The sequence below is a fragment of the Olivibacter ginsenosidimutans genome, from assembly GCF_039542865.1.
GTDB classification, from domain to species: Bacteria; Bacteroidota; Bacteroidia; order Sphingobacteriales; family Sphingobacteriaceae; genus Olivibacter; species Olivibacter ginsenosidimutans.
Genome location: NZ_BAABIQ010000043.1, coordinates 288,358 through 492,819 on the forward strand (window position 1 = coordinate 288,358; position 204,462 = coordinate 492,819).

The window sequence follows — 204,462 nt, forward strand, 5'->3', positions numbered from 1 at the left end:
TCCCACGACCCTTCGCATTGGCGCGCACAAGTATTGGATAATCCAGACATTGATGTCATGTTTGCCGGTCATACGCACGGTATGCAGTTTGGTGTTCGCGGAAAACATTATCAATGGAGCCCTATTCAGTATGTATATAAAGAGTGGGCAGGCTTATATACCGAAGGAAAACAACAATTATATGTTAACGTAGGTTATGGTTTTTTGGGTTATCCGGGGCGTGTTGGTATTTTGCCTGAAATTACTATTTTCGAATTACTTCGTGGAGAAGCACCATCACTTCGTACATGATCCAGCAAAATAGCTGTAACATAATGGCCGTTTGCCAGTCTTAATAGCAAAAAGCTCGTGCTATGTCGGTAAAAATGCCTTATCGCGAAAATGTTAGGCTTTCGCTAGAATCCATTGCAAGTAATAAATTGCGTACGTTTTTAACGGCGCTTATTATTGCGATAGGCATTACGGCTTTGGTGGGCATTTTAACTTCTATCGATGCTATTCAACATTCGTTAACTGATTCTTTTTCCGCTATGGGTGCAAATTCCTTCAATATCAGGAATAGAGGACTGAATGTCCAGATCGGAGGAGGCGGCAATAGGCCTAAAGTTTTTAAGAAAATATCGTATCGGGAAGCGCTTGAGTTTCAACAGAAGTTCGATTTTCCAGCAATAGTATCCGTTAGCGCTTATGCTTCTAATGGTGCCGTGGTAAAATACAGAAGTGAACAATCCAATCCCAATATCTCCATATTAGGCGCTGATGATAACTATTTGCAAACGGGAGGATATAAGTTAGAAAGTGGTCGGAATTTTACCCAACGTGAACTGGAAACAGGTGCAAATGTGACTATTATTGGTAGTGAGATCAGGAAACAGTTGTTTAAGAATGGAAAAGACCCACTTAATGCATCCATAATTATTGGAAATTCGAAATATTTGGTTATTGGTCTATTAGAAGATAAGGGTTCCAGTGCAGGCATGGGGGGCGACCGAACCTGTATTATTCCATTGCTGCGTGCTAGGGCAGTAGTCCAAGGGGAAATACCTTCTTATACCATCACGGTGATGAGTGGAAACGCTCAAGGAATAGAATCTGCTATCGGTGAAGCAACAGCAGTGTTCAGAAATATTAGGGGGCTCGGTATAAAACAGGAAAATAATTTTGAAATTACAAAAAGTGATGCTGTGGCTCAAATCTTGGTAAGTAGCCTAACTTATGTGGCTATTGGGGCATTTGTTATTGGTATTATTACCTTAATAGGCGCTTCGATAGGATTGATGAATATCATGCTGGTGTCTGTTACCGAAAGAACCCGCGAGATTGGTGTTCGCAAGGCTATCGGAGCAACGCCAAGAGTAATACGGATACAGTTTTTAACCGAAGCCGTGGTCATTTGTTTAATTGGCGGTTTGGGAGGTATCCTATTGGGTATATTAATTGGTAACATCGTTGCAATGGTCGTAGGAACAAGCTTTATCATACCGTGGGTATGGATTATGATGGGAATTGCCGTATGTGTCTTCGTAGGTATGATTTCAGGTTTTTATCCTGCATCTAAAGCATCCAAACTAGATCCTATTGAGGCGTTACGCTATGAATAGTTTTTCTTTTTCTCCGCGAAAAAGAAACAAAACCGAACGTAGTGAGCTCATGAACTCCATCAAAAACAAACAAAAGTGAATAAAGCTCATCGCAAGCTCCTCGGGTTTGGTTACTTTCTACGGAAGAATTAACAAAAATTACTTATGTTTACCTCCATGCAAGAAATTACATGGGAAGATTTTGAAAAGGTAGAATTAAGAGTAGGTACTATCCAAGCCGTTACCGATTTTCCGAAGGCGAAAAAACCAGCCTATCAATTAACCATAGATTTTGGAGAAGAATTGGGAATTCGCAAAAGTAGTGCGCAAATAACCGTTCATTATACCAAGGCGGAACTTGTTGGTAAACAAATTATAGCTGTCGTAAATTTCCCGAAAAAACAAATCGCCAATTTTATGTCGGAGTGTCTGGTTACGGGTTTTGCAGACAAAGATGGAGCAATCATTCTGGCCACAACGGCGGGTCAGGTTCCTAATGGTGCAAAATTGCTATAAAAACAAATGCACAATAGGCGGTATGTTTTAAACAATTTGCAATAATGCAAAAGTATAAACTCGGCAAATGCTTATTGCTTAAGGCCTAGAGCCTAAAGCTTGATGGAAGATAACAATAAATAGATCTACCGATGAGATATATCAATTTTGAAGATACTACGGATACCGTATCGGATGAATTCTTTATGAAAGAGGCGTTACTTGAGGCAAAAAAAGCTCTTGATGCCGATGAGGTACCTATTGGAGCTGTGGTTGTTCATAATAACAAGATTATTGCCCGTGGACATAACTTAACGGAAACGTTAAATGATGTGACCGCTCATGCGGAGATGCAAGCGTTTACCGCTGCCGCCCATTATATCGGAGGAAAATATTTGAAAGAATGCACGCTGTATGTAACCGTCGAACCTTGCGTAATGTGTGCCGGGGCTTCTTATTGGTCACAGATTAATCGGATTGTCTTTGGAACAAGAGATGAAAAAAGGGGATATTCCAATGTCTCAACAACGATTGTTCATCCAAAAACCACCGTCATCAGTGGCATTTTGGAAAGAGAATGTAGAGACCTTATCCAACAATTTTTTCAATCGAAAAGACTTTAGGTAAGAGATAAGGTGTAAGGCGTAGGGTTTAAGGTGTAAAAAGGTATAGGCTAGAGTTATACAGTTTAAGAGGCATAAGGTTAGTGATTGATAAACACAGTAGGAGTATGCCATCAATTGCAGCCGTTTGGCGTACATATAGTGCTATTTGCTGCTGCCACTGCTACTAAAAGTCTTGATACGAATATCTTGATACCTCTTACGAATAACCAATAACGAATAACGAATAACCGATTTGTCATTTCCTTATAAAAACTAGGACATCACGGAAACAATTCCATGCATATATCGTTATATTTGTCGTATAACAATTCATAAAATTAAAAAAACATAAAATTATGGCTTTTTCACTTCCAGCGTTACCTTACGCTTCCGATGCATTAGAACCACATATTGATAAAGAAACCATGGAAATTCACCATGGAAAGCATCATCAGGCATATGTTGATAATTTAAATAAAGCTATTGCAGGTACAGATGCAGAGGCACTTACTATTGAAGAAATCGTTAAAAGTGTATCCAAGTATCCAGCGGCGGTTCGCAATAATGGCGGTGGGCATTATAATCATTCGTTATTTTGGACAATTCTATCGCCTGATGCGCAAACAAGCCCTAGTGGAGAATTGGCTACTGCGATTAACGAGACTTTTGGATCTTTTGATGAGTTAAAAAAGAAACTGCAAGATGCAGGGGCTACCCGTTTCGGATCGGGATGGTCTTGGCTGATCGTCGATGCTTCCGGAAAACTACAAGTAACTTCTACTCCCAACCAAGATAACCCGCTAATGGATGTGGCTGAAGTACAGGGCACGCCAATTCTTGGAATTGACGTTTGGGAACATGCTTATTATTTAAAATACCAAAATAAACGCCCTGCGTATTTAGAAGCCATTTTCAATGTTATTTGCTGGAAAGCAGTGGGCGAGCGTTACGCAAATGCAAAAAAATAGGTTTTAGGCGGATTTTTGGCCTAACAACAATGATAAAATGAAAAATAAAGCAGTGTTTGCGTTTAGTAGGCACTGCTTGTTTTTTATACTTGGTAAGGAGAAGTTCTAAAAAATAAACTTATGAAGGCTGTTGTGTTGGATGGTATCCATTTACCATTGACCATAAAAAATATAGAGAAACCTTCACTGAAAGCAAATGAAGCGCTGGTGAACATTAAAGCAGCGGCCCTGAACCGTCGCGATTATTGGATTCAGAAAGGGCAATATGCTGGTTTAAAATTCCCGATAGTATTGGGGTCAGATGGTGCAGGGATGGTAGAAAAAGTAGGAAGTGAATCAGCAAATGGTTGGTTAGGTAGAGAGGTAATCATTAATCCGGCACTTTATTGGGGGGATAGTGAAATCGTTCAAGGCGCAGATTTTCAGATTTTAGGGCTCCCCGAAAATGGAACATTTGCAGAATATGTTAAAGTACCGCTGCAAAACTTACATACTATTCCACCACATTTAACAATGGAAGAAGCTGCCGCAATCCCTCTCGGAGGCTTAACAGCCTGGCGGGCATTATTTAGTCGAGCAAAACTAGCAAAAGGCGATAAGATTTTAGTGGCAGGTGTGGGTGGAGGCGTGGCCACATTTGCATTACAGTGGGCGGTGTATGCTGGAGCTGAAGTCTACGTTACATCAAGTAAACGAGCGAAAATAAAAAGAGCTTTGGATTTAGGTGCAAAGGCAGGGGTACTGTATACCGATAAGCAATGGGCGAAGAAAATAAAACCGGATGGCGGATTTGATGTGATCGTAGATAGTGCTTTGGGAGATGGGTTTAGCAACTATGTAGACTTAGCAAAACCCGGTGGAAGAATCGTTTTTTTTGGAGGCACTTCGTCTGGAGAACTCCCACCCCTTAATGCCCGGAAGATCTTTTGGAAACAGTTGAATATTCTAGGAAGTACAATGGGCTCACCTAAGGATTTTCAAAATATGCTTACCTTCGTAAATAAGCATCAAGTAAAGCCTGTAATTGATTCCATTTATCCGTTGGCTCACGCAGATGAAGCCCTTAGCAAGCTTGAGCAGTCAGAACAATTTGGAAAAATCGTATTGCGGGTAAATTAATCCAGGAATCGAATAGATTCCCGCAAACTAGCTTTTATACTTGTTTTGGAGCATTTCATTGTTGTTCTCAATTAGTGTGGATGCTGAGTTTAATTACTTCTTGTAGATACTAGCCTAAAAAAATTATGCGGGTTAAACCCTTTGCCCTTAATTGTATCTAACGGTAATACAACGATTCAAATAGTTATATTTATGAAGAAAGTTCTTTTTATGGTAGTGGCCATGCTGTGCGTGGTGACTATGTCAAAGGCTCAACAGGGTAGGGGTGGCATGCGTATGAAACCTGAGGATCGGGCGAAACACAGTGTCGACCTATTGAATGAGAAATTAACCCTGACGCAGGAGCAAAAGGATTCGGTCTATCAGTTTTCCTTGGCCGAAGCAAAGGAGCAGCAAGCCTTATTCCAAGCAGGTAACAATGGCGGAGATAGAAAAGCAAATTTTGAAAAAATGCGATCTATTCGGGAGAAAACGCAGCAAAAGATTAAAGGAATATTAACCGATGAACAACAAAAAGCCTATGATGAGTTAGTAAAGGAACAGCGTAATAGGATGCAAGGGCAAGGCCGAGGAAGAGGCCGGCAAGGTTAATGTGTAATCAAAGAGTGCAAAAGAAGCTGTCCGAAAAGTCGTCATTCCGACCGTAGTGGAGAACCCGAAGGTTCAACGATTTAAATCTTTTATTAGTAACTATTTAGTACAGATATCCCGATTTCGTTACGCTACACCCGATATGGCGGTTATAGACTTTTCGGACAACCTCGTATCGCTAAGAAAGAATATTCACAATTTTAAGCAGTCCAGGCGTAAGCGAGTCAATGTGTTTAATAGCTTTACTGAAAGGAGTAAAAGCAATGTCTCCGTTAATGAGTCCGATCATTTCGCCTCTTCGATTGTCAAGTAAAGCTTCTACAGCAGCTACGCCTAAGCGACTAGCCAATACCCTATCCATGCATGTCGGACTTCCTCCGCGTTGTATATGGCCTAGTACAGAAACACGCGTGTCATAATTCGGAAACTTCTCTTTTACTAATTCTGCAATCGCGAAAGCACCTCCTTCTTCATCGCCTTCCGCTACAAGAACAATTTTCGACGATTTGTCTTTCCTTCCGTGGGCCAATTTTTCTAAAAGTGCTTTTGAGTCTGTAGAACTTTCCGGGATTAATATGGCCTCAGCGCCCGTTCCTATTCCGCTACGAAGGGCAATTAAGCCTGAATCTCGCCCCATCACTTCGATAATAAACAAACGATCATGCGATTCTGCTGTATCCCGGATTTTATCCACGGCATTAATAACGGTGTTAATAGCCGTGTCATAGCCTATGGTAAAGTCGGTACCCGCTAAATCATTATCAATAGTACCTGGCAATCCCATCACAGGGATGTCGTGCTCTTCAATAAATTTTGCTGCACCGGTAAATGTGCCATCGCCACCGATAGCAACCAAGCCATCTATATTGAATTTCTTGATTTGTTCATAGGCTTTTTTTCTCCCTTCAGTAGTCCTAAATTCTTGACTGCGTGCGGTTTTTAAAATGGTACCTCCCCGTTGGATGATATTAGCTACAGATTTGGCATCCATTGGGAATATATCTCCATTTACCATTCCATCATACCCACGTTGTATGCCGAAGACGTTTAATTGGTAATATAAACCGGTACGTACAACCGCACGTATGGCGGCATTCATACCGGGAGAATCTCCACCTGAAGTAAATACTGCAATGTTTTTTATAGTACTCATAGGATAAATATAGCTTAATTGTGTTCGAATGATTACGGACGATTTTGATATGCTTGGATACCGGATTCCAGGAAATTTAAATAATTTTGGGGGTCATAGTTTGCTCCCTGCGGTGGCACAAGCACATTTCCGTCGCCATCTACAATGACATAGAGTGGCTGTGAATTGCTGTTGAATTTAGATGCTTGAAAATCGCTCCATTTTTTACCAATGGTCGTAATTTTTTTCTTGCTATAGGTCGAAACATATTGTTCATCTTTGGGTAAGGTCGTCTTATCATCCACAAACAACTCAGCCATAACAAATGCATTGTTTAACAGGTTTTTTACCCGAGGATCTGTCCAAACATTAGCCTCCATCTGCCGGCAATTGACACAATTCCACCCTGTAAAGTCAATTAGAACAGGCTTTCCTATTTGTTTGGATACTTCCAGTGCTTGTTCATAGTCATAATAGGGATCAAAACCTTTCGGCGTTCCCCGTTCATGAAAGATTTCTGCATATTTCTTTGGCGCAGATCCTGCGGTATTGGGGATAGAAGAAACGGATATACCGGTACTAAGGTCAAAGTCTTGTGTTGCACTTGGTGGTAAAAATGCACTGACTGATTTTAATGGTGCGCCCCACATGCCTGGGATAAGATAGACAACAAAAGCGAACACAACTAAGGCAAAAAACGTACGGATTACCGATAAATGTTGGACGTCACTGTCGTGTGCAAATTTTATCTTGCCTAGTAAATATAGGCCCATCAGCCCGAATATGACAATCCACAGCGCTAAAAAGACTTCTCTATCTAGCCAATTCCAATGATAGGCTAAATCTACATTGGATAAAAATTTCAATGCAAAAGCCAATTCAATAAATCCCAAAACAACTTTTACGCTGTTCAGCCAGCCGCCAGATTTGGGTAATGATTTCAATAAAGATGGAAATAAAGCAAATAAGGCAAAAGGAATGGCCAAGGCTAATGAAAAGCCGAACATCCCAATAGCAGGCCCCAAACGTTCACCCTTAGAAGCTGCATCTACTAATAAGGTGCCAATTAGCGGACCAGTACAGGAGAACGAAACTAAAGCAAGGCTAAAAGCCATGAAGAAGATACCGATAAGGCCACCCTGATCAGATTTTGCGTCTACTTTATTTATAAAGGAGCTCGGTAGGGTAATCTCGAAAGCTCCTAGAAAGGAAGCCGCAAATACAACGAGTAATAAGAAGAATAAAAAATTAAAGATGCCATTGGTAGAGAGTGCGTTTAAGGCGTCCGAACCAAAAAAGATCGTAATCAGCATGCCTAAGCCAACATAAATTACAATAATGGATAAACCATATACAATGGCCTGTCCGATTGCTTTGGCTTTAGAACCCGCCTTTTTTGTAAAGAAGCTAACGGTTAGCGGAAGCATAGGGAAAATGCAGGGCATCAAAATGGCAGCAAAACCAAAGAGTAAACCATTAATGAAGATTTGCCACAAAGAAACGTTGGCTTCGGCTTTTATTGCACCCGGCATAGCCGGTTGCTTCTGTGTAGAAGCGTTATTGGAAGTATCCGTTTGCGTAGTATCCGTATTGGTACTAGTATCTTCTGTAATATCGGTAAACTCTATATCATCAAAAGAAATAGTGTCGGTTTGTAGCGAAACAGCAAAAAGCTCTTTAGCAAAGAGACTTAAAAAAAGGGTTGTTATAGCAACAAAAATGAACTTCTTATGCATTACCTTTATTTTGAAGGCGTGAAATTAGTAAATATAATTGAGAGGACTGAATAAGCTTGGTCTCGTTTATGTAAATTAACTATCCTAAATTAGGGTGTTATACAGAATTAAATAAGAAAAGGCGGTTTAAACCGCCTTTTCTTATTTAATAGGTACGTTAAAGCTAATCTCATCTGGAGGTAAACATTCATGGTCATTACAAACCATAAACTCGATGGTACCTTTGATGTTAGTCGTCGCTTTATTCAGACTCACCTTTTGTTGAAAGACCGCTTCATTTTCGAAATATACAACGTTCATATCGAAGACCTTTTCAAAATGATTGATTCCTTTTGGTTCGGCAGTCTTCCCTACGGGAGCATAATCTGCAGATTTCGTAAACGTGAAACTGGTAGGCACTGGTCCACCGGGTTTTATATTTTGGGAATAAATGTGCCAGCCTTTTTCTATGCTAGCCTTAATAAGCACAACGGCTTCTTTATCATTAATTTTTTTGGCTGCGTAGGACCATTTTACTGGTGTTTTTATTTGTGCCGAAACGGCCAACACATTCAACATCAAGATCGTCATTAATAATGCACTGAGTTTTTTCATGGTGTTATTTTTTATTTTAGACAGGTGGTTCTGAAAAGGTTTAATTTTTTAATGTACGTATATCGTGTTACTTACGTGTGTGCAAATTTAGGGAAAATGCAGCGATTACACAATGTTTGTCTAACCTTAGCTAAATACGAGCTCTTTAATACCAAAATCTGAGACCCTATTTTCACCGAAATCAACCACAAGACGCCCTTCATCAGTAACATCAATAATGCTGCCATTAACCACTTGACCGTCAATGGTAAATCGGGAATTGGTCTGAAACCGATAAAGATGACGTTTATATGCTGCTTTTTGTTCCGCTATCGCTCCTTGTTTTAATAAAGCATATTGATGACTTAAGGCATGGCAAAGCTCGGTAAGCAATAATTTTATATCAAAAGTTTGCTTGAGCAATTGCTTGAGCGAGCATGCTTTGGAGTGGTAAATGTCAAAATGGGTTTGGTTTATATTTAAACCTATGCCAACAATGGCATGTTTCCATAACTTGCCACGAATACTATTTTCAATGAGAATGCCCCCTAATTTTTTTTCACCATAGTAAATATCGTTCGGCCATTTTATACGAAGACCGTCTCCCAAATGGGGCAACAAAAATTGCATTATGGCTAAACTGATCGCTATATTTAGTCGAAACTGATCTTTGGGAGCTAAAAAAACGGGATTAAACAATACACTAATGGTTAAATTTTTCCCTGCTTCGCTTTTCCAAATACCACCCACTTGACCCTTTCCCGCATATTGGTCTTCTGCCATTATTACAGTTCCTTCCCTATATGGCGTAGAATTTGACAGGTTATCTTTGAGGTAATCATTGGTCGAGTTTACCCGTTGAAGAGTAATAATATTTTCTCCAACAATAAGTCCTAAAAAAGTGTTACTTTGCAAAGTCTTTGTGGCATTAAATAAAAAACTGTTCAAAACTAAAATTTTTTAATGGTAAAAGGTAAAAAGGTTAAAGAATCCACTTATCTCTCAGAAGTCATTATACACGGTATCCAAGAGAAGAAGGGAAACGAAATAGTGAGATTAGACCTGCAAAATGTTCATAGCTCTGTATCTGATTATTTTGTCGTATGTCATGCCGAATCTACCACTCAGGTAATGGCTATAGCAAGAAGCGTAGAAGAAGAAGTGTATAAAACATTAAAGCAAGATCCTTGGCGTAAAGAAGGTTTAGATCATGCTGAATGGATTTTGCTCGATTACATAGATGTTGTCGTGCATATTTTCAAGACGGATAAAAGGAGATTTTATGCGATTGAAGATTTATGGGGTGATGCCGAATTGAAGTATTTTCAAAGTGCATAATCCCAAACTAGATTAAACAAGAGGATAGAACAATTTATAATGGATAATATGTCAAATCAACCTGGAAAAATAAAGAAAGTTCCTGGGAAGAAGATAAGCCCCAAACCCCCAAAGTTTAATATCATGTGGCTCTGGATAGCCATGATATTAGGCTTTATTGCGTTACAATATGTCTTTACTGGCGATAGTGCCAAAGAGATTACGTATAAACGCTTTGAATCTACCATGCTTAAAACGGGTGATGTAGAAAAATTAGTGGCTTACAAACGGAATGAACTGATTGCAGTTGAAGTTTATATCAAGAAAGACCGGCTTAGCGAAGAAAAATACAAAGACGTTAAACCTAAAAATAACGGATTAAATTTATCTTCAGGAAACACGGGGCCGCAGTATTATTTCCAAGATGGCTCATTTGATGCCTTGGAACGTAAATTATCAGCAGCACAGCAAGGAGTGCCAGAAAATGAACGGGTGAGCGTCACATTAGAAGAACGAAACAGCCCTTGGACGGGATGGTTGCTATCGATCATTCTACCGCTTGGCTTGGTTATTCTTTTTTGGGTATTTATCATGCGCAGAATGGGAGGCGGTGCTGGGGGTGCCGGCGGACAAATATTTAACATTGGTAAATCTAAAGCACAGCTGTTTGATAAAGAATCACAAGTGAACATCACCTTCAATGATGTTGCAGGCCTTGAAGAGGCAAAGCAAGAAGTGATGGAAATTGTGGATTTCCTTCGAAATCCTAAAAAATATACCAACTTGGGTGGAAAAATTCCGAAAGGAGCACTTTTGGTTGGTTCGCCTGGAACAGGGAAAACGTTACTTGCTAAGGCTGTTGCCGGTGAAGCACAAGTTCCCTTTTTCTCTTTATCAGGGTCTGACTTTGTGGAAATGTTTGTCGGTGTGGGAGCATCACGAGTAAGAGATTTATTCAAGCAAGCAAAAGATAAAGCTCCTTGTATTATCTTTATTGACGAGATTGATGCAATTGGTCGGGCACGCGGAAAGAATAATATCGTTGGCGGAAATGACGAGCGGGAAAATACCCTTAATCAGCTATTGGTAGAAATGGACGGCTTCGGAACAGATTCGGGTATCATAATATTGGCCGCTACTAACCGGCCAGATGTGTTGGATTCTGCTTTGTTGAGACCTGGGCGCTTTGATAGACAAATCTCAATAGATAAACCTGATTTAGTAGGGAGAGAACAGATATTTAAGGTTCATTTAAAGCCGATTAAATTGGCAGCGGATGTTGAGGCTAAGAAATTATCTGCCCAGACCCCAGGATTTGCGGGTGCGGAAATTGCCAATGTATGTAATGAGGCCGCCCTGATCGCCGCTCGGAAAAATAAAGAGTCTGTTGATATGCAGGATTTCCAAGATGCAATTGATCGGGTTATCGGTGGATTGGAAAAGAAAAATAAAATTATTTCTCCCGAAGAAAAGCGGATCGTCGCCTATCATGAGGCCGGCCATGCCATTGCAGGCTGGTTCTTAGAACATGCTGATCCCTTAGTTAAGGTTTCCATTGTTCCGCGAGGGGTTGCCGCTCTTGGTTATGCGCAATATTTACCTAAAGAGCAATTCCTATATACTACAGAACAACTAATCGATGGGATGTGTATGACGATGGGAGGACGAGTTGCGGAAGACCTTACTTTTGGCAAAATTTCTACTGGAGCACAGAATGACTTAGAACGTATCACTAAATTGGCCTATGCCATGGTAGCTGTGTACGGTATGAATGGTAAAGTTGGTAACGTATCTTTTAATGACAGCCAGGAATCCCAATTTCAAAAACCGTATTCGGAAAAAACTGCCGAACTTATTGACGAAGAAGTACGTCAGTTGATTAGTGAAGTGTATGCTAAAACAAGCGCCCTCTTAACGGAGAAATCAGCAGGATTAAAGGAACTAGCAGAAAAATTACTGGAGAGAGAAATTTTGTTCCAATCGGATTTGGAAGAAATTCTGGGTAAACGTCCTTTTGATCATCGTACAACATATGATGAGTTTGTTAACGGCGATGAAGGATCATCAGATCAACGCCCAGCAGCAGAAGGGTTGATGCACGAGGGAGTAGGAGATCGTTCAGGAACTTTTGAAAAGAACTCATCCGCGGATGAAAATACAACACCTGCAACTAAATTTATTGACATAAAAAGGAAATAGTAAGAGGAGTCTATCTTCCCTCAACCTTTCAATTCATTATGCAAGAGGCTACAGCAAAAGAACGGTTGTTAAAGAAAATAAGGAAAGCATTGCTGGTAAAGCGGGACAACCCTTATCCCAATTTAGAGGAAGTGCCTTTGTATAAAGAAATCGATGAGCCCTTGGAAATCTTATTTGCTCAGCGATTCACCGAAGTTGCAGGTAATTTTGTTTTCTGCGAAGATGAAATACAACTGATCGAAAATATACTGGCTATTACCGAACATGAACAGGTGAAAAAAATTTATGCTTGGGAACAAGCTGTGCAAGAAATACTAGATCGCTATGAATTTCCGTATTATAAGACAGACATCGATTTTAAAAATGCCGAAATCGGTATAACTACCTGTGAAGCTTTAATCGCCCGTACGGGAAGTATAATGGTTACCAATGGAAGCGCAGCTGGACGTCGATTAAGTATTTATCCCCCTATCCATGTCGTTATTGCTTATACCTCGCAAATTGTAATGGACTTAAAAGATGGGTTTGAAGTTCTTAAGAAAAAGTATACTAGCCTCCCTTCTATGATTAGCACCATTACAGGCCCCAGTAGGACGGCGGATATCGAAAAGACCCTGGTTTTGGGAGCACACGGACCTAAACAAGTATACCTGCTTCTTTTAGATGATACCCTTCAAGGGAAAGAATAGTAACGAGTGAAGCGTAATTAGTTAACAGTAAGTAGTAAACGGAAAGACATTCGTTACGCATCACTCGTTACTGATTACGTGTTATCGATTAGTTACGAATGAACCTTGATCCTACAATAAAATAAAGCAGAAAGTTAACCAAGCAAAACCAACACAAATATACTAATATTATTAGTTTTATATACTAATATAATTAGTATATTTGTTTTTATGGATACCATACAAAACGGAGAATATTTCAAAGGTAGGGGAGCGCAAATCAATACGCATAATAAGTTCTTTAAGAACAAATACGTTTGTGAACATATAGAAGGCCTAGACGAGGCTTTTTTAGAAAACAGCGCTACACAAATTATCGAAACCCATCCGAAGCATATTATCAGTGAAAGTGATAGCCCGGATTTACGTTATCTGCGTTCTATTAATCCCTATCAAGGATGTGAACATGGCTGTATTTATTGCTATGCAAGAAATGCGCATGAATACTGGGGCTATAGCGCTGGACTTGATTTTGAACGAAAAATCATTGTCAAAAGGGAATGCGCTACCTTGTTAGAAGAGGCATTTAATCATAAAAACTATGTTCCTGCACCCATCATGTTATCAGGTAATACGGATTGCTACCAACCTCTAGAACGGAAATTACGGCTAACGCAATCACTCCTAAAGGTATTCGTGAAGTATAGACACCCCGTATCGATCATCAGCAAGAATAATTTAATCCTTAGAGATCTGGATTTATTACGTCAATTGGCTAAGGATCAATTGGTGCAGGTGGCGGTTACCATTAACTCCCTGAACGAGGAATTAAGACAAAAGATGGAACCTCGGACGGTTACGGCCACAGGTCGGTTAAAAGTAATCCGGCAATTGAGTGAAGCCGGGATACCGGTTATGCTGATGTGCGCCCCTATTATTCCGGGCTTAAACAGCGACGAAATGCCTGCGCTGATTGAACAGGCGGCGAAGCATGGTGCCACAGCCGCATCGTTTACGTTAGTCCGATTGAATGGGGCAATCAGTGGATTATTTAAAGACTGGATTTACAAAGCTTATCCCGATCGGGCAGAGAAAGTGTTGCATGGCATCGCCGCCTGCCATGGTGGTAAACTAAATGATAGTCAGTTTGGTAGAAGAATGAAAGGGGATGGCGTACTGGCTGAAAGTATTCATCAACTATTTAAACTTGCAGTAACGCGCTTTATGGGTGCAAATCAGCTTACGCCGCTCCGTACAGATCGCTTTACACCAAAAAATGGTAGGCAATTGGATTTGTTTTAGCTGCATGGATTAGCTGGATGATCAAAACATGTTGATGTTCAACCTTTACTTTAAAAGGCCAATTAACACGGTAATGACAAAATAGGATAAATGATCCGCGAAATTATATTCAGTAGCTATAAATAATAGCAGTATTTTTGGTATTTTCACCCCGATTAATAAATAGCGATGGAGCATTATATACTGGAAACTCCGGTTTCAAGCCTAATATTTCTTTTTACCATAATTACAAGCGTCTATGCATTTTCCAATCCCGAAATTTTTGGAAAATTTATGTTGCATCCTTATAGTATTAGTCGGGGATCGCGTATATATACCTTAATTACCAGCGGCTTAATCCATCGGGATTGGATGCACCTCTTGTTTAATATGTGTACGTTTTATTTTTTCGGATTCCCGTTGGAAAGTATCTTGGCGTCTATTAGCAGTTGGGGGCATGTTCAGTTTGCTATACTTTATTTTTTTGGGCTGGTGCTGAGTGATGCAGGAACAATCGCTAAACAGAAGAATAATTTTAATTATTACAGTCTGGGTGCTTCTGGTGCAATTTGCGCTGTGCTTTTTAGTTTTATCTTATTCCAGCCTGCAACATCCATGTACCTGTTTTTCATTCCTATTCCAATTCCTGCAGTGGTGTTCGGACCGCTGTTTCTACTATATTGTATGTGGGCAGCCAGATCAGGCCAAGGTAGCGTGAATCATGATGCTCATTTTTACGGAGCAGTAGTTGGGATTGCAATCACTATATTGCTTTACCCCCAAGTTATTGGACACTTCTTTAGCGCAGTAGGTCAGCTTTTTGGATAGCTTTTAATACCGAACGATCGAATGTTCTTGAACGAAGCAGTATCGGAAACACCGCATGTTTAATCCAGATATTTATCCGCTAAAGGAATGCTGGCCGCCTGACGGAAATTCCCTTGTGCATCCCACAAAAAGCTCATAGGATGTTCCGGGTCTTTAATAATCTCAAATAGCGTATACCCCCAAGGTTTCCAAAAATTTTCCAGGACCTGTCCATAGGTCTTTACTTGAAAATTGTCAAAAATAGGCCGACTATCCATTCCCCTCAAAGGCATAGGTTCTATATAAATGCAATCTTCTGTGGTGAGTACGGTATATTCTGGTAATCGATTAAACAGGTAAGCAGAATAAAAGTATAAGCCACAAATTTCTTCAAACTGAATGGGATGAAGCTGCTCATTACTCACTTGCGTCAATTGCTCTTCATGGTATTTATCGTTAGCACCATTGTCCTGTAAGCAGGCAACGATACCGATATTGTTAATGCGTAAGGAGAAAACCAAGGTGTTGATCTCATCCCGGTAACTGAAACCGTTCTGATCAGTAGCAAGCTCAAATACGTTGATACTGTAGGGAGCACTAACTTCAAAAAGCATTGGCCTAATGATCGACTGGAGCATCAGATGAAGGTTAGTGAACTTTTTGCCTAGGACCTGCGAAAAGTTCATGGGTTCCCCACTCATTTGTTGTTGGCGTAATCCAACTTGTATCTCGTTAAAAATAATGCCATAAATTAATTTACCTATCCACTGGAAAAGGATCAGCTTATCTAATTGCTTCACACCTTCCACCCCTTGGTTAAAAGCGGCTTCCACCTCTTCTTCCAGTAAGGCAATGCGGTTAGCAACGGCTGTAGAACAGGGTAACTGGAGTTTTTTATAGGTGGTTATACTTTCATCCAGTAATTTAAAAGGTTTATCCTCCAGTTGATAAGCCTGCATTAACCATACGGGAAATACGTGAATTTTCTCTTCAGCCGATAGCAAGGGCGTACCACTTAAAAAACAAGTGTTATTGTCAAAAAGAAATTTTTGGAAAGGGTTGTATAAGGCAATCATAACTGCTTTATGCCATAAGCTTTACGCCTTAGGCATCTTTTTTCAATTTTAGCGTTAATGAATAAAGCTTCTTTTTAATAAGATTGATATCCTGTTCCAATTCTTGACAAATATCGTTTGTCAATAAGAATAAATCTCTGGAAAGAAGAATGAAGTATTCAAGTTCATGTGCAGAACCTAAACTTATTTGTATAAATCTATTAAATTCTTTGTCTCCGCTTCTTCCACACCCTTCTGCAAAGTTAGAAGGTATGGAGTATGCAGCTCTTCGCATCTGGGCCGTAATGCCGTATTTTTCCTCTACAGGTAAATCAATCGTATTTTTATATACTTTAATTGCTAAATTATGCCCCAACTGCCAGACATCATATTTTTTAAAATCTCTCATTTCATATAAACTATGGCCTATAGCCTACTGCTTATAGCTTACCGCCTATAGCTATACTGCTTTTTATAGTAGTCCTGATAAGCTCCAGAGGTTACATTTTCGAGCCAATCTTCATTGGTTAAGTACCAATCCACTGTTTTTTCCAGACCTTCTTCAAACTGTAAACTCGGTACCCATCCGAGTTCTTGCTGTAGCTTGGTCGAATCAATGGCATAGCGTAAATCATGGCCAGCACGATCTTTCACAAAAGTAATCAGCTTGGCCGATTCTCCTTCCGCACGGCCCAGTTTCCGGTCCATGATGCTGCACAACAGGTTAATCAGGTCGATGTTCTTCCATTCATTATGCCCGCCGATATTATAAGTATCTCCAGCTTTTGCCTGATGAAAGATGATATCGATAGCACGGGCATGATCTTCCACCCAAAGCCAGTCGCGTATATTTTCACCCTTTCCATATACCGGTACAGGCTTATTGTTTTTGATGTTGTGGATGGCTAATGGAATGAGTTTCTCCGGAAAATGGTGCGAGCCGTAATTATTGGAGCAGTTGGAGATAACCGTATTCAGCCCATACGTGTCATGGTAGGCCCGAACAAAATGATCGGATCCCGCCTTGGAGGCAGAGTAGGGCGAATGCGGATCATATTTGGTTTCCTCGGTGAACATACCGGTTTCACCTAGGGCTCCGTATACTTCGTCTGTACTCACATGGTAGAAACGCTTGCTCCCCTCACCTTTCCAATGGCTGCGGGCTGCATTGAGCAGGTTAACCGTGCCTACAACGTTTGTCAGTACAAAATCCAGTGGGTTGCTAATGGAACGGTCGACATGCGACTCGGCTGCCAGATGGATGACCGCGTCCGGCTGCTCGCGCTCAAAAAGAGTTTCAATGAACGGACCATCCGTAATATCCCCCTTGACAAAGGTATAATTCGGACGGTCTTCAATATCTTTTAAATTGGCTAAATTGCCCGCATAGGTGAGCTTGTCCAGGTTAATGATCTGATACTGGGGATACGTGTTTACAAAACGCCTCACCACATGCGAACCAATGAATCCTGCTCCTCCGGTGATAATGATTTTCATTTGAATAATTGTTTTTTTAATGGCAATGAAGCTTGCATAAATTATTCATATCATTTTGTTTATGGCAATTTATGCAGATTTCATTTGAATCGTTTTTTTATAAGGGATTGAAGAAGTCGTCATTTCGACCGTAAACCGCGTACTCAACGTTGCTATGCTGCACGCTAGAGGACAATAGAAGACTTTTTAAATACCTTCGGTTGTATTATATTTACTTAATCAAACGGATGTTGTTCTTGGAGATAAACCTCCCATGCCCAAGCTGAGCGCATCATTTCTTCAACACCTAATTCGGCTTTCCAGCCTAGCTCAGCGGTTGATTTAGAAACATCACCCCATACCTTCTCAATATCGCCTGCCCTTCTTGGGCCAATTTGATAATTTAATTTGACACCTGTAGAATCCTCAAAAGCTCGAATGATTTCTAATACCGATAACCCTTTGCCGGTGCCGATATTAAAGACCTCATAATTTCCGGAGGCTTTTCCGTCTTCTAAACGTTTTATAGCAGCAACATGTGCTTTAGCAAGATCAACTACATGAATGTAATCCCGAATAGCCGATCCATCGGGCGTGTTGTAATCGTTTCCGAATACCGTAATTTTTTCCCGTTTACCGATAGCCGTTTGGGTAATAAAAGGGACTAAATTTTGAGGCACACCTAATGGTAATTCGCCAATTAGCGCGCTTTTATGCGCACCAACAGGATTAAAATAGCGCAGCGCAATAATGTGGTAGTTATCAAATGCCTTTGCCGTATCGTTCAGGATTTCTTCTGCAACTTGTTTCGTGTTTCCATAAGGAGACTCCGCTTTTTGAACAGGTGCATTTTCAGTAACGGGCAACTCTTTTGGTTGGCCATATACCGTACAACTGGAGGAAAATACAAAGTTAACGACTTGATCTTTATAGGCAGTCAATAGGTTAATCAATGAGAAAAAATTATTTCGATAGTATTTGATCGGCTGTTCTACTGATTCGCCAACGGCTTTACTTGCCGCAAAATGAATGACGCCGGTTATATCAGGATTTTCTTTAACAAATTGCAGTACACGTTGTTCATCACAAAGATCAAATTCATGGAATTCAGGCACATTGCCCGTTATGGCGGCAATCTGCTTGAGCACACCTTTGTTTGAATTGGAAAGATTGTCGATGATAACGGGAGTATACCCTGCTTCTTGTAGGGCGACTACAGTGTGTGATCCGATATAACCTGTACCGCCGGTAACTAGTATTTTGCTCATCTTGAATTTAATGTTTATTATAGTACGTGAAATCTTTATGTTTTATTTCTTGCTCAGGCAAGGATTTAAAATAAGCGTAGGTTTTCTCCAATCCCACTGCGCGATCAACTTTCGGCAACCATCCCAGAATTTCTTTAGCCTTCGTAATATCTGGTCTCCGTTGTTTAGGGTCGTCTACTGGTAAATCCTTATACACTAAGCGTTGTTTGGTTCCGGTTAATCGGATAATTTCCTCACCAAATTGTTTAATGGTGATTTCATCGGGATTTCCAATATTAATAGGTTGTGCATAATCGCTCATCAATAATCTAAAAATGCCATCTACTTGATCATCAACGTAACAGAATGAGCGCGTTTGTGACCCATCACCGAACACAGTAAGGTCTTCGCCTCGCAAGGCCTGACCAATAAAAGCAGGTAATACCCTCCCGTCGTTTAAGCGCATGCGTGGTCCATAGGTGTTAAAAATACGAACGATACGGGTCTCTAAACCATGAAATGTATGATAAGCCATCGTAATCGCTTCCTGAAAACGTTTGGCCTCATCATAGACTCCGCGAGGTCCCACAGGATTGACATTGCCCCAGTATTCTTCGGGTTGCGGACTTACACTGGGATCACCGTAAACTTCCGATGTGGAGGCAACTAAAATACGCGATCTTTTAGCCCGTGCCAGCCCCAACAAATGATGCGTACCCAAAGATCCCACCTTAAGGGTTTGGATGGGAATTTTTAAGTAATCAATAGGACTTGCTGGCGATGCAAAATGGAGAATATAGTCCAAACGTCCAGGAACATGAACAAAGGTAGATACATCGTGGTTATAGAACTCAAAGTTTTCCAGTTTGAATAAATGTTCGATGTTTCGAAGATCACCTGTAATGAGGTTGTCCATTCCGATAACGTGAAAATCTTCTTTAATAAAGCGATCGCAAAGATGTGATCCTAAGAAACCTGCTGCTCCGGTGATGAGTATACGTTGTCTTGCCATGCTCTTAAACAATTGTTTAGAATATCTTTGGCGAAGATAAACAAATTGAATATAATTGCCGTTTCTTAAATGCACAAAACCTGCGCGTGATATGTGGTTTTTATATAATCTTGGTATTCTTTTAGGACAGTTTATGGTGTTTATTCTCGCACCGTTTAATACCCGGGTAAAACAATGGAAAAGGGGTAGGGAAGGACTGCTCGATCGGATAGCTTCCACCGTTGATTCATCGGAGCTACATACATGGTTTCATTTTGCGTCATTAGGGGAGTTCGAACAAGGACGATCTGTTTTGGAAGCTTATCGGGAAAACTTTCCCAAGAAAAAAATCGTTATTACTTTTTTTTCTCCTTCTGGATATGAGGTGAGAGCAAATTATGAAAAGGCAGATTATGTGTTTTATCTACCGGCTGATACCATAAAAAATGCCCGACAATTTGTCAATTTAATTCATCCCGAAGAGGTTTTTGTGATAAAATACGAATTTTGGCATAACTATTTCAAAGAACTGCATCAGCGCCAGATTCCGTTATATCTGGTCTCCGCTATTTTTAGAAAAAATCAGCTGTATTTTAAATGGTATGGAAAACCTTTTCGTTCTACCCTTCGGTATGTAAGCCATTATTTTACACAAAATCAGGAGAGTATTCAACTATTACAGTACATTGGTTTGAATAACGCTTCTTTAACAGGCGATACCCGTTTTGATCGGGTAGCCCATCTGCCTTTGCAAAAAAAAGAAATACCAGCCATTACGCCATTTGTTCAACAACATCCTGTTTTGGTGGCGGGAAGTACATGGTTGCCAGATGAGGAACGGATTGCCGAACTGTTGCAAAACTATCCGGATTGGAAACTCATTATGGCACCGCATATCATCAACGAAGATCACCTGCAGGCATTAGACGCGAAATTTACAAATAGCGTACGATTCTCCCAATTGGATATAGCTCGCTATCCAGATCAGTTGATTCATCAGGTATTGATTATTGATAATATAGGGATGTTGTCCTACCTTTATGGCTATGCCGATATTGCGTATATCGGTGGTGGTTTTGGGACAGGGATTCATAATACCCTAGAAGCAGCTACCTATGGCGTTCCGGTAATTTTTGGGCCAAAATACGACAAATTTCAAGAAGCAAAAGACCTTATTACAATTGGAGCTGCATTTAGCATTCAACAACAGCAAGATCTTATCAAAGTTTTTGAAAAGTTACAAGTGCCTGAATTTAGAAAAGAAGCAGGAAACCAGGCCTATCAATACGTACAGCAGCAGGCCGGAGCTACCGGTAGGATTATGGATTATTTAAGGTATAAGGCAATAAGCAATAGGCAATAGGCTTTAAGCAATAGGCAATAGGCTTTAAGCAATAGGCAATAGGCAATAAGCAATAAGCCTAAAGCATACAGCCTAAAGCGTAAGCACCCTTGCTTCCCGGATTTTTTTCCGAAAAAGCTTACCGGGTAAATATTTACTGGCCCAAATGACTTTGATTTCCTTTCCGGCAATAAATATTTCTTCTTTTTGCTTCTGTATATAAGGCACCAATCGTTTTACAAGCTGTTCGACTGACATTGCTTGGGCATGAACCGCGTCTTTCTTCTGATAAATCTCCCCATCACCGGTAAGGGCTTTTTCTCCTAATGAAGTGTTTACAAATCCCGGACAAACCATACTAATGGCGATATTGTTGTCGTAAATTTCTGGACGTAAGGATTCAAAATAGCCGTGCAAGGCGTGTTTGGAAGCCGCATAAGAAGATCGGAAACGTGTTCCTATTTTACCCATTAAACTGCTGATGACAACAATATGTCCGCTACCCCGTTGCAACATGCTAGGCAATACAGCTTGTGTCGCGGCAACAGGACCCCAATAATTGATATTCATGATCTTTTGGGCTACGTTTAGCTGCGTGTCTAGGGCAAGTGCCCGTTGCGTGATACCTGCCGAGTGGATCAATAGGTCAATCCTCCCGAAAATACGTAATGCTTCGTGGGTTCTAGCCTCAAGGTCAGCTAAATTTTCCAGATCTAATGGTAAGACATGAACATGCATAGGACTGCCCTTACAGGCTGTTTTGACCCGATATAATCGATCTTTCGATCTTGCAGATAAAATCAGCTTGGCGCCTAAAGCCGCGTAGTGGTAGGCCAAACCTTCTCCAATTCCAGAAGAGGCGCCGATAATCCAGATAACTTGGTGATTAATGGGGATGTTGACTTTCTTTTTCATATTTATCTGCTATGGCGTAAACATTTTCTTCGAAAAGCGCTGCCGCGATGGTATCGGCGATTAGCTTACCAGTCGTTGTTAGTTTAAGATGGGTATCCTCCTCAATGAGTTGATGATGTGTTTTAAATATTTCCGCTCTTTTCAGGAGATCGCGTAAGCAGGGATACCCAAATGTTTGGCCAATAAAATTCAAATCTATCCCCCACATGGTACGCAAAGCGGTCATAATGTATTCATTTAGCCTGTCAGTGAGGGATAACGATTCCATTTCTGCGGGTATGTGTTGGCTGAAGATAGCCTTCATGTACTGGTTGTTATTACTGACGTTCCATTGTCTTTCGAATCCATTATAGGAATGGGCTGATGGACCAATACCTAAATAAGGTATAGCTTTCCAGTAATTGGTATTGTGTTGGGCATAATGATGAGGTAAGGCAAAATTGGAAATTTCATAGTGTTCATAAGCCGCTTCACGCATCATATCGATTAACCATAAGAATTGTTGGGCACTTTGCTCATCATCAATATGCGGTTGTTTCCCGGTGTGAATGGCATGGGCTAATGCCGTTCGTGGTTCAACAGTAAGACTATAAGCCGAAATGTGCGGTATGTGAAAAGTTAACAGTTGGGATATATTGCTGATCCATTTTTCCTGAGATAGCAGGGGAAACCCATAAATTAAATCAGCTGTAATGTTCTCGAAGCCGGCATCCTGTACCCGCTTGATGGACGCGGTTGCTTCTTGTGCAGTATGGGCCCGATTCATCCATTTTAGATCCTCATCAAAAAAAGATTGAATGCCGATGCTAAAGCGATTAATAGGAGTATTCCGTAGTTCGGTTACTTTTTTGGTGTCCAAATCATCAGGGTTCGCTTCTAAGGTGATCTCGGGTGTTGGGGATATCCTGTAGTAATGGGCAAGCTCCTCAATCAACTGTTTGATTTCAGATGGAGTCAAGATAGAGGGCGTGCCCCCACCAAAGTAGATGGTCTCGATCTGTGCATCTTGTAGGTAATTTGCTTGGAGTTTTAACTCCTGCTTCATCGCTTCTAATAGATCCGTTTTGTATTGAAGGGAAGTACTGAAGTGAAAATCACAATAGTGACACGCTTGTTTACAAAAAGGGATATGAAAGTAGATGCCCGCCATGTAGGCAAAGTTAAGCTTATCTGACGAATAATTCTTTCCAGAAGATGATTCTTTCCAGAAGATGATTCTTGAACGTGTGGACTCTTATTTTTTTGGGACAGTCCAAAAATAAATAGTTGATTCACCAACTTTTAGCTGCTTTTCCGGTTTCCAATCGCCCATATCAAATTCATTGGAAACAATACGTGTCCCTGGTTTTAATAATTTAAGCAGTTTAGGACGTAATTTTAAATTAATATAGGGAAGTAGGTATAGCGTTACAACCGATGCATTGCTGAAGTCTACATCAAAAAGATCTTGCTCTAAAAATTTCACTTTATCCGTAACACCTTCCTTCACCGCGTTTTCATTCGCCTCTTCGATTCGTTTAGGGTCAATATCCACACCAACGCCGGTAGCGCCATACTCTTTTGCTGCAGTAATGACAATTCTACCATCACCACAACCTAAGTCATAAATTAGATCATTCTTGTTCACATGAGCAATGTTGAGCATGGCTTGTACTACCTCCGGCTTGCTTGCGACATAAGGGACATCCAATTTTTTTTCCGTTTGCTGTTCTTGACCAAAAGAGACGGCCGGAAAACCAAGTTGTATAAATATGCATCCAAAAATGGATAAAGATAAGAGAAGTAGTCTCCGAATAGCGGAATGTGAATGATAAAAGGCCATATATGTTACGAGGTTAGTGGCAAAATTTTTATAAAAGCTCACAACAATCATACCCTTTTTATCGTATTTTTTTTCTTTTATTCTTTTGTTACAAAACTGGCTTTTTGTAGTGGAATATTATGGGCTAGCCTACCGTTGACGATTTCAGGGCCTCTCTAATGACAACAGGAAGAAATCTTTCTGTTATAAAAAGTAAGTCGTCTAAAGCGATTTATCTAAGTTTGACGTTTTTTTAATATCTTTGGCCGGCGGTTCTAAAATCAAAGCATTCTCCGCTTGCTAAATGTCATTTTAGTACGTTAAAACTTTTATTACGCATGAAATATCCGTATTTCCTAAATACATCGACATGTGAACCCGCCGGCTGGCCTTTGAAAGTCAAATTAAATACATATGAATCGTCCATGGTTAATCCGCTGGCTAACAGATTTACTACACAAGAGCAGGTAACTTTTGAACATAGTAAGCTCCTGCTAACCGATGGATTAAAAGCCACTTTGAGGTTCATGAGTGCCAATAGTAAAATAAATAGACGAATAATTAGTTACACATGAAATATAAACGTATCCTACTTAAACTTAGCGGAGAGGCCTTAATGGGCAGTAAACAATACGGAATTGATATCGATCGTGTTGCGCAATATGCCCAAGACATCAAATCGGTCTATGATCAAGGGGTGGAGATTGCCATCGTGATTGGCGGAGGTAATATATACAGAGGACTAAGCGCAGAAAAGGCAGGTATGGACCGTGTACAGGCAGATTACATGGGTATGCTCGCAACGGTAATTAACAGTATGGCTTTACAAGATGCGCTCGAGAAAGCCGGTATGAAAACGAGATTACTGACTGCGATAAAAATGGAACAGATCTGTGAACCATTTATTCGTCGAAGGGCCGTAAGACACTTGGAAAAAGGGCGCATCGTTATTTTTGGTGCCGGTACTGGAAACCCTTATTTTACTACCGATACTGCTGCTTCGCTCCGCGCTATTGAAATCAATGCCGATGTCGTATTAAAAGGTACACGGGTAGATGGTATCTACACGGCTGATCCCGAGAAAGATCCTTATGCTACTAAGTTTGATCAAATTACTTTCCAAGATGTTTATAACCAAGGACTAAATGTGATGGATATGACCGCATTTACCTTATGTCAGGAAAATAAACTGCCAATCATTGTATTCGACATGAATAAAAGCGGCAATCTTTCCCGCTTAGCTAAGGGAGAGGCTATCGGTACCTTAGTAAAAGACTAAGAGAGCGGTATACGGTAAAAGAAGGTATAAGGTAGGAGGTATAAGATAAAAGAAGGAAGGTATAAGGTGGGAGGCCAGTTCTAAACCCTATACCTTACACCCTAAACCTTATACCCTACGCCTCAGTAGCTATTGTTGTGATAGGCATTCCAGCAGTTCCTTTCTTATCTTTCTAAAGTAAGCTATGCTCCCATCATAGTCGTCAAAATTTAAGATAAGCTCATTGCTTAAGGATTTCGCTTTCTCGGAATTCTTCTTTTCCAGCATCTTGAGCAGCTCATAATCATAAATGCCATCCCGCATGGTTTCGAATCGAATAGAGCTGTAAAGCTTATGATATCCTGGATAAACAATATAGGCATCACCTGCAGGTAACTTTCCCCGGTCTCGCGAAGCATCTTGATGCAAGATGTCTTGTCCACTCCAAAAATTGAGCCCCCAATGAAGATACCCCGTCAGGCCGTATTTGTAATTGATCCAGTGTAAATACCGGGTTTGAATTAAGGGCAATTCTATGAAGCGATTAGCGTAGTTGCCTCTTGGACCAACGCAGGTATAATACCATATCTTTTTACCTTCTTTTTGGAGTTCTTGGTAAAAGCTATAATCTTTATGTAAGACATCTAGAATAGGTACCCAAACGTCTATTCCGTTACGTAACTCTTTGGACGTAAGTACTGCGTCAATAATTTTTACTCCCGGTAGGTATTTCCTTACGTAGCTGCTGATAGCCTGATAGGATGCTGCATTTTTAGCCACCGGCTCGTCGCCTATATGCTGCATGTATTTGGATAACCAACCCTTTTCTTCTAGATGTGCCCGGAGGGCCGGTAGAAATTGGTTGAGGAAATTTTGGGTGCGGGCATCCTCGAGTGGAAGCTTAACTAAACGGATGTTATTCACAACGTCTAATGGGGCCGGACTCTTAGGTAAATCAGCATTTGCTGGAGTGGCCGGTACAGGTACCTCTACGTAATAGGGCTCGTCCCAAGCACCTGATCGCCAGGCCAAATGGCCTCCTTCAATCCGGTCTAATGGCCCTGCCTGTTCAAATAGTGTGATTTCTTTATCGAAATTGCTGAAGTCAAAGCTATATTGATTACCATTAAGTGTGTAAGTGGTCATCCATACAGGAAATACGCGTTGTACATTTTGTCCATGGGAAGCCATCATCGTTGCATGCACCTTGACAAGATCCCAGTAAAGGGAACTAAAGAGCGGTACATTTTCCCCATTATTTAACGCACTAAGGGTTTGCGGACTGGTATGGGCAGACCAATTAGAGATAAGTAGGGAAGTTTTGTTTACTTGAACAGGATAAACCCGGATATAAAATTCTTTCTCAAATTTTTTCTTTTTCCTCTTTATGGTTCCTTGTAGGTTAACCCGACCTTTGTATAATCCAGGTTCGGCATCTATAGGGATAGGTATGGTAATCCATAATGGTTCGACTTCCCCCTGTTCAAGATTGACAGTCGTATCGGTCAATATGGGATCAGGGAAAAAGTCGGAAACCGATCGCAGCAGGTCTTTGGAGGGCGATTCATATTTTCTGCCGGCTCTTACATAGCCAATCCATCCTGTTTGTCCCTGAAGTTGTGCCTTGCCATTACTAATGGTTGCTATGCTTGCCGAAACATTTTTTATCTCGTCATTGCTTTTCAATACCAGCTGAACGGAGGCCGTTTCTCCCCGTGCGACGGGCAACGTGTCTTGTTGGTCCTGAAAATATATCCGGTCTTTTAACACTTTTTCTAAGGGATCAACTTGATACAGGTATAAGCTTTTTTCTTTCGCTTGAATACTGGTGATAAGCAGCAATAACCAAAAAATAATACTTTTTTTCATCTGTTTATTGTTTTGCTTTTATTTAGCAGATGGCGCCTGTGATGATTTTAATCATGCCGGGTTTATTAGGATATTTTATAATTCAGCGATAGGCAATAAGCGATATGCTTTACGCAATTTGCATAACCCGTAAGGCTATAAAATCGGCAAATACGTATTGCTTAAGCGCGATGCGAGTTAATTTATCTTAATTGGTTCTACTGGCCATTTATAACGGGCTTGTTGCTATATGCTATTGCAAAAGTCTGTTCAGGGCTTGATCTACGCTATCGAAGCCAAAATTGGAAATTACTTTATCGAAAAGAGCTTGAATTTCGTCATTCTGCAAGTTTCCTATACTACCTTCATGGGTATGGCGAACTTCTTTACTCGGTTCAAACGTTCCTTTTTCTATGGCAAGGCCAATATTTTTATAAGCTTCTCTAAAAGGCACGCCTTTTAATACTTCATTATTTACAACTTCTACGCTGAAAAGGTAGTCGTATTTTGCATCATCCAGGATGTGTTGATTGATCCGTATATTACGCAACATCAACTCGGTCATCTGTAAGCATTCCTTTAAGGAACGGAAAGCCGGAAATAGATTCTCTTTCAGTAATTGCAGATCGCGGTGATAGCCTACCGGTAAATTTGTTGTCATCAGTGCAATTTCGTTCGGTAGTGCTTGTATCTTATTGCACCGCGCACGGATCAGCTCAAAAACATCCGGATTTTTTTTATGGGGCATGATGCTCGAACCGGTGGTAAGCTCGTCAGGGAAACTGATAAAGCCAAAATTCTGGTTCATATACAAACAAGCATCCATGGCCATTTTTGCTAAGGTCGCGGCAATAGCACTCATCCCTTGCGCTAATATGCGTTCGGTCTTCCCTCTACCCATTTGTGCGTACACTACATTATAATTTAAAGCTTCAAAACCAAGGAGTTCGGTCGTTAATTTTCTATTTAAGGGAAAAGAAGAGCCGTAGCCGGCCGCCGAACCTAAAGGGTTTTTATTGCATACTTTCCAGGAGGCCAACAGCAATTCCAGATCATCTACTAAGCTCTCTGCATAGGCGCCGAACCATAAGCCAAAAGAAGAAGGCATAGCGATTTGCAAGTGGGTATAACCGGGCATTAATACCTCTTTATATTGATTGCTGAGCTCAATCAGCAGTTTGAATACCCGCTCCGTATTCCTGACCAGTTCTTGTATTTCATGCCTAAAATAAAGCTTAAGATCAACCAAAACCTGGTCGTTCCTTGATCTACCACTGTGTATCTTTTTCCCCGCATCGCCAATCCGCTGGGTTAGCAGCAATTCTATTTGAGAATGGATATCCTCAACGTGTTCATCGATGGAAAAATTACCTGACTCGATTTCACGATAAATTTGCTTAAGCTCTTGTTGAATCTTAATTAGCTCTTCTTTTGTCAACAAACCAATACTTTCGAGCATTTGGGTATGGGCAAGTGATCCGAGTACATCAAATGGAGCCAATTGTATATCCAGCTCTCGATCATTACCTACGGTGAATTGCTCAACGGATTGTTCTACTGCTGTTTCTTTTTGCCAAAGTTTCATTTTCTTTTTTAAGTATCAAGTATCAAGTATCAAGTATCAAGTATCAAGTATCAAGATATTTTTAGAAGCCCCGTCATCTCGACCGTAGCGGAGAGAGCTGTTTAGCATGAGATTCCTCCACTTCGGTCGGAATGACATTTGTTCATTTTAAGCTTTTAGCCCTTCAACTCTTATGGCTTACTTCTTGTGTCTTATGTCTAAGAATAAGCTTTCCGCTCTTAAAAGGCAAAACTCAACGCCCTATTATAAGCGATTGACTTTATACCGCTCCAAGAGCGCGATATACAACTTAATTCCTTCTTCAATTTCGCTAATATAAATAAATTCATCCGCACTATGGGATCGTGCCGAATCGCCAGGCCCTATTTTTAGGGATGCCACCGGGATGAGCGCTTGATCGCTCATGGTTGGCGAACCATAGGTTTTTCTACCTAAAGCCAGTCCTCCTTGTACAAAAGGATGTTCTACCGCTATGGACGACGGATTTAATCGGGTCGATCTAGCTTGTACATCACTGCTGACATGTTGACGGATAATGGCTAGTACTTCTTCGTTGGTATAGGCATCGGTTGTTCTTACATCAACAACAAAGCTACAGGTAGCCGGTACCACATTATGCTGAGCGCCCGCCTGGATCATCGTGACACTCATTTTTACCGGTCCGAAAACCGCCGATTCTTTTGGAAATTTAAAGGTGCGAAACCATTCGATATCCACAAGAGCTTTATAGATAGCGTTGTCTCCTTCTTCCCTTGCGGCATGGCCTGATGTTCCATGAGCAGTACAATCGAGTACCATTAAGCCTTTTTCGGCAATGGCCAGTTGCATTTCCGTTGGTTCGCCGACGATCGCAAAATCCAAGGGTCCAATCAAGGGCAAGATCAATTCGATTCCGTTTCTGCCGGAAATTTCTTCTTCGGCAGTTGCCGCAAAACAGAGATTGTACGTTAGGTTCGACTTCGGGTAAAAATGCAAAAAGGCGGCCAGGAGAGATACCAGCGGTCCGCCAGCATCATTACTCCCTAGGCCGTACAGCTTTCCATCGGCTATTTCGGCCTTAAAAGGATCGCGTGTATAACCGGTATTAGGCTTCACCGTGTCATGATGGGAATTTAATAAGATAGTGGGTTTATTTTTGTCAACATGTTTGTTGAAAACCCAAATGTTATTTAATTGCCTATAGCAGCGTATCCCTTGCTCGTTAAAAAATCGTTCGATTCGATCAGCCGTTCCAGCTTCTTCTTTGCTAAAGGATGGAATCTGAATCAGTTCTTTTAATAGGTTAATGCTTGCTGCTATTAAATCACTCATCATCGGAAAGATTAATCTTTGTATAAGCCACCCGCACGTTCTGCAGAAAGTTTGATACCTTTAATAAAGGCAGAACTGAAGCCATTATGTTCCATCTCGTTTAGACCAGCAATGGTACAGCCCTTAGGCGAAGTAACTTTATCAATTTCGCTTTCCGGATGGCTCTGCATTTGGAGTAAAAGGTCTGCCGCACCTTTGGCCGTTTGTACAGCCATTTTTAGTGCGTCGTGTGCGTGAAAACCGATTTCTACCCCACCTTGGGAGGCTGCTCGTATGCTTCTTAAAAAAAAGGCAATTCCGCAGGCACAAAGGGCGGTGGCAGACGTCATTAAGTCTTCATTAATCGTCACAACAGCACCCACGGTTTCAAATAAACGGGTCACCTCCGCCATATGATGGTCAGTGGCATGATCTGAAGCGATACAGGTCATCGATTGTCCGATAGCAATAGCGGTATTCGGCATGGCTCGGACAACTTGAATATCATCTCCTAATTGCAGTCGGATATCCTTACAGCTCACGCCTGAAATGACAGAAACAACGAGCTGTTGCTCGGCAATGATTGCTCCGTTGATTTGTTCCAATACCTGATTTAGCTGTTGGGGAAGGACTGCGAGTACAATGATGTCTGCTCGCAGAATGGCTTCCCTGTTATTGTCAGAAAGCTTAAAGCCACGTTCGGCTTCGCTGTTCATCTGTTTAATATTTCTTCGAGTAAGGGTGATATCTTCTGCCTGGCAATAGGCTTTAGCCAATAAGCCCTTTGCTAAGGAGAGCCCGATATTACCACTTCCTATAATCGTAATTTTAGGCATAACGTGTGTATTATTTAATGATCATGATGCTTAAAAAATCGTTGTTCCTGCGTGTTCGTCTGCCAAATCATCGGCATGTTTAATGATGACTTTCTTGACACCTTGGGCAATGGCATCGAATGCATTGTCCAATTTTGGAATCATGCCATCGGCAATAATCCCCTGTTCCCTTAACGCAGTATATTTGGTTTGATCTATTTCAGTAATAACGGAATGATCGTCGGCAATATCGCTTAATACCCCCTTCTTTTCAAAACAATAAATAAGCGATACGGCATAGCTTGATGCCAAGCCAATGGCTAATGCCGATGCGATGGTATCCGCATTGGTGTTTAAAAGCTGTCCTTCGCCATTATGGGTGATTGCAGAGAATACTGGAAATAAATTAAGCTCAAGTAGGCTTTGGATGCGTTTGGTGTGGATAGACGTTGGGGTCATATCACCTGCAAATCCATAGTCAATCGTTTTGACTGGGCGTTTAACCGTACGGATAGTATCGCCATCGGCTCCGCTTAATCCAATAGCATCACAGTGGTTTGCTTGCAGTAGTGCGACAATGTTTTTGTTGGCTAATCCGGCATATACCATGGTGACAACTTTAAGCGTTTCCAGGTCGGTTATCCGCCTGCCATTGACCATCTTGGCTTCAATGCCTAGATCGCCAGCCAATTTACTGGCAATTTTCCCTCCACCATGCACTAAGATTTTTCTGCCTTCTAAATGGGCAAAAGATTTTGTGAAGCGGTTTAAGGCTTCCTCCTGTTCTACAATGTTTCCCCCAATTTTGACGATACTTAGTTTTTCCATATCCTTCATCTATGGCAAGGTCATTTAAAGATTTTCCAGTATTCTTTTCAAGACAACCTGAGCGGCCCATACCCGATTACTGGCTTCCTGGATGACCAATGAATCTGGTCCATCCAATAGGGCAGAGGATAATTCCAAATCTCTTCTTACCGGCAGGCAGTGCATGATTTTTGCCCGGTTCGTAACCTTAAGCTTTTCCGGTGTGGGCATCCATTCTCGTCCCGTCACTAATATTTTGCCATACTCTTGATAACTCGACCAATTTTTGACATAAACGAAATCGGCATTGCTGAGTGCCTCGTTTTGGTTACCCGTAATCGTTGCTCCTTGTGTAAATTGTTCATCCAGTTCATAGCCTGCAGGATGAGTAATGGTGAAATCTAAAAGCCCTTGCTCCTGTGCTTTACACATCCATTCAGCAAATGAATTGGGAACCGCTTGCGGCAGCGCTTTAACATGAGGAGCCCAAGTAAGGACAACCTTTGGTTTTGCACGGACGGAGACGGATTGACCATCTACTTCTTGAGTAGAGGGTGTGTTTTCCAGAATAGTAATTAAATCGGTTAAGCTTTGAAGCGGATGACGTGTTGCACTTTCTAAGCTTATGAGTGGCTTTTTACAATAGCTGGAGAACTTGTTAAACAAATCTTCACTGTAATCTTCTTTACGGTCTTTTAGACTAGGGAAAGAGCGTAAGCCCAATATAGCACAATATTCGCCCATAACAGCCGCCGCCTCCCGAATATGTTCAACGGTCGTACCATCCATTACAACGCCGTCTCTAGTCTCTAGCGCCCAACCATCTTTATCCATATTCATCACCATAACGTCCATTCCTAAATTCAGCGCCGCTTTTTGCGTGCTCAAACGGGTACGTAAGCTCGGATTTAAGAATACTAAACCAAGCATTTTGTACTGTCCCAAGCTTCTAAAAGCATTTGGATTCGCCTTCAGCTCCAAGGCCTCCTGAACGATGGTGGATAAGTTGTCTACATCAGCAACGGAGAAAAAATTCTTCATCTAACATTATTTTATGGTGATAAGTCTCTTATAGTTTTAAGTGATAAGTGGTAAGTTTTAAGTACGCTCTACCCATTACACACTTAGAACGTTGAGACTTTACAGGTATTAGTTTTACATCTTACACCTCTCATACCTTTTAAAACCTACAATGTACAACGTAATACTTAAAAACCTTTTATCCTTTCTTCTAGTGCTTCCAAAAATCTATCCGCTTCTTTCTTTCCTACGTTTAGTGCAGGAAGTAAACGGATGACATTGGGTTTGGCCTCTCCGGTAAAGATATGATTTTTAAAAAGAAGCTCTTTCTTGACCTGATTTAATTCCTCTGGGAGCTCTATACCGATCATTAACCCTTCACCTCTTATTTCCTTAATATGATCGAAGCCTTTAAGTTCTTGTATTAAATAGTCGCCCATTTGAGCAGCATTTTCGATTAGCTGTTCTTTTTCCATCGTTTCCAGAACAGCCAAAGCTGCCGCACAAGCTAAGTGATTGCCGCCAAAAGTAGTGCCTAATTCGCCAAACCACGGCTTAATCTTAGGTGAAATGGAAATCGCGCCAATCGGGAAACCATTACCCATACCTTTCGCCATACTGTAAATATCTGCCTGAATGCCGGCATGATCATGCGAATAGAATTTGCCCGAACGGCCATATCCGCATTGTACCGAATCGGCAATAAAAATGACATCGTATGCTGTGGTTAAATCCCGTATTTTCTGTAAAAAACGGTGATTCGCTACCCTTATACCTCCAACTCCTTGGATACCTTCAATAATAACAGATGAGATCGTTTCACCTTGTTCAGCGAAAGCTTGCTCAAGAGCTTCTTCATCATTAAAAGGAAGAAAAATAACATGATCGGTCTCGTTTACCGGTGCGATAATCTTGGGATTATCCGTAGCAGAAACCGCCAGTGACGTTCGCCCATGGAAAGCACCTTTAAAGGCGATCACTTTTTTACGTCCATTATAAAAAGAGGCTAATTTGAGTGCATTCTCATTAGCCTCGGCACCCGAATTGCATAAAAAAAGTTGATAATCTTTTTTGCCGGATATATTACCTAATAATTCAGCCAACTGTTGTTGTAAGGGTATTTCAACGGAATTGGAATAAAAGCCCAACGTATTCAATTGATCAGTTATCCGTTGAATATAGTGCGGATGACTATGGCCGATGGAAATAACAGCATGACCACCATATAAGTCTAAATATTCCTGTCCATTGGCATCGTAAACATAGGAGCCATTTCCCTTTACAATTTCAATCGGATTTATGGGGTAAACATCGAATAGTTTCATTGGGTTGTACGTGTTAAGTTTTACGTTTTAAGTATTTATTGTGCTCCGTATTTTTGTTATGAGCGAAATGAGCATTGCCTTAATCTGATTGATTTCATCCTTTAGCGCTTCATATGTTTTTTGTGATACATATCCCAAATCATTTGCTAATAATAAGAAATATTCTGCTTCGTTTGCAGATCCTAACGAAATGCTTAAAAAGTGAATGAAATCTTTTTGAGAAGGTCTACCACATCCTTCTGCTATATTTGCAGGGATAGAAGCCTTAGATCTACGTAATTGACTGGTCAAACCATATTGTTCTTCTTTTGGAAATACTGCGCTAATTTTATAGATATTCAGGGTAGTTTGATGTGACTTTGCCCATACAATCAATTCTTTATAATTTTGCATTTAGGTTAAACTTATAACGTATCACTTAAAACCTATAACTCAAAAAGCAGTAGCCTTTAATCGTAGACCGGTTTGCTCCTCCAGGCCAAACAACAGATTCATATTCTGTACTGCTTGTCCACTTGCTCCCTTCAGGAGATTATCAATAATGGATACAATCATCAATTTATTACCGTGTTTTTCTAAATGAATAAGCGCTTTATTCGTGTTCACCACCTGTTTTAAGTCAATATTCTCCAAACTTACATGTGTAAAGGGATGGCTTGCATAATAGCTGAGGTACAATTGGTAAGCCTCTTCAAGGGATAATGTTGACTCAAGGTACGTACAGGCTAAGATGCCCCGTGTAAATGCGCCACGTTGAGGCACAAAGTTTATCGTCTGATCAAATGAAGATTGCAGCTGAATAAGGCTTTCTCCAATTTCATGCAAATGTTGGTGTTCGAATGCTTTATAAACCGAAAGGTTATTGTTTCTCCAGCTAAAATGGGACGTTGGTGATAGACTTTGACCTGCGCCGGTAGACCCCGTTGTAGCATTGATGTGTATTTCTGAACGAAGTAATCCCTGTGCAGCTAAGGGAAGCAATCCCAATTGAATCGCGGTAGCAAAACAACCAGGGTTTGCTAGATGTTGCGCTGTTTTTATTTTATCCCGTTGCAGCTCTGGTAAACCATAAACAAAAGCCTCTGCCTTGGCCTTCAACCGATAGTCTTGACTTAAATCGATTATACGAATAGATTCAGGAATGGAATTCGCCTCTAAAAACTTCCGTGCAGCACCATGCCCAACACAAAGGAATAATACGTCAATGTTCTGGGAAAGTTCATGGGTAAATTGCAGTACTGTATCGCCAAATAAATCGGTATGAACAGCATAAACAGGTTTTCCGGCGTTACTGTTGCTGTTTACAAAAATAATTTCAACGTTAGGGTGATTGAGGAGAATCCGCAACAGCTCTCCGCCGGTATAACCTGCCCCACCAACAATACCTACTTTTATTTTATTCATGTTATTTGTATCAAGTATCAAGTATCAAGTTATTCCTAAAAGCTTTCACACGTTCTACTTTTCACTTTTGGCTTTATGCTTTTCGCTAAAAAGTGGTCTCATGTCTTGCTACTGGTGTCTTATGTCCTCTTTGGCATTAGAACCTTTAACCTTACACCTCAAACCTTATTAACCTTATGCCAGATCATCACCTGATTTCCGAATATCTTCGAAAACCCTTTTACATCTTCACCTGTCCAAGCATTATTCATCTCTCCATAGCTTCCAAAGGCGCTGGACATTAAATCATGTTCCGATTCCACGCCGATCACCTGAAAACGATAAGGGTTCAATTCAACAAAAACGTCACCGCTCACGGTTTCCTGAGAACGTTGCAGAAAGGCCTCGATATCACGCATTACAGGATCATGGAATTGGCCTTCATGCATCCAGTTACCATAGAAAGATGCTAATTGGTCTTTCCAGCTCAGTTGCCATTTAGTGAGGGTATGTTTCTCTAGTGTGTGATGTGCTTTAATGATAATGACCGGTGCAGCCGCCTCAAAGCCTACACGACCTTTGATGCCGATAATGGTATCTCCGATATGAATATCTCGCCCTATTCCATAAGGTTGAGCAATAGCTTGTAGTTGCTGGATAACTTTTACAGGGCCTAAACGTTCACCATCTAGTGCAACGGGTTCACCCTTTTCAAAGGTTAACGTTATTCGTTTAGGTGCTGTTGCCGTTACAGGTGTTGGCCAAGCTTCTTCGGGGAGGGTATCATGCGAAGTCAGGGTTTCCTTGCCGCCAACAGATGTCCCCCAAATTCCCTTATTAATAGAATATTTTGCCTTTTCCGCATTGTATTCCACACCGTGGTTATGTAAATAATCAATTTCAGATTCACGGCTCAATTTTAGATCCCTAATAGGAGTAATAATCTCTACGTCCGGAATTAAGATATTAAAAATCATATCAAATCGAACTTGATCGTTACCGGCACCAGTGCTTCCATGGGCAACGAAGTTTGCACCGATCTTTTTGACGTAGTTGGCAATTGCCGTCGCTTGGCTTACGCGTTCAGCACTTACTGATAGGGGGTAGGTAGCGTTTTTGAGCACATTGCCAAATATGAGGTACCTAATACTGGCGTTATAGTAATTTTCCGTTTCGTCAATCGTGGCATGGGAAGTTACACCCAACGCATACGCTCGCGATGCTACCTGTTCCAGTTCTTCTTCCGAAAAACCGCCGGTGTTTACCAAAACTGAATGGACTTCCAGTCCCATATCTTGCGCGAGATAAATCGCACAAAACGAAGTATCTAATCCTCCGCTAAATGCTAATACTACTTTCTTCTTCATATCTATTGAGCTGTGATAGTCGCTATGAGATGCTATCAAAACAGGTTAAAATTATATGTTAATCAAAGGCCAGAAATAGGGTTGCAATAATCTTACTTCTCCGTCTTAAACTTAGTTCTATGCGTTTTAACAATGAATGTTTCTTTTGCATTTGTTTTAAACGTTCTTTCGCTTTTGCTTTTTGCGCTATTTTCTGCCGTAACTCTTTCTCTTTTTCTGCCGGATCCCAAAGCATCGCCGTGCACATGCAATTTTTACGGTCTTTACTCATTAAAATATCGTAATTTACACAACTTTGGCAGCCTTTCCAAAATTCTTCATCCTGTGTTAGTTCAGAATAGGGAACAGGTTCATAACCTAATTCAGAATTGATCTTCATGACGGCGAAACCTGTGGTCAAGCCAAATATTTTGGCCTTTGGATACTTCTCTCTGGAAAGGTCGAAAACCCGTTTTTTGATCGCCTTGGCCAAGCCTTCTTTTCTAAATAGGGGATTGACGATAAGACCTGAATTAGCAACGTATTCCCCATGGCTCCACGTTTCAATATAACAAAAACCTGCCCAAGTGCCATCTTTATGAAGGGCGATTACGGCTTTCCCCTCAAGCATTTTATTGGCAATGTATTCTGGCTTCCTACGTGCAATACCCGTACCGCGCGCTTTGGCAGACTCAGCCATTTCATCACATATTTGCTCCGCATATCCGATATGCGATTCATTTGCGGGAATAATAACAAAATTTGAAGTGTTCATTGAATGAGCATTCCCCGAGAGAACAAAACTATAAAACGTACTTTGTTCTATCGTTTGATTTTGATTACGTTTTTGTTAACTGTTTTGGTGGATACAGTAACCGGACTCGCTACTGCATTTTTGGTGAAGTGGGTATGCCCTCGAAATCAAGCCCGGGGCATAATGGGTCGTCGGACTCTCAAAACAAGCTTATTACTCAAAGCCTTAACGCATGGCATAACCATTGCATTGCCTGAAAAGGTTTGCTTGGTAATGTTGATATAAAGACTTGAAGTATTCATCTTATTGAAAATCTTCTTTTTTAGAATAATGTTTGCAAATGTATAAAATAAAATTTGGTTTATGCAATATTTATTGTATAAAATTGATAATATTTTATCAGTCGTGCTGCTCCATTTTCATTATGATAGTACTTTTAGATCATCATTGGGATTCTCTAAAGCAAGCACAGCCTTCAACGATCTACTTTTTGGCATTTCTTCCCTCCCGAGCACGAGCACTTGGGAGAGCAGAAACGACCGTTTTAAAAGTATTCATGAGCTCCCTCCCCATGGTTACCAGAATCGCACGTAAAGTGCGCTAACCAGTAACAAGGTTAACACGATCATGACCATCACTGAAGGTTCTACCTTAAACATGTTGGTATCGAGAACGAACGCTTTAGGGTTAATCTTCGGACCGGCTAAACTGATACCGATCATCGTGATGACGGTGAATAAGAAGGATAAGCCCATGCAAATTTGAAAGGGGATTTCATAACCGCCACGTCCGTTTGGATAAGCGGTATACAGTAATGTATCGTGGCCAAACCAGGAAGGCGCATAGTTATTAAAAACAACCGACAAAACAAAGCCCATGATCAGTCCGACAATGGCCGCACTTCCTGTTGTTCGCTTCCAGAACATGCCCAGTAAAAACATGGCTAATACACCCGGACTAATAAAGCCTGTATATTTTTGAATGAAAGTGAAGCCTCCTTCTCCGCCAATACCAAGCATATCATCCCATGTAAAGAGAATGGATGTGGCAATGGCCACGATGACCGTAATCTTCCCAACGGTAACTAAGGTTTTTTCAGAAGCATCTTTTTTTACGTATTTTTTATAGATGTCCATGGTAAAAATGGTTGCTATACTATTTGCCTTTCCCGCCAGCGAAGCGACAATAGCAGCCGTTAAGGCGGCCAACGATAAGCCCTTCATTCCATCAGGCAAAAAGCCTAAGATTGCAGAATAAGCATTATCTGGATTGAAATGTCCACCCGGAGCCATTTCTTGCTGCAAGGCACCATTTTTGTAAAGTACATAAGCCGCAATACCCGGAAGCATAACAATAACCGGCATAAACAGCTTCAAAAAGCCAGCAAAAAGAATTCCTGTACGAGCAGTCTTCAAATCGGCTCCTAATGCGCGTTGAGTAATGTACTGATTACAACCCCAATAGTTTAAGTTGACGATCCATATACCGGCTAAATACATACCTAAACCCGGCAGCATGAGGTATTTATTAATTTCTTCTTGTGGAGCATCAGCGGCAGGTTTATGGATAATCATCCTAAAATGCTCTGGCGAGTCTTTCAATAGTTGGTTAAAACCTGCTATGACATCTTTACCGAGACCGAAGTGGGTACTGACCAATGTTAAGGCCACATAAGTGGTAGCCACTCCTCCAATGATCAACACCAATACCTGGATGACATCCGTAAAACCGATGACACGCATGCCTCCAAGGGTGATAATTACCGCAAAAACCGATAAAGCTAAAACAATAACATGAAAACTACCACCTCCAGCTAAGTTGTTAATCGCTAGTGCGCCTAAAAATAAAATAGAAGTTAGATTGACAAATATGTACAAGAATAGCCAAAATACAGCCATAATAAGGCTTGTCGTTTCATTGTAACGGTTATTCAAGAATTGAGGCATGGTAAAGATCTTGTTTTTCAAGTATACCGGAATAAACCATACCGCAACGATGATCAAGGCTAATGCTGCAATCCATTCATAGGCAGCAACAGCGATACCTACCGTAAAACCATTACCACTCATTCCAATAAACTGCTCGGCAGAAATATTAGAAGCGATCAAGGAAGCACCTATTGCCCACCACGTTAATGACCCTTCTGCTAAAAAATAGTCATTGCTAGTGGCATTTGCGTTATTCTTTCGGCGATAAATCCAATAACCATAAGTGGCTACTACGATAAAATAGACTAAGAATATAAGATAGTCAACGAACGAAAATTTTTCCATAATTTAAGGTTTTTCGATTAGCGCTTAGGAATGCAATTGGTAGTATACTTCACTCCAACGTAGTTCTTTTTCAATATGCTCCAGTCGAGTGTTTTGATCAATCTTTATAAATTCAATACCGGCTATACGAGCAAAATCTTCTAAATGTTCGGAGGTGAGGTTTTGGCTGTAAACCGTATGGTGTGCGCCTCCGGCATATATCCAGGCCGTACATGCCGTTTTCATGTCTGGAAGCGGCTTCCATAATACGCGTGCAACGGGTAATTTAGGAAGTTCATTTTTTATATCAACACCTTCAACAGCATTTACGATGAGGCGAAAACGGTTCCCCATATCAATTAGCGATGCATTTAACGCAGGTCCACCAGCGGCATTAAATACCAATCGTGCAGGATCTGCTTTTCCGCCAATGCCGAGGGGGTGGACTTCTAAGCGTGGTTTATCCTTCGCTAAGGAGGCATCTACTTCCAACATATGTGATCCAAGTACCATTTCGTTAGCTGGATCAAAATGGTAGGTGTAGTCTTCCATAAAGGCATTTGCCCCTGCCATACCTGAGGCCATCACTTTGCAGGCACGTACCAGAGCTGGCGTTTTCCAATCGCCTTCTCCAGCAAAACCGTAGCCCTGTTGCATCAGCCGTTGTACAGCAATACCAGGAAGTTGTGCCATACCATGTAAATCTTCAAACGTATCGGTGAATCCTTTATACGCTCCGGCTTCCAGAAATTTCTTTAAACCGATTTCGATCTTAGCTGCGTCTAATACATGCTGTCGCTGCGCTCCTCCCGCTTTGGCATTGTCTGCAAGGGTATATTCTTCTTCGTATAGGTTTACAAGGGCTATTAGTTCCTCATCGCTTACGTTGTTTACTACTGCAACCAGATCACCGATAGGGTAAGTATTCACCGAAAAACCAAATTTCATTTCTGCCTCCACCTTATCGCCATCGGTAACGGCCACGTAGCGCATGTTGTCACCAAAACGGACAAATTTTGCACCCTGCCAGTCATGCCATGCAGCCGCAGCCCTCGTCCAAATATTAATCTTAGCCACTACATCCTCATCTTGCCAAAAACCGGTAACTACTTTCCGATTGATGCGCATACGCGATACAATGAAGCCAAATTCACGATCGCCGTGCGCGCTTTGATTGAGGTTCATAAAGTCCATATCCATATTATCCCATGGAATATCACGGTTATATTGCGTATGTAGATGTAGAAGCGGTTTTTTCAATACATTTAATCCTCTAATCCACATTTTAGCCGGTGAGAACGTATGCATCCAAGTGATGATACCGATACAGTTCGCGTCTTGGTTCGCAGCTGAAATGGTCTGATAAATTTCTTCCGTATTTTTGACGATAGGTTTATACCGGATATTAACAGGAATTTGTTGATGTTGATGTAAATAATCAGCAATTTCTTGAGCATGTGCTGCAGCTTGCGCAAGCGTTTCCGGTCCATATAAGTCTTGGCTTCCCGTAATAAACCAGACATCAAAAGATTTTAAATTTAACATATTTGTTATTTTGTAATAAGTATCAAGTATCAAGTATCAAGTATCAAGTATCAAGATATTCGTAGCCGCTCTTGGCTTTAAGCTTTTCGCTTTCAGTCTCGTATCTTGCTACTTGTATCTTATGTCTATAATAAGTTTTTCGTTTACTGCTTTCCGCTTAAAACTACTGTCCATAATAAGCATCAGGTCCGTGTTTGCGCTCAAAATGCTTTTTAATTAAGGCGTCTTTCAATCGCGGCGCATTCGGATTGATCTGTTCAGTTAATAAGGCCATATGGGCTATTGTTTCCAGCACAGCGCTATTGTATACCGCTTTTTCAGCAGTTTTTCCCCAAGTAAAGGGCGCGTGGTTTCCAACCAGTATCATCTCCACTTCTTGGTAATCCAATGCTTTTTCCTTAAAATAATTAAGAATTTGGAAGCCTGTCTCCTGTTCGTAATTCCCCTTAATCATATCATCTGCCATGGGTGGCGCACAAGGAATATCGCTTGTCAAATGATCAGCATGTGTAGTACCGTATAGGGGAATATCCCGTTGACTTTGTGCCCATGCGGTAGCATACGTAGAATGGGTATGCACAATGCCACCAATATTTTCCCAGTGTTTATAGAGAACAGCATGGGTCTTGGTGTCAGATGAGGGTCTTAAATCTCCTTCGACGATATTTCCTTCAAAATCAACAACGACCATATGATCCGGATGTAGGTTGTCGTATGGAACCCCGCTCGGTTTAATAGCAAAAACGCCTTTAGCATGATCGGCTACACTAACATTACCGAAAGTAAATAGTACTAAACCTAATTTTGGTAGCTGCATATTGTTTTCATATGCAGCCTGTTTGATGTCTTGAAAATTAGCCATAATTACGTTTTTTCTAATAGATTACCCATTTGCGTGTACTTTTCATACCGTTGTTGATAAATAGGCACGCGTTGCGGATTTGGATAGTATACGGTATCAAAACCTTGGCCCATGGCATTCATCGCATCTTCTACCTTCGTGTAAATACCCGCAGCAGTTGCTGCAAACATTGCTGCGCCAAGCGCGCACGTTTGTTCCGAGCGGTGAATTTTGATGGACATGTTCAGTACATCAGCCATCATTTGCATAATAAAAGGCGCTTTTCTGGCTACACCACCTAAACCGATAAGTCCTTTAACCGGAATACCTTGTTCATTAAAGCGATCCACAATCTTCTTAGCCCCAAAGCAAGTTGCTTCTACTAATGCCCTAAAAAGCTGTACGGCATCGGTACCTAAATTTAGATCAAAAAAAGCACCTTTAAGCGCTTGGTTGGCATCAGGTGTCCTTCGGCCATTGAGCCAATCAATGGCCAATTCTTGTTGTATATGGGGTTCTATTTTTTCAGCACACTTGCTTAATTGGGGTATGATCTGCTGTTCGATTTGATGGTTTAGGTCTACTAAACTAGGTGTTTCTGCAGTTAGTAATAGGTTTTTCAATGGCCACATCAATAGGTTTTTAAACCAGGCATAAGCATCACCAAATGCAGATTGACCGGCTTCCATACCCAACATTCCCGGTATAACGGAACCATCCACCTGGCCGCAAATGCCTTGTACTAAAATACCTTCCACTTCGTGCGTTGGAGCAACCAACATGTCACAGGTTGAAGTACCCATCACTTTGCTGAGGTGGTACGGTTCAATTTGTCCGCCAACAGCTCCCATATGGGCATCGAAAGCCCCTATTCCTACAATAACGGAAGAATGCAAGCCAAGTCGTTGTGCCCACTCTGCTGATAAAAAGCCGGCCCGTTGATCTGCCGTGTACGTTTCCTTGGCTATGGTACTGGTAAAATCCGCTAGTAAGGGATCGATTGCTTGAAAAAATGCTTGGGGGGGATAGCCGCCAAATGAGGCATTCCAAAGCGATTTATGACCGGCTGAACATACACCCCTCTTGATGGCCAAGGCATCTTTGCCTCCGGTCAATAAGAACGGAATCCAATCGCAATGTTCCACCCACGTAAAGATATGATCAGCTACCTGTTGATCCGTACGTAGAATGTGTAGCAATTTCGCCCAGAACCATTCAGAAGAATAAATACCACCCACATATTGTAGATAGTTGCTCGTAAATTTTTTGGCTGCTTGATTGATTTCATTTGCTTCTTCAACCGCTGTATGATCCTTCCAAAGAACAAACATCGCATTTGGATTTTCTTGAAATTGGGGGAGCAGGGCCAATGGTGTGCCTGTTTTGTCTACAGCAATAGGGGTAGAACCTGTCGTATCAACGGATATGGCCCGTACCTTTGAAGCGACTTGTTTGCCACTTTGTTTTAAGCAATCTTTAATACTTTCTTCCAACCCTTCGATATAATCCACCGGGTGTTGCCTAAATTGATTCAAGGAGGGATTACAATATAAACCCTTTTTCCAACGAGGATAATAATAGGTCGCAGAGGCTATCTCTTGTCCATTATAGACATTTACAAGTATAGAACGTACCGAATCTGTTCCGTAGTCTACTCCTATAACATATGCATCGTCCATATACTAAAGTGCATTTTTCCTATATAACGCAGCATAAATTCCGATTATCTTGCTGCGAATTGGTCAGTCTATGAATTCTTATTTATTGTTTCGTGTCAAAATAACATTTATTTTTTTGGATAAAAAAATATTATTGAAAAAAAAATGATTATCAAGAAGTTTGCCTAAACAGGAGAGGGGGGAGAGGGGTACCTGAACAAGACTTGGCAAATTTGCGAAGGCTCATCCAGACAAAACCTTTTATTCTGTCAAAATTAAGGGGATAGGCAGACGACGGATTAAGCATATTTTTTTTTGAGACTTTAAACACGCTTCTTCACCAATCCATTTTTGAGCGATAACGCCTGTTCTATGCTCGGTATCGCGGTTTGAAGATTTCTTCCCAGTACTGCTGAATCAGAAGAATATCTCCATACAATAAGACAGTATACGAAGCGTCGAAATGACGTATTAATACGTTGAAATGGTTGATTCGATAATGGCTTAAAAATTAAGGGTTAGGTATAAAATTTAAGAAGGAGCTTATTTTGTCTTTATAGGTTTCTTTGTTGAGCTTATAGTAGAAGGCACCTTTTTTCGAATTTTCTTTATCCTTATCTTTCTGGCGTTGTAATAATCCCGTGGACAGTAATTTCCGGTTAAAATTCCGCTTGTCTAAGATAATATCGTATACCCCTTCATATAAGGTAAGGATCTGAGGTATAGTGAATTTTTCTGGGAGGAGTTCAAAGAGGATGGGATGTAAGGCAGCCTTGTAACGCAGCTTTTTCTTAGCATGTTCGACCATGCTATTATGATCAAAAATGAGTTTAGGTAGTTCTTTAAGTGATACCCATTCTGCGCGGTATTCCTGACTGAGTTGATCTTTATACTTTCTAATATCAATTAGCGCGTAATATGCGATGCTGATAGTCCGTTCGATGGGGTCGCGGTTTGGTTCACCAAAGACTTCCATTTGTTCCATATAAACGTCTTCCAGACCTGTTAACTGTTTTAAAACGCGTGCCGCTGCCGCTTCGGGTGTTTCATCCGGCTCTACAAAACCTCCCATCAAACTCCATTTGTTTTTCTCCGGTTCAAAACCTCTTTGAATCAATAGCAATTTGATACTTTCCCCATCAAATCCAAAAATAATGCAATCTACGGCTACAAGTAAGCGCGTTTGTTTGGAATACTTCGTCATAAAGCTATTTTTTTAGCGTTTCGCATGCGTTGGTCATTGGGCAATAAATATAATTAAATTCTATCTGCTTTGTCAATTCTTCCTATCCAAGTTAACCCTCTCTTATGCCTATCTTCTTATAAAAGCTAGAAAGAAAATAAGATAAAATCAATAAAGAATAAATATGAATTTTCATAATATACGTCTTTATATCGATTTTTAACCGTAAAAATACCGTATTATTTACGGTAAGTTTACGGTGAATTTACGGTTAAAAAACGGTAAAATTGAATATCTATATAAGTTCTAAATTATTTCTTTTTATATTTATTTTACTTTCTTTATATAAAAGAAACTGGAGAAGGGTATAATAATTCCCCCAGCTAGGTGCACGAAGATTTCCGTCCCACTGTTTGTTGTACCCGCTGTATACCCCCTCACCTTTATTTTAATAAAATAAATTACCTTTGTGATAAGATGAAGAATTTACCCATCGGACTGGATACATTTGAGGATTTTTTTAAGCTGAACAGTATTTATGTGGATAAAACAGCTTATATCCACAAAATGTTGTCGTCAGGTGTGAAGACTTTTTTTCTCAGCCGTCCGCGACGCTTTGGGAAGAGCTTGCTGTTAAGTACTATTAAAGCAATTTTTGAAGGAAAGAGGGAACTATTTAAAGGACTTTATATTGAAAACAGGATCGATTGGCAGCCCCATCCTGTGATCAAACTGGATATGACCAAAGATGCTGGCAGTGCTAGATCATTGCGTATCGCATTGGCAAGTTCGATAAAGTCGTTTGCCGAGGAGTTTGGTGTGCAGGTGGATTACCATGAAGAATCTCCGTCGACGATGCTGGAAAGACTTATCCGATTGGTGTCAGACCGCACGGGTAAGCAATTGGTTGTGCTTGTAGATGAGTACGACAAACCGATTCTCGATGTTATCGAAAATACTGCATTGGCTGCTGAGATACGTAAGGTACTACAGGATTTTTACGTTGTGTTGAAGTCTTCGTCAGACAAAATCCGCTTCCTAATGCTCACGGGCGTGTCTAAGATCAATCAGCTATCTATTTTTTCGGGATTGAACCAGTTGAGCGACCTCACGCTGAACACGGAATTTGCCGGTATCTGTGGGTATACCCAGCCTGAGCTGGAACAGTATTTTAATGGCTACATCGCACCTTTGGCTGCGGTTTATGGATATACACCAGAGAAAACCTATGAGCAGATTAAGCATTGGTATGACGGATATAGCTGGGACGGCAAGACCTTCGTTTATAATCCTTTTTCTGTATTAAACCTGTTTGACCAAAAGCGTTTTAAAGGGTACTGGTTTGCCACAGGAACACCCACCTTTTTGCTCAAATTGCTGAGTAAGATAGACGACTACTCTGCAGTGCTGGCGGATAAAATCTATGTGGACTACGGGTTTGAAAGTCAGCAGACCCTAGAGAATCTGAAACTAGTGCCACTGATGTTTCAAACGGGATACCTGACGGTAAAAAATGATTATATATTGGAGAGTAAGCTGGAATTGCAGATCCCAAATGAAGAGGTACGTAAGGCCCTGATGGAATCTTTGGTCAACGATTTTATTCGCCATACAGAAAATGATAACTTATACCGGTTGGCGGCGAATCTGAAAACGGCATTTGAAAAGGGAGATACTGCTCTTGCTGTGGAGTATCTAAAAATACTTTACAGCAACGCGGCCTACCATCAAGGTATCAACAATGAAGGATATTATCATAACTTGTTTGAAGTATTCTGCAAATTTGCTGGTATGGATATCCTCATTGAAAGCCGTACAGATATCGGACGCATTGATGCGGTGATCCGCTTTCCTGACCGAACCTATATTATTGAAATCAAGCATTCCGTAGCAGCAGACGGATTGGTCGAAACCGCGTCTCAAGCGCTTCGCCAGATCAGGAGTAACCATTATGTGCAACCATATCTCCGCCAAGGTAAACCTATTCATCTACTTGGGCTTGCTTTCACGAAAGGCAATGTCGGTTTTAGTGAAGAAGTGGTTGCGGGTGACGGCAAAGCTTAAAATATTTTAAATGTATTTTTTACATTTATTTATAATATTTGATATCTTTACCTCCGATAACACCAATTATTAAAATAGATACCAACACGTTAGGAGATGTACACAAAATCAATTGCGACAGCATTTATTTTATCCGTTTTCGCATTAAGCGCTTGGGCACAGAATGTCGTTAAATTCACAGCAGGTCCAGATACCATTGTCATTAATAAACATATTTATGGTCATTTTGCAGAACATCTTGGCCGATGTATTTACGACGGTCTATATGTGGGAGAAGACAATAAGACCTTAGCCAACACCGATGGTGTTAGAAATGACGTTATTGCTGCTTTAAAAAATTTACATATTCCTAATCTGCGTTGGCCGGGAGGATGTTTTGCAGATACCTATCATTGGAAAGATGGTATCGGACCAAAAGATAAAAGACCAAGTATCGTAAATACGTGGTGGGGTGGTGTTACCGAAAACAATAGTTTTGGCACCCATGATTTTTTAAATCTCTGCGAACGCTTAGGGGCGGAGCCTTATTTGGCCGGTAATGTTGGCAGTGGTGAAGTACAAGAACTGGCCGATTGGGTGCAGTATGTCAATTTTGATGGCAAAAGTCCAATGTCCGATCTGCGTCGCACTAATGGGAGAGAAAAACCATGGAAAGTAAAATTCTGGGGAGTAGGTAACGAAGCATGGGGATGCGGAGGAAACATGACGCCTGATTATTATGCGGATGTTTATCGTCGGTACGCTACGTTTATGGCTGATAATGGGGTTGGCTTATTTCGTATCGCTTCGGGGGCTAATAGCGCCGATTATAACTGGACCGAAACGTTAATGAAAAAGATTCCACACGGACTGATACAAGGGATCGCACTACATCATTATGCCGTAATCAACTGGGGAAAAAAGGGATCATCAACTATGTATACCGATGAAGAGTATTTTAAAACCATGCAGTCGGCCTGGTTTATGAATGAACTGGTAGAAAAACATGCCGCAATCATGGATAAATATGATCCGGAAAAAAAGATTGCCTTGGTGGTGGATGAATGGGGTGGTTGGTATGATGTGGAACCGGGAACGAACCCTGGCTTTTTATATCAGCAAAATACGATGCGTGATGCGGTGCTTGCCGGTATGACCTTGAATATTTTTAATAATCATGCTGATCGTGTTCGTATGGCTAATCTGGCGCAAACCGTAAATGTGCTACAGGCCGTTATTCTTACCGAAGGCGACAAAATGCTGATGACGCCAACCTATCACGTGTTGGAAATGTACAAAATACATCAGGACGCTAAACTCATTCCTATTCAATTAACCAGTAATGATTTGACGTTTGGCCAAGAAAAGATACCGGCTGTTTCTGCTGCTGCCTCGATTACAACCAATGGTAAAACGCATGTTTCACTGGTTAATATTGACCCCAAAAAGGAACAGAAAATTACCATAGATTTGGCCGATAAAAGATATGGTACAGTGCATGGTCGTTTACTGACGTCAAAAAAATTGAGGGACTTCAATTCTTTCGAAAAACCAGCGTATATAAAACCTAGGGAATTTAATGAAGCACAATTAAAAGGGAATCAGCTGAGCTTAAATTTGCCACCGTTTTCAGTCGTCGTGCTAACATTGGAGTAAATAGAGCGCGTAACAGCGTTATTCAAATAACATGATACCACACAAGACTAAAAAAGATATGAAGGGCAAGCACCTAATTGCTGCGATATTATTGGTTTTCAACCATCACTTACAAGCGCAGGTAACCAAAACATTTACCATACAGGCCGATCATCTTACTGCCAAAATAGCGCCAACTATGTGGGGTGTTTTCTTTGAAGACATTAACTTAGGCGCTGATGGTGGGATCTATGCAGAACTGGTGAAAAACCGCTCATTTGAATTCGCTCAGCCCTTAATGGGTTGGCAGAAGCTTGGTGACAACATCCCCGAAGGATCTTTAGCAATTTTAAATCGTTCTCAGGAAAAACCAAATAATCCCCGATTTTTACAAGTCGATAGCAATGACCCCCAAAATAAAATCGGTCTCCAAAATGAGGGGTTCCGGGGTATGGGCATTAAACGGGGGTTACGTTATGATTTCAGCGTGTGGTATCGTCAACTAAAACCAGGACTTCGGTTGCATCTGGAGCTTGTTGATAGTGCCGGTAATACCATTGGTGAAGGATTTTTAGAACCCGAGGCGATTGGCAATCAATGGCAACGTGCACAAACCAGTTTTCACGCCACACAAACATGTCCTAAAGCAAAGCTCAACGTCTGGTTTGAAGGACAGGGAAAAATCGATCTGGACATGCTCTCCCTTTTTCCGGAAGACACGTGGAAACGCAGACCCGGAGGTCTACGTGCAGATATGGTACAACGGTTGGCCGACATGAAGCCGGGTTTCATTCGTTTCCCTGGGGGATGTATTGTTGAAGGGCGTGAATTGGCTTCCCGTTTTCAATGGAAAAAAACAGTTGGACCTGTTGAAGATCGGCAGCTGATTATTAATCGGTGGAATACGGAGTTTCAACATCGTCCTGCTCCGGATTATTACCAAAGTTTCGGTTTAGGCTTTTTTGAGTATTTTCAGTTGGCCGAAGATATCGGTGCGGAACCTTTGCCTATATTGAATTGTGGTATGGCTTGTCAATTTAATTCGGCCGAACAGGCTCCACTTGATGAGCTGAATACCTATGTACAGGATGTGCTGGATTTAATTGAATTCGCCAATGGCGATATCCATACACAGTGGGGAAAGCTTCGTGCTCAAATGGGTCATCCAGCACCTTTTCATTTAAAAATGTTGGGTGTTGGCAATGAAAATTGGGGTCCACAGTACATAGAACGGCTGGAGCTTTTTAAAAAAGTTATCGATGCTCAACATCCTGACATTAAAATTGTTGCCAGCTCAGGTACCGATCCAGATGGGGAACGATTCGATTTCTTAAATCGGAAACTAAGGGAATTGCAGGTCGGTTTTATCGATGAACATTATTATAGAAGTCCTGAATGGTTCCTTAGTCACGCGAACCGGTATGATAACTACGATCGCATGGGGCCTAAAGTTTTTGCTGGGGAATATGCCGGACATCCACCTCAGGTTACCGACGGACCGTTAGAAAATAATTGGGGTGCGGCCATTGCAGAAGCAGCTTTTTTGACAGGCCTAGAACGCAACGCTGATGTCGTACAAATGGCTTCTTATGCGCCATTATTTGCCCATATTGATGGCTGGCAGTGGGCACCAGACCTTATTTGGGTAGATAACCTTCGCACCTATGGTACACCAAGTTATTATGTGCAACAATTGTATGCCACGAACAAAGGCACTGCGGTTGTGCCTATGTTGGCAGATGGACAAGCTGTGAGCGGGCAAGAGGGGCTATATGCGTCTTCCACAATAGATCAGCCAAACGGTGAACTCCTGATCAAGGTAGTCAACTATAACCATAAACCTGTGCGAGGAATGTTTAAGTTGGAAACCGGTAAAAAGCCGACTAAAGAGGCCGACCAAATCTTACTGACAGCAACCGATCTAAAGGCGGTAAATTCCTTTGACGATCCCGAGCATATTCACCCCCAAACCACGAAGATTGCTGTTAAAGATAAAACGATCGTAGCTGATTTACAACCCTATTCCTTTTACCTATTTAAAGTTAAATTAAAATGAGTGCGCTTGCTGGATAAATGCTTCCATTCAACATAAGAACGATTGTATTCAAAATATGTTCTTTTAAAATAAGGTAATAAAAGGTTAATATGTTGCCGTTTATTACCTCATGATAAAATTATATTTGCTCTCGCTACCCATACAATATAAACCCTCATTTTACCCAGGGAAATGGTATATGGATATTCCACCAACTTAATGAGCAGTAAGTGATGGTACGTAGATATATAGTTTTACAAATTTTATGGATGTTGCAATATAGCCAAGCAGGAGCACAATCGCCCGATTTTTATCGGCAAACTAGTGAAATAGCACCCACCATTATCCAATATGATCAGGATAAACATGCGCTCTTGGATTTTTATTCTCCACGAGCAGCAGATGGATTTTCGTATCAACCTGTTCTCAACTCTCCTACGCAACGAAAACGACTGCAAGAACTAAACCTTCAGTACTTGGATGAGCTGTCTACATTCGTATTCGACCAATTGCAAGTCAACGGTCAGGTGGATTACCTGCTATTCAAAAATCAAATCGAAGAATATCAGGAAGAATTAAAGGAAGAAGAAGCCAATTATGCCGCTATAAGCGCGTTTATTCCCTTTGCCGATTCCATCTACAACCTGGAAAAAGTGCGGTTTCGCGGTGGCTCCATCGATAGTGAACAGCTTGCAAAAGCATTTAATGGATTTTCCAATGATATAGCAGTCCGTTTGGAAGAGCTACCCAAACAAGCCAAAATAGACAAAAAGCAAGCTGATTTTGCTGAAAAAGCGGTTTATGCCCTGCAGACGAGACTGCAAAATGTGTTCAATTTTTATAACGGTTATGATCCGATGTTTAGTTGGTGGGTACCAAAAACCTACGAGAAATTAGACTCCTTGCTGGGAAAATATGCGGCAAGATTGGCGGAAATGGGCGAAGTCTGCACCAATCAAAAACTAGACAAAAGCGGGATCAAAGGCAGTCCATTGGGTGAGGAGACATTGAATAAATTGTTAGCCAGAGCATATATACCGTATAGCCCTCAAGAACTGATTGCCATTGCGAATCAAGAATTTGCCTGGTGTGATAAAGAATTGTTAAAGGCTTCGCAGGAGATGGGTTTTGGCAACGACTGGAAGAAAGCACAAGAGCAAGTGAAGAATAGTTATGTTCCGGTAGGAAAACAACCGGAGCTGATTGTTAAACTGTATAACGATGCGAAAGCATTTATTACTGAAAGAGATTGGATTACATGGCCGGCGCTAGCCGATGAAACGTGGGGAATGATTATGATGACACCCGAAAGGCAGTTGGTAAATCCGTTCTTCACCGGCGGAAGAGAAATCAGCATCTCCTATCCAACGGCCGACATGTCTTATGAGGACAAAATGATGAGCATGCGTGGAAATAACCCCTACTTCTCTAGGGCTACCGTGCAACATGAACTTATCCCTGGACATCATTTACAGTATTTTATGAATAGCCGGTATAAACCCTATAGACAAGCCTTTGGGACACCTTTTTACATCGAAGGTTGGGCATTGTACTGGGAATTATTACTCTATGAAAATGGCTTTGCTAAAACACCTGAAGAACGTATCGGCATGTTGTTTTGGCGTATGCATCGCTGTGCACGCATCATTTTTTCGCTTAATTATCACCTTGGTAAGTGGTCGCCCCAAACGTGTATTGATTTTCTGGTAGATCGTGTGGGCTTCGAACGTGCAAATGCTGAAGGAGAGGTAAGGCGTTCGTTCCAAGGCGATTATCCACCGCTCTATCAAGCCGCGTATCTCCTCGGTGGTCTCCAAATTATGGGACTAAAACGCGAGCTGGTAGATAGTGGGAAAATGACGCTGAAAGCCTTTCACGATGCTTTCATGAAAGAAAATCAGTTACCTATTGAGCTCATGCGAGCAATTCTCACGAACCAAAAACTGTCTAAAGATTTTAAAACAAACTGGAAGTTCTATGATTTCGACCGCTCAAACAAACTTTAAACCTTCTTTGCGGCTCATCGATGCTACGATGCTGGTAGCAGGTAGTATGATTGGTTCAGGGATCTTTATTGTGAGTGCCGATATCACCCGTCAGACCGGGAGTGCCGGTTGGCTACTTTTTGTTTGGTTCATCACAGGTTTTATGACCCTTACCGCAGCGTTGAGCTATGGCGAGCTAAGTGCGATGTTCCCAAAAGCTGGAGGGCAGTATATCTACCTGAAAGAAGCCTATAATCCGCTGATCAGTTTTTTGTATGGCTGGAGCTTTTTTACCGTTATCCAGACCGCCACCATCGCCGCCGTAGGAGTAGCATTTGCAAAATTTACGGCCTATTTGTTTCCTTCATTTAGTGAAGACCTGGTGATAGTCGATATAGGATTCGTGCAGATTTCTCCAGCACAGCTATTGAGTATTGCCGTTATCGTACTGCTTACTTATATTAATACACGAGGTGTAAGTCATGCAAAGTGGGTACAGACCATCATTACCTTAGCTAAAATACTCTCCCTTACATTGCTCATCGTTTTTGGTCTGGCATCGCTTAAACCAGCTATTTGGCAGGCCAATTGGTTAGGGGGCGCCACCTGGAATTTACAACACTTAAACGTAGATGGCTCGGTAGAAACCTATACCCATATGGCTGCATTTGGCGCTATAGCGGCAGCAATGGTGGGATCTATTTTTAGTAGCGACTCTTGGCACAGTGTTGCATTTATTGCCGGTGAAGTGAAAAATCCGCAGCGCAATGTTGGCCTAAGTCTGGCTCTTGGAACGATACTGGTGACTTTATTATACTTACTGACGAACCTTATGTATACCGGTGTACTGACCCTTCCGGAAATGGCTGCCGCCGAAAAGGACCGGGTTGCGGTGACGGCATCCCATGTTATTTTTGGCCATGCAGGTACCGCTATCATTGCTTTAATGATCATGGTGTCTACCTTTGGCTGTAATAACGGCCTCATTATGGCTGGGGCACGTGTTTATTATTCAATGGCCAAAGAGGGCGTCTTTTTTAAAAAAGTAGGCACCTTAAATCAGCAGGCTGTGCCAGCCGTAGCACTTTGGTTGCAGGCAATCATTGCCTCCCTATGGTGTCTAAGCGGTCGATATGGCGATCTTTTGGATATGATTTCTTTCGTAGTGGTACTGTTTTATATGCTGACCATTATCGGTATATTCATTTTACGGAAAAAGCGACCGACCATACCAAGACCTTACAAAGCCTTCGGCTATCCGGTATTACCCATTATATATATCGTCATGGGAATCAGTTTTTGTGTGTTATTGATGATCTATAAGCCGCAATATACGTGGCCCGGGTTGATGATTACCTTGGCCGGTATCCCTGTCTATTATGTGATCGCAAAAAAGCAAATAACAACGTGAATAGAAGGTATCTCCTCAATTTGTATACGATCAAAAGAATGGAAAAAAATATATGTGGATCGATCTCATTGCTGCTATTACTTACTGTACAACTGGCGTTTGCGCAGGGTACCAAAGCAGATTACGATCGCGCAACTCATTTACGACAATTGATAAAAGGTAAAGCATCAGGTATAACGGCCAATGCATTGTGGATCGATTCCACGAATCAGGTATTTTATAGTGTAAGCACCGCCACTGGGAAGCAATTTATAGTAGCCAACCAGCAAGATGGCTCCAAAAAACCAGCTTTTGATCATCACCTTATCGCACAGCAGTTATCGAAGAGCACGGGCATAGGGGTAAACGAAGCGGATTTACCGCTTGCACAGTTGGCTTATTCCATGGAACGGAGACGATTAAGCTTTACCGCTTATGACAAAGGGTGGGACCTAAACCTAAGCACCAACAAGCTTGAGGAAAATAAGGCGTTAACCGACCGCTTGAAGCGTGGAAATAGCTACTGGGGAGCGCGGCAACGGGATGAACAGACAAGGAAAACCGTTTCGCCCGACAGCCAATGGGTTGCTTATGTCAAAAATTATAATGTATATATACAAAAGCAATCAAATAAGAAGGAGATCCAGCTGAGTTTCGATGGTTCTGCCGGTGAATACTATGACGACTGGCTATTCTGGTCGCCCGATAGTAAAAAACTGGCGGCTTCGAAAGTAAGAAAGAACGAAGATCATACCCTTTATTTGATCGAATCTTCTCCGGAAGATCAGTTACAACCCAAATTGCAAACCCGGGATTACCTGAAACCGGGCGATGCTTTGCCGCAGCGCAGGCCGACATTGTTTCTCGTGGATGAACAGAAAATGAGGGCTATGCCCACTAGTTTGATTGAAAATCAATACGATTTATCTTTCCCCAATTGGCATAAAGATAGTCGCTCATTTACGGTTGAGTACAATCAGCGTGGCCATCAGCGTTATCAGGTGATTGAAATGGATGCACAAACCGGCGCCTGTAAGGTGCTGATTGATGAACAAAGCAAGACCTTTATTGATTATAGTGGAAAAAAATATCGTTACGATGTGGAGGATGGTAAAGAGCTCATCTGGGCATCAGAACGAGATGGTTGGAATCACCTGTATCTATACGATGGACAAACAGGAAAGGTTAAAAATCAAATTACCAAAGGCGAGTGGGTCGTCCGGAATGTGGTGCAAGTCGATGAAAAAAACCGACAAATCCTTTTTGCTGCTAGTGGTCGGGAAAAAGGTCAAGATCCTTATCTCGTTCAATATTACCGCATTAATTTCGATGGTAGCGACTTAAAGGCTTTAACCAAGGAAAATGCTCATCATGAGGGCAGTTTTTCGCCCGATTGCCGTGTGTTTCTGGATCAATATTCCCGAATTGATTTACCGCCAGTTACCTGCCTACGAAGTGCAACTACAGGGGAAGTGTTGATGAAGCTGGAAGAAGCAGCTATCGATCCCTTACGTGCTACCGGATGGAAGATGCCGGAAGTTTTTCGTGCTAAAGGAAGGGACGGACAGACAGACATCTGGGGAATTATCGTGCGGCCAACAAACTTCAATCCTAAGCAAACGTATCCCGTAATCGAATATATTTATGCGGGGCCACACAGCTCTTTTGTTCCTAAAAATTTTCAGACTCTTGTTCCTTATGGTGCACAGGAACTGGCAGAGTTAGGCTTTATTGTGGTTCAAATAGACGGAATGGGAACTTCTAATCGATCAAAGGCTTTTCACGATGTCTGTTGGAAGAATCTGAAAGATGCTGGCTTTCCAGACCGGATTGCCTGGATGAAAGCCGCTGCTCAAAAATATCCCTACATGGACTTGACTCGCGTGGGAATTTATGGTACATCAGCTGGTGGACAGAGTGCTGCGGGAGCGCTGCTCTTTCATCCAGAATTTTATAAGGTTGCTGTATCGTCCTGTGGCTGTCATGATAACCGGATGGATAAAATGTGGTGGAATGAACAATGGATGGGATATCCCATTGGTCCACAGTATGCCGAATCATCGAATGTCGAGAATGCTTACCGGCTTCAAGGAAAGCTGATGCTTATTGTGGGTGAACTGGATGATAATGTAGACCCTTCTTCAACGTTACAGGTCGTTAACGCTTTGATCAAAGCGAATAAAGACTTTGATTTCCTGATGGTTACCGGTATGGGGCATTCCTCAGGAGGCGATTTTGGAGAACATAAGCGAAGGGATTATTTCGTGAAACATTTGCTGGGTGTTGAACCTCCTGCCTGGTAGTGTCCGTTTGCTTAGAAGCGCCTATGGTCATATTGAGGTACGGGAATGCCAATCCTCTTTTTTTAGTTCATACAGAAAATTGAGTTTTGGTTGTTCACCTATATAAGCAACTTCCTGTTCTCCAGTTTTGATCGCACCAAGTCTGTTTACCGCTATCTGTGAGCGGTAATTCGTAGCGCCAACCTGAAAATGCACCCGGTCTACAAACTGAAAAACATAGTCTAACATGAGGCGCTTTACAGCAGCGTTTAAACCGGTGCCCCAATACGAGGTCCCAAAGAAGGTATAACCGATATGAATGCTGTTATCCTGTTCGTTATAATCATAGAAGCGGGTGCTTCCGGCTACCCGTCCGGTTCGCTTGTCCATAATTTTAAAAGCACCCTTGCTTTGCATCGCTCCATCAAAAAATGTTTTAAAAACAGCCCGTTGCCAACGGTCTTTATTGGGATGCTGTTCCCATACCTTTTTATCCGACGCAAGCTTGTATAATGCGTCAAAATCGTTTACGGTTAAGGGGTTTAAGCGTACATGCTCATTTTCTAAAGAGTGCTGTATGGAAAACATGATCTTTTTGATATAAAAATGTTGGTGTATCTATGGTGGTCTACTGGCTGGCTTACTCTATTAACACGCCTATATAATAATTATAGGTATCCACTTCCAGATTGTCTTTGCTTGCACCCGGCAAATTAACTTCTTTCCAGCTTCTATCCGGTTCTATAAACTGGTCGTCGCCATCATTTACCCGAACTTTTACCGGCATGCTAAAATCCGCTACATCGGCAATCCAACGCGCATACGTTTTGCCATCTTTGAAACGGAATTCTAGGGTAGGGATATTGGTATGTTTTATATACTGTTCAAAAACAGGGTTTAAGTTACGCTGGGCATGTTTACTGATGTAATTAACCACGTCTTCGTAATTTACCGTTTGGTGATAAAAGGTTTTATTCAAGCCTCTCAATATTTGCCGCCATTGCTCGTCGTCATTAATAATGGTGCGAATCATGTTCAGTAAGACGCCACCCTTAGGATACATATCGCCAGATCCTTCTGTGTTCACACCATAAGGGCCTTGCACCGGGCTATCGTTCTGAATACCACTTCGGATACCGTGCACATAAGCTTGTCCGGCTTCCTTTCCATAATTGTAGTCGATAAAAAGTGATTCCGAATAATTGGTGAAGCTCTCATGTATCCACATATCGGCCAAGTCCTTAGACGTGATGTTGTTTCCAAACCATTCGTGGCCACTTTCATGCACAATAATGAAATCCCATTTCATGCCCCAGCCCGTATCCGAAGCATCCCGACCACGATAACCATTAGCATAGCCATTTCCGTAGGTAACGGCGCTTTGGTGTTCCATACCGGTGTAAGGAGCGTCTACGAGTTTATAACTGTCTTCGTAAAAAGGATAAGGACCAAACCAGTGCTCAAAAGTCTTCAGCATAGGAATAACATTAATCGGGAAGAACTTTTTGGCTTTGGCTTCATTTTCCCGGAGTACCCAATAGCTCAAATCAAGCTTGCCTTTCTCCCCTTGATATACGTCCTTGAAATGAACATAATCGCCAATATTGGCTGAGACACTATAATTGTTAATGGGATTGCGTACTAGCCAATCGAACTGGGTATAGCCATCCTTACGGTCTGTACGCTTAATCAATCGGCCATTGGATACATCAGTCAAACCTTTAGGAACGCTAATGCTGATCAGCATGCTGTCTACCTCGTCCGACTGGTGATCTTTATTCGGCCACCATACACTAGCCCCCAAACCTTGGCAGGCCGTTGCTACCCAGGGTTTGCCTTGGCTATCTTTCGTAAAGACAAAACCTCCATCCCAAGGGGCACGCTTGGCAACCTGAGGATTACCGGAATAAAAGACCTGCATGGAGTCTATTATGCCTTGTTTGATGCTTGTAGGGAAGTCGACAAACACCGCATTAAATTCACGGGTAAAGGGTAGTTCCTTACCGTGATACACCACTTTATCGACCTTCAGGTTGGCAAACAAATCAAACTGCAGTTTGTCGAAATCCGTCGTAGCCTCAAATTTAAAAAGGTTGCTTCCGCTGATAAATTTACGATCGATATCTATTTTTACATCCAAGTGGTAATACTTAAGGTCATAGCAGGTACGTAAAGGCGTTAAGGTACCTCTTAAGGAATCTGCTTTTGTAAATACCGGTTCATCTTTCACCAGCAACTGTGCTGCGCCTACCATTGGTAATACCGCTATTGATAGGGCAGACAGTATTTTTTTATAGGTTGTGCTATTCATGTTAAAATGTTTTTATTAGCCATTAAAGAAAATAGATAGCTTTTGTGGCTGAAGACAAAAAGTAAAGCATTATTTTCCTCCCGGAGGGCAATGCTGTTTCAAATAGTTCGTATACAAACGCGATAGGTGGGCGGATGTTCCTTCACCTTCCGTTATCGAGTGACTTCGATTAGGATAAGACATCAGCTGAAACTGTTTATTGTATTTAACTAATGCATTGATCAACATTTCGGCATTCTGGTAATGTACATTATCATCACCTGTACCGTGAATATAAAGCAGGTTCCCCTGTAGATTTTTTGCATAGGTAATGGGGGATCCCTTAATATAATCTTGCTCACTTTCAGGAGGGACACCCATGTAACGTTCTTGGTAAATGTTGTCGTACATCAGCTGATTGCCAACGGCAGCGACCGCTATGCCTGTTTTATAAATTTCCGGGTATTGAAATAATAAGTTTAAGGTGGATGAGCCGCCACCACTCCATCCCCAAACAGCAATACGTTCGGCATCAACGAAATTCCATTTCAGAATCTCTTTTGCAGCCATCGCCTGATCGCGGATGTTAATCGTGCCGATATTACGATAAATAGCCTTTCTCCAAGCGCTACCTTTTGGCGCAGGTGCTCCGCGGTTTTCGACGGAGATATAGATGTAGCCATCATCGGCCATATTCCCTTCATATAAACGATTGAAACCTGTACCATACGTGTCCGTCACGGTTTGCCCAGCAGGTTCGCCGTATACATAGAAAACGACAGGGTATTTTTTGGTCGGATCAAATGCGTTGGGTTTGACCATCCATCCGTCCATTTCCACGCCATCTACGGTGGTTATTTTAAAGAACTCAGGTTTAGGAATACCCGCGGGAAGATCGCGTTGAACCGTGGCAGGTAGTCTTTGTTGATGGTTGGGTAGACTAACGACTTCCCCTGCAGAGTAGGCCGAACTGCTGCTGAATTCATGTTCAGCCAGCTTTCCGTTAGGCGAAATTTGATAACTGTGGGTTCCCGCCTGATTGGCAGGCGTTAATCGATGGGCATTTCCTCCTTTTAGCGATACCTGATACAGATACTTTTGCGTGGCATTATCGGGTGAAGCACTGAAATAAATGCGTTGATTGGATACGTCGATTAAATCTAAGCCAATGATATCATAGTTACCCTTGGTCAGTAATGTTTCTTTACCGGTTAAATCGATCTTATAGATATGGCGCCAACCATCTTTCTCGCTGATCCATAGAAAAGCCTTACCGTTATCGATCCATTCCCAACCACTGGGGTCATCATCATTCCAACGGGCTTTGATGTCGATCCAAGCCTGATCTTGCTCATGATAGATGGTTTTGGCTTCACCATTTGTCGCTTGACACAGCATAATGTTGCTTTCCTGCTGCCTGCGGTTTAGTTGCTGGATAATGAGCGATTGGCCATCAGGCGTCCATTCCATTCTGGGAATATAATGTTGCACAGGATCTCCCGGAATAGCCATTTTCTTATTTTCTTTTGTTTTTACATCTACCACATAAATAAAACAGGCGCTTGGGTTTTGACCAGCTTTAGGGTATTCTACCGGGATTGTAAAGGAATAGGTAGAGTCAGTGGTATTTAACATCAGGTAGTTGCGGATACTTCTGGCATCGATTTTCCAATAGGCAATATGCTTGCCGTCGCTCGACCAGCGAAAGCCATCCCTACAGCCAAATTCTTCTTCATAAACCCAATCAAAGGTTCCATTGATGATGCGATCGGTACCATCTGTTGTTAATTGGCTAATATGATGTGCAGCTAAGTCTTCTACGTATATGTTATGTTTACTTACATAAGCAACGCTAGTGCCATCGGGTGATAATTTAGCGAACATCAAAGAAGAGCTTGGGAGGCTCTTGCCCAATTGCGTAAGCTCCTTTTTGTTACGATCATAAATCCAGTAATCACCACGCGTTTCATAGCGCCAAACCCGTTTTGTATTCGTAAATAATAATACCTTTTGGCGATCGGCGGAAAGGACAAATTGTTTCACGTGTAATGGGGCACTGCTATCCTGAGGCGTGAGGGCTGCGCGGTCTAAAAAGGTGGAAGGATGGTTTGGATCCAGCAATTTTACTTCCACTAGCTGTTCTTCAGATACGTCATAATATCCGTTGCCATCTTCCGTCCATTGGGTTTTAATCCCTGGTTGCGCCAATAAAAAATGTACAACAATGAAATTGCTGATGATGTAAACGAAGAAAAATCGGTTAATGGTTTTCATGTATGTTATTATTTTGTTCGTTATTCGTTGTTTGTTGTTCGTGATGGTAAATTTAGTATCAAGTATCAAGACATTTCTAGGAGCTTCTGGCTTTATGCTTTTCGCTTTTAGTCTTATGTTTTGCTGCTTGTATCTTATGTCCTTTAAAAACGTACCACTTAAAACGTATAACTCAAAAGCGTTTTTTGCTTTTCTTAATCGTTTCGGAGTGCTTCCACTTCCTCAATCGTTTTGGCTAGATGCTTACCTAAACGGCGGTTTCCCGATCTCGTCACGAGATAGTCATCTTCAATACGTATGCCACCAAAATCGAGGTATCGCGCTACCGCTGTATAGTTAATGAAATCAGCCAATTTATTTTCTGCTTTCCAGCGGGCGAACAATTCCGGTATAAAGTAGATGCCGGGCTCAACGGTTAATACATATCCCGCTTCCAATGCTTTGGCCAAACGTAAGGATTTTAAACCAAATGTGGTGGTATCTTTTTTCAAGGTTTCGGTGTAGCCCACGTATTGCTCACCTAAATCTTCCATATCGTGTACATCCAATCCCATCATATGTCCTGTACCACATTGAAAAAAAAGGGTATGTGCCCCTTTTTCTATTGCTTCTGCGGTATCACCTTTTACCAGACCGAGTGCCTTTAATCCATCATATAATACCGAGCAAGCTTGCAGATGCACGTCAAGATATGGTACTTGGGGCGCCACCATAGCTGAAGCTTGTTCAAATGCTTGCCATACAATGGTGTAAATTTCTTTTTGTTTGGTACTGAAGTGCCTATCAACAGGAAACGTACGTGTTAGATCTCCTGCATAACCCATAGCGGTTTCTGCCCCAGCATCATTTAGTATCAATTGTCCTTTCTTGAATGTATGGAGTTGTTTGTGATTGTGTAAGATTTCTCCATGGATAGATAGAATGGTAGGATAAGCCAGTTTACCGCCACCATTTTGCGCAAGCTCTTGTATGGCATTAGCTAGTTGCAGTTCGGTTAACCCTTCTTTAGCCGTCTTCATAGCATACAGATGCATATCAACGGAAATATTTATGGCGTGTTCTATCTCGGCGATTTCTTCTTCGCTTTTGATGGATCGTTGTGCAACAACGGCTTTAATAAAAGGTATTGATGCCTTTTTCTGCTGCTCCAGAGGGGGGATGCCTAATAAATGGAATAATTTTATGCTATTGGCAGGTTGATAGGGAGGGAGGTAGCGAATGGTACGATTTTGCTTCAACGCCTGTTGTATATAATCCGGCAGATCCTTGCTGGAGCAAACTAGGCGGATACCGCTTTTTTCGCATTTTTCTGCTAAGGTTGCCTGTCGTCCCATCCATACTATTTCGTCCATGCTGAGCTCATCGCCAAATAGGAGTTCCTTGTTTTCATCCAGATCAATAAGGGCTGCAAGTTTAGGCCCCTGAATACCAAAGTAATAGAGAAAAGAGCTGTCTTGTCGGAATGGGAAGGTGTTGTCTGCGAAATTCATGGGTTGCTCATCGTTTCCGAGAAATAGCAGCAAGCCATTTGAAAATTGTTTTTTTAGTTGGTTCCTTCGCTCAATATAAATCGATTTGTCGAACATATTTGTATGTGTTGCGTTGATCAAAGGTCTTATCTTTTTTGTTTAATTGAAAAAATAAAGGGGTCTAAAAATTCATTATTTTTCATTGCTTACAGATCTGGCTCCATAAAAAGGTCCTGCCATGTTTTGTTCATCGGTTGGTTTTAGGGTAACGATTACTTGCTTTTTGCCCTTCGTGATCGTTCTGGGTATAGCATAGGTAATATCGTAAAAACGACTTTCTTTATAGTTGTTTAAATCTTCCTGAGCGATTTTTTCTCCATCGATCAAGATGTCAAAGATACGCCCGCGATTATCCATGCCCCAGTAACTTAAGATGAGGCTATTAGCCATTTGGGGATCGACAGCCATTTCAAATGTTAGGTAACCTCCATTTTGCGTAGCTCGCCATTTCCGTTGATGATCTTCTCCGGTTGTCAATTTTTCACCTTGCAATTTATGATCACGTTCGGGTTGCATTTCGCCCGGGCGGAAGAGGGAAAGTGTTCGGGCTTCCAGGGCGCGTTGTTTTATGTTCTCCGCTTCATATACCTGTTGTTGTTCCTTCCATTTTTCCGGGGTAAAAATATCCCAGTACACCGTATAATGCTCGTTCACAAAATGATTGAAAGGCATCAATTCTACACGTTGGGGGTAAGCAACATTTGGCCTTGTGCTGAAACGCAACTCATGCTTGTTTTCCGCTTGAATCCAATGCTCAGGTGCTGCTTGATCACTCACCAAAACGGGCGTACCTTTTAGCGGATCGGGTTCTTCCATGCCCAATTTGGCCGCCAGCAATACGGGACCGTAGAAGATGGCCTGCCGATCCGGGTTATCGGGCATAGATTCGGTATAAAGCGAGCTTTTTAACGTAAGCACCAATTGATCATCGGCCTTCCATTGCTGATCAAGGTATATATAGCCAAATTCATCTATCGATGGATGGACCGCTTTACCATTTATCGATAGACTATATTCTTGTGCCCAGTGTGGTTTACGAATGCGTATTGGCAGCGGATGGGTGGGCGCTGATTCAATAGTGAAATAGACCTTGTCAGAAGCTGGTAAACGGGTTTCTTGCCGTAGGGTCAACCCTTCGTCTTTCCATGTTAAGACAGCAGGAATAAATAGATTCACAAATAAGCTTCCATCGCTTCCTTTAAAGTAGATCGTTTGGTTGTACTTCACATGGTTTTCCATGCCGGTTCCTACGCAACAAGTGAATGCATGTTCATAGTCACTAAATTCCTTTCTCCCACCCATGCGCAGTGAAGTGTAATACGTTACGGTACCATCGTTTGGATTTTGTGAAGCTAGAATGTGGTTAAGTAAATCTCTTTCGTAATAATCCATTAAAGCAGCCGAAGGTTTGATCATAAATAGATGCTGCGTTAACTTGAGCATATTATATGAATTGCAGGTTTCAGTGGTATTATCCGTTAAGGTATTGTTCAATTGATCCGCTGGGCCAAAGTACTCATAATTACTGTTGCCTCCTGTAGCATAGGAATGATGGTTGACCACCGTTTTCCAAAAGAAATCAGCAATCGCTAAATCACGATTATCACCTGTCAGCTCGTATCGTCTAGCGCTGGCAATTGCTTTGGGAATGATGGTATTGGCATGTTTACCGGGCAGCACATCTTGTTGATGGGCTAATGCGTCGAGTAAGGGCTTATCATAAAATTTATAGGATAGTTCGAGGTATTTTTTATCACCTGTAAGCGCGTAGGTATTGGCTAGTGTTTCGGCCATCCCACCATATTCACATTTCAGCATTTCCTGAATTTGTGCTTCATTTAGATTTTTTAGGAGCTTGTCTGCCCAGTTGGCTAGACCTAAATTGACCTCCAATGCCTGCTTATTTCCGGCGTATATATAGGCATCCAGTAAGCCCGCCATAATTTTATGGATGGTATACCAGGGAGCCCATCCACCATTTAAATCGAAGCTGTGTGTACGAATATCCCCTTTCGCGACTTCCGCCCAAATGCGGTCTTCTTCCGGTATGGCCCCAATATAACCGGTTTTTCTTGCTTTTTGGGTTTCCGCCAGCTGGGCAACCACATAGTTGATCTTGCTTAAGAAGGCAGTGTCTTGGGAGGAGGCATAATGCAGTGAAATAGCAGAAAGGTAATGACCCAACGAATGACCGGCTAAGCCTTCCGATTCCCATCCACCGTATCGTTTAGCTTTGGGTTCCAATCCAGCATTTTGCCGAAAACCAGCCAATAAGCGATCTGGTTCAATCCAGCGAAGAAATTTGAGTTCACCTTCCTGAGCAGCGTAAAAGCTACTTTCCAATAGCTGTACCTCTTGCAAAGGAAAAACTGTCGCTTTAATGGCTGTCGCTTCATCTACCTTGGTCAATTTCTCGCTTGTCTGTGGCAATAATGTCTGTGCAACTATTGTGGCGCTTGGTATGCAAAAAAATAGAAGGGTTAAAAATAAATTTGTATACATCCGGTTATTCGTTGTTCGTTATGAGCCTGTCCGCCTATCTTGGTGGATCGTTCGCTATTCGATAGAGCTGATAGCAGCTATCTCCGGTAAAATTCATCAATTATTTCAACGATAACTTTCCTTTTTTTTGCTGATGTTGTACGTATTTTAACCTAAATTTTGCTGTAAGCACTAAGCCTATTGCCTACAGCTTATTGCCTATTGCCTAAACAGGTTTAACCTAAATTGTTACATTATTGCAATCAATTAACGGATAATAACCGTATTTTAACCGATTTTATCTTAGCTGTTGTGTTTGTGGGTTAAAATTAGCAAATTCACATTACCTAATTTACTGTACTATGAAAACACTACAGTTCACTATTCCGGTAGCGCACGATCGAACCGTCATTATCCAAGAAGATCGAATGCCGCATTTCTATCCCCATTTACACCGGCATCATGAGGCTCAACTCATGTGGATTTTAGAGGGAAAAGGAACCCTAATCGTGGAGAATAACATGCATTCTTTTCAGGAGAATGATATTTTTCTCATAGGGTCAAACCAGTCGCATGTTTTCAAAAGCAATGCGGAATACTTTGATGAGGCGAATGTGAAGCAGGTACGCTCCATTTCCGTTTTCTTTGATCCAAAAGGAAAGCTTGCATCGCTATTCGATTTACCTGAACTTTATCTATTGCAGCGTTTTGTAAAGGATTACGAGAGCGGGTTTAAGGTGCCTAATGAACATTTTAGAGAGGTGTCTAGGCGGATTTTACGTTTGAAGGAAGCTAGTCAGCTGGATCAACTGATGCATTTCTTTTTTCTGTTACGAACCTTATCCTTAATATCCGAACAAGCAACTGCGCTTTCTGGAGGAAAGAGCTCATCAATCTCAGAAAATGAAGGAATAAGAATAGGATCAATCTATCATTATATTGCGCAGAATTTCATGAAACCCATTACCTTGGATGAGGTTGCCAATCAAGCTAATCTAACGCCGCAAGCGTTTTGTCGATATTTTAAAAAACACACCCGAAATACGTTTGTTGCTTTTTTAAACGAGATGCGTGTACATGAGGCGTGTAAAAAATTAACGCAAAAAAAATGTGAGAGCATATCGAGCGTTGCCTATACCTGTGGGTTCAACAGCATCACCAATTTCAATCGTGTTTTTAAAAGTGTAATGGGAAATTCACCAAAGGAGTATATGGTAAACTTTAAACGAAACATTGCCTAATAGATGAGGTTAAACGCTGCATCTGGGTTAAAATACGCCTATCATTGATTAATACATGGCAGGTTACCTTAACATGTTCGCTTTACTTTTGAAGAAAAAACAATTGTAATGAGTAAAGAACTTTGGAAAGGAATTTATCCTGCATTATTAACCCCATTTAAGGAAAATGGGGACATTGATTTTGACATGTTCAGCAAAAATCTGAGCGCACAGCTTGAGGGCGGTGTACACGGTTTAATCTTGGCCGGTTCTTTGGGCGAAGCCAGTACATTGACTACCCAAGAGAAGTATGATCTGTTAAGCTACACCGTTAAATTTGTTTCAGGTAAGGATATTCCGGTGATTTTAGGAATCGCTGAACAAGCTACTGCTGAGGCTATAAAGATTGCTCAAAAGGCCGAGACCTTAGGTGCAAATGGACTCATGATTTTACCTCCCATGCGGTATAAAGCCGATGATCGGGAAACGGTGGTTTTTTTCACCACCATAGCCAATAGTGTTCAACTCCCAATTATGGTTTATAATAATCCGGTCGATTATGGCAATCTGGTTACCTTGGATATGTTTGAACAATTGGCCGCTGTGCCCAATATTCAGGCTGTTAAAGAATCCACACGTGATTTGACGAATATTACCCGAATGATCAATCGTTTTGGCAACCGTTTCAAAATTTTAGGTGGTGTTGACACGATTACCACTGAAGCTTTATTGATGGGAGCCGATGGTATCGTTGCGGGCTTAGTGGATGCTTATCCAAGAGAAACGGTTGCGATATACGACTATATAAAAGCGGGGGAAGTGGAGAAAGCCTTGGAAATATTCCGTTGGTTTTTACCCTTGTTGGAATTGGATATCCGTCCTAAACTGGTTCAGTATATTAAATTGGCCGCCACAAAGGAGGGAATCAGTAATGAATATGTGCGGGCGCCGCGTCTGCCTTTAGTGGGTGAAGAGCGCGAACGTATCCTGAAAATTATTGCCGATAGCGAGGTGAGCAGACCAAATTTGGAAGTGAATGCATAGTGATTAGGTTGATAACATAAATCATGTATACAGAAACATCAAGAGAACAAGTTGAAGGTTTACTGCTTAAGGCAGAGCAAGCTATTCAACAGCTAAAAAAAAGGAGTATTGCAGATCGAGCGGCCCTCATGGATGCAATTGCTGCCAAAATAGAGGGGCTGGGAAGGGAATTGATTGCAACAGCCATGGAAGAGAGCCATCTTCCGGAAGCACGTCTGGTTGGCGAAAAAGCCCGGACCATTTTTCAATGGAGAAGTTATGCTGATCATATCAGGAATGGCATTTGTTTTGAGGCAAGAATCGATACAGCGATTCCAGACAAAACCCCACCTAAACCTGATTTGCGAAAAATTAAGGTAGGGCTTGGTCCGGTGGTTGTTTTTGGTGCCAGTAATTTCCCTTTTGCTTTTTCAACGGCCGGTGGCGATACGGCCAGTGCGCTAGCCGCAGGTTGTTCGGTGATCGTGAAAGCGCATCCAGGACATCCAAAGACATCGACCCTCATGGCGCAGGCTATTGCGGAGGCAATCCAAGAGGAAGGTTGGCACGAAGGTGTTTTTTCGCATGTTTATGGTCATTCAAATGAGTCGGGAGCCTATTTGGTTCAACATCCGCTCGTCAAATCGGTCGCTTTTACCGGATCCTATGGAGGGGGTAAAGCATTGTTTGATTTAGCCGATAAGCGCAAGGAGCCAATACCGGTATTCGCTGAAATGGGCAGTATCAATCCAATTTTCGCACTGCCGGATAAGCTAGCAGCCGATCCACGAGGGCTGGCAAGTCAATATTTCGCTTCGCTGACGCTTGGCGTCGGACAGTTCTGTACCAATCCAGGGGTGTTTATAGCCATTAAGGGAAAAGATCTAGCCGTGTTCAAAGCAGCCTTGCAAAATGAAGTTGCCAGTTGCCCTCCTGCAACGATGCTTCACGATGGTATAGCGAAGGCTTACCATACGATGAGCAAAAAGGTATTGTCCCAACCAGCTGTTCGTCTCCTGGGAAAAGCAGATCAATCTGCTACAGAAGGCCAAGGTATGGCTTTACTGGCTGAAGCGGAGGCAAAAAGTATATTGGCGAATGAGCATTTATTGGAAGAGGTATTCGGCCCTTTCGGTTTAATCGTCACTTGTGAAAACGAAGACGAGATGCTAATGCTTGCTCGCCAGCTGAAAGGACAGCTAAGCATCACGATTGCTTCCACTGATGCCGATGCGGCTAAACATACCGAGTTAATAGGTTTATTACAAGATAAGTGTGGCCGTTTATTATTTAATGGAATGCCCACAGGCGTAGAAGTCTGCCTCGCCATGCAACATGGTGGCCCCTTTCCGGCAACTACCGATGCACGATTTACATCTGTGGGAGCAGATGCTATACAACGTTTCTTACGCCCCCTGTCGTTCCAAAATTGGCCCGATGCGCTATTGCCCGATGCCTTAAAGGATGCTAATCCACTTGGTATCTACCGCACGGTGAATAATGTGTTGACTAAGGAGGCTGTAGGCAGTAAGCTGTAGGCTATAAGCAATAGGCGATAAGCTTAAAAAACGATTAGCGACGATGAGAAAAACTTTTTTCTGTATAGATGCCCATACCTGTGGTTGCCCGGTACGACTCGTGGCGGGTGGCGGACCACTATTGGAAGGGAACTCCATGATGGAACGGCGTTTGCATTTCATGAAGGAATACGACTGGATTCGAAAAGGACTGATGTTTGAACCGCGAGGGCATGATATGATGAGTGGGAGTATTCTTTATCCACCATGCGACCCAGCAAATGATATAGGGGTGCTATATATCGAAACCAGCGGTTGCTTACCGATGTGCGGGCATGGCACTATCGGTACGGTAACCATCGCCATTGAAGAAGGATTGGTAGAGCCGAAAGTACCTGGTAAACTACGTCTCGAAACACCGGCAGGCCTCGTTTTAATTGATTATAAGCAGGAAGGCAAACGGGTTAAGGCAGTGAAGCTAACCAATGTAAAGTCTTTTTTATATGCTGAAGGGTTGGAAGTGGTATGTCCTGATTTAGGACGTATGTACGTAGATGTTTCCTTTGGTGGCAATTTCTATGGGATTATAGATCCGCAGGAAAATTTTGAAGATATCAGCCGGTTTTCAGCAAGCCAACTGATCCATTATGGTAAGCTCATCCGGAAATTGTTAAATGATAACTATTCCTTTATTCATCCCGAAAATGAGCATATTTTCGGTCTAAGTCATATTCAATGGACAGGCAGTCCTTTAAATCCTGCCTCAAGTGGGCGTAATGCGGTGCTCGTAGGCGAGAACGCATTGGATAGATCACCCTGTGGTACGGGCACTTCCGCTCGGATGGCGCAATGGTATGCTAAAGGTAAGCTAAAAAGAGACGATCAGTTTATACAGGAAAGTTATATCGGTTCTACCTTTATCGGAACTATCGAGGAAGAAACAACCGTTAATGGAAAACCGGCTATCATACCCGGAATAGAAGGATGGGCATTAATTACGGGATATAACCATATCATTATCGACGATGAAGACCCTTATGCGTTTGGTTTTCAGGTGGTTTGAAGGCAATAGGCAATAGGCTTAGAGCGTAATGCGGATTTAAAAGCAGAAAGTGAAAAGCAAAAGGACATAAGATACAAGTAGCAAGACACAAGACTAATTTTTAGTGAAAAAAAGCGAAAAGCACAAAGAAGGGCTCCTAGAAATATCTTAATACATGCTACTGATGTCTTGATACTTAAAAATAATAAGCTTTACCGATACGAACAACCAATAACGAATAACTACTTACTAGCATATGAATCAAGAAAATAAAGGAAGCGTACTGATTATAGGCGGCGGTATTGCAGGGCTGTGTTCAGCTTATTATTTAGTAAACGATGGCTGGAAGGTGACGCTTTTGGATCGCGGTGATTTAAAAGATAACTGCTCGTATGGTAATGCGGGGATGTTAGTGCCCAGTCATTTTACCCCGCTTGCAGCACCCGGTATAGTAGCACAGGGGATCAAGTGGATGTTTAACAGCAGGAGTCCATTTTACGTAAAACCAAGTTTGAGTACTAAACTGGTCTCGTGGGGATTAAAATTCATGAAGCACGCTAATGCTAGCCATGTTCAACTGTCTGCACCAAGCATTCGTGACCTTAACCTGCTGAGTAGTGCGCTGTATGACGAAATGGTGAAAAGGGATGATTTTGCCTTCGAATTGCAGCATAAAGGAATTCTGATGCTGTACAAAACCGAGAAAATGGCTGAAGAGGAAATCCATTTAGCCGAAACGGCGAAATCATTAGGCCTGGACGTAGCAGCTTTGTCAAAGGAGCAAGTGCAACAACTGGAACCCCATGCTCGGCTGGATGTACTGGGCGCAGTGCATTATCGTTGCGATGGTCATTTGTATCCTCAGGCGCTCATGACGCAGTTAATCGCCTATGTGCGACAAAAGGGTGTTTTTATCCACGAACACACTGCGGTAACCGGTTTTGAATCCAGTCAGGGTAGTTTGCGAGCTGTTCTTGCAGGAAGCAAAAAATTCGCAGCAGACAAATTTGTGCTAACTGGAGGCGCTTGGCTGCCTGAAATTGCGAAAAAGGCAGGACTTAACATACCTTTGATGCCGGGAAAAGGTTATTCTTTTATGTATAAACCAGGAGAGCACACCCTAATGCACCCTTCATTATTATTGGAAGCCCGAGTGGCTGTAACACCCATGAATGGGCATATACGCTTTGGTGGAACCATGGAGCTGGCCGCGTTGAACAAGGTCATCCATATGAACCGCGTACAGGGTATTGTAGACGCTATTCCACGATATTATCCAGAGTTAAGGGTGCCCATGCCGGAGAAAAAGAATGTATGGTTTGGTTTTAGACCTTGTTCGCCCGATGGTTTACCTTATCTGGGCTATAGTAGACGATTGAAAAATTTAGTTATTGCTGGGGGAGGAGGAATGATGGGACTGAGTTTAGGTCCGGCGTTTGGGAAAGTGGTAAGCGATCTTCTCGGCGAGCGGCAGCCGTTAACAGCCATTAGCCTATTTAATCCCAACAGATTTGCGTAAAATGCTCCCCAACAAAAAAGCCTAACTTAATGACTAAGCTAGGCTTCTTTAATCCAAGAAGCTTTTCTTATTTAGCATTTTTCTTCGCCGTAACTTCATTACGGATATCTTGAGCTAAAGCTTTGGTTTTTTGCAAAGCACCTCTTAATCTAGTGCCGGCAGCTTTGTTTCCTTTTTCGTAAAATGCAACAGCATCCTTTTCAGCCGAAGCGATCAATTCTTTTAGTTCAGAGAATTTTGATGACATAATGTTCTATTTTAATGGGTTTATAAAAAATATTGAGTTAATGAATTGCTAAACTAATTCTTTTTTAAATTGTTACCAAGCTTTTTCCTTTATTATTTGACGGTTAATGCATTTTTTAACGCATTAACTGGTGCAGAACCGGCATTGTCGCTTGAAAATAGCTCTTTGGTGTCTACTTCACCACCGTAAAAATTACGGTTAGCCGTTTGATCAAAAGCAATATTCGAGCCATTAATGCTTATTCCTGCAAATAAGCCCTTACTGCGAGAATAAGAATAAACTTCTGCTTCTAGCTTGTAATCCGTATGGGCACTTGTACTTCTACCTACGGGGCCTGCCGCTGCTGCCAAGTCGCCACCAATGGTGAAGTCGCCGCTTTTCGCCTCAGTAAGTGCTGTTTTATGTTTAAATAATAAAACCAGATCAACGGCCTGTACCCCAATCTGAAAACCAATGCTTCCACCCGTCAGCGTTACAAATACAGGATCACTCCATTTACCTGAGGCCAATTTAACCATGGCCAAGCCTTTACCTCGTTTCCCTCCAATGCCAAAACCCGCATTGATCATCTTAGGAATGATCACAATACCTTCCGCTTGCTCCATCAGGCTTAAGGGGATACTTTCCTTCATCTTGCCGAAATCTTCAAAAACAGCAGTCGCTTTTTCGATGCGTTCGGTCTCCTTATCGTCTACCCTAGCTGCACCCAATAGTAGCACTAAACATAGTGCTAATGGAGCAAATAACCAGCCTCTTTTCGTATTCATGTAATTTGTTAACGTTGCTTTAGATGAAATAGTGTTTTAAATTCCTTTTTTAATTGAATTTTTTAAGTGGTCTTTTTACTTAACACTAGTTGAATGTATATTTAAAGCCAATACTGAAACGTCCACCTTCAAAATCGGAGTGATTGGTTAAATTCCACCATGGTTTCCAATCAAAATGAAAGGCTAGCGGTGCAGAAGGGATTTTATATTCCAAACCTAGTGCAGGACGGATAGCCACATAGGTTTTATCGCCACCATATGGATGATCCACAAAACTTAATTGCGGCCCGACACCAACGTACCAATCCAATCCGCGGGCACCTTGGATGGGTGCATTATACGAATAATCTGCACCTAATACCACGACGTGGTCAGCAAATAATACCTGTACATTGCCGGCGTCCTTTCTGCTAAAAAAATGTTTCAGTTGAGGACCCACATAGGTATCTCCGTTACCTACGTCAATACCGAGACCTAATGCTGTCTTGTATTGTGCATGAACCTGTTGAGTAGCTACGGTAAATAGAAAAACGGTTAAAATGTAAAGAAATAATTTTTTCATTTGTAAATTTGTTCATTAAATAATCTGTAATTTAAGCTCCCTCGAGCAAATATCTTGCCAGCATTATCCTACCTCAGACAAACAGCGTGTTAAATGTGTACACGTATCTTGATGCCAATAAGGTCGCCTCCAAAATTTACATCATGCAGTGGGAGGCACGTAACAAAAAACAAGAAAGTAACCTAAAAAGGTTCTTCCATTAAAAAATGGTTAAATCGCTATTAAATCGTATCTTTACCCCAGGTTTAGGTTGATAGCCCCGCTGGTACTTCCCAAAGGTACGGAATGGCGGGGCTTCGTAATTATTGTAGATGAAGGGGGGTACCTTTCGCGTCTATACTATTTTCGATCAGTATATTTTCGTTTTGCCCCCCATCGACCAAGCTTTTTCCTATTGTTTCTACATAGGTGTTTTTGATCAAAATGTTGCTGCATTTTTCAAGTATTGCACCAGTATTTAGTTGATCGTCTATACTTTTCACTCCCACGCGATCGATGCTAATATTTTGGCATTGACGATATATTTGTACGGCACCGGCGGCTTTCCATAACTGTACTGAATCTACCTGTACTGCTTCGCAGCTATCAAAATGTAGGAGTGCCGGTTGAGATGACCGTGCTTGGTCAATCAATCCTTGCTTCTTTTGTGCGAAAAGATTTTTGATCAGGTCCTTTCCATTTCCCTCAATAACGCCTTTACCGGAAATACCGATATTGTTTTCATGCTTGGCGAAAACTAAAGCTCGTGGCTTACCGTCAACCATATAATCATAAATAGAGGTGCTACCCACTAAGATTGCACCTTCCATCAATTTTAGGCTTACATTTGATTTTAATTGGATACTACCCGTAAGGTATCGGCCAACGTAGAATACCAAGCGCCCACCACCTTGTTCGCTGATGTAATCAATTGCCTTTTGGATTGCTCGGGTGTTCAAGGTCGTGCCGTTGGATTTAATACCAAACATAGAGGCTTTATAGTCTGTGCAAAATACCTGAAGGGGTAGACATATAACCCCCAATAACACGATGGTTCTTAGTACTGGTTTCATGGGTATGGGTTTTTATTGTTGGATATGTTCTGATTGATGGACGAATAGTTGTTTTTTTCCTTGGGCATCCGGCTCTTTGTAGTTTACCTTATTAAAGGAGGCACCATCAACATGATCGAGTACGACGGCTGGACGATAATCTTTTTCGCGGCAATGCAATTGTACGTTATCCAAATGGATACCCTTCGCATACCGGATATAAAAAGCCCAAGCGGGAAGCTCCTTAAATTGGGAAAATTCCGGATACTTATCAGCCATCAGCGGGATGCTATCTAAGTCGGCATCGGTAAGTCCAACTTTGGCATAAAAAGGATTTCCACCACCCGGGTAGCTAATGGTTATATTTTTGAGGTAAACGTCCTGAATGGGATATTCGGGTAGGCCCACAATGCTGGCCGGAGAAATATTTCGCGGAAGATCTTCCACCGGGCCCTCGTAATTATAACCTGCATCGGGCTTGTCTGCCGGTACTTCCGCATGCACATTGGAAATGTAAATGCCTTTCATGCTTGGGTGCTTATCGCCGCTCCAACGGTTTCCGATACGTAAATACAGGACATTACCGGTGTTTTTGACGGTAACACCGTCGACTACAATATTTTCAATAAGGGCGCCATCTACCGCCGCAAAGGTAATAGCTGATCGATAGGTATCAAATACCGTCAAGTTACTCACTTTAAAATTGCGAAAACCTCCACGCGATACCGTTCCGAATTTGAGTCCATTGGCGCTGGATCGTGCGGTGCAGTTATCGACGGTAACGTTTTGGCAAATCTTACTGGCATCATGTGATTTGAAACAGATGGCGTCGTCTGCTGCATCGAAATAGGAGTTCTTGATCGTTACCTGATCACAGTCAACCACATCAATGCCGTCATTGTTCCAATACGACTTGCTATCGACCTTAATATGGTCAACGTTAAGTCGGACACATTGATCATAGGTTTGGTTCCAGCTACCGGGATCTTTGAGTGTAATGCCATGAATTGTAACGTCGTTACACTCCCTAAAGTAAATGTTCAGGGGGCGCATGGTCTCATTCGCGCGATCGTATTTTAGCGGATCATGAATTAATCCGCTATGGACGTAATCGATAACCCGATTGGCTACGGTAAAGCCGCGACCATCTATCATCCCCTCACCCGTGATGCCGATATGGTCTTGCTTATAAGCGAAGAGTAATGCAGTCCAACCAATCACAGGGTCTTTGATGTAATCAAAGGGTTGAGTAGAGCCCAATAAGATGGCATTTTTTTCTAAATGTAAGGTTACATTTGATTTTAGATAAACCGTACCGCTGACATAGCTTCCCGCATCGAAGATTAATCGGCCTCCGCCCTTGTGATGAATAAAGTCGATAGCGTATTGAATGATGGCTGTGTTTACCGATATGCCGTCTGGTTTTGCACCAAAATCGGTTACTTTATAATCAGCGCCTAAGCAAAAGCGCAGGCTTAGGAAGCTACAAAGCAGGTATAAAATATAGTGTTTCATCATGTTCTTAAGGTTTAAAAAAGGGTGACGGGCCCGATTAGCCCCATGGAGATATTGGGTTGTGGTACACGTTTGCCATTGGTCCAGTACTGTGCCACTGGATTATCCTGAAGTGATTTCATATAATTGCCCATGGTCGTAATTACCCGTATCTCCAATTGATTTTCACCTTTTGTCAGTAAGGAATTTATCGTGTACGCATGTCGGCCATACCACCGGACACCGGCATCTTTTCCGTTCACAAAGACCTGGGATATACCGTATACCTTACCTAAGTCGATGTAAGAAGGCCGATAGTCATTAACAGTAAAGGTATTTCGGTAATGCACTGTCCCCGCAAAAGAAATGAAATCCGGTAAGTCCTTTAAATCTGTTGGTTGCTCAAGAACGATGTCTTGTGTCTTTCCATCAATACCTTGGAAAGTGAGTTGCCAGGAACCATTAAAGGCTAATTTATCCGATGTAGCAGGAGGTAATTCTTGAAATAGGGGAGCTTTATGGCGCCCATTTTTTTCATAAACGAAAATCCGTAGGTCGGCAGGAGCTAATGTGAGATTGATTTGTCGATCGTTTTCCAATCGATAAACCATTCCAGTTGTCGCATCCCAATAATATCCTTTTTTCTGCTGATAGATTTCTGGGTGGGGTGTAAAGGAGATGTTATAGCTATTTTCGTAGCTAGAATTAATCAAGAACAGTACTTCCATGCTATCGTTATGGTAGCGTACTTGTGTGACAAAAGGATTACCGCCTACCAAATCTACATAAGGGGTTAATTGATAGTCTGCTTGCAAACGTTGATACCATTCGCCAAAGTTTGCTTCTGGCTTTTTCTGGAAAATGTACTGGTTGGTATGCTTTTTAATTTCACTCATGGTTTGTTGCACCACCTGGTTGTTTGCTTGAGCGTCAGTCAATCCTAGCGATTGATGCGGTTCGGTTTCTATACAGAAAATTCTTCCTCCAGCCTGAACAAAGCGCAATAATTGCTGCACCGTTTGGGGGGATAAGCTTTCTACCTGCACCAAAAACAGGCTATGGTATTTGCGAGGACCATACTGCATATAACCATCTTTCATGGTGGCTTGATCAATAATATGATCGGATACATAATCGCAAGCGTTTCCGTGCTGATTCATTGCTTCCCAAATGAGCGAGAGGTAAGTTGGATAGGTTAACGAAGGAAAGGGTTCATTTTGCGCACCATATTTAGTCCACATATCATAAATGGGCGGTAAAATAGCGATATCAGCAAACATGTCCACTTGCTGTAATAATGCGGATATACGGCCTTTATATGTATTAAGCAGTTTGAACCACGGCCAGTACGTATTCCGTTCATTCATGAAATTGCCATAGCGGATCCAACCGGGAAAAGGTGCCTGAGGTGGAGAATAGTTAAAACCATGATAAATGGAATGGGTAATACCGGAGATAAAACTTTGATCAGAACATAGTTTAATCATTTGAAGGGTGGCGTTGAATACCATATCGGTATTGGTACATTCTTCACAGCTGATCCAGCGTTTGCCTTGTAAGTGGGCGGCCGATGATACAAATTTATTTACCATGGTATACCCTCTACCGATCCGGTAATCGTTTTCGGGCATCTCTTGTCCGACACCATATTTGATCCAAGTTTCCCCTTCAGGGATATCCATATTCAAGCTTCCTTCTAAAGGGTGGTAGCCTCTTCCATAGGATTGAACGCGTGATTTCATGCCATTGCGCTTGCACCATTCTTGGAAGGTTTCAATAAACCGCTCGCGCATGAGCTCCGTCTTCGTGAGGTCAAAATCAAAGCGTACGCGGTCAACGGTATGCTGGAAGTTTGCTTCAAAGGTCACGCCGTAGGCATAATCGAATACATTACCCATACCGCCAATTTTAAATAGGATAAAAGGAAGGTAGGGCATGAGGTCGTAACCCCTGCGTTTTTGAAATTCTTCAGCCATATCCATACACCAATTGGCCCCTTCTAGTTCCATGCTATCAGTAAACAAAGCCCTTACTCTGCCTTTTAATGGACCGATACGCTGTTGGATGGTATCCGTCATGTGATTGAGGTATTTCGCTACGGCGGCTTTATTGAAATGGTTCAATACCTGTCCGTTAGCACCGGGGGCACCATTAATGACCTCCAAAAAAGCATGTGTTTTTACCAATGCATACAGCGCGTATTTTCCTTTCGGGATTTCTGTTTTGATGAATCCCGAAGGAATTTGATCGGAAAGGTCGACCACCTGTTCCAGGCTATGCATCCCTTCAGGAACGAGGCACACCCGGAATACTTCCAATTTTCGGTGGGCAAACGGACTGGTAACGGCAGGATCGGCTTCCTTTAGAAAGTCAAATAGAGGGGCTTCGAAAGTCATTGCTCCTTCTACCTTCTTAACCGCTAAGGTTACCACTTGTGCAATTTCTTCTCCTTCCAGGTATTCTGCTCCGAAGGGCCATCCAGAACCTACAATCAAATCACAGGTCAGGCCTAATTGATGGGCTTCTTTTAACGTAAAATCTAACAGGTCGATCCATTCATTGCTTAACCACTGGAGCGAAGGGATTCCCATATCGTCTGTACGCTGCGGAAATTTAATGGGGTTAATTTCAACACCACCTATTTCAGCCTCTTTTAGCAGTCGTAATTCCCGTGCTAATTCCGTTTTTTCTATCTTATCTCCATTCCACCACCACCTAACGTAAGGATGGTAAAAAAGCGGCGGTGATTGGAATAAGCGATAGGCTGCGTCTGCTTGTGGTTGCGCTAACGACGGATAAGCGCGGAACAATAGGGTACTTGCAGATAATAAGGTGCTTTTTTCTAGGAAGGATCTTCTATTCATCATGATATCGGTTTTGTAAAAGGTTTTTTATCCAAAGATTGAGTCGCCATTGTTCCTGCAGAGGATCAAGTGCACGACCGGCCACGCTTAGATAGGGTGGCGGACCAAACTCTGGGGTTATGGTACAAAAAGTTTTCTGCAAGGAAGTCATATGCGCTATCCACATGTCCCATATTTGGAGGTGATGATCTAGCGCTTCCCGATACTCGTCAAAAGCGGGATCTATCACCTGAGGGCCTTCGGTATGGCCCACGCGAGCATGGATGTGTCGGGCATGTTTAACCGCCAGTTGCACCGTTTCTTGTTGATCCAGCAGGTAACTTTCAGATACACAATACCAATGCGAGATGTCGAGTGTAAGGCACAATGCTTGATGTTGTCGTAGTACAGCCCCGGTTATATGGGCGGCGTAGCTCCACTTGTTACGATGCGTTTCTTGGTAAATCGCAATGTTGTGCTTGTCTTGCATATCCGTACAAACTTGAATGCAAGCCTCGATTTCCGGTATGGAGAAGAACTCTCGACCAGTTTGGATACTTAGAAACAAGGGACTTTTAATCGCTGCCAATGTACCAAGCAAGATATCCAAATCTTGCTGTAAATGGAAGAGATAATCATCAAATCCTGTAAACGGTCGGGCTATCTCCATGACAATGGCATGTTCCAATTGATAGCGTACCAACAAGTCACTTACCTGTTCTATTTCCGGTTTTCCTCCTTGCGGAAACCATTCTATACCGGCATAGCCAGCGTCTTTAACCTGCGCAAGAAAATCTTCCCACGCTAAGCTTTCAAAACCCCAGCGTGGGCATAAAAATTTTATTTCCACATTTAAGTTTATTGATGGTAAATAAGCGGATTCTGTTCATCATTCTGTAATAAATCGCCTACTTTTAGTGTCTTCAAATAAGCTTCCGGCAGAATATTCGGCTCGCCGTTAAAGATATTCCCATCGGGCATATACGCGCAAGTCATGGCTCGCCTATAGCCATTCGTCATATTGGGGCCCGCTCCATGGATGGTTAAGCCATTATGGAAAGAACAACCACCTGCTTTTAATTTAGAAGGAATGGCGCGGGTATTGCGAAACTGTGGGTAAACCTCGAAGATACCGTCCATATTTTTTCCAATTCCTTTATTTTCAAAGGTCGTTTCTTTAAAAGAACCCGGAATAAAATAAAGGCAACCATTTTCGAGTGTAGCATCGTCTAATGCGACCCATATCGACAATGCACGCCGATCGGAAAAAGACCAAAACGGCGTGTCTAGATGCCAAGATGTTGGATTGGCCCAGGGTTTTTTAAATAATGCCTGATCATGCCATATGCGGATACCCTCCGCTCCCGATAGCGTTGCTGCCATTTTACCAATGCGTTCGTCGAACATGATTTTTTTTACTTTTTCATTGGTCTGCCATAAATTAAGCAATTGGTCAAAGACCTTTGAAAAATATTCGGCATCTTCGTTGATTCCGTCGTCCATCCCTACTTTAATCTGTTGTCCGGGAATTTTTATACCATTACGTTCAGCAATTGCTTCGGTAACGGCAACACGCCATTCTTGGAGTTCTTCGGGATTTAAAAAATCTTCAATAATTAAGAAGCCATCCCGTTGATAGGATTCAATTTGTTGCTGTGAAAGTGCTGTGTTCATATCTATATTAGTTGTTTTGTGCTATAAATTAATAACCGGGATTTTGTGTAAGTGACGTATTAAGATCCCGTTCTCGTTGGGGAATAGGATATAATAAACGATTTTGCGTCACATTATAGGTTTGTGGTAAGAGGTAGGAATGACGGGCTTTAGCCGCTGTTCCATAAGCCGTCATTACTGGGATAGCCTGATCCGTGCGTATTAAATCTTGGTAACGTTTATTTTCAAAAGCCAGCTCCAGGCGGCGTTCATTGGCAATAAGAGTACGGAGTTGATTGGCGTCTGTAGTGGTTATTTGTCCCTTTCCAGCACCAAAAGCACGGGTACGTACGCGGTTCAATGGCTCTAAAGCCTCCGTAGAGCGGCCCGTTTCATTTAAACATTCCGCTAAAAGGAGCAAGGCATCGCTAAAGCGGTATAAAGGCCAGTTCTGGTCCGTGTTTTTATAAATAGAACCATAGGGAGGGTAATAATATTTTTTGCAAAACCAGCGGATTTCCGTATGGGCGGGCGGGGTGTAACCGACCACTGTGCTGACCACCTTTGTAGGCTCGAAATCGGTATTCTCATCCAATGTGCCTTCAATAACTCCAATGGAAGCGTCTAAACGGGTATCTCCTGCTTCAAACAGTTGATAAAGGTCCGGAGTAGGTACATTCCATCCTCCAATGGTATTGTTGAAATTGACGCCCATAATGACTTGCGTATTTGGAGTGAGTGGTGTAAAGCGGTACGGAAAATTACTTTCCTGTAAATCGGTAGGGCTTCCGGATTTATATTGGATATCAAAAATCATTTCCTTATTGCCGTTTTTGTTGGCAGGATTGAAAACATCCCTGAAATTGGGCAATAAGGCATAGCCCATGGTACTGATGTTTTGCAGTAAAGGCAACGCTTTATCGTATTGTTTGCGTTGCATGTATACCGCTGCTAGTTCCATGCTTGCGGTGCCTTTGGTTACCTTACCTGTTTGTTCAGCAGAAAAATTCGGCTCAGACAGTAGGTTAATGGCATCGGTAAGATCCGTAATAATCTGATTATACACACTATCGGCAGACGATCGGGGCAAATAGGCGGCACTACTTGTGGTGACTTCATGTAGGTAAAGTGGAACATCGCCGAAATTTTTGACTAGGTCAAAGTAATAATGACCTCGCAACGCCTTCGCTTCACCACTTACCTGGTTTTTTACGGCATCACTCATGGTAAACGTAATCGTATTGAGCCTGTCTAGAATAATATTGGTGCGTGAAATCCCATTATAATCCGCTTGGTAACGATTCAAGGTAATTACATTATCGGTCAGATCTAAATAGTTCGTCAAGTTTTCGGCCGTCTGATTGCCGCGATCTTTCGCGTAATAAAAATATTCTGCATTATCTGCCCGCATTTCATCCATAAAATAGGCATTGTTGGCTACATCTCTCAGCGGTACATAGGCACCAACAACGGCTTGTTGGAAATCCGTTTCAGAGGCATAGAAGTTTCCCTCATTAAGGCTTCCTTCGGGATATTTGGTTAAAAAATCCTTACTACAGGAACTGATAATCAGTCCGCCAATGAGTATGATATATCGATTGATATTCTTTTTCATCTGTTTATTTTTTTATGTTTTGATGATCAGATGGAACCTTTAATGTTTAAAATATGCATTTCTCTGAATGTTTAATGCTTATTTTAAGCCTATCGGGTTCATGATTAATGCTTTAAGTTAGAAACTGATATTAGCACCCAGCATAAATGTTCGAGGCACTGGATAGGTACTTAAATCTTGTCCGAAAACACCTATGGCATCGTCTCTACCTATGCTAGCCTCCGGATTTTGTCCTTTATATTTGGTAAACACAAAAGCTTGCTGTACACTGGTATAGATACGGGCCGATTGGATATATTTAAAAGCTTTGGGTTTCCATGTGTAACCTAGGGCAATATTTTTAACTGTAAAGAAGTCGCCTTTAGATAACCAAGTCGTATTCGCTAAACGATACAGTTCCGTGGTGTTGCTTCGAGTACTTGGCACCAGGCCATTACCGGGGTTTGATTCAGACCGCCAGACGTTAGCCATATCTTTGGTCAGGTTCATCACTCCATCTAAATTGGTGAGGTCGGCACGTGCCACATTCATAACCAAGTTACCACCTTGTCCGGCGCAGATGATGTTCAAGTCAAAGTTTTTGTAACGGAAGGTATTGGTGATCCCGTAAATGTATTTCGGATTGGGATTGCCAATCAAGGTACGGTCATTAGGGTCAATTACCTGATCTCCGTTAACGTCTTTCATACGGACAGAGCCTACCACGGATGTAGCGGATTTAGGTTGGCTATCAAACTCCTGTTGATTCATGTAAACCCCATCGAACACATAACCGTAGAACTCGCCGATATGGTGACCAACCACCGAGCGGTTGTAGCCAGAGTAAGTACCTCCTCCACCAATATAGGGTGTATTAGGTGGCAACTCCAACACCCTATTATCGTTGAATGAGATATTTAGGTTCGTTTCCCATTCAAAAGAACCGGTAAGGTTGCGCGAGGTCACTTGAAATTCATGGCCCCAGATTTTAAATTTACCTACATTGAGATAGGTGCTACCATATCCTGAGCCATAAGGGATGGAAGTAGGATAAAGCATGCCATCGGTGATTTTGTTGTAAAAATCGTAATTAAACGAAATACGATCCTGAAAGAGGTTCAGGTCTAAACCGCCGTCCACTTGGTCTGAAACTTCCCACGTTAGGTCCGCATTACCCAAGGTTGTTGTTGCGAATCCTGGTGTAAGTGTTCCTCCAAAAATATAATTAGAGGCCGTGATATTGGATACCTGTTGGTAATTACCAATGTTAAAATTACCCGTCCTACCATAGCTGCCTCGGATTTTTAAGAAACTGAGGACATTGTTTTTCGGAAAAAAGGCTTCATCGCTGATCACCCAACCTGCCGAAACGGAGGGGAAAGTACCGTATTTGTGATTGAGGCCAAAACGGGAAGAACCATCATTTCGTATCGTTGCATTCAGCAGATACCGGCCTTTATAACTGTAGTTAGCACTCCCAAAAAAAGAGGCCAGGGTCCATTCGTCATGGTTTGTGCTTCCACTAGTAGATCCTGCTCCTACAATCCAGGGAATGCCGTCACCAGCAAAGTTGGTGCCATTGATGCTACGAAAATTACGCGACCATTTTTGGGCACTATAACCGGCCATTAAATCTAAAGCATGATCACCTAAGTGCAGGCTGTAGTTCAAGGTGTTTTCATTCAACCAGGACACGTAGTTATAGGAACTATGCGTGGCACTGGTAGCAGAAGCTGGCCTTGGTAGAGCTGTTGCACCTAATCCGATGCCAAACATAGTGCCGAAAAACTGGTTGTAATCTTGTGTACCAAGGTCGGTATTGATGGTCGTTTTAAAGCGCAAATTCTTTAGTAGTTCCAGTTCAGCATAGAGATTGCCGAGTAAGCGAAAGGTGTTTTGCTTCCCGTTAAGCTCTTCCAATTGCTGCACGGGGTTGTTGAGGCCAAGCATGCCAAAAGAGCTTACCCGACTGTTGAAGGAACCATCTGCCTGATAAATGGGAATGAGCGGTGAAGCGGCTGTGGCATTAGCGATAATTTGCCGGTTGCCATCGGTATAGGCCATTGTATTAAGATCTTGTTGATAAGAAGGAGCCAAGTTTAAGCCGATTTTGATCCGATCTGTAGGACGGTATTCATTATTGGTACGAAACGAATAGCGATTCATACCGGTATTGCGGAGCACACCATCCTGATTAAAGAAGGTTAGTGTGGAACTGGAAGATACTTTTTCGGTACCGGCAGATAAATTGACCGAATAATTCTGCATGGGGGCGGTGCGGAGAATAGCATCATACCAATCGGTACCTTCACCATATTGGTCTGGATTGGCATATACACTTGGAATGGTATCGGTAGGATCTTCGTACGTTTTTTTATCTTCATAAAATCCCTTCATAAAGGTCGCAAATTCGCGGGCATTCATCAGGTCAGGGCGACCGCGCTGCGGAACAGTCTGCCAACCGGTATAGACATCCAATGACACTTGGGTACTACCTAGTTTGGCATGCTTGGTGGTAATTAAGATGACCCCATTAGCTGCCCTAGAACCATAGAGTGCTGCCGCTGATGCATCTTTTAGTACACTGATCGATTCAATATCCGAAGGGTTGATTAAACTCATGCCACCGTTTCTAGAGTCATTTCCAGTAAGCGGTTGGCCATCCACCACAATAAGGGGTTGGAAGCCAGAAGACAGGGAGGCTGCGCCGCGGACGCGGAAGTCAATACCCTGACCGGGTCGGCCATTCGTTTGTGATGCCTGTAGTCCTGGGATTTTGCCCTGAAGTTTTTGTCCCAATTCGGAAGCAGGAACGTCTTTAGTGGTTGAAAGGTTAAGGTTAGCAACGGCTGTTGTTAAATCACGGGCTTTTCGCGTGCCATAACTTACTACGACCACTTCATCCAAGTTTCCGCCGCCAGCAGTAAGGGTAATATGCAAGGGCTGGGTGTTTTGTACATTAACTTCCTTGGTATTATACCCAACACGGGAAATAATGAGTGTAGCTGGGAGTGGAATGGCAAGGCTAAATTGTCCTTTTGCATCGGTTGTGGTTCCCTTAAGTAGTCCTTTGACATTAATGGATGTCCCCGCAAGATCGTCGGTGGCATTGCTTAGCAAAACCTGTCCGTTTACGGTACTTGATTTTGCTTGTGCACGTACACGTTGTTGTGCCATCGTGAACAAGACAAGCAATACGATTAAACTTAATTGTTTCATGTTGATTAGTTTGTAAGGTTAATAGTGTTAATACGCTACGGTTAATAGGTCCGCTCCTATTGGTTAAGCCACGTCATTGCTGAAAATTTTGTTCGTATTGTTTTCATAATTGTTTAGTTTTTAGGATGGCCGTTTCATTAGGGCTATCACTCAAAAGTAGCTGCCTTTGGGAGAAGCTTGCTTATACAAATTAGTTTTTCATTTGTACTTTTTGGCATTTTTATCGATTTATTATTTAAATTTGATAGTATGCTACCTAGTTTTTACCAGTTCTTGTCTGTATGAAGAGTTTTCATAAATATCTTTCTATTAGTGAGGTAGAGGAGCAATGGGGATTATACATTACCACTGCCGGCTACTCTAAGGTGCTAGCAGGAGAAATTTATCCGATAGGAAGGGATCACCCTACGACTCATCGATTTACTTGGAATAAAGGGCGTATTCTGAATGATTACTATTTGGTATTTATATCGAAAGGAAGAGGGATTTTTGAAAGTGATCATATGCCGCAGATGGAAATCAGCGAAGGGCATTGTTTTTTTCTTTTCCCCGGAAGTTGGCATCGATATAAACCGCAGGTAGAATATGGATGGGAGGAATTTTGGGTCGGATTTAATGGCTATTATCCGCAAAGTCTCATGAAAGCCGATTTTTTTGACGGACGTAAACCATGCATCAACGTAGGTTTAGACGAGCATATCTTAAAAGAATTTAAAAAACTGATTGAGACGCTACAAGAAGGTGGGCCCGGCCATCACCAATTGATTTCTGGATATACCTTACAGTTGCTTTCGTTGGTATATCGTGCCTCTATTCCTAAAGCGGATACTGGAGAAGATGATCACACCTATATTTCCAAAGCAAAATTTTTATTGGAAGAAGCAATTGATGCAGATATTAAGATGACGCAAATAGCCGATAAACTTGCCGTGAGTTATTCCAAATTCCGAAAAGATTTTAAGCAGGTTACCGGAATGCCCCCGCATCAGTACCATTTGTTTATTCGGCTAAATCATGCAAAAGAGTTGCTGGAAACGAGTCACTTAACAATTAGTGAAATTGCCTTTCAAATGGGTTTTGAAAGCGTTTTTTATTTTTCTAAATTATTTAAGAAGAAGTATAAACTTTCTCCGCAACATTATCGGGATAAATACGTGCAAATGGTGTGATGTACATTATTTTTATGGGTTACGATTAACATGGAGATGAAATAACGAACAGGCGATGGGTTTACCTCGCTAGTAGTAATATTGTTCACAATCATATATATAAACCATACCACGCGATGAAGTTACCGAGTTTAGGTATTATGAATAGCATGCTGTTCATTAGTCTTCTTGTTTTATGCTTGGCTGATGTAGCCAAAGCAATCCCGCCACAACCGGAAGATAAAGACGCTGACTACCAATTGGTATGGTCAGACGAATTTGATAAAGATGGCGCGCCGAACCCTGAAAATTGGCAATTTGAGCAAGGCTTTGTACGAAATCAGGAGCTGCAATGGTATCAACGGGATAATGCTTGGTGCGAAGGTGGATTGCTTATCATCGAGGCTAGAAAAGAAGAGAAGGCTAACCCTAGCTACGAAAGAGGGAGTAAACAATGGGCTAAGCAACGTAAAAATATTACCTATACTTCCGCTTCTATCAACACATACCATCGGCATAGTTGGCAATACGGCCGTTTTGAGATGCGCGCACGAATAGATATTAGTGCCGGATTATGGCCTGCATTCTGGACATTGGGTGTAAATGGTCAATGGCCTTCCAATGGCGAAATTGATATTATGGAATACTATCAGGGTAAAATACTGGCTAATATAGCTTGTGGAACTTCCAAGCCTTATCAGGCCGAATGGTACAGCAAGACGAAAGCGGTAAGCGAATTAGGAGGTAAGGCTTGGGCGTCTCAATTCCATGTCTGGCGGATGGATTGGGATGAAGAATCGATTGCACTCTATGTGGATGATTTATTGCTAAACAAGGTTCCCCTTTCCGAGTTAATCAACAAAGATGGAAGTGACACGAATCCTTTTAAGCAAGCCCACTATATTTTATTGGATTTAGCCATGGGCGGTATGAACGGAGGAGATGTCGCCGGTACAACCTTTCCGAACCGCTATGAGATAGATTATGTACGTGTATATCAAAAAAAATAACTATTCAGAACAATTATATAACATGAAAATAATAAAAGGTTTACTTGCGCTATTGATCTGTTGTTTGCAAAATGGGTGTATGCTCATGGCACAACCTCAATCTTCTACCGTACGGCAAGATTGGTTACGGTATTTACAGCAAGTAGCCGAACCCGTAATGAAAAATCTGGCAGCCGATGAGTTGAAGCAGCAAATGACCGTTGATTTATCACCTAGTATCGATAATGCTGCCCAGCGTAGCAAAGTCGCTTATCTTGAAGCATTTGGTCGCACCCTCAGTGGCATTGCCCCTTGGCTAAATGCCGAAGGTGGTTCGGCAAAGGAGATTGCTTTACGTGATCAATACCGGCAATGGGTGCTTGCTGCTATTGCCCACGCTGTAGACCCGAAAGCCAAGGATTATTTGGTGTGGGAAGGAGGGCAACCTTTGGTAGACGCTTCCTTCTTTGCTTTGGGCTTAGTACGAGCACCTTGGATTTGGCATCATTTAAAGCAGGAAACCAAAGATCAGGTAGTAGCCGCGCTCTTAAAAACGAGAAATACAGTGCCGGGATACAATAACTGGATTTTGTTCTCAGGCATGATCGAAGCATTCTTTTGCAAATACGATTTGCCCTATGATGCGTTGCGTATTGAATATGGCATCCGGGAATTTTCAGAGCACTGGTATACGGGCGATGGCATGTTTTCTGATGGAATGAGTTTTCACCAAGATTATTACAATAGTTTTGTAATACAGCCCTATTTACAGACCATTTTGGATATCTTACAAACAAAAGGAAAACGTTACGATGCTTTCCGTACAAAATTGGATAAAATCAATAAGCGTTATGCCGAATTGCAGGAACGGAATATCAATATGGATGGTACATACCCCATAACCGGTCGGTCTATTGTGTATCGGGGTGGAGCTTTTCATCATTTAGCGGATATGGCCTTGCGCAAAAAATTGCCGGAAAGTTTAACACCGGCGCAGGTTCGGTGTGCACTGACAGCAGTCATCAAAAAGACAACAGAGGCGCCAAGCACATTTAACGCACAGGGATGGCTCAATATAGGTGTTTATGGAAAGCAGGAAACCATCGCTGACGCCTACATTACGACCGGAAGTTTATACCTGTGTAGTGCCATTTTGCTTCCTTTAGGTTTACCGGTTGATGATCCGTTTTGGAAAGATGCTGATGAACCGTGGACGGCTGTTAAGGTATGGAGGGGAATGAAGGTGTCAGGGGATCATGCTCTACCGCTTTAGTTAAATACCTATACGTGGGTTAATAATTATCCATCTTGGCAGTATACATGCTCCGTATACTAAACTGCCATTTTTCTTTTTTATCCCCTAAGAAATCCCAAATTACCCCCTCTTTTTGATGGATTTGACACGCCTTTTATGCTGGCAGCTTAATATCTTTGAAAACGAGCATAAGTCGAAATGAGAGAGGCCGTTATATCATGAAGCATAAACCAAACAAATGAACTTAAAATCGCTTACTTTTTTATTTTTGTGGATATTTGCATCCCTTAGTGGATGTGCACAGCAAGTCAAACACACCTTTAAAATCGGTAAAAATCAGTTTTTGCTGGATGGGAAGAACCTCCAGATCATCAGTGGCGAGATGCACTATGCCCGTATTCCGAGGCCTTATTGGCGCGATCGCCTAAAAAAGGCAAAAGCTATGGGGTTAAACGCCATTTGTACGTATATGTTCTGGAACGCGCATGAACCTAAACCGGGCCAATACAATTTTTCAGATAATCTGGACGTCGCCGAATTCTGTAAAATAGCAGCGGAAGAAGGTCTATGGGTTATCATTCGGCCCGGACCATATACCTGTGCAGAATGGGATTTAGGTGGTTTGCCTTCCTGGTTGCTCAAAAAACGAGGAGTGGTTTTACGCACGTCAGACCCCAATTACATGCCTTATACCTTGCGTTTCTTGAAACGTGCTGTGCAGGAGTTTAAACCAAATTTAATTACTAAAGGAGGAAATGTGCTGATGGTACAGGTGGAGAATGAATATGGAGTATACAAGGACGATAAAGTATATGTAAACGCGATTAAAAACACCTTACTGGAAGCAGGGGTTGACGTGCCGCTATTTCATTGTGATTGGGCGGGAAAGAATTATTACGATAATGCGCACGTAGATGGCGTGATGCCTTCAATTAATTTTGGTGGCGATGCACAAAAGAACTTTGCCATTTTTGAACAATACGCTCCGGATGCACCAAAGTTCAATTCTGAATTTTGGACGGGGTGGTTTGATTATTGGGGGGGAAAACACGAAGTACATTCAGTTGAGGAGAAGCTGGCCGATTTTAAATGGATGATCGATAATGGTATTTCGGTGAACCTATATATGTTTCATGGTGGCACGACGAATGGTTTTTTTCCGGGAGCGAATGGAAGTAGTACTTATTATACACCCTATATTACGAGTTATGACTATGACGCATTGCTGAATGAAAATGGCGAACCAACGGCTAAATACTTTGCCTTCCAAAAAGTCATCAAGGATAAATTTCCCGACTTAGAATTGCCGGCATTGCCCGTTCCGCTCAAGAAAATTGAAATACCGGCGTTTGAACTCCATGCATTTGGGTCATTGAAAGACAATTTGCCCAAACCCCATTTTTTTGAAACACCTAAAACCATGGAAGAGCTCGATCAGGCTTCCGGACTAATTGTTTATACGCATGCATTTAATGGTGCAAAACAAGGTAATTTAGTAGTGAAGAGAGTGATGGATCGCGCGACTATTTACGTGGATGGTAAAAAGTTAGGTGTGCTGGATAGGCGAGCAAACCAAACGGCCTTGCCAATAGCGGTAGGAACGGGCGCTCATCTTTTGGAAATTTGGGTAGAGCACCAAGCCCGTGTAAATTTTGGTAGTGCCATTGATGAGGAGCGCAAAGGGATTACGGAAGGAGTCTTTTTGAATGGCGATCCATTAAAGGGCTGGAATCATTATAATTTTCCACTCCATAATACCGCCCAATTCAAGTCTTCCCCTTATCATGAAGGCTATCCAGAAATTTATCGGGCTACGGTTACGCTGAAGGAGGTGGGGGATACTTATCTCGATATGCGCAATTTGGATAAGGGCTTGCTTTGGATAAATGGTCGACTTATAGGGCGATATTGGTTTATTGGTCCACAACAGACCTTATTTGTGCCGGGGTGTTGGTTGAAAGTAGGTGCGAATGATATCCAGATTTTAGAAATGGGTAAACCTAAAAAGCCAACTATTGCTGGTATTACGCACCAGATTTGGCAAACCCAGGTAGATGAAACGTTAATGGTCAGTAAATCAGGCAAAAAATTGGACTTGACGGGGGTATCGATTGCCTATCAAGGTACATTGCCTGATGCCGATGGTTGGCAGGAGATCACCTTTAATAAGCAGTTAAATGGTCGGTATATCATGTTTGAAAGTACCGAGGCATATGGTGACTCGCCTTATACGGCAATCGCTGAAATTCGGTTGATAGACGAAAATGGTAAGGAGATTCCACGTGAAGAGTACACCGTAGTTTATGCCGATAGTGAAGAATTTGATGAGGAAAATGGCTTGGCCAACTTGTTGATCGATAACCAACCAACCACGTTTTGGCATACCCAATGGAGTGAAGCTAAACCTGATCAACCCCATCAGGTAGTACTGGATCTGGCAAAAACGAGAAAGCTGAGTGGTATGCGCTACTTGCCACGAATGAAAAATAAGGAAGGTCGTGTGAAAAAATTTAATATCTATTGTCGTGAGCAGGCGTTTAGGATGAAGTAGTTGATAGTAGACAACTTCCATGTGAACACCAAAATTAACACTTGTGAAAAAAAGGCAATTTAGCTAAGTTTGATGGATAATCCGTTAGGAATAATAAGAAAATAAACCATTTATGAGCAGTTCGAGGAGAAAATTCATTCAGCAATCAGCTGTATTAGCTACGGTAACAGGTGTAACTACCGCTTTTCCAGCATGGACAACATTGGCTGTACAGCGACAAAAAAAGATCAGGGTAGGTGCGATTGGCATTAATGGTATGGGCTGGTCAGATCTGAATGCAATCCTGAAGCATCCTGATGTGCAATGCACGGCTTTGTGTGATGTTGACCAAAATGTATTGGATAAACGGAGTAAGGAATTGGCAGATCAGGGTATCCAAACCAAAGGCTATAATAATTACCGTGATCTATTAGCCAGCAAAGACGTGGATGCGGTTATTATAGGCACACCCGATCATTGGCATTGTCTCATCATGACGGAAGCATGTGCTGCAGGGAAGGATGTTTATGTAGAGAAACCATTGGGCAATTCAATTGCCGAGTGTCAGGCAATGGTGGCAGCAGCCGGCAAATATAACCGTATAGTGCAAGTAGGGCAATGGCAGCGTAGTCAAAAGCATTTTCGCGATGCGGTAGCTTTTGTGCATACCGGTAAACTGGGCAAAATCCGTTTGGTAAAGGCATGGGCTTATCAAGGATGGATGAAGAGTATTCCGGTGAAACCCGTTGCACCAGTACCCGAGGGTGTGGATTATGACCTATGGTTAGGGCCTGCCAAAAAGCGACCGTTTAATCCGAATCGCTTCCATTTCGATTTCCGTTGGTTTTGGGATTACGCGGGTGGGTTAATGACCGACTGGGGTGTACATATGCTAGATTATGCCTTGATGGGAATGAAGGCGACTACCCCTAAGTCGATTATGGCGGCGGGTGGCAAATTTGCTTATCCAAATGATGCCGCTGAAACACCAGATACCTTAACCACTGTCTACGAATTTGACGATTTTAATATCCAATGGGAGCATGCTAATGGTATTGATGGCGGGCCTTATGGCCGGAATCATGGAGTCGCTTTTATCGGTAATAACGGGACATTGGTAGTAGATAGAGAAGGTTGGGAAGTTATACCCGAAGGAGAACGGATGGAAGCTGTGCCCTTACAGCAAAAAGTGGATGACGGCTTGACCTTACATGCGGCCAATTTCATTGAAGCCGTAAAAAGTAGGGATAAAACGTCATTGCATGCGCCAATAGAGGCTGGAGCGCATATCGCAATTTTTGCGCAGATGGGCAATATTGCTTTCCGCACAGGTAAAAAAATCTATTGGAACGAGGCGAAACAACAATTTAACGAGGCTGATGCTAATCAATTGATAACAGCTCCATATCATAACGGATATACATTACCAACGCTACGTTAGCCTGTGAAACATAGTTTGTTGATCCAACTTATATCGGAATAATGCATGAAGTAAGACGATTACGATTAACGGTGTTTTATTTTGATTTAGTGTTGATTTGACGTTTATTTGTAATGGGAGTAGCATCGGGAAATAGTTGACATGAACCGGAATTTTACACGCATCAATAAACATTCAAATGAAGCCGAGATGGAAATAATCGGGACATACAGGGCAATCATTATTCCCGTCGAGCGCTCATCAACCATAAATAGAAAAATAAAGAGATGAAAATAATCCGTACGTTTAGTTGTCTTTATCTAACGGTAAGTAGCTTTTTTTTCTTTTTTGCTGCATCTTCACGTGCCCAAGATAGGCCTGCAGCCGTTGCAGAAAAAGATTTTACGGCTTACCTGTTTGTTTATTTTACAGGTAATCAGAAAATGGAAGAGGCTGTTCATTATGCGATCAGTGCAGATGCTTATCATTATTTCGCGTTGAACCATGATCAGCCCGTACTGGATTCCAGGAAAATCAGTTCTACGGGAGGGGTGCGTGACCCGCATATCTTACGTGGCGAAGATGGAAAGACATTTTATATGGTGCTGACGGATATGGTGTCTGCCAATGGTTGGGATTCCAATCGGGCTATGGTCTTGCTCAAATCGACCGACCTGATTCATTGGTCGTCAACCGTTGTCAACATACAACAGCAATATGCCGGTCAAGAGGATTTGTTACGCGTATGGGCACCGCAAACCATATTTGATCCGGAGGTAGGTAAATATATGATTTACTGGTCGATGAAACATGGGAAAGGTCCTGATAAAATCTATTATGCCTATGCAAATGCCGATTTCACGGGTTTGGAAAGCGAACCTAAGCAACTGTTTTTTCCCCTGAATGGCAAGTCGTGCATTGACGGGGATATTATAAAAAAGGGTGACACCTATTACCTGTTTTATAAGACAGAAGGAGATGGTAATGGCATTAAAATAGCCACAAGCCCATCGTTAACTTCTGGTAATTGGAAGGAGTATCATGACTATAAACAGCAAACAACCGAAGCGGTAGAAGGATCTTGTGTATTCAAATTAGCGAATAGTGATACGTATATCTTGATGTATGACGTATACGGTAAGGGCCGATATCAATTTACCCAAAGTCATGATCTCCAAAATTTCACGGTAATTGATCGGGAAATTTCTATGGATTTTCATCCCCGGCATGGAACCGTTATTCCGATTACCCGAAAGGAGTGGAAGGTGTTAACCAATCAGTGGGGCATTCCAGATAAATATCCACAGACGGCTATAAAAAATAATCCGGTATTGGCGGGTTATTATGCCGATCCAGAGGTGTTATACGTCCAAAAGACGAAAAAATATTATATATATCCCACTAGCGATGGTTTTGATAATTGGAGTGGTGCTTATTTTAAAGCTTTTTCTTCAGACAACCTAGTCGATTGGAAGGACGAAGGCATTATCTTGGACCTTAAGAAGGATGTTCCTTGGGCAGGGAGAAATGCATGGGCACCCGCTATTGAGGAAAAGAAGATAAATGGTCGCTATCGGTATTTTTATTATTATTCAGGTGCGCAAAAGATTGGTGTAGCGGTAGCTGATGAACCGAATGGACCCTTCCACGATAGTGGAAAACCGTTGATTGATAGCAAGCCTGCAGGTGTTCACGGCGGACAGGAGATTGACCCTGATGTTTTTACCGACCCTCAAACAGGTAAGTCTTATTTATACTGGGGTAATGGTTATATGGCTGTAGCCGAATTGAATGAGGATATGGTTTCTATTAAGCCCGCTACAGTGAAGGTCATTACACCGGATAAAACGTTTCGTGAAGGAACCTATGTTTTTTATCGGAAGGGGATTTATTATTTTTTGTGGTCTGAAGACGACACCAGAAGCCCAGATTACCGGGTAAGATACGGTATTGCGAAATCGCCGACAGGACCGATACAAATCCCTAAAACCAATCTTGTTTTGGCTAAAGATGAGCAAAAGGGGATTTATGGAACAGGACATAATTCCATCCTAAAAGTTCCTGATAAGGATGAATGGTATATCGTCTATCATCGATTTAGCTATCCAAACGGGATTCAAATGGGTGATGCCGCCGGTTATCACCGGGAAGTTTGTATTGATCCATTGTCTTTTGATGCCGAAGGCCATATTCGTCAATCGAAGCCAAGTTTGCAAGGTGTCGTTAAACCTTTCAGGTAAGTATTTGTTATTCTGAATATAAAAGCGTAACTTTATTAATACAAAGCTAACTGGAATATAAATACTTAAACGTAAATGTCATGCTTTCACATCATGTTACACATAAGGGTGAAAGGCGTCACCCACTTTGGTTAGAAATCACCAGAATCGTGTTATCCCTTGTTATTTTATGGAAGGGATTGGAATTTGTCGCCAATATCCATGCGTTCACGGATATTATGATGAACAGTAGCGTACCAGTTGCTATTCTCATGAGTTTATTAGTTCATGTCATTATTGTTGCCCATATTTTTGGAGCAATAGCCCTGTTTACGGGAAGTTATGTGCGGGTAGCCTGCCTATTGCAAATGCCCGTAATTATCATGGCTTTGGCATTCCGTGGTTTGGCGGTAGATATCCTAAACCCCTATGCTGCAATATGGGTCAGTGTAGCGATACTTTGCGCCTTAGTGTTAGTGTTATTGAAGGACAGACACGACGCACTAGATCGGGAAACGTCTAAAAATTAAATTTTAATGCATCAAATGCGGTATAGCAATTAAACTTGGGTATTATCTTTGAAGGTATAAATATCCATGATGAGACAATTGCTGTATAGTATACTCTTGATGTTTGTGGGTAATAGTTCTTTACTTGCACAGCAGCAGGTGCCTTTTACAACTTTTATTAATACGCCTCATCCATGGGTTGATTCTATTTTTAAAAGCTTAAGCCAACAAGAAAAAATCGGCCAATTATTTATGGTGCGTGCCCATACCAATTTGGGGAAGCGCTATATCGATTCTGTTGGCCAAGTGATTGCTAGAGAAAAACTAGGAGGTGTGGTTTTCTTTCAAGGAGGCCCACGCGGGCATGCCGCAACGATTAACAGCTATCAAGAACTTGCAAAAGTTCCGCTTTTGATTGCTTTGGACGGTGAATGGGGATTAGGCATGCGCATGTCTGATTCGGCCGTGTCTTATCCTTACCAAATGACCTTGGGTGCCATTCGGGATGAACGATTAATCTATAATATGGGGCGTGAAGTTGCGAAGGATTTCAAGCGTCTGGGACTGAATATAAATTTTGCTCCGGTAGTTGATATTAACAATAATCCAAGAAATCCAGTTATTAATTATCGTTCCTTTGGTGAAAATAAAGAAAATGTAACGCGATTGGGAGCAGCGTATATGCATGGGATGATGGATGAAAAGATACTAATTACGTTAAAACATTTTCCGGGACATGGCGATACGGATGTCGATTCGCATAAAGACTTGCCCCAATTAAACTTTACTAGAGAACACCTTGACTCTGTAGAGCTCTATCCTTTTAAAGCATTAATTAAGGAAGGCGCTTCGGGCGTAATGGTGGCTCATATGCATATTCCAGCATTGGATAAAACCACACACTTGCCGTCTTCCTTATCGCCGCCTGTTGTGAATGGTTTATTGAAAGGAGAATTAGGCTTCCGCGGATTAGTATTTACCGATGCCATGGATATGAATGGGGTAATTAAATATTTTAAAAATGGTGAAGCGGATGTACGGGCAGTCCTAGCGGGAAATGACGTGTTAGAGCTCTCACAAAATAGCAGTCGGGCTATTGCGATGATCACAAAAGCAGTGAAAGAGAAGCGTATTTCACAGGCAGCACTCGACGCTAAAGTAAAGCGAATCCTGGCAGCGAAGCTTTGGCTGGGCTTGGATAAGTTTACACCAGTAAATCTCAATGGGGTGTATCGGGATGTCAACCGACCACAAGCGAAACAGTTAAATCAGCAACTGGCAGATGCCGCCTTGACGCTCCTCCATAACGATAGCCTCCTTCGGGTAATAGATTATAGTAAAAAGACGGCAATTATCAGTATCGGTGTTACTGAATTAACCGAATTTCAAAAACAATTAGAAGGCAAGTTTGACAATGCATTAAACTTTGTTATTTCTCCTGATGCTAAACCAAACGACATAGCGAAGGTATCTGTTGAGCTTTTACGCTATAAGCAAATCATCGTTGCCCTGCATGATAACAGACGGTCACCACAAAGTAAGATCAATTTCAGTGGTACCGTGCGCTTGTTCATTAATGAACTGGCTACGATGAATAGTATCTTTTGTGTATTTACCAACCCTTATGCTTTAGCCGGAATGCCGGGAATAGAGGCCTGTAAAACCTTGCTCATAGGCTATCAGAATAGTGCCGAGTTGCAAAGGGCGGGTGCCAAGGCGATTCTCAAACAACTTCGGCCTACAGGAAGATTGCCAGTAACCATAAATACCTTTTTTAAATATGGTGACGGCCGACGTTGATAAGCGCTTTCGTGCGTTTTGCTTGCTGTGTGGTTGCATAAAGCGGCAATTTTAGTTATGTTTGGATTTTACCAAGAATATGCTAAGAAAAACACTCCTACTTTTATGTTTGGCCGTATGGGTTATAGCAAGCAGCCGTGCACAGATACAAGCTCCTTTCGTTGATTTTATTAATCAGGAACATCATTGGGTAGACTCGGTATTTCGAAAATTATCGAAGAAACAGCGCATTGCCCAGCTGTTCATGGTGCGTGCGCATACCAATTTAGGGCAAGCATATGTCGATTCTGTTGCCAAAGTGGTCAAAAAGGAAAAATTAGGTGGTATTGTACTCTTTCAGGGAGGCCCCGTTCGGCATGCCTATCTTATTAACAAATACCAGCGGCTGGCTAAAGTACCTTTATTTGTAGCCTTGGATGGTGAATGGGGCTTGGGCATGCGCTTGGCAGACTCGACAGTTTCTTTCCCCTATCAGATGGCGCTCGGAGCTATACAGAACGAACAGCTCATTTATCAAATGGGGCAGGAGGTGGCAGGGCATTTTCAACGATTGGGCTTGAATATCAATTTTGCGCCAGATGTAGATGTGAATAATAATCCCAATAATCCTGTTATCAATTTCCGCTCCTTTGGCGAGAATAAAGAAAATGTGGCCCGTAAAGGCGGTGCCTATATGAAAGGAATGACAGATCACGGAATTCTTACTACACTGAAGCATTTTCCGGGGCATGGCGATACAGATGTTGATTCGCATAAAGATCTGCCAATACTGAACTTTTCTGTTGAGCGTTTAGATTCCCTGGAGATGTATCCCTTCCGGGAACTGATTAAACAGGGTGCACCAGGTGTCATGGTAGCCCATATGCATATTCCAGCCCTGGATAGTACCCCACACTTGCCCTCGTCTTTGTCTGAGGACATCATTTCGGGAATACTGAAAAAGCGCTTAGGCTTCCGGGGGCTCGCGTTTACTGATGCGATGGGGATGCAAGGAGTGGTAAAATACTTTCCGGATGGTGAGGCCGATGTACGGGCCATTATTGCCGGAAACGATGTGCTGGAGTTATCCGAAAATAGCAAACGGGCGATAAAGATGGTTCGGAAAGCCATCCGTAGGGACCGAATTTCCTGGGATGAACTAAACGGACGCGTGAAAAAAGTGCTGGCTGCGAAATATTGGTTACACTTGAATCAATGGCATCCGGTGGAAATAGATGGATTATATCAGGATTTAAATAATGCCAGTGCGTTGGCATTGAACCAACAATTGGCAGATGCCGCCATAACCTTGCTGAAAGGGGATATCCCTATTCATCAGTTAGATCCGCAGGCCAAGACAGCTGTTATAAGTATTGGTGCCGATAGCATAACTACTTTTCAGCGTGAACTGGAAAATTATTTTAGCAACAGCTTAAACGTTGTACTGTCGGCTAAAGCCACTACCGTAGAAGTAGCAAAAGTAGCCGATGAACTGAAAAATTTCAAACAAATCATTGTGGCTCTTCATGATCAACGCTTACGTCCACAAAGTACATTGGATTATAGTTCGGATGTTCGGCTATTGATTAGTGAATTGGCTGCGAGAAAAGCCTTCATGAACGTATTTGCTAATCCTTATGTTATCGCAACCTTTCCTGGCTTGGAACAGGCTGGGGCGTTAACTGTTGGGTACCAAAACGATGTTACCTTCCAAAAAGCAGGAGCGAAGGTGATTACGCAACAATTAAAACCATCAGGCAAACTACCGGTAACTGTAAATGCCTTTTTTAAATATGGTGACGGCTTATAAGCGGTAATTTTATAAATGCTTTTTAAGGCTAACATGAATTCAAATACAAGCAATGCATCAACAAGATCCCATTATTCATATCCAGCATCTTCATAAACATTATGCTAGTAAGGAAGTGCTAAAAGGTATCGATCTGGAAATATATTCAGGAGAGGTGATTGGTTATATCGGGCCTAATGGTGCGGGAAAATCAACCACCGTAAAAATATTAACAGGGCTAATTACCGACTTCGAGGGGTCGGTTACTATTGATGGTAACGACCTTAGAAGCGATGCAATGGCTATAAAATCCATTATGGGTTATGTGCCCGAAAATGCAGAGCTTTACGATGTGTTAACACCAGTAGAATACCTCGATTTTGTTGGTAAACTTTATGGTATGGAGGAAGGATTGATCATTGAACGCGCAACGAAACTGTTAACCGCTTTAGGACTAGCCGATCAATTACATAAACGTATGGATACCTTTTCTAAAGGTATGCGACAGAAAGTTCTATTGGTATCAGCGATTATCCATAATCCCAAAATATTAATTTTAGATGAACCACTTTCAGGTTTAGATGCCAATGCAGTCATCACGGTAAAAGAGCTAATTGCCCGTTTGGCAAAGGAAGGTAAAACCATTTTTTACTGCTCACATATGATGGACGTTGTGGAAAAGGTGTCCAACCGGATATTGCTTATTAATGAGGGGGCGATTGTTGCCAATGGTTCTTTTGAACAGTTGAAACAGGAACATGGCGATTCCTTAGAACATATTTTTACTAAACTCACCGGACAAGATGATGCCACAGATAGTGCCTCACAAATTATTTCAGCGTTTGAATAAGAAATGTTTATACTTGTTCGCTAATGGTCAATAACCTGATTGTACATTTGATATTGCGTTTTGGGCCGGTGTTTACCCGATGGGGTGTTGATGAAAAACAGTTGGCAATCATCCTGAAAACTAAATTACTTATGGATGATCGCAGGCCGCTAACGTCTTTTGGTAATCGACAAGGTAAAGAAAACAAGTATAGTTCTTGGATAAGCTTGCTTTTGCTGGCGATTATGGGTGGTGTGCTTTTGTTTTTTTTGGTTTTGGTAAACAAACCATTTGTATCGTATACGATCTATTTTGGCGCCTTTATGGCCATGCTTTGCCTAACCTTGATTGCAGATTTTTCGGTAATCTTATTGGATGGTCGGGATAATTTTATCATCTTACCAAGACCAGTAAGCGACCGTACGCTCAGTGTCGCCCGAATCATGCATATTGGAATCAGTGTTAGTAAACAAGTTGTATGGTTGGCTTTGCCTGGTTTTGTTTATACGGCGATAGCAAAGGGTTTCATAGGAGCGCTCCTCTTTATTGTACAAGCATGTATTGCAACTGCCCTTTGTGTATTATTGGTCAATCTGTTTTATCTTGTAGCTATGCGGTTTTTATCGGCCCAACGCTTTAAAGATTTGGTTGCCTATTTACAGATTGTTTTCTCTGTACTGATTTTTGCATTATATTATACTACGCCCAGCATTCTGGGAAGTGCGCTTGTGCAACAGTTAAATTTTTATACAAGCTATTGGCTGTGGCTCATGCCGAGCGCATGGATTGCTGCTTTGCAAGAAGTTGGTGCCGGTGATTTTTCTGGATTTGCCCTGACGCTTACGGCATTGGCATTTCTGGCACCGATTATTGCCTTTGGATTAATTACGAATAAATTTTCTAAAGGATTTAACCGTGTACTGGCCGGAATGGGGATAGAAAGCCATTCTATTAGGGAAAAGGAAGGCCTAATTAAACGTCAATTTTCTTGGTGTGACCGATGGTCAGCAATACTTACGAAGAGCCCTTTGGAAAGTGCCGGCTTTAAATTCGTCTGGAGGCTCACGGGAAGAACACGCGAATTTAAGACCAAAGTATACCCGTCAATGGCCTATGTGCCCGTTTATTTTTTCTTTTTATTCTTTATCAGAAATAATGGTCATGAAGAAATGGGGTTTCAGGAGCGTTGGCAGATGGCATTGAGGCAACACACCTACTTGTTTATTTTCTACTTTTCGCTTTTTACGTTACTAACCGTATTTCAGTTTATCACGCAAAGTGAAAAGTATAAAGCGGCTTGGGTTTATTTTGTAGCGCCTATTCGAAAACCAGGCCTGCTGATGTCGGGAGTACTAAAAGCAGCTTTTGTAAAGTTTTATATGCCTTTTGTGCTGATTTTTACCTTATTGGGTATGCTCTTTATTGGCTCTTCGGTATTGAATGATATACTGCTTTCAGCAGCCACTGGAGGTATTGTAGCCATTTTGATCTGTTTGTTCACGGTTAATGGCTATCCCTTTAGTCAGCCTATAAAAAAATCGGAGGGCCGGTTTATTGCCAACTTGCTGTTAATTGGATTGGTTGGATCGATTGGTTTTGGACATTATCTTGCTGTAAAATATGAATGGTTGGTATGGTTACTTGCCGTGCTATTTACCTTGGTTTTTTGGATAATGCTCCGTTTTTTTAAGAAAGAGAAATGGGAAAAGGTGATATTTAGGGATTAAGGATTGTTATAATGCTGAATCAGTAACTTCTACTAATGCAGCAATTTGATATACAGGGATTTCCTCGTACCGCGAGGTTACGACAATGGTTGTGCGATCTGCGTGTGCGCCAAATAAACGGGCAACCAAATCTGGACAGTTGTTGTCTTTGGATAAGTGGGAAAGGAATAAATGGCTTAACTGTTCGGAGCGATGGGTTAAGAAAAGCTCTAATGCCTGTCGATTGGACAAATGTCCATGACCACCTCGTATCCTGTTTTTCAAAAAGTAGGGATAACGGCCATTCATGAGCATCTCTTCGTCATAATTGGTTTCCAAAAATACCGCATGACACTGCCTAAAATAATAAACAACGCGATCACACACCCGTCCGATATCTGTAAAGACACCAATTTTTGTGTCATTCCCTTCTATAACAAAACTATAGGGGTCTGCAGCATCGTGGTATTTGTTAAAGGGAATAATGCGTAGTGCGCCTACGTCAATGGGTGTTGAGGAATGGAAAAGGAAAACCTGCTCGGGCGCGAGATCATAACCAGTAGCCATTAAGGTGGCCCGGCTAATATACACCGGTATTTGGTATTTGTTGCTTAACCGACATAGGCCTTTAATATGATCACTATGTTCGTGCGAAATAAATATCGCCTTCACCTGATACATGGAAAGACCCAAACGGTTCATACGCTTTTCTATTTCCCGACATGAAATTCCTGCGTCTATCAAAATAGCCTCACGATTGTTACCGACATAGTAACAATTGCCATTGCTTCCGGAATTCAGTGCGGTAACGAAGAGTGACATGGTACAAACTTAATTAAAAATTTTCGTACATTAGACCTTGTTGAAATACAGGTGCACAGTAAAGAAAAAAGCAGATGCGCTTCGCAGCTCCTCCGTGGTTTTGTCGTGTACCCAACTAGTACGAACAATCGTTTATATGGACTATATTGATTATTACAAAATATTAGGCGTTGACAAAAATGCCTCGCAAGATGACATTAAGAAAGCCTATCGTAAGCTAGCTAGAAAACTCCATCCCGACTTAAATCCGGATGACAAAGAGGCACACCGGAAATTTCAAGAGTTGAATGAAGCAAATGAGGTATTGGGAGACCCGGAAAAGCGGAAAAAATACGATCAATATGGCAAAGATTGGAAGCATGCAGAGGCTTATGAACGGGCGCAACAAACGCAGGGTGGAAGTAGGCAATATGCGGGAGGTAACCCTTTTGGTGGAGGAAATCCATTTGAAGGAACTTACACTAGCGGTTCTGGTGGAGATTTTTCTACCGATGATTTCTCCGATTTTTTTGCTTCAATGTTTGGTGCTGGTGCCGGTCGTGGTACACGGCAAGCGCAATTTAAAGGACAAGACTATCGCGCCGAATTGCATTTAAACTTACGTGATGCTGCGGAGACGCATAAACAGACGTTGACGGTAAACGGTAAAAAGTTAAGGATTACGATTCCTGCCGGTGTGGAGAATGGACAAGAAATCCGTTTAAAAGGGCAAGGTGGTTCAGGGGTAAACAATGGGCCTGCAGGGGATCTATATATCACCTTTGTGCTAGCAGACGATCCGATATTTAAACGGTTGAAAAACGATTTATACATTACCAAAACAATAGACCTTTATACAGCCGTTTTAGGTGGAGAGGTATTTATAGACACGTTAACCGGTAAGGTAAAACTGAATGTGAAACCAGAAACTCAAAATGGAACAAAGGTTAAATTAAAAGGAAAAGGTTTCCCGATCTATAAACAGGAAGGACATTTTGGCGACTTGATTGTTACTTTTCAGGTAGAAATACCAACAGGGTTGACAGAAGAACAAAAACAGTTGTTTAAACAGTTGGCCGCTTTGAAGCGATAAAAACAGCTCGTAAATAGCCGTTGCTTGTGGTTTAAAAGGGAAGAAACGACTGCTTAACAACAGGCAGATTAATCGATAGAAGGGATTAAAAATTAATGAACTAATTTAGTTACAGATGGAATCTACGTTGATCTTAATAAAAGAATATTGTGCACAATGTCATGTAGAACATACTTTCGTCCAATCTTTGCAGGATGAGGGATTAATTGATATTACGGTTATCGCTGACGAACGGTATCTTCCGGAAGAACAGCTGGAAGATCTAGAACAGTTCAGGCGCTGGTATTATGATTTGCATATTAACATTGAAGGTATTGACGCGCTTCGGCATTTAGTGAGAAAAGTAAACCATATGCAGCAGGAAATTAAGTCGTTAAAAAATAGGCTGCGATTACATGAGGAAGGGTGGTAATGCGATATGTAGCGGAAAGCATAAAGCGGAAAGCAATATGGAGGTATTCCGCTTTATGCTTATTGCTGTTCGTTACTGTAGGATAGACCGCAACATCCAAGCCATCGTTTCGTGTTGCTCCATAATACCGGTAAGGAAATCCGCTGTTCCGGCATCTTTATGTTTTTCTTCGATGGGATCCAATACCTGACGGATTTCTTTAATGATCGTTTCATGATCTTCCAATAAGGCTTCTACCATAATTTCAGCAGATGAACCGTCATCTACATGCTCCAAAAGATCTGTTTCTTTTAAGAATTGCTGTAGTGTACCCAGAGAATAGTGCCCTATTTTACGAATGCGCTCGGCTACTGCATCCATAATTTCCGCCAATTGATTGTATTGTGATTCAAAGAATAGATGTAAATCGTGAAAATGAATACCCTTTACATTCCAATGGAATTTGCGGGTTTTCGTATACAAGACAAATTCATCGGATAAGATGCGATTTAAGATGTTTGCGATGGCTTGCCGGTTGTCGGCTGAAATGCCAATGTCGATTTTAGCTGTTTTTGTAAGTGCCATATTTTTATGATTTAATTTTTCTTGTCATAGAGGTGTGTTTAACCCTATTTCGAGTTTGCCAATGTTTATTTAGGCATGTGATCTTTTATTCGTTTTAACTGAAAGGAGAAAATAATATTGAACAGACCTCCCACGATAAATGCAAAGGAAGTCCATCCGATAATCGTAGCTACACCTATTACTGGATTAAATATCATACTCAACGCTAATAGTATGGTTAATATTCCACCAATTAAAACCCAGCCCCAGTTGCGTGTTGCCAGATTTTTCAGTTGAAAAGCATAGCTAGTCAGGGAAGCTCCCAACAATAAAATATAAAAGCCAACAATAAAAGGAAGAATACTCATGGATAAGCCTGGGTATACCAAAAGGATAAGGCCAAGTATCGTGTCCAAAATGCCCGCAGCCAAGGTCCATCCCCATTGGTGTGTTTGGTGGCGGTTACTTAAGGCAAAAGAAAATTCCATGATACCATTTACCAAAATTAATCCACCAAAAAATAGCGATAATCCCAAATAGCTCGATAAAGGATTTGAAAGGGTATAAAATCCTGCAATAAGCAATAAAATGCCTATTAACGTAAAAAGCCACCAATTTTTTACGTCGCGTTTAAGCTGTTCGATAAGTGCAGTCATAATGATATATTCAATAATATGGTAACAAATGTAAAGATTGTGGGTAATCCATGCCCTGATAACAATCATTTATAAATAGATGTTTGGTCATTTTTAGTATTTTAACCAAAAGATAGCGTTTCATAAAATTCGATCGGTAAATGATCCGGATCTTCAAAAAATACAAATCGTTTCTGGGTAAGCTCATCTATTCGGATAGGTTCTGTTGGAATATCGTATTGTTCCAAGTGCCTTATTGCTTCCTCGAGATCTGCTACAGCAAATGCCAAATGTCTTAGTCCGGTAGCCTCGGGTCTAGTTAAGCGTGGGGGAGGGCTTGGAAAGGAGAATAATTCTAATACGTATTGTCCATTTAATTCCAAATCAAGTTTATAGGAATCGCGTTTTTCACGATAAGTTTCCTGAATGATGGTCAATCCGAGGACTGCTGTATAAAAGAATTTCGATCGTTTGTAGTTTGAACATATTATAGCTACGTGATGAATCGATTGGATGGGTGTTTTAGGCATATGCTATTGTATTTTACGCTAAAGATAAACACCTGTTTAGAATTTGTCCGATATCGGGGAGTGTTTTTTACTTTTTAATTTTACTTTTCACTTTTTACATTACATTAATAGTATCTTTGTACCGTTTAGGTTTTTAAAGTGTCGTAAAGTCAATTATCGTCATATCGAATGTAGCACCTGCTTTGTTTGTCGAAATGATGACGTTTAAACAAGTTCTTTAGCTCCTAGCAGTTATTAAAAATCAAATATATTTATTTTGTCATTTATAGCACTTAACCTCATTGCTCCGCTGCTGAAAGCACTTGATGAGGAAGGATACCAACATCCAACACCCATTCAGCAGCAAGCGATACCCATCGTATTATCTGGTAAGGATTTATTGGGATGCGCACAAACGGGCACCGGAAAAACGGCAGCATTTTCCTTACCTATATTACAGCATTTAGCCGAACAAAAGGTAGAGAAGCGGGCGATTAAAGCGTTAATTTTAACACCTACCCGTGAATTAGCAATACAGATCCATGAAAGTATAAGCACTTATGGAAGGTTTTTACCTATTAGCCATGAAGTTGTATTTGGAGGAGTCAATATTCAAACACAGATAAGCGCTCTTCGTAAAGGGGCAACGATATTGGTTGCCACACCAGGGCGACTATTGGATTTAGTCAATCAAAAGATCATTTCGTTACATGAGGTCAGCCATTTTGTATTGGATGAGGCCGACCGGATGTTGGATATGGGTTTTATACATGATATTAAGAAGATTGTCTCGCTGATTCCCCAAAAGAGGCAAACCTTATTTTTTTCAGCGACGATGCCCGTTGAAATTGCTAAACTCGCCCATACCATTTTAACGAACCCAACGCGGGTGGAGGTAACACCTGTTTCTTCAACAGCAGAAAAAATCGCCCAATCGATATATGCAGTAGAGAAAGCAAATAAACCGAAGCTACTGGTTCACCTGTTAAAGACGGAGATCAGCGATCATGTGCTCGTATTTACCCGTACCAAATATGGAGCAGACCGCTTGGTAAGGTTGTTAGGCAGACAAGGAATTGCTGCCCAAGCAATTCATGGCAATAAATCGCAAAATGCACGACAACGCGCTTTGGGTGATTTTAAGGCTGGTAAGCTTAAAGTGTTGATTGCTACTGATATTGCAGCGAGGGGTATTGATGTGGACGAACTGAAATATGTCATTAACTTTGATCTTCCGAATGAACCGGAAACATACGTGCACCGTATAGGAAGAACGGGGCGGGCAGGTGCTTCCGGTAAGGCATTGTCTTTTTGCGATCTGGAAGAACGGCCTTATCTCCAAGCGATCAGTAACTTGATTAAGCAAGCTATCCCCGTCATCAATGATCATCCATACCCTATTCATGACACATTTGTGGCTATACCCTTGCCTAAGCCAGTGTTACAAAAGAAACAGGAAAAAAATAAACACCCCCAAAGCGGGAAAAAACGCCGATTTGGCACCGGTGGGCAACAAAATAGGGGTGCCAGAAGATGATGGTTATTTTTTTTATAGCAAATAAAATACAGATATGTGCGTTTCTAAAATTAATATACCTACATTTGCTTAATTATTAATAAATTCAATATAATACAATGCAAGAAGGCGTAGTAAAATTTTTTAATGAAACCAAAGGTTTTGGTTTTATTGTTCCCAATGCTGGTGGTGGCGACATTTTTGTTCATTCATCAGGCCTTATCGATTCTATCCGCGAGAACGACAATGTGTCTTATGAGGTAGAGCACGGAAAAAAAGGCTTAAATGCGGTAAATGTTAAAGTTATCTAAGATAGTAATAATATAAATCGTGTAGAAAAGCTGTTCTTGATCAAGAACAGCTTTTTTATTTATCATCTGCCCATGGCCTGTTTGCCGCTACCCTTGGCAATTTTCTCCAGGTGCTCGTAAATATCTTTTCCGCTTTACATCGGTATTTCGTTCCGATAACAAGGACGTATGTTGATAGCTAACCTATGCTATTGTCTTCTTGTCTTCACTTTTCGGATGGCACGGCTTTTACTGTTTAGCTAAATTGGGATAAAAATAAAACGAAAAAATACTGGATATAGCTCTTCATCGCATAATTTAATTAATTTTGTGTCCTATGAGCGAAGAAAAACCTTTAAATTTCCTAGAGGAAATTATTGAAGAAGATATACGGAAGGGAAAAAATGATGGACGTGTATTAACGCGTTTCCCTCCTGAACCTAATGGCTATTTGCATATTGGGCACGCGAAATCGATTTGTTTGAATTTTGGCTTGGCACAACGCTATGGCGGTAAAACAAACCTACGTTTTGATGATACCAATCCTATAACGGAAAATGTGGAGTATGTAGAAAGCATCAAAAATGACATCAAGTGGTTGGGATTTGAATGGGCCGAGGAACTTTACACGTCTGATTATTTCGATACCTTATATGGCTATGCGGTACTATTAATTAAGAAAGGTTTAGCCTATGTGGATGATAGTACACCCGAAGAGATTGCCGCAAGCAAAGGTACACCTACCGAAGCCGGTGTGCCGACACCTTATCGTAACCGCTCGATAGAAGAGAATTTACAGCTGTTTACAGAAATGAAAGCGGGAAAATATCCCGATGGTAGTAAGGTATTGCGGGCAAAGATTGATTTAGCCAATCCAAACATGCATTTACGTGATCCTTTATTGTATCGCATCAAGCATGCTCATCATCACCGTACCGGCGATCAATGGTGTATTTATCCCATGTACGATTTTGCACATGGTCAAAGTGATGCGATCGAGCGGATCACGCATTCCATCTGTACCTTGGAATTCGTGCCACATCGGGCGCTATATGATTGGCTTATTGAACATATTGGCATCTTCCCGTCCAAGCAATATGAATTTGCCCGATTGAATATGACCTATACGGTTATGAGCAAAAGACGCTTGCTTCAGCTTGTCAATGAGCATCATGTCGAAGGTTGGGATGATCCACGTATGCCTACTCTTAGCGGATTGCGTAGGAGAGGCTATACACCGACTAGTATCCGTAATTTTTGCGAACGTATTGGCGTAGCTAAGCGTGAAAATGTAATTGATGTCGGGTTATTGGAGTTTTGCATCCGTGAAGATCTCAATAAAACAGCTTGGCGAAGAATGGCAGTGCTCGATCCGGTAAAGCTCATCATAACCAATTACCCAGAAGGGAAAGAAGAACGGTTACATGGCGAGAATAATCCTGAGGTAGAAGGAGGAGAAGGCGGCCGTGAGATTCCATTTAGCCGGGAGCTCTGGATTGAACAAGAAGATTTTATGGAAGATGCACCTAAGAAGTTCTTCCGTTTAGGTCCCGGACTTAGTGTGCGCCTAAAGCATGCCTATATCATTACCTGTGATACGTTTGTAAAAGATGAAACGGGCAAAGTAACCGAAATCCACTGTAGCTATGTGCCCAATTCTAAGAGTGGGGAAGATACCAGTGGTTTGAAAGTGAAAGGAACCATTCACTGGGTAAGTATACCGCACGCCAAGACAGCTGAGGTTCGGCTTTACGATCGACTTTTTAGGGCAGAAAACCCGATGGCTACTACTGGGGATTTTAAAGAATCGATTAATCCGGATAGCTTGGAAGTTCGTGATAAGGTATACATCGAACCCGATTTAGCTCAGGCCGAGCCGGGTAAGGGGTATCAGTTTATCCGGAAAGGATACTTTACGCTTGATTTACGGTCTACTCCTGAACACTTGGTATTCAACCGTACGGTGGGCCTGCGGGATACTTGGGCTAAGGAAGCACTTAAGTAGTTATAAGTTGTAAGGTTATACGTTATAAGATAAATGGTAGAGGGTGTAAGGTAAGGGATTTAGTTTTGGGAAGGGCGTAAGGGAAGAAGGCGCTAAAAGCTATAAGCTAAAAGCCATAAGCTATAGGCAATAAGAAGAGAGCCTAAAGCTTAAAGCATATTGCGTAAAGCTATAAAGCTGTTTTCTTCAAGTATAAATTATACAATACGTCAAGGGCAAAAGGATTCCATTCATCGGTGACCTCGGTTTGGATATAATGCCTCTTGAATGCCTTAATGGCTTCAGGTGGATTTCTCGTATCATAACCTAAAATACGTAAACCGTCTAATGGATTAAAGGAGGTCGGCGCTGTTTGCAGTGTGTCATCATACCATAGGCCAAACCCTTTTTCAGCAAGGCGCTTCCAAGGAAAGTTAATACCTGGATCGACTTTTCTTCCTGGAGCGATGTCGCCATGGCCAATGAAATTTTCAGTGGGTATATTATAGGTTGTTTTTAGCGTGTCTAATAAGCCCAATAAGTTTTCAATTTGGGCGTCTGTATAAGGTTCAATTCCGTTATTATCCATTTCTATACCAAGAGATACAGAGTTTAAATCGGTTACAGAACCCCAACGGCTATTTCCGGCATGCCACGCCCGAAGGTAGTCATTTAATAATTGATATACTTTGCCTTTTTTGTCAATAACATAATGTGCACTTACTTGTGTTCGGGAGAGGGTAAACGTATTTAATGTTTGTTGAATACTGTCTTGTGCCGTATGATGAATGATGACAAAATTGGGTTTGCGCATATTGAAGTTTACAGTACCAACCCATTCCAGGTCTTTTCTTTTACCTTCAATGTCAGGAATTGGGATTTCCTCGGCAGCCATTAATTGCGGAGCAGGCAAGGGCTGTTTAATCACTTCCGATAAGGAGTCTACTTGTTTTTCGTATACTTTATTGGTTTCGGCAAAAGGCTTTTTCGAAGCACAGGAGGTACTAAAAAGTAAAAAAAGAATGAAATAAGTATATCCTAAGAAGTATCTAAACATAAATTTATCGAGGGAATTTATATAAAATACCTATTGCCAATGATTGTGATGTCTGTAATATATTGCCATTATATGCATCGTTGTCTTTAAATTGTAGTGGATCATACAAAGCAATGCCGTTCAAGGTAACACTGATGACACGGGAAACCCTAGCGGTTAAGGTTGCGTCTAAACGATGGCTGGCATCACCCCATTCGCCATAATTGGCAAAGAAAGCGTAACGGGCTTTAATATTGAGGTTGTCACTGAGGTTACGATCTAAATTGGCAACAATCTGAAAAGCGAGCTCATTGCGGAAGGTTTGGGGCCATGGCACACCAAAACGTTTGTATTCAGCTAATGCAGCAGGGTCGTTTAACGTATTTTCGTCCGGTGGTAAAACCCGATCGTCTAATACAAAGGTTTGCCGAAGGGTACCTGTACCAAAACGTACCGAAAAACCCGTAAAGGGTTGTACTTCCAAACCGACAGATTCTGTCAAGGCCCCAGGTGCCATAAAATTCGATATCCGTTGGTTGATGGTATCTTTACCATTTACTGTTTGATAAGAAAACCCCTTATCAAATTGAGATTCAAAGGTTAAGGAAGTAAAGAATGACCATTTTTTAGAAAACTTAATAGCATATTTGTTATCCCATAAAATCCGGTCATTAGCTTTTCGGGCTAATTGATCTTTATTTTTTACCTTACCATATTTCAAGTCGAGTTCGGAAGTGAAGTTCTTATTGTCTTTGGTATAGTCAAATTTGGTATTGAATGTTAAACCAAGCGCAATAGAGTTGACCCCACCATTTTGCCAATTATCGCTAAACGATGCTTGGTTGGCATTTATTCCAAAAGTAGTCCAGTTACGCCAATAGTTAATTTTGAGATTAAGATTTGGGTTTTGGATGCTTACATCATGAATAGATAACCGTGGTGCCTTAACGGGTAAACTGTTTTTTGAAGGAGCCTGTCTTAGTTCATTTAGATCTTGATTTTGCGCATGAAGGGGTAAAAAAAATCCCAATAAAATAAATGCAACAAGTAAATGTCGTATGTTCATCTGAATAGTTTTAGTTTTACCTTTTATCGCCGTATAATTGTTATTGACAGGCTGAAAATACCATTGCAAACTTAGCTAAAATTACCTTTATAATGCAATTTATTCAGCTTATCGCCATCTAAATAATTTTACCAGGCAATACATTGGCTGGAACAAAGCAAGAATAATGCCTTAATTTGCATCAAGTCTTTCAATTTTAACGTCTTCTTTTTTGGGGTTAACCCTAGGTAAAGCTTGTAGGCGGTAAGCACTTGGGTCTTTACGATACATGCTATAAGACGACTGGATATATTTGCCTAGCTCATAATCATTGGCTTGCAGGATAAAATGGTAGGATGGTCGGTACTGTTGCATAAAATCGTCTAAGGCTGCTCCAGTCAAGTTCGTTAGTCGCTTAACGAGCACTTGGGTGAAACGAGCATCGATTACATTATTTTCATATTCCCGCTGGATGAGCTCCTGCAGAAAACGTGCATTTTTACCTCTTCGGCTAAGCAGGGAAAATAGTGCGTCAATGCTAAGGCCTGCTCCGGTGGGCCCACTAGACAGAAGACTGCCTGGATTTCCAAAACGATAAGCACTATTGAATTCTTGTTTACGCTCTTCTAAAATTTCTGCCGGAGACCGTCGGGCCATAACGCTTACTTCGTTTAACCAGATGGTAGCGCGATTAAGCCGGAAGATAATAACCGGGTCTTTTTTAAGAACTAACGTGTCGGGGTGATAACCTTTAACCAAGGCGATGAGGGTGTCGCCAGGGTTGGCTTCAATGCTAAATTCGCCTCGCTTATTGTTATAGGTCATCGAATCGTTCGCTGTATTGTAGATGTAAACCCGCGCGACGCGTTGTTTAGAATAACTATCAAATACAAGGCCTTCTTTCTCTTGTGCGTGAACAGAAGAGCTTAGTATCCATAGCAGACTGATTATGGTTAGGAGACTTTTCAAGCCAACAAAGATAGCTAAAGCTTTAGGGCATTTGAAAGCATTTTAGACTTTTTAACAAAAACAAACGGATTTGCGCTATTCCACTTTCCTTTATCTAAGAAGGGTTGTTGCTTGGAGCAGGAATTAAATTAACGTTTCGCCTTTCCGGATTGGCAAGGAAAGCCGCTTACTTAGAAACGAGCAGCAATTGTCCCAATACCAGTTGATCATCCGTTAAACTATTAAGGCTTTTCAACTCGTCTGTACTGATTCCGTACCGTTTGCTGATATTGAAAAGTGTATCTCCCGCTTTTACCTCGTGTATTTTCATTTCCAATGGCGGTTTAGCGGCTGCTTTTTCCGGTTCTTTTGGTGTATTGTCTACGATTTCTGTCATTATCCGTTCTTCTCTATTGATTTTTTCGGGCACCCTTTCACCTTTATCGTATACGTACAACCCATAACGTTCAATAAGGTCAATGAGCAACTCGGCATATCGGGGGTTGGTGGCATACCCTGCTTGTTTTAACCCTTTAGCCCATCCCTTATAATCATCTTTATCTAGCTCGAATAAGGCTGCATAGCGTTTTCGCAATAGGAATGCCGAGTGGTCCCGGAAAGAATCTTCAGGAGATTTATAGACCCGGAAGCGATCATCGCGTTGATCATCATCCATTAAAAATGATTCACCTTTCCAGTCGGAAGTGCATTTAATACCAAAATGATTATTGGCTTCCCGCGCTAGGGCGCTGTTGCCATTAGCCGATTCCAACAGACCTTGGGCTAAGGTAATGCTTGCAGGGATACCATAAGTATTCATTTCTTCTATTGCAATATTTTGATATCGGTTAATATAATCTTGCGCGGACGCACTGATTACAGGAGGGTTTGAAGGTTGTCTAACCCGATTGGTATTGCTAGGAGAGCTTGCATTGGGATATTGCCCTTGCTGCCGTGACTTATTGCTTTGTAATACCTTCTGTTTAGGTAAGCAGCCAGCAAAAATTAAGAGACAAAATAGTAAAATCCATCGTTGTTTTAACATACCCATATACGTAAAAATGCGAGTTAAATTTTTAGACGCTGACCGATTTTTAAACGATCGGTTGATAGTCCGTTTTCAATTTTAATTTTTCTTACCGTAGTTTTATAACGCTTGGCGATGTTTGCTAGTGTTTCGCCCTTTTTTACAGCGTGCGTTTTTCGACTAGGTACAAGCCCTGTTTTCGTAACGTCCACAATGGAACGTTCTTGGTCATCTGCAGGCCGATCGTCAAACGTAAATAATTCATATTTTTTTATTAACGCTAAAATATGTGCTGCCCATGTTTTATTTTGTGCGTAACCGCCCCGCATAATACCATAGGCCCATCCCGTATAGTCGTAAGGCTTATATTGGTCAAATAAGGACGCAAATTGCTTATGGATTTTTAAATAGTTAATAAAATCGGTATAAGAATCCTCAACGTTGGTATAGCCTTTATAGGAGGAACGGATGTGCTTGCTATTGTTCTTTCCCCGTATGCCGAAATGATTGTTTAAGTAAGTGGCTATTTTACTTGTTCCATTTGCACTTTCATGCATGGCCACGGCAAGGATAACACTAGCAGGAACGCCATGCGTCCGCATAGCGTCAATGGCCCAATCCTTATGTTGTGCAATATAGGTTGCGGCCTGATTTTGGCAATGGCCATTAGGAATGTACCACAGCAAACACAACAAACAAATGACGTAACGGTTCATATCAGCGCTTTCTTATTAAAAATAGTCCATCACGAACAGGAAGTATAATTTTTTGCACCCGTTCATCTTCGGCGATAAATTGGTTCAACTGGAGTACCTGTTGTGTTTGTTTATCCGGATGTTGTTGGTCAAGTACCTTTCCTTTCCAAAGCACATTGTCAATTAGGATAAAACCACCGGAACGTACTTTTTCGAGTACCAGTTCATAATAATTCAAGTTGTTTTTTTTATCGGCATCAATAAACACCAAGTCAAAACATTCATGTAGAGTAGGAATTATAGTACGTGCGTCGCCAATATGGTATTTAATTTTATCGGCGAATGGAGAAGCATCAAAATAGGCTTGTACGCGTTCCTGGCGCTCTTCAGCTACATCAATCGTATGTAGCTTTCCGTTTACTGCAAGCCCCTCTGCTAAGCAAATGGTTGCATAGCCCGTAAACGTGCCAATTTCCAGAATACGGTTAGGGGAGACAAGACGGCTGAGCATACTTAATAGCCTGCCCTGGTAATGACCGGAAAGCATATGAGGCATGGTTTCCTTAAGATGCGTATCCCGATTGATTTTTTGCAAAAGAGCAGGCTCTTTATCGCAAGTAACTTCTAAATAAGCATTTAACAAGTCGTCCCGTAACTCCATATCGCAAACTTAGCTATTTTGTCACTTTTATTTGTAAAATAATGATGCATGCTAAAAAACCTTAGTTCGCATATAATCTTGTAATATAATGACAGCCGACACGCTATCTACCAACCCTTTATCTTGTCGTTTGTGTTTTTTTAGCCCGCTTTGAGCGATGCTTGCCGAAGCCATTTTGGAGGTAAAACGTTCGTCAATGGTCTGGATAGGAATTTGCGGAAAATGTTTTTTGAGCAGGCGTATAAAACCTTTTACGTGCATGGCGGATTGCGAATCCGTGCCGTCTAGTCGTTTCGGCATGCCTACCACAAATGTACTAACGTTTTCTTTGCTAAAGTAATCGGTTAAATACGTGATTACGGCATTGGGATGAATGGTTGTTAATGCCGTTGCGATAAGCTGTAACGGATCGGTTACTGCAATACCTATTCGTTTCGTACCATAATCAAATGCCATTATCCGCATAAATTGTTACTTTTGGAAAAACAAAATGGCGCACGACAGATTTTAGTCGTGCACCCGCAAAGATACATAAAAACGGCATCAGCAGGAGTAAGGCCATCAATAAAAAGATGCAATTCAAAGATATTATAGGTCAGGAAAAGGTAAAGGAACATTTAATTCGTACCGTAAAGGAAAACCGGATAAGTCATGCGCAGTTGTTTTTAGGTCCGGAGGGGAGTGGTAGCTTGCCATTGGCATTGGCCTATGCACAATATATCAATTGTGAGCACAAGCAAGAAAATGATAGTTGTGGAAGTTGTAGTTCTTGCAGAAAATATGCAAAGCTTATTCACCCCGATTTACATTTTTCTTACCCTTTCTTTGCATCGCATAAGGAAGATACGGCAACAACTTTTATAGAACAGTGGAGGCATAGCTTTTTATCTGATCCTTACCTTAATCTGGAAAGTTGGCGAAATAGTTTGGACGCGGGAAACAAGCAGGCCAATATCAATATTGCCGAATGCCATCATATTATACAGAAATTAAGTCTTAAAGCGTTTGAGGCAAGTTACAAAGTATTAATCATGTGGTTGCCAGAATTTTTAGATAAGGAAGGAAATACGCTATTGAAGTTAATTGAGGAGCCACCAGAAAATACACTTTTTTTATTGGTCACCCAAAATCAAGACCAATTACTCCCTACCATTATCTCCCGTACACAGTTGGTTAAAGTGAATGCTATTGATAAGCAAAGTTTGGCCGATTATCTTATACGGGAAAAAGGAATTTCACCCACGAAGGCTGACCAGCTTTGTTATATAAGTGCTGGAAACATGCGGCAGGTAATGATTCATTTAGCCGATGAAGGGAATGATTATTTTGATGTATTAGTACAATGGCTACGTCTCTGTTTTGGGGGTAAGGTGTTAGACCTGATTCAGCTGGTGGAAGAAGATTTGGCCAAGTTAGGGAGGGAAAACCAGAAAAGTTTCTTACTTTACGCAGTGCAAATGATGCGCGACGTTATTCTATATAAAGTTGGGGCAAGTCCTTTGGTGCACTTACCGCAGGCAGAACTATCCTTTGTAGAGAAATTCAGTCCGCTATATACAACAGATACATTAGAAGCATGCGTTTCTATTTTTGAAAAGACAAGTTATTATATAGAACGTAATGCAAATCCTAAAATCTTATTTTTAGATGTATCTTTGCAATTAGTTTTGTTATTTAAACGCTAAACGTTCCCATCCATGATGGGACTCAATATATAGAGATATGGGATGTGACAATTGCTCATCCGGAGGAGGTTGTGCTCCTGCAGGTTGCCAAAGCAACGGCTCGTGCATGACCAATGGATGTAATAAATTAGATGTTTACGACTGGCTAAGCCATATGGATATGCCAGCTAATTATATACCGTTTAATATCATTGAAGTAAGGTTTAAGGGCTCACGCAAAGACTTCTATACAAATCCAGATCATATTTATTTGGAAATGGGTGAACCGGTGGCGGTCGAGACGGCAACAGGGGGATATGATATTGGGTTCGTTTCGCTCACCGGAGAATTGGTTCGATTGCAACTGAAGAAAAATAAGATCTCACCAGAGAGTGTGGATAAGAAAATTTTCCGGAAAGCTTCTGCAAATGATATGGCAAAATACCAAGCAGCCAAAGATTTAGAATGGGAAACGATGCATCGTGCACGGAAGCTGGCACTAGATTTAGGCCTATCCATGAAATTGAGTGATGTTGACTACCAGGGTGATAAGACAAAAGCAACGTTTTATTACACGGCAGAAGGCCGGGTTGATTTTCGCGAATTGATCAAAAAAATGGCTGAGGCCTTTCGAATCAGAATTGAAATGCGGCAAATTGGTATGCGGCAGGAGGCCAGCCGCTTGGGAGGGATCGGATCCTGTGGTAGAGAGCTGTGTTGCTCGACTTGGCTTACTGATTTTAAGACGGTATCTACTGCTGCGGCACGATACCAGAATTTGTCTCTAAATACCCTCAAGCTAGCTGGGCAATGCGGCAAATTAAAGTGCTGCTTAAATTACGAGTTGGATACCTATATGGATGCGCTGAAAGATATTCCAAGCGATATTGACCGGCTGGAAACTAAAAAAGGAACTGCGCGTTGGCAAAAAACGGACATCTTTAAGAAAATTATGTGGTTTTCTTACCCCGGCGAGGAAAATTGGATACCTTTAAAAATAGAACAGGTTAAGCAGATTTCTGAGGAGAATAAACAGGGTATTAAACCCGATGAGCTATCTGCGATAAAAGAAGAAGTCGTTGTGGCGAAGTCGGTAACGTATGATTATGAGAACGTCGTTGGTCAGGATAGTTTAACACGGTTAGATGAGAAGAATAAGAAGAGAAAACGCTCCACTTCCAAGAGACGGAATAAGAATAAACAGGCGGCCGGCGAAACTACACCGGGCGTAAACCAGTCAGATACTTCCCAAGATAAGCAAGAAGCGAAATCGAAAGAAACAACAAAAAAAGAAATAACGAAAAAAGAGCAGAAGTCAAAAGTGGGTGAGCAGGGTATGGAAGAGGTAAAGACGGGTCAAAATAAACCTAAAAATAATCGGAGGCGATACAATAGGGGCAAAAAGGCAGCGAATAAAACTGGGGATGCTTCACATGATAACAAGTCCTAGTGGCAAATATACCAGCTGGATTACCTATTGGTCTATTATCGGACTGATCATCGGATTATTGTTAACATCTTGTAGTGATGAGGCCATTGTCGATGAATTCAAACCGGTACCTGATGGCGCATGGAACTACGGATTTACGCCGGAATTTGCTGTAAAAATAGACCATCGGGAAATAGCCTATCAGCTTCGTATAAATGTACGTTTAAGCGCTGATTATCCCTATTCCAATCTTTTTGTACTTATTCACCAAACAGACGTACATAAAGCCGTTACATCAACCAAGCGGATAGGATTGAAGGTTGCCGATAAAGATGGCAAGTGGTTGGGAAAAGGAGTGGGTAGTCTTTACAGCTATCAAATCACTTATAATACGGATTACCATTTTCCGGATACAGGAACCTATCAGTTTAAGATTGAACAAAATATGCGCGATAATCCGCTAAAAGGAGTACGTGATATTGGCATTTGCATCGTCCCCGGAAATGCAATTCCGTAAAATCGGCATAATTTATGTCTTAGGGATATGGGTATAATAGTTTTTTAGGATCAAGATTTAAGTATCAAGTACCAAGATTTAAGTTAATCACAACAGATGAAATTTAGTTACAACGACTTACGGCACCTTGCTTTTTTTTCTCTTTTAATCATGACGCTTGCAGGTGTCTGGACCGCTTGTACCAAATCAAGTACACCTTTGGGTAAAATCCTTTATCAGGAAACTAAAAATCAAGTATATCAAAATCTTGATGCGGATTCTTTAGCCGAAACGTTTAAGGCTTATATGGTCACACACCCGAAGGCTTTTAAAAATCCCAAATACATAGAACGCTTTTATCAATCACAACAATACATACCTGTTTTGTTAACTCGGTTCTACGCCGACTCATCCTTATTTCAATTTATCGATCGCTTGGAACACATTGGCGAACATGGTCTTTCACCACACAATTATCCAATAGCTGCGCTTAAACGTTCTTTACAAGAGCTTAGCGATAAATCAGTTATCCGTACTCCAGCAGAGGCATATACACATATTGTGGCGTCTGAATTGCTTTTTGCGGACGCCTTTACTAATTACAGCATTGCTTTGCAGTACGGGCAGCTAAATCCCAGAAGGTCGTTATCCCGGTATTATATTCCTGTAGCTCGGCCGGATAGCTTAGCTTTTATGCGGGTTTTGTCTACACAGGATCTGGCATCTTATCTGGATAGTATACAACCCAAAAATGTTTTTTATAGACAACTACAACAGGCATTGCAAACAGAAAAAGGCTCGAAGGTAATGGCACTAACGGCTAATTTGGAGCGGCTCCGGTGGAAAATGGAAAGAGATAGTGATTTTATGGTATATGTCAATATTCCGGCGTATCAATTAACTGTTTTGAAGGATAGAGAGCCTGTAGCCCACATGAAAGTGGTCGTTGGGAAGGCAGACGGGCATGAAACACCGCTTTTAAGCAGTCGGATTCATAGTGTGCAGGTTAACCCGATATGGAATATTCCCGCTAGTATTGCCAAAAAAGAGATTTTGGTACAGGCAAAGGCGGATAAATTTTATTTGTCTAACCATGGTATGGATGTTTATTATAAGGGCAAGAAGGTAGCTGATGCCGATAGTATTGATTGGAGTGGATATAATGAAGATAATTTACCTTATAGTTTTAAACAGCGGCCAGGAGATGCGAATTCCTTAGGATTGATTAAATTTTTGTTTAATAATGGGAGTAGTGTTTATTTGCACGATACTCCTGCGAAAGCAGTTTTTAGTCGGAAAATGCGAGCCGCCAGCCACGGATGCGTTCGCGTAGAGCAACCATTGGATTTGGCGCATGCCCTATTTGGAGAGGGTGAGAAATATCAAACTATTCAGGAAGAAATGGGTAGTGAAAATCCGGTAGCGAAAACAATAGGTCTTAGTCCCAAACCGCAAGTCCTTTTGGATTATGCAACCTGTGCCCCTGATGAAGCGGGCGCCTTAACTTTTTATCCAGATGTGTACGGTTTGGATTCTACTGTATATCGATTGCTGTTAAAGTAAACCACCACTTTCATTCAATTCCATGGAATCTAATAGGGTTTTTTCGGGTGTTATGGACGACGCCATTAAGCTTTCAGTAGCCAGTTGCTCATTAAGCAATGCAGAGTGGTAGGTTTTCGAAGAACCATGGATATATAAAACGGATTTATCTTTAATGAGATTGATAATCTTATCTTTTAATGCTTCTGCTACAGCTGGGCAACCTTGACTTACTCCCATGCGGTCTTGACCTTTGAGAATTTTTGATCCTACATACCAAGCGCCATGCAATACAATTCCCCTCGCGCGGGCATTCGTGTTAAAGCCTTCGTCTAAGCCATCTAAACGCAATGAACGGCCATGTTTTCCTTGATAGGTTTCACCGGTAAGGTAAAACCCTAAGCTGCTTTGATTAGAATTGGGTCTATTCGAAAACGACTTAGCCTCTGTTAAACCACTACCACGGCCGTGGGCTACGAATGTATTTACTAATACACGGTCGTCTGCTAAGTCTATAATCCATAAACGAGGCTGACTGCTGTGAATACTTAGATCAGCTATACTTAAGATTGATGAATGTGTTTTGCCTTGATCGCGTAAATTTAGATAGCCAATATACGCTTGTTTAAACACATTACTATCTAAAGTAGGGGCAAAAGCTTTGATTTGTTGGTAAGTAGACTCAAAATTAGTAACCAAGATGGAGCGCTTCGTTTCTTTTTCCTCCATTTTTTTAGCATGATGTGCTATTGGCCGAGCGCTATTTGTTGAACGCCATCCCATGCATAGGGTAACTGCTAACAAAAAGAATGCGATGCTTGGTATTACCAGGCTTTTATTTAACTTCATAGGCATTTAACTTATTCGTTTACAAGGAGAAATTATAACCATACCTTCTCCAAAACGTTTGCTATTATAAATTATTGCATCGCAAAAATAAAAAAATAATCAAAAGAAACATATTGTTATAAGAAATATTTTAACTATTATGACAGTTTTGTGGTGTATTTCATAGAAAAGCACGTCGAGGTATAGGCTAAAATTTATCCCGCTAATAAAAACATTTATGGTTTCAGTTGTTTTAAGTAAATGCATCTAATCGATAAATTTAAGTAAGATAGGAATAAGAATACATGAAGACGATGGTTTATCAATATATAAAAGAAATAATAAAAAACGACGTGTTATACCTGACCATTAATCGGGAAGGAAAACTCAATGCGCTGAATATAGATACATTGCACGAATTACATCACGCATTGACAGCGGGTTTAACTAGTAGTGAAGTTAAAGGTGTTATTATTACAGGTGCTGGAGAAAAAGCTTTTGTTGCTGGAGCAGATATTGGGGAATTTGCTCAATTTGATGAACAGAAAGGACTGAAGCTTGCCCAGGAAGGTCAGAAAAAGGTGTTTGATTTACTATATGGGGCAGAGAAGCCTGTTATAGCAGCTATCAACGGTTTTGCCCTGGGCGGAGGCTTGGAATTGGCAATGGCCTGCCATATGAGGGTTGCTAGTCATATGGCGCGAATGGGTTTACCAGAAGTATCGTTAGGCCTTATTCCTGGCTACGGTGGTACACAACGACTTACTCAATTGGTTGGTAGGGGAAATGCTATGGAGATGATTCTCACAGGAGATATGATCAACGCTGAAAAGGCATTGCAAATCGGTCTGATTAATCATGTAGTGCCTGCAGATGAGGTTATTAGCAAAGCCGAAGAATTGCTGGCGCGGATAGCCTTACGATCACCAAGAGCAGTGGCCGCAGCCATCCGAGCCATTAACGCTTCTTTTGCAGCAGATGTGGGAGGATATGCTGTTGAAATAAATGAATTTTCAAAATGCTTTGGTACATCCGATTTTAAGGAGGGCGTATCTGCATTTCTGGAACGAAGACCTCCTAATTTTACAGCAGATTAATGCTTCCATTTGTTTTCGCGGTTTATTCGCTTTAATTTTACTTTTACCACTGAATTGGCAAACAGTTTGCTTGATAATTTGTATTTATAAAAGGTCACGTTTATGTAGCCTTAAATTTTGTAATTTGATCATTAACAATTAATCTTTTAGTTATGAACGATAACGGAAAAATAGTAGCTGCTTTACTAGCAGGGTTGGCTGCCGGTGCGGCTTTAGGAATTTTATTTGCTCCCGAGAAAGGCTCTGATACGCGTGATAAATTGAGCGACTCATTAAAAGACTTGGGCGACGCTATTAAAGAACGTACTGCAGAACAAGTAGAACAATTTAATGATCTCAAGGAGCGTCTGGTAGGCACTATTAAATCAAAGGTAAACAAAGGTGAAGCCGAAATAGAAGAGGCTATTGAAGAACATGCTTGAATATAATCCGAATGGAGGTGTCTAAAAGGTCGGCTACCCTTAACCGATATGATATGTGGAGGTTTAGTTGTGATGACGACTTCTTAGACCTCTCCATGGTGGAAAAATACTGTCTATGGAAGATCAAAATAAATTTTCACTTAAAGGCGTTATACAAAAGCTAAAAGAATATGTAAAAAATTATACCGATTTAGCTTATCTAAAGTTTGTAAGAAGCATCTCGAAGATCGTTCCGGGAATGGCTGTTGCGATCATAAGCCTTCTTTTCGCTTTTTTTGTTGTGTTTTATTTGAGCATGGCTCTTGCTTTCTTTATCGGTGAGTGGTTGCATAGTTATGCCTTAGGTTTTGCGCTCACGGGAGCGTTCTTTATACTGCTAATATTGCTGGTAGCCCTATTCAAAAAACCAATTAAGAAGCTTATAACGAATGTATGTGTACGCGTTTTTGTGCGCTTGCATAATGATGACGATGATGATGAATAAAATTTCGAACATGGCCGAATTACAGGCAGAAATTGCCAGGCTCCAAAATACTAAAGTGGAACAGGAAGCCTATTTGCAGTTCCAATTTGATTTATTGAAAGAAAAAGTAAATAAGCCTATTCATTTTTTTCAACAATTATTTTCTTTTCTACCCGGTGCCCAATTATTCAATAAGATTGGAATTAAAAACGGACAGTTTCATGAAGATTGGTTAACAAAGAGCTTAAAGGTTGGCTTGCCCTTTTTGGTCAATCGCGTTTTCTTTAAAAGAGCTGGTTATGTAAAACGTATTGTAATGGGCTTGCTATCCACGCAGGCAGCGGGATTATTGAATAAAGAGCGTTTAACGGGTATCATTGACAAGGTGACGCATTGGGTGAAAAGAGAATCAAAAAAAGGTACTAGCAGGCGAGCCCGACGTAATGCTAAAGCGGATTATAATTTTGGAATACCCCCGGATAGTGAAACGTTTTAACCCGAATTCCGCATAAAGAATTTTAAACAGTAGATACACAACCAATTAGGCACCGTTTAGAAGGCATTTCTGGTCTTTGGAAACGAACACTTTCAGAAAAAAACAGGCGTGAAATACCGAATGGATCATACCGATGGTGTGTGGATGAGGTATTAAACAGGTGGTCTCGCAAGCCTTACACGAAAATGGATGTGAAGGGGTTGTTTCATCGGTTCTTGCAGAACTTGTGTTAAAATAAAAAACCGTTGCCTTCAATGTGAAAGCAACGGTTTCTTGGAATAGCGATTCCGTATTACATCATGCCGCCCATGCCGCCTCCCATAGGAGGAGCACCAGCACCTGCTTTTTCTTCTTCAGGTTCATCCGCCAAAATACATTCTGTTGTTAACAACATAGAGGCGATAGATGCTGCATTCTCCAATGCGACACGAGAAACCTTTGTTGGATCGATAACTCCAGCTCCTATTAAGTTTTCGTAACGATCAAAGCGGGCGTTATAACCGAAGTCAGCATCACCTTCTTTAACCTTTTGAACCACAATAGAGCCTTCAGTTCCAGCATTGTTACAGATCGTACGCAAAGGTTCTTCAATAGCACGTTTGATGATATTGATACCAGTTGTTTCATCTTCATGAGCGCCTTTAAGGCCTTCAAGAGCTTCAATGGCACGAATGAAAGCAACACCACCTCCAGCAACAATACCTTCCTCAACAGCGGCACGTGTAGCGTGTAAAGCATCATCTACACGGTCTTTCTTTTCCTTCATTTCTACTTCCGTAGCAGCACCCACATAAAGAACAGCAACGCCACCAGCCAATTTAGCTAAACGCTCTTGCAATTTCTCACGATCGTAATCAGAAGTAGTGGTTTCAATTTGAGCCTTGATTTGATTTACGCGGCCTTTAATATCATCTGCATTACCAGAACCATTGATAATGGTCGTGTTATCTTTATCGACAACAACTTTTTCTGCTTGTCCCAAGTAAGAAAGTTCTGCATTTTCTAATTTATACCCTCTTTCTTCAGAAATAACGGTACCTCCAGTTAGAATGGCAATGTCTTCTAACATAGCTTTACGACGATCGCCAAACCCAGGAGCTTTAACTGCAGCAACTTTCAATGAACCACGAATCTTGTTTACAACTAAAGTAGCCAACGCTTCACCATCTAAATCTTCTGCAATGATGAGAAGCGGCTTACCAGTCTGAACCTGTTTTTCCAAAATAGGAAGCAATTCTTTCATATTACTGATCTTTTTATCGTAGATCAAAATATAAGGATTTTCCAATTCGGCTTCCATTTTTTCGGTATTCGTTGCAAAGTAAGGTGATAGGTAGCCACGGTCAAATTGCATACCTTCTACTGTTTTAACTTCAGTTTCGGTACCTTTTGCTTCTTCAACAGTAATAACGCCGTCTTTACCCACTTTTTCCATTGCTTCTGCAATTAATTCACCGATTACCTCATCGTTATTCGCAGAAATAGTAGCTACTTGTTTGATTTTGCTGTTGTCTTCACCAACTGTTTTTGATTGCGCTTTTAAATTTTCAACAACAACGGCCACGGCTTTATCGATACCGCGTTTCAAATCCATTGGGTTAGCTCCGGCAGCTACATTTTTAATACCTGCAGTTACGATAGCTTGTGCTAATACGGTAGCTGTGGTTGTTCCATCACCAGCTTGATCAGCTGTTTTAGAAGCAACCTCTTTTACCATTTGTGCTCCCATATTTTCTAATGGATCTTTTAGATCAATTTCTTTGGCTACCGTAACCCCATCTTTGGTGATGGAAGGTGAACCAAATTTCTTTTCAATGATGACGTTACGACCTTTTGGGCCTAAAGTTACTTTTACCGCATTCGCTAGGGTATCAACACCTCTTTTTAAAGCGTCACGGGCTTCAACGTTATATTTTACTTGTTTTGACATAATAGTACTTTTTAAAATTATCTGTTTACAGGATAGCGTAGATGTCGGACTCGCGCATAATTAAATATTCTTTTCCTTCATAGGTTATCTCGGTACCGGCATATTTACCATACAAAACTTCATCACCTACCTTTACGGTGATAGGTTCATCTTTTTTGCCTTCACCAACTGCAACCACTGTTCCACGTTGTGGTTTCTCTTTAGCAGTATCAGGAATGTAGATACCTGATGCAGTCTTTTCTTCAGCAGCAGCAGCTTCTACTACTACTCTGTCTCCAATCGGTTTGATACTTAATGCCATAATTTTAATAACTGTTATTATTGTTTTTTATATGATTAACGTTTCTGCGAAAGGATTGGTCATGAACTGTGCCAAACTATTAATCCTACCGTTTTGTTGTCATTTTTTCACGCTCATAGTGAGGAGTAAATAAAAAGCTGGTTTGGAATGTCAGCCGAGCTGAATATTTGTCAGCAAAAAGGGACATGCTTATCGCATGTCCCTTTCTTTCTATACGGTATGTCGTAAATTTTACTTCGTCGAATCAGTGCTTATCGGTTTTTGACCTTGCTGCGGTGTAGTAGGTGTTGCCGATGGCGCCTGAAGCGGAGCTGCTGGTGTAGTTGTCGGTGTAATTTGGTGTTGCAAATCATTACCATTAGTGCTTGCTCCCGGACTGGTTACATTGATTAAAAGCGAAAATACCATGATGGCAATCACTAAAACCCATGTTCCTTTTTCCAGAATGTCGCCTGTGCGTTGAACGCCCATCAGGTTGTTAGAGCCTGCAAAGCCGGAAGCCAAACCGCCGCCTTTCGGGTTTTGGATCAATACGATAAAAACCAATAGCACACTAGCTAGAATGGTTAATATAATCAATAAGGTATGCATTTCTTTATGAGCTTAATTAATTTTACTTTCTAAATCTCTAATACGGTCGGCAAAATAAGCACTTTTTTTGGGATATTTCAAACTTAATTTCATATAGGCATCAATAGCCTTATGATAGAGCCCCTGCTCAACATAAATTTGAGCTAAGGTTTCTGAAACAAATATCGATTGGTCTTCTGCACTTTGTTTAGCTTTGTTTTCCAACGTAATTTTATTAGCCTGAGGTGCTTTGATTTGTGGCTCTTCTTTGATGAAACGCGCTATGATTTCGTCTGTTTTATGCGGAATTTTGAAGGTAATCGTCTGGCTATCTTGAATATTTAATTTCTCTTCTGGAGATTGCAGATGGAAAATGTTTTCGCGGATTTGCTGGTCTAAGACCAGATCATTGAGCTCATTATGTAACTTTTTTAATGGGGGTTTGGATGTTGTTGCATATGGACGGTAAGTATCTGCATAATCCAAACGTGTTTTGTGTAACCACCAAACAAAGCTATAAGGCATCAATTCATCGTCATATTTGGAAAGGTCTTCTCTATCGGAACGATTCGTTGATAGGGTAGGTAAAACCTCAGTAGGACTTGATAAAATCTCTGGACCTTGATCGGTATTTTCTATATGCGCAGTTACAGCGCCATCCGAAGAGTTGATGGGCGTAGTATCCTTGCGATGTTGTTCTAATAGTAAATCAAGCTTGGCTACTGTATCCGGTTGATCTGTTGTCGTATTGTTAAGGGAGGCAACATAGCTATAGTAATACAGCTGATCGGGATTGTTGTATAGAGCAGCGCGGTTAATTAGCGTATGCTGGTCTTTGTGAAGGGCAGCGTGTTTTGCTGCTACAAACCAAAGGGCATGACTATATGGAAAAGCTTCCAACAACTGTTGAATATCGTCTGTTTTTGCTTGACCTGGATTGGCTAACACAGCAGCATACTGACGTTGTAATGAAGTTTTTCGTTCCACGATAAATTCGGTTAAGCTTACCAATTGGCAAATGCCCTGTTAAAAATATCTTCTGTTAATTGTTTGTTAATCGCAGTGATTAAATTTTGTTCTTGTGATTGTACGGTGCCTTGAAAGTCTTGATAACGTGTAAAGCTTTGTTCAAAGCTGTTCTCTGGCTTAATATTATCTACATATTTTACGGCAACTGTAATGGATAAACGGTTGGCTTGTGCCATATCATTAGCGCCCCCCACGGCTGTTGAGCTAATGGCATAGCCTGTAATACGCCCTTCAAATATGGCATCACCTTCTGAATTTACTTGGCTTAAACGTGTTTGATTTCTGATCTGCGTTTTTAACGCCTCCGTAAATTGTTGACTTAAATAGGGAACCACTATAGGGGCCGAGTTCTCGAAAAATTGTACATTAAATGTTTTCATTCCGTCGGGAATGGAGGCTCCGTTTAATTTATATATTCCGCAGGCTTGTGTTACAAGCAGAAAAGGAATAAGAAGATATGATAATTTAAATGATGTATACATTCCTGCTAATTCAAGTTCAAATCTTTAATTTTACGATATAAAGTGCGTTCTGATATGCCTAATTCTTGTGCCGCTAATTTACGTTTGCCCTTGTATTTTTTTAAGGCGCGTTTAATGAGATCCGATTCTTTTTCTACGAGCGATAACGACTCTTCCACTTCTTCTGTATGGGGAGCAACCAGTTCATAGTTTTCTTTGTTTGGAGCAGGTTGATGTATAGTCAACGGCGAAAAAGATTCATTATTGTTTGTTGCAGGGTGAACATCCCGATACAGCTGATTTACATAAGGGGAGTGATCGGAAATGGTATTGGCATTCACTCCATTTTTCAACAATTCAACAACTAATTTCTTTAAATCAACCATATCTTTCTTCATGTCGAAAAGCACTTTATAGAGCAAATCCCGTTCAGAGAAATCATCACTTCCTTTATTCTCCAAGCGCATCGGTAGGGTATTGATACGTTCTGGAGGGAGATAGGTTTGTAATATTTGAGCAGTAACTACTCTTTCTTTTTCTAAAACAGCAATCTGTTCGGCGATATTCTTTAGTTGCCGCACATTACCTGGCCAACTGTAGCTGGTTAATAATTGCTGAGCATCGTCTGTCAATTGTATACTAGGGCTTCTATACTTATCCGTAAAATCGGCTACAAATTTCCGGAATAGTAAATGAATGTCTTCCCTTCTATCTCGTAAAGAAGGGATACGTAAAGGCACTGTGTTTAATCGATAGTACAAATCTTCCCTAAACTTACCGGCTCTAACGGCATCATAAACATCAACATTGGTGGCTGCTATAATCCGTACATTAGTTTTCTGTACTTTAGAAGAGCCAACACGGATGTATTCTCCTGATTCCAGTACCCGTAATAAGCGCGCTTGTGTACTTAATGGGAGTTCTGCTACTTCATCTAAAAAGATGGTGCCGCCATTAACCACCTCAAAATAACCCTTTCTGGCTTCGTGCGCGCCTGTAAAAGAGCCCTTCTCATGACCAAAGAGCTCCGAATCAATGGTCCCCTCAGGAATAGCCCCGCAGTTAACAGCAATGAACGCACCGTGTTTCCTACTACTTAATTGATGAATAATATGGGAAAAAACTTCCTTACCACTTCCACTCTCACCGGTAATCAAAATAGAAATATCAGTGGGAGCCACCTGCCGGGCTACATCAATTGCCCTGTTTAGTAAAGGTGAATTACCAATTATACCAAATCTATTTTTTATATCCTGAATGTTCATGTATTTATACCTTAATCAATTATTTTACCTATCAAAGTGGCAGAGGTGCAGCTTTCGCCTAATACCTGTACATAGTCGCCAATCTTGTATTTCGTATTTACAGGGAAGACAACCATCGCATTCCGATCATTCCGACCACAATAATCTTTATCTGAACGTTTAGAAAAACCTTCTATTAAGACGTTATGTACTTTTCCCACCTGTTCTTGAAGCCTTTTTAAGCTATGTTCCCGCTGTTTGTTCACCACTTCGGTTAAGCGTCTTTTTTTAATATCTTCAGGGATATCGTCAGCATAACGTTTGGCAGCAAGGGTACCTGGTCTTTCTGAATAGGCAAACATATACGCATAATCGTATTGTACATAATCCATTATAGACAACGTATCTTGGTGTTCTTCCTCGGTTTCACTGCAAAAACCTGTAATTACGTCTGTTGATATACCACAGTCAGGAATAATTGTACGAATCGCTTGAATACGATCTATATACCATGAGCGATCATAGGTACGGTTCATCAATTCCAAAATTCTAGAATTACCTGATTGTACAGGCAGGTGGATATAGTTGCAGATGTTATCGTATTTGGCCATGCTATATAATACCTCATCCGTGATGTCTTTTGGATGGGATGTCGAAAAGCGTACTCTTAGGAGGGGACTGACCTGTGCGACCTTGACTAAAAGCTGTGCAAAATTGACCGGTTTTTGGTCGGCCGTTCCTTCTGTAGCTTGGGGTGTCCATTTGTACGAATCAACGTTTTGTCCTAAAAGCGTCACCTCTCGATACCCCGCTGCAAAAAGTTCTTGCGCTTCACGGACAATAGAATGAGGATCTCGACTTCTTTCCCTCCCTCTCGTAAAGGGAACCACACAGAAAGAACACATGTTATCGCAGCCTCTCATAATTGAAATGAAGGCCGTAATACCATTCGTGTTCAATCTAACCGGACTGATATCCGCGTAGGTCTCTTCTCGGGAAAGTAATACATTGACAGCCCGCGTTCCATCATCCACTTTTTCAATAAGATTGGGGAGATCACGATACGCATCAGGCCCGACAACCACATCGACCAATTTTTCTTCCTCCAAAAACTTTGATTTTAGACGCTCTGCCATGCAACCTAACACCCCTACAATCATTCCCGGCTTTTTATTTTTAGCAGCTTCAAATTCTTTTAAGCGATTTCGTACCCGTTGCTCCGCATTTTCACGTATGGAACAGGTATTAATAAATACAACATCGGCTTCTTTATAGTCGGCAGTAGTGGTAAATCCCTTATCTAGTAAAATGGAAGCAACGATTTCACTATCGGCGAAATTCATTTGACATCCGTAACTCTCGATGTATAGTTTACGATTATGCTGCTCCTCCTGATTCCCTTTAAGCATAACCGCCTCTCCTTGGCGTGATTCGTCGTGTTCTTTTAATCCGATTGGTGTCTCTATCATAGCCATGATTTAAGCCTACAAATTTACAATTTTTTTTTGTATTTTCGTGACAGTTTGTCAGCTATCCAATCTTCTTCTCCTAACGTTCGTATCAACGTTATATGAAATTCTTACCAGCTTCGCCTTATGTCCGTACCTTCATTTCCCTAATTATAGCGTTTAGGCAGGCTTCATCCGGGATGAGTCCAGGTTTTTACCATAAAAACCTGGACTCACTCCGGAGGGAACACGGACTCACCCCGGACTCACTGCAAAGAGGGCACGAAGAAAATAGGAGGATGGTACGATGTAGAACAGCGATTGTATGCGGTGTTTGCCCGAAGGTGTTATATTATAAGCAGGACTGCAAGGTAAGCATTATTGGCGATAATAAACCTGCCTTAAAGTAGAACAATTGTAGTCAGTTGATGTTTAATCTAAAAGAAGTTAATTAAATTAGCTAGTCGTGTTATTTTACTACGACAAAAATATACGATCAACCTATGGAGAAAACGACCGGGAAGCATCACAAGTGGAAAAGACCTTTGGTTTGGACGGGGGCTATTATGGTGAGCTTAATCCTATTAGCAGTCATTGCGGGTTTTATCTTACAGCACAAACTGCCAGATTTACTAAAAGCATCGGTTAAAGACAAAAGTAAGGGATTGTATGCACTCCAATTTAATGATATGCAGGTTAGTGTTTTAGCCGGACAGATAACGGTACATCAGGTACATTTGATTCCGGATACGATAGCTTATCGGCAAATGCGTGATAAACCGGAACGACTATTTACGGTACATATAGAACAGCTAGAACTTAAGGGTTTTAAAGTGCTCCGCTTTCTGGTGTCAAAAAAAATTAAGTTGACTGATTTAAACGTAGAAAAGCCTGTTTTGGTACAATGGAAGATGCCTGTTAAAAAAGCCAAACAGGTCAAAGAGAAGGGATTGCGGCAATTATTACAAGAATGGAGCGGCAGTAAGATTAACCATATCAACATACATGACCTTCGTTATAGAGCGGTGGATTGGGATAAACGTGCAGGCAACGGTGGATGGTTAAACCATCTAAATGTTGCTATAAACGATTTGTGGCTTGACCCAGCAACTAAAGCTGATACCAATTATTGCTGGATGGCTAAAAACATACAGTTGTATGGGAAAAATATAACCTATATTTCGGACGATGAACTGTATCAATTTCGAATGGCACAATTGAATACATCTACTGCATCTAAAATAATCCAGGTAGATTCCTTGCATATAGTACCGAAATATACGGAGGCGCAATGGTCTAAGGTATTATCCTATAAACGTGATCGATACCAAATGACTTTTCCCAAAATTGAGGTGAAAGGCATGCGTTTTAAGGAGTTTGAGCAGGAAGGTAGACTAATCGTCGATCAACTAGCCATTAAGGCACCATTACTTCATATTTATGCAGATAAAGGAATGCCTGAGCATAAGACGGTAGCTACAAATAATTTTCCATCACTGGCATTTCAACGTTTGAAGCTTCCATTAACAATAAAACAGATTCAACTCATAAATGGTGATATCTATTATAAAGAACGGAACCCTAAATCTGGTAAAGCAGGAATCGTATTTTTTAAGCAGCTGAATGGACAATTATCCAATGTTACTAACGATCCTATTCAACTTAAAAAGAAAGCTTGGATCGATTGCCGTTTTTCAACTTATTTTTTAGGGCAACCGAAACTCACCTTGGATCTCCGCTTCGATATGCAAGATACGACCGGAGCATTTCATTATAAGGGCTCTTTAACGGGAGCCCCTGCAAGTCTTTTTAATCAGGTATTAGAACCGTTGACGCTCGCTCGCGCCGAAAGCGGTTATATCCATGCCATCCGTTTTGATGTACAGGCCAATAGGTTTGGCGCATCGGTGAAAACAGATATGCGTTATAATGATTTTAAAATGGCTTTGTTGGATGCCAAAAGTGGCAAGCTGCAGAAGAAAGGCTTTTTGTCCCTTTTTATTAATTGGTTAGCCATAAAAAACGATAATCCTCCAAAAGCTGGTGAACCACCTCGTTTAGCACAACATTATTATCCACATGCGCAAGATGGCACATTTTTTAATTTATTATGGAAAGCGGTTTATTCAGGATTAAAAGTTAATTTAGGCTTGCCAAAATAATGGTAATTAATATGGATAAATAGCCTGAGCATAACCTAATAAAACGAATTGTTGATGTAATATTTATGAAACCCTTTTGGAAATGGATAATCGGCGTTTTTGTAACGCTTCTTTTGGTGCTCTCCGTGGGTGTTTGGTATCTAGGAAACCATTGGCGCCCCTTGTTAAATGAGAAATTACATGAGCTGGTACTGAGTTCTAGCGACAGTCTCTATCGTGTCGAGTACGATGATATGGATTTCAATTTGGTGACGGGGCACGCCTATCTGAATCATTTTAAATTAATTCCTGACACCGCGGTATATCATCGCCTAAAACAGCAGCAGAAGGCGCCTGATAATTTATATGCGGTTACAGTATCTCGATTGGAAATCAAGAATTTCCATCCTAAGAACATTTATACACAGCGTAAACTCAATATCGATCAAATTACCATTCAAAATCCGGATATTCAAGTCATCAATGAAAATCAACCCTATAACGACACAATTGCTACAAAAGACAAAAAAACGCTTTATCAGAAAATAGATAAGGTCTTGAATGAACTAACGGTTGACCACATCGCCTTCGAAAACGTTAATGTAACCTATAGCAATCGCAACGAACAGCTTGAAAAAACGACACGTTTGAAGAATGTCAATATTAACGTTACCAATTTAAGGGTAGATTCGGCTTCGCAATATGACAGTCTACGTTTTTATAATGCAAAGGCGGTGGATCTTCAAATGAACGATTATCGTATTGCAACTGGAGACAGCTTATATTATATTGATCTGAAGGGAATTCATTTTACATCAGCGGATAGGAGTCTGGTGTTAGAAGGACTAAAGATGACACCTCGATATAATAAGATTGATTTTTATAAGCAGACCAAAATCGCTAAAGATCGCTTCGAACTTAGTTTTGATACCATTGGTATTCATCGTATTGATTTATTCAAATTGCTTAGACAACAAAAATTGTATGCTGGCAATGTTACCTTAGGACAATCAAAAGTCGAAATCTATAATAACAAAGCGTATCCAAGTATTACGGAAAAGAAAATAGGGAAATATCCGCATCAACAACTCCGAAAGCTAGCGTTTCCGCTAAAAATTGATACGCTTTTACTCCATAATTTATTAGTGACGTACACGGAGCATAATGGGAAAACCGGACAGACGGGTATCGTCTCTTTTCATGATACGAAAGGGACTTTTTATAATCTAACCAATGACTCGTTGGCTTTAATGAACAATCAATTTCTAACTGCGGATTTGCAGTCAAAATTTATGAATAACGGTAAATTGCACATCCATTTTAGCTTTGATATGCTAGATAAATTAGGTGGATTTACGTATTCTGGCACATTAACTGGAATGAACGCAAAAGCATTAAATCCGCTTACCAAACCCTTAGCAATGATACAGGTAAGCTCCGGTTATTTTAGCAGATTGGCCTTCCGCGTTAAAGCGGACGAATATAAAGCCACCGGCCATGTTCAGTTTTACTATAAACATTTAGCCGTTCAGGTTATCCTCAAAGATAAAAATGGTGCAAAGGCGAAAAATCCAATGGTTTCTCTATTGACCAATAAGTTTCTTATTAATGATAGTAATCCTGATGCTAATGAGCGTTTTCATCCTGGCCCGATAAATTATCGTCGGCCATTAACGGCTTCATTTTTCAATTTCCTTTGGAAAAGCTTGTTCGAAGGGGTAAAAGCGAGCGTTGGCATCGACAAAGAACGGGAAGCAAAGCTTATGAATACCGCAGAAGAAGCTGATAAAACAGTGGGAAAGGTGAAAGGTTTCTTTAAGGGAATATTTAAGAAGAAGGATAAAAAAGAACCTAAAGCAGAAAGCCAAAATTAGCGGTTTTCTGCTTTAGGTTTTCTGCTTTAGGTAACTATAAAATTCCAACCAAAGGGGTCTTCAATCCTGCCGTAACGCAATTCATTGAGATAATCCAATACTTTATTGGAAAACTCACGGGTCTCGGGTGCCGGTAATTTGTACAGCTTGCCTGCATAACCAATTTCTGAAATAGGGGTTAATGTGGCTGCGGTACCGGCAGCAAAAGCTTCAGTTACGTTGCCTTGTTCAATGCCTTCTAGGAGTTCCTGTACGCTTACATCCCTAGTTTCTGTCTTGATTCCCCAGCTTTTAGCAATATCCATAATACTATGTCGGGTAACGCCTTGTAAAACGGTCTCCGAACCAGGTGTTACCAAAGTATCTCCTAACATAAAGACTAAATTGGCAGTACCTGCTTCTTCTATATAGCGATGTTCTTTCGCATCTGTCCAGATCAACTGGTCAAAGCCTTCATCTTGTGCTAATCGGGTTGGATATAAAGATAAAGCGTAATTACCTGCATTTTTTGAAAAACCTACGCCCCCAGCTGCTGCTCGCGTATAGAATGTCTCTACCTTTACGCGAAGGGGCTTATTATAGTAAGCACCGACAGGCCCGGTAATAATGATGAATTTATACGATTTGGATGGATGAACGCCTAAAGCAGGTTCTGTCCCAAACATAAAAGGTCTGATGTATAGAGAAGCACCGTCTACCGGTGGGACAAAAGCGCTATCGGTAGCAATAAGCTTCTTTAAACCACCCATAAAAATTTCCTCTGGAAGTTCGGGCATCTCTAAGCGGACGGCAGATTTATTAAAACGTTCAAAATTTTTATCTGGCCTGAAGATGCTGACACGGCCGTCTGCAAATTTGTAGGCCTTAATACCCTCAAAAATGGCCTGTCCATAATGCAAGGCTGAGGTGGCCGGACTGAGGCTGAGGTTGGTGTAAGGGACTATTTTGACCGATTTCCATTCACCATCATCATAATCTGCCACCAACATGTGGTCAGATAAAATCTGTCCGAACTTTAGGTTGTTAAAATCAACCTTCTCTAAATTGGAGTTCTTTGTTAACTCTACTTCAATGTTATACGCGTGTGCCACTGTGAAAAAAAATTAAATCCCTTGTTGTAGGGAATGCAAGTTAGGAAAAAAATGGAAAAGAAGTCAACTATTGGTAACATGTTGGTGAAATAAAGTGGCATTTTCGCTAAGCTTGATTTAAATGTTATCTTTGGCTTAAGATTAAAAGCGTATGAAGAATATTATTTTTAGCGCCTTATTAGCACTGCCTTTTTTGGCAAATGCACAGCAGGCGTATACCGTAAAAGGAAAAGTAGGAAATTTAAGTGCACCCGCTACTGCTTATTTATCGTACCGGCAAGAAGGTGGTAATCAATTGGACTCCACTAAGATAATCAACGGCTCGTTTACCTTCAGTGGCTCCGTTGAAGATCCAACCAATGCTGTTGTGGTTATTGCGCATAAAGGTGAACCAGTCATGCAATTGGAAGATCCTGATATGTTGCCTATTTTCTTAGAGAAAGGGGAAATCACGGTACAGTCTGCAGATTCTTTGCATAACGGAATCTTGGGTGGCACACCCTTAAATAAAGATCAGGCCGCGTTAAATACAGCGATGAATGCGATTAAAGATGAATCGGCTGCCGTGATGGCGATGTATTATGGCGCATCAGATGAGCAACGATCCACTGAAGCCTTTCAGAAAGATTTTCAACAACGTTATGAAGCGTTACAAGACAAACAAGAGGGCATTGTAGCAAAATTTATCAAGGAAAATCCTAATTCACTAGTCAGCATGTATACATTGCGCTCCAGTGTGGATCCCAATAGAAATTATGAGGAAGCGCAAGCATTATATAGTGGGCTTTCCAAAGAAGTGCAAACCAGTAAAATTGGCGCAGCTTATGGCGAGTTGTTGGCGGTTGCAAAAGGAACTAGCGTTGGGGTAGAAGCACCAGATTTTACCATGAATGATACGACCGGAAAACCTCTTGCCCTATCTTCCTTAAGAGGGAAATATGTCCTGATTGATTTTTGGGCCAGTTGGTGTGGGCCCTGTCGGCAAGAAAATCCTAATGTAGTTGCGGCCTTCAATAAATTCAAAGACAAAAACTTTACCATATTAGGCGTTTCGTTGGATCGCCCAGAAGGAAAAGAAGCTTGGTTACAAGCCATTAAGGATGATGGGCTGACTTGGAATCATGTTTCGGATCTTCAGTTTTGGAACAATGCTGCAGCCAAATTGTATGGAGTAAGAGGGATTCCCGCTAATTTTTTAATAGATCCGCAAGGGAAAATCATTGCTAAAAACCTTCGTGGAGAAGATTTGCAAAATAAATTGCAGGAGTTGTTACCGTAATTAGCTTAGTGCTATTCATATATTAAAAGAACGATTTTCTTTACTTTTTTTCGCAGGAAAAAAGTAAAGAAAAAAGCTCCCGCTTCAAAATTTAAAGGAAAGACACTGCCTCCAACTACACCTTGTAAATTTTGGAGGCGGCTTTTTCTAAGGTTGGTACTTTAAACCATTCGTGTTATCTTTTCTGCGTGCTTGGCAGAGCACTTCGTTCTCCTTAAATCCGCCTTAGAGTTTGCGGTTTGCAGGTGGAGGCACTTGCTTTGTAGCAATTATCTACAGCGAGAGTTTATTCCACAAATGTTCATTTTAAAAGGTGTTCATGAACTCGTCGTAAACTCCTCGGTTTTTTCTACTTTTTGCGAAAAAAGTAGAACGAAATTAAAAAAATAGATAAAGAAAGGTTCCTTTAATATTTAGCTCATGGCATACGCCATCACCCTAACTAATACAAAATACGCAGTTTAATTGTAGTTGCAATCAACCGAAGTTCTTTCAATAATTTATCATCATATCCCTTACTGATGTCGGTAATCACATAACCAATGTTTCCCTTGGTCATCAAGAATTGGGCAACAATATTAATGTGATGCTGGGCAAAAACATGGTTAATTTGTGCCATGATACCTGGCACATTTTGGTGAATATGGATTAGGCGATGAGCCTGATGTTTTCTCGGCAGCTGCATATTCGGGAAATTACGACTCATTGCCGTATCGCCTTTATTAATAAAATCAGCCATTCTTTTGGGAATGAATTCTCCGTTCCTTTTTTTATTCTTTTTGTCGTCGAAGATGACGACCCCCATCTCATTGCACAGTTCACGATTGATCATTCCTTTACTATTGCCTAAATAACCAATCGTCTTTAACTTTTCGGCCCGTGCCAATTGTTCGTCACGAATGCTGGTGCCATTAGCCAGTAACAGCATGCCTACATCCTTAACATATTTTTCTTCAAAAATCTCTTTATGGCGGATGGAAAATCCATCTCTACGCAGGATATGCAGCGCAATTTCCGGAACATCCCCTAAAATTAAGCATAGGATCCTATTTTTAGGATAAGAGATTGCACGAGGTAAATGGTTGACATATAGGAATTCATCTAAACTGGGTGTAATATGATCTGCCTTTTCCGATACAGCTTTTCGTTCAATATTTTCTGTAAAGGCATAGAATTTTTCAATAAGGCCGGACTCTTTGAGTTGAAAGTCTGAATAACCATCCCCTATACCATATATGGTACCGTCAAGATTCATGGTTTGAAGGAGTTTTACTTTGCCTCCTTCATCGGAAAGGGGATTGTTTTCATCATAACCAATAATATTGCCCCCGTTATCAAAAACGAAAGTGTTGGCATAAATATTTTCAGTTTTAATGCCATAAGGCGTAACAACGGGGGTGATAAATTCTTTGAAACCTCCTGATACGATCAATACTTCATCGCTATGCTCCCGAAAAAAATCCCGATTTCTGGAAAATGAGGAAGAAACCTTTCTTTTTAGATGGGCGATTAGTTTTTCTAAATGTATTTTGTTCGCTTGGAGAAGTTTTACACGACCAGCTAAGCTTTCTCGAAAGGAAATATTCCCTTCCATAGCCGCATTGGTCAATCGTTCAATTTCGTGGTAAATCAAATCCTGCTCTGGGTGATGTTCGAGTGAAATCCTAGCTAACTCATCAAGTGCTTCAACCTGTGTAAAAGTACTGTCGAAATCAATGATGTAATAATGCTTCATATTTTTGTTCGTTATTCGTTGTTAGTGTCAAGTATCAAGACCTTTCTAAAGTTGTGCGTTGTGCGTTACGAGTTATGAGCGCCTATATAGCTTACCACGGGCGCGCAACTCGCAACTGGTAACTTGCAACTACATGGCTTTAAGCTTTTCACAAATTTCCTTCAATGTAAGTTCAATCGGTTTAAACGCATAGCCGACCTTCTCTTTTAGTTTATTGTTGGTGTACGCTTGTTTTTTTAAGGCTGCATGAGCAGTATCTCGTGTTAAGCCTGGTTTTTTTCCCGAAAACCAAGCCAGTATTTTGGCTGTCCGCCATGCAATACCCAACATTGCTCGGGTAGCCCTTTTGTTAGGAGCGGGCCTGCCAAGATGGGCAGCGCAAATTTGAAAAAGTCGCTGATAGCTTATGTTCTGGTTGCTAACGATGAAACGTTCACTGTGTATATCTTTGCTATTCATTAAGATAATGGCCACTCGTGCGACATCTTCTACATCTACCAACCCGACACTGCCTGTTGTATAGTAATGTAGCCCATTTTTTAATAACTTGAAAATGGCACCTGTATTTTCTGATCCAGCTTGGCGGCCTATAATCAACGATGGGTTAATGATTACGGCGTCTAGTCCTTCTACGGTCCCACGCCATACTTCCATTTCTGATTCGTATTTAGAAATAGCATAGCCATGCTGTGTACCATCAAATTCCCATATGTCCTGTTCGGTGGCTGTTGTATGCCCTGGTTTAGGTTCTCCAATCGCCGCTACCGAACTGACATGCAATAATCTTGCTTGATGTTTGATACATAAATTAACCACATGAGCTGTCCCTTCTCTATTTACTTGAATCATGGTTTTTTTTTTCGAAGGTTCAAAAGAAATCATGGCAGCACAATGATACACCTCATGTACATCTTCGAAGGCATCTTCCAATTCGAAATAATTATTAATGTCTGCGTTGATCCACTGAATTTGGTGATGGTTAACTAAATCTGGAGGAATAAGGGAAGAATGACGTTTGGTGGCTCGGACAGCATACCCTCCATCAAGTAATTGTCTGATAAGCATAGAACCCAAAAAACCTGTTCCGCCAGTAACTAATATCACAGTTTTATTTCGTCTAGAGTGATCATAAATACTTTCAAAAGTAAGTTAATAAATGGATATTTGCACAATCTTAAGTAAAATAGCATCCATACAAATTAATTGCATGTCATTAGTTGATTTTTTTTCGCCAATAGCCGTAGAGGAGTTTACCCCTCCCAATGGTTTTCTAACCAGCCAATTGGGTACGCATATCGTCGCTTACATCGATGAATTTCCAGATTATGAACGGGAATCGGTCGATTTGGCGATCATCGGCGTCATGGAAGATCGAAATGCATTAAATAACGAAGGCTGTGCGCTTGCTCCCAATTATGTTCGGGAGAAGCTTTATCACTTACATCGGGGTGAATATACACCTAAGATTGTCGATTTTGGTAATATTAAGGCAGGAGCACAGGTTACTGATACGTATGCTGCGCTGAAAACGACCGTTGATGAGTTGTTGCGGAATAATATAGTGCCGATCATCATTGGTGGAGGACAAGATTTGACCTATGCCCAATTTCAAGGTTATGAAAAATTAGAGCAAAAGGTAGATTTGGTTGTTATTGATTCACATTTTGATTTGGACGAAGCCGTAATAGACGACCGCGTTGCAACTTCTCAAACGTATTTAACACGGATTTTGCTGCATCAACCAAACTTCCTATTCAATTACAGCCACATTGGTTACCAGACTTACTATGTAAGTCAGGAAAGCTTGAAAGTCATGGATAAGCTCTATTTTGATTCGTATCGGTTGGGCTTATTTTCTGGTAAAACGGATCAGGCAGAACCCGTAATCAGGAACGCTGATTTATTGAGTTTTGATATTGGTGCTATCCGTTCTTCGGATGCCTGCGCTAACGCTAATGCCACACCCAACGGATTTTATGCCGAAGAGGCCTGTCAACTCTGCCGTTATGCCGGAATGAGCGATAAATTAACTTCTATTGGGTTTTATGAATTGAATCCCGCCTATGATCAACAAGGTCAAACGGCGATCTTATTGGCTCAGATGGTTTGGTATTTCATTGATGGGTATTATAACCGTAAAAAAGATTTTCCTTTACAACCTAAATCTGCTTATATCACGTATAGGGCATCCTTAAATGATGATAGTTATGAGCTGATGTTTGTAAAAAGCAAAAAAACCGATCGCTGGTGGATGCAAGTACCTTATCCCAACACCAAATCGGCCAACGAACGCTTTCACTTGGTGCCTTGTCGTTATGAAGACTATTTGTTAGCTGTAGAGGGAGAAATGCCTGATTTATGGTGGAGGACTTTTCAGAAATTGTCCTGATATGGTTGGTCGTTATCCGTTATTCGTTACTGGTTGTCCGTTTGATATTTACCAATAACTACGAACCAATTTAATACAAAAGGCTAATAACAAATAACCAATAACTACTAACTAATTTAATACCCTTGCTCATGTAACCATTCTATAGCATGGTCAAACCATTTATCATCGGTTGTTTTGTTGTTAAGGCCAAAACCGTGCCCTCCGTGTGGATAGGTAATCAGCTTAGATGGAATGTTGTTTTTCTGTAAAGCGTCATAAAATCGCTGGCTATTGGCTAAGGGTACGGTTGTATCGTCCTCCGCCTGGACGAGTAGTGTAGGAGGGGTGTCTTGGGTAACCTGTTTTTCATTGGAAAAATAGTTAACCAATGCATCTGCCGGATGCTTACCAAGCAGGTTTTCACGAGAGCCCATATGTGTAATAGCAGTGTCCATACTGATAACTGGATAAAGTAGCAGCATAAAATCGGGTCTCAGGCTTGTATGAGCTGAATTTTCGATCTTAATATCTTGATAATGAACTCCTGCAGAGGAAGCTAAGTGCCCACCTGCAGAAAAACCAATGATGCCAATCTTGTTGGGTTGAATTCCATAGGTTGACGCGTGTTCTCTTACCAATTTCAGCGCTTGTTGTGCATCTTGCAAAGGGCCGATACTTTTGTCTTCCATAATTAATTCGTTGGGTAAACGGTATTTCAAAACAAAGGCAGCTATTCCCTGTTCAGCAAATTGTTTGGCCACATCGTCCCCTTCATGGCTCATTGCCAAAATCGCATAACCACCTCCTGGGCAAATAACTAGGGCAGAACCGGTAAATTTATCTGGATTAGGCGGATAGTAACGCATAGCCGGAATACTGACGCCTGATACGCGTTCTATGCCATCTTCGCCAACCTTACTGACTTCCTTGACGTTTATCTTACTGGATTTGACATTGGGTATTTTTCCTTCAGGGTATATCGGTTCAAAGGACGTTGATGGCTGCTGTGCAGCAAGAACTAATGTCGTCATAACGAGTACAATCGTTGAAAAAAATTTTGGTGTCATATGTTAATTAGGATATTTTCTTTAAATGACTATCGGGTGATTACCCAAGGGACTTAAACACGTCATCTCGACCGTATACGCTTCACCTGATATGACATTTATGTAAATTTTCAATAGTTGTTCTTTTAATCGTTTAACACCGCATTGGCCAATAAATTCCGTCTCGCTACATGCTCAAAAGAAAGTACATGGTATTCTTTTTCCAATAGGTCGTAAATCTGGATTACCTTCGCCCATAAATTTTTTTGTGTGTCCCAATCATCATGTAAACCTGCAAGCTCATCTAGAAAAGCGGCTAACATATTAAGTTCTTCTGCCTTATATTCTTGTTGACGTAAGCGATCCGTAAACTGATCCATTGGAATAGTAAGGATCTCCTGAGGCGCTGTTCCATAATAATGTGCCAAGGTATATAACAACTCTTCCAATGCTTTGGGTTCTTGGTCTTCTAAGATAAGTCGTTTCACCTTAGCCAAGGTATGGCTGAGTTGCTGCATCTGTGCCGTTAATGAATCTCTTTTTAACATTTCATTCGAGTTATGAGTTGCCAGTTGTCAGTTGCGGGCCTACCAGCTTCCACTGGCTCCGCCACCACCAAAGCTACCGCCACCGAATCCTCCAAATCCACCACCACTGCTACCACCTCCAAATCCGCCTCCTCGATTACCACCACGGCCTAAGCTGCTGCCCAATAGCGATAGCCAAAATAGATCAGAACTTCCGCGTCCGCCGATGACTTTTCCACCTCCATTTCCTCCGCCTTTAGAAAGTAAACCAACAATAATTGCTATAATAATCACCATTACGATTAGTCCCATGCCTCCACCATCTCCCTTCCCTTTTCGAGGTTCAGCTTTAAATTCACCTTTAGTATAGGCTATCAAGGCATCGGTAGCACGATTAATTCCTACGTAATAGTCTTCCTGTCTAAAGGCAGGAGTGATAATATTGCGTATAATCTGAAAGGCTACAGCATCGGGTACTGCGCCTTCTACACCATATCCAGTTTGTATCGTTACTTTACGGTCTTCCTTAGCAATAAGTAGGAGAATACCATTGTTCTTCCCTTTATTGCCAATGCCCCATTGTTGAGCCAGTCGTACGCCGTAATCAGCAATATCATAGTCGCCAACAGAACGCATCATGACTACCGCAATTTGGGTAGAAGATGTGTCGTCAAACGCTACCAATTTATCTTCCAGTTGTTGTTTTTGTGCTTCGCTTAACGTGCCCGTAAAATCAGTGACCAAGGTTTTGGAAGCCGGTGGGAAATCCTGAGCGTGAATAACTGCTGGGGAGAGGCAAAATAAAGAAAGAAACAAAAATAAGGAAACTTTCATCTGTAAATATTTGTATTCCATCAGCTAGATGGAGTTTATCCTATTCAACATGCAACTAGTAAATACGGATGGTTTATGAATTTAACGTATGATGGCGATCTATAAAAACAATGTCATTAGGTAACTCATTTACATCATCATGCGCTCGGGGAAATAAGTGCTGTAACTGCTCACCAGCGCAGGCTATCCCCGTAATTAGTCCCTTTAATAGATCGCCTGATTTAAAGTGGCTAAGCATTTTTTCTTTCGTAAGGTCCCAAAAGTCGTTGGCTACTTTACTGTCAATTCCCTGATCGCCAATAATAGCAAATTGATGATCATCCGTTGAAAGATAAAGTAGTACACCGTTGCGAAGCGCTGTTTGATGCATGCCTAAATGAAAGAAGCATTCTTGTGCGCGAATAAGTACATCTTGTTTACAACGCCTTTCAACGCAAACACGTATTTCTCCTGAAGTACGTGCTTCGGCCAATCCAATTGCATGTGCCAACTGTTCTTGTTCTTCACTGTTAAAGATATCCATGGTTGAACCCGGGTTTGTTTTCTACTTTTTCTACGTCTTGGTCCTAAAATTTCACTTCAGGAGCTTTGTCTGCTCCAGCTTGAGAGGTAAAATACCCTTTGGCTTTGAAGCCAAATATGCCTGCCATGAGGTTGTTAGGAAAAGAGCGTATGGTGGAATTGTATTGCTGTGTTGCTTCATTAAACCCTCTTCTTGCCACGGCGATACGGTTTTCCGTTCCTTCAAGCTGTGCCTGTAATCCCTGAAAATTTTCTGTAGCCTTCAATTCAGGATAATTTTCGGCAACGGCCATTAGTCGACTTAACGAACCTGTCAAGGCACTCTGCGCATCTTCGAATTTCTTAATTGCTTCAGGTGTTAGGTTCGATGGATCAATATTGATAGAAGTGGCTTTTGCACGTGCCTCTACAACACTGGTCAATGTTTGTTGTTCAAAGTTAGCAGCTCCTTTTACCGTGTTAACTAAATTTGGGATAAGATCCGCTCTGCGTTGATAGGCATTTTCTACTTCTGCCCATTTAGACTGTACATTCTCGTCCAGCTTTACCATACTGTTGTAACCGCATGAACTAAGTGATAAGGTGGCTATTAAGCCAACTAATCCAAAAATAAATCGTTTAATCATATTCTTTTTTTAACGTTTTGTTCATTTTATACTTTGATAGCAATTTTTATACCTTTGTTACATCTTGGATAGCAACCAAGCATACAATATGCAAAAAGAAATTGAAATAGCCGTAATTCCGGAAAAAATTTCTGATGAAAACTTCATACGGCTAACGGCAGCCAAACAACTTCATCTATCTAACGGACGGATTCAATCCATCAAGGTCATCAAACGGTCTATCGATGCTCGCGGGCGTCAGGTGGTTTACCGGTTGCGTATACAGGTATTTGTTGATGAAATGCCTGCGCCAATTGAATCTAATATAGGCTACCCACCCCTTTCAGGATCGCAATCTGTCATTATTGTCGGTGCGGGTCCGGCCGGACTCTTCGCTGCCCTTCAGTGCTTAGAGCTGGGGTTAAAACCCATTGTGCTCGAACGTGGTAAGCAAGTAAAAGACCGCAGAAGGGATTTAGCCATCCTGAATAAAGAGGGAGAGGTCAATCCTGAATCAAATTATTGTTTTGGCGAAGGCGGTGCAGGTACGTATTCCGACGGTAAATTATATACCCGCTCTAATAAACGTGGCGATGTGCAGAAGGTATTGCAGCTTTTGGTTCAACACGGCGCTACAACAGATATTTTAATCGACGCCAGACCGCATATTGGTACAAATAAACTGCCGCATATTATTGAAGCCATCCGTGAAAAAATTATAAATAGTGGTGGAGAGGTACATTTTCAGGCAAAAATAGTCGATATACTTGCTACAGCCAAAGGTGTTCAAGGGGTGCTTTTAGCGTCTGGAAAAGAGCTTCTGGCACATCATGTCATTTTGGCTACTGGTCATTCCGCACGTGACATTTTTTACTTGTTTAAAGCGAAGAATTGGCTGTTGGAAGCTAAACCCTTTGCTTTGGGCGTGCGGATAGAGCACCCGCAGTGGGTGATCGATCGTGCACAATACCATTGTGCTGTACGAAGTGAATGCTTGCCGCCCGCCTATTACAGTTTGGTAGAACAAGTAAATGATAGGGGAGTGTTTTCTTTCTGTATGTGCCCAGGCGGAATTATTGCACCATGTGCAACCGGCGATGGTGAGGTCGTGGTTAATGGGTGGTCACCTTCCCGCAGAAATAATCCTTATGCTAATTCAGGCACAGTGGTACAAGTTAATTTAACCGACTTACCGCATGCAACGAGCGATCCTTTCGCACTTTTAGCTTTTCAACGAGCTGTTGAGCAAAAAGCATATGTGTTTGGTGGCGGTAAAGCGGTTGCTCCCGCGCAGCGAATGATTGATTTTGTGCAAGACAAACTTTCTGTCGACCTTCCTGTTCATTCGTATAAGCCAGGATTGAAATCGGTACAACTACGAGAAGTATTGCCTGGTTTCATCTACGATGCGTTAAAGGGGGCTTTGCCTCTTTTTGGTAAGAAAATGTCTGGGTATTATACCAACGAAGCCGTTTTGGTAGGGGTAGAGTCAAGGACTTCTTCGCCGATACGGATTCCACGGGATAAAGAAACAATGCAGCATCCACAAGTGGTAGGTTTGTATCCCTGTGGAGAAGGTGCCGGTTATGCTGGAGGAATTGTGTCTGCTGCTATCGACGGCATGAATTGTGCCTTGCAAATCGGTGCGCAACTTAACAACTCAACAATTTAACGTCTTAACAACTAATGAAAACACTAATTTTAGGAGCTACCACAAATCCAACCAGGTATGCTTATTTAGCGGCACATTGTTTAGTGGCGGCTGGGCATGAAATTGTGAATATCGGTATAAAAAAAGGAACAGTAGCAGGAGTACCTATACAAGCTGCTGCTGCACCACTAGCTGATATCGATACCGTTACGCTGTATGTTGGTCCGAAATTGCAGCAACAATATTATGATTATCTAATAAAAACTAAACCTAAACGTATTATCTTTAACCCCGGTACAGAGAACCCCGAGCTGGTAGCTTTGGCAGAAGAGAATGGTATAGCGGCTGTTTTTGCTTGTACGTTGGTCTTACTAAGTACGGGACAATATTAAATAGTGCTCGCTGTCTCGTCTTTTTGATAAAAACTTTATCGTAGATTTAGATGTAGCCGTTTGATTGAAGAAACCATAAATATAGCTACGGATGAAAGAAAATAAACCTAATGCAGAGAAAAGTATTGTAGATATTGCCTTAGCTTTGGGGGTGTCGGCAGCCACCGTATCGCGAGCGCTCAACGATAACCCGAGAATAAGCGAAGCTACCCGGAAAAAAGTAAAAGAAAAAGCCAAGGAGATGGGGTATCGCCATAACAGCATGGCTTCATCATTACGAAATAGGCGGTCTAATATTATCGGATTAATTGTTCCTCGTGTTTCTATGTATTTTCATTCCGTTTTTATTACAGCACTGCAGAATAAGTTGCAGCCAGAAGGTTATAATTTAATTGTTTGCCAATCTAATGATTCTGTTGCCGTGGAACAACAACTGGCAAGCACACTATATTCCTCACGGGTAGATGCTTTGGTTGTCTCTTTGGCACTTTATACCGAAGAATACCATCACTTTGATGGCTTTACCAACCATGGTACGCCACTCTTATTTTATGATCGTGTGCCTACCAAATCCTATGCAGCTTATATCGTAAAGGGTGATGATTATCGCGGAGGCCTTATCGCCGGTGATCATTTAATTGAAATGGAGTGTAAAAAGATTGCCTATATTTCCGGTCCGTTAAGCTGTAGCATTTATAAAGAACGTACCGAAGGTTTTACACATGCCTTGGCAAAGGCCGGTCTACATTTGAATACCGATTGGTGTTTCTACCATGAGCTAACAGCAGAAAACGCATGGAATAGCTTAAGGCAGCTTTTTTCAGGCAAGGAGAAACCAGATGCTATTTTTGCCTCTAATGATACTACAGCTGTGGCAGCGGTACAATTTTCCCGCGAACAAGGCATAAAAATTCCGCAAGAGTTGAAAATCATGGGTTATTCTAATGATCCAAGATCTTCGATCATATCTCCTGCAATAACGACGATCGATCAGCATCCTACAGAAATGGCCCACCGTGTAGCGCATAAACTATTGCAGGTTCTAAAAGATAAGCGACAAGCGCAGGAATACGACGCCCAGGAAATTGTACCGGTAACCCTCATCAGACGTATGACGACGTAGTCTTAAGCAGTTGAATGACGGAAGCTTAACACCAAAAATGAACACTTGTAAAAAAAAGTAAATTTAGCTAAATTTGTTTTGAGTAAAGTGATAATGCTAAAATGGGAACCGTTGAAGAATTAAAAACAGTAGGTAGTTCTGTTGTCAGACGTTTAAGGAAGCAAAAGCTTGATAACGGAAGACCATTTTTGATATGGTCTGATAAATTGCCCAAAAATCAAAGTTACTTGGAATACCCTGATCATTCCATTAAGGTTGTGACGGTATCTCAAGACCTGAATTCTTTTACTGTCGTTCGTGAATTGACTAAAACGCAAGAGAAAGCCGTCCGCATTGAGTTTAACTTGTTTTAGTGCCTAGTTTATATATTATAACAGGCTCAAACGGAGCAGGAAAATCTACAGTAGGGCCTGATTACCTCCCGAGGAAGAAACTACCCTGTTTTCGATGGGGATTTGCTTTATACCCAAAAATTGAAAGCGCTATATCCTGCACTCATAAAATCTCCCAAGTATGCACGTCGTGAGGCTCTGGATTACATAGTAGATTTATTTGAAGAGCAAACTTCCACTGCGCTGGCTAATAATGATCATTACGTTTATGAAGGGCATTTTTCTAATGACAGGACTTGGGATAAGCCCAAGGCCTTTAAAGCGGCAGGATATCAATACATCTCCTTTTCTTTGGTTTGGATAATCCGGAGTTATCCCAATTTAGAGTTACAGAAAGGGTAATGGAAGGTGGGCATTATGTCGATCCGGAAACATTGTGTAATAATTTTTATGGGAACCTTGAAAAATTAAATCTTTACCATAGACTTATTGATGATTTGACAATTGTAGATACCTCTGAAATTAACCATAGGATTTTATTTAAAACAGTTAATCGACAGTTGGAGTTTGCTATAGAGCAGCATAAATTACCTGAATGGTTTACTAAACACCTTCCTAGTATTATTGCAATGTTCCCTTAATTTTTTAATTTTATTCAAGCTGTCGATTTATGTATAGAACCAGCACATAGGTACTTTTAAATAGATAAATGTAATCGATTGCATATATCAAATAATTCTTTTATTTTGGCCCATAAATCATAAATAAAAAAGACCGATTATGAAGAAAATCCACTACCTTCTGATGTGCCTGATGTTGATAACGGCCTTTTCAACAGCAAAGGCTCAGGTGCAAAATCAAGAAATGAGCGCCCTTATTCAGGAAAATTTTGCATTTGCTGAAGCACAATATAAATTGCTGGCACAGCATATCCCAGCCGATAAAATGCCGCAAAGTGCCGATCCAAAAACGGGAAAAATCGATAGTCGTGATATCCAATGGTGGTGCAGCGGATTTTATCCCGGATCCCTATGGTTAATTTATGAACAGACCAAAGACGAGGTTATCCATCAGGAAGCCTTGCGGACTTTAAACGTTATTGAACCCAATAAGACATTTACTGGAAATCATGACCTCGGTTTTATGATGCTCTGTAGCTATGGTAATGCTTATCGAATTACCAAAGAGCAATCCTATAAAGATATATTATTCCAATCAGCAGCATCCCTGTCAACTCGTTTTCGACCGAATATAGGTGTCATTCAATCGTGGAATAAATCGAAATATTGGGAATGTCCGGTAATTATCGATAACATGATGAACTTGGAGATGTTGAACTGGGTAAGTGCTAACGGGGGAGACGAAAAGTTCAATAAGATAGCCACAACACATGCCAATACGACGCTAAAAAATCATTTCAGGCCAGATTATAGTTCTTACCATGTTGTGGATTATAATCCGGAAACTGGGGCTGTTATCCGAAAAGCAACATGGCAAGGAGCAGCTAATACCTCGGCGTGGGCCAGGGGACAAGGGTGGGGTTTATATGGTTATACGATGATGTACCGCTACACGAAAGATAAACGTTACCTCAAACAGGCTGAAGGCATAGCGCACTTTATTTTAAATCACCCTGATCTTCCTGCAGATAAGATTCCTTATTGGGACTTCGATGCGCCATTTATTCCTTATGCTATGCGTGATGCATCGGCTGGCGCTTTGATAGCATCTGCTTTACTAGAACTTGGACAATATGTAGGAAAAGACAAACAATCATTTTACGTGGATAATGCGGCTCAAATGATCCGTTCCTTAGCTAGCGATGCTTACCGATCCAAACCGGGCGAAAATGGTGGATTTCTGTTAAAACATAGTACTGGTGCTCTACCGTTAAATTCGGAAATTGATATACCCATCATTTATGCGGATTATTATTTCTTGGAAGCACTTAAACGCTATCAAGACTGGTATTTAAATAAATGAGTTGTACGTTTTATTAGAAGAAAGGTAGAAGGCTTAAGGTAAAAGGTAAATCTTAAGCCTTTGGCCCTAGACCTTAAACCTATGCCTTAAAACTTACGACTAAGTCTTCATGCTGATATATTGTCAGGAAATAATGTAAACGATTGCGCTTTTGTTTTTTTATTTCTGTATATTAGCATTTGTATAACGCTATTGGGAATATAGAAAAATTTATTGGAGCTTGTTTAAATTTAACTGAGATGCCGCCTCGAAAAGGTATAAAAAATGAATGAATTGCATTTTAAACTGGCTCCTAATATGAACCTGACATGATTAATCCGCTAGGTGGCGGAAAGTACAAAAGTACAAAGGCAGCATGAATGTCTTAGAAATAAACAAGCAATGACTAAACAAATCATAAACAGATGAGTACAACATATGAGACCCGTTACGCTTCTAGTCCACATGAAACGAAACAGATGGATACAGAGGCCTTAAGGAAAAACTTTTTGATTGAACGGTTATTTGAGATCGATAAAATCAGCTTGGTATATACACATTACGACCGGTATATCGCTGGAGGAGTATTGCCAAAAAGTAAATCCCTCTCCTTAGCGACTATCGATGCGCTTAAAGCTCCTTATTTTCTAGAGCGACGTGAATTGGGCATTATTAATATCGGTGGTCCCGGTGTGGTAACCGTCAATGGAGAGGCATATGCACTTGGATTCAAAGAGGCTTTATATGTCGGTAAAGGAAATGAACAGGTAACCTTTGCGAGTAATGAACCGCAGAACCCAGCCAAGTTCTATTTAAATTCCGCACCCGCCCACCATACCTATCCTACGAAGAAAGTTACCAAAGCGGAAGCAGAGGTGGTCGAGTTGGGAAGTTTAGAAACGGCAAACCATCGCGTTATTAATAAATTATTAGTGGCTGGCGTTGTAGAAACTTGTCAATTACAAATGGGAATGACAGAACTCAAAACAGGGAGTGTATGGAATACGATGCCGGCGCATACGCATGATCGACGGATGGAGGTTTATTGTTATTTTGAAGTTCCCGAAGGGCAGTCGGTTTGTCATTTTATGGGGCAACCGCAAGAAACCCGACATATCTGGATGCAAAATGAGCAAGCGGTCATTTCTCCACCATGGTCAATACATGCGGGTGCCGCTACTGCTAACTATACCTTTATTTGGGGCATGGCTGGGGAAAACATGGATTATGGGGATATGGACGCTTGTGCTATTACGGAATTGAAATAAACGATGAAGTAGCGTGAATCGAGAAACATTATTAAATAAAAATGCAATGTATGTTTTAAAAAAATGGTGTCGACTGGGGTTTATGTGCTTGACTGTTTGGCACATGATGTCATGTACGGCAGAAAAAAAACAAACACTAACGATTACCAATCCTTTAGCTGTGGAGCGGGCTGAAGTACTGAGTATCCCCTATACAGATTTTAAACAGATTTATAATCGGTCTGAAGCCTTTCGGTTGATTGATGAAAAAAATAAAGAATATACTTACCAATTGGAAAAGGGGGAAGGCGACAGTACGCAAAATGTTTTAGTGTGGGTAGAGCTTCCGGCTAATGGTACAATCACCCTTCAGGTTCAGCCTGGAAAGCCCAAACCAATGGAGGCTAGGACGTTTGCGCGCTATGTGCCGGAGCGTTTTGATGATTTTGCTTGGGAAAATGATAAAATTGCTTTCCGAATGTATGGGAAAGCACTGGAGGGAAGACCAGATAATGCAGAAGGGGCCGATATATGGGCAAAACGGACAGACAAATTGGTCGTAAACGAATGGTATAAAAAAGGAGACTACCATAAAGATCATGGCGAAGGAATGGATTTTTACGATGTAGGCATGACCCTGGGCGCTGGCGATATTGCACCATATGCGGATGGAAAAATTATATTCTCTAAACACTATCGGGAATATGACGTGCTGGAAAATGGTCCGCTAAGAAGCATGTTCCGGTTGAAATATGAGCCATGGGAAGTAAATGGTAAAAAAGTGTCTGTAACGAAAACCATTTCGCTAGACGCTGGGGCGCAATTAAATCGGGTAACTGCTGTTTATACGGTGGAAGGAGCAGATGCAGATCGCTTGCCTGTAGTTGCCGGAATAGTGTTACGCAAAGGAGAAGGAGGCCAAGCGATGAAGCTTACGGATGCCAAGGTGGCAGCTTATTGGGAACCAGCCCATGGTGCAGATGGAACGTTAGGTATCGCGGTGTTAGGCGAATCGCCTATAGACTCTATTACGGAAAATAATGGACATTTGTTAGCGCACTTCACGGCTACATCGGGTAAGCCAGTAATCTATTATAATGGTGGGGCTTGGGATAAAGCTGGCAAGATCACCAACGCAAAGCAATGGGAAGAATACCTCCGTAATGAACAAGAAAAACAGGAACATCCGTTAGCAATTTCGATTAAGTAAACAAAGCAATGACTATACTGAACAAATTTAATCTTAGCGGGAAACTAGCTTTAGTGTCTGGTTGTAAAAGAGGCATCGGCAAAGCGATGGCCGTTGCGTTAGCGGAAGCAGGCGCAGATATTATAGGTGTTTCTGCTTCCCTAGAACTTGAAGGTAGCGAAGTATCACAGGAAGTAACGGCTTTAGGTAGGAAGTTTTATGCGTATCAATGCGATTTTAGTCAGCGTGAAGCGTTGTATCAATTTATCCGAGAGGTAAAGTCGCAGCACTCAACCCTGGATATTTTAGTTAATAATGCGGGTAATATTTTACGGAAGCCAGCAGCAGAACATCCGGATGAATATTGGGACGAAATTATCGCCATCAATCAAACGGCTCAATTTATTATTACTCGGGAGTTTGGAAAAGATATGATCGTTCGTGGTAAGGGGAAGGTTATCTTTACGGCATCGTTACTTACGTTTCAAGGCGGAATCAATGTGCCGGGCTATGCGGCCTCAAAAGGAGCCGTAGGACAACTAACCAAAGCGTTCGCTAATGAATGGGCGGGACTCGGAGTTAATGTAAATGCCCTAGCACCGGGGTATATTGCAACCGATAATACATCGGCACTAAGATCGGATGAGGAGCGAAGCCAGGCTATTCTGTCGCGTATACCTGCGGGAAGATGGGGCGAGCCGAATGATTTTAAAGGTCCTGTGGTCTTCTTGGCTTCGGATGCAGCAAATTACGTTCATGGTACGATCTTAACCGTTGATGGGGGCTGGATGGGGCGCTAAGCGTACAACAAAAAGGTAAGAATAACGTTATAGAATACGGTGCTATCTGTTGGGCAATAGCTAATAGATGCACCTTTTCTGTTCGTGTTAATCTTCAATCGATAACGGTATACTATTTAATGATCAAAAATTTAACGGCTAAGTCCATATCGCTTATGCTTTTACTGCTCATAGCAGTCGCCTGTAGTACCCATAAACCCATTGCATCAAAAACCCAAAATGCGTATTCTTTAACTGCTACCATCGATCAACGATTTAAACATGCCGCATCACAGTATAAACTGATGATGGAGGATCTTCCAAAGGATAAGTTACCAAAGACTTTTGTTAAAAAAAGCAATTACCTGGAAACCAGTAAACCCGATTGGTGGACGAGTGGTTTTTATCCAGGTACTTTGTGGTACTTGTATGAAGAGACGAAAGATTCCGTTTTGCTGAAAGAGGCTAGACGAGCAATGAAACTATTGGAAAAGCAGCAATCCAACAAGCAATCGGCTGATCTAGGAGCTATTATCTACAACAGTTTTGGCACAGCGATGAAAATTGACCCCCAACTAACCTATCAAAAAACATTGTTGGCGAGCGCAAAGACGCTGATGAAGCGTTACAGTTCCAAAGTAAAAGCAATACGTTCTTGGGATACGCGGCAAAATGATAAAGAATTTGTAGTGGTTATTGATCATTTGATGAATTTGGAATTGCTATTTTGGGCCAGTCATGCGACAGGTGATTCCAGCTACTATAAAGTTGCCATCAATGAAGCCGAGACTATTTGGAAAAACCATATTAGACCCGATTATAGCAGTTGCCAAATTGTTACGTTTGATACGAAGACAGGAAAACTAAAGAACAAGCGTAACGGACAGGGCTATAGTGATGAGTCTACTTGGTCTAGGGGAGAAGCTTGGGCCTTGTACGGTTTTACCGTTTTATATCGGGAGACGCAGCATCCGGAATACTTGAAACGGGCCGAACATATCGCTGATTTTATAGTAAATCATCCAAATTTACCCAAAGATAAGATTCCATATTGGGATTTTAATGCCCCTGATATTCCGAATACCTATCACGATGCTTCCGCAGGGGCCATTATGGCAGCTGCCTTGCTGGAGTTAAGCGGTTATAGTCAACATAACGCTAAAAGCTATTTTAAAACGGGGGAAACAATGTTGGAAACGCTTGCCTCTCCTGCTTATACCGCGCTTTTGGGAGCCGAAGGAGGTTTTGTATTGATGCATGGAGCAGGTTATATTCCCGTTATGGCCGAGGTGGATGTGCCTTTACCTTATGCGGATTTTTATTATATTCAGGCTTTGAAACGTTATAAGGCCTTATTGTTGGGAGAAAAAGGAACTAATGCCGCTGTTAGATATCCATAATGGATGTTTTCCGTATGACGTATGAGACTTTTTAGCCGTTAAGAATAGATTATTTTTACCGAAAAAATCGCGATAATATGCAAAGTTTGTTTTTTTGCTAAAACGCTTTAATTATATTTGCCCTGATATTAATCCCTCTACCCCATTTTTTTGAAACAGTGGGTTAGCAATTGGCACAAGCAGTAATAGAACTGACAAAGAAAATTATAAGCATATTAATGAATAATACAATAGTTGTAGGTTGTGATATAGGTGGCTCCCACATTTCAACGGCTTTAATTAATTTAGTAGATAAAACGCTTATAGAAAGCACATTTAACCGACAAACCGTAAATTCCCATGATGCTATTTCCGCAATTATAAGCTCATGGGCTAGTTGTATTCGATCTTCTTTAGCAAAGGGCGACTTGCAAAAAGCAGCTATAGGAATTGCTATTCCGGGCCCGTTTAATTACGAAGAGGGAATCAGTTTAATGAAGGGCCAGAATAAATACGAGGCCCTTTATGGGGTAAATGTCAAACAGCTATTGGCAAAGGAATTGGAAATAGAGTCGGCAAGCATCAAATTCATTAATGATGCGGCAAGTTTTCTGCAGGGAGAGATGTTTGCAGGAGCCGGAACAACCTTTAAAAAGGCTGTTGGCCTTACACTAGGCACTGGCTTAGGGAGTGCATTTTTCCTAAACGGCCATGCCATAGACGCCAATTTATGGAGTACCCCTTTTCGAGGGGGTATTGCAGAAGACTATCTTTCTGGACGTTGGATAAAAAACACCTACTGCTCGCGAAGCGGAAACACCATAGATAGCGTCAAGGCAATTGGCGAATTGGTTTCTACTGATACCGTTGCTACGGATGTTTTCCGGGAATTCGGAGAAACCCTAGGCGAATTTATTTTTGATCACCTATTGCCCAAAAATCCGGAGGGCTTGATCTTAGGAGGAAACATTGCTAAGGCCCATGCGCTTTTTTTAGCACATACTCAACAGTTACTACATGACCGATCAGCAGCGCTTCCCATTGCCATTGCTGATTTAGGAGAAAGAGCCGCTATTTTTGGTGCAGCAGACGCGTTAAAACAATGTCCGCAGTTCAGCTAGCGCTTTAATGCTAAACGTTACGTCATCGGGTTCTGGCAATCCCTTTGGATTAAAATAAATGGCATCCATGCCGAAGGAGTGGGCACCACGAATATCGGCCTCTATGCTGTCACCTATCATGATGCTTTCTTCTTTGTTAGCTCCCGCAGCGTTTAAAGAGAAGTGGTAAATCGCGGGATGAGGCTTATGGACGCCCACATTTTCTGAAATGATAATCTGGGAGAAATAGTGTTTTATGTTAGTTTTTGCAACTTTAATCTCCGCGGCATCTTTAAACCCATTGGAGATTAAATGCAACACATATTTTTCTTTTAAATATGTAAGCGTCTCGTGGGTTTCTGGAAATAGATTTGTTTTATGCGGACATAAACGCAGGTAATCGGCTTCAAAATCCGTTGGAAAACGGTCTGGAGAAATACCTAATTCGTTAAATGTATCTGCAAAGCGCGCTCGCCGAAGCTCGTCTTTATCTATTTTTCCATTATGGTACAGTGCCCATACCCGTTGGTTATTCTTCGTATAACAGTTGATAAACTGGTCAAAAGAATGAATGCCTAAATCAACAAATTTATATTGAATGAAAAGCTCATTTAACGTCTCTTCTGCATTCTTATCAAAATCCCATAGGGTATGGTCCAAATCAAAAAATAAATGCTTTTTATGGGTATATTGCATGAGGTAAAGATAAAGATTTTAGTTGTGAGTTGCCAGTTGTGAGCGCATAACTCGTAACGCATAACACACAACTTCTTTAAACTTTCTCCCCATAAGCCAAATCTCCGGCGTCACCTAAGCCGGGGACAATGTAAGCCTTGCTAGTGAGCTCACTGTCAATCGCTCCTATCCAGAGTTTGGCTTTTGGTAGATTGGCTCTTACATGTACAATACCCTCTTCACTGGCAATGGCCGAGACAATATGCAACTCTTTGATGGCAAAAGATGCCATAAGCTCCTTACAAGATAGCACCATGCTCGCTCCGGTGGCTAACATGGGATCAACCATGATCACAATTTTATGGTCGAGATCAGGAGAGGTTACGTATTTTTTTTCAATCTCCAATTGATTGTTTTTCCTCGTCTTCCGATAAGCGCCGATGAATCCACAATCGGCACGATCAAAAAAATTCAATAGACCTTGATGTAACGGTATACCTGCGCGAACAATTGTCATGAGCACCGGTTGCTCTTCCAGCAATTGAGTCTCTGAGATACCTAAAGGAGTGTCCACTTCCTTTGTTTGATAGGATAGGTTTTTGCTGATTTCATAAGCAAAAATTTCTCCTAGGCGTTCCATGTTTCGCCGAAAACGCAGGCGATCTTGCTGCCATTCGATACTGCGCATCTCCGCTAGGAAATGGTTGGCGATGCTGTTGATTTTGCTTAGAATAAAGGCCATGTTTATCGTATTTCGTACAATTACTTGGTATTTGGTGATATCTTTGCTTATCTTCGTTGGCGATTGCTCATCTACCAATACGTGTTGCCAAATTAAGTTTGTATAGCACTAACTATTTTGGCAATCAAATTGTTTAGGAAGAACGGTAAAATATCTTTGCTGGAGCTGTTGTCTTCTCGGCCTTCCCCTTCGAGAAAGGGCTACATTCGATATAACGGTAACGGAGCTAGATAACCTATAGCCAAAAGAAAGGAACAACAATGAAATTTAAATTATCATCCGCATATGTACCAACTGGCGATCAACCAGAGGCTATCCGACAATTGGTGGAAGGGGTGGTGGCTGGCGAGCATTACCAAACATTATTAGGAGTAACCGGCTCAGGTAAAACGTTTACCATTGCCAACGTCATTGAGCAAACCCAACGTCCTACCTTGATTTTAAGCCATAATAAGACATTAGCGGCGCAGCTATACGGAGAGATGAAACAATTTTTTCCTGAAAATGCGATAAACTATTTTGTGTCCTATTATGATTATTATCAGCCGGAAGCCTATATCGCGAGCTCTAATACCTATATTGAAAAGGATTTACAAATCAATGATGAGATTGAGAAGTTACGTTTGCGCACGACATCGGCCTTGATGTCTGGCAGACGAGATATTGTCGTGGTATCATCCATTTCCTGTATCTATGGTATGGGAAATCCGGAAGACTTCTCCCGATCTATTTTTCGCTTCGGTGTAGGGACTGCTATCAGTCGTAATGCTTTTCTACACCGGTTGGTTGAAATTTTATATGCTCGTACCACAGCAGACTTTAAACGCGGCACTTTTAGGGTTAAAGGCGATACGGTGGATGTATTTCCAGCGTATATGGATGACGCCTATCGTATTACTTTCTTCGGTGATGAAATTGAAGAGCTGAGCATCATCGATCCGGTTTCGGGAAAGACTTTGGAGAAGATGGAAACCTTGGCTTTATTCCCGGCAAACCTCTTCGTTACCCCTAAAGAGAAGTTCACGCAGTCTATTTTTGCTATCCAAGATGAACTGATTCAGCGAAAAGAGCAGCTGGTGCATGATGGGCGAATGCTGGAAGCAAAGCGTTTGGAAGAGAGGGTCAATTATGATTTGGAAATGATGCGGGAGTTGGGTTATTGTAGTGGAATCGAAAACTATTCACGCTTTTTCGATGGTCGCCAACCGGGTATGCGTCCGTTCTGTTTGTTAGATTACTTTCCAGATGATTACTTGATGGTGATTGATGAAAGTCATGTTACCGTACCCCAAATACGGGCGATGTATGGCGGTGACCGTTCTCGTAAAATATCCTTGGTAGAATATGGTTTCCGTTTACCGGCAGCATTAGATAACAGGCCACTTAACTTTCAGGAGTTTGAATCATTGGCTCCGCAAACGATTTATGTGAGTGCTACACCAGGTGATTATGAGTTGCAGCAAACAGAAGGTGTTGTGGTGGAACAAGTTATCCGACCAACTGGATTGTTGGACCCGACCATTGAAATTCGGCCGGTGATTAATCAGGTCGATGATTTACTGGATGAAGTAGACAAGGTTACGAAAGAAGGCGGACGGGTGCTAGTGACCACCCTGACTAAACGGATGTCGGAAGAATTAACCAAATATATGACACGTTTGGGTATCCGAGTGCGTTATATCCATTCTGAAATAAAAACCTTAGAGCGTGTAGAAATCCTAAGAGGATTGCGTTTAGGCGAATTCGACGTGTTAGTCGGTATCAACTTACTTCGGGAAGGGCTTGATTTGCCCGAAGTGACACTCGTGGCCATCTTAGATGCCGACAAAGAGGGATTTTTACGGTCGCAAACTTCCCTAATTCAAACCATTGGTAGGGCAGCGAGAAATGATAAAGGACGGGTAATTATGTATGCCGATGGCATTACCGATAGTATGCGTGCAACGATTGATGAAACCAACCGAAGAAGGGAAAAACAAATGCACTACAATGAAGAACATGGCATTGTGCCCAAGACAGTTGGAAAGTCGCGCGAGGCTATTATGGAACAAACGTCTGTTGCTGATTTTAAAGGGGGAGCCGCTAAAGCTTATGTTGACCCTGATCCAGCTAGTAGTGTGGCAGCTGATCCGGTAGTACAGTATATGAGTAAAGGTCAACTGCAGCAGGCCATTGATACCGCCAGGAGGGCGATGGAGAGAGCAGCAAAAGATATGGATTTTCTACAAGCGGCTAAGTTAAGGGATGAAATGTTTGCGCTGGAAAAAACGATGAAAGAAAAGTATGGGAAGGAGTAAGGTAGAAGGAGGTAAGGTATAAAGCTTATACCCTACGCCTTATACCTTTTAACCTATTAAAAACAGTATTTAAACGTCAAGCCAAACCGGCCTGCTTCAAAGTTGCTTCCATGGGTTAAGATCCAAGATGGTCTCCAATCAAAGCCTACTGCAATTGGAGCCTGAGGAACCTTAAATTCTAATCCGGCCTGAGGACGAAGCCCGAAATCTGTTTCGCCATCCCCAAAATAAGCTTGAGGGCCAACACCGATATTCCATAATAAACCACCCGCATTGGGAATTGCCTTGTTGTAAGAATACTCTACGCCGACGATCGTTATGCTATTTCCAAACAGCACCATCGCTTGACCGGCATCATTTGCTGAGAAAAAATGTTTAACGTGCGGGCCAACATAAGTACCGCCGTTACCTAAGTCCAGAAATAGGCCAAAGGCATTGTTGTAAGGCGCTCCGCTTTGGGCAGATGCCTTCTGGAAAGCCGTGCTTACCAAAAGAACGGCTAATGCTAAAACAAGGATAGAACGTTTCATTTCTTGATTGTTAATTTTGTTTAATAATCGTTGCAGCAAAAGTAAAAATTTATTTTCAGTTAATCATCCCCCTTTCGGGGGAAATTTTTCTAGCGGTTTTCCACTATATTATAAAACTCATTGCTTTTTACTTTAAAGAATGAATAAATTTGTTTAATCCGATATAGGAAGAAGTTAAATGACGAACTGTTTCATTAGTTCGTGGACAATATGAAGGTGAATATTTAATTCATCAATAGCAGAGATCGCTTCTTTTTAGGAGAGATAGGTAGGAGAAATAGGATTTTGCAATGGGAGTTTTTATCTTTTCGACTTTTGTGTTGCTGGTATTTAGCCTTGGATATGGTATTTATTACCATAAGCAACGTATGGCAGAACAGGAGAGAAAGTTGCGTATAACACAGCATCAGCAGCAGAGGCAAGAAGAACAGATGCATTATTTTCAGGCTATGGTACAAGGACAGGAACGGGAACGGAAACGCTTGGCAATTGATTTACACGACCGTCTGGGAGGTCTGTTAGCAAATATTAAACTCTTACTGTCTAAAAACCCTAATAGCCCTCTAACTCCTGAATTGCTCCATCAACGACAGACCGCTTTAGTAAAACTAGATACTGCCGTTAATGAACTACGTAGAATTGCCCGAAATATGATGCCTGAAACGCTGCTGCGCTTCGGTCTAGTGGCAGCTCTGCGCGACTTTTGTGAAGATCTGGAGCACCAGGGCATCAATATTGTCTTGCAGACCTATGATTTTTCTCCGGACATTGATAAGCAGCAACAGATTACCCTTTACCGTATTTTACAGGAACTGATCAACAATGCGGTTAAACATGCGCATGCGCAATATATATTGGTTCAGTGTATGCAAAATGACGATAAGATTTACTTGACGGTAGAGGATGATGGAAAGGGTTTTGATGTAGAAAAAGAAGCAGATAAAAAAGGAACAGGTTTTTATACGATAAAAAACCGGGTTGCTTATTTGAACGGGCAACTCGATATCCAATCGGAACCTAAGGTAGGAACGACGATTACCATTGAATTTAATCTCCAATCGGATGCAACAGATATCCTTACTTATTGTTGATGATCATCCCATCGTATTGGAAGGGATGAAGGCACTGCTGGTCGATCATGCATCGGTCCTGGTTAAAGCGTGCTGTATAGATGGTCAAAGTACCTTAGCCTTTCTAAAACAGGATGCTGTTGATGTTATTTTGTTGGATATTAATCTGCCCGATATAAGTGGTATAGACCTTTGTAAGGAAATCCGGTCGAGTTATCCCGATACACATGTTATCGCCATCAGTAATTATAACGAACGTAGTATGATTACCAAAATGCTGCAGAACGGTGCTTCAGGATATATCCTGAAAAATGCTGGAGCTGATGAGATTATAGAGGCTATTACTACCGTCGTTTATAATGGGAATACCTTTTTTAGTCCAGAAGTACAAAAAGCTTTAGTAGAGGCTGCCCTAGAAGATCCATTGCATTTGCCTAAACTCACCCGCAGGGAGCAGGAAGTCCTTCGTTGTATTGCTGCGGGGAAAACAACTGCTGAAATTGGGGATAGCTTGTTTATTAGTCCGCATACCGTAGAAACCCACAGACGAAACCTTATGCAAAAATTTGATGTATCCAATGCGGCAGCATTGATTCGAATAGCTACCCAGTATGAACTGATTTAGGGAGCAGTTACCTTGAAAGTGTCGTCAACTTTAGAAACCTTTCCAAAAGGAGCCTTGGTAGAATGGTAAAATAAACATATCCATCCCTCTGCCGCTGCTTGATTGCCATATTCTTCCCGTAGGTGCATAGCCTTTTTACCGTCATAATCGTATTTAGCCGCAAACTTATGTAGGAGCTGTTCGGGTTCGGGAAGTTCATCACCTCCAAAAAAATAATGCTCATCACCTTCTGTTATATGAAAAACTTGATGAAACGCTGTGTGCCCACCACTGTGTTCATAACGGATTTCGTTATTGATATGGCCATCTCCTTCAACTAAATGCAGGTTGCCGCTGCGCTGAAGGACGTCAAATACCGCTGTTTTATACGAATTGGAGGTGCTACTATAGGCATTTTCCCATTCACCACGTGCTACAATATATTCTGCTTGGGGAAAAGCCAATTGAAGCTTTCCGTCTTTTTCCAGTACCATGCCACTGGCATGATCTTGATGGAGGTGGGAAAGCAATACCAAATTTACGTCGCTGGGATTAAAACCTGCTTTTTTTATGTTTTGATGCAAAATAAATTCTCCTGCTGAATTGGTATAACCCAAGCCAGTATCCAATAAAACCAAATCTTTAGCAGTTTTGATTAAAAAGGGGTGTATGTGAATAAACAAGGAACCCTTCCGATCCTTTTTATCATCTTTTGCGGGATCGAAAGGAATGAATTTTTTACTACTGTCTACTGAATAAGAACCTTCGTATAAAGAGAATGCTTGCATGTATAAAGTAAAATTAAAAATTCAAAAGTAAAAAGCTATAGGCCATAAGCCGTATGCCATAAGCATGCGCAACTCACAACTGAAAACAAGGTATCTCGCTACTTGTGTCTTATGTCTTGATACTGTATATTTACCCATTGAATTCGAACAAAGGTATGCAAAAAAGGTGGGTAGAGCAGAATCCGGTAAACCATAATTCGGTCATTTCATTGGCCAAGGCACTTAACATCAATGAAGTATTGGCCAGCTTATTGGTTCAACGTGGTGTACATGATTTTGAAGAGGCACGGAGATTCTTTAGGCCAAGCTTATCCCATTTGCACAATCCTTTTCTCATGAAAGATATGGATGTGGCTATCCGCCGCATTGAAAAGGCCATTGGCATGAAGGAGCATATCTTAATCTATGGGGATTATGATGTAGATGGTACAACAGCTGTGGCAGTGCTTTACAGTTTTTTAAAACGATTCTATAATCATATTGGCTATTACATTCCTGATCGTTATAAGGAAGGGTACGGTATCTCCTTTCAGGGGATAGATTATGCTAAAGCGCATCAATATTCGTTAATCATTGCACTGGATTGCGGTATTAAATCCATTGATAAAGTGGCCTATGCTAAAGCAAAGGGAATAGATTTTATCATAGGCGATCATCATACGCCGAGTGAGCAATTACCAGACGCTATTGCAGTGCTCGATCCCAAGCGGAAAGATTGCGCCTATCCTTATAAAGAATTGTCTGGATGCGGTATAGCATTTAAAATTATTCAGGCCTTCACGAAAACCAATCATCTAGACGATGCCGAAGCTCACCAGTACCTAGATCTAGTGGCGGTGAGTATTGCATCCGATATTGTACCGGTTACGGGTGAAAATAGGGTGTTGGCGCATTTTGGGCTCAAAAAATTAAATAATAATCCATGTTTTGGTCTACAGGCATTGATCAATCTTTCATCTAAGGTTGGTGAGCTAAATTTAACCGATGTGATTTTTCAGATCGGGCCGCGGATTAATGCCGCAGGGAGAATAGAGCATGCAAAGGATGCGGTGAAATTACTCTTGGCAAAAAGTGCAGAGGAAGCTAAAAATTGTTGTGCATTGGTTGATGTACAAAATATGCAGCGAAAAGATTTTGATGCCAAAATAACAGCGGAAGCGCTTTCGCTAATTCAAGAAAGTGAACAACTGGTAAAGAAAAAAACAACTGTTGTTTATCAGGAAGACTGGCACAAAGGGGTGATTGGCATTGTGGCCTCACGACTGACTGAAAAATACTATAGGCCTACCATTGTATTGACCAAATCGAACGATTATGTAGCTGGATCAGCGCGATCGGTTGCGGGCTTTGATTTATACGAGGCCTTGTTGGCATGCAGCGATTTACTGGAACAGTTCGGGGGGCATAAATATGCTGCTGGCTTAACCATGAAAGCAGAAAATATTTCCGCTTTACAGTTACGCTTCGAAGAAGTTGTTGCACAGCGTATTCGTCCGGAATTATTAGAGCCTGAAATTCAGATCGATGCCCAACTGAACTTGGCCGACATTACACCAAAATTCTTTCGGATATTGCATCAGTTTGCACCTTTTGGACCCGAAAATAACGCCCCCGTATTTTTGGCTAAAAACTTATATGTTAAGGGAATGGCCAATTTGGTAGGGGTTAATCACTTGAAAATGTTTGTTACACAGGAAGATGCTCCGGTTTTTGATAGCATAGGTTTTGGCTTAGGTGAATATTTGCCGCAGCTTAACCGGGGCTTACCTTTCAATGCTTGTTTTACCATAGAAGAAAATGTATGGCGGGAAAGACGCGCTATTCAGCTGAATATAAAAGGGATTAGATTGATGAGTTAGTTATTAGTTTTTAGTTATTGGTTATTAGTAAATATCAAACAGAACACGTACAACTAATAACGGACAACTAATAACGAACAACTAATAACGAACAACTAATAACGAACAACGAAATAGCATGATACTAAAAGCAGAACACCTTGTTAAAAAATATAAACAACGGACTGTCGTGAACGATGTGTCCTTTCACGTAGAGCAGGGAGAAATTGTTGGTCTACTTGGGCCGAATGGGGCAGGAAAAACGACGTCGTTTTATATGATTGTCGGGCTAATTAAGCCTAATGAAGGACATGTTTATCTGGAAGATGAGGAAATTACCGAAGATCCGATGTATAGACGTGCGCAAAAAGGGATTGGTTATTTGGCTCAGGAAGCATCAGTTTTCCGAAAGCTATCGGTAGAGGATAATATCATGGCGGTGCTGGAGATTCACCATTCGGATAAAGAGGTGAGGCAACAGAAGTTAGAGGAGCTCATTAATGAATTCAGCTTAAACCGAGTCCGTAAGAACAGAGGCGATCTACTTTCAGGGGGTGAGCGGCGACGTACAGAAATAGCGCGTGCCTTAGCGGCAAGTCCACATTTTATTTTATTGGATGAACCTTTTGCTGGTGTAGACCCCATTGCCGTGGAAGAAATACAGACCATTGTTCATAAACTGAAACATCGGAATATTGGCATTTTGATTACCGATCATAACGTGCAGGAAACGCTTTCTATAACAGATCGTGCCTATTTATTAACAGAGGGAAAGATCATGCTAACAGGTACACCGGAAGAGATTGCAGTCAATGAAATGGCCCGTACTTATTATTTGGGAAGACACTTTGAACTGCGAAGGAAGAAACTGGTTGAGTGAACAGTTGCGAGTTACAGTTCCAACACACAACTAAAAAAACAATCAATAATTTTTAGTAGTTTCGTCCTGAAACCGTGATAGGGGACTGAATCAAAAATGGCAATTGTAAATTCAATCATCAACTGGATCATGAAAAAGCGGATCCACCAAATCGAGCTTTTCATGAAATATCCGCATGAAGTTCAAGAGGAGTGGTTTCACAGCCTCATTACTACGGCGCAGGCAACAGTATGGGGGAGGAAGTATGGCTATGAATCGATTGATACCATCGATACATTTAAAGAACGGATACCCATTCAAGATTACAACAGCTTAAAACCCTATATTGACCGGATGATTGCCGGCGAGCAAAATTTGCTTTGGCCCTCTGATATTAAATGGTTTGCCAAATCATCAGGTACAACGGCTGATCGGAGCAAATTTATTCCCGTTAGTGAGGAAGCCTTAGAAGATTGCCACTTTCAAGGCGGAAAAGATTTATTGACCATTTATTGCCACAATAAACCGGATGCAAAGGTGTTTACGGGTAAAGGCGTGGTGTTAGGCGGCAGCCACAAAATCAACCAAGAAGGTAATGGCGAGTCTATTTCGGGCGATCTTTCGGCTATTTTGATCCGTAATTTGCCATTTTGGGCTGAAATGTACCGCATCCCAGATCTAGAGACTACTCTTAATCCCAACTTTGAAGAAAAAATTGAGCGTGTAGCTCATTTGGTTATTCAGGAAAATGTAACGAATCTATCGGGTGTACCTACGTGGAATGTGGTGTTAGCAAAGCGTGTATTAGAGATTACCAAAAAAGATCATCTGCTGGAAGTTTGGCCAAACCTAGAACTTTATCTACATGGTGGAGTTAGTTTCAAACCATATAAAGAACAATTTAAGAAACTGATTCCTTCTGATAATATGTATTACCTGGAAAATTATAATGCTTCTGAGGGGTATTTTGGTATTCAGGATCGTTTAGATGCAGATGACCTCTTGCTGATGCTCGATTACGGTGTTTATTATGAATTTCTTCCGGTAGAACAGTTGCATGACGAGCATCCCAAAACCCTCAGCTTAGATCAGGTAGAACTGCATAAACAGTATGCCCTCATTATCTCTACCAATGCGGGATTATGGCGGTATATGATTGGTGATACCATTAAATTTACAACACTCAATCCGTATCGCATCCAAATTACTGGACGGACGAAACAATATATTAATGCTTTTGGCGAAGAGTTAATCGTTGATAATGCAGATAGCGGTTTAGAAGAGGCTTGCCGCTTAACGGATGCGCTTGTTAAGGATTACACTGCTGGTCCGGTTTATTTTAATGGGAATGAAGCAGGAGCCCATGAATGGATTATTGAATTTGAACGGGAGCCGAACGATATTCCGAGATTTAAGCAGGTGCTAGACGAGAAACTCCGCGAACTCAATTCGGATTACGATGCAAAACGATTTCGGAATTTGGCATTAAAAGAACCGATTATTCATATCGCTCCCCCTGGAATTTTTTATCAATGGATGAAAAGCAGAGGCAAGCTGGGTGGACAAAATAAAGTCCCTCGATTAGCGAACGACCGGACTTATCTGGATAGCGTGTTGCCTTTGCTTAAGTTGTAAGTTATGCGTTGCCAGTTGCGCGTAATACGCACAACTCCTAAATCCGTCCCTTCGCTTTAATCTCCAAGTATTTATTAATGGTATTCACAGTCAGATGTTCTGGAGGTGTGAGTACCGATTGGATACCATGTCTTGCCAGTTCTCGCACAATGAGCTGTTTTTCGTAAACAAACTTTTCGGCGATGGTTTTTAGATAGATACCCTCAATATCATGTGCTTTATCTAAGCTTAGTGCGGTGAGTTCGGTGTTTTCAAAGAAAATAACCACCAGCAAATGAAATTGGGCGATCTTTTTTAGATAGGGAAGCTGTCTGTTTAAGGCAGATATGCTTTCAAAATTGCTAAATAGAATAACCAAGCTGCGTTGCCTTAAGGTATGCCTGATAGCGCTATACAAGGCTTCCATATTGGTTTCCAAATACCGGGTTTTCTCTTTATAGAGGGTCTCCATGATGTAATGGAGCTGTGTAGGTCGCCTATCTGCAGGAACAATACGACCAATTTGCTCGGAAACGGTAATCAAACCGGCTTTATCTTCTTTCTTTAAAGCAATATTGGAAAGAACTAAGGAGGCATTAATGGCGTAGTCTAATAAACTTAAACCATTAAAAGGCATCTTCATGGTACGCGATTTATCTAGAACACAATAAATATGTTGGGAACGCTCATCAACATAGGCATTGACCATCAGATTACCGTGTCTGGCAGTAGCCTTCCAGTTTAAAGTGCGGTAATCATCTCCAGGAACATAAGTTTTGATCTGCTCAAATTCCATACTATGTCCTAACCTGCGGATTTTTTTTAATCCATAATCGGTTAAACGATTAGAAATAGCCATCACTTCATAGCGTCGCATTTGTAAAAATGAAGGGTAGACTGGTACATCTACCGCTGCTTCCTGATTAAATCGGCGTTCTACAAAACTGATGGGTGATTGTACATAATTTCGGATTTTCCCAAAAGCATAGACTCCCCGTTTTACTGGTCGTAATGTGTAGGTCAAGGTTTTCTTTTCTTTTGGCCCTAACGCCAACGAAAACCAAACGTCACGACGCTGGAATTGATGGGGGATCTCATCAATGATGCCTAGTTTTACCGGAAATGGATAGTGGTTTTGTAGGATTAAAACAATATCATTTTCATCGCTATTGCTCAATTTAGAAGGACAAATGCGGGAACTTTCCACTTTTCCTTTTGGGGAGGCAAATAATAAAAGGATATCAGTGAAAAACAATAGGACTACACTTATCGCTACAATGGTTGGAATAAATCCTAACCAAGGGAAAAAATAGCTTAATAAAAACAAGGAAGCAGTGGTTCCTAAAGCGATAAAGAACCTGCTACCTAAAAAGAGATCGGTATAGAACAAACGAAAAAAACGCATTACCTCGGTACCTCAATATTCTTAATCAGTTGACGGATAATATCGTCTGGAGTAATGCCTTCCATTTCCTTTTCGGGGGTAAGCATTATGCGGTGTCGTAATACCGGAGGAGCAACTTTAATAATATCCTCAGGGGTCACAAAATCCCGATTGCTTATAGCGGCAATTGCTTTGGCGCTATTGATGATAGCCAAAGAAGCCCGTGGAGACCCCCCTAGAAAAAGCGCTTTATTATTGCGTGTTTGATATACAATCTTCGCCACAAACTCCAGCAGCTTTTCCTCAACATGTAGATTTTTAACGGTATTTCTAAACTGCTGGATTTGCTGTATATTTAATACTGGTTTAGCATCCAGTAGTTTTTCATCGGTACTCAGGCGATGATGCAGCGTGAGTAATTGGGTTTCTTCGACAAGGGAAGGATAGCCCACTTCAATTTTGAATAAAAAGCGATCAAGTTGTGCTTCAGGCAGTCGGTAGGTGCCTTCTTGTTCAACCGGATTTTGTGTGGCCAGTACGATAAAAGGTTCTTCCATGGGGTAGGTTACGCCATCCATCGTTACTTGACGCTCTTCCATTACTTCAAATAAAGCCGCTTGTGTTTTTGCTGGTGCCCGGTTGATTTCATCGACAAGCACAATATTGCCGAAAACCGGTCCCTTTTTGTACTCAAATATGCCTTGTTGCGGATGAAAAATGGATGTTCCCAAAACGTCAGAAGGCATTAAATCTGGCGTAAATTGTATCCGGCTGAACTGCGCATCGACACATTTCGCCAGCAGCTTTGCGGTAAGCGTCTTAGCGACCCCGGGAACACCCTCTATTAATACATGTCCGTTAGCTAAGATGCTGGCAATCAATAGCTCGATTAGATTATGCTGTCCAATGACTATGCGGCCTATGTTCGATCTAATCTGTTCAACAGCTTCATTAAGTCCGCTTAAATCGGTGCGCTGCTCGAAAAATTCTTGTTCCATACTATTCCAGATTGTTCGTAAAATTGTTCTATGTTTTCATTTAATGCCATTAATTCCTGGTCGCTTAAATATTTTCCACGATTAATAGCATTGATTTCCTTTAAAAGCTTATCGATAATTTCTTCTTCTACCCCTGATCGGTTAATTAGGCTTTCTCTAAACTCTGCATCCAATTCGCTGGTTTTTAGTCGATAATGGTTTCTGATAAAATGAAGTAAATAAATGACTTTCTTATGGACAATATCTTTATTATCCCGTTGTTGGTAATAGACGCCTCCTACCACCTTCGCGAAGTCTACGCTGGTGTTTTTCATCGGGTCCTCTACAGGAATAATCCGTTGCCTACGCTTGCTATTGTATATGACAAAAAGGACTAAACTGGCCAATAGGAGATAATAAGCCCACTTTAGTGGTGGATTACTAAATATAACGCGGAAAAAAGATCGATCACCATAGGCTCCAAGCGCTTGATACTGGTCAAAAATAAGGGTCTTTTTTGTCGGCAGGTACGCTAAAGCCTGTGCAGCAAATTCGGCTCCATCTGGACTTAAAAGCGCATAATTACTAAAAAAATCAGGTGAAGCAGTGAGGTATAGATGGCCTTTCCCAAAGGTGTAACGGATAAATAGGGCTTGATCCTTGTTGTTCTTAGCTAGGACGGTAGTTCGCAAGGTATCAAATTTACTGAAATAAGTAGCGCCAAGCCCTCGCTTAAATCGGTATTCCTTCTCTGGGTGGAGTGAGGGGTTGACAAAATGAAAGCGTAAACTGTCTTTAGCAATAAGAACGGCGTTGAGTTGTATCGCTAATTTAAGCGAATCTAAGAAAGCGTAATTATATCCCTTCGCTGCGATAAATACATCATGACCTTGATTTAAAAAGGTTTTCATTTGATCAAAGTCGGTAGCAGATATATTGACATTTGGCGAAATAATCAATACGCTTGCCCTACCGGCATGTGTTAACGTTTCGTAAATGGATTGTCTGCTAGGTTTGATACCTTTTTGGAAGAGTTGTGGTAATTCATGGTAAAGTACATAGGTGCCAAAAGGTATCTTATCTGCTTTATCGTAGGTTGGTGTCCAATTGATTGGTTGTGGTTTGTTGTATTCCACCAATAAATAAACGGCTAGAAGCGAACAGGCAATGATGAGGTATAGCTTTAAATCTTTCATAGCCGTGTTTATTAATTGCGTATTTGTTGGTAAAAGGAAGTAAAATCGTCATGGATATGCCCGAAATCCTGTTTTTGAATAGGGAAGCCACCATACCAAATGTATTCAAACTGTCCGGTCAATTGTGCGAAATTCTTTTTGAGGGGCGTTTCATGGAGCTCCTGCAGATAAGCGTGATTTGTTTTGCCCGGTTGCCAGTCAATCAATTGTCGATCGGTTAGGCCCTTTAAGCTCTGCAAATAAAGTAGGCGTACGGCCAAGCGAAAATTTCCCGCTTGTATTGCTTGCTTAAGTTCTTCTTCAAAATTGATGATATGGATATTTTCCTCGTTCTCGAAAGCAGTTGGATCTCCCAGTGTTTTGGACTTTCTGAAGATATGCATCAAATCCATGCCTGAAAGTTTGTATATGAGTAATAGTAAAGCAAAAACACCCGCAAATATGAGTAGCCATTTTAGGGCGATAGCTGAGCCTTTGCTGGCAAAAATACGCTGTAATAATTGATAGAACCAATGTTTCAGCTGTTGCCACCAACCTATTGGTACAATGTTTTCCTCATAATTGAAAGTCGGATCATGCTTATAAACCGCCAGCGATTCTTTCGAAATACTTCGAAGATCAACCATAGAAGAGTCGCTTTGGACAGTAAGGGGCTTTTTTACCGTTTTTCCCTTCTCGTCTGAAGCAGTTTGTGCAGATCCCGGAAGCGTACCGAAAATAAAGAAAAGGATAATAAGCGCAATACGCATAGCCAAACCAATATTAGTATTCCTCTTTAGGCCATTCATTTGTAGAAGGACCATCATGGTTCCCAAAATTATCAATGCGTTCCAATAATCCACCCCCCTCTTTTTCTTCACTTAAACTAAAATACCAGAGGGCACAAACAATTGCCGGTAAAATATAAAATAACTGCGCCAAGCCGCTTAAGATCGAACTAAAAATACTTCCAACTAAGGTTAGTTTGGGTGAGTTTTGCAAGAATACAGCCCCTAAACTCATTAAAGCAGATGGAATACCAAGAATTCCAGCACAGCAGTAGGTAATAATAATAGCGACTAGAATAAGTCCAAAGGTGCGCCACCAATTGTCTTTGATTAGAGCCGAGCTTCTCGAAAAAGCGGTTACCATCCCCTTGTTTTCGAAAACCATAACAGGGAGTGCAATAGAAGTTAAGGGAAAGAGATAAACCCCTGGAATCAAACAAAAAAAGATAGCCAGAAGTACCAAAATTCCGAAAAGGATAGAAGCAATAAAAAATTCGACAATGTGACGTTTAAAAAGCTCCCAAACCTGTTCAACACGCGGTGCTGTATTGCCGTTTTCCTTATAGAGCTTAATAAAGCAATTGATTACCAGTGAGATGGCACTAACGCTTAACATGGTAAAGAGAATAACTAAAAAGTATTCCACGCCAAAAGAGTAAGTGGCAAATTCGGAGGCGTACGTGTTATCCTGTCCGGCTGTTTTTACCAAACCAATAAACTTAACCATTTTTAGCTGCTGCAAGACATTCGATGCTATTGACGCTAAAATAAAAAAGCCACAGATGTAGATCAATGGTGTTAACAATGCTTTAAAGTTCTGCTTGATAAAGGTGAAGCAATCGTTAATGGTCTCACTGAAATCCCTTACTTTTCTAAATTCAATTTTTTCCTCATTTATTTTGTTCATATTGGGAGGTTTTATATAGTTTATAAGGATAGATGAGTACATACCAAAGGATAAACAATAATGACGCAATCAGAATAAAAACACTGAGCCAGGTAGGCATTTCCGTATGGCGTGTGACAAAAGATTCTAAGATAGCGGCTAAAATAAAAATAGGGACTAGACCAACGATAATCTTGAGGCCGTCTTTTGCCCCCCGCTTAAATGAAAGGAGCCTGCTATAGGTTTTGGGAAATAAAAGCCCATTACCCAGTATCAAACCTGCTGTTCCTGAAAGAACGATGGCCGAAATTTCAAGGGTGCCGTGGATCCAGATCACCAAGACGGAGGCCATCCCCAGCCCCTTACTAAAAAAGTAATATTGGAAAGAACCCAGCATAACGCCATTGTACAGCAGCACGACTACCGTTCCAACAGAACAAAATATGCCCATCACAAAAGCAATACAAGAGACTTTAATATTATTCAAAGCAATCATTAAGAACATCATAAACGGATTCATTTCTTTGTATACGCCGAACGGATCGCCCTTATCAATATTGGCATTGGTCATGTCTACATAGTTATCGCCTAAAATTAGGCGGACAAACGATTCGTCTTTGGCAGCAGAAAATGCGCCGACAATAGCGAAGAAAGTAAAAAATAGAAAAGCATATAGTAATTGATTGCGGTATTGGTAAAAGATAAGGGGCAATTCTGTTTTCCAGAAGGTGGAGAATCGACTCAGTTTTTCCTTTTTGTTAAGATATAGGGATTGATGCAGCCGCGCCGCAAGTCCGTTGAGGTACGCCGTAGTCTTAGATTTAGGATAGAACGTTTTGGCATAGGCTAAGTCATCCGTAATTTCAATAAAGCGTTCAGCCAACTCGTCCGGATGCGTAGCCGGTACTTTTTCGTAGGTTTCCCATTTGTTATTGTTCTGTTTAACAAATAATGCTTCTCGCATGCCTTTAAATTAATTGGATGAGTTATTCATTTCCCTTTATGAAGGAGCAATAAAAATAATAAAATAAATGACTATCTGGAAGTTTACCTAAAAACACGCTACCCTTGCCTGTGTGGTATTTAAATGTAAACCCTTCCATCATAGTTATAAGGGGTTAAAATTGTTTTTTAGAGAACCATCCTCATCCGTAGCAACCATGGCATAGTGACGGGGAAGGAACCATTTTAGATGTGACTGCAAGGCCTCAAAGCGCTCCTGTCCTACTTTTTTGGGTGTTAAGTTAGTAACCAGTTCCTGTAATACGTCATCGCCATACTGCCGTGTCATCAAGGCAATTTTAGTATCCCGAATACCCTGTTTTTCGAGAAATTGACGGATAATAAGTCGTGCTGGCCCAGGTAAAAACGCTTCAGATGGTTGACCCATGAGCACCTTTTCTTGCCGTTGGATGACTTCCTCTTTCGGAAGTTGAACAGGAGACGAGGTGGTATAAAATTCGCCTCTTACCGCAAAATTCACAAGATCTCCATAGGTAAATACCCAATCGGGCTGCGCCTTCTGCGCGTTGATGACGATACCTATTCCCCTGTTCAGAATAAAATCGGAGACGATGTGTCGCACAACATAACATTGAAAGGGCTTATTTGGTGTAGGTATCTGTAATTGGAAATACGGGAATCCATCTGGTCCCTGAATGATCTGGGGTTCACCGCAAGCAAAGCTGGCGTCGCTAACATTGGTGCTAAATTCATTGTTCCACGCTTCATCACGGGCCGCCCGATCAACCTCGAATAAAGTTGCCAATACCGCTGTCTTTTCCAGATCACCATAATATCCCTCTTTTGCTGTGGTTACGGATCTGTCTGTACCTTTTTCAGTAGGCTTCTTCTTAAAATTAAATAATCCCATTTGTGGCAGTTTATAACGTTATTTCTGATGATATATTCTTTCCGTTAAATTCATTTCCGCTGCACTTTTCCTAACTAGCGGAAAAGTGCAGCGGAAAGAATTGGATAAGCGTTACAGGAATACTCATCGTTAAAAATTCTCGAATGAATCGATCAAAACTACGGCAATATCTATTAAATAAATATCCCCGAAAACAATGGTTTTCGGAAAAATGAAAACTATGTCCAAATCAACCCCTTTAAAAGTCTATTTTACACCTGTTTAAAGCGGTAATTCAACAATATTTTTGTAGTGTTTATTTAATAAGTACTAAAATTTAAGTCATGAAAGATCAAAGTTTTGTAACTACCACGCTTGTAAAACAATCCCCAGAAGAAGTCTTGGCTGCTATCGGCAACGTTCGCGGCTGGTGGTCAAAAAATATCGAAGGAAGCACCGATAGGGTGAATAGTGAATTCATCTACCGAGATCAATACCTCACCGTCAAAATGAAAATCGTCCAGTTTTCACCCAAAAAAGTTGTTTGGGATGTAGTAGAGAGTTATAACACTTTTTTTGGCGCTTCGTATGAAAGGGAATGGGATGGTACACAAATCATTTTTGATATCATTAACACCGATGACATGACCCAATTAACATTCACGCATGCCGGACTCGTTCCGCAATTTGAATGTTTCACGGTTTGCTCTAGTTCCTGGGACTATTTTATAACGACAAGTCTGAAAAGTTTGATAGAAACGGGAAAAGGGAAAGACATTTCAAAAGATGAAGATTCATATATGACCTCTTTTGTCGTCGATCAAACACCAAAGGAAGTCTATGACGCTGTAAACAATGTTCGTGGGTGGTGGTCTGAAGAAATTGAAGGGAAGACGAACGAGCTTCATGCTGTATTTTTTTATCACTACAAGGATGTTCATTTAGTCAAAATGGAGATTGTTGAACTCATTCCTGAACAGAAGGTCGTATGGTTTGTGAAGGATAACTATTTCAATTTTGTAAAAGACATAACAGAGTGGAAAGGAACCAAAATTGTTTTTAAAATAGCAAAAGTAGGCGATAAAACCCAACTGACTTTCACCCATCATGGCCTTGTAGAGGAATATGAATGTTTTGACGTTTGCAGGGATGCTTGGACCAGCTATATTCAGGGCAGCTTAAAAAATTTAATCACGACAGGAAAGGGACAACCTAATGCAAAAGAAGGAGGACTCAGTGCTGAACTCATAGCGCAATGGGGCTTACCTGAAAAATAGATCATGGTGAAGGGCACGACAAATCCGTTATTGGGAAGACAAAGGAATCATCACCAGTTTAACCGAAGAAGAAGGTAAAAATAGGCGGTATGATTGCAAAAATATCAAGAAAATGTTGCTAATCAAAGAACTTTTGGATGAGGGGTATACGTTAGATGCATCTGCAGAGAAAGTGAAAAAGCGTATGGAAATGATTGAGGAAACGCTTAACAAGCTAAAAAAATAATCCCAATACAAATAGAAAAACTTGTTTTATTTTTCTTTATTGACGAATAGTATATTTTTATATTTCCCGATTATCAGCTATTTTAGCAGCAATGAACCAAGTCAGCGTAATTACCTCCCAGAATATCAGTATTGATTATGATGTTGCCGGATTGGGCGAGCGCATTGCCGCCCGCATTATAGATTATTTACTGTTCTTTTGTATCTACCTATTAGCGGTACTTATCGTTGTTTCTTTAGGTCAGATTTTTAGCAATACAACAATGGTAGTCTTGTTGGTCGTATATGGTTTACTGTTTGTCTTCTATGATTTGTTATGCGAAACACTGTTCAATGGACAGAGTATCGGTAAGCGTTTGTTAAAAATTAAGGTAATCAGTTTGGATGGTTACCAACCTAGTTTAGGACAGTATTTTTTACGCTGGTTATTCCGTTTGGTTGATTTTGTGTTGACTGCGCAAGTCGGAGGGTTAATCTGTGTCGCCGTTACTCCCAACAAGCAACGGATAGGAGATATCGTGGCGGGTACAACCTTGATTAGAACCGTTCCCCGTACGGCCTTGGAGGCTGTTGTATTTCGGCCACCAATCGAAGGAGATTCCTATACGCCCATTATTCCAGAAGTGATTCATCTGAGTGATCAGGATATTACGCTTATTCATGAGGTAATTGTTAACTTTAATAAATCTGGAAATAACCTGCTGGTGTACAAAATGGCGATGAAGGCTGCGGATGTAATGCAGGTGCGTATTCCTAACGGTATGGACGAATTAGCGTTTTTACAACAGGTTATTAAAGATTATAACCATGTTATGGCTAGCGGTTAGTTTGGTATCGGTATCCAACCCTACACCTTCTACCTCTTATAACGTCAAACTACTTATAACGATCTCATATTACCACATTTTCTGCACGTAAGCTGCAATAATAATACCACCTACTAAGCAGGAAAGGATAGTCGCAATTTTTTCGCTGTGATCAAATGTAACGTATCGTTTGAGCAGAAAGAAGGCACCTAAGAAAAGGAGCGGTATGGTTGGAGGATATTGTCGGATACTCGCTTCCCATTGGCCTTGGAAAAGCAGTAATAGGGCTCGTTGAAAACCGCAACCCGGACAGTCTATTCCGGTAATATACTTAAAAGGACAAGGTAAAAGATGGTGTTGTAGCCAGTGATAGATATCCTGGCTACTTACCCATAAAAAACTGATGCTCGAAACAACTTTATACGGTCGGATCCGTAGGCGTGTCATTAGGCGTATTGCTATTGTTGTTATTGTTGTCGAACGGATTTTTGTATTGCTTAAATTGATTAAACGAATTTTGCCCTTGTGCTTCTGCGGCTGTTGGACCAATATAACGGTCGCTTCCAAAGCCAATCATTGGATAGATAATGAATGGGAAAAGTAACGCTAGAATAGTATAGACCGTATCCTTTCCGAAACTTTTCATCAATAGATTAGTGACCCATACAACAACCACGATATTGATACAAGGAATTAAAAAACCAATGATCCACCATAAAGGTTTTCCTACGATTTCTAACATAATAATAATGTTGTAAATAGGAATAATAGCTGCCCACCCTGGTTTTCCGGCTTTTTCAAACATCTTCCATAAACCAGCAATCATTAGTACAATAACTGCTAAATAAATAATACCGCCCACTATGCCCACTCCAGCCAGAAATCCTGAGCCCACAGACTCGCTGTAATCATAATTGTCCATAAGAATTTTAATTTAAGTGATCAACCTTGTTTATTGTTAATTAAGTGTTCTAATCGGCCCATTCTGCTAAGCGTAAAAATTAACAGAAAATTAATTTTGGTTAGATAACCTAGTCAAATATAAAACAAGCTTTGCATAAAACCTAAAAAATGTAGCGCGAGAGAAATTTTTTTAGGAAAATAGTAATAGTTTCCATCACCTCTACCTTAATTGTGTGCGGGCAACAAATTAGGAAAAAACAAGTTTTCTCTCTATCTTTAACAAGATTGTCCTCATCTATAATAAAAACTACCAGTTATTATGAAGCAAACAACGTCTATTCCGTCAACAGACACTTTTAAGATTGCGCTGATAACAAGTGTTATCGTTATCATGATGCAAATTTTAATGAATAATCTCGAAGAAGTTTTAAGAAGCTTCCTGAAGTGTCTTGGCCTGTAAGGAACGTGATGTGCCTATGTGGGGCAGTAGTCACTATCCTGTTCGTATCTCTGCGGCAAAAAAACAACTATATTTTCGAATGAAATGAGCAGAATATAGCTTAACTTCGTGTCGTATTGATATGAAAAAGGAGCAAATTTCAATTTTTGATATTTTCAAAATCGGCGTGGGGCCATCAAGTTCACATACCTTGGGGCCTTGGCGTGCAGCCCAAAAATTTGTATGGAAATTAGAAGAAGAGGGGCGATTGGCAGATACAGAGGTGGTGAAGATTTTGCTTTACGGTTCACTTGCTAAAACGGGTAAAGGCCATGGTACGGATGTGGCTATTTTATTGGGTTTAAGTGGTGATGATCCCGTAACGTTTGATGTAAACCAAATCCAATCCAAGGTAGAGGCTATCAAAGCAAGTCATCAACTTATATTGCAGGGAAAACATACCATTACATTCGACTACGCCGATGACCTACTTTTTTTGTATACCGAAAGTTTACCTTTTCACCCCAATGCGGTTACTTTTCAAGCGTTTTTTCACGATGGTACGGCGCATTCTGAGACGTATTACTCCGTAGGAGGAGGGTTTGTGGTACAAGAACATCAAGATAGCTTAGATCGGGAGGAGGTAGATCTCCCTTTTCCTGTTCAAACCGCCAAAGATTTGTTGATGTGGTGTATGCGTACCGGATTAAAAGTCTCGGAAGTGGTGATGGAAAATGAACATGCCTGGCGTAGTGAAGAGGAAACGGACAGCGGGGTGCTGAAATTATTTTATACCATTCGGGATTGCATTTATCGAGGTTGCCATACAACGGGTGTCTTGCCAGGAGGTTTACATGTAGAACGTAGAGCGGCCAATCTGAATAAAAGGTTGCTCAACGGACAAGCGTATACTGATTATGAAACGTGGATGGAGGCGATCCGTAAGGGTGGAAGCTCTTTCCGTTATACCTTGGATTGGGTCAGTTGTTTTGCATTAGCAGTGAATGAAGAAAACGCATCTTTTGGCCGGGTAGTTACGGCGCCAACCAATGGTGCGGCGGGCGTTATCCCGGCGGTATTACAATACTACCTGATTTTTTGTAATGGGTATCATCAGGCCAATATTTTACAATTTATAGCCACTGCTTCTGAAATTGGCAGTATTTTCAAAAAAGGGTCCACCATATCCGCAGCCATGGGAGGATGTCAGGCAGAGATTGGCGTTTCATCGGCGATGGCGGCTGCAGCGCTGACCGAATGTTTAGGAGGCTCGCAGCGACAGGTTTTGATGGCAGCGGAAATTGCTATGGAACACCATTTGGGGTTGACCTGCGATCCTATCGGCGGTTTGGTGCAGGTACCCTGTATTGAACGGAACACGATGGGGGCCATCAAAGCGATTACGGCTTCCCAGTTAGCACTGCAATCCAATCCGGATAAGGCTAAAGTGAGTTTGGATGCCGTGGTACATACGATGTGGGAAACGGCTTTAGATATGAATGTTAAATATAAAGAAACTTCTGATGGGGGCTTGGCTACGAATATTCCGTTGAGTTTGCCAGAATGTTAACCGATCACTTTTTTCTAGTGTATATTGCGGAACCATCTAGGTAGATTAGTGGAGCTCCATGCTGAACAGATTGGTAAAATGCTTTTTCAATCTTTCCTTTACTTCATACAGGGATACTTCATATCCTAATTCACGTTGTAAGGAAGTTACATCTTTATCCTCGATGCCACATGGTACTATATGGTTAAAATAATTTAAATCCGTATTAACATTAAACGCAAAGCCATGCATGGTCACCCAACGGCTTGCTCGTACGCCAATGGCGCATATTTTACGGGCCCGATCGTTGTCTGCATCTAACCAAACTCCGGTATAACCGGGATAGCGCCCCGCGGTAATACCATAGTCGGCCAATGTACGGATAATCGCTTCTTCGATGGTGCGCATGTATAAATGGATATCCGTAAAAAAATTATCCAGATCGAGAATCGGATAACCAACCAATTGCCCCGGACCATGGTAGGTAATATCACCGCCCCGATTTATTTTATAGTAAACGGCGTCTTTTTCCTTTAAGCCTTCATCATCCAATAACAGATGTTCGGGTTTGCCGCTTTTGCCTAAGGTATAAACATGCGGATGCTCCACGAAAATGAGATAGTTATCTGTAGGTAAAGTGGCGTTATGAATGCGGTTATGGGTTTTCTGTTGTACGACCTGCGCAAAAATGGCTTCCTGTCTGTCCCATGCTTCCTGATAATCTACCTTGCCCCAGTCTTGAAAAAATACTTTTTTGTTCATTGTGCTCCTTGAAGGAATATCTTACAAATTTATGAAAATGAACAAGCATTTACGAATAGCTGCCAACAAACTATTAACGGCGATATTTTACCCGATCACATATCCTAGCATAAATTCGCCGAAGCGCTCATAATATACCCGATAAACGGCCTGCTGATAAGGCCCATTTAGCTGAACGGTAGTATGCCCGCCAAGTGGATTATACGTAAAGGGTTGTATCCATATGTGGTCTTTGAACGATACTCCTTTCTTTCCCTGTAACTTATAAACAGCCTCTTTGGCGCACCAACATACATAAAGCTGTTCGCGGTAATGGCTGTCGTGAAGCTGTGCGAGTTCGCCTGTTTGCATGAATTTATGAGCGATGACCTCTATTTTGGGCTTTATCAATTCCATATCAATACCAACTTCATGTTGCGTGCTCAACATGCAAGCAGCATAATCGAAAGAATGGCTTAAGGATATATGATGAGGAAAATTGACGAGATAAGGTTTTCCATTTTCGTCTGATGGGCAATCGATATAACCCGGCGTATCTAACATGGTACGGAGTAAAACGCGCGTACCTAGCCAATTTAAGGTACGCTTACCTTTATTCAATCGTTCAACGAAGGCTTTCTCGCTTCTACTCAGTTGTAGTTTTCCTAATAGCTCTTCAGCAGTTTCTTCAATTTTCCAGATTGCAAAACTCGTTTGTGGATTGAGCTCTTTTTGGTATACTAATGCCATGCTTAAAGGTAATAATTTTGATGTTAGTATCAAGTATCAAGACATAAGTATCAAGACTTCTGTCAAAAGTTATGAGTTGCACGAGTTTTGCAGTTTATATAGTAAACAAAACAAAAAGTGCTGCTTGCTGCTGCCACTGCTACTTGAAGCCGGGAGCTATTTACTTTTGCTTTTTTACTTTGCTTAAGTCATTCTATTCCTTAAGTTTGTACCCTCATACTACCATTATGATACTTTCAGATAAAAGGATATTAGCGGAAATTGAAAAAGGAACGATTATTATTGAGCCATTTAGGAGAGAGTGCTTGGGCACCAATTCTTATGATGTACATCTGGGTAAATATTTGGCTACCTATAAAGACCGGGTATTGGACGCTAAAATCCATAATGAAATTATACATTTTGAGATTCCAAAGTCGGGTTTTATGTTAGAACCCAATACCTTATATTTAGGTGTAACCTTAGAGTATACCGAAACGCATAAGCATGTTCCTTTTCTGGAAGGGAAAAGTAGCACTGGCCGCCTAGGTATTGATATCCATGCCACAGCAGGTAAAGGCGATGTTGGTTTTTGTAATACGTGGACTCTAGAAATATCGGTTGCACAGCCGGTTCGTGTTTATGCGGGTATGCCTATCGGACAATTGATTTATTTTGTTGTTGAAGGGGATGTCCAAACCATGTACCACACGAAAGGTAATGCAAAATATAACCGCAAAACAACCAAGCCCGTAGAATCTATGATGTGGAAAAATGAGTTTTAGTTGCCCCCGAACTCCATCAGGTAAGCTTTTAGAAATTCGTCGATTTCTCCATCCAATACCGCTTGTGTGTTGGAGGTCTCATAGCTTGTCCGTAAATCTTTCACTAATTTGTAGGGATGAAGTACATAGTTGCGTATCTGTGAGCCCCATTCGATTTTCTTCTTACTTCCTTCAATTGCCGCAGTAGTTTCCATGCGTTTACGTAACTCAATTTCGTATAACTGCGATTTTAATAGGCGTAGAGCATTTTCCTTATTTTGCAATTGCGAACGGGATTCTTGATTTTTGATTACAATGCCCGAAGGTTTATGATGTAAGCGTACCGCTGTTTCTACTTTGTTGACGTTCTGTCCACCTGCACCACCAGATCGGAAGGTATCCCATTCGATATCAGCATCCTTCACGTCAATTTCGATAGTGTCGTCTACCAGTGGATAAACGTACACGGATGCAAAAGAGGTATGCCTTTTGGCATTGGAATCAAACGGAGAGATACGAACCAAGCGGTGAACGCCATTTTCTCCTTTTAAATAACCGTAAGCAAAGCTGCCCTCAAATTGAAGCGTTACTGATTTTACGCCTGCAACATCCCCTTCCAGAAAGTCTTGTTCGGTCACTTTGTAGCCATTCTGTTCACCCCACATGATATACATCCGCATCAGCATGGCCGCCCAATCGCAACTTTCCGTTCCGCCAGCACCGGCAGTGATTTGTAGGATAGCCGTAAGCTGGTCTTCTTCTGCACTGAGCATATTTTTGAATTCCAGTTCTTCCACCTGCTTCAATGCCTCTCCATAAAGTTCTTCAGCTTCGGCTTCACTGGCATCACCACTCTGATAAAATTCGAACATAACGGCAGCATCATCTACCGTCTGTTGTAATGCCTTAAAGCTGTCGGTCCAGATTTTTTTACTTTTAATAGCTTGTAATACCTTTTCTGCTTCTTTTGGATGATCCCAAAAATTAGCTTGTAAGGTTATTTCTTGTTCTTGGTTTATTTCTTTTTGTTTAGCATCAATGTCAAAGATGCCTCCTCAGGGAAGCTGTTCTATCCCTTAATTCCTGAATGTTTTCTTTGGTCATAGGGGCAAAGATAGTAATTTAGTTGCGAGTTGCGAGTTGCGAGTTGCCAGTTGTGAGTTGTGAGTTGTTCGTTATTAGTTGCGAGTTGTATGTTGTGAGACAACCTTACACCTCAGACCTTACCCTTTGTTTCTTATAACGTATTACTTACAACCTTATGCCATATAACTTACTTCAGACTTGCTTCCAAGGCTTGGGCTTTGTTATATAGCGTAGATTCTTTGGGTATTTTCTGGAGCCATTTTAATGCATCCGCTTTATAATCCTCTTCTTCTTCCGTATAGCTTACAGCAATGAAATAAGCCGCCTGATACATTTTAGGATCGTTTTCTGTATAAATTTTAAGCAAGTCTCTTCTAGCAGAGCCTAAATAATGAAGATTTAGAAAGGTAAGTCCACGATAATATCGAATATATAGATCGTCAGGCTGTTCGGTAAGTGCGCTATTGAGTAAAGGTAAGGCTTCCTCATATTTACCTTCATTAAAACGTTCGATGATATCGGCATATTTCCCATCTACAGGAATCCCTTCTGTATTTTTAGTATCCATCTTTATGGTATGGATGTCACTGAATTTGTCGGATTGCCAGGGAGACCATAACCATACGCCACCGAATAGGAGTGCCACTGCAATAAGGGAAATCCATTTTAAGGCGTTCATCTTTAGCTGTTTTTTTGTTTTAAGTGCGTGCGGATAAGGAGTGCCTATTGCGTCTGTTGTTCGTTGGTAAAGACATTCAAAGATGCTTTGATTGACGTATTTATAAAAATGAAGCTCCTGGGCCAATTCCTCGTTTTCATCGAGCTCGGCCTCAAAGTTATCCCGCTCCTTCGCTGTCATATTGCCAGACAGGTAGCGTTCAATATTTTCATAATTAACATCAGTCATCCTGACTCGTCCCTTTTTTAATTTTAACCAAGTTTAATTGGTCCTCTAGGTTTTTGCTCGATAAAGGTATTGAATTTTTAACATTTAATAAAGTGAAAAAATGTTAAAATAGGTTATAGGAAAATTGTAGTTTCGTGAAAATTTTAATGCTATGCTACCTAACGTCGATTTTACGAATACAGATGCCTACAACTATCTAAGTAACCATTATATTAATATTGCTCCGAAGCATTTGCGGGATTTGTTTGCCTATGATCCGCATAGATTCGAGAAGTTTTCCATTTTATTTGAAGATATCCTATTGGATTATTCAAAAAACAGAATTGATGAGCAAACGATCGCTTTGCTGATCCAATTGGCGAGGGAATGCCAGCTTGATCAAGCGATTGCCGCGATGTTTAATGGTGAACCGATTAATCAAACGGAGGGCCGCGCGGTATTGCACACTGCTTTACGGAATGTCAGCGGAACGCCAGTGCTGGTCGATGGAAAAGATGTGATGCCCGAAGTGAATGCCGTATTAGAGCATATGAAAACATTTAGTGAAGCGGTAATTTCTGGTGCGTGGAAAGGTTATAATGGCAAGGAGATTACGGATGTGGTAAATATTGGGATAGGTGGGTCAGATTTAGGCCCCGTTATGGTTACAGAAGCCCTGAAGCCATACAAAACTCGTTTAAACGTGCACTTTGTTTCCAATGTTGATGGAACTCATCTGGTTGAAACATTACGGGAGCTAAAGGCCGATACTACCTTATTTTTAATTGCATCGAAAACCTTCACTACACAGGAAACTATGGCAAATGCCCATAGCGCGCGCGATTGGTTTTTGGAGCAAGGTGGAAGAGAAGCTGATATTGCTAAACATTTTGTGGCGTTAAGTACCAATACTAAAGCAGTCGAGGCATTTGGTATCGATACGCAAAATATGTTTGCGTTTTGGGATTGGGTAGGTGGTCGTTATTCTTTATGGAGTGCTATCGGACTCTCCATTGTATTGAGTATCGGCTTTGATCATTTTAGTGAGTTATTAGCCGGGGCACATGCCGCAGACAAACATTTTAAAGATACCCCTTTTGAAGAAAATATACCGGTAATTATGGCTGTTTTGGGCATTTGGTACAATAATTTTTTTGATGCCGAAAGTCATGCTATTTTGCCCTATGACCAATACTTGCATCGCTTTGCGGCGTATTTCCAGCAGGGCGATATGGAGAGTAATGGAAAATATGTGGATCGAAATGGCCATCCGGTGGAATACCAAACGGGTCCCATTATTTGGGGTGAACCCGGTACTAACGGACAGCATGCCTTTTATCAGCTTATCCATCAGGGAACTAAGATGATCCCCTGTGATTTTATAGCTCCTGCACAAACACATAATCCAATAGGTGAACACCATACCTTGTTGCTTTCCAATTTCTTCGCACAAACAGAGGCGCTGATGAATGGTAAATCGGAGGATGAAGTAGAAATGGAGTTCATAAAAGCGGGGCAAGATACTGAGCAAATTGCCTTCCTTACACCGTTTAAAGTATTTGAAGGAAACCGACCAAGTAATTCTTTCCTCCTAAAGAAAATCACACCGCGTAGTCTGGGTACCTTGATTGCCTTTTACGAACATAAAATCTTTACCCAGGGGATTATCTGGAATATATTCAGCTTTGACCAATGGGGAGTGGAATTAGGTAAACAGTTGGCTGGAAAAATTCTACCCGAACTAAAAAATGATCAAGAAATACAGACACATGATTCGTCGACGAATGGCTTGATTAATCAATATAAAGTTTGGCGATAATCACTCATTAGTAAGGTGAATGCTCGAAACCATTTGCAGGTTTTATTGTTCTAATCAATCAGGAGTTTAATTAAGGCGTGTATGAATAGAACTTCATTACTCTGGTTATGTATAGGCGTCCTGTACGGTATGCTCGCTTGTAAGGGAGAGACGCAAGGACAGGAAGAGCAGGTGACAACACCTACTGATTCTGTTGGAGAATACGGCACAAACATCACCTTAGCACAACCTTTGGCAACTGCATCTGCTTCCAATACTTCAAAGGTTATTGGCTGGCCTACGGAGCGCAAACCAATAGCTCCTGCCGGATATCATGTTGAAAAATTTGCATGGGGATTACAGAATCCACGGTGGATTTATGTGGCTTCCAATGGCGATATTTTTGTTGCCGAATCACAGACCCAGGGAGCGAGCGCAAACCGAATTAATTTATTTCGCGATACGAACGGCGATGGTATTGCTGAAAATAAAAGTGTTTTTTTAGAAAATCTGAATCGCCCCTTTGGCATGTTGGCTCTAGATAGCGTCTTCTATGTAGCGAATACGGATGGCATTTGGCGCTACCGCTATCACCTTGGTGAAGTTAAGATCATGACAAAAGGGGAAAAAATCCTCTCCCTGCCTGCTGGTGGCTATAACAATCATTGGACAAGAAATTTATTGTTAAATGCAGACAGCACCAAAATCTATGTTACAGTAGGTTCTGGAAGCAACGTTGGCGAGCATGGCATGGAAAATGAACGCCGACGAGCCAATATTTTGGAAATAAATCTCGACGGTAGTAGCGAGCGGGTGTTTGCAGCTGGATTGCGCAATCCGGTAGGCATGGCTTGGGAACCAACTACCGGAAAGTTATGGGTAGCCGTTAATGAACGGGATGAACTAGGAGATCAATTAGTGCCCGATTATATTACCAGTGTGGAAGAAAATGGATTTTATGGATGGCCTTACGCATATTGGGGTAAAAACCCGGATCCAAGGTTAAATGGTAGACGGGAGGACCTGGTGGCCGAATCTATTATTCCAGATTTTGCCTTAGGTGCACATACTGCTTCTCTCGGATTGGCTTTTAGTACGAGCAATGGATTTAAAGCAGGAGCCTATGTGGGGCAACACGGTTCGTGGAACCGATCGAAGTTGGTCGGATATAAGGTGTTATATGTTCCCTTTGAGAAAGGAGCGCCCACGGGCGCATATAGTGATTTTCTAACCGGTTTTATCGCTGATGAGGCTAAAGGAGAAGTTTACGGCAGACCTGTCGGTGTTGCCTTTACTAAGCAAGGATATATGCTTGTTGCCGATGATGTAGGAAATACAATATGGGCGGTGGTGCCGAATTAGTTTGTTTAGCTTTATAAGTACTAAGTCATACGTTATAAGAGGTAAAGGGTTTAAGGTACAAGGTGTAAGGTTTTATTGACACTCGTAACGCACAACTGGTAACACGCAAGGTAGAACATACAACTAAAACTTATAACTTTATAAGAAGCTTTTTCCCTTAAGCTTTAATGTTTTCCACTTTGGTATTAATCTGATCCAAATACTTCGGTACTAAATACTCAGTACTAATAGAAAAATCACTAACTTTGAATTTAGTATTGATGTCATTATGACGGATTGCTATTATTTCCGCTATAAAGAATACGTTCTAAATGGCAGAAGAGAAAATGATAAATTAGTGTTTATATGCACCTAATTCAGTTTTTTGCATATAAATACAAATTTATCTAAGTTTGGCGCATTTGTTGAAAACAAATGGCGTATATTATTAGATTAAATTAAACATGTTAGGATTCTTAAGCAAAATTTTTGGCAGTAAATCTGACCGCGATATAAAACATATTCGTCCCTTAGTAGAAAAAATCAAGGAGGAGTTTGCTAAATTGGAGGCGTTGAGTAATGATGAGCTTCGGGCGAAAACTGCGGAGTTTAAGCAACGTATTGCCGATTATTTAGCTGATATTGACGAAGAAATTAACAATCTGAAGGCAGAAGCGGAGCAACCAAAGGTCGAAATGGCAGAAAAAAACGCTATTTATGACAAAGTGGATAAACTCATCAAAGATCGCGATAAAAAGCTGGAAGAAGTATTACTGGAAATCCTACCGGAAGCTTTCGCCGTGGTAAAAGAAACAGCCCGTCGATTTAAGGAAAACCCTACTTTGGAGGTAACGGCTAATGATTTCGATCGCGATATGGCCGCGACGCGTCCTCATGTTGAAATTAAAGGTGATCAGGCTATTTGGCATAATACCTGGATAGCTGCCGGTAATGAAGTTACCTGGAACATGGTGCACTACGATGTACAGTTGATCGGGGGGATTGTTTTACATGAAGGTAAGATTGCCGAAATGGCAACCGGTGAAGGTAAAACTCTTGTTGGAACGTTACCTGCTTATTTAAATGCCTTATCCGGACAGGGAGTACACATTGTAACCGTAAATGATTACTTGGCCCGTCGTGACTCGGAGTGGAATGGTCCTTTATTTGAATTCCATGGACTGCGGGTGGATTGTATTGATAAACATCAGCCGAATTCTGCTGCTCGGCGGAATGCCTATGCTGCGGATATTGTATTTGGCACCAATAACGAATTTGGGTTTGACTATCTACGCGATAACATGGCGCAATCCCCAGAAGGGTTGGTGCAGCGTAAATTGCATTTTGCTATGGTGGATGAAGTCGATTCGGTATTGATTGATGATGCACGTACACCATTAATTATTTCCGGACCAATACCACGTGGTGATGAACATGAATTTTATGAGTTAAGACCACGTATTGAACGTTTAGTAAATGCACAAAAGGCGTATATTAATGGTGTGCTCAATGAAGCGAAGAAGGGCATTAGTGCCGGAGATACCGATGTTGAAGGAGCTGGAATGGCCTTGTTACGTGCACATCGTGGCTTGCCTAAAAATAAGGCCTTAATTAAGTTCTTGAGTGAAGGAAGTAACCGCCAGGTATTAACCAAAACGGAGAACTATTACCTACAGGAACAAAGCAAGAACATGCCGAAAGTTGATGCCGAATTGTTCTTCGTTATTGATGAAAAAAATAATCAGGTTGAGCTAACAGAAAAAGGGATTGAATTAATTACCGCTTCAGGCGAAGATCCACATTTCTTTGTGATGCCGGATGTGGGTTCCGAAATTGCAGAAATTGAAAAATCAGCTAGTAACGCAGAAGAGAAAGCCCGTAAGAAGGATGAATTGATGCGTGACTTTTCGATTAAATCTGAACGGATTCACTCGGTAAACCAGTTGTTGAAGGCCTATACTTTATTTGAAAAAGATGTAGAATATATCATCGATGAGGGTAAAGTAAAAATTGTTGATGAGCAAACAGGCCGTATTATGGAAGGCCGCCGCTATTCGGATGGATTGCATCAAGCTATCGAGGCTAAGGAAAATGTAAAGGTAGAAGATGCTACTCAAACGTATGCTACGATTACCTTACAGAATTATTTCCGGATGTACCATAAATTGGCGGGGATGACCGGTACGGCAGTTACAGAAGCGGGTGAATTATGGCAAATCTATAAGCTGGATGTTGTCGAAATCCCAACTAATATTCCGATTCAACGAGATGACCGTCAAGATTTGGTATACCGTACCGCACGGGAAAAATATAATGCTGTGGCGGAGGAGATTCAGCGATTAACAGAAGCTGGCAGACCGGTACTGGTAGGAACAACTTCGGTCGAAATTTCCGAACTCTTAAGTCGGATGTTAAAACTCCGCGGAATCAAACATAATGTATTGAACGCCAAATTACACCAGCGAGAGGCCGACATTGTGGCAGAAGCAGGGCAGGCTGGTACCGTTACCATTGCCACAAATATGGCTGGTCGGGGTACCGATATCAAGCTCGGATCAGGCGTAAAAGAGGCAGGTGGTTTAGCTATTGTGGGCACCGAACGCCATGAATCGCGTCGAGTAGATCGTCAGCTGCGCGGTCGTGCAGGCCGTCAAGGAGACCCCGGTTCTTCTCAATTCTTCGTTTCCCTAGAAGATAATTTGATGCGCCTTTTTGGGTCTGAAAGGATTTCCAACATTATGGTACGTATGGGTATCGAGGAAGGAGAAGTGATCCAGCACTCCATGATTACGAAATCCATCGAGCGTGCACAGAAAAAAGTGGAAGAAAATAACTTTGGCATTCGTAAACGTCTGTTGGAGTATGATGATGTCATGAACTCTCAGCGTACGGTTATTTATGCGAAGCGTAAGAATGCGCTTTTCGGCGAACGCTTGGATGTCGATTTAAATAATACCATCTATGATGTAGTAGAGGATGTTGTTGCGGAGTATAAAGAAGCAGGAACGTACGAAGATTTTCAGTTAGAATTTATTCGAATATTTTCCGTAGATCCGGAATTAACTCCTGATGCTTTTGCTAATGGGAATATTGAATCCTTAACCGATTCTTTATTTGCCCACGTCATCGATTTTTATCAACGGAAGGCCGACCAAGTAGCCAACCAAACGTTGCCGGTATTAAAAGATGTATTTGCCACCCGTGGAGAACAAATTGAGAATATTGTTGTGCCTTTTACCGATGGATTAAGAGGCTTGCAGGTAGCTGCTAACCTGAAAAAAGCGGTGGAAAGTAACGGACAAGAAGTATTTAAGGCTTTTGAGCGAGGGGTCGTACTTTCCTTAATTGATGAAGCTTGGAAAGAACACCTACGGGAAATGGATGATCTGAAACAGTCGGTACAGAATGCGGTTTACGAGCAAAAAGACCCTATCATTATTTATAAAATGGAAGCCTATAATTTATTTAAGGAAATGCTGGCTACTATGAATAAAGATATCGTGTCTTTCTTGTTTAAAGGGGAAATACCACAACAGCAACCGCAAGAAGTAAGAGAAGCGCGTAGGCCAGTGCAACAGAAAGTACAGGTGTCGAAACCGGAATTAGCTTCGGCAACGGCAGGAGGCGGAATGCCGATGGAAGACACTCGTGAAATACAGAAAACACAGCCCATCCGTAACGACAATAAAATTGGAAGGAATGATCCTTGTCCGTGTGGAAGTGGAAAGAAATATAAAAACTGTCACGGTATAGGACAAGTTTAAGTTTAGTTATGCGTTGTGAGTTGTCAGCATAGGGAAGGCACTTTTTCGTTTGCTCTGACAGGACGGAGGGAAATAATAATCCTCGACATAATGCTGAGGAAACGTAGCGCATATAGCTTAAAACGTACAGCGTTAAAACTAAAAAAATGGTAAACAAGTTTTTTGGACGTTTTTTATTACTGAATGGTTTGATATTCGTTTCTTTTATAGGTCGTGTAGCAGCTCAGCAATATGGCGTAGTAGAAGAACATAAAAGTCCGCTCATTGAACGACTTCAGAAAGAGCGGATGTTATTGGGAAATAATTTAAGCAATACAGGTGAGGTGACTAAGCCTGGCGTGCCCTTGAAAACGGGAAAAAAGGTCACCGCGAGAGGCTATCGGGTGCAGATTTATTCTGGCTCAAACCGGACAGATGCATATAGCGCGCAAGCTAGGTTTAAACAGATTTATAAGGATTTAAATACGTATGTCGGGTATGAGCAACCCAATTACCGGGTAAAGGTAGGCGACTTTACCAGTAGGAGTGAAGCGCAGGCTTTGGCAAATCAGTTGAAGCGCGATTTCAATGCCGTCTTTATCTTTACGGAAACCATTACCATAGAATATTAATCGGCATGCTAAAAGAATCCGTTTATACACTAGCTCAATCTATTTTTGCTGAAGTTGTTTCAAACAGACGGCATATTCATGCGCATCCTGAACTTTCTTTCGAAGAATATAATACCGCTGCTTTTATTAAAGAAAAATTAAATGCCCTCGGGATTAAATGGCAGGAAATGGCCAATACGGGGGTTGTTGCACTGATTAAAGGAGACAAACCCGGAGATCAAGTGCTAGCCTTAAGGGCAGATATTGATGCCTTACCGATAAAGGAGGTTTCCGGCAGAGCATATGGCTCTACCAATGAGGGAGTCATGCACGCTTGTGGACATGATGTCCATACGTCTTCCTTGATTGGAACAGCGCAGATTTTAGTGGCTTTAAAAAGTGATTTTGCTGGTACGGTAAAACTGATTTTCCAACCAGGGGAAGAAAAGCTTCCAGGTGGTGCCAGTTTACTGATTAAAGAAGGAGTATTGGAAAATCCGGTACCTGAAGCAATTATTGGGCAACATGTAATGCCTTTAATTGAAGCAGGGAAGGTGGGCTTTCGTTCAGGCAAGTATATGGCATCTACAGATGAGCTCTATGTGACCGTGAAAGGAAAAGGTGGACATGCTGCTCAACCCCAGCAAAATATTGATCCGGTAGTGATCACAGCGCATATCATTACTGCATTACAGCAAATCGTTAGTCGCATATCGGATCCTAAAATGCCTACCGTTTTATCTTTTGGAAAGGTAATCGCTGAAGGGGCTACCAACGTCATTCCAGATGAGGTACGATTGGAAGGCACTTTCCGTACGTTTGACGAAACCTGGAGAGGAGAGGCCCATCAGAAAATGAAAAAGATGGCGGAGGGAATAGCCGAAAGTATGGGGGGATCTTGCGATTTTGAAGTGCGCCGTGGTTATCCTTTTTTGGTAAATAATGAAACCCTGACACAAGAAGTAAGGGCTTATGCTGAGGATTATTTGGGGAAAGAAAATGTGGTTGACTTAGATCTTTGGATGGCCGGGGAGGATTTTGCCTTTTATTCGCAAGCTATTGACGCCTGTTTTTATCGCTTGGGAACCCGTAATGAAGAACGCGGAATTACAGCTTCCGTACACACCCCTAGCTTTGATATCGATGAAAAAGCGTTAGCCCTAAGTACAGGATTGATGGCTTACATAGCTTTAAAGCGTCTCGGAAATTAATTAAATTTTTCCTTTGTTGACTTCTATTCGGCATACTTGGTATGCTTTCTGTTATATTTTAATAGTTTTTATTTATTAGTTAGACATCCCTTATTCACGTTGGGTGTAGAAAAAGATGATTATGGAGAATCTGGAAACAAGTATTGAAAAATCCTCAAATTTTATTAGCCGTTTTAGTTATGATAAATTAATAGCATTGGGTGTAGATAAGTCAGTAGCTGCCTATGTAAACGTGTTTGTATTGTTAGCCATATTGGTTATATTAGTTTATTTCGTACAATATCTCGTTAGGAAGGTATTGAGAATACTCTTTACAAAACTCGCTTCTAGCACTCGATTACGTTTTTTTAATTATTTGCTGAAAAATCGTTTTCCTCATTTTTTGGCGATGATTGCTCCATTTAGTCTCATAAAAAATGCTATTCCCGTCGTTTTTGATGATTTTCCAAAACTCATCAGTCCTTTCGAAACATTGATGGACATCTACATGGTGTTTATGATTATTTCCATTGTCATGTCTATTATCCGATCGGGAGCTGATTTATTGCGTGAAAAACCGGAGTTTCATGCCAAACCAGTGGAAAGTTATCTGCAGGTGATTCGTATGGTGTTTTTTTTATTTGGTGCCGTATCGATATTCTCTACAATTACCGGTCAACCAGTAGGCGCTTTTTTTGCTGCTATGGGAGCTGCGTCAGCCATCCTCTTATTAATGTTTAAAGATACGATTATGGGTTTTGTAGCCAGTATTCAGGTAACCACGAACGATATGGTGCGTATTGGCGACTGGATAACCATGCCTAAATATGGTGCGGATGGTGATGTGGAGGAAATTAATCTGACAACGGTTAAAGTACGCAATTTTGATAAAACCATTACGACTATCCCGACCTATACGCTGATATCTGATTCCTTTCAGAATTGGCGAGGTATGCAAGAATCGGGTGGACGCCGAATAAAAAGGGCTATTATTATTAAACAATCGAGTATCCGCTTCGTAACGGATGAAGAATTACCGAAATACCAAAAGATTCAAGGTATACAAAGTTATATCCAACATCGGTCTGAAGAGATCAGAAAACATAACGAAAAAATAGGTGCCGATAGAAGTGTGATATTAAATGGGCGCAATTTTACAAATTTTGGGCTTTATCGAAAATATATTGATTGGTATCTGAATAATCATCCTGCTCTTCACAAAAATATGACCTTGATGGTCCGACAATTGGCACCTTCCGAAAATGGTCTGCCGCTGGAGTTATATGCTTTTACCGCAACGACAAAATGGGCGGAATATGAATACATCATGGCCGACATTTTTGATCACTTGATTGCTGCGATTCCTTATTTTGATCTGAACATTTTTGAACTGGAAACCGGTTCGGATGTCTGCGGAATTGAATTTACCAATGAGCTGGATATTAAGAAGGAGAAGCTTTAGCTAAACCTTAACATAAAATAGCAGTGACACTGGCTTAGCACGGTTATTCGTGGTTTATGACTGCCACTGCTACCGCTACTTTAATCAAATCTCCCAACTTACAACGCGTAACTCGCAACTAAAATTACTATCTTTACCTTAATGATTAAACAAGAAACCGTTGGTAAGATATTAGATGCTGCACGTATAGAGGAGGTGGTTGGCGATTTTGTGGACCTTAAAAAAAGAGGGACTAGTATGATTGGCTTATGCCCTTTCCACAATGAAAAAACACCTTCTTTCCACGTTTCCGTAAGTAAAGGAATTTATAAGTGTTTTGGTTGCGGTGCCGGTGGAGATGCGGTTAGGTTTGTGATGGATCTGGAAAAATACTCCTATCCGGAAGCTTTACGGTATCTAGCACAGAAGTATAATATCGAGGTGGAGGAAGAAGAGCAATCACCGGAACAGGTAGCGGCGAGTGATCATCGGGAAAGCCTACTTATCGTAACTAACTGGGCAGCTAAGTTTTTCAGAGATCACCTATGGAATACTGAGGATGGAAAAGCTATTGGCTTAAGCTATTTCCGCGAGCGGGGCTACCGAGATGATATCTTAAGAAAATTTGAACTCGGCTATTCTCCAGAAGCATGGGAAGCATTATATGGAGCGGCTGTAAAAGAGGGCTTCAGTGAAGCATTTTTGGAAGAGACTGGTCTTATTGTTAGTCGAGAGGATGGGAAACGCTATGATCGCTTTCGGGGCCGTGTTCTATTTCCCATACATAATTTAACGGGCCGTGTGTTGGGATTTGGCGGCCGTACCCTAAAAACAGATAAGAAAGTACCCAAATATGTCAATTCGCCAGAGAGCCTGATTTACCACAAATCCGATGTGCTATATGGCTTATTTTTTGCAAAAAAAGCTATTACGGAACAAGATAACTGCTTTTTGGTGGAAGGCTATGCGGATGTACTGTCGATGCATCAGGTGGGTGTCGAAAATGTCGTGGCCTCCTCAGGTACCTCGTTAACCTCTGGCCAAATTCGGTTAATTTCCAGATATACCAAAAATGTGACTATACTTTATGATGGAGATGCGGCAGGTATAAAAGCATCTCTACGAGGTATGGATATGTTGCTGGAAGAAGGGTTGAACGTAAAAGTTCTGCTATTTCCAGATGGTGATGATCCGGATTCTTTTGCGATGAAGCATGGGGCTTCCTATTTTAAGCAGTATATCGCTGAAAACAGCAAGGATTTTATTTTCTACAAAACGGATATTCTTTTAAGCGATGCAGGCCAAGATCCCGTAAAACGTGCAGCGGTTATACATGATGTTGTGGAGAGCATTTCCTTAATTCCCGATGATATCAAGGCATCTGTATTTATCCGGGAATGTAGTCGTTTATTAGATATTGAAGAGCGATTACTATTAGCTGAGCTCAATAAGTTGAAGATGCGTGCGGCGCGTAAGCAGCAAAAATCGACTGAGCAATCGTCTAGCGCATTTGATGGAAATGAACCTCCTGCCGATCTATTTAGAGATCCCACCGAAGATCCAGCATCCACAGAGGCAGCAACCGAAGACAGTTCGGCTATACCTTCCGCTGCTATACTTCAGGAACGGGAAATTATTCGTCTACTGCTGAATTATGGAGAAGTTCCGGCGAAGTGGGAGCAAGATTATCCCATTGCCTTTGTGTTATTGGCTGGCCTGCAAGATATAAGTTTTACTGATCCTGTGAGCCAGAAAATTGTCGAAGCATACCTGGAATTTATGGCTAATGATGAACTTCCGGATGTTCGTTATTTTATTGCCCATCCCGACCGAGCAGTTGCCGATTTAGCGATTTCTTTATTAGCTTCTCCTTATCACCTAAGTCCAAATTGGAACGATGAAAAACGAAAAATCTATGTGCCTTTAGAAACCGAGAAATTAAAAAATGCGGTTTTAGGAGCACTTTATAGAATAAAGAGACGTAAGGTAGAAGAGCATATGCAACAAGTGAGGGAAGAACTTAAAGTCGAGACAGATTCAGGAAATATAGAAATCCTAATGAATAAATATCAGAAGCTGAAAGTGATGGAAAGAGAACTCACCGGTTATTTAGGTACAGTCATTGTGAAGTAAGTGTATGGCCACGCATCATGTAATTGGCACGAATGGCGAACAAGCAGCATTAACCTATTTGCTGCGGCAAGGGTATACATTAAAACATAAAAACTGGCGATATAAACACTTAGAGATAGATTTAATTATGCTTGATGGGCAAGTGCTGGTATTTGTGGAAGTAAAAACGCGATCGGATACTGCGTTTGGTATGCCCTATGAAGCAGTAACTTGGCAAAAGCAACATAAACTTTCCCAGGCGGCAACAATTTTTATTCGGCAACACCGATACGAAGGGGAAATAAGGTTTGATATTGTTTCCATTTTAGCAGATCAACAAGGACAGTTTAATGTTAGACATATTCAAGACGCTTTCTGGCCGAGGTATTCTTGATTTGAAATTATAAAAGTGATGCATTTAAGTAATACACATCACTCATAACGGACAGCTTTGGAAAATGTGGTACTTGGTACGAGAACATACAATTGATTCCGATCACTAACAACTAATAGCGAACAACGAGCTACAAATAACTAATAACCAACCACCCAGAACTATGACCTATGCATTACAACTTTTATCTTTGTGTATGAACAAGTTTTTGCTGTTAATTGTTGCGGCGTTGGGTAGCGTTGCTGCGTGTAATCGTGGAGAGCATTCAACGGGAAATTCTTCCAGTCAATCATTACGTTTTCAAACGATAGAGCCAGGCACTTTAGTGAACAAAGGCGACAGCGTTTCTTTAGCGCTTCATCTACCAGCAAATGCATCTGTGGATTCTATCATCTATTTAGTAGACAATAACCCTTATCAAACACTGCGAGACACGACGGAATTATGGTTGAAGACCAATGAAATGACCATGGGAAGTAAAGGCATAACAGCCAATGTATACAAAGATGGAGCAGAATTAAGCGCCAGCACTAATATTGTTGTCATTGCGGCGGAGATACCCAAACAATATGGCTTTAGTGTTGTGCATACCTATCCCCATGATTCACACGCTTATACGCAAGGGCTAGAATTTCATGAAGGTTTTCTCTACGAAAGTACAGGACAGCGCGGACAATCTACACTTCGGAAAGTTGAGTTAAAAACAGGAAAGGTTGTTAAGAAAATCGATTTGCCTGCCAAATATTTCGGAGAAGGAATGACCTTTGTTGATAATAGGATTATCCAGCTTACTTGGCAAGAAGGCGTTGGGTTCGTGTACAACAAAAACACTTTCGAAAAGGAAGGGGAGTTTCCCTACCAAATGAGTAAAGAGGGGTGGGGACTATGTTATGACGGCAAACGCTTGATTAAGTCTGATGGCTCGAACCGACTCTATTTTTTAAATAAAGATACGTACCAGGAAGAAGGTTATATAGAAGTTTACAATACAAAGGGACCGGTAGACAATTTGAATGAATTGGAATATATTGATGGTAAAATTTACGCGAATATCTATTATTCGGATGTGATCGTGCTAATCGACCCTAGCTCCGGGCAAGTTGAGGCTGAAATTAATCTCATTGGATTACTCCCGCAGAAAGATGTTAATGAAGAAACCAATGTGTTGAATGGGATTGCCTATGACCGTCAAGGAAAACACCTTTATGTAACTGGAAAAAATTGGGATAAATTGTTTGAATTAAAGTTATTGAAAGAATGATCGAACTCAGGGTAGAACATTTTCACGCTAACTTTACAGGGAAAAGGCCTCAATATGACCTCCTGCTTGGATAAATTCCTGTTTAATCTGCTCATACCGCTCCGTGTCGATTGCTCTTGTTGCATAATCTAGAATAGTAGATTGGAGTCCCAGATTTAATGCATCGTTGGCGGTGTAATAGACACAATAGTCAGCTGCCAAACCGCACACATCCACAGTACTAACACCCCTGCCCTTTAAATAAGCAGCCATGCCCGTGGCTTTCTTTTTGTCATTGTCAAAAAAACCGCTATAACTATCAAGTTGTGGATCCATACCTTTTCGGAAAATAGCTTCGATTTTTGTCTCATCAAGAGCGGGAGCAAACGCAGCTCCGAGAGAACCCTGTATACAGTGATCCGGCCACAATACCTGCTGCAAACCATTTAAGGTTGTTTTTTCAAATGGATTTCTTCCAGGATGCTGTGAGGCAAAGCTTTGATGATTTGCAGGATGCCAGTCCTGCGTAGCGACAACCAAGGGATAGCGTTGTTGCAGTTGGTTAATGGTTGCAATAATCTCATCGCCGTTAGAAACAGGCAGGGCACCGCCCGGCAAAAAATCATTTTGGATGTCGACGATGATGAGTGCTTTCATAACTTAAAGTTACGGATTTTCTGCACATGTCCAGATATTCTTAATTTTTGTTGCTTCGTTGTGGAATTGCTGAATCTCTTCTTGGCTTAGTGTAATGTCCTTTCCTTCGCCGTCGACAAAGCGGGGAGCCCAGTTGCAAGCAGGTCCTTTATAACCGAAAAAGTATAGTTGTTGTCCTCGCCATTTGTACAAGTCGATATAGGGGTCACAGACACAATTCGATTCTTCGATGACCTGTTTGACTGGGGCTGGTAGATTTTCAGAAAGATTTTTATCTTTTGAACACGCTAAGGCGAAAAGTAAAAGCAGAGATAATGATGTGTTTCGTAACATAGGTTTCTAATAATTTATTCGTATTACTATGATAACGGTACTATCATTGCTTTCGCTACAACAAATCATTCCAGGTATTGCGCGATCTTGTTTATATAGCGATCCTGTTTATATAAGCATGCATAGATTGCGTATAGTACCTAGTTTATACTTCACGGACAAATCGCAAACCGTAACGATCAGCTAAGCGGCTAATCAGTTTGGCTAATTCGCCCGAAGATGGAGGCCCTTGTGGTGGTATGATGCTGGGTTCTCCTTTACAAGAATTACTGAATTCCATAAAATAATGCCAAAAATCTCCCGGACTGATGATGGTAATAAATCGGGCATATTCGCTTATGATTTTAAAGTCGTGTGGAATATTTCGGATAGCAAATACGGTATCACCTTCCTTCGCAAGGATGTTTTCATCGCCCACCCGAAAAAGAATGCGTCCCTCCAAAAGATAAAAAGTTTCATCTTCTAAGGTATGAAGATGCAATGGCGGCTCGGCCCCTTGAGGCAGCGTCATATCCATTATTGCCATTGTTCCACCCGTTTGAAAAGGCGATAATAACGTTTTAAAATAGCCGCCATGGTATTGGCGGAAAGTGTCAAGTGTCTGTATTTGTTCCATGATATAAATTTTAATGCAATACTGCGAACCCATACCTGCAGTAGCAAAAAGAGACGGCGAATGACTTTTTATATTACCCAAAATATACAACATTATCGTCCAATGGAGTATCAGACTGCCTTTTTGTTTTTTTCACGCAATCGGTTGCGTTTTATTTTTGTTTGTATTTGTTTAGAAAAAATACTAGCATTGAATCATGTTACCACGTTTAGGTAAACAGCATAAGTGCTAATTCAATTTAACCAATAATAATCGAGGGACCAATCATTTCATATTGTTTAATGGGATTGTTATATGATAACATGGCGTCTACGGAAGAAAAATCCTGATATTTTTACCATTGAGGGGTTGTTTAAACGATATTATCCTCGTTTATTTACGTTTGCGTTTCATTTATTGGAAAACGAGGAAGAGGCTGAAGATATTGTTCAAGATGCATTTTTGATCGTCTGTGAGCAGCAGTCTACTATAGGAGTAAGTGATCAGGCCATCAAGTCTTATCTGTATACCACAATTAAACATGATGCATTAAATCGATTGCGTCACAAAAAAGTAATAGCCAATTTTACCGAAAAAAGCCAGCAACCCGAAATGGATGAAATGCATGTACTGGATCATTTAATACATGCCGAAGTTATTGGTGAATTACTCGAAGCCTTGGAAAAATTACCGGAAGGTTGTGCAACGATTTGTAAGATGCGTTATTTCGAAGGTTTGAAAAATAGCCAGATAGCTGATTTATTGGGAATAAGCGTACATACCGTTAAAAGCCAGAAACAACGCGCATTAAACCTCTTGAAAAAGCATTTAAGGCCCGAAGTCCTTTCCGTTTTTATGCTTCTCCTACTAAAATAATGCTTTTTTATTTTTTTTAGAAAAAAATATTAGAAGAAAGCAAAAATAAGCAAAACGGTTAAGACCGTTCATATACAGTGGTTTATAAAACGTGAGGCAAAATTTGGAAGTAGGTGTCCGACAAGTTTTGGGCTTAAAATGACAAGGTTAGGTTACTAAATCGTTACTGATTACAACCAACCGAATAACGATATAATAATCTATATTTCAGTCATTTGCACTGTTTTTCATATTGCCTTGTAACTCAATGAAAGTTAATTTTAAACGTTAAACAATTGAGTTATGGAACAAGAGAAAAGATCCACGTTCAAGCTGCTTTTCTACCTGAAAAAGAATGAACCTAGGAAGAACGGGAACGTCCCTGTTATGGGGCGTATCACTATTGACGGAACACCAAAATCCTTTAGTACCAAACTGGACATCAACCCCAATAATTGGGATTTGAAACACGGAAGGGTTTTGGGCAAAAGTGCCCAGGCGCTGAGTACCAATCTTAAATTGGACAATATACGGGTGCGTATCAATAAGATTTACGATGATATGCTCAAAGATGAAGGCTTTGCAACTGCACAAAAAGTAAAGCTATCATTTTTGGGAGTTGGTGTAATGGATGATGCTATCCTTAAAGTGTTTAAAGACCAGAATGAGGATTTTGAAAGAATGGTCAGCAAGGGCAAACGTTCTCAAAACACCTACAATAAATACAAGACCGTTTACAATCATCTGTCCGAATTTATCAGGGAACGCTATCACAGGGAGGATATGGCGTTTCGGGAACTTACCTCAGACTTTATCCGGGAGTTCGATTTCTTTCTGCGCATAGATAAGGAATGTACACATAACACGGTTTGGGTTTATACGATGCCGGTTATTGCTTTGGCGGAACTGGCGATTAAAAAAGGCTTGATTCGACAAAACCCTTTTGAAGATTATGAAATCAGCATGGAGGAAACTGATCGCAGCTATCTTTTAAAAGAGGATGTAGAAAAGTTAATGCTTCTAAAGCCGTCCAAGCCCAAATACGAACTCGTAAAAGACCTCTTTATTTTCAGTTGCTTTACAGGGCTTTCCTATATTGATATTCAAAAGCTGAAATGGAGCAATATACAGTCTTTCTTTGATGGCCACCAATGGATCATTAGCAGAAGGAAAAAATCAGACGTTGCTTCAAACGTCCGCCTATTGGAAATTCCGAAGCGTATTATCGAGAAATACAGGGGCGTTACACGCAATGAGTATGTTTTTCCGGTTCCTTCCAATGCAACCTGCAATAGTCATGTAAAGAAATTGATAGAGGAAGCGGAAATTATTACAGAACAGAAAGTAACCTTCCATACTGCACGTCACACATTGCTACCATGTTCCTGACCGAAGGTGTGCCACTTGAAAGCCTTAGCAAAATGATGGGGCATAAAAATATTTCCACCACACAGATTTATGCCAAGATCACAAGTCAGAAAATCAGTAAGGACGTGGATTTAGTGTCACATAAATTCGCCAGAATGGAAGCTGCATTTATTGAAATGGAAGAAGAGGTTCTTGTTTAAAATTATTATTTACTTACAAATCGAAGCAGGATTAAGTCCTAACAAGTGGTTACAACATTTCATATTGCTTACCGCACCGTTACTAACAGTAATAGATATTTTTATAGTAAATATAGCAATGCCGTCCATAAAGCAAAGTTTCAATGCGTCAGATGGAGCAATAGAATTGGTAGTTGCGGCTTATTTGTTAGGATTTGCTTCTTTTCAGGTTACAGGTAGTAGGGCAGGCGATATTTTCGGCAGGAAAAAAATTTTTTTATGGGGAATGTTTTTCTTTGTACTCACATCTTGTATTTGCGGTTTAGCACCAAATGTAATCGTACTGATTGCAGCACGTTTTTTTCAAGGTGTAAGCGGTGCATTTATGCAATCACAAGCATTAGCGTATGTGCAAGTTTTATTTCCCGAACGTAAAGAACGTACAAAAGCAATCGGCTATATCGGTATCACATTGGGTATTGCTTCTGTAATGGGACAATTTTTAGGCGGTTTATTTTCAGGCTTACATACTTTTATTGACGGTTGGCGTTTTATTTTTTTAGTGAATTTACCCATTGGCATTGTTGCTTTTTTGTTGGCAAAAAAACATCTTGAAAACACCAAACTCAATTTCCAAGAAAGATTTGATTATTCTGGCGTAACGCTGTTCACATTGGCGCTAGGATTTTTTATTTATCCACTTACGGAAGGAAGGGAACAAGATTATCCCTTATGGAGTTTTGCAATGCTGTTGGCATCGCTGATATTGTTTTATGTTTTCATTGTCAATCAAAAAAACAAATTAAAGAAACAACAAAAACCTTTAATGGACATACGCCTGTTCAAAATCAGAGATTATAATATAGGATTGATATTAGTTGCTTTTTATTTTGCTATGCACACTTCCTATTTGTTGGTGTCTACATTCTATTTACAAAGCGGCTTAAACCTTACATCAATGCAGGCAGGAATGTACTTTGTCGTAAACGGTGTATTGTTTATGTTATCGTCTTTTCTATCGGTTCGTTTAGTAAATAAGTTTGGTAAAAAGCCTGTTCAGATAGGTGTTGCACTAATGATAATCGTTTACATTTTGCAAATAATTTTCCTTAATAACCAAACAAATGAAATCACTTTTTTGTTTTTGCTATCTTTTCAGGGCTTTTGTGGTGGTTTAGTACTACCATCTTTAATCAATCTTACCCTAAAAAACATACCGCATCATTTTGTAGGCATTGCTTCGGGTATGTATAATACTATTCAGCAAACAGCTTCTTCAATGGGGGTGTGTTTCATAGGCGGTTTATTTTTTACGATTGCCAAAGCAAAGAACGATTTTGTTACAGCCTTTCATTACAGTTTATACGCAGGAATTGGCTGTCTGTTAATTTCATTTGTATTGTTGATAGTTATTGAAGATTTAAAAAAGAAAATATGAAAAGAGTTGTCATTACAGGACTTGGAGCTATAAAATCATCGGAAACAATGTAAACGATTTTTGGCAATCATTAGTAAATGGTGTTAGCGGTGCTGCACCCATTACTAAATTTGATACTGCCAAATTAGTTATCTCCTAGTTTCATTTTGTTGTTTAAGCATAGGACTAAAATAAAAATCCACTGTTATTGAGATGGACTTTTTTACAAAGTAAAAATGAGCTTTTTTACAAAGTTCACTATTAATTTCTGTTCTAACTTTGTCATATAAAATTTTAGAAATGAAAATAGTAGACAAAATTTACATCAATGGAGAATTTTTAAAACCCCACGGCAGAGAAGTTTTAGACATCATAAATCCGTCAAATAACCAAAAAATTGGTGAGGTCACACTTGCTGATGAAGTTGACACCCAAAACGCCATCGCATCAGCAAAAGAAGCTTTTAAAACATTTTCAAAAGCTACGGTTGAGGAACGAATTTCCTACTTGGAAAAACTAAAATCGGCAGTCGAAAAAAGAAAGAAAGAGTTTACAGATGTGATGGTGGAAGAATATGGCGGTACTTTCCAGTTCTCTTCGATGAGTAACGAATTTACAGGTCAATGGTTTGATTCGATGATTGAGTCCGTTAAAGGTTTTGAATTTGAACAAACCATTAATTCATCAAAAGTTTTTTTACAACCCGTTGGTGTAGTGGGAATCATAACTCCTTGGAACGCTAGCAATGGATCTATTTGCAGTAAGGTTGCTACAGCAATTTCAGCGGGTTGTACCGTGGTCATCAAACCAAGCGAAATGAGCGCACTTCAGACCCAGGTATTAATGGAAGCTTTTCACGAAGCTGGGTTACCGAAAGGAGTCATTAATTTTGTAACCGGTTTGGGAAGCGTGGTCGGAACCGAATTAACAGTTAATCCTGATGTAGCCAAAATTTCCTTCACAGGCTCCACAGTTGTGGGAAAACTAATTGCTAAAGCAGCGGTGGATACGATGAAACGTGTAACCCTTGAACTCGGCGGAAAATCTCCAAACATCATTTTAGACGATGCGAATCTAGAACAAGCTATTCCGACAGCGGTGTTCGGCGCCTATATGAATAGCGGACAGGCCTGTATTGCGCCAACAAGACTTTTGGTTCCTGAAAGTCAATTGGAAAAGGTAAATGAAATTGCCAGAGTAACGGCAGAACAGGTCGTAGTTGGATTGCCTCAAAACGAAAATACTAATGTTGGCCCAATGGTAAGTGTAAAACAATTTGAAAGGGTTCAAAACTATATCAAAATTGGATTGGAAGAAGGCGCTTCTTTATTGGTGGGTGGAATAGGAAAACCTGATGGATTGGAAGATGGAAACTTTGTAAAAGCTACTATATTTACCAATGTAAAAAATGATATGACGATTGCGCAGGAAGAAATTTTTGGTCCGGTTTTATCCATTATTCCTTACAAAACCGATGAGGAAGCAATCTCAATTGCTAACGATACACCTTATGGATTAGCGGCTTATATCAGTTCATCTAATATCGAAAGAGCACAAAAGATGGCTTCACAGATCGATGCCGGAAGGGTTTGTATCAACGGCTTCAGCCACGACCCGATGGTTCCGTTTGGAGGATTTAAACAGTCTGGCATTGGGCGTGAATATGGCGTGTATGGTTTGGAGGCTTATTTGGAACCGAAAGCTGTTCTACAATAATTTTGTATTTTTGATAAAGCGTTATTTGATAATGACGCTTTATCTTTTAGCATTAAATTGAAATGGAAAAATCAGACATTGTCTATTCGTGCTATCACGAGACGAGCAGGAACGGCGAAAATTTCGTACCGCAACACGTCTTGACTTTGCAGATTTCAGGAAGTTTTGACCTGTCTTACGGGCAGAAGAAATACGTTGCTAATGAGGGCGATTTTTATTTACTGCGAAAAAATCAGTTGGTAAAATTTACCAAACGACCTGCTACAAACAAGACTTTTGAAAGTCTCAATATTTTTCTGAGTGACGAAATTTTGAGAACGATGGCGAAGGATTATCATTTAGTATCCGTTCAATCCGAAGTCTCTTTACCAATGATCGCCATTGAAGTGAACGATGTACTTCAAAATTATATCACATCATTAAAAACCATTCTTGAAAATCCGAAACTGCTTACCAAAGATTTTATCGACCTCAAAATAAAGGAACTCTTATTTATTTTAATAGAAGCGCAGCCTGAACTCAAAAATATTTTTTTCGATTTTTCAGAGCCTTTTAAAATTGATTTGGAATCGTTTATGATTAAAAATTATATGTACAATGTCAATTTGGACCGTTTTGCTTACCTCACAGGAAGAAGTTTAGCGACTTTCAAGCGTGATTTTGAGAAGGTCTTTCACACATCGCCTCACAAATGGATTTTACAGAAACGTTTAGATGAAGCTCATTATCTGATCAACGAACAAAAAAAATCGCCTTCAGAAATTTATGTTGATTTGGGTTTTGAGGATTTATCTCATTTTTCTTATGCCTTTAAAAAGCATTTTGGATACAGTCCAAATAATATTACTTTAAGCAATAGATAGTCACCATTTAGAAATTCACAAAAAAATAAATCCTGCCTATAAATACCAGGCAGGATTTTCTTTAATATTTTTGGCATTATTTTGAAAATAATGCCACTTTCAAAGCTATTGCGGCATCTAAAACTGATTTTTGGACTGCCGGGATATGGGCCAACGGATTCAGCATTCCATAATCGTGGATGAAACCTTTGTATTCTGTAATTGTTGTTGGAACGCCTGCATCATCCAGTTTTCTTCCGTACGCCACACCTTCGTCGTGCAAAATATCATTCTCGGCAACCTGAACCAATGCTGGTGGTAAACCTTTTAATTCTTCCAAAGAAGCTTTTAATGGAGAAGCATATTTGTTATTACGTTCTTTTAAATCAGGTAGATAATTATCCCACATCCATTTCATCAATGGGGTTGTTAAGAATCTTTCCTGAGCATAGTTTGCGTAAGAAGCCCTGCTGAAATCTGAGTCTGTAACTGGCCAAAGAAGCACTTGTTGTTTTAGATTGGGACCATTCTTATCTTTTGCCATCAGTGCCACAACAGCTGCCATATTTCCGCCTACACTGTTTCCTGTAACGTATCCGCTCTATGAACTACATATTTGATTTGTCAATAATTTGTTTATAGTTCTGCGGATAAAGATTTTTTAGATTCTTGTGGTTTATAGAGGATATGTTGAGC

Annotated in this window: 179 protein-coding genes and 3 pseudogenes (1 of these 182 only partly in view); 91 read left to right on the forward strand and 91 right to left on the reverse strand. The window is 41.2% G+C overall.

Annotated elements, in window-relative coordinates:
* From ABD930_RS18675 to ABD930_RS18705, 7 genes are all read left to right on the forward strand, one after another.
* Positions 1 to 291: the final stretch of a metallophosphoesterase gene (locus ABD930_RS18675; RefSeq protein WP_345234116.1), read on the forward strand. Its footprint begins 981 nt before the window's first position; only the last 291 of its 1,272 coding nucleotides appear in the window; its start codon lies off the left edge, out of view; it ends in the stop codon at positions 289 to 291.
* A gap of 62 nt (positions 292 to 353) precedes the next feature.
* Entirely contained in the window at positions 354 to 1,601 is a 1,248-nt protein-coding gene (locus ABD930_RS18680) for an ABC transporter permease (RefSeq protein WP_345234118.1), read from the forward strand.
* Positions 1,602 to 1,757: 156 nt separating this feature from the next.
* The gene (locus ABD930_RS18685; RefSeq protein WP_345234120.1) at positions 1,758 to 2,096 is read left to right on the forward strand and encodes a tRNA-binding protein; all 339 of its coding nucleotides are present in this window, start codon (positions 1,758 to 1,760) and stop codon (positions 2,094 to 2,096) included.
* Positions 2,097 to 2,227: 131 nt separating this feature from the next.
* On the forward strand, positions 2,228 to 2,698 hold the full coding sequence (locus ABD930_RS18690; RefSeq protein WP_345234123.1) for a nucleoside deaminase: 471 nt from the start codon (positions 2,228 to 2,230) through the stop codon (positions 2,696 to 2,698).
* 338 nt (positions 2,699 to 3,036) lie between these two features.
* Positions 3,037 to 3,648, forward strand: a complete 612-nt coding sequence (locus ABD930_RS18695) for a superoxide dismutase (RefSeq protein ID WP_345234125.1) — start codon at positions 3,037 to 3,039, stop codon at positions 3,646 to 3,648.
* 120 nt (positions 3,649 to 3,768) lie between these two features.
* A complete protein-coding gene (locus ABD930_RS18700; protein ID WP_345234128.1) occupies positions 3,769 to 4,767 on the forward strand; it encodes a zinc-binding dehydrogenase in 999 nt (332 codons plus the stop codon).
* A gap of 192 nt (positions 4,768 to 4,959) precedes the next feature.
* A complete protein-coding gene (locus ABD930_RS18705) occupies positions 4,960 to 5,358 on the forward strand; it encodes a hypothetical protein (RefSeq protein WP_345234130.1) in 399 nt (132 codons plus the stop codon).
* A gap of 178 nt (positions 5,359 to 5,536) precedes the next feature.
* On the opposite strand, the gene pfkA is transcribed toward ABD930_RS18705, so the two are convergent.
* The 4 genes from pfkA to ABD930_RS18725 all read right to left on the reverse strand — a co-directional run bounded on the left by pfkA (position 5,537) and on the right by ABD930_RS18725 (position 9,747).
* A complete protein-coding gene (gene pfkA / locus ABD930_RS18710; protein ID WP_345234132.1) occupies positions 5,537 to 6,511 on the reverse strand; it encodes a 6-phosphofructokinase in 975 nt (324 codons plus the stop codon).
* Between the two features lie 32 nt (positions 6,512 to 6,543).
* Entirely contained in the window at positions 6,544 to 8,226 is a 1,683-nt protein-coding gene (locus tag ABD930_RS18715) for a protein-disulfide reductase DsbD family protein (RefSeq protein WP_345234134.1), read from the reverse strand.
* Positions 8,227 to 8,367: 141 nt separating this feature from the next.
* Positions 8,368 to 8,820, reverse strand: a complete 453-nt coding sequence (locus ABD930_RS18720; RefSeq protein ID WP_345234136.1) for a protein-disulfide reductase DsbD N-terminal domain-containing protein — start codon at positions 8,818 to 8,820, stop codon at positions 8,368 to 8,370.
* A 126-nt stretch (positions 8,821 to 8,946) separates the two neighbouring features.
* Entirely contained in the window at positions 8,947 to 9,747 is an 801-nt protein-coding gene (locus tag ABD930_RS18725; protein ID WP_345234138.1) for a biotin--[acetyl-CoA-carboxylase] ligase, read from the reverse strand.
* Between the two features lie 15 nt (positions 9,748 to 9,762).
* On the opposite strand from ABD930_RS18725, the gene rsfS reads away from it, so the two are divergent.
* The 5 genes from rsfS (at position 9,763) to ABD930_RS18750 (ending at position 15,092) form a co-directional block, all read left to right on the forward strand.
* Entirely contained in the window at positions 9,763 to 10,137 is a 375-nt protein-coding gene (rsfS, locus tag ABD930_RS18730) for a ribosome silencing factor (RefSeq protein WP_345234141.1), read from the forward strand.
* Between the two features lie 48 nt (positions 10,138 to 10,185).
* Positions 10,186 to 12,315: an ATP-dependent zinc metalloprotease FtsH gene (gene ftsH, locus ABD930_RS18735; RefSeq protein WP_345234144.1), complete on the forward strand. Its 2,130-nt coding sequence runs from the start codon at positions 10,186 to 10,188 to the stop codon at positions 12,313 to 12,315.
* Between the two features lie 38 nt (positions 12,316 to 12,353).
* The gene (locus ABD930_RS18740) at positions 12,354 to 13,004 is read left to right on the forward strand and encodes a LutC/YkgG family protein (RefSeq protein WP_345234146.1); all 651 of its coding nucleotides are present in this window, start codon (positions 12,354 to 12,356) and stop codon (positions 13,002 to 13,004) included.
* A gap of 210 nt (positions 13,005 to 13,214) precedes the next feature.
* Positions 13,215 to 14,285, forward strand: a complete 1,071-nt coding sequence (locus tag ABD930_RS18745; protein WP_345234148.1) for a PA0069 family radical SAM protein — start codon at positions 13,215 to 13,217, stop codon at positions 14,283 to 14,285.
* Between the two features lie 168 nt (positions 14,286 to 14,453).
* Positions 14,454 to 15,092 carry a rhomboid family intramembrane serine protease gene (locus tag ABD930_RS18750; RefSeq protein WP_345234150.1) on the forward strand — a complete coding sequence of 213 codons (639 nt, stop codon included), beginning with the start codon at positions 14,454 to 14,456 and terminating at the stop codon, positions 15,090 to 15,092.
* A 59-nt stretch (positions 15,093 to 15,151) separates the two neighbouring features.
* On the opposite strand, the gene ABD930_RS18755 is transcribed toward ABD930_RS18750, so the two are convergent.
* The 5 genes from ABD930_RS18755 to ABD930_RS18775 all read right to left on the reverse strand — a co-directional run bounded on the left by ABD930_RS18755 (position 15,152) and on the right by ABD930_RS18775 (position 19,861).
* Positions 15,152 to 16,147 carry a hypothetical protein gene (locus ABD930_RS18755; protein WP_345234152.1) on the reverse strand — a complete coding sequence of 332 codons (996 nt, stop codon included), beginning with the start codon at positions 16,145 to 16,147 and terminating at the stop codon, positions 15,152 to 15,154.
* Positions 16,148 to 16,175: 28 nt separating this feature from the next.
* Complete coding sequence (locus ABD930_RS18760; RefSeq protein ID WP_345234154.1) at positions 16,176 to 16,535, reverse strand: four helix bundle protein; 360 nt, start codon at positions 16,533 to 16,535, stop codon at positions 16,176 to 16,178.
* Between the two features lie 38 nt (positions 16,536 to 16,573).
* Positions 16,574 to 17,623, reverse strand: coding sequence for a dTDP-glucose 4,6-dehydratase (gene rfbB, locus ABD930_RS18765; RefSeq protein ID WP_345234156.1), 1,050 nt, complete (start codon positions 17,621 to 17,623; stop codon positions 16,574 to 16,576).
* 215 nt (positions 17,624 to 17,838) lie between these two features.
* Complete coding sequence (gene galE / locus ABD930_RS18770; protein WP_345234158.1) at positions 17,839 to 18,870, reverse strand: UDP-glucose 4-epimerase GalE; 1,032 nt, start codon at positions 18,868 to 18,870, stop codon at positions 17,839 to 17,841.
* A 7-nt stretch (positions 18,871 to 18,877) separates the two neighbouring features.
* Positions 18,878 to 19,861, reverse strand: coding sequence for a UDP-glucuronic acid decarboxylase family protein (locus ABD930_RS18775; RefSeq protein ID WP_345234161.1), 984 nt, complete (start codon positions 19,859 to 19,861; stop codon positions 18,878 to 18,880).
* A gap of 91 nt (positions 19,862 to 19,952) precedes the next feature.
* On the opposite strand from ABD930_RS18775, the gene ABD930_RS18780 reads away from it, so the two are divergent.
* On the forward strand, positions 19,953 to 21,203 hold the full coding sequence (locus ABD930_RS18780; protein ID WP_345234163.1) for a 3-deoxy-D-manno-octulosonic acid transferase: 1,251 nt from the start codon (positions 19,953 to 19,955) through the stop codon (positions 21,201 to 21,203).
* Between the two features lie 72 nt (positions 21,204 to 21,275).
* Here the strand turns inward: ABD930_RS18780 and ABD930_RS18785 are convergent, their stop codons facing one another.
* The 3 genes from ABD930_RS18785 to ABD930_RS18795 all read right to left on the reverse strand — a co-directional run bounded on the left by ABD930_RS18785 (position 21,276) and on the right by ABD930_RS18795 (position 23,919).
* Positions 21,276 to 22,097 carry an SDR family oxidoreductase gene (locus tag ABD930_RS18785; RefSeq protein WP_345234165.1) on the reverse strand — a complete coding sequence of 274 codons (822 nt, stop codon included), beginning with the start codon at positions 22,095 to 22,097 and terminating at the stop codon, positions 21,276 to 21,278.
* Positions 22,069 to 23,247, reverse strand: coding sequence for a radical SAM family heme chaperone HemW (gene hemW / locus ABD930_RS18790; RefSeq protein ID WP_345234167.1), 1,179 nt, complete (start codon positions 23,245 to 23,247; stop codon positions 22,069 to 22,071). The genes ABD930_RS18785 and hemW overlap by 29 nt, the downstream gene beginning before the upstream one ends.
* Positions 23,248 to 23,331: 84 nt before the next feature.
* Entirely contained in the window at positions 23,332 to 23,919 is a 588-nt protein-coding gene (locus ABD930_RS18795; RefSeq protein ID WP_345234170.1) for an SAM-dependent methyltransferase, read from the reverse strand.
* 550 nt (positions 23,920 to 24,469) lie between these two features.
* On the opposite strand from ABD930_RS18795, the gene pyrH reads away from it, so the two are divergent.
* Positions 24,470 to 25,177 carry a UMP kinase gene (pyrH, locus tag ABD930_RS18800; protein ID WP_345234172.1) on the forward strand — a complete coding sequence of 236 codons (708 nt, stop codon included), beginning with the start codon at positions 24,470 to 24,472 and terminating at the stop codon, positions 25,175 to 25,177.
* Positions 25,178 to 25,306: 129 nt separating this feature from the next.
* Here pyrH and ABD930_RS18805 read toward each other — a convergent pair whose 3' ends face one another.
* From ABD930_RS18805 to ABD930_RS18855, 11 genes are all read right to left on the reverse strand, one after another.
* A complete protein-coding gene (locus tag ABD930_RS18805; protein WP_345234174.1) occupies positions 25,307 to 27,025 on the reverse strand; it encodes a DUF4091 domain-containing protein in 1,719 nt (572 codons plus the stop codon).
* A 232-nt stretch (positions 27,026 to 27,257) separates the two neighbouring features.
* Positions 27,258 to 28,589 carry an argininosuccinate lyase gene (gene argH, locus ABD930_RS18810; RefSeq protein WP_345234176.1) on the reverse strand — a complete coding sequence of 444 codons (1,332 nt, stop codon included), beginning with the start codon at positions 28,587 to 28,589 and terminating at the stop codon, positions 27,258 to 27,260.
* Positions 28,590 to 28,832: 243 nt separating this feature from the next.
* Positions 28,833 to 29,900 carry a M20 family metallo-hydrolase gene (locus ABD930_RS18815; protein ID WP_425571147.1) on the reverse strand — a complete coding sequence of 356 codons (1,068 nt, stop codon included), beginning with the start codon at positions 29,898 to 29,900 and terminating at the stop codon, positions 28,833 to 28,835.
* A gap of 11 nt (positions 29,901 to 29,911) precedes the next feature.
* On the reverse strand, positions 29,912 to 30,715 hold the full coding sequence (gene proC, locus ABD930_RS18820; RefSeq protein ID WP_345234180.1) for a pyrroline-5-carboxylate reductase: 804 nt from the start codon (positions 30,713 to 30,715) through the stop codon (positions 29,912 to 29,914).
* Between the two features lie 30 nt (positions 30,716 to 30,745).
* A complete protein-coding gene (gene argB / locus ABD930_RS18825; RefSeq protein ID WP_345234183.1) occupies positions 30,746 to 31,522 on the reverse strand; it encodes an acetylglutamate kinase in 777 nt (258 codons plus the stop codon).
* 24 nt (positions 31,523 to 31,546) lie between these two features.
* Complete coding sequence (locus ABD930_RS18830) at positions 31,547 to 32,542, reverse strand: Rossmann-fold NAD(P)-binding domain-containing protein (RefSeq protein ID WP_345234185.1); 996 nt, start codon at positions 32,540 to 32,542, stop codon at positions 31,547 to 31,549.
* Positions 32,543 to 32,709: 167 nt separating this feature from the next.
* Positions 32,710 to 33,846 (reverse strand): aspartate aminotransferase family protein, encoded by a 1,137-nt coding sequence (locus ABD930_RS18835; protein ID WP_345234187.1) that lies wholly within the window; start codon positions 33,844 to 33,846, stop codon positions 32,710 to 32,712.
* Positions 33,847 to 33,873: 27 nt separating this feature from the next.
* The gene (locus ABD930_RS18840; protein WP_345234190.1) at positions 33,874 to 34,239 is read right to left on the reverse strand and encodes a four helix bundle protein; all 366 of its coding nucleotides are present in this window, start codon (positions 34,237 to 34,239) and stop codon (positions 33,874 to 33,876) included.
* Between the two features lie 39 nt (positions 34,240 to 34,278).
* The gene (gene argC, locus ABD930_RS18845; RefSeq protein WP_345234192.1) at positions 34,279 to 35,250 is read right to left on the reverse strand and encodes an N-acetyl-gamma-glutamyl-phosphate reductase; all 972 of its coding nucleotides are present in this window, start codon (positions 35,248 to 35,250) and stop codon (positions 34,279 to 34,281) included.
* Positions 35,251 to 35,408: 158 nt separating this feature from the next.
* Positions 35,409 to 36,596 (reverse strand): argininosuccinate synthase, encoded by a 1,188-nt coding sequence (gene argG, locus ABD930_RS18850; protein WP_345234194.1) that lies wholly within the window; start codon positions 36,594 to 36,596, stop codon positions 35,409 to 35,411.
* Positions 36,597 to 36,654: 58 nt separating this feature from the next.
* Positions 36,655 to 37,350, reverse strand: coding sequence for a GNAT family N-acetyltransferase (locus tag ABD930_RS18855; protein WP_345234195.1), 696 nt, complete (start codon positions 37,348 to 37,350; stop codon positions 36,655 to 36,657).
* A 342-nt stretch (positions 37,351 to 37,692) separates the two neighbouring features.
* Here ABD930_RS18855 and ABD930_RS18860 point away from each other — a divergent pair, with 342 nt between their 5' ends.
* Positions 37,693 to 37,923 (forward strand): hypothetical protein, encoded by a 231-nt coding sequence (locus ABD930_RS18860; RefSeq protein ID WP_345234198.1) that lies wholly within the window; start codon positions 37,693 to 37,695, stop codon positions 37,921 to 37,923.
* Here the strand turns inward: ABD930_RS18860 and ABD930_RS18865 are convergent.
* The 5 genes from ABD930_RS18865 to ABD930_RS18885 form a co-directional block, all read right to left on the reverse strand.
* Positions 37,905 to 39,602 carry a sodium:solute symporter family transporter gene (locus tag ABD930_RS18865; RefSeq protein ID WP_345234199.1) on the reverse strand — a complete coding sequence of 566 codons (1,698 nt, stop codon included), beginning with the start codon at positions 39,600 to 39,602 and terminating at the stop codon, positions 37,905 to 37,907. The genes ABD930_RS18860 and ABD930_RS18865 overlap by 19 nt on opposite strands.
* Before the next feature lie 24 nt (positions 39,603 to 39,626).
* The gene (gene araA / locus ABD930_RS18870) at positions 39,627 to 41,126 is read right to left on the reverse strand and encodes an L-arabinose isomerase (RefSeq protein WP_345234200.1); all 1,500 of its coding nucleotides are present in this window, start codon (positions 41,124 to 41,126) and stop codon (positions 39,627 to 39,629) included.
* 163 nt (positions 41,127 to 41,289) lie between these two features.
* Positions 41,290 to 41,988, reverse strand: a complete 699-nt coding sequence (locus ABD930_RS18875; protein WP_345234202.1) for an L-ribulose-5-phosphate 4-epimerase — start codon at positions 41,986 to 41,988, stop codon at positions 41,290 to 41,292.
* A gap of 2 nt (positions 41,989 to 41,990) precedes the next feature.
* Positions 41,991 to 43,646 (reverse strand): ribulokinase, encoded by a 1,656-nt coding sequence (locus ABD930_RS18880; protein ID WP_345234204.1) that lies wholly within the window; start codon positions 43,644 to 43,646, stop codon positions 41,991 to 41,993.
* A 490-nt stretch (positions 43,647 to 44,136) separates the two neighbouring features.
* Complete coding sequence (locus ABD930_RS18885; RefSeq protein WP_345234206.1) at positions 44,137 to 44,829, reverse strand: NUDIX hydrolase; 693 nt, start codon at positions 44,827 to 44,829, stop codon at positions 44,137 to 44,139.
* 456 nt (positions 44,830 to 45,285) lie between these two features.
* Between ABD930_RS18885 and ABD930_RS18890 the strand changes: the two genes are divergently transcribed.
* The 6 genes from ABD930_RS18890 to ABD930_RS18915 all read left to right on the forward strand — a co-directional run bounded on the left by ABD930_RS18890 (position 45,286) and on the right by ABD930_RS18915 (position 56,199).
* A complete protein-coding gene (locus ABD930_RS18890; RefSeq protein ID WP_345234208.1) occupies positions 45,286 to 46,872 on the forward strand; it encodes an ATP-binding protein in 1,587 nt (528 codons plus the stop codon).
* A gap of 96 nt (positions 46,873 to 46,968) precedes the next feature.
* Positions 46,969 to 48,507 carry an alpha-N-arabinofuranosidase gene (locus tag ABD930_RS18895; protein WP_345234210.1) on the forward strand — a complete coding sequence of 513 codons (1,539 nt, stop codon included), beginning with the start codon at positions 46,969 to 46,971 and terminating at the stop codon, positions 48,505 to 48,507.
* A 58-nt stretch (positions 48,508 to 48,565) separates the two neighbouring features.
* The gene (locus tag ABD930_RS18900) at positions 48,566 to 50,542 is read left to right on the forward strand and encodes an alpha-L-arabinofuranosidase C-terminal domain-containing protein (protein ID WP_345234212.1); all 1,977 of its coding nucleotides are present in this window, start codon (positions 48,566 to 48,568) and stop codon (positions 50,540 to 50,542) included.
* A gap of 248 nt (positions 50,543 to 50,790) precedes the next feature.
* Positions 50,791 to 52,527 carry a DUF885 family protein gene (locus ABD930_RS18905; RefSeq protein ID WP_345234214.1) on the forward strand — a complete coding sequence of 579 codons (1,737 nt, stop codon included), beginning with the start codon at positions 50,791 to 50,793 and terminating at the stop codon, positions 52,525 to 52,527.
* A complete protein-coding gene (locus ABD930_RS18910; protein WP_345234216.1) occupies positions 52,499 to 53,917 on the forward strand; it encodes an APC family permease in 1,419 nt (472 codons plus the stop codon). The genes ABD930_RS18905 and ABD930_RS18910 overlap by 29 nt, the downstream gene beginning before the upstream one ends.
* Before the next feature lie 38 nt (positions 53,918 to 53,955).
* Positions 53,956 to 56,199, forward strand: a complete 2,244-nt coding sequence (locus ABD930_RS18915) for a S9 family peptidase (RefSeq protein ID WP_345234218.1) — start codon at positions 53,956 to 53,958, stop codon at positions 56,197 to 56,199.
* Positions 56,200 to 56,226: 27 nt separating this feature from the next.
* Here ABD930_RS18915 and ABD930_RS18920 read toward each other — a convergent pair whose 3' ends face one another.
* The 5 genes from ABD930_RS18920 to ABD930_RS18940 form a co-directional block, all read right to left on the reverse strand.
* Positions 56,227 to 56,766 (reverse strand): GNAT family N-acetyltransferase, encoded by a 540-nt coding sequence (locus ABD930_RS18920; RefSeq protein ID WP_345234221.1) that lies wholly within the window; start codon positions 56,764 to 56,766, stop codon positions 56,227 to 56,229.
* Between the two features lie 52 nt (positions 56,767 to 56,818).
* The gene (locus ABD930_RS18925; protein ID WP_425571144.1) at positions 56,819 to 58,489 is read right to left on the reverse strand and encodes a M1 family metallopeptidase; all 1,671 of its coding nucleotides are present in this window, start codon (positions 58,487 to 58,489) and stop codon (positions 56,819 to 56,821) included.
* Positions 58,490 to 58,558: 69 nt separating this feature from the next.
* Complete coding sequence (locus ABD930_RS18930; protein ID WP_345234223.1) at positions 58,559 to 60,742, reverse strand: S9 family peptidase; 2,184 nt, start codon at positions 60,740 to 60,742, stop codon at positions 58,559 to 58,561.
* Between the two features lie 194 nt (positions 60,743 to 60,936).
* Positions 60,937 to 62,328 (reverse strand): aminopeptidase P family protein, encoded by a 1,392-nt coding sequence (locus ABD930_RS18935; protein ID WP_345234225.1) that lies wholly within the window; start codon positions 62,326 to 62,328, stop codon positions 60,937 to 60,939.
* A 75-nt stretch (positions 62,329 to 62,403) separates the two neighbouring features.
* On the reverse strand, positions 62,404 to 64,773 hold the full coding sequence (locus tag ABD930_RS18940; protein WP_345234227.1) for a beta-L-arabinofuranosidase domain-containing protein: 2,370 nt from the start codon (positions 64,771 to 64,773) through the stop codon (positions 62,404 to 62,406).
* 341 nt (positions 64,774 to 65,114) lie between these two features.
* Between ABD930_RS18940 and ABD930_RS18945 the strand changes: the two genes are divergently transcribed.
* The 5 genes from ABD930_RS18945 to ABD930_RS18965 all read left to right on the forward strand — a co-directional run bounded on the left by ABD930_RS18945 (position 65,115) and on the right by ABD930_RS18965 (position 71,073).
* Positions 65,115 to 65,993 (forward strand): helix-turn-helix domain-containing protein, encoded by an 879-nt coding sequence (locus tag ABD930_RS18945; RefSeq protein ID WP_345234229.1) that lies wholly within the window; start codon positions 65,115 to 65,117, stop codon positions 65,991 to 65,993.
* Positions 65,994 to 66,101: 108 nt separating this feature from the next.
* Positions 66,102 to 67,016, forward strand: coding sequence for a dihydrodipicolinate synthase family protein (locus ABD930_RS18950; protein ID WP_345234232.1), 915 nt, complete (start codon positions 66,102 to 66,104; stop codon positions 67,014 to 67,016).
* Between the two features lie 23 nt (positions 67,017 to 67,039).
* Positions 67,040 to 68,533 carry an aldehyde dehydrogenase (NADP(+)) gene (locus ABD930_RS18955; protein WP_345234234.1) on the forward strand — a complete coding sequence of 498 codons (1,494 nt, stop codon included), beginning with the start codon at positions 67,040 to 67,042 and terminating at the stop codon, positions 68,531 to 68,533.
* Positions 68,534 to 68,576: 43 nt separating this feature from the next.
* Positions 68,577 to 69,575: a 4-hydroxyproline epimerase gene (locus ABD930_RS18960; protein WP_345234236.1), complete on the forward strand. Its 999-nt coding sequence runs from the start codon at positions 68,577 to 68,579 to the stop codon at positions 69,573 to 69,575.
* Positions 69,576 to 69,810: 235 nt separating this feature from the next.
* A complete protein-coding gene (locus ABD930_RS18965; protein WP_345234238.1) occupies positions 69,811 to 71,073 on the forward strand; it encodes an NAD(P)/FAD-dependent oxidoreductase in 1,263 nt (420 codons plus the stop codon).
* Positions 71,074 to 71,140: 67 nt separating this feature from the next.
* On the opposite strand, the gene ABD930_RS18970 is transcribed toward ABD930_RS18965, so the two are convergent.
* From ABD930_RS18970 to ABD930_RS19015, 10 genes are all read right to left on the reverse strand, one after another.
* Complete coding sequence (locus tag ABD930_RS18970) at positions 71,141 to 71,320, reverse strand: histone H1 (RefSeq protein WP_345234240.1); 180 nt, start codon at positions 71,318 to 71,320, stop codon at positions 71,141 to 71,143.
* A 92-nt stretch (positions 71,321 to 71,412) separates the two neighbouring features.
* The gene (locus ABD930_RS18975; protein WP_345234242.1) at positions 71,413 to 72,087 is read right to left on the reverse strand and encodes a lipid-binding SYLF domain-containing protein; all 675 of its coding nucleotides are present in this window, start codon (positions 72,085 to 72,087) and stop codon (positions 71,413 to 71,415) included.
* 85 nt (positions 72,088 to 72,172) lie between these two features.
* Positions 72,173 to 72,649, reverse strand: coding sequence for a hypothetical protein (locus ABD930_RS18980; RefSeq protein WP_345234244.1), 477 nt, complete (start codon positions 72,647 to 72,649; stop codon positions 72,173 to 72,175).
* Between the two features lie 302 nt (positions 72,650 to 72,951).
* The gene (locus ABD930_RS18985; RefSeq protein ID WP_345234246.1) at positions 72,952 to 73,701 is read right to left on the reverse strand and encodes a glycosyl hydrolase family 28 protein; all 750 of its coding nucleotides are present in this window, start codon (positions 73,699 to 73,701) and stop codon (positions 72,952 to 72,954) included.
* Positions 73,702 to 73,713: 12 nt separating this feature from the next.
* A complete protein-coding gene (locus ABD930_RS18990) occupies positions 73,714 to 75,198 on the reverse strand; it encodes a glycoside hydrolase family 28 protein (protein ID WP_345234248.1) in 1,485 nt (494 codons plus the stop codon).
* 11 nt (positions 75,199 to 75,209) lie between these two features.
* The gene (locus tag ABD930_RS18995; RefSeq protein WP_345234250.1) at positions 75,210 to 78,041 is read right to left on the reverse strand and encodes a glycosyl hydrolase; all 2,832 of its coding nucleotides are present in this window, start codon (positions 78,039 to 78,041) and stop codon (positions 75,210 to 75,212) included.
* Positions 78,031 to 78,867 carry a sugar phosphate isomerase/epimerase gene (locus tag ABD930_RS19000; RefSeq protein ID WP_345234252.1) on the reverse strand — a complete coding sequence of 279 codons (837 nt, stop codon included), beginning with the start codon at positions 78,865 to 78,867 and terminating at the stop codon, positions 78,031 to 78,033. The genes ABD930_RS18995 and ABD930_RS19000 overlap by 11 nt, the downstream gene beginning before the upstream one ends.
* Positions 78,868 to 78,875: 8 nt before the next feature.
* Positions 78,876 to 79,691, reverse strand: coding sequence for a phytanoyl-CoA dioxygenase family protein (locus ABD930_RS19005; protein ID WP_345234254.1), 816 nt, complete (start codon positions 79,689 to 79,691; stop codon positions 78,876 to 78,878).
* Positions 79,692 to 79,719: 28 nt separating this feature from the next.
* Positions 79,720 to 81,285 carry a RagB/SusD family nutrient uptake outer membrane protein gene (locus tag ABD930_RS19010; RefSeq protein WP_345234255.1) on the reverse strand — a complete coding sequence of 522 codons (1,566 nt, stop codon included), beginning with the start codon at positions 81,283 to 81,285 and terminating at the stop codon, positions 79,720 to 79,722.
* A 117-nt stretch (positions 81,286 to 81,402) separates the two neighbouring features.
* Entirely contained in the window at positions 81,403 to 84,483 is a 3,081-nt protein-coding gene (locus ABD930_RS19015; protein WP_345234257.1) for a SusC/RagA family TonB-linked outer membrane protein, read from the reverse strand.
* A 281-nt stretch (positions 84,484 to 84,764) separates the two neighbouring features.
* Here ABD930_RS19015 and ABD930_RS19020 point away from each other — a divergent pair, with 281 nt between their 5' ends.
* The 11 genes from ABD930_RS19020 to ABD930_RS19070 all read left to right on the forward strand — a co-directional run bounded on the left by ABD930_RS19020 (position 84,765) and on the right by ABD930_RS19070 (position 100,677).
* A complete protein-coding gene (locus tag ABD930_RS19020) occupies positions 84,765 to 85,652 on the forward strand; it encodes a helix-turn-helix transcriptional regulator (RefSeq protein ID WP_345234259.1) in 888 nt (295 codons plus the stop codon).
* Positions 85,653 to 85,768: 116 nt separating this feature from the next.
* Positions 85,769 to 86,641: a glycoside hydrolase family 16 protein gene (locus tag ABD930_RS19025; protein WP_345234261.1), complete on the forward strand. Its 873-nt coding sequence runs from the start codon at positions 85,769 to 85,771 to the stop codon at positions 86,639 to 86,641.
* A 22-nt stretch (positions 86,642 to 86,663) separates the two neighbouring features.
* Positions 86,664 to 87,893: a DUF2264 domain-containing protein gene (locus tag ABD930_RS19030; RefSeq protein WP_345234263.1), complete on the forward strand. Its 1,230-nt coding sequence runs from the start codon at positions 86,664 to 86,666 to the stop codon at positions 87,891 to 87,893.
* Between the two features lie 220 nt (positions 87,894 to 88,113).
* Complete coding sequence (locus tag ABD930_RS19035; RefSeq protein ID WP_345234265.1) at positions 88,114 to 90,426, forward strand: beta-galactosidase; 2,313 nt, start codon at positions 88,114 to 88,116, stop codon at positions 90,424 to 90,426.
* A 112-nt stretch (positions 90,427 to 90,538) separates the two neighbouring features.
* A complete protein-coding gene (locus ABD930_RS19040) occupies positions 90,539 to 91,846 on the forward strand; it encodes a Gfo/Idh/MocA family protein (protein ID WP_345234267.1) in 1,308 nt (435 codons plus the stop codon).
* A gap of 266 nt (positions 91,847 to 92,112) precedes the next feature.
* Entirely contained in the window at positions 92,113 to 94,065 is a 1,953-nt protein-coding gene (locus ABD930_RS19045; RefSeq protein ID WP_345234269.1) for a glycoside hydrolase family 43 protein, read from the forward strand.
* Positions 94,066 to 94,145: 80 nt separating this feature from the next.
* Entirely contained in the window at positions 94,146 to 94,574 is a 429-nt protein-coding gene (locus ABD930_RS19050; protein WP_345234272.1) for a DoxX family membrane protein, read from the forward strand.
* 69 nt (positions 94,575 to 94,643) lie between these two features.
* On the forward strand, positions 94,644 to 96,353 hold the full coding sequence (locus ABD930_RS19055) for a glycoside hydrolase family 3 protein (RefSeq protein ID WP_425571148.1): 1,710 nt from the start codon (positions 94,644 to 94,646) through the stop codon (positions 96,351 to 96,353).
* A 79-nt stretch (positions 96,354 to 96,432) separates the two neighbouring features.
* On the forward strand, positions 96,433 to 98,142 hold the full coding sequence (locus ABD930_RS19060; protein WP_345234276.1) for a glycoside hydrolase family 3 protein: 1,710 nt from the start codon (positions 96,433 to 96,435) through the stop codon (positions 98,140 to 98,142).
* A 52-nt stretch (positions 98,143 to 98,194) separates the two neighbouring features.
* Complete coding sequence (locus ABD930_RS19065; RefSeq protein WP_345234278.1) at positions 98,195 to 98,971, forward strand: ABC transporter ATP-binding protein; 777 nt, start codon at positions 98,195 to 98,197, stop codon at positions 98,969 to 98,971.
* Between the two features lie 23 nt (positions 98,972 to 98,994).
* Positions 98,995 to 100,677, forward strand: a complete 1,683-nt coding sequence (locus ABD930_RS19070; protein WP_345234280.1) for a hypothetical protein — start codon at positions 98,995 to 98,997, stop codon at positions 100,675 to 100,677.
* Between the two features lie 6 nt (positions 100,678 to 100,683).
* Here the strand turns inward: ABD930_RS19070 and ABD930_RS19075 are convergent, their stop codons facing one another.
* The gene (locus tag ABD930_RS19075; RefSeq protein WP_345234282.1) at positions 100,684 to 101,478 is read right to left on the reverse strand and encodes an MBL fold metallo-hydrolase; all 795 of its coding nucleotides are present in this window, start codon (positions 101,476 to 101,478) and stop codon (positions 100,684 to 100,686) included.
* A gap of 136 nt (positions 101,479 to 101,614) precedes the next feature.
* Here ABD930_RS19075 and ABD930_RS19080 point away from each other — a divergent pair, with 136 nt between their 5' ends.
* Both ABD930_RS19080 and ABD930_RS19085 read left to right on the forward strand, forming a co-directional pair.
* Positions 101,615 to 102,550 carry a DnaJ C-terminal domain-containing protein gene (locus tag ABD930_RS19080; protein ID WP_345234284.1) on the forward strand — a complete coding sequence of 312 codons (936 nt, stop codon included), beginning with the start codon at positions 101,615 to 101,617 and terminating at the stop codon, positions 102,548 to 102,550.
* Between the two features lie 115 nt (positions 102,551 to 102,665).
* A complete protein-coding gene (locus ABD930_RS19085) occupies positions 102,666 to 102,962 on the forward strand; it encodes a chaperone modulator CbpM (RefSeq protein ID WP_345234286.1) in 297 nt (98 codons plus the stop codon).
* Positions 102,963 to 103,034: 72 nt separating this feature from the next.
* Here ABD930_RS19085 and ABD930_RS19090 read toward each other — a convergent pair whose 3' ends face one another.
* The 3 genes from ABD930_RS19090 to gloA2 form a co-directional block, all read right to left on the reverse strand.
* On the reverse strand, positions 103,035 to 103,526 hold the full coding sequence (locus ABD930_RS19090) for a Dps family protein (RefSeq protein ID WP_345234288.1): 492 nt from the start codon (positions 103,524 to 103,526) through the stop codon (positions 103,035 to 103,037).
* Positions 103,527 to 103,591: 65 nt separating this feature from the next.
* Positions 103,592 to 104,161 (reverse strand): HdeD family acid-resistance protein, encoded by a 570-nt coding sequence (locus tag ABD930_RS19095; RefSeq protein ID WP_345234291.1) that lies wholly within the window; start codon positions 104,159 to 104,161, stop codon positions 103,592 to 103,594.
* Between the two features lie 101 nt (positions 104,162 to 104,262).
* On the reverse strand, positions 104,263 to 104,670 hold the full coding sequence (gene gloA2 / locus ABD930_RS19100; protein ID WP_345234293.1) for an SMU1112c/YaeR family gloxylase I-like metalloprotein: 408 nt from the start codon (positions 104,668 to 104,670) through the stop codon (positions 104,263 to 104,265).
* A gap of 256 nt (positions 104,671 to 104,926) precedes the next feature.
* On the opposite strand from gloA2, the gene ABD930_RS19105 reads away from it, so the two are divergent.
* The 3 genes from ABD930_RS19105 to ABD930_RS19115 all read left to right on the forward strand — a co-directional run bounded on the left by ABD930_RS19105 (position 104,927) and on the right by ABD930_RS19115 (position 108,460).
* Positions 104,927 to 106,186, forward strand: a complete 1,260-nt coding sequence (locus tag ABD930_RS19105) for a DEAD/DEAH box helicase (protein WP_345234295.1) — start codon at positions 104,927 to 104,929, stop codon at positions 106,184 to 106,186.
* A 98-nt stretch (positions 106,187 to 106,284) separates the two neighbouring features.
* Complete coding sequence (locus ABD930_RS19110; RefSeq protein WP_345234298.1) at positions 106,285 to 106,476, forward strand: cold-shock protein; 192 nt, start codon at positions 106,285 to 106,287, stop codon at positions 106,474 to 106,476.
* Positions 106,477 to 106,792: 316 nt separating this feature from the next.
* On the forward strand, positions 106,793 to 108,460 hold the full coding sequence (locus ABD930_RS19115; protein ID WP_345234300.1) for a glutamine--tRNA ligase/YqeY domain fusion protein: 1,668 nt from the start codon (positions 106,793 to 106,795) through the stop codon (positions 108,458 to 108,460).
* A 169-nt stretch (positions 108,461 to 108,629) separates the two neighbouring features.
* On the opposite strand, the gene ABD930_RS19120 is transcribed toward ABD930_RS19115, so the two are convergent.
* The 7 genes from ABD930_RS19120 to ruvX form a co-directional block, all read right to left on the reverse strand.
* A complete protein-coding gene (locus tag ABD930_RS19120) occupies positions 108,630 to 109,496 on the reverse strand; it encodes an N-acetylmuramoyl-L-alanine amidase (RefSeq protein ID WP_345234303.1) in 867 nt (288 codons plus the stop codon).
* Positions 109,497 to 109,500: 4 nt separating this feature from the next.
* On the reverse strand, positions 109,501 to 110,541 hold the full coding sequence (locus ABD930_RS19125) for a DUF3078 domain-containing protein (protein WP_345234305.1): 1,041 nt from the start codon (positions 110,539 to 110,541) through the stop codon (positions 109,501 to 109,503).
* 171 nt (positions 110,542 to 110,712) lie between these two features.
* A complete protein-coding gene (locus tag ABD930_RS19130; protein ID WP_345234307.1) occupies positions 110,713 to 111,489 on the reverse strand; it encodes a hypothetical protein in 777 nt (258 codons plus the stop codon).
* Between the two features lie 166 nt (positions 111,490 to 111,655).
* On the reverse strand, positions 111,656 to 112,513 hold the full coding sequence (locus ABD930_RS19135; RefSeq protein ID WP_345234309.1) for a glucosaminidase domain-containing protein: 858 nt from the start codon (positions 112,511 to 112,513) through the stop codon (positions 111,656 to 111,658).
* Positions 112,514 to 112,536: 23 nt separating this feature from the next.
* A complete protein-coding gene (locus tag ABD930_RS19140; protein WP_345234312.1) occupies positions 112,537 to 113,211 on the reverse strand; it encodes a glucosaminidase domain and LysM peptidoglycan-binding domain-containing protein in 675 nt (224 codons plus the stop codon).
* 1 nt (position 113,212) lies between these two features.
* On the reverse strand, positions 113,213 to 113,851 hold the full coding sequence (locus ABD930_RS19145; RefSeq protein WP_345234315.1) for an O-methyltransferase: 639 nt from the start codon (positions 113,849 to 113,851) through the stop codon (positions 113,213 to 113,215).
* Between the two features lie 51 nt (positions 113,852 to 113,902).
* Entirely contained in the window at positions 113,903 to 114,316 is a 414-nt protein-coding gene (gene ruvX / locus ABD930_RS19150; RefSeq protein ID WP_345234317.1) for a Holliday junction resolvase RuvX, read from the reverse strand.
* Between the two features lie 107 nt (positions 114,317 to 114,423).
* On the opposite strand from ruvX, the gene ABD930_RS19155 reads away from it, so the two are divergent.
* The 4 genes from ABD930_RS19155 to ABD930_RS19170 all read left to right on the forward strand — a co-directional run bounded on the left by ABD930_RS19155 (position 114,424) and on the right by ABD930_RS19170 (position 119,003).
* Positions 114,424 to 115,536 (forward strand): DNA polymerase III subunit, encoded by a 1,113-nt coding sequence (locus ABD930_RS19155; protein ID WP_345234320.1) that lies wholly within the window; start codon positions 114,424 to 114,426, stop codon positions 115,534 to 115,536.
* 37 nt (positions 115,537 to 115,573) lie between these two features.
* Positions 115,574 to 116,965: a PSP1 domain-containing protein gene (locus ABD930_RS19160; RefSeq protein ID WP_345234322.1), complete on the forward strand. Its 1,392-nt coding sequence runs from the start codon at positions 115,574 to 115,576 to the stop codon at positions 116,963 to 116,965.
* Complete coding sequence (locus ABD930_RS19165; protein ID WP_345234324.1) at positions 116,949 to 117,461, forward strand: gliding motility lipoprotein GldH; 513 nt, start codon at positions 116,949 to 116,951, stop codon at positions 117,459 to 117,461. Before ABD930_RS19160 ends, ABD930_RS19165 begins: the two co-directional genes overlap by 17 nt.
* Before the next feature lie 96 nt (positions 117,462 to 117,557).
* Entirely contained in the window at positions 117,558 to 119,003 is a 1,446-nt protein-coding gene (locus ABD930_RS19170) for a L,D-transpeptidase family protein (protein WP_345234327.1), read from the forward strand.
* On the opposite strand, the gene ABD930_RS19175 is transcribed toward ABD930_RS19170, so the two are convergent.
* On the reverse strand, positions 118,995 to 119,831 hold the full coding sequence (locus ABD930_RS19175) for a murein L,D-transpeptidase catalytic domain family protein (protein ID WP_345234329.1): 837 nt from the start codon (positions 119,829 to 119,831) through the stop codon (positions 118,995 to 118,997). The genes ABD930_RS19170 and ABD930_RS19175 overlap by 9 nt on opposite strands.
* 293 nt (positions 119,832 to 120,124) lie before the next feature.
* Between ABD930_RS19175 and ABD930_RS19180 the strand changes: the two genes are divergently transcribed.
* The 4 genes from ABD930_RS19180 (at position 120,125) to ABD930_RS19195 (ending at position 122,288) form a co-directional block, all read left to right on the forward strand.
* Entirely contained in the window at positions 120,125 to 120,907 is a 783-nt protein-coding gene (locus ABD930_RS19180) for an enoyl-CoA hydratase/isomerase family protein (RefSeq protein WP_345234491.1), read from the forward strand.
* 152 nt (positions 120,908 to 121,059) lie between these two features.
* Positions 121,060 to 121,329, forward strand: coding sequence for a YtxH domain-containing protein (locus tag ABD930_RS19185; protein WP_345234331.1), 270 nt, complete (start codon positions 121,060 to 121,062; stop codon positions 121,327 to 121,329).
* 115 nt (positions 121,330 to 121,444) lie between these two features.
* The gene (locus ABD930_RS19190) at positions 121,445 to 121,813 is read left to right on the forward strand and encodes a phage holin family protein (protein ID WP_345234333.1); all 369 of its coding nucleotides are present in this window, start codon (positions 121,445 to 121,447) and stop codon (positions 121,811 to 121,813) included.
* A gap of 10 nt (positions 121,814 to 121,823) precedes the next feature.
* The gene (locus ABD930_RS19195; RefSeq protein ID WP_345234335.1) at positions 121,824 to 122,288 is read left to right on the forward strand and encodes a hypothetical protein; all 465 of its coding nucleotides are present in this window, start codon (positions 121,824 to 121,826) and stop codon (positions 122,286 to 122,288) included.
* Between the two features lie 292 nt (positions 122,289 to 122,580).
* On the opposite strand, the gene groL is transcribed toward ABD930_RS19195, so the two are convergent.
* From groL to miaB, 7 genes are all read right to left on the reverse strand, one after another.
* The gene (gene groL, locus ABD930_RS19200; protein WP_425571145.1) at positions 122,581 to 124,218 is read right to left on the reverse strand and encodes a chaperonin GroEL; all 1,638 of its coding nucleotides are present in this window, start codon (positions 124,216 to 124,218) and stop codon (positions 122,581 to 122,583) included.
* A gap of 25 nt (positions 124,219 to 124,243) precedes the next feature.
* Positions 124,244 to 124,519: a co-chaperone GroES gene (locus tag ABD930_RS19205; protein WP_345234337.1), complete on the reverse strand. Its 276-nt coding sequence runs from the start codon at positions 124,517 to 124,519 to the stop codon at positions 124,244 to 124,246.
* A 231-nt stretch (positions 124,520 to 124,750) separates the two neighbouring features.
* Positions 124,751 to 125,110, reverse strand: a complete 360-nt coding sequence (gene secG / locus ABD930_RS19210) for a preprotein translocase subunit SecG (RefSeq protein WP_345234341.1) — start codon at positions 125,108 to 125,110, stop codon at positions 124,751 to 124,753.
* Between the two features lie 12 nt (positions 125,111 to 125,122).
* Positions 125,123 to 126,076: a hypothetical protein gene (locus tag ABD930_RS19215; RefSeq protein WP_345234343.1), complete on the reverse strand. Its 954-nt coding sequence runs from the start codon at positions 126,074 to 126,076 to the stop codon at positions 125,123 to 125,125.
* Positions 126,077 to 126,093: 17 nt separating this feature from the next.
* Complete coding sequence (locus ABD930_RS19220) at positions 126,094 to 126,600, reverse strand: LptE family protein (RefSeq protein ID WP_345234345.1); 507 nt, start codon at positions 126,598 to 126,600, stop codon at positions 126,094 to 126,096.
* A 5-nt stretch (positions 126,601 to 126,605) separates the two neighbouring features.
* Complete coding sequence (locus tag ABD930_RS19225) at positions 126,606 to 127,844, reverse strand: sigma-54 interaction domain-containing protein (RefSeq protein ID WP_345234348.1); 1,239 nt, start codon at positions 127,842 to 127,844, stop codon at positions 126,606 to 126,608.
* An 11-nt stretch (positions 127,845 to 127,855) separates the two neighbouring features.
* A complete protein-coding gene (gene miaB, locus ABD930_RS19230; RefSeq protein WP_345234350.1) occupies positions 127,856 to 129,292 on the reverse strand; it encodes a tRNA (N6-isopentenyl adenosine(37)-C2)-methylthiotransferase MiaB in 1,437 nt (478 codons plus the stop codon).
* A 482-nt stretch (positions 129,293 to 129,774) separates the two neighbouring features.
* Between miaB and ABD930_RS19235 the strand changes: the two genes are divergently transcribed.
* On the forward strand, positions 129,775 to 131,433 hold the full coding sequence (locus tag ABD930_RS19235) for a hypothetical protein (RefSeq protein ID WP_345234352.1): 1,659 nt from the start codon (positions 129,775 to 129,777) through the stop codon (positions 131,431 to 131,433).
* A 65-nt stretch (positions 131,434 to 131,498) separates the two neighbouring features.
* Complete coding sequence (locus tag ABD930_RS19240; RefSeq protein WP_345234354.1) at positions 131,499 to 133,286, forward strand: hypothetical protein; 1,788 nt, start codon at positions 131,499 to 131,501, stop codon at positions 133,284 to 133,286.
* Between the two features lie 26 nt (positions 133,287 to 133,312).
* On the opposite strand, the gene ABD930_RS19245 is transcribed toward ABD930_RS19240, so the two are convergent.
* The gene (locus tag ABD930_RS19245) at positions 133,313 to 134,377 is read right to left on the reverse strand and encodes a branched-chain amino acid aminotransferase (protein ID WP_345234356.1); all 1,065 of its coding nucleotides are present in this window, start codon (positions 134,375 to 134,377) and stop codon (positions 133,313 to 133,315) included.
* 151 nt (positions 134,378 to 134,528) lie between these two features.
* Here ABD930_RS19245 and ABD930_RS19250 point away from each other — a divergent pair, with 151 nt between their 5' ends.
* Positions 134,529 to 135,656 carry a redoxin domain-containing protein gene (locus ABD930_RS19250; protein WP_345234358.1) on the forward strand — a complete coding sequence of 376 codons (1,128 nt, stop codon included), beginning with the start codon at positions 134,529 to 134,531 and terminating at the stop codon, positions 135,654 to 135,656.
* 442 nt (positions 135,657 to 136,098) lie between these two features.
* On the opposite strand, the gene ABD930_RS19255 is transcribed toward ABD930_RS19250, so the two are convergent.
* Positions 136,099 to 137,391, reverse strand: coding sequence for an HAD-IB family phosphatase (locus tag ABD930_RS19255; protein ID WP_345234360.1), 1,293 nt, complete (start codon positions 137,389 to 137,391; stop codon positions 136,099 to 136,101).
* Between the two features lie 129 nt (positions 137,392 to 137,520).
* Positions 137,521 to 138,495 (reverse strand): NAD-dependent epimerase/dehydratase family protein, encoded by a 975-nt coding sequence (locus ABD930_RS19260; RefSeq protein ID WP_345234362.1) that lies wholly within the window; start codon positions 138,493 to 138,495, stop codon positions 137,521 to 137,523.
* A 103-nt stretch (positions 138,496 to 138,598) separates the two neighbouring features.
* Here ABD930_RS19260 and ABD930_RS19265 point away from each other — a divergent pair, with 103 nt between their 5' ends.
* Positions 138,599 to 139,780 carry a formimidoylglutamase gene (locus tag ABD930_RS19265; protein ID WP_345234364.1) on the forward strand — a complete coding sequence of 394 codons (1,182 nt, stop codon included), beginning with the start codon at positions 138,599 to 138,601 and terminating at the stop codon, positions 139,778 to 139,780.
* Positions 139,781 to 139,896: 116 nt separating this feature from the next.
* On the opposite strand, the gene ABD930_RS19270 is transcribed toward ABD930_RS19265, so the two are convergent.
* The 5 genes from ABD930_RS19270 to ABD930_RS19290 all read right to left on the reverse strand — a co-directional run bounded on the left by ABD930_RS19270 (position 139,897) and on the right by ABD930_RS19290 (position 143,317).
* Positions 139,897 to 140,829: an alpha/beta hydrolase gene (locus tag ABD930_RS19270; RefSeq protein ID WP_345234366.1), complete on the reverse strand. Its 933-nt coding sequence runs from the start codon at positions 140,827 to 140,829 to the stop codon at positions 139,897 to 139,899.
* 125 nt (positions 140,830 to 140,954) lie between these two features.
* Complete coding sequence (locus ABD930_RS19275; protein WP_345234368.1) at positions 140,955 to 141,356, reverse strand: hypothetical protein; 402 nt, start codon at positions 141,354 to 141,356, stop codon at positions 140,955 to 140,957.
* Between the two features lie 39 nt (positions 141,357 to 141,395).
* Positions 141,396 to 142,190: a TPM domain-containing protein gene (locus ABD930_RS19280; RefSeq protein ID WP_345234371.1), complete on the reverse strand. Its 795-nt coding sequence runs from the start codon at positions 142,188 to 142,190 to the stop codon at positions 141,396 to 141,398.
* A 52-nt stretch (positions 142,191 to 142,242) separates the two neighbouring features.
* Positions 142,243 to 142,692 (reverse strand): TPM domain-containing protein, encoded by a 450-nt coding sequence (locus ABD930_RS19285; protein ID WP_345234373.1) that lies wholly within the window; start codon positions 142,690 to 142,692, stop codon positions 142,243 to 142,245.
* 43 nt (positions 142,693 to 142,735) lie between these two features.
* Positions 142,736 to 143,317 (reverse strand): LemA family protein, encoded by a 582-nt coding sequence (locus tag ABD930_RS19290; protein ID WP_425571146.1) that lies wholly within the window; start codon positions 143,315 to 143,317, stop codon positions 142,736 to 142,738.
* 88 nt (positions 143,318 to 143,405) lie between these two features.
* Between ABD930_RS19290 and ABD930_RS19295 the strand changes: the two genes are divergently transcribed.
* The 11 genes from ABD930_RS19295 (at position 143,406) to ABD930_RS19345 (ending at position 154,471) form a co-directional block, all read left to right on the forward strand.
* Complete coding sequence (locus ABD930_RS19295) at positions 143,406 to 144,968, forward strand: NAD(P)/FAD-dependent oxidoreductase (RefSeq protein ID WP_345234376.1); 1,563 nt, start codon at positions 143,406 to 143,408, stop codon at positions 144,966 to 144,968.
* Between the two features lie 14 nt (positions 144,969 to 144,982).
* Positions 144,983 to 145,339 (forward strand): CoA-binding protein, encoded by a 357-nt coding sequence (locus tag ABD930_RS19300; protein WP_345234378.1) that lies wholly within the window; start codon positions 144,983 to 144,985, stop codon positions 145,337 to 145,339.
* Between the two features lie 91 nt (positions 145,340 to 145,430).
* Positions 145,431 to 146,462 carry a LacI family DNA-binding transcriptional regulator gene (locus tag ABD930_RS19305; protein WP_345234380.1) on the forward strand — a complete coding sequence of 344 codons (1,032 nt, stop codon included), beginning with the start codon at positions 145,431 to 145,433 and terminating at the stop codon, positions 146,460 to 146,462.
* Positions 146,463 to 146,563: 101 nt separating this feature from the next.
* Positions 146,564 to 146,815 (forward strand): hypothetical protein, encoded by a 252-nt coding sequence (locus ABD930_RS19310; protein ID WP_345234382.1) that lies wholly within the window; start codon positions 146,564 to 146,566, stop codon positions 146,813 to 146,815.
* A gap of 120 nt (positions 146,816 to 146,935) precedes the next feature.
* Positions 146,936 to 147,196, forward strand: a complete 261-nt coding sequence (locus tag ABD930_RS19315) for a hypothetical protein (protein ID WP_345234384.1) — start codon at positions 146,936 to 146,938, stop codon at positions 147,194 to 147,196.
* A gap of 378 nt (positions 147,197 to 147,574) precedes the next feature.
* Positions 147,575 to 148,777 (forward strand): glycoside hydrolase family 88 protein, encoded by a 1,203-nt coding sequence (locus ABD930_RS19320; protein WP_345234386.1) that lies wholly within the window; start codon positions 147,575 to 147,577, stop codon positions 148,775 to 148,777.
* Positions 148,778 to 149,181: 404 nt separating this feature from the next.
* The gene (kduI, locus tag ABD930_RS19325) at positions 149,182 to 150,024 is read left to right on the forward strand and encodes a 5-dehydro-4-deoxy-D-glucuronate isomerase (protein WP_345234388.1); all 843 of its coding nucleotides are present in this window, start codon (positions 149,182 to 149,184) and stop codon (positions 150,022 to 150,024) included.
* Positions 150,025 to 150,127: 103 nt separating this feature from the next.
* Complete coding sequence (locus ABD930_RS19330; RefSeq protein WP_345234391.1) at positions 150,128 to 151,213, forward strand: DUF4861 family protein; 1,086 nt, start codon at positions 150,128 to 150,130, stop codon at positions 151,211 to 151,213.
* Between the two features lie 14 nt (positions 151,214 to 151,227).
* Positions 151,228 to 151,992, forward strand: a complete 765-nt coding sequence (locus tag ABD930_RS19335) for an SDR family oxidoreductase (RefSeq protein WP_345234497.1) — start codon at positions 151,228 to 151,230, stop codon at positions 151,990 to 151,992.
* A gap of 119 nt (positions 151,993 to 152,111) precedes the next feature.
* The gene (locus ABD930_RS19340) at positions 152,112 to 153,371 is read left to right on the forward strand and encodes a glycoside hydrolase family 88 protein (RefSeq protein ID WP_345234393.1); all 1,260 of its coding nucleotides are present in this window, start codon (positions 152,112 to 152,114) and stop codon (positions 153,369 to 153,371) included.
* A 218-nt stretch (positions 153,372 to 153,589) separates the two neighbouring features.
* On the forward strand, positions 153,590 to 154,471 hold the full coding sequence (locus ABD930_RS19345; protein ID WP_345234395.1) for an ROK family protein: 882 nt from the start codon (positions 153,590 to 153,592) through the stop codon (positions 154,469 to 154,471).
* Here ABD930_RS19345 and ABD930_RS19350 read toward each other — a convergent pair.
* Both ABD930_RS19350 and upp read right to left on the reverse strand, forming a co-directional pair.
* The gene (locus ABD930_RS19350) at positions 154,445 to 155,146 is read right to left on the reverse strand and encodes a YjjG family noncanonical pyrimidine nucleotidase (RefSeq protein ID WP_345234397.1); all 702 of its coding nucleotides are present in this window, start codon (positions 155,144 to 155,146) and stop codon (positions 154,445 to 154,447) included. The two genes, ABD930_RS19345 and ABD930_RS19350, sit on opposite strands and share 27 nt — an antisense overlap.
* A 76-nt stretch (positions 155,147 to 155,222) precedes the next feature.
* Positions 155,223 to 155,867 (reverse strand): uracil phosphoribosyltransferase, encoded by a 645-nt coding sequence (gene upp / locus ABD930_RS19355; RefSeq protein WP_345234399.1) that lies wholly within the window; start codon positions 155,865 to 155,867, stop codon positions 155,223 to 155,225.
* A 260-nt stretch (positions 155,868 to 156,127) separates the two neighbouring features.
* On the opposite strand from upp, the gene uvrB reads away from it, so the two are divergent.
* A complete protein-coding gene (uvrB, locus tag ABD930_RS19360) occupies positions 156,128 to 158,164 on the forward strand; it encodes an excinuclease ABC subunit UvrB (RefSeq protein WP_345234402.1) in 2,037 nt (678 codons plus the stop codon).
* 56 nt (positions 158,165 to 158,220) lie between these two features.
* Here the strand turns inward: uvrB and ABD930_RS19365 are convergent, their stop codons facing one another.
* Positions 158,221 to 158,694: a hypothetical protein gene (locus ABD930_RS19365; protein WP_345234403.1), complete on the reverse strand. Its 474-nt coding sequence runs from the start codon at positions 158,692 to 158,694 to the stop codon at positions 158,221 to 158,223.
* 290 nt (positions 158,695 to 158,984) lie between these two features.
* Between ABD930_RS19365 and ABD930_RS19370 the strand changes: the two genes are divergently transcribed.
* A complete protein-coding gene (locus ABD930_RS19370; RefSeq protein ID WP_345234405.1) occupies positions 158,985 to 159,785 on the forward strand; it encodes a sensor histidine kinase in 801 nt (266 codons plus the stop codon).
* Complete coding sequence (locus ABD930_RS19375) at positions 159,757 to 160,389, forward strand: response regulator (protein WP_345234407.1); 633 nt, start codon at positions 159,757 to 159,759, stop codon at positions 160,387 to 160,389. Before ABD930_RS19370 ends, ABD930_RS19375 begins: the two co-directional genes overlap by 29 nt.
* Here the strand turns inward: ABD930_RS19375 and ABD930_RS19380 are convergent.
* The gene (locus ABD930_RS19380) at positions 160,386 to 161,156 is read right to left on the reverse strand and encodes an MBL fold metallo-hydrolase (RefSeq protein WP_345234409.1); all 771 of its coding nucleotides are present in this window, start codon (positions 161,154 to 161,156) and stop codon (positions 160,386 to 160,388) included. The genes ABD930_RS19375 and ABD930_RS19380 overlap by 4 nt on opposite strands.
* 155 nt (positions 161,157 to 161,311) lie before the next feature.
* Between ABD930_RS19380 and recJ the strand changes: the two genes are divergently transcribed.
* The 3 genes from recJ (at position 161,312) to ABD930_RS19395 (ending at position 165,488) form a co-directional block, all read left to right on the forward strand.
* Positions 161,312 to 163,015 (forward strand): single-stranded-DNA-specific exonuclease RecJ, encoded by a 1,704-nt coding sequence (gene recJ, locus ABD930_RS19385; RefSeq protein ID WP_345234411.1) that lies wholly within the window; start codon positions 161,312 to 161,314, stop codon positions 163,013 to 163,015.
* 118 nt (positions 163,016 to 163,133) lie between these two features.
* Positions 163,134 to 163,874, forward strand: coding sequence for an LPS export ABC transporter ATP-binding protein (gene lptB, locus ABD930_RS19390; RefSeq protein ID WP_345234413.1), 741 nt, complete (start codon positions 163,134 to 163,136; stop codon positions 163,872 to 163,874).
* A gap of 96 nt (positions 163,875 to 163,970) precedes the next feature.
* On the forward strand, positions 163,971 to 165,488 hold the full coding sequence (locus tag ABD930_RS19395; RefSeq protein WP_345234415.1) for a GH3 auxin-responsive promoter family protein: 1,518 nt from the start codon (positions 163,971 to 163,973) through the stop codon (positions 165,486 to 165,488).
* A 37-nt stretch (positions 165,489 to 165,525) separates the two neighbouring features.
* On the opposite strand, the gene ABD930_RS19400 is transcribed toward ABD930_RS19395, so the two are convergent.
* From ABD930_RS19400 to ABD930_RS19430, 7 genes are all read right to left on the reverse strand, one after another.
* Entirely contained in the window at positions 165,526 to 166,872 is a 1,347-nt protein-coding gene (locus ABD930_RS19400; RefSeq protein WP_345234417.1) for a DUF58 domain-containing protein, read from the reverse strand.
* Complete coding sequence (locus ABD930_RS19405) at positions 166,872 to 167,849, reverse strand: AAA family ATPase (protein WP_345234418.1); 978 nt, start codon at positions 167,847 to 167,849, stop codon at positions 166,872 to 166,874. Before ABD930_RS19405 ends, ABD930_RS19400 begins: the two co-directional genes overlap by 1 nt.
* Positions 167,813 to 169,024, reverse strand: a complete 1,212-nt coding sequence (locus tag ABD930_RS19410; RefSeq protein ID WP_345234420.1) for a DUF4350 domain-containing protein — start codon at positions 169,022 to 169,024, stop codon at positions 167,813 to 167,815. The genes ABD930_RS19405 and ABD930_RS19410 overlap by 37 nt, the downstream gene beginning before the upstream one ends.
* A gap of 11 nt (positions 169,025 to 169,035) precedes the next feature.
* Positions 169,036 to 169,830, reverse strand: a complete 795-nt coding sequence (locus tag ABD930_RS19415) for a DUF4129 domain-containing protein (RefSeq protein WP_345234422.1) — start codon at positions 169,828 to 169,830, stop codon at positions 169,036 to 169,038.
* Positions 169,787 to 170,698, reverse strand: coding sequence for a hypothetical protein (locus ABD930_RS19420; protein ID WP_345234424.1), 912 nt, complete (start codon positions 170,696 to 170,698; stop codon positions 169,787 to 169,789). The genes ABD930_RS19415 and ABD930_RS19420 overlap by 44 nt, the downstream gene beginning before the upstream one ends.
* Positions 170,682 to 171,641, reverse strand: coding sequence for a stage II sporulation protein M (locus tag ABD930_RS19425; RefSeq protein ID WP_345234426.1), 960 nt, complete (start codon positions 171,639 to 171,641; stop codon positions 170,682 to 170,684). The genes ABD930_RS19420 and ABD930_RS19425 overlap by 17 nt, the downstream gene beginning before the upstream one ends.
* Positions 171,642 to 171,785: 144 nt before the next feature.
* Positions 171,786 to 172,550 carry a hypothetical protein gene (locus tag ABD930_RS19430; RefSeq protein WP_345234428.1) on the reverse strand — a complete coding sequence of 255 codons (765 nt, stop codon included), beginning with the start codon at positions 172,548 to 172,550 and terminating at the stop codon, positions 171,786 to 171,788.
* Positions 172,551 to 172,873: 323 nt separating this feature from the next.
* Between ABD930_RS19430 and ABD930_RS19435 the strand changes: the two genes are divergently transcribed.
* The 3 genes from ABD930_RS19435 to ABD930_RS19445 all read left to right on the forward strand — a co-directional run bounded on the left by ABD930_RS19435 (position 172,874) and on the right by ABD930_RS19445 (position 174,858).
* Positions 172,874 to 173,806, forward strand: coding sequence for an SRPBCC family protein (locus ABD930_RS19435; RefSeq protein WP_345234430.1), 933 nt, complete (start codon positions 172,874 to 172,876; stop codon positions 173,804 to 173,806).
* A 22-nt stretch (positions 173,807 to 173,828) separates the two neighbouring features.
* Entirely contained in the window at positions 173,829 to 174,032 is a 204-nt protein-coding gene (locus ABD930_RS19440) for a MerR family transcriptional regulator (RefSeq protein WP_345234499.1), read from the forward strand.
* Between the two features lie 91 nt (positions 174,033 to 174,123).
* Positions 174,124 to 174,858 carry an RDD family protein gene (locus ABD930_RS19445; protein WP_345234432.1) on the forward strand — a complete coding sequence of 245 codons (735 nt, stop codon included), beginning with the start codon at positions 174,124 to 174,126 and terminating at the stop codon, positions 174,856 to 174,858.
* Between the two features lie 69 nt (positions 174,859 to 174,927).
* Here the strand turns inward: ABD930_RS19445 and ABD930_RS19450 are convergent, their stop codons facing one another.
* Positions 174,928 to 175,284 (reverse strand): DUF2752 domain-containing protein, encoded by a 357-nt coding sequence (locus ABD930_RS19450; protein ID WP_345234438.1) that lies wholly within the window; start codon positions 175,282 to 175,284, stop codon positions 174,928 to 174,930.
* Positions 175,256 to 175,759, reverse strand: coding sequence for a DUF5684 domain-containing protein (locus ABD930_RS19455; RefSeq protein ID WP_345234440.1), 504 nt, complete (start codon positions 175,757 to 175,759; stop codon positions 175,256 to 175,258). The genes ABD930_RS19450 and ABD930_RS19455 overlap by 29 nt, the downstream gene beginning before the upstream one ends.
* A 562-nt stretch (positions 175,760 to 176,321) precedes the next feature.
* On the opposite strand from ABD930_RS19455, the gene ABD930_RS19460 reads away from it, so the two are divergent.
* The gene (locus ABD930_RS19460; protein ID WP_345234442.1) at positions 176,322 to 177,749 is read left to right on the forward strand and encodes an L-serine ammonia-lyase; all 1,428 of its coding nucleotides are present in this window, start codon (positions 176,322 to 176,324) and stop codon (positions 177,747 to 177,749) included.
* 45 nt (positions 177,750 to 177,794) lie between these two features.
* Here the strand turns inward: ABD930_RS19460 and lipB are convergent, their stop codons facing one another.
* Together lipB and ABD930_RS19470 are read right to left on the reverse strand one after the other, a co-directional pair.
* Positions 177,795 to 178,490: a lipoyl(octanoyl) transferase LipB gene (gene lipB, locus ABD930_RS19465; protein ID WP_345234444.1), complete on the reverse strand. Its 696-nt coding sequence runs from the start codon at positions 178,488 to 178,490 to the stop codon at positions 177,795 to 177,797.
* 87 nt (positions 178,491 to 178,577) lie between these two features.
* Positions 178,578 to 179,219 carry a 4'-phosphopantetheinyl transferase family protein gene (locus ABD930_RS19470; protein ID WP_345234446.1) on the reverse strand — a complete coding sequence of 214 codons (642 nt, stop codon included), beginning with the start codon at positions 179,217 to 179,219 and terminating at the stop codon, positions 178,578 to 178,580.
* 227 nt (positions 179,220 to 179,446) lie between these two features.
* On the opposite strand from ABD930_RS19470, the gene dcd reads away from it, so the two are divergent.
* Positions 179,447 to 179,983, forward strand: a complete 537-nt coding sequence (gene dcd / locus ABD930_RS19475; protein ID WP_345234448.1) for a dCTP deaminase — start codon at positions 179,447 to 179,449, stop codon at positions 179,981 to 179,983.
* Here the strand turns inward: dcd and prfB are convergent.
* Both prfB and ABD930_RS19485 read right to left on the reverse strand, forming a co-directional pair.
* Positions 179,980 to 181,066 (reverse strand): peptide chain release factor 2 gene (gene prfB, locus ABD930_RS19480; protein ID WP_345234450.1). Its coding sequence is split into 2 segments (ribosomal slippage): positions 179,980 to 181,005 and positions 181,007 to 181,066, totalling 1,086 coding nucleotides; the frame shifts between segments, so codons are not numbered across the junction. The two genes, dcd and prfB, sit on opposite strands and share 4 nt — an antisense overlap.
* Positions 181,067 to 181,235: 169 nt before the next feature.
* Positions 181,236 to 181,955, reverse strand: a complete 720-nt coding sequence (locus ABD930_RS19485) for a hypothetical protein (protein WP_345234452.1) — start codon at positions 181,953 to 181,955, stop codon at positions 181,236 to 181,238.
* 151 nt (positions 181,956 to 182,106) lie between these two features.
* On the opposite strand from ABD930_RS19485, the gene pgi reads away from it, so the two are divergent.
* The 9 genes from pgi (at position 182,107) to ABD930_RS19530 (ending at position 195,825) form a co-directional block, all read left to right on the forward strand.
* Positions 182,107 to 183,753 carry a glucose-6-phosphate isomerase gene (gene pgi / locus ABD930_RS19490; protein WP_345234454.1) on the forward strand — a complete coding sequence of 549 codons (1,647 nt, stop codon included), beginning with the start codon at positions 182,107 to 182,109 and terminating at the stop codon, positions 183,751 to 183,753.
* An 81-nt stretch (positions 183,754 to 183,834) separates the two neighbouring features.
* Positions 183,835 to 185,094, forward strand: a complete 1,260-nt coding sequence (locus ABD930_RS19495; protein WP_345234456.1) for a PQQ-dependent sugar dehydrogenase — start codon at positions 183,835 to 183,837, stop codon at positions 185,092 to 185,094.
* Positions 185,095 to 185,537: 443 nt separating this feature from the next.
* Positions 185,538 to 188,837, forward strand: a complete 3,300-nt coding sequence (gene secA, locus ABD930_RS19500) for a preprotein translocase subunit SecA (RefSeq protein ID WP_345234459.1) — start codon at positions 185,538 to 185,540, stop codon at positions 188,835 to 188,837.
* Between the two features lie 146 nt (positions 188,838 to 188,983).
* Positions 188,984 to 189,448, forward strand: a complete 465-nt coding sequence (locus tag ABD930_RS19505; RefSeq protein ID WP_345234461.1) for an SPOR domain-containing protein — start codon at positions 188,984 to 188,986, stop codon at positions 189,446 to 189,448.
* A gap of 5 nt (positions 189,449 to 189,453) precedes the next feature.
* On the forward strand, positions 189,454 to 190,638 hold the full coding sequence (locus tag ABD930_RS19510) for a M20 metallopeptidase family protein (RefSeq protein WP_345234463.1): 1,185 nt from the start codon (positions 189,454 to 189,456) through the stop codon (positions 190,636 to 190,638).
* 121 nt (positions 190,639 to 190,759) lie between these two features.
* A complete protein-coding gene (locus tag ABD930_RS19515; RefSeq protein ID WP_345234467.1) occupies positions 190,760 to 192,079 on the forward strand; it encodes a mechanosensitive ion channel family protein in 1,320 nt (439 codons plus the stop codon).
* A 141-nt stretch (positions 192,080 to 192,220) separates the two neighbouring features.
* Positions 192,221 to 194,191, forward strand: a complete 1,971-nt coding sequence (dnaG, locus tag ABD930_RS19520) for a DNA primase (protein WP_345234469.1) — start codon at positions 192,221 to 192,223, stop codon at positions 194,189 to 194,191.
* A gap of 4 nt (positions 194,192 to 194,195) precedes the next feature.
* On the forward strand, positions 194,196 to 194,564 hold the full coding sequence (locus ABD930_RS19525; RefSeq protein ID WP_345234471.1) for a YraN family protein: 369 nt from the start codon (positions 194,196 to 194,198) through the stop codon (positions 194,562 to 194,564).
* A gap of 196 nt (positions 194,565 to 194,760) precedes the next feature.
* Positions 194,761 to 195,825 (forward strand): glutaminyl-peptide cyclotransferase, encoded by a 1,065-nt coding sequence (locus ABD930_RS19530; protein ID WP_345234473.1) that lies wholly within the window; start codon positions 194,761 to 194,763, stop codon positions 195,823 to 195,825.
* 33 nt (positions 195,826 to 195,858) lie between these two features.
* Here ABD930_RS19530 and pncA read toward each other — a convergent pair whose 3' ends face one another.
* The 3 genes from pncA to ABD930_RS19545 form a co-directional block, all read right to left on the reverse strand.
* Positions 195,859 to 196,461: a bifunctional nicotinamidase/pyrazinamidase gene (gene pncA, locus ABD930_RS19535; RefSeq protein ID WP_345234475.1), complete on the reverse strand. Its 603-nt coding sequence runs from the start codon at positions 196,459 to 196,461 to the stop codon at positions 195,859 to 195,861.
* A gap of 9 nt (positions 196,462 to 196,470) precedes the next feature.
* Positions 196,471 to 196,794 carry a hypothetical protein gene (locus tag ABD930_RS19540; protein WP_345234478.1) on the reverse strand — a complete coding sequence of 108 codons (324 nt, stop codon included), beginning with the start codon at positions 196,792 to 196,794 and terminating at the stop codon, positions 196,471 to 196,473.
* Positions 196,795 to 196,939: 145 nt separating this feature from the next.
* Entirely contained in the window at positions 196,940 to 197,410 is a 471-nt protein-coding gene (locus tag ABD930_RS19545; RefSeq protein WP_345234480.1) for a cupin domain-containing protein, read from the reverse strand.
* Positions 197,411 to 197,704: 294 nt separating this feature from the next.
* Between ABD930_RS19545 and ABD930_RS19550 the strand changes: the two genes are divergently transcribed.
* The 6 genes and pseudogenes from ABD930_RS19550 (at position 197,705) to ABD930_RS19575 (ending at position 203,787) form a co-directional block, all read left to right on the forward strand.
* Positions 197,705 to 198,265 carry an RNA polymerase sigma-70 factor gene (locus ABD930_RS19550; protein WP_345234482.1) on the forward strand — a complete coding sequence of 187 codons (561 nt, stop codon included), beginning with the start codon at positions 197,705 to 197,707 and terminating at the stop codon, positions 198,263 to 198,265.
* A gap of 366 nt (positions 198,266 to 198,631) precedes the next feature.
* Positions 198,632 to 199,812: pseudogene (locus ABD930_RS19555) on the forward strand (site-specific integrase).
* Positions 199,805 to 201,229, forward strand: coding sequence for an MFS transporter (locus ABD930_RS19560; protein ID WP_345234501.1), 1,425 nt, complete (start codon positions 199,805 to 199,807; stop codon positions 201,227 to 201,229). The pseudogene ABD930_RS19555 and the gene ABD930_RS19560 overlap by 8 nt, the downstream one beginning before the upstream one ends.
* Positions 201,226 to 201,353 (forward strand): annotated as a pseudogene (locus tag ABD930_RS19565) (beta-ketoacyl synthase N-terminal-like domain-containing protein); the annotation flags it as partial. The gene ABD930_RS19560 and the pseudogene ABD930_RS19565, both read left to right, overlap by 4 nt.
* A 155-nt stretch (positions 201,354 to 201,508) precedes the next feature.
* Positions 201,509 to 202,924, forward strand: a complete 1,416-nt coding sequence (locus ABD930_RS19570; protein ID WP_345234484.1) for an aldehyde dehydrogenase family protein — start codon at positions 201,509 to 201,511, stop codon at positions 202,922 to 202,924.
* 62 nt (positions 202,925 to 202,986) lie between these two features.
* On the forward strand, positions 202,987 to 203,787 hold the full coding sequence (locus tag ABD930_RS19575) for a helix-turn-helix domain-containing protein (RefSeq protein WP_345234486.1): 801 nt from the start codon (positions 202,987 to 202,989) through the stop codon (positions 203,785 to 203,787).
* A 76-nt stretch (positions 203,788 to 203,863) separates the two neighbouring features.
* Here the strand turns inward: ABD930_RS19575 and ABD930_RS19580 are convergent.
* Positions 203,864 to 204,346, reverse strand: a pseudogene (locus tag ABD930_RS19580) (alpha/beta hydrolase); the annotation flags it as partial.
* Positions 204,347 to 204,462 lie beyond the last annotated feature (116 nt).

Coding starts and splice junctions, on each gene's coding strand:
- hemW (WP_345234167.1), bottom strand. CDS start 23,247: ATGGCGGGCATCTACTTTCATATCCCTTTTTGTAAACAAGCGTGTCAC.
- ABD930_RS18940 (WP_345234227.1), bottom strand. CDS start 64,773: ATGTATACAAATTTATTTTTAACCCTTCTATTTTTTTGCATACCAAGC.
- ABD930_RS19445 (WP_345234432.1), top strand. CDS start 174,124: ATGAACCAAGTCAGCGTAATTACCTCCCAGAATATCAGTATTGATTAT.
- ABD930_RS18680 (WP_345234118.1), top strand. CDS start 354: ATGTCGGTAAAAATGCCTTATCGCGAAAATGTTAGGCTTTCGCTAGAA.
- ABD930_RS19170 (WP_345234327.1), top strand. CDS start 117,558: ATGAAATTTAGTTACAACGACTTACGGCACCTTGCTTTTTTTTCTCTT.
- ABD930_RS19420 (WP_345234424.1), bottom strand. CDS start 170,698: ATGAACAAAATAAATGAGGAAAAAATTGAATTTAGAAAAGTAAGGGAT.
- pncA (WP_345234475.1), bottom strand. CDS start 196,461: ATGAAAGCACTCATCATCGTCGACATCCAAAATGATTTTTTGCCGGGC.
- rfbB (WP_345234156.1), bottom strand. CDS start 17,623: ATGAAAATCATTATCACCGGAGGAGCAGGATTCATTGGTTCGCATGTG.
- ABD930_RS19330 (WP_345234391.1), top strand. CDS start 150,128: ATGATGTCATGTACGGCAGAAAAAAAACAAACACTAACGATTACCAAT.
- ABD930_RS19110 (WP_345234298.1), top strand. CDS start 106,285: ATGCAAGAAGGCGTAGTAAAATTTTTTAATGAAACCAAAGGTTTTGGT.
- ABD930_RS18805 (WP_345234174.1), bottom strand. CDS start 27,025: ATGAAAAAAAGTATTATTTTTTGGTTATTGCTGCTTATCACCAGTATT.
- ABD930_RS19290 (WP_425571146.1), bottom strand. CDS start 143,317: ATGATTAAACGATTTATTTTTGGATTAGTTGGCTTAATAGCCACCTTA.
- ABD930_RS19485 (WP_345234452.1), bottom strand. CDS start 181,955: ATGACTGATGTTAATTATGAAAATATTGAACGCTACCTGTCTGGCAAT.
- ABD930_RS19265 (WP_345234364.1), top strand. CDS start 138,599: ATGTCATTAGTTGATTTTTTTTCGCCAATAGCCGTAGAGGAGTTTACC.
- gloA2 (WP_345234293.1), bottom strand. CDS start 104,670: ATGCCTAAAACACCCATCCAATCGATTCATCACGTAGCTATAATATGT.
- araA (WP_345234200.1), bottom strand. CDS start 41,126: ATGTTAAATTTAAAATCTTTTGATGTCTGGTTTATTACGGGAAGCCAA.
- ABD930_RS18745 (WP_345234148.1), top strand. CDS start 13,215: ATGGATACCATACAAAACGGAGAATATTTCAAAGGTAGGGGAGCGCAA.
- ABD930_RS18965 (WP_345234238.1), top strand. CDS start 69,811: ATGAATCAAGAAAATAAAGGAAGCGTACTGATTATAGGCGGCGGTATT.
- secG (WP_345234341.1), bottom strand. CDS start 125,110: ATGCATACCTTATTGATTATATTAACCATTCTAGCTAGTGTGCTATTG.
- ABD930_RS19380 (WP_345234409.1), bottom strand. CDS start 161,156: ATGCAAGCATTCTCTTTATACGAAGGTTCTTATTCAGTAGACAGTAGT.
- ABD930_RS19525 (WP_345234471.1), top strand. CDS start 194,196: ATGGCCACGCATCATGTAATTGGCACGAATGGCGAACAAGCAGCATTA.
- ABD930_RS19305 (WP_345234380.1), top strand. CDS start 145,431: ATGAAAGAAAATAAACCTAATGCAGAGAAAAGTATTGTAGATATTGCC.
- ABD930_RS19240 (WP_345234354.1), top strand. CDS start 131,499: ATGAAACCCTTTTGGAAATGGATAATCGGCGTTTTTGTAACGCTTCTT.
- ABD930_RS18995 (WP_345234250.1), bottom strand. CDS start 78,041: ATGATGAATAGAAGATCCTTCCTAGAAAAAAGCACCTTATTATCTGCA.
- ABD930_RS19455 (WP_345234440.1), bottom strand. CDS start 175,759: ATGGACAATTATGATTACAGCGAGTCTGTGGGCTCAGGATTTCTGGCT.
- ABD930_RS18910 (WP_345234216.1), top strand. CDS start 52,499: ATGATTTCGACCGCTCAAACAAACTTTAAACCTTCTTTGCGGCTCATC.
- ABD930_RS18785 (WP_345234165.1), bottom strand. CDS start 22,097: ATGAAAAAGAAAGTCAACATCCCCATTAATCACCAAGTTATCTGGATT.
- ABD930_RS19310 (WP_345234382.1), top strand. CDS start 146,564: ATGGGAACCGTTGAAGAATTAAAAACAGTAGGTAGTTCTGTTGTCAGA.
- ABD930_RS19175 (WP_345234329.1), bottom strand. CDS start 119,831: ATGAAGTTAAATAAAAGCCTGGTAATACCAAGCATCGCATTCTTTTTG.
- ABD930_RS19295 (WP_345234376.1), top strand. CDS start 143,406: ATGCAAAAAGAAATTGAAATAGCCGTAATTCCGGAAAAAATTTCTGAT.
- ABD930_RS18960 (WP_345234236.1), top strand. CDS start 68,577: ATGAGAAAAACTTTTTTCTGTATAGATGCCCATACCTGTGGTTGCCCG.
- ABD930_RS19505 (WP_345234461.1), top strand. CDS start 188,984: ATGGTAAACAAGTTTTTTGGACGTTTTTTATTACTGAATGGTTTGATA.
- ABD930_RS19495 (WP_345234456.1), top strand. CDS start 183,835: ATGAATAGAACTTCATTACTCTGGTTATGTATAGGCGTCCTGTACGGT.
- ABD930_RS18750 (WP_345234150.1), top strand. CDS start 14,454: ATGGAGCATTATATACTGGAAACTCCGGTTTCAAGCCTAATATTTCTT.
- lptB (WP_345234413.1), top strand. CDS start 163,134: ATGATACTAAAAGCAGAACACCTTGTTAAAAAATATAAACAACGGACT.
- ABD930_RS19035 (WP_345234265.1), top strand. CDS start 88,114: ATGAACTTAAAATCGCTTACTTTTTTATTTTTGTGGATATTTGCATCC.
- upp (WP_345234399.1), bottom strand. CDS start 155,867: ATGGCCTTTATTCTAAGCAAAATCAACAGCATCGCCAACCATTTCCTA.
- ABD930_RS19135 (WP_345234309.1), bottom strand. CDS start 112,513: ATGTTAAAACAACGATGGATTTTACTATTTTGTCTCTTAATTTTTGCT.
- ABD930_RS18715 (WP_345234134.1), bottom strand. CDS start 8,226: ATGCATAAGAAGTTCATTTTTGTTGCTATAACAACCCTTTTTTTAAGT.
- ABD930_RS18975 (WP_345234242.1), bottom strand. CDS start 72,087: ATGAATACGAAAAGAGGCTGGTTATTTGCTCCATTAGCACTATGTTTA.
- ABD930_RS18875 (WP_345234202.1), bottom strand. CDS start 41,988: ATGGCTAATTTTCAAGACATCAAACAGGCTGCATATGAAAACAATATG.
- ABD930_RS18700 (WP_345234128.1), top strand. CDS start 3,769: ATGAAGGCTGTTGTGTTGGATGGTATCCATTTACCATTGACCATAAAA.
- ABD930_RS19225 (WP_345234348.1), bottom strand. CDS start 127,844: ATGAACATTCAGGATATAAAAAATAGATTTGGTATAATTGGTAATTCA.
- ABD930_RS19085 (WP_345234286.1), top strand. CDS start 102,666: ATGGAATCTACGTTGATCTTAATAAAAGAATATTGTGCACAATGTCAT.
- ABD930_RS18970 (WP_345234240.1), bottom strand. CDS start 71,320: ATGTCATCAAAATTCTCTGAACTAAAAGAATTGATCGCTTCGGCTGAA.
- ABD930_RS19280 (WP_345234371.1), bottom strand. CDS start 142,190: ATGGAATACAAATATTTACAGATGAAAGTTTCCTTATTTTTGTTTCTT.
- ABD930_RS19235 (WP_345234352.1), top strand. CDS start 129,775: ATGGAGAAAACGACCGGGAAGCATCACAAGTGGAAAAGACCTTTGGTT.
- ABD930_RS19010 (WP_345234255.1), bottom strand. CDS start 81,285: ATGAAAAAGAATATCAATCGATATATCATACTCATTGGCGGACTGATT.
- argB (WP_345234183.1), bottom strand. CDS start 31,522: ATGGAAAAACTAAGTATCGTCAAAATTGGGGGAAACATTGTAGAACAG.
- ABD930_RS19425 (WP_345234426.1), bottom strand. CDS start 171,641: ATGCGAGAAGCATTATTTGTTAAACAGAACAATAACAAATGGGAAACC.
- ABD930_RS19155 (WP_345234320.1), top strand. CDS start 114,424: ATGCAATTCAAAGATATTATAGGTCAGGAAAAGGTAAAGGAACATTTA.
- ABD930_RS19575 (WP_345234486.1), top strand. CDS start 202,987: ATGGAAAAATCAGACATTGTCTATTCGTGCTATCACGAGACGAGCAGG.
- ABD930_RS19300 (WP_345234378.1), top strand. CDS start 144,983: ATGAAAACACTAATTTTAGGAGCTACCACAAATCCAACCAGGTATGCT.
- ABD930_RS19370 (WP_345234405.1), top strand. CDS start 158,985: ATGGGAGTTTTTATCTTTTCGACTTTTGTGTTGCTGGTATTTAGCCTT.
- recJ (WP_345234411.1), top strand. CDS start 161,312: ATGCAAAAAAGGTGGGTAGAGCAGAATCCGGTAAACCATAATTCGGTC.
- dnaG (WP_345234469.1), top strand. CDS start 192,221: ATGATTAAACAAGAAACCGTTGGTAAGATATTAGATGCTGCACGTATA.
- ABD930_RS18990 (WP_345234248.1), bottom strand. CDS start 75,198: ATGATGAAACACTATATTTTATACCTGCTTTGTAGCTTCCTAAGCCTG.
- ABD930_RS19005 (WP_345234254.1), bottom strand. CDS start 79,691: ATGAACACAGCACTTTCACAGCAACAAATTGAATCCTATCAACGGGAT.
- ABD930_RS18685 (WP_345234120.1), top strand. CDS start 1,758: ATGCAAGAAATTACATGGGAAGATTTTGAAAAGGTAGAATTAAGAGTA.
- ABD930_RS19185 (WP_345234331.1), top strand. CDS start 121,060: ATGAACGATAACGGAAAAATAGTAGCTGCTTTACTAGCAGGGTTGGCT.
- ABD930_RS19545 (WP_345234480.1), bottom strand. CDS start 197,410: ATGGAACAAATACAGACACTTGACACTTTCCGCCAATACCATGGCGGC.
- ABD930_RS19115 (WP_345234300.1), top strand. CDS start 106,793: ATGAGCGAAGAAAAACCTTTAAATTTCCTAGAGGAAATTATTGAAGAA.
- ABD930_RS19025 (WP_345234261.1), top strand. CDS start 85,769: ATGAAGTTACCGAGTTTAGGTATTATGAATAGCATGCTGTTCATTAGT.
- proC (WP_345234180.1), bottom strand. CDS start 30,715: ATGCCTAAAATTACGATTATAGGAAGTGGTAATATCGGGCTCTCCTTA.
- ABD930_RS18690 (WP_345234123.1), top strand. CDS start 2,228: ATGAGATATATCAATTTTGAAGATACTACGGATACCGTATCGGATGAA.
- ABD930_RS19055 (WP_425571148.1), top strand. CDS start 94,644: ATGAGACAATTGCTGTATAGTATACTCTTGATGTTTGTGGGTAATAGT.
- secA (WP_345234459.1), top strand. CDS start 185,538: ATGTTAGGATTCTTAAGCAAAATTTTTGGCAGTAAATCTGACCGCGAT.
- ABD930_RS19460 (WP_345234442.1), top strand. CDS start 176,322: ATGAAAAAGGAGCAAATTTCAATTTTTGATATTTTCAAAATCGGCGTG.
- pyrH (WP_345234172.1), top strand. CDS start 24,470: ATGAAATATAAACGTATCCTACTTAAACTTAGCGGAGAGGCCTTAATG.
- ABD930_RS18860 (WP_345234198.1), top strand. CDS start 37,693: ATGCAATATTTATTGTATAAAATTGATAATATTTTATCAGTCGTGCTG.
- ABD930_RS19045 (WP_345234269.1), top strand. CDS start 92,113: ATGAAAATAATCCGTACGTTTAGTTGTCTTTATCTAACGGTAAGTAGC.
- ABD930_RS19255 (WP_345234360.1), bottom strand. CDS start 137,391: ATGAAGCATTATTACATCATTGATTTCGACAGTACTTTTACACAGGTT.
- ABD930_RS19415 (WP_345234422.1), bottom strand. CDS start 169,830: ATGATGGTCCTTCTACAAATGAATGGCCTAAAGAGGAATACTAATATT.
- ABD930_RS19125 (WP_345234305.1), bottom strand. CDS start 110,541: ATGAACATACGACATTTACTTGTTGCATTTATTTTATTGGGATTTTTT.
- ABD930_RS19365 (WP_345234403.1), bottom strand. CDS start 158,694: ATGAAACGTTCTATCCTTGTTTTAGCATTAGCCGTTCTTTTGGTAAGC.
- ABD930_RS19435 (WP_345234430.1), top strand. CDS start 172,874: ATGAAAGATCAAAGTTTTGTAACTACCACGCTTGTAAAACAATCCCCA.
- ABD930_RS19060 (WP_345234276.1), top strand. CDS start 96,433: ATGCTAAGAAAAACACTCCTACTTTTATGTTTGGCCGTATGGGTTATA.
- ABD930_RS18720 (WP_345234136.1), bottom strand. CDS start 8,820: ATGAAAAAACTCAGTGCATTATTAATGACGATCTTGATGTTGAATGTG.
- ABD930_RS18905 (WP_345234214.1), top strand. CDS start 50,791: ATGTTGCAATATAGCCAAGCAGGAGCACAATCGCCCGATTTTTATCGG.
- ABD930_RS19020 (WP_345234259.1), top strand. CDS start 84,765: ATGAAGAGTTTTCATAAATATCTTTCTATTAGTGAGGTAGAGGAGCAA.
- groL (WP_425571145.1), bottom strand. CDS start 124,218: ATGTCAAAACAAGTAAAATATAACGTTGAAGCCCGTGACGCTTTAAAA.
- ABD930_RS19140 (WP_345234312.1), bottom strand. CDS start 113,211: ATGAACCGTTACGTCATTTGTTTGTTGTGTTTGCTGTGGTACATTCCT.
- ABD930_RS19530 (WP_345234473.1), top strand. CDS start 194,761: ATGAACAAGTTTTTGCTGTTAATTGTTGCGGCGTTGGGTAGCGTTGCT.
- ABD930_RS18885 (WP_345234206.1), bottom strand. CDS start 44,829: ATGACGAAGTATTCCAAACAAACGCGCTTACTTGTAGCCGTAGATTGC.
- ABD930_RS18955 (WP_345234234.1), top strand. CDS start 67,040: ATGTATACAGAAACATCAAGAGAACAAGTTGAAGGTTTACTGCTTAAG.
- ABD930_RS19075 (WP_345234282.1), bottom strand. CDS start 101,478: ATGTCACTCTTCGTTACCGCACTGAATTCCGGAAGCAATGGCAATTGT.
- ABD930_RS18760 (WP_345234154.1), bottom strand. CDS start 16,535: ATGAGAGATTTTAAAAAATATGATGTCTGGCAGTTGGGGCATAATTTA.
- ABD930_RS19345 (WP_345234395.1), top strand. CDS start 153,590: ATGAATAATACAATAGTTGTAGGTTGTGATATAGGTGGCTCCCACATT.
- uvrB (WP_345234402.1), top strand. CDS start 156,128: ATGAAATTTAAATTATCATCCGCATATGTACCAACTGGCGATCAACCA.
- ABD930_RS19375 (WP_345234407.1), top strand. CDS start 159,757: ATGCAACAGATATCCTTACTTATTGTTGATGATCATCCCATCGTATTG.
- ftsH (WP_345234144.1), top strand. CDS start 10,186: ATGTCAAATCAACCTGGAAAAATAAAGAAAGTTCCTGGGAAGAAGATA.
- ABD930_RS18980 (WP_345234244.1), bottom strand. CDS start 72,649: ATGAAAAAATTATTTCTTTACATTTTAACCGTTTTTCTATTTACCGTA.
- ABD930_RS19040 (WP_345234267.1), top strand. CDS start 90,539: ATGAGCAGTTCGAGGAGAAAATTCATTCAGCAATCAGCTGTATTAGCT.
- pfkA (WP_345234132.1), bottom strand. CDS start 6,511: ATGAGTACTATAAAAAACATTGCAGTATTTACTTCAGGTGGAGATTCT.
- ABD930_RS19180 (WP_345234491.1), top strand. CDS start 120,125: ATGGTTTATCAATATATAAAAGAAATAATAAAAAACGACGTGTTATAC.
- ABD930_RS19570 (WP_345234484.1), top strand. CDS start 201,509: ATGAAAATAGTAGACAAAATTTACATCAATGGAGAATTTTTAAAACCC.
- ABD930_RS18830 (WP_345234185.1), bottom strand. CDS start 32,542: ATGAAGAATTTTTTCTCCGTTGCTGATGTAGACAACTTATCCACCATC.
- ABD930_RS18695 (WP_345234125.1), top strand. CDS start 3,037: ATGGCTTTTTCACTTCCAGCGTTACCTTACGCTTCCGATGCATTAGAA.
- ABD930_RS18835 (WP_345234187.1), bottom strand. CDS start 33,846: ATGAAACTATTCGATGTTTACCCCATAAATCCGATTGAAATTGTAAAG.
- ABD930_RS18925 (WP_425571144.1), bottom strand. CDS start 58,489: ATGAATAGCACAACCTATAAAAAAATACTGTCTGCCCTATCAATAGCG.
- kduI (WP_345234388.1), top strand. CDS start 149,182: ATGAGTACAACATATGAGACCCGTTACGCTTCTAGTCCACATGAAACG.
- ABD930_RS18920 (WP_345234221.1), bottom strand. CDS start 56,766: ATGTTTTCCATACAGCACTCTTTAGAAAATGAGCATGTACGCTTAAAC.
- lipB (WP_345234444.1), bottom strand. CDS start 178,490: ATGAACAAAAAAGTATTTTTTCAAGACTGGGGCAAGGTAGATTATCAG.
- ABD930_RS19515 (WP_345234467.1), top strand. CDS start 190,760: ATGGAGAATCTGGAAACAAGTATTGAAAAATCCTCAAATTTTATTAGC.
- ABD930_RS18985 (WP_345234246.1), bottom strand. CDS start 73,701: ATGAAACCAGTACTAAGAACCATCGTGTTATTGGGGGTTATATGTCTA.
- ABD930_RS19080 (WP_345234284.1), top strand. CDS start 101,615: ATGGACTATATTGATTATTACAAAATATTAGGCGTTGACAAAAATGCC.
- ABD930_RS19540 (WP_345234478.1), bottom strand. CDS start 196,794: ATGTTACGAAACACATCATTATCTCTGCTTTTACTTTTCGCCTTAGCG.
- ABD930_RS19410 (WP_345234420.1), bottom strand. CDS start 169,024: ATGAAAGATTTAAAGCTATACCTCATCATTGCCTGTTCGCTTCTAGCC.
- ABD930_RS18780 (WP_345234163.1), top strand. CDS start 19,953: ATGTGGTTTTTATATAATCTTGGTATTCTTTTAGGACAGTTTATGGTG.
- ABD930_RS19450 (WP_345234438.1), bottom strand. CDS start 175,284: ATGACACGCCTACGGATCCGACCGTATAAAGTTGTTTCGAGCATCAGT.
- ABD930_RS19070 (WP_345234280.1), top strand. CDS start 98,995: ATGGTCAATAACCTGATTGTACATTTGATATTGCGTTTTGGGCCGGTG.
- ABD930_RS18895 (WP_345234210.1), top strand. CDS start 46,969: ATGTACACAAAATCAATTGCGACAGCATTTATTTTATCCGTTTTCGCA.
- ABD930_RS19090 (WP_345234288.1), bottom strand. CDS start 103,526: ATGGCACTTACAAAAACAGCTAAAATCGACATTGGCATTTCAGCCGAC.
- ABD930_RS18935 (WP_345234225.1), bottom strand. CDS start 62,328: ATGTTCGACAAATCGATTTATATTGAGCGAAGGAACCAACTAAAAAAA.
- ABD930_RS19430 (WP_345234428.1), bottom strand. CDS start 172,550: ATGGGATTATTTAATTTTAAGAAGAAGCCTACTGAAAAAGGTACAGAC.
- ABD930_RS19205 (WP_345234337.1), bottom strand. CDS start 124,519: ATGGCATTAAGTATCAAACCGATTGGAGACAGAGTAGTAGTAGAAGCT.
- ABD930_RS18740 (WP_345234146.1), top strand. CDS start 12,354: ATGCAAGAGGCTACAGCAAAAGAACGGTTGTTAAAGAAAATAAGGAAA.
- ABD930_RS19030 (WP_345234263.1), top strand. CDS start 86,664: ATGAAAATAATAAAAGGTTTACTTGCGCTATTGATCTGTTGTTTGCAA.
- ABD930_RS19220 (WP_345234345.1), bottom strand. CDS start 126,600: ATGTATACATCATTTAAATTATCATATCTTCTTATTCCTTTTCTGCTT.
- ABD930_RS19190 (WP_345234333.1), top strand. CDS start 121,445: ATGGAAGATCAAAATAAATTTTCACTTAAAGGCGTTATACAAAAGCTA.
- ABD930_RS19270 (WP_345234366.1), bottom strand. CDS start 140,829: ATGACACCAAAATTTTTTTCAACGATTGTACTCGTTATGACGACATTA.
- ABD930_RS18705 (WP_345234130.1), top strand. CDS start 4,960: ATGAAGAAAGTTCTTTTTATGGTAGTGGCCATGCTGTGCGTGGTGACT.
- ABD930_RS18930 (WP_345234223.1), bottom strand. CDS start 60,742: ATGAAAACCATTAACCGATTTTTCTTCGTTTACATCATCAGCAATTTC.
- ABD930_RS18900 (WP_345234212.1), top strand. CDS start 48,566: ATGAAGGGCAAGCACCTAATTGCTGCGATATTATTGGTTTTCAACCAT.
- ABD930_RS18945 (WP_345234229.1), top strand. CDS start 65,115: ATGAAAACACTACAGTTCACTATTCCGGTAGCGCACGATCGAACCGTC.
- ABD930_RS19145 (WP_345234315.1), bottom strand. CDS start 113,851: ATGGAGTTACGGGACGACTTGTTAAATGCTTATTTAGAAGTTACTTGC.
- ABD930_RS19120 (WP_345234303.1), bottom strand. CDS start 109,496: ATGTTTAGATACTTCTTAGGATATACTTATTTCATTCTTTTTTTACTT.
- argC (WP_345234192.1), bottom strand. CDS start 35,250: ATGAATAAAATAAAAGTAGGTATTGTTGGTGGGGCAGGTTATACCGGC.
- ABD930_RS19165 (WP_345234324.1), top strand. CDS start 116,949: ATGATAACAAGTCCTAGTGGCAAATATACCAGCTGGATTACCTATTGG.
- argH (WP_345234176.1), bottom strand. CDS start 28,589: ATGAAACTTTGGCAAAAAGAAACAGCAGTAGAACAATCCGTTGAGCAA.
- rsfS (WP_345234141.1), top strand. CDS start 9,763: ATGGTAAAAGGTAAAAAGGTTAAAGAATCCACTTATCTCTCAGAAGTC.
- ABD930_RS18840 (WP_345234190.1), bottom strand. CDS start 34,239: ATGCAAAATTATAAAGAATTGATTGTATGGGCAAAGTCACATCAAACT.
- argG (WP_345234194.1), bottom strand. CDS start 36,596: ATGAAGAAGAAAGTAGTATTAGCATTTAGCGGAGGATTAGATACTTCG.
- ABD930_RS19160 (WP_345234322.1), top strand. CDS start 115,574: ATGGGATGTGACAATTGCTCATCCGGAGGAGGTTGTGCTCCTGCAGGT.
- ABD930_RS18865 (WP_345234199.1), bottom strand. CDS start 39,602: ATGGAAAAATTTTCGTTCGTTGACTATCTTATATTCTTAGTCTATTTT.
- ABD930_RS19470 (WP_345234446.1), bottom strand. CDS start 179,219: ATGGCATTAGTATACCAAAAAGAGCTCAATCCACAAACGAGTTTTGCA.
- ABD930_RS19285 (WP_345234373.1), bottom strand. CDS start 142,692: ATGGATATCTTTAACAGTGAAGAACAAGAACAGTTGGCACATGCAATT.
- ABD930_RS19405 (WP_345234418.1), bottom strand. CDS start 167,849: ATGGAACAAGAATTTTTCGAGCAGCGCACCGATTTAAGCGGACTTAAT.
- ABD930_RS18915 (WP_345234218.1), top strand. CDS start 53,956: ATGGAAAAAAATATATGTGGATCGATCTCATTGCTGCTATTACTTACT.
- ABD930_RS19195 (WP_345234335.1), top strand. CDS start 121,824: ATGGCCGAATTACAGGCAGAAATTGCCAGGCTCCAAAATACTAAAGTG.
- ABD930_RS19510 (WP_345234463.1), top strand. CDS start 189,454: ATGCTAAAAGAATCCGTTTATACACTAGCTCAATCTATTTTTGCTGAA.
- ruvX (WP_345234317.1), bottom strand. CDS start 114,316: ATGCGGATAATGGCATTTGATTATGGTACGAAACGAATAGGTATTGCA.
- ABD930_RS19340 (WP_345234393.1), top strand. CDS start 152,112: ATGATCAAAAATTTAACGGCTAAGTCCATATCGCTTATGCTTTTACTG.
- ABD930_RS18775 (WP_345234161.1), bottom strand. CDS start 19,861: ATGGCAAGACAACGTATACTCATCACCGGAGCAGCAGGTTTCTTAGGA.
- ABD930_RS19095 (WP_345234291.1), bottom strand. CDS start 104,161: ATGACTGCACTTATCGAACAGCTTAAACGCGACGTAAAAAATTGGTGG.
- ABD930_RS18950 (WP_345234232.1), top strand. CDS start 66,102: ATGAGTAAAGAACTTTGGAAAGGAATTTATCCTGCATTATTAACCCCA.
- ABD930_RS19395 (WP_345234415.1), top strand. CDS start 163,971: ATGGCAATTGTAAATTCAATCATCAACTGGATCATGAAAAAGCGGATC.
- ABD930_RS18890 (WP_345234208.1), top strand. CDS start 45,286: ATGAAGAATTTACCCATCGGACTGGATACATTTGAGGATTTTTTTAAG.
- ABD930_RS19550 (WP_345234482.1), top strand. CDS start 197,705: ATGATAACATGGCGTCTACGGAAGAAAAATCCTGATATTTTTACCATT.
- ABD930_RS19065 (WP_345234278.1), top strand. CDS start 98,195: ATGCATCAACAAGATCCCATTATTCATATCCAGCATCTTCATAAACAT.
- ABD930_RS18795 (WP_345234170.1), bottom strand. CDS start 23,919: ATGGCCTTTTATCATTCACATTCCGCTATTCGGAGACTACTTCTCTTA.
- ABD930_RS19350 (WP_345234397.1), bottom strand. CDS start 155,146: ATGCAATATACCCATAAAAAGCATTTATTTTTTGATTTGGACCATACC.
- ABD930_RS19250 (WP_345234358.1), top strand. CDS start 134,529: ATGAAGAATATTATTTTTAGCGCCTTATTAGCACTGCCTTTTTTGGCA.
- ABD930_RS18880 (WP_345234204.1), bottom strand. CDS start 43,646: ATGGACGATGCATATGTTATAGGAGTAGACTACGGAACAGATTCGGTA.
- miaB (WP_345234350.1), bottom strand. CDS start 129,292: ATGATAGAGACACCAATCGGATTAAAAGAACACGACGAATCACGCCAA.
- ABD930_RS18755 (WP_345234152.1), bottom strand. CDS start 16,147: ATGATTGCCTTATACAACCCTTTCCAAAAATTTCTTTTTGACAATAAC.
- ABD930_RS19320 (WP_345234386.1), top strand. CDS start 147,575: ATGAAGAAAATCCACTACCTTCTGATGTGCCTGATGTTGATAACGGCC.
- ABD930_RS19015 (WP_345234257.1), bottom strand. CDS start 84,483: ATGAAACAATTAAGTTTAATCGTATTGCTTGTCTTGTTCACGATGGCA.
- ABD930_RS18815 (WP_425571147.1), bottom strand. CDS start 29,900: ATGAGTGATTTAATAGCAGCAAGCATTAACCTATTAAAAGAACTGATT.
- ABD930_RS18855 (WP_345234195.1), bottom strand. CDS start 37,350: ATGAACACTTCAAATTTTGTTATTATTCCCGCAAATGAATCGCATATC.
- ABD930_RS19050 (WP_345234272.1), top strand. CDS start 94,146: ATGCTTTCACATCATGTTACACATAAGGGTGAAAGGCGTCACCCACTT.
- pgi (WP_345234454.1), top strand. CDS start 182,107: ATGCTACCTAACGTCGATTTTACGAATACAGATGCCTACAACTATCTA.
- ABD930_RS19400 (WP_345234417.1), bottom strand. CDS start 166,872: ATGCGTTTTTTTCGTTTGTTCTATACCGATCTCTTTTTAGGTAGCAGG.
- ABD930_RS19275 (WP_345234368.1), bottom strand. CDS start 141,356: ATGTTAAAAAGAGATTCATTAACGGCACAGATGCAGCAACTCAGCCAT.
- galE (WP_345234158.1), bottom strand. CDS start 18,870: ATGAGCAAAATACTAGTTACCGGCGGTACAGGTTATATCGGATCACAC.
- dcd (WP_345234448.1), top strand. CDS start 179,447: ATGATACTTTCAGATAAAAGGATATTAGCGGAAATTGAAAAAGGAACG.